The sequence below is a fragment of the Variovorax sp. W2I14 genome (assembly GCF_050435205.1).
GTDB classification, from domain to species: Bacteria; Pseudomonadota; Gammaproteobacteria; order Burkholderiales; family Burkholderiaceae_C; genus Variovorax; species Variovorax paradoxus_C.
The window spans coordinates 6,741,674-6,972,359 of the sequence record NZ_JBNDJX010000001.1 but is presented as its reverse complement, the minus strand read 5'-3'; the positions used below and the strand labels follow the sequence as shown (position 1 = coordinate 6,972,359).

The following is a 230,686-nucleotide window of genomic DNA, read 5'->3' as shown; positions in this document are numbered from 1 at the left end:
TACCTGCACGAGCACAACACCGCGGGCCTGGACATCCAGATCATGAGCCAGGTGCGCGCCATGCGCTACACGCTGGAGCGCGTCGTGCGCGGCCTGGACACTATCAGCGCCACCGGCAACATCCTGCGCGACTACCTCACCGACCTGTTCCCGATCATGGAACTGGGCACCTCGGCCAAGATGCTGTCGATCGTGCCGCTCATGGCCGGCGGCGGCCTCTACGAAACCGGCGCGGGCGGCTCGGCCCCCAAGCACGTGCAGCAACTGGTCGAAGAAAACCACCTGCGCTGGGATTCGCTCGGCGAATTCCTCGCGCTGGCCGTGAGCCTGGAAGACCTGGGCATCAAGACCGGCAATGCCCAGGCCAAGATCCTGGCCAAGACGCTCGACGCCGCCACCGGCAAGCTGCTGGACAACAACAAGAACCCGTCGCCCAAGACCGGCCAGCTGGACAACCGCGGCAGCCAGTTCTACCTGGCGATGTACTGGGCGCAGGAACTGGCCGCGCAGACCGACGACACGGCGCTGCAATCCAAGTTCAAGAAGCTGGCCGAGACGCTGAGCGCCAACGAGAAGAAGATCGTCGACGAACTCGCGGCCGTGCAGGGCAAGCCGGTGGACATCGGCGGCTACTACCTGGCCGACCCGGTCAAGTTCGAGACGGTGATGCGCCCGAGCGCGACGCTGAACTCGGTGCTTGCATCGGCGCAAGCCTGATAGCGCGACAGAGGGCCGCATCCTCGCTTCACTGAAGTCGGATGCATGCCTCGACAACGGCCTGCCGCACATGCGGCAGGCCGTTGTCGCTTGTGAAGCTGGGTCCACCGAAAACCGAATCGAGGAGACAGAATGCAGATTCGCGAATTCACCGCTTCGGACCTCGAAGCCGTCTTGCGCCTTCTCGCGGCCAACGGGTGGTCGCACCGGATTCCGGACGAGGCCTATCTCGCCAGGTTGATCGCAGCGTCCCAGCATGCGTGGGTCGCCGTGCTCGATGGAGAAATCGCCGGCTTCGCACGCGCCCTCACCGACGGGCTCTCGAACGGCTATCTGTCGATGGTGGTCGTCGCAGCGCCATTTCGGGGGCGTGGCATCGGCCGTGCGCTGGTCGAGCACATCCTGGGCGCCGAGGACAACGTCACCTGGGTCTTGCGCGCCGGCAGGGAAGGCGCGCCGGCGTTCTTCGCCAAGCTGGGCTTCGTGCACTCGACCCTCGCGATGGAGCGGCCGCGCAGGGCGGCGTACTAGACTGTTTGCCCGTCAACCAAGCTGCGAAAGGCAGGCCAATCATGAAACCCTGGTTGATTTCCATCGCGTGCATCGCAACGGCCGGCGCGGTCCACGCCGCCGAAAGCTGCGAGACCCTGCGCGCGCAGATCGAAGCGAAGATCGGCGCCGCGGGCGTCACGCGCTTCGCGGTGCTCGTCGTCGATGCCAACGCGCCAGCGGCTGGCCAGGTGGTGGGCAGTTGCGAACTGGGCACCAGGAAGATCGTCTACCAGCGCGAGGGCGCAGGGTCGGCCCCGGCAGCAGTTCCGGCACCGGCCAGCTCGCCCGAAGACGACGACATCCTGACCGAATGCAAGGACGGCACCGTGTCCGTCGGCGGCGACTGCAAACGCTGAGAAGAAGGTGTGAACGATGGCTGACAAGATCCTGGTGTTCTATGGCTCGTACCGCTCGGACCGCATGGGCGTGCGGCTCGCCGACTTCATCGTGAGAGGCCTCGCCGCACGAGGCGCCGATGCGGAGCTGATCGACGCCAAGGCGGTCGACCTGCCGATGCTCGACCGCATGTACAAGGAATATCCGAAGGGCATGGCGCCCGCGGCGATGGAAACGCTGGCGGAAAAGATCCGCACGGCGGACGCCTTCATCTTCGTGACCGGCGAATACAACTGGGGGCCGCAGCCCGGCCTGAAGAACCTGACGGACCACTTTCTCGAAGAGTGGTTCTGGCGGCCGGCTGCGGTCGCGAGCTATTCGGCGGGACGGTTCTCGGGCGTGCGCTCGGGGACGGTGTGGCACTCGATCCTGTCGGAGATGGGAATGGTGGTGGTGTCGAGCACGCTGGCAGTGGGGCCGATTTCGCAGACGCTCGATGAAGGCGGCCAACCGACGGGCAAGGCAGGCGAAGCGCTGGAGCGCGCTTTCCCTCGGTTCGCCGATGACCTGGCTTGGTGGACCGAAGCTGCGCGCGCGCAAAGGGCGCGGAAGGCGCCGCCTTACTGACGCAGCGCGGCCAGCACCAAGGCCATCTTCTGCAGCGCCGCCTCGGGCGTCGTCTCGATGTGGATCGAGCAAGCCAGCATCAGATTCAACGGCTGGCCGAAGTCTTCGACCGCGATGCCGGTGCCGCTCTCGCGCAGCACGCCGTTCGCGTCGTGCGTGCATGGCAACGTGGCACGCGCACGGTCCGCGTAGCTGCCTTCGGGCACGCCATAGGCCACGACGGGAATCCCCAGCGCCACGGCAGCGCCGACCTCGAACACCGTGCCCGAATCCGGCTCCAGCCCCCTGAAGGACGAGAGGTTCGCCACCACGCCATCGGCGCCGCGAAGGCGCTGCATGTTGGCTTCGTAGATGCGTTTCTCCAGCGCGTCGGGCGATGGCTCTTCTTCGCCATCGGCGGGCAGCAATGCCGCCAGGCCCAATGCATCGCACGCCACCTTGAGCCGCACGAAATGGTCCCTCGCGTCCGGACGGAAAACGTCCGGGCCCGCGAGATAGATCCGGGGGCGCGTCGGGGTGTCGGTGGTCTTTGGGTCCATGGCAACAGCTTCGTCGATTTCCGGGCTCAGCTCAATATGCGACGAAGCGCCGCATTTCGGCACATCACTGCGGCGGAGCCGGCAACGGCCGCGACCACAGCCACGTCAGCACGACGGCCATGCACCCGATGGCCAGCACGGCCATCCATACCCGATGAGCCGTGAAAGACACGATGACGGCGCAGGCCGCCATGGTGATGGTCGCGCTCCACTTCGCGCGCCGGCTCACGGTGCGGCCGTTCTCCCAGTTGCGCAGCAGCGGACCGAAGATGCGGTGATTGCGCAGCCACGCGTGCAGCCGCGGCGAGCTGCGCGCCGCCGCCCATGCGGCCATCAGGATGAACACGGTCGTCGGCATGCCGGGCAGCACGACGCCGATGAGCCCGAGGACGAGGCACAGCACCGCGAAGCAATGCAGCAGCACGCGTGCAAGCAGCGACAGGGGCTTGGGGCCAGGGTTCAACGCAACGTTCTCGAAAAGGATCGGATGGCGACGGCGGACCGGACCGGTACTTTCGCCGGTGCCCATTCTTCACCAGCTTGCGGCCCGAGTGCCAAGGAACGGGCAGAACGCCGACGGAGCGCCGGGCACTTACAGTCACGCGAACCGATGAAAGACCCCCATGCCCCGTCCCGTTCTCGAAGAAGCCCGCATCCATCCCGCCATCCGCACCAAGGTCGCCGAGAGCCGCCAGACCATCGTCCGCGAGGTCATGGCAGCCATTGCGGCCAACGATGTGGTCGTGGTGGGCATGGGCATCAACCCGCATCCGAAGCAGGCGCGCAAGGCGCTCGACGCGATCGGGCAGCCGTACAAGTACCTCGAATACGGCAACTACCTGAGCCAATGGCGCGACCGCAACGCGCTCAAGATGTGGACCGGCTGGCCGACGTTTCCGATGGTGTTCGTGAAGGGCTCGCTGGTGGGAGGTGCTTCGGATTTGCAGAAGCTCATCGACAGCGGCGAGCTGAAGGGTCTTCTCGGCTGACCGACTGCGGCCGGACACTCCGATATCCCGCGGCACCGAAGGGACGGTAAAGTCCCATCCCGGCATCGAAAGCAATTTCAGAAAGGGAGCTTCACCATGTTTTTTCATTCCACCTTCCCGCGCAAGACTGTCGCCTTGTTCTTGGCCTCGCTTCTGATGGGCGCCTCCGCGGCACATGCCGTCGAAGCAACGCCCTGGCCGTTGGGTGAGCAAGGTGTTCTGGTCGAAAGATTGCCCGCACCGGTTCACGCCGGGAGCGTCATCGTCGAGGAAACAGGCGCACATGGTGTCGATGCGCAGGGCGTCAAACGCCATCTGGCAGCGAACCTGAAGACCGACATGGGTCTTTACCCACGCAGCGAGGCACGGTCTTTCTTCGGTGGCGATGTGAAGATGGACTATCGGGTCGCGCGTCCCGCAATCGATCGTCCTTTCGGCGACGAGCGCGCCATTGTGGAATTGCCCAAGGTGTCGAGTGCTTTACAGCGTGCGATCCGGGCGATTTCCACGAACTGATCTCCCGTCATCCCGGCCTTGACGCCTCCCGCCAGAGCAAACTGCACGAAGGGTTGGCACGTCCCGTCAGCGCGCTTTTTCCAAGCCCTCGCATTGGCATTCGATATCCGCGTGCAACATGCCGAGCGAGGCGATTGCCAACCGCTGAAGCGATGCGCGATCGGCCGCGCTGAACAGCGGCACCGGGGCGGGGCCATCCGATGAACGCGCTTCATCGCGTCGATCTTCATCCCACGCGAGCAACTCCATCAGCGTGTGCGCCCCCCTGCACCACGTCGCGCGCATCGTTGAGGAACAAGGCGTATCGCCGCTCCTTGTGGTCGAGCCCCTGCAAGGGATTCCACACAAAGGGTTTGAACTCCGCACTGTCATGCGCAGTGCTTGATGACTCGGCCATGTCGGCCCTCCCTGTCGGTTCAGCTTTGCTACAACCGCTGCATTCGCTGTCAAACGAAGGCGGCGGCTCGAACGGGTTGACAGACCGGGAACCGCTAGGCGAAACCGGCAGGGCGCGAGCCCTCCCATCCGAGCCGCCTAAAAGGAGGCCGGAATGGCAAAAGCCGCAAACCATTGCGGGTATGCGGCTTTCACCGCGGTTCTTTCAGGCTGTCAAACCCGGCCTCGCTCATCACGAGGCGACTGGAATGTAGCGGTGGGGTTGGCTCGCGTCAATCGATCCTCTGCATCCGCCGAGACATACGCCAACAAGCGCACGACTCCCGCATCACGTTTCGCAGAATCAGGCAAGAACCCCGTTCAATCCGGATACCGCTCCAACCCTCATCCGCACGAAACTTCTCTCCATGCCCGGCGCACCGTTCGCGCCATGGTCCACCACCCAGCACGAGGAGTTTTGTATGAGCGCAATCCAGGAAAAAGTCGTCCTCATCACCGGTGCGAGCAGCGGGATCGGCGAGGCCACCGCGCGGCTGCTGGCGCGGCGTGAGGCCAGCGTGGTGCTCGGGGCGCGGCGCACCGACAGGCTCGAAGCCCTCGCGGCCGAGATCAACGCCACGGGCGGCTCGGCGAGCTTCCAGCATCTCGACGTGACGCACCGCCCCAGCGTGGAGGCCTTCGCCGAGTTCGCCTTCGACACGCACGGCCAGATCGACGTGCTGGTCAACGCGGCGGGCGTGATGCCGATGTCGCCGCTGTGGAACCGCAAGATCGAGGAGTGGGAACTCATGATCGACGTGAACCTGCGCGGCGTGCTGCTCGGCGTGGCCGCCGTGCTGCCGACGATGCAGTTGCAGGGCTGGGGCCACATCGTGAACGTGGCGCCCGTGGCCGTGCAGGGCGTGACGCCGGAGTCGGCCGTCTACCACGGCACGCAGTACGCGGTGAACGCGATCTCCGAGGGGCTGCGCCAGGAGCATGCGGGCCACCTGCACGTCACGGTCGTGAGCCCCGACGTGACCGGCTTCAGCGACCCGCTGGCCGAGCGCCTGGCGGCGAGCTACAGCGTCGAGCGCATGCGCACCCGGCGGCGCCTTGCCTCGCCGGTCGAGAGCGTCGCGCGATCGGTGGCCGGCGCCATCGAAGGCTACGGCATCACGATGCCGGTGCGGCCGGGTACGGTGTCGAGGTCGGCCGAGCACGCGTGGTGATCAGCAAGACCGGCAAGTTCGGCGAGTCCGACAAACGCGCCGAGCGGCGGCCGCGTCAGTAGGTCTTGTAGGGCAGGAACTTGCCCGACAGAACCACGTTGACGCGGTCGCCCTTCGGGTCGGCCTGGCGCTGGATGTCCATGCTGAAGTCGATGGCGCTCATGATGCCGTCGCCGAACTCCTCGTGGATCAGCTCCTTGATGGTGGTGCCGTACACGCTCACGATCTCGTACCAGCGATAGATGAGCGGATCGGTCGGCACGGGCGTGGGCAGCGAGCCCTTGTAGGGCACGACCTGGAGCCACTTCTGCTCTTCCGCGGTGAGGCCGAAGATCTTGCCGATGACCTTGGCCTGCTTGTCGTCGAGCGTCATCTGGCCGAGGCACGCGGCGGTGGTCCACTCCTTCGACTGGCCGACCTTCTTGGCCACGTCGGCCCATTGGATGCCCTTGGACACCTTCACGGTGATGATCTTCTCGGTGACGTCGTTGCGGTTCATGGCGCTTGGCTCCTGGGTGAAAGGGGATGGAGGGGATAGAGGAGGACAAGCAACAGACATGCCCAGCGGTGTTGCTCCCTCTCCCCTTGGGGAGAGGGTTGGGGTGAGGGTGCGGCGGCGATGGGGGAAGCGCGGCCTCGCGAAGGCCGCACCCTCACCCTGGCCCTCTCCCGCAAGCGGGAGAGGGGACAACACCGGTCAGCGCTCCCAGCGGAACTTGCGATCCGACTCCGCGATGGGCTGGTCGTTGATGCTCGCGTAGCGCTTCTGCATCAGGCCGTTCTCGGCGAACTCCCAGTTCTCGTTGCCGTGGCTGCGGAACCACTGGCCCGCGGCGTCGTGCCATTCGTACTCGAAGCGCACCGCGATGCGGTTGTCCATGAAGGCCCAGAGCGTTTTCTTCAAACGGTAGTCGTGCTCGCGCTCCCACTTGCGGGTGAGGAACTCCACCACCTGCTCGCGGCCGTTGACGAAGTCGGCGCGGTTGCGCCACTCGGTGTCGGGCGTGTAGGCCAGGCTCACGCGAACCGGGTCGCGGGTGTTCCAGGCGTCCTCGGCGGCCTGGACCTTCTTGGTCGCGGTCTCGAGGGTGAAGGGCGGCAGGGGCGGGCGGGATTCCATGAAGAGTCTTTCAATGGTTGAGGGGTTGTCGAGGCCCGCAATGTGCCACGAGTAGACAGACCTGTCTACATGCTGGCGAACTGCCTACAATCGCCGCATGGACATCTCGGCACTGCCCGCGCGCGAGCGCATCCTCGTCACCTCGCACGACCTCTTCTATCGCGACGGCATCCGCGCCACCGGCATCGACCGCGTGATCGCCGCCTCTGGCGTCACCAAGGTCACCTTCTACCGGCACTTCCCCTCCAAGGACGACCTGGTGCGCGAGTTTCTCGACCATCGGCACACGCGGTGGATGGCATGGTTCGTCGATGCGCTGGGCCGGCGCGGCGCGCACGAGCGCGCGGGCGATGCCAACGCCCTGCTGCTGCTGGCCGATGTGATGGCCGAGTGGTTCGCCGACCCGGTGTTTCGCGGCTGCGCGTTCATCAACGCGACGGCCGAAGTAGGCGGCAGCGTGGAAGGCGCACTGGAACGATCGCGCGAGCACAAGCGCGAAATGGTCGAGGTGATCGCAGGCCTCTTGCCCGCGCAAACGCCGGCACGCATGGCGCTCGCGCAGGCCGCGGGCATCGGCATCGACGGCGCCATCATCAAGGCCCAGATGGGCGATGCCGCCGTGGCGCGCGAAGCCGTGAGCGACCTGCGACGGCTGCTGGAGGCGCTGGTGGCCTCCGTCGAACAAACTACTTCACGACCATCAGCGTGAACGGCCACACATAAGCCTGCAGCGTCACGTAGAAACCCACGAGGCAGGCCAGCGCAATGGAGTGAAAGAACACGTAGCGCAGGATCTCGCCCTCGTGGTTGAACCAGCGCGTGGCGGTGGAGGCCACCACGATCGACTGCGCATCGATCATCTTGCCCATCACGCCGCCCGAGCTGTTGGCCGCGCCCATGAGGTTGGGGCTCAGGCCCAGTTGGTCGGCCGCGACCTTCTGCATGCCGCCGAAGAGCACGTTCGATGCGGTGTCCGAGCCCGTGAGCGCCACGCCCAGCCAACCCATCAGCGTGCCAAAGAACGGATAGAACACGCCCGTGTTGGCAAAGGCCAGGCCCAGCGTCGTATCGAGCCCCGAGTAGCGCGTGAGCGTGCCGAGCGCGAGCATCAGCATGATGGTGAGCAGCGAGAACTTCACCAGCCACAGCGTGCGGCCGTAGGCGGCGACGAGCTGGACCGGGTTGTACTTCATCACCAGCCCGCCCACGAGAGCCGCCACCAGAATGCCGGTGCCCGTGGCCGAGAGCAGCAGCAGCTGGTACACCGCGCCCTCCTTCGTCGGCTTGGGCACCACCGGCGCCACCTTCTCGATCATGTTGTGCAGGCCGTCGATGGGGAAGTTGGGCGCGAAGATGCCGTTGAGCCAGGTCTTGACCACCGGCAGGCCCCAGATGAAGACGAACACGGTGAGGATGAGCCAGGGCGTCCAGGCGCGCACGATGTCGGCGCTCGAATGCTTCTTGGGCGCGACCGCGGGGCCGGCCTCGCCGCCGTCTTTCTCGTGACCCTTGAGCGAGACCGAGGTCCACACGGTCTTCGGTTTCCACACGCGCAAAAAGAGCACCAGGCACACCATCGAGACGATGGCCGCGATGATGTCCACCAGCTCGGGGCCGATGTAGTTCGACACCAGGAACTGCGGAATCGCGAACGACAGGCCCGTCACCAGAATGGCCGGCCACACCTCCATCATTCCCTTGCGCCCCGCGAAGGCCCAGATGAGCCAGAACGGCACCAGCAACGAGAAGAACGGCAGCTGCCGCCCGATCATCGCGGTGACGGCCATGAGGTCGTAGCCGTGCACCTTGGCCAGCGTGATCACCGGCGTTCCCAGCGCGCCGAAGGCCACCGGCGCGGTGTTGGCGATGAGCGAGAGCCCCGAGGCCGCGAGCGGCGAGAAGCCCAGGCCGATGAGGATCGCGGCCGTCACCGCCACCGGCGTGCCGAAGCCCGCCGCGCCTTCGAAGAAAGCGCCGAAGGCAAAGGCGATGAGCAGCAGCTGCAGGCGCCTGTCTTCGGTGATGCCGGCAATCGAGTCCTGCAATATCTGGAAGCTGCCGTTCTGCTGCGTGAGCTGCTGCAGGAAGATGATGTTCAGCACGATCCAGCCGATGGGCAGGAGGCCGGTGATGCCGCCGAGAAAGGCCGCCTTGCCCGCCATGTCGGCCGGCATGCCGAAGGCGAAGACCGCGATGAGCACGGCGCTCAGCAGGCCGAGCCCCGCCGCGTAATGCGCCTTCACGTGCAAGAGCCCGAGGCACACGAGCATGACCACCACCGGTATCGCGGCCAGTGCCGTCGATACCACCATATTGCCGAACGGGTTGTAGACCTGTTGCCAGACCATGGGTTTGTCTCCTGTTGGATTTGGTTATGAGACGGTGTGCGGAACGCACCGAAAAATCGCCGAAGGCAACACAAGACAAACGAGAACGACGCCACGAGCCACCGACAGCGATTCGCTAACATCCTACCCCCCGGCACGCAACAGCACATGGCATCCACGCGACTCCCCTCGACCCAGGGCCTGCAGGCCTTCGAGGCCGTCGCACGGCTGCGCAGCGTGAACCTCGCGGCCGAAGAACTCAGCGTGACGCCCAGCGCGGTGAGCCACCGCATCCGGCAGCTGGAGACGCAGCTCGAACTCAAGCTCTTCACCGGCAACGACTTCGGCCTGAGCGCCGACGGCGTGGCGTATCTCGCCCGCGTGCGCGAGGCCATTGCGGCGCTGCAGCAGGTGCCGGGGCGCGAGCCCGAGTCGCAGGTGCGGCGGCTGCGCGTGGCGGTCACGCCCACGTTCTCCCGCCAGATGCTGCTGCCCCGGCTCGCGCGGTTTCGCGATGCCTATCCGAACATCGAACTGATGCTGCAGGTGACCATGCCGGTGCGCAACCTCACGGCCGAAGAGGCCGACCTGGAGCTGCGCTTCGGCACCGGGCCTTTTCACGACCGCGAGTTCTGCCAGTTGCTGGCCGACGACGTGGCACCCGCCTGCAGCCCGGCGTATCTGCAGCGCCACGGGCCGTTCGATGGCTTCGCGACCGATGCCGAGGTCTCGCGCGTGCAACTGCTGCGCACGCCCCTCGAATCGTGGCGCACCTGGTTCAAGGCGCACGGCATCGGCCTGCCGGAGCCGGCCACGGGCCACCAGTTCAACGACTTGGGCCTGGCGCTCGACGCGGCGGCCGAGGACTTCGGCGTGGTGCTCATGCACCTGAAGCTGGGCAGCGCGTGGCTGGACAACGGGCGCCTGGTACGGCTCTCGGCCGAGAGCGTGCCCTCGCCCAACGCCTACTTCCTGTGCTGGCGTCCGGGGGCGATGGAGCGCTGGGAGTGCGCGACCTTCGTCGAATGGCTGCGGCAGGCGCTGCGCGACTGATGGATTGATCGACGGCCCGGCCGGCTGAATTCTTTTCAGGCACGGCCCGGGTATTTTTCAGATCGGGTTCCGTTTCGGACGCCACACTCGGCCCGCGGCGGAGCCTGCCCATAATCCCCGCTCGCGCGATCGAACAACAGAGACAACCCAGGAGACTCCCCCGTGGCCGACCTTTCCAAGATCACCAACATCGAAGACCTGCGGGTGATCGCCAAGCGGCGCGTGCCGAAGATGTTCTACGACTACGCCGACTCCGGCGCCTGGACCGAGGGCACCTACCGCGCCAACGAGAGCGACTTCCAGAAGATCAAGCTGCGCCAGCGCGTGGCGGTGAACATGGAGGGCCGCTCCACGCGCACCACCATGATCGGCCAGGACGTGGCGATGCCCGTCGCCATCGCGCCCACCGGCCTCACCGGCATGCAGCATGCGGACGGCGAGATCCTCGGCGCCCGCGCGGCCAAGGCCTTCGGCATTCCGTTCACGCTCTCGACCATGAGCATCTGCTCGCTGGAAGACATCGCCGAAAACACCGACCGCCATCCCTTCTGGTTCCAGCTCTACGTGATGAAGGACCGCGACTTCATCGAACGCCTCATCGAGCGCGCCAAGGCGGCGAACGTGACGGCGCTGCAGCTCACGCTGGACCTGCAGATCCTCGGCCAGCGCCACAAGGACATCAAGAACGGGCTTACCGCGCCGCCCAAGCCCACCATCAGGAACCTCATCAATCTCGCGACCAAGCCGCACTGGTGCATGGGCATGCTGGGCACGAAGCGCCGCACCTTCGGCAACATCGCGGGGCATGCGAAGGGCGTGAAGGATCTGTCGTCGCTCTCTTCGTGGACCGCCGAACAGTTCGACCCCGCATTGAGCTGGGCCGACGTGGAGTGGATCAAGAAGCTCTGGGGCGGCAAGCTCATCCTGAAGGGCATCATGGACGTGGAAGACGCGCGCCTCGCGGCGAGCAGCGGCGCCGATGCGCTCATCGTGTCGAACCACGGCGGCCGCCAGCTCGACGGCGCGCCCTCCTCCATTGCCGCGCTGCCGGCCATCGTCGAAGCGGTGGGCAGCGAGATCGAGGTGTGGATGGACGGCGGCATCCGCAGCGGACAGGACGTGCTCAAGGCCCGCGCGCTCGGCGCCCGCGGCACGATGATCGGCCGTAGCTTTCTCTACGGCCTCGGCGCCCACGGGCAAGAGGGCGTGACGCGGGCGCTGCAGATCATCCACAAGGAACTGGACATCACCATGGCCTTCTGCGGCCACACGCAGATCGACACGGTCAACTCCGGCATCCTGCTGCCCGGCACCTTCTGAAGAGAAGAAAGAGACAGGTAAGAGGCAGGGCCGACAAGGCCACTTCGACGGCAGGTGGATGCGGCGCCTGCTGACACGCGCAGCGGGCGTGCGGGACAGAATGTTGCAGCAGACAACAACACAGCCGCCCTGCATGGCGGCACAGCCACCATGAGCGCAGTCACGCCCACTCAAGGAGGCCAGACGGCCTCTTCCTCTTCGCCCCCGCACTACACCGCCGAAGAAAAACGGCACCGCGTCTTCGCCATCATGGCGGCCTCGTCGGGCAATCTGGTCGAGTGGTTCGACTTCTACGTCTACGCGTTCTCGGCGCTCTATTTCGCGCCGGCCTTCTTTCCCAAATCGGACCCCACCGCGCAGCTGCTCAACACGGCCGGCGTGTTCGCGGCCGGCTTCCTCATGCGGCCCATCGGCGGCTGGCTCTTCGGCCGCGTGGCCGACCGGCTCGGGCGCAAGACCTCGATGCTCATCTCCGTGACGATGATGTGCGGCGGCTCGCTCGTCATCGCGTGCCTGCCGACCTACGCGCAGATCGGTGCGTGGGCACCGTTTCTGCTGCTGGTGTGCCGTCTGTTCCAGGGCCTCTCGGTCGGTGGCGAATACGGCACCACGGCGACCTACATGAGCGAGGTCGCGTTGCGCGGACAGCGCGGCTTCTTCTCGTCGTTCCAGTACGTCACGCTGATCGGCGGGCAATTGCTCGCGGTGCTGGTGATCGTGGTGCTCGAGCAGTTGCTCACCGAGGCCGAACTCAAGTCGTGGGGCTGGCGCATTCCGTTCGTGATCGGCGCCATCGCCGCGGTCGTCGCGCTGCTGCTGCGCCGCACGCTGCATGAAACGCAGAGCGCCGAAGCCAAGGCCAACAAGGAGGCCGGCAGCATGGCCGGGCTCTTCAAGCACCACACGCCGGCATTCCTCACGGTGCTGGGCTACACGGCCGGCGGCTCGCTGATCTTCTACACCTTCACCACCTACATGCAGAAGTACCTGGTGAACACGGTGCACCTGCCGATCAAGACGGCTAGCTATGTGATGACCGGCGCGCTGTTCGTCTACATGTGCATGCAGCCGGTGTTCGGCGCGCTGTCGGACCGCATCGGGCGGCGCAACAACATGCTGCTGTTCGGTGGCCTCGGTGCGCTTGCGACCGTGCCGATCCTGACGGCGCTGCAGCACACGACGAGCCCCGTACTGGCCTTCGTGCTGATCATCGTGGCGCTGGCGATCGTGAGCTTCTACACGTCGATCAGCGGTATCGTGAAGGCGGAGATGTTTCCGCCTGAGGTGCGTGCTCTCGGTGTCGGCTTGGCCTACGCTGTGGCGAATGCGATCTTCGGTGGGTCGGCCGAGTACGTGGCGCTCGGGCTCAAGTCACTGGGGCATGAGTCGGCGTTCTTCTGGTACGTGAGCGGGATGATGGTGATTGCGTTCCTCGTCAGCCTGCGGCTGCCGCGGCAAGCGAGCTATTTGCATCACGATCATTGATGCGAAATCATCGAAGCTCATCATGAAGATGGCCTACCCGCCCAGTGGTCGGGCCGTGGATTGACAGCAAGCGGACCCTTCGGGGTCCGTTTTTCGTTACAGCTCGAAGATCCGCTCCATCCCCACCCACTTCTCCCCTTCAGGCGTCCACGGCGTAGGCGCCTGAAACTTCCACATCAGCGCCTCCCACTCCCGAATCTTCGGATCGCTGCCCGTTGCAGCCGCCATCGCCTCCGCGTCATACCGCGCGTCGTCCGTCTCCATCAGCATCACCATCCGTGTGCCGAGCCGGTAGATCTCCATCCCCGTCACGCCATGCGCATGCAGGTGCGCGCGCACCTCGGGCCAGATGTTGCGGTGATAGGCCTCGTACTCGGCGATCAGTGCCGGGTCGTCTTTCAGGTCGAGGGCAAGGCAGTGGCGCATGGGTCGTTCGATCCGGTAGTCGATAGAAGAAAAAAGAGCGATGAGAGATCAGGTCAGCGCCCGGTCCAGATGCGTATACCCACCATCCACGAACACCCACTGCCCCGTCGTGTGTGAGGAAGCAGTGTCGGACAGCAGGAACACCACGGAATTCGCAATCTCCTGCGGCGTCGTCATCCGGCGCCCCAGCGGAATCTTGTCGGTGATCGTCGCGAGCTTGCGGTCGGGCTCGTCGAAGGCCGAGATCCAGCGCTGGTACAGCGGCGTCATCACCTCGGCGGGAATCACCGCGTTGACACGCACGCCATCCTCCAGCAAGGAAGCCGCCCACTCGCGCGTCAGCGACAACTGCGCGCCCTTGGCCGCGGTGTAGCCGCTGGTATTGCCCTGCCCGGTCAGCGCGGTCTTCGACGAAATGTTCACGATGGCACCGCGGCTCGCCTTCAGATGCGGCAGGCAGAAATGCGCCATCACGTAGTAGTGAATGAGGTTCCGGTCCAGCGACGCGATGAACGCTTCGCGCCCGGCCTCGAGCCCCACGCTGTCGTTCACACCCGCGTTGTTGACCAGCCCATCGATACGCCCGAACTCCGCGACCGTACTTTCTATCGCCTTGCCGCAAGCCGCTTCTTCCATCAGCTCGAATTGAAGAAACCGCGCCCGCGGCTGCAATCCGCGCAGTTCCTCCTCGAACGCCGCATCCAGCGGATTCTTCCCGCAGATCACCGGCACCGCGCCCTCACGCGCAAGCGTGAGCGAAATGGCCGCTCCGATGCCGCTGCCGCCACCGGTGACGAGCACCACCTTGTCTTTCAGATTCAAGTCCATGACTGCGCGACGCCCTTCCTGTCGTTGTTCATTTACCCGCGAAAGCGATAACGCTCGAGCGACGCTGGCTTCATCGTGATCGAGAAGCCCGCTCCCGTCGGCGGGAAGTACGCCGCATCGCGAACCACGCAGGGCTCGACGAAGTGCTCGTGCAGGTGGTCCACATACTCGATCACCCGCCCTTCGCGCGTGCCCGAGATGCACAGGTAATCGATCATCGACAGGTGCTGCACGTACTCGCACAGCCCCACTCCGCCCGCGTGCGGGCACACGGGCAGCTTGTACTTCGCGGCCATCAGCATCACCGCGAGGATTTCGTTCACCCCGCCGAGCCGGCATGAATCGATCTGCACCACGTCGATGGCGCCGCGCATGATGAACTGCTTGAACATGATGCGGTTCTGGCACATCTCGCCAGTGGCCACCTTCACAACCGGCGCGATGCCTTCGCGGATCTTGCGATGGCCTTCGACGTCGTCCGGACTCGTCGGCTCCTCGATGAACCACGGCTTGGCGAATGCGAGTTGCTTCACCCAGTCGATGGCTTGGTCGACCTCCCACACCTGGTTGGCGTCGATCATCAGATGGCGATCGGGCCCCAGCACTTCGCGCGCCACCGTCAGCCGACGGATGTCGTCCTGCAGGTCGCGCCCCACCTTGAGCTTGACGTGGTTGAAGCCTGCATCCACCGCCTCCTGCGCGAGCCGCCGCAGCTTCTCGTCGGAGTAGCCGAGCCAGCCCGCCGACGTCGTGTAGCAGGGGTAGCCCTCGGCCTTCAGCGTGGCAATGCGCTCGGCCTTGCCGACGGAGGCTTCGCGCAACAACACCAGCGCTTCCTCGGGCGTGATGCAGTCGGTGATGTAGCGAAAGTCGATGCAGCGCACGAGCTCTTCAGGGCTCATGTCCGCCACCAGTTGCCACACCGGCTTGCCTTCGGACTTGGCCCACAGGTCCCACATCGCATTGACCACCGCGCCGGTCGCCAGATGGATCGCGCCCTTGTCCGGGCCGATCCAGCGCAGCTGGCTGTCGGAGGTGATGTGCCGCCAGAAGCGGCCCATGTCCTCGGCCACCCACTTGAGGTCGAGCCCGACGACGAGGTGACGCATCGACTCGATGGCTGCGCAGCAGATCTCGTTGCCGCGTCCGATGGTGAAGGTCAGGCCGTGGCCTTCGAGCCCCGGCTGGTCGGTCTCCAGCACGACGTACGCCGCGGAGTAGTCCGGGTCGGGGTTCATCGCGTCGGAGCCGTCGAGCTGCTGCGAAGTGGGAAAGCGCACGTCCAGTACGCGCATGGATCGAACGATGGTCATGAACGGGGTCTTCAGAGAAAAAGGAAATCAGTCGTACAGAACCGCCGCGATCTTCGGGTCGGCGATGTTCGTCTTGTCGTACCAGAAGAAGCCCGTGTCCACGATCTTGGGCAGCTTCTCGCCCTTGATCGCCTTCACCGCCATCTCCACGGTCTTGTAGCCCATGCCCACCGGGTTCTGCGTGATCGCGCCGGCCATGCTGCCGTCGACGATCGCGTTCTTCTGCTGCTTGCCGGAGTCGTAGCCGATGATCACGATCTTGCCGTTGCGCTTCATCTCCTTCACGCCGTTGACCACGCCGATGGCGGAGCCCTCGTTGGCGCCGAAGATGCCCTTGAGGTTCGGCGAGGCCTGCAGGATCGATTTGGTGATCTCGGTCGATTTCAGCTGGTCGCCGCCGCCGTACTGCACGCTCACGATCTTGATGTTCGGGTAGGTCGACTTGATGCGGTTGACGAACCCATCGCGCCGGTCCACGCCGGTGCGGCTGGTCTGGTCGTGCACGACCAGCGCGACCTCGCCCGACTTGCCGATCAGCTCGGCCATCTTGTCGGCGGCCAGCGCCGCAGCGGCCTTGTTGTCGGTCGTGGTGGTGGTCACGGGAATGTCGCTGTCCACGCCCGAGTCGAAGGCCACCACCGGAATCTTCGCGGCCTGCGCCTTCTTCAGCAGCGGAATGGCGGCTTGGCTATCAAGTGCTGCGAAGCCGATGGCTTGCGGCTTCTTGGCGAGCGCGGCGGAGAGCATGTCGATCTGCTTGTCGACCATCGCCTCGGTCTCGGGGCCTTCGAAGGTGACCTTGACCTTCAGGTCCTTCGCGGCCTGCTCGGCACCCGATTTCACGGCCTGCCAAAACTGGTGCTGAAAGCCCTTGGAGACGAGCGGGATGTAAATCTCCTGCGCCTGTTGCGCTTGTGCAAGGCCCGACAGGCCGATGAGGGCCGCGCCCAGCGTGGTGGTGACTGCTCTTCGTTGAATCATGCAAAGGTCTCCTGTGGTTGTAGAAATGGGAAATCGGATCGGATCGGGTCAGTGCTTGTTGCTGCTACGGCGGCGCAGGATGTCCGCATACACGGCCAGGATGATGATCACGCCCGTGATCACCGTCTGCCACTCCTGCGCGACCGAAAGAATGCGCAGCCCGTTGGTCAGCACGCTCATGATGAAGGCGCCGATGATCGTGCCGACGATGGTGCCGGTGCCGCCGCTGAGCGACGTGCCGCCGATGACCACGGCCGCGATCGCATCGAGCTCGTAGCCCTGCCCGAGCGCCGGCTGCGCCGAGTTCAGCCGCGAGGCGATCAGCAAGCCCGCGATGCCGCAGATGCCGCCGCTCACCGTGTAGACCACGACCTTCCAGAAATCGGTGTTAACGCCCGAGAGGCGCACCGCCTCCTCGTTGCTGCCGAGTGCGAAGGTGTAGCGCCCGAGGATCGTGCGGTTGAGCAAAATGCTCGCTGCCACCGCCACCAGGAACAGGATCAGCACCGCGTTGGGAATCGGCAGCGACGGAATGAGGTCGCCGATCAGCGAATCCTGCGAGATGGCGGTGAAGCCCGGCGTGTCGTTGAAGTAGATCGGCTTGGTGCCCGAGATCACCAGCGACAGTCCTTTGAGCAGCATCATCATCCCGAGCGTCGCGATGAACGGCGGGATCTTGAGCTTGGCGATCAGCACGCCCGAGACGAAGCCGGCCAGCGCGCCGAAGAAGATCGCCGCCGCGATGCCCAGGCCGAGCGGCATGCCCATGTAGGTGAGCACCACGCCGGCCATGACGGCGCAGAAGGTCATGAGCGTGCCCACCGAGAGGTCGATGCCCGCGGTGATGATGACGAAGGTGCATGCGATGGCCAGCACGCCGTTCACCGCGGTCGACTGCAGGATGCTCACTAGGTTGTCGGTCTGCAGGAACTGCGGCGAAGCGAAGCTGAAGAACACCATCAGCGCGATGAGGCTGGCAAATGCCAAGAGTTTTTGCCGCGTGGCTGGGCGAAAGAGCCGCGCCCTCAGCGAGAAGCCGGGTGCGGCAGTGGCGGCGGTGGTAGCAGTGGGGGTCGTCAAAGCGTGTCTCCAGTCTTCATGCGGTGGCTGCAGCTTCGCGCCGGGTGGCGAGCTGCATGATCTTTTCCTGCGAGGCTTCGCGCCCCGCCAGTTCGCCGGTGATGCGGCCTTCGCACATCACCAGCACGCGATGGCTCACGCGCAATATCTCGGGCAGTTCGGAAGAGATGATCACGATGGCCTTGCCCTCGGCGGCCAGCTCGTTGAGCAGGCGATAGATCTCGGCCTTCGCGCCCACGTCGATGCCGCGCGTGGGTTCGTCGAAGAAGAGCACGCTGCAGTCGCGCAGCAGCCACTTGGCGATCACGATCTTCTGCTGGTTGCCGCCCGAGAGCAGCCGCACCTGCTGGTGCACCGAGGGCGTCTTGATGTTGAGCTGCTTCACGTAGCGCTTGCCGGCCGCCTCGATGGCCGCCTGGTCGATGAAGACGCCCATCGATACGAACTTCTTCATGCTCGGCAGCGCGATGTTGGTCTCCACGTCCATGCCGGTGGCCAGGCCGAAGTGCTTGCGGTCTTCGGAGAGGTAGCCGATGCCGTGCGACACCGCATCCTCGGGCGACCTGATCGACACCTTCTTGCCGCGCACGAAGACCTCGCCTGCATCGATGGGGTCGGCGCCGAACACCGCGCGCGCGAGCTCGGTGCGGCCTGCGCCCATGAGCCCCGCAAAGCCCAGGATCTCGCCCCGGCGCAGCACGAAGCTCGCATCGCGCACCATCGCGCCGCGCGTGATGCCACGGGCCTCCAGCACGATCTCGTTGCCCGAAGTGTCGGGAAAATCGTTCTCCACCTCGGTGAGCTGGCGGCCCACCATCATGGCGATGAGCGAATCCATCGGCGTATCGGCCATCGACACGGTGGCGATGTACTGGCCGTCGCGCATCACGGTCACGCGGTCGGCAATGCGCTTCAATTCGTCCATCTTGTGCGAGATGTAGACGATGGCCACGCCCTGCGATTTGAGCTGGCCGATGATGCGGAACAGGTCGGCCACTTCCTCGTTGTTGAGCGCGGCGGTGGGCTCATCCATGATGAGCACGCGCGAATCGAAAGAGAGCGCTTTCGCGATCTCCACCATCTGCTGCTTGGCCACCGTGAGCTCGCCCACCGGCGTGTGCGGGTCGAGCCGCAGGTTCATGCGATCGAAGATGCGCTGTGTCTCGGCGCGCATCGCCTCCTCGTCGATGAAGAAGCCCAAGCGCCCGCGTGGCTCACGGCCGATGAAGATGTTCTGCGCAGCGCTCAGGTGGTTCATCAGGTTGAGTTCCTGATGGATGATCCCGATGCCCAGCGCCTGCGCGGCGCGCGGGCTCGCGACGTCCACTGGCTTGCCGTCGATCAGTACTTCGCCCGAGTCCTTGCTGTAGACGCCGGCCAGCACCTTCATGAGCGTGGATTTGCCCGCGCCGTTCTCGCCCATGAGCGCATGCACCTCGCCGGGCCGCAGATCGAACTGGGCCTTGTCGAGGGCGCGCACGCCGGCAAAGGATTTGCAGAGGTCGCGGATGGTGACGATGGGTTGCATGATGGCGCGTTCAATCCGGCTGGAGGTCATAGAAGCGTTGCGCCGTGCCCCGCCAGACTTGCGACTGCTCGCCGGCCGAGAGGCCGCCAATGCAAGCCTCGCTGACCGCGATCCAGCCCGCGTAGTCACCGGCCAGATTGAGCACCGGCCAGTCGCTGCCCCACATGAGGCGCGAGGGACCGAAGCTGTCGAGCAGGTGTTCCCACACCGGGCGCACAATGCGCGCCGCAACGTCGACATCGTGGTGTGCAGCCCGCGGCGATTCGCTCCAGAGGCCCGAGAACTTGCAGCACACCTGCGGCAGCGCCGCAAGCGCATTGATGTGCTTGCGCCAGAGGGCGAAGGCTTCGCTGTCGCGCGCACCCAGAGGCGGTTTGGCGGCATGGTCGATCACCACGGGCAATTGCGGCCACTCCTTCAGGAAGCGGATCAGCGAAGGCAGATGCTGAGGTTTCACCAGCGCATCGAAACGCAGGCCCAGGCGCACCAGCGCCTGCACCGCATCGGGATGCGGCATGCGCGCGATCCAGTCGTCGTCGGCCAGGTCTTGCAGCATCGGCCGCACGCCCTTGAACTTGGGGTGCCGCGCCATGCGTTCGAGCGAGGCCACTGCTGCAGCGCTGCTCAGGTCGACCCAGCCGACCACGCCACCGACCACATCGTGCGCGGTGGCGAGCTCCAGCATGAAATCCGTTTCGGCTTCCGAGTCGGCGGCCTGAACGAGCACCGTTCGCTCGACACCATGCGCTTGCAAAAGAGGCGCGAGATCTTCGGGGAGAAAGTCGCGCACCAGCGGCGCGAGGGCTGGCACATCGGCGCGCAGCCACGTGTAGTCGCCGCGCGCGGGTCGCCAGAAATGCTGATGCGAGTCGATGCGTGGAGTCATGCTGCTTGGCACCCTTCGTCTCTCGTCAAATGGTAACGCCGCCATCGACGAGCACCACCTGCCCGGTGACGAAGCGCGACTCGTCGCTCAGCAGGTACACGACCTGCGGCGCGATGTCTTCCGCCACCGCGAGGCGGCCCATGGGCTGGCGTGCGATGAAGTCGCGCTCGGCCTGCGCCGGATCGGGTGCGGCGGCGATGCGCTGGCGCAACGAAGGCGTGTCCACGGTGCCGGGGCACAGCGCATTGCAGCGCAGCCCCTGCTTCACATGGTCCGCCGCGAGGGCCTTCGTCATGCCGATCACCGCGGCCTTGGACGCGCCATAGGCAAAGCGGTTCTGGAATCCCTTCACCGACGAAGCCATCGACGCCATGTTGACGATCGATGCACCGCCACCTTCCTTCTGTGCCTTGTCGAGCATGCCCGGCAGGAAGGCGCGCACCATGCGGTACATGCTCTTGACGTTGAGGTCGAAGCTGAAGTCCCACGCGGCCTCGTCGCAATCGAGCACGCTGCCGTGGTGCACGTAGCCTGCACAGTTGAAGAGACCATCGAGCGCGGGCAGCTCGGCGGCCAGCGCGGCAATTGCATCCGCGCTGCGCACATCGAGCACCGCGGTGCGGATGCCGGGCGACGCATGCGCCAGCCTGTCGAGGAGCGCGGCGTTGATGTCGGTCGCAATCACCTCTGCACCTTCGCGTGCGCACGCCAGCGCGGTGGCAAGGCCGATGCCTTGCGCTGCCGCGGTGATGAGGATTGTCTTGTTCTGGAGTCTTGTGGAAGTCATCTGTTCATTGCGTCACGTGGGCGTGACATCGCGTTCTTCACCGTTGATGCGTACGCGCACCGGCGTCTTGTCGCGGGCCTTGTCCGCGACGATTTCATAGGACGTGACCACACCGTTCTTCCACACGCAGCTCACGCGGTAGCCGCCGCGTGCGCGCAGGCCGTTGAATGCGCCGGCTGGCTTCCAGTCGTCGGGGCAGGCAGGCAGCAGCACGATCACGCCCTCGTGGCTTTGCAGCAGCATCTCGGTCAGCGCGCCGGAGATGCCGAAGTTGCCGTCCATCTGGAACGGCGGGTGGTTGCAGAACAGGTTCTGCAGCGTGTTGTAGGTCAGCAAACCGCGCAGCATCGTCTGCGCGCGCCCGGCATCGCCCAGCCGCGCGAAGAGCGCGCAGCGCCAGGGCCAGGTCCACGAACGGCGGCTGTCGCCCGTGACCATCGACGCGGTGAACGGTTGGCCGGCCACTTCGCCGCAGCGTGCCTTCAACGACACCAGCGCGGCAGCGGCGAACGCAGGCGTTTTCGCCGGAGTGATCTGGCGCCCCGGGTACACGGCGAACAGGTGCGAGGTGTGGCGGTGGTTGTCCTTGGGGTCGTCGATGTCGCCCTGCCACTCCTGCAGCTGGCCCCACTTGCCGATCTTGTTCGGGGCGAGCTTCGCCTGCATGCCGGCCACGGTCGTTTGATAGGCCGCGTCGACGTTCAGCGTGCGGGCCGCGTCCAGGTAGTTCTGGAACAGGTCCCAGATGATCTGCTGGTCGTACATCACGCCGTCTTCGGTCGGCCCGTGCTCGGGCGACCAGCCGTTGGGCGCCACGAGCAGGCCGTCGGCGCGCAGCTTCAGCCGGTCTTCCCAGAACTGGCAGATCTCCTTGAGCATCGGATAAGCGGTGTTGCGCAGGTAGTTCAGGTCCTGCGTGAATGCGAAGTGCTCGTACAGGTGCTGTGCATACCAGGCGCTGGAGACGTTGTTCCAGTTCCATGCGTTGCCGCCGAAGATGCTCTGGCTGGTGCGCGCCGTCCAGCCGCGCGTGTTGGCGCCGAAGGCGTTCCTCGTCGCGATGCGGCTCGGTCCGGCGACCTGCGAGACGAAGTCGACCAGCGGCGTGTGGCAGTCCGGCAGGCCGGTGCTCTCCGCGCCCCAGTAGTTCATCTGCACGTTGATGTTGGTGTGATAGTCGCTCGCCCAGGCCGGCGAATTGCTGTTGTTCCACAAGCCCTGCAGGTTGGCGGGCAGGCCGCCTTGCCGCGACGAACTGACGAGCAGGTAGCGGCCGTAGTCGAACATCGCCTGCTCCAGGCCCGGGTCTGCCGCGCCGCGTGCATAGCGTTCGAGCCGCTGGCGCGTGGTGAGCCCCACCACGGAGGCATCGCTATTGCCCCAGGTAACGGAGGCGCGCGACATGACCGCGCCGAAGTCGGCGACATGCGCCTGGCGCAATGCGGCATAGGTCTTCGAAGCCGCCGCCGCAAGCGCGGCCTGCACGCGCGGCGCGGGGTCGGTGCTGCGCCAGCCGGCGGCGTAGTCCAGCTTGTAGTCGGTGCGCGCATCGACCAGCAGGGTGAGGCTGGTGCATTGATCGAAGCGCAGCGCGTTGCCGGACACGGCGAGTTGCCCGTCTTCCTTCACCACCTGCACCGCGCAGGCGTATTTCAGGCTGTTGGCCATCGCGCCGCTGAACGACACCTGGCCGGTGGCGGCATCGGCCGTCGCGGTGGCGCCCTGCATGGACGTCAGCGTGAGCGTGCCGGAGAACGCATGCGCATCGGTGGCGGTGTAGCGGAACACCATCACGTCGGCGACCTTGCTCGCGAAGGCTTCGCGCACGATCTTGCGACCGCCGGTGCTGAACTCGGTGGTGTGCACGCCGGTGCCGAGGTCCAGCGTGCGCCGATAGCCCGTGGTGGCCGCTTCGGCGCCGGGCTTCAGGTCGACGCCCGCGAGCGCGATCTCCGCGACCTGGAAGTGGCTCACGCCCGCCTTGGGTACGAAGGCGAACCGGTAGAAGCGAAAGGCCGTCGTGTTGGTGAAGGTGAACGCCTTGGCTTGCGCGCGCGATTCGAACGGCACGGGCAGCGAGCGCGTGTCCAGCGTCGTCCATGCCGCACCGTCGTTCGATCCCGCGAAGGTCCATTGCTGCGGATCGCGCGCCGGAACATCGTTGGCGCTCGTCAGCGTGTAGGCGGACACGGCGGCCGCCTGCGGCAGCTCGGCCTGCCACAGCACCAGAGCGCCCGGGCCGTCGATGCACCACTTGGTTCCGCTGCTTCCATCCACGCTCTTGGCCACGCCTTCGCTGGCAGAAGCGGTGCCTTGCGGCGCGGGCCACGCCACCTGGGGCGATGCGGTGCCGCCTGTGAAGGCAAGCGCGATGTCGCCGAAGGCCAGGTAGCTGCCGAAGCCCGTCACGCTCGTGTCGAAGGCATCGTCGTTCTTGCCGGCGAGCGCGTTGTCGTAGTTGTTGACCCCGCCCCACAGGCTCTGCTCGTTGAACTGGATGCGCTCGTTGAAGGCGCCGCCGAACAGCATCGCGCCGAGGCGTGCATTGCCGATGGGCAGCGCCTGCGATTCCCAGTCGGTGGCCGGGCTGTCGTACCAGAGGGCGCGCGAGGCGATCGCGGCCGGGGCGAAAAGGGCTGCCACCTCCCCGGCGGCGAGCGCTGAAGATGGCGTGGTGCCGCTGCTTGCGGCCGGTCCCCCTGCAGCGCTGCCATTGCCCGCACCACCGCCGCCTCCGCAGGCCTGCAGCACCGGCAGCATGGACACAGCGCCGCTCAGCTTGAGCAACGCGCGACGTCGAAGGTCTTGAGGATTGCGGGGCGCTTCCATGGATCGGCTCCTCCTGTTTCTCAGAACGTGTGGCTGATGCCGAAGTACGTACCCGACTGCTTGCCGCCCGCGGGCGGGTTGTTGTTGGTGGCTTCCACCGAGAAGTTGGCGGTCTCGCTGTTGTAGACCTTGCCCACCGATGCGTAGAGCAGCGTGCGCTTGGAGAGCGCGTAGTTCGCGCCCAGCATGTACAGGTTGGCGCTGCCTGCGTTGCGGTTCTGCGTGACGCGGAACATCGAGCCGATCAGCGTCAGCAACGGCGTGATCCTGTAGTTGGCGCCGACCCAGTAGTGGTTGGCCTTGCTCGGCGCGCCGAGCGGCGCATCGGGCGCCGACAGCCGCTGGTAGCCGACGAACATCTTCAGGTCGTCGTAGAAGGTGGCGGTGCCGCCGAGCGTGAGCTCCTTGGACTGGTTGAAGAGATCTGAGTACTTGCCGTTCTTGTCGCGCGCCACGTCGTAGATGGCGCGCACTTCGAACGAGGGCGCGATGTACGACACCGAGATGCCGTCCTTGCGCAGCTTCGTGAAGCCGTCGGTCTGCTCGCCGAACCCCGTCTGCACGGTGGCGCTGAAGCCGCCCCAGGTCGGCGTCGTGTACTCGACGCCGTTGTCGTTGCCCTGCCAGTTGCGCCCGCGCACCAGCGTCGCGGTGCCGATGAACTGCTGGCCCGTCGGGTCGAGGTACCAGACGTCGTTGGCGATCGACAGGTTCTTGCCCAGCGCCAGCTTGCCCCAGTAGTCCTGCAGGCCGACGTAGGAGCGGCGGTTCAGCAGCAGATCGGCGCCGTTGGGCTTGGCCTTGGGCAGGTCAAAGCCGCCTTCGAGCACGAAGAAGGCCACCATGCCGCCGCCCAGATCCTCCGTGCCCTTCACGCCCAGCATGCTGGTGCCCCATTGGTTGCCGGCCGCGCGCCACAGGTGCCCCCTGCCCTGGCCCGCGTCGTTGGCGATGTTGTTCTGGTAATCGACGCCTGCCACGGCGCGACCGTAGAGGGTCACGCTGCTCTGGGCCTGGGCGCTCGTCGCGCCGAAGCCGAGGCAGGCAAGGCAGGTGCCGAAGGCGCTCGCCATGGCAATGGATCGCAAATTCATCTTCTTGTCTCCTGTTGTTTTCTGAATGGACAGATGCAGAACGGGGGCCCAGACTGGTGTGCGACCTATTTTTGGCCTTACCAATTTGGTATGACCACTTTGCCATATCAATGAATTGGCCTTACCAGAAGAAACCCTTTTCGGGTTTTCCCAGGGGCAGAACAGGGGAATAAGCGGAAAGTAGGCGTTTGGAAATGTCAAACTGGCATGACCACATACGTTTTACTGTTCCATCGATCCCATGCAGCCGCCCGCCAAACCCACCGACACGCGCCGCCTCTACCAACAGATCGCGGACCAGATCCGGGCTTTCATCCGCGACCGCAACCTGCCTGCGGGCGCACGGTTGCCGCCCGAGCGGGAACTGGCGCTGCAACTTGGCGTGTCGCGGCCCTCGCTGCGGGAAGCGCTGATCGCCCTGGAAATCGACGGGCGCATCGAGATACGGATGGGTTCAGGCGTCTATGTCTGCGCGTCGCAGGACACCTCGGAGCGCGCAACGCCGGCGGTCGGCGAGAGCCCTTCGGAAATGATGCAGGCCCGCGCAATGCTCGAAGGCTCGGTGGTCACGCTGGCGTCGGCGCGCGTCACGCCGCAGACCCTGGAGCGGGTGAAGGCAACGCTGGAAAACATGCGCCAGGACGGTCTCAACGGCCGCACGCAAACCGAGAACGACAGGCGTTTTCACATCGCCATTGCGGAGATGACGGGCAATTCCGTTCTGGTCCGGCTGGTGGGGGAACTGTTCGATAGCCGGCACAGCCCGATCTCGTCGCGCATGACTGCGCGCACGGAGGATTCACACGCGTGGAAGGCGGCGTTTGTCGAGCACGAGGTGATCTATCGCGCGCTGGAGGCGCGCGATCCGCAGGCCGCGGTGGCGGCGATGCTGCATCACCTGCATGCTTCGCATGCGCGGTGGACTGCGGAGTCCACGTCGGCGTCTGCGGAGTAACAGGCGGAGCGGTTCGGGGGCAAAAGACAGGGTGCTTCAGGGCGGATGCACAGGCCACCGGGTACTCCCCTCCGCGAATGTCCCCCGCTTCGCTCCTCCTTTATTTCGCTGCGGGGAGCACCCGATGCCCTGCGCACATGGGCACGCTGCGGGCATATCACTGATCAACGACCGCTCTGAAAACGATCACGCCGATGGGGTGCCTTGCGCAGCGAAATCAAGGGGGAGCCCGAAGGGCGGAGGACATTCGCGGAGCAAGGTACCCCGTCGGCGGGATCGCCGCCCTGAACGCAGCGGCGTCCCCACAAGCCACGCTCAATCCGCGTAGACGCCGGCCGCCTTGATCACAGGCGTCCACTTCGCGATCTCACCCATCACGAACTTCTTGTGGCCCGCGGGTTCGATGCGGCCATCGGTCGCGACCACCGCGCCCAGCAGTTCTTCGCGCTTGATGAAGTCAGCGTCTTTCAGCGCAACCTTCAGCGCATCGTTGAGCTTTTTGAGCACCGGCGCGGGCGTGCCCTTGGGCGCATACAGGCCGTGCCAGATCGTGACCTCGAAGTTCTTCAGGCCCGCCTCGTCGAGCGTGGGCAGGTCTTTGAGCAACGGCGTGGTCAGGCGCTTGGGCGTCGTCACCGCATAGGCCTTGACCTTCTTCGCCTCGATCTGCGGCGAGGTGTTGGTGCTCTGGTCGCACAGGAGGTCGATCTGTCCGCCGATCAAGTCGGTGATGGCCGGCGCGGTGCCCTTGTAGGGCACGGGTGTCATCTCGGTCTTGGTCGCGCTCTGGAACAACAGGCCGCACAGGTGCGAGGCCGAGCCCACGCCCGCATTGCCGATGTTGATCTTGCCCTTGTTGGCGGCGATCCAGGCCGTCAGCTCCTTGTAGTTGTTGGCCGGCAGGCTGGGCTTGGAGATCAGCGTCATCGGCACGTCGTTGACGATGCCCAGGTACTCGAAATCGGTCTCGACCTTGAACGGCACGTTGCGCACCAGCGTCGGCACTGTCGCCATCGCAATGTGGTTGAGCAGCAGCGTGTAGCCATCGGGGTTGGCGCGCGCCACCTTGGCCGCGCCGATGGAGCTGCCGGCGCCGGGCACGTTGTCGATGATCACGCTCGCGCCGCCCAGCGGCTTGCGCAGCGCTTCGGCAAGGTCACGTGCCACGCGGTCGGTCGGGCCGCCTGCGGCGAAGGGCACGACGATGGTCACGGGCTTGCCCGCGGGGAAGTCCTGCGCGTGTGCGCCGACAGCCAAGGTGGCAAGGGCGATCGCTGCGAGGGCGAACAGTTTTTTCATGAAGTCTCCGTCAAGGTCAAAAAAGAAAGATTCAGGGCGCGCGCGAGGGCACGCGGCTCTCGAGCGTGGGCGGTTGCCACTCGGGCTTGATGTGGCAACCGTTCTTGCCGTCGGTGTCATAGCGCGGCGCGAGCGAGGCGCAGCGTTGCGCGAGGCTCTGCGGCGTGGGCTTTTCGCCCTTGTCGACCCAGTCCATCAGCGCGCCGAAGAGCGCGGGGTATTCGGAATCGCTCAAGTAACTGTGCTCGCGCTCGGCGCTGAAGCTCTGCACCAGATTGCCGCCGGTGCCGGCCGCGTCGCGGATGCGGCGGTAGGCGTTCTCGAGCTCGACGAACGCGGTCGGATCGTCGATGGCATGCAGCCCCACCGTGGGCAGCGAGGTGCGGCCCGTGGGCTGGCTGTCGGCCGCGAGCGCGCCCTTGGCCTGCGGGTCGGCGGCATAGCGCAGCACGCCGGCGTTGAGCGCCGCGTCGTCGGCAGAACCGCTGTAGACCACGCCGATGTTGCCGAAGGGGTTGCGGCCGTTCAGGCGCTTCTGCACCAGGTCCTGGAACAGCCACGTCGCCCAGTTCAGGTGGCCGACCAGCGAGCGCTCCTGGATCTTCACGACCGAGAGAATCGTCTTCAGGCGCGCCGCCTGCTCGGGCGTGCGCTGCGCGGCGGGCATGCCGACGCCGGTGCATTCCTTGACGCGCGCGGCGAGCTCGGCGCGGGTGAGTTTCGAATCGAGCGGCAGGCCCATCCACAGCGGGTACTGCGGTTCGTCCGGGCGCGGATGGTTGCGGCAGACGTACTGGTAGACCACGCGCAGGTCGAGCCGGAAGTCATAGTTGTTGTTGCCGCCGCCGATCACACCGCTCGTGAGCAGCAAGCCGTCATAAGGGCTCTTCGCATCGCCGACGGGCGCGTACAACTCGGCCGCCTTGGCGGCCACGCCGCCGCCGTAGCTCTGGCCGTGCAGCAGCGTGCGCGTGGGCTGGCCGAAGTGGCGCACGAAGATCTGGCGCAGGCGCTCGGTGTCTTCGGCCGCCATCGTCACGCCGTAGCCGCCGCGCCGGTAGGTGGAGCCGGCCCACGCATAGCCGGCCTTCACGGTAACGGCCCAACGCTTGAGGTCTTCCTCGCTGCGTTCCAGCTTGGGCGGGCCGGTCTCGGGACCGCCGTGCGCGTGCATCACGAGCACGCCGCGGTTCCAGTCTTTCGGAATGGCGATCCAGTAGAGCGCGCCCGCGCCGTCTTCACCGGTGTAGCAGCGGGCGGCCTCGGGCACGGGGGCCGGGCAGGTTGCAGACTTTGGCGCCGTCGAGAGAGCCGCGTGCGCGGAAAGCAGCGGGGCCGTGCAGAGCAGGGCGAAGGCAGCAAGGTGCGAGAGGTGTTTTTTCAATGGCGTACTCCGAGTTCGAGCGCCGCGTTCGTTCCTGTCGTGGAAACGAAGCCCAGGACGCCGCTGTTGAAGATGAAATTGCCCGGCCGGCCCGCGTCGGATTGCACCACGCCGGGCACGGGCGTGTCGTAGCTCAACGATGCGGTCGCGCCGCCGAGATTGAAGTCGCTGCCCGCCACCGTCGCCTCGCGGCTCTCGCCCTTCGCGCTGGCCATGGCGTAGCTCCCATCGGCCGCGCCCGCTGCCAGGCTTTGCTGCAGGCCGAAGATGCGCAAGCCCGCGGTGGCAGCCGAGTCGCGCACCAGGTGCAGCGGCACCGCGGCGCCGTTGACGAGCCCGATCACCATCGAGCCGGTGAGCGTGCCGCCGGTGGTCGCAGCGCCGCCGGTCGGCGCGGTGGTGCGCAGGTCGAAGGCGCCGCGCGTGGTGTTGTAGGTGATGTAGCCCTTCTCGGTTTCTGTGCAGTTGGCGTCGTAGACCATGAAGCTGCCGGCGCTGCCCGCCGCGCTGCGGCAGTACTGGAAGGTGCCTGCGTTGCGCAGCCGCACCGCGCCGGCATAGGCTGCCGCACCGGCCGTGCCCTGCTGCACGCCCACCGTGTTGAAGATGTTCGCCACCGGATTGAAGACCGCGGGCGAGGCCGTGTTCTCGAAGGTGTTCTGGAACGCCACCAGCGGCGCGAAGCCGCCGCCGCTCGGCGCGTTCACGCCGCCCAGCAGCACGCCGCCCGGCGCGAAGCTGAAGACCGCACCGCTCTCGCCGCTCGTGTAGCTGCAACTGCCCTGTGCCACCAGCGAGCCGTTGCGCACCGTGCCCGCGGCGCGCTGCAGGCTGGCGTCGACAGTCACGGTGTAGGCCATGGTGGCCGGGTCGATCTGCACGCGCAGTTCTTCGCCGAAGCTGTCGCCGCCCTTGTAGGTCGTAACGGATGCGGGCAGGTTGGGACAGGCGAGCGGATCGCCAACCTCCGTCACGCAGCTGTAGTTGACGGCCGCATCCAGGCTGCCGGCACCGCGGTACTTGGGCCACGACGGGAACTGGCACAGCGGACGCGTGCGGCCGTAGCTGCCGGCCACCGCATCGACCGCCACGCCGGTGGCGGGCGCGAGGCCGCCCTCGACCCAGCCTTGGAGCGCGGCGAGCGAATCCCAGTTGGGAATGAAGCTGCCGGTGCCGTGGCCCATGCCGGGCACGGTGTAGAAGCGCACGCTCTGGTCGACCGCCGCCTGGCCCACCGTGGCGATGAGCTGCTTGTAGTAGTCGATGGTCGAGTTCGGGCTGATCACTTCATCGGCCAGGCCGTGCAGCATGATGAGCCGGCCGCCGTTGGCAAAGAACGGTGCGAGGTTCGGATTGGTCGCATCGGTGAGATTCGACATCTCGGTCACCCGCGCGGCATAGCTGCCGGGATCGAGCGGATCGAAGGTCAGCGAATCGAAGCCCGCAATGCGCGTGACGAAGTACTTCACCCACTGGTCGCCGGTGACGTACATGTTGGCGTCTGCCGATGTAGCCGGGTTGGCCGGCACCGGACGCGTGCCGAGGTCGCGCGTGGTGTACGGGCCCGCGACGAGCGCGCCTTCAAGGATGTTGTAGCCGCCCGCGCGCTTCACGCCGTTGGCGAGCGCGTAGGTCGTGAAGTCGAGCGGCGATTCGATGGTGCGCACCGTGGCGAGCTGCGCATCCGAGAGGCACGTGTTGCCCGCGTCCGCACCGCCGGGGCAACGCAGCGAGGCGAGGATCTGCGTGTTGAGCAGCCGGCAGCTTTCCACGTTGCTCACGATGTTGTCGACCGCGCCGTCGAGCTTGTCGCAGGCCTGCATTGCGGCCTTCTGCACGAGCAGCGTCTTGGCCACGTTCATCCAGCCCGCACCGCCGTTGTTGTAGAGCGCGCGCCCCACCGCCACGTTCGACAGCCGCGTGCCCGTGTAGTTGAGCGCCGGCTCGTTGGCGATCACGCCGTCGTAGTCCAGCGGCCAGCGCTGGATGTAGCTGAGCGCGTCGCGCCCGCCGGTCGAGGTGCCGAGGAAGTAGGCGTGCTTGGGCTTCATGGCGTAGCGCGCGAACACCAGCGCCTGCGCCACGTCGCGCGTCTTCTTGAGCGACTGGCCGCCGTAGTTGGCCAGTTGCTCGTCGTTGGCCGCGAACCTGCCGTCGGTGATGCTGCTTGACTGGTGGCCCGAGTCGTCGCCGTAAGTGGCGTAGCCGAGCGCGAGCGGCGCGGGCTTGCCGGCGGGGCCGAAGCGGATGACCTCGGTGCCGTCGATCAGTACGCCGTCGAAGCCGCCGCCGCCGAAGTGGATCGTCTTCTGGTTCCACTTCTCGGGCAGGTTGACCGCGAAATTGATGGACTGCGAGGCGGGATCGACCGGCTGAATCGTCCCGCGCACCTTGCAGTAGTCGCCATTGGGGTTGCCGGCATCGCCCGCCGCCACGGCCGTGGCGCTGACGACGGTCGCGCCGCCCGTGGGCAGGCTGATCAGCGAGGCGGGCAGGCTCTTGCCGGCGAGGTCCGCGCAGGCCACCACCGGCACCACGGTCGGAGGCGGCGGATTGTCGGGCGGGCCACCGCCGTCGGCCGGCGGGTTGTTCGGCACGATCGGGAAGAAGCCGCTGCTACCGCCTCCTCCGCCACCGCCGCCGCAAGCGGCCAGGACCAGTGAAACCAGCGAGATGCCGACCGCGGGGCCGAACGAACGGCGGGCGCGACGGGCGGCGTCAAGCATCGAGAAAATCGAATGGGGGCGCGGTGTGCGCATGTCTTGTCTCCGGCATGCGGCCTCGGTGGACCGCTCTTGTTTTGAATGGGCGGCCGGACGATAGATTCGGGGTGACCTAGGGTCAAATAAAATAAAGAGGTCATTTCGATACTAAAAAAATATGGAGACACCATGGAGATGAGACCGCTCCGGTATTTCGTGGCCGTCGCCGAGACCGGCCACATGACGCGCGCCGCCGAGCAACTGGGCATCCAGCAGCCGCCGCTCAGCCTGACGATCAAGTCGCTGGAACGCGAGCTCGGCGTGCAGCTCTTCAGACGCCATCCGCGCGGCGTGGCGCTCACCGATGCGGGGCGCCTCTTCCAGGTCGAGGCGCTGCGCATGCTGCAGGACATGGAAGCCATGAAGCAGCGCATGGCGCGCGTGGCCAACGGCGAAGTCGGCACGCTCGCGGTCGGCTTCACCAGCTCGGCAGCGGCGCACCGCTTCGTGCCGGAGGCGCTGCGCGCCTTTCGCCGCGAGCACCCGGGCGTGGAGCTTCAACTGCGCGAGAACAACGCCGCCGAATTGACCGAAGCGCTGGCGGCCGGCCGCCTGCACTGCGGCTTGCTGCGCGTGCCGGTGGCGCGGCCCGAGGGCTTGATCTTCGAAACGCTGCTGCGCGAGCCGGTGCTGGTCGCGATGCCGAGCGATCATCGTTTTGCCCTCGCGCGCAGCAAGGCTTCGCGCCCGCTGCCGCTCGCGCGGCTGTGCGAGGAAGGCATCATCCTCGTGCGCCGTCCGGGCGCGCCGGGCCTCTATGCCGAGCTGCTGGCGCTGTGCCACGCCAAGGGCCTGCGCCCGCGCGTGGTGGCCGAGGTGGACCGCATGATGACCAACCTGAATCTCGTGGCCGCGGGCGTCGGCCTGTCGGTGGTGCCGGCCTCGATGACCGGTGTGCACGCGCATGCCATCGCCTACGCGCGGCTCGCCGACGGCGGCCAGCTCGACGCGCCGCTCACGCTGGTGTCGCGTGTGGAAGAAGACAACCTGCCCGCGCAGCACTTCGCCGCGCTGCTGCGCAGGCACGCGAGCGAGAACCCCGGGTCATGAGCGGCGTCTTCTTGCTGCCCCGTCGCCATTTCGTGCTGCGCAGCACTGGCGCCCTGCTGGCCGCTGCGTGCGGCATGCCTCAGTTGCTGCATGCCGCAACGACGTCATCGCCTTGGCCGAACCGCCCGATGCGCCTGATCGTGGTCTACCCGCCGGGCGGCGTGAGCGACGGCATGGCGCGCGTGCTGGCTGACCCGCTCTCGCAGGCGCTGGGCGTGCCGGTGCTCATCGAGAACCGCGCCGGCGCGGGCGGCAGCATCGGCATGGATGCGCTCGCGCGCGCCGCGCCCGACGGCAGCACCCTCGCCTTCTCCGCCATCAGCCCGCTCACGCTGCACCCGCTGATCGCGCGCGTTCCGTATGACCCGCTGCGCGCTTTTGCGCCAGTGGCGAGCGTGATGCGCACGCCGGTGCTGGTGGTCGGCACGCCGGCTTTCGCGGGCCACGGCTTCGGCGACCTGATCGCGCGCGCACGCAGCCAGCCTGGCGCGGTGCGCTGGGCCACCTCGGGCGTGGCCACCATCGGGCACCTGGTGCTGGCGCAAGTGCGCATGCAGAGCCGCACCGACATCACGCACATCCCGTATGCGGGCGGCGGGCCGCAGCTCAACGATGCGCTCAGTGGGCAGTTCGAGGTGCTCTCGACCAATGTCGCGGCGCAGCAGTTGCAGTACATCGAGGGCGGGCGGTTCCAGGCGCTGGCGGTGGGAGCGCCGGCGCGCATCGAGGCACTGCCGGCGGTGCCGACACTCGCGGAGCTGGGGTACGAGCGGGCGAATCGCGATTCGCTTTTTGGCATCTTCGCGCCGGCACGCACGCCGGTGGTGGTGGTGCAGCGGCTGAATGCAGAGGTCAATCGCGTGTTGCGGAGCGATGCGGTGCGCGAGCGGCTGCGTGGGGCTTACAACCTGCCGGCCGGGGGGAGCATCGAGGACTTCGCGCATGAGATCGCCGTGGATCGGCGGCGCAACCGGGCGCTGGTGGCGGGGGATCGGTCGCAGTTCGACTAGGGACTAGATTTCGGCAACCCAGAGCCGCGGATAGTCGCTCACGAAGCCATCCTCCGTGACCTTCAACACCGCCTCGTAATCGAAGCGCTTGGCCACATACGCGTACTCGCTCTCGCTGCGCCGCTCGTAGCGCTGCATCAGCTCGCTCAGCACACCGCCGCCATCGAGATCGACCCACGCAGCCGGCGCATCGGCCGCCTCGCCCACCGAGAGACTGAGCCTTCGCAACTGCAGCAGATTGGTCGCAGGCGTGAACCCCAGGTCGAGGTCCACGCAGTGCGACAGGTCGGGCACAGCCTCGTCATTGAGCTTCCAGTGACCATGCGCATCGCGCGCGATCGACAGCTCGATGGCCGAGTCGCCGAGCCAGCCGCGCACCATGCCCCACTGCGTGTGCCAGTGCAGGTCGCAGCGCACCCGGTAGTGCAGCTGGGCGATGCGGCCGCTCTCGTGGCGGAACACCGCGGCGCCGTCGAGTTGCCAGGCCGAGGCGTTGCGCTCGAGCCGGCACGCGTCGTGGCCCGGTGCATCGAGCCTGCGCCAGAGAATGGAGGCGACGGTTTGCATGGCGCGGATGATGGCACCGGCATGCGGCGCCGCGCAAGCGCCATCGCTCAAAATGCCCCGCATCATGAAGGCTCTTTTCACCGCGCTCCTCGCCCCTCTGCTCATCCTGCTGGCGGGCAGCGCCACACATGCGGCGGCGCTGAAGGACGGCGACATCATCTTCCACACCTCGCGCTCGGCCCAGAGCGTGGCCGTGCAGCGCGCCACCGGCTCCCGCTACAGCCACATGGGCATCGTGCTGACGCGGGACGGCAAGCCCTTCGTCTTCGAGGCTGTCGCTACCGTGCGCTACACGCCGCTCGCGCAATGGACGGCGCGCGGCAACGGCGGGCACTACGTGGTCAAGCGCCTGCGCGATGCCAACAAGCTGCTGACACCCGGCGCCATCGCCCGCCTGCACGCCCGCACCGCCGACTTCGCGGGCCGCCCCTACGACCTCACCTTCGAATGGTCGGACGGCCGTATCTACTGCTCCGAGCTCGTATGGAAGCTCTACCAGCGCGCGCTGGGCGTGCGCATCGGCGAACTGCAGAAGATCCGCGAATTCAACCTCACCGATCCGGCCGTGCGCGCCAAGATGCGCGAGCGCTACGGCGACAAGGTGCCGATGGACGAACCGGTGATCTCGCCCGTGGCGATGTTCGATTCGCCGTTGCTCATGACCGTCGAAACGCGCTGAACGACGAGCGATCCCTGTGCCCCTCGGCGGGCGAAACCCCTCCGGTCGCGAGACAATCGTTTCCGTGAGTTCCCCGCCCCCCTCGACAGGCCCGATCCGCCGCATCGCCCACCTCGACATGGACGCCTTCTACGCGTCGGTCGAGCTGCTGCGCTATCCGCAGCTCAAGGGCCTGCCGGTGGTGATCGGCGGCGGGCGCCGCAGCGTCGACGAGGCCATCCGCAACCTGCCCGAAGGCGGCACGCTGGCCGACATTCCCGTCGATGCCTTCCCGCGCCTGAAGGACTACGCGGGCCGCGGCGTGATCACCACCGCCACCTACCCCGCGCGGCAGTTCGGCATCGGCTCGGCGATGGGGCTCATGAAGGCCGCCAAGCTGTGCCCGCAGGCGCTGATCCTGCCGGTCGATTTCGACGAGTACCGGCGCTTCTCGCGCGCCTTCAAGCAGGTGATCCTGGAGATCGCGCCGCTCATGGAAGACCGCGGTGTGGACGAGGTGTACATCGACTTCACCGACGTGCCCGGCGGCCAGCGCGACGGCGGGCGCTCGCTGGCGCGGTTGATCCAGAAATCGATCCTCGATGCCACCGGCCTCACCTGCTCCATCGGCGTCGCGCCCAACAAGCTCATCGCCAAGATGGCGAGCGAATTCAACAAGCCCAATGGCATCTCGGTGGTTTACGAAGGCGACCTGGAGAGCCACATCTGGCCCCTGCCCTGCCGCAAGGTGAACGGCATCGGGCCCAAGGCCGACGAGAAACTCAAGCGCTTCGGCATCGAGACCGTCGGCCAGCTCGCCGCGCGCGACCGCGACTGGCTGATCCAGAACTTCGGCAAGGCCACGGGCGCGTGGATGCACGAGGTGTCCTGGGGCCGCGACGACCGGCCGGTGGTGACCGAGAGCGAGCCCGTCTCGATGAGCCGCGAGACCACCTTCGACCGCGACCTGCACGCGGTGCGCGACCGCGCCGAGCTGGGCGCGATCTTCACGCACCTGTGCGAGAAGGTCGCCGAGGACCTGCAGCGCAAGGGCTACGTGGGCAAGACCATCGGCATCAAGCTGCGCTACGACGATTTCAAGATCGCCACGCGCGACCAGACCATCGGCCGCTTCACCGCCGACGGCAAGACCATCCGGCAGATCGGCGGGCAGTGCCTCAAGCGCGTGCCGCTGGAGCGGCCGCTGCGCCTCCTGGGCGTGCGCGTGGGCGCGCTGGCAAAGGCGGGCAGCCCGGAGGCGCTGGCGCCCACGGGCGCAGCGCGCACGACGGCGGCAGAACCGGCTGCGACCACCGCGTCGCTCTTCTGAAGAAGCCGCGGTGATCCAACGCTGGCTCCGGCGCATCGCATTCACGCTGCTGGGGTTCGTGCTCGCGGTCGCGCTGTATGTGGCCGTGGCCTTTGCGCTGGTGCTGTGGCCGGCCAATGCAACGCCGCCCGCGGAGGCCCCCGCCATCGAAGCCTGGGTGCTGAGCAACGGCGTGCACACCGACCTCGTGTTCCCGGTCCGCTCGGCGACCATCGACTGGCATCGGCTCTTTCCGCTCGCCGACTTCAAGGCCGTACCGCCCGATGCCGAGTTCATCGCCATCGGCTGGGGCGACCGCGAGTTCTACCTTCACACGCCCACCTGGGCCGACCTGACGGCCTCGCGCGCCTTCGGTGCGCTCGCGGGCGGCAACCGGGCGCTGATGCATGTGACGTATCTGCAGCGTGCGCAGATGCGGCGCGGCGCTTACAAGCTGCCGCTCTCGCAGGCGCAGTACGCGCAACTCGTGGACTATGTGCGCGCCTCGCTGCCCTCTGGTCGCGCAACGCCGATCGCCGGCGCGCACTACGACAACCAGGATGCCTTCTACGAAGCCGAAGGCGGCTACAACCTCGTCGAGACCTGCAACACCTGGACCGGCCGCGGCCTGCGAAGCGCGGGCGTCAGGACCGGCCGCTGGACGCCGTTCGACTTCAACGTCGTCTGGCACCTGCAACCCGCAACGCCCTGAGCATCGGGGGTTCAGTCCAGCCCATCGAAGTCCGCATCGTCGGGGCCGATGTGCGCGGGCGAGCGCCAGCCCGCATCGCGCATCGAACGGGCCACCTGGTGCTCGACCCCCATCAGCACCGCGAAGAGCGCCATGCGCACCGGGATGCCGTTGTCGGTCTGCCGGAAGATCGCCAGCCGCGGATCGTGGTTGAGGTCGATGCTCAGGTCGTTCGCGCCCGGGCGCCCGTCGCGCGGCAGCGGATGCATGAGGATGGTGTCGGGCTTGCAGAGCGTGTCCACCAGCGCCTTGCGGATCTGGAACTCGGGCGTGTAGCCCTCGATCTCCTCGCCCGCGAAACGCTCCTTCTGGATGCGGGTGGCGTACACCACGTCGGCGCCGCGCAGGCCCTCCTCGAGCGACTGGGTCTGCTCGATCACGTGGCCATTGCGCGCCACCAGGTCCAGCAGGTAGGCGGGCATCTCGAGCGAGGGCGGCGCGATGAGGGTGAATTTCAGGCCTCGATAGAGCGACAGCAGGCGGATCAGCGAATGCACCGTGCGGCCGTACTTCAGGTCGCCGACCATCGCCACATGCGTGCCGTCGACCAGCTTGCCCATGCGCGAGAACTCGCGCTGGATCGTGTACAGGTCAAGGATGGCCTGGCTCGGATGCTCGCCCGGCCCGTCGCCGGCATTGATGACCGGTATGTTGGTGGCCCGCGCGAACTCGGCCACCGAGCCCTGCTCGGGATGGCGCACCACCAGCGCATCGACGTAGCCGCTCATCACACGGCTGGTGTCGTAGATCGATTCGCCTTTGGCCATCGACGAGAAGGTGAATCCCGTGGTGTCGCAGACCGTGCCGCCGAGCCGGCAGAACGCCGCGCCGAAGCTCACGCGGGTGCGGGTGCTGGCCTCGAAGAACAGGCTGCCGAGCACCGCGCCTTCGAGCACGCGCGTGACTTTCTGGCGCCGCGCGATCGGCTGCATGACATCGGCCACCTGGAACAGGGCCTCGAGGCTGTCGCGGTCGAACTGCGCGACCGACAACAGGTGCGGCCGCCCCTCCGACGCAATGCGCTGCGCCAGGGGCCGATCGTCCGCGCCGGTGGTTGCCTGCGCCTCGCGCTGCAGGATTTCAGCGACGAACTTGCCCACCATTTCGGGCATGGCCCGCGACTCGCCGGAGTCGGCGGGCAGCAGCCAGGTGTCGAGCGCCCGGCGGCGGACACCCAGGCGCTCGGAGAACGCGTCGCGGGTGAGATTGAGGCGGCGCATGGCGTCGCGCAGGATGTCTTGTTGCTGGCTCACGGGTGAAATATACGCCATGCGTCGAAATTCACAAAAAAATATACGCAATGCGTACATCGACCAACACCAGTTCGCCCTTCGCAGGGCCGTGCAGCAACCTTCAGGGCTTCGGCACGCCGGCCCGCCACTGCGGCCAGTTCTTCACGATGTGATCGACCACGCGCGTGCCGACCAGCGCGATGTTCTCCACCGTCTCCGCGAAGCCGCCCGCTGTCTCGCCCGGCGCCGGGTCCAGGTGCTGCAGCGTGCTTTCCTTCGGATTGCCCTGGTCGAAGTTGACCGCACCGCGCAGGCTCATCACGCGGTCGGTGCCGTGGGTGCGCTTGATCACGAGGGTGATGGCTGCGGCTTCCATTTCGGTGATGACGTAGTCGTCGGCGCCGTAGAGCTTCGCGATGTACTGCGCCTGCTTCGACATGCCGGGGCCATGGAAGAAGGTGTCGCCCGTCATGTGGGTGCCGGTGCCGACGAAGGGCGCGCGGCGCGCCGCTGCATCCGGGTAGCGCAGGCGGTACTTGCGGGCGGCGTCGGAGTCTTTCAGCGGCGTGTCGGCCGAGAGCTTCATGGCCCAGCCGACGAGGTCGGGGTTGAGTTTGAAGCGGCGGTAGTCCTCGTAGCCCTTGCGCGGCATGAAGGTCGGCTCGCCCGCCTTGTTCTCCTCGGGCGCCCAGCGGTGGCCGAGGTCGTAGTCCACGAGCCAGGTGGCCCAGCTCACTTCGCCGATGGTGCCGCGCGAAGGCGGCGTGCCGGCAACGCCGGAGATCACGTAGTAGGCCTCGGAGAAATCGAACTGCGGGTTCAGCAGGATCGCCTGCATCGACGACGACGAATTGACCTTTCCCATGCCGAGCACCGCGCCGCAGACGCCATCGGTGTTGCAGTACACGGGCTGCAGCGCGCCGGGCACGGCCATCGGCTTGGCGCCCTTCCAGTAGCGCTCGTACCAGTACTGGAACTCGCCGGCGCGGTCGCCGGTGTTCTGGCCGATCTCGAACATGGCGGCGACGAAGACCTTGACCTTGACGGGCGCGGCCGGTGCGGTCGCCGATGTCGATGCAGGCGAGGTCGAAGCACAGGCCGTGGCGAGCAGCGCCGCGGCGCACAGCGCCGACCAGCGGGCGCAGAGAGAGGTCCAACGAGGAAGCATGATTTTTCGGGCGGAGATAAGTGGAAGGGAGGGCACCAACAGCTTGCGGCGTCCTACACCGGGCGATTCTCGGTGCTGGCACAAGCGGATGCACCTCCAGACGCAAACCCCATGCCGGCATCCACCTCGCCCGTTCCCAGACCGCCTGCCAAGGCCCCCTCCAAACCCACGCCCATTGCCAACGGCCTGGTCTACGTGAACCCCGACATGCCCGGCATCACGCGCCTCAAGCACGGCGAGCGCTTCCGCTACCGCGATGCGAAGGGCCGATGGGTGCGCGACGTGGACGAGCTCTCGCGCATCCGCATGCTGGCCATTCCGCCGGCCTACACGCAGGTATGGATCTGCCCCTTGCCCAACGGCCACCTCCAGGCCACCGGCATCGATGCGCGCGGCCGCAAGCAATACCGCTACCACGCCGACTGGCGCGTGATGAAGGACGAGACCAAGTTCGAGCGGCTCGAAGCCTTCGCGCTCGCATTGCCGCGCATCCGCGCCCGCGTCGCGCGCGACCTGCAGCCCGAAAAGGGCCAGAAGATGCCCGGCCGCCGACAGGTGCTCGCCGCGCTGGTGCGCCTGCTCGACACCACGCTGCTGCGCGTGGGCAACGAGGAATACGCGAACACCAACGGCTCCTTCGGCCTCACCACGCTGCGCAATCGCCACGCGGCCGTGCAGGGCACGGCGCTCAGGCTCCGCTTCAAGGGCAAGAGCGGCGTGATGCACGAGGCGAAGCTGGACGACCCGCGCGTGGCGAAGGTGGTGCGCCAGTGCCAGCAACTGCCGGGGCAGGCGCTCTTCCAGTACGCGGACGAAGACGGCGAGCTGCGCGGCGTGTCCTCCACAGACGTCAACGACTACATCGCCGAAGCGGCGGAAGGCACCGAAGGCGACCGCTTCACCGCCAAGGACTTCCGCACCTGGCACGGCACGGTGCAGGCGCTGGAACTCACGCGCCTGGCGTGCGAGCCGGGCCGTGTCGCAGTGGACGGGAGCCGCTACAGCGCCAAGGACATCCTCGCGGCCGTGGCCAAGCAGCTCGGCAACACGCCGGCCGTCTGCAAGAAGGCTTACGTGCACCCGGCGGTGCTGGCGCTGGGCAGTGCGCTCGCGAAAGACGACGAGGACGCGGCCACCGCGCTGTTCGAGAAGATTGCCGGCGGCCCGACGGCCAAGCCTTCGCGCGGGCTCTATGCGGCGGAACGGCGGCTGCTGGCATTCCTGCGGACGCACCGGCAGGCGCAGGCGCGCGAACGACGTGCCGAGGGGCGCGGCAATCGGCGGCCGGCCACCGGCACGGCGGGTCGATCTCAGCCGGTCGCGAGCGCGAAGCGCACGCTCTCGCCTTCCAGCGCGATGGCGTAGCCCATGTCCTCGGCGAGGTTCTGCAGCGCGACGGCATCGATGGCCAGCGCGCGCGGCGCGCGGTGCGCATCGAGCACCGGATTCGCGCCACCGGCCTCGCGCGGCACCGCGACGAAGCGCAGCGCATCGGTGCCGACCGGCTCGACGCGGATCGCGCCGGCTTCGGCCGCGCCGTCATGCAGGTAGCCCAGCGCACCCAGGAACAGATAGCGCAGCGCGGCCGCGGCGGGCCAGCGGGCTTCGTCTTCCTGCGGGTCGAGCGCGGCGTCGACATCGAGCGTCACGCCGTGCAGGTCGAAGGCCGATCGCATCAGGTTCACGCATTGCGCCACCAGCGCGCTGCGGGTGATGCCGTCGTCGGTGGTGGCCAGCTCCCAGTCGCGCAGCGACCGGATGGCTTCCACCAATTCAGAAACCTGGTTGTCGATGAGGGCCACGCGCTCTTCGCACGCGGCACGGTCGATGGGATTGGCTGCGACCTGGCGCTTGAGCATCAGTACCGCCATGCGCACCACCGAGACGGGCGCGGCCATGTCGTGGCGCAAGGCCGGCAGGGCGCGCGTGAGCAGTTCGTGGCGCACGCCGGCAGCGATCCAGCTGCGCGCTCCGGGCGAGGACTTCATTGCGCTGCGGCCCTGGTCGGGGCGCAGCCCACACGGCGGAGGGCGACTGGAGGCGTGGTCACTGGGAAACTTCCTGAAAAGCGGGGAACAAGGCGACGAGTATCGTGCGCCCCTCCCCGCCCCGATGTAGGAGCGTGCCTACGCCTTGCGCCGCCCCATCGGCTCATCGGCCCATTCAGAGGGTCAGGGTTTTCCGAGGTAGGTGCGCACGTCCTTCACCTCGACACCGGCAGCGGCGACGGCCGAGCGCAGTTGCGCCTCGGTCACGCCCAGCGTCTGCGTCCAGTAGCGGACCTCGTGGGATTCATTGACGTTGATGCGGGCTGCATCCTGCGGTCCGCGCTTGCTCAGGTCATCGGCCATGGTGTGGGTTCCTTGTTGAAGGTCCCCACGATGCAGCCTCCGCGGGCGCCCGGCTGGCGGACGGCAGCGCACCTCCTTGCAGGATAAATCCGAGGATGCGCTGCAGAGGTTGGAGATGTCCGGAAGCAGCGCGCCCGCGCAGGACGCCACGCCTATCGTCGGCCGCTCCTTCACTCCGACCACCAACACAGCAATGACACCCGAACAGAACAAGCGCGCCGTCACCGAGGCATGGAAGGCATTCGCGAGCCGCGACGCGGGGCGCATCCGCGCCGCATTCACCGACGATGCCGAATGGCTCGCGCCGAAGGACAACGCCACCGGCGTGGCGCTCGGCTTCACCGACCACATGATCGGACCCGACACGATCGTGCGTTTCCTCTTCGAAGAATTTCCGAAGCTCTTCGTGGCCGACGTCTCGGTGGACTTCACCCATCTGCTCTGCGATGGCGACACCGTGGTGCTCGAAATGCGCCTGCAGGCCACGCTCGCCAACGGCCGGCACTACGACAACGACTACTGCTTCATCCTCGAACTGCGCGATGGCCGCATCGCCCGCATGCGCGAGTACATGGACACGCAGAAGGGCCGCCGTATCGTCATCGGCGACCTGCCTGCGGACCTCAGAGCTGCCGGGCCCGCGCTTGCAGTTCCCGCTTGAGCAGCTTGCCGTTGGCCGTGGTCGGCATCGCGTCGATCACCTCGATGCGCGCCGGCTGCTTGTAGGGCGAGAGGTGCTCGGCCAGGTAGGCCCGCAATGCAGCCTCGTCGAGCGAGGCGCCAGGCTTCATCTCGGCGAAGGCGACGATCTGCTCGTTGCCATCGGCCTCCGGCACGCCGACCACGGCGCAGAGGTGCACGCCCTCGAAGCGGCCGATCGCCGCCTCGATCTCCGCCGGGTACACGTTGAAGCCCGAGCGGATGATCATTTCCTTCAGCCGCCCGACCACGAACAGCGCGCCGTCGTCGCCGAAGCGCCCGAGGTCGCCGGTGGCGTACCAGCCGCCGGGACGCATCACCTGCGCGGTGGCCGCGGCATCGCGGAAGTAGCCGAGCATCAGGCCGGGGCCGCGCAGCCAGATTTCTCCGGTCTCGCCCTGGGCCGTGTCCTTGCCGTCGAGGCCCACGATGCGCGCCTCGCCACCTTCGACCGCATGGCCGGCCGCGGTGTCCGCGCGCGGCGCCTCGGTGCGCGTGAGGAACACCGAACCCGCGTATTCCGAAAGACCGTAGCCGTAGTGCAGCGGCTGGCCGAACAGGCGCTCCACGCGCTGCTTGAGCCCGAGGTCGAGCGGCGCGGAGCCGGTGTACACGTAGCGCAGCCGCGGAAAGCGCGGCACCACGCGCTCGGCCTCGATGTGCGCCAGCAGCCGCGCATACATCGTCGGCGGCCCGAGCAGGTTCGACACCTCCTCGTGCGCCAGTGCCTGCAGCACATCGGCCGGCGAGAAGCTGCCGCGCAGCACCAGCGACGCACCGCCCGTGAGCGCGGCCATCAGCACCGTGCCGATGCCGAAGATGTGCGTCATCGGCAGGAACGCGTAGACCCGGTCGCGGGCATCGAGCGACCGCACCGCCGCCGACACGCGCCCGAAATGCAGCAGGCCGCGGTGCGACACCATCACGCCCTTGGGTGTGCCTGATGTGCCCGAGGTAAAGATGATCGCAGCCGTGTCGGCCAGCGCCGCATCGGGCTCCGGCCGTGCCTCGGCGCGAACGGCCGAGTACATGACGCCCGTCAGCCTGGCCGGCGTTGCGGCTGCGCGCTCCGCATGCAGCCGCGCGGCCGCCGAGGCGCCGGCCGTGAAGCAGCACAGGCGCGCATCCGCACGCTCGACGATGGCCGCGATCTCGCCCTGCGCCATGCGCGCATTCACGCCGCACGACCACGCGCCGACGCGGCTGCACGCCATCAGCAGCGCGATGTGGGCGGCGCAGTTCTCGGCGACCAGCACCACGCGGTCGGTCGGGCGCACGCCGGCGTCCCGCAGGTCTTGCGTGGCCGTCTCGGCCATCGCCTGCAGCGCCGCGTAGGTCGTGGTTCCGCCGGGTTCGAAAAGGAAGACCGCCTCCGGCGTGCGGGCCGCGCGTTCTTCGAGCAGGCTGTGAATGCGGTGATGCATCGGTTATTCCGCCTCGATGCCCTTGGACGCCGTCGCCCAGAGCTTGCGGTCGGACTGACCCTTGGTCGCCAGCAGCTCGGCCCCGCCCGACCACACGTCGTAGCCCTGCTCGCGCAGGCGGCTCGCGATGTCTTCGCGCGCCAGCATCCTGTGCGTCGCCGCGTTGATGCGCGCGACCAGCGCCGGGTCCATGCGCGCCGGGCCGTAGAGGCCGAACCAGCCGCCCACGTCGTAGTCGGGCACGCCCGACTCGATCATCGTCGGCACGTCGGGCAGCATGCGGTTGCGCTGCCGCGACGTGACCGCCAGCGCACGCAGTCGCCCCGACTGGATGAAGGGCCGCGAGGTCGCGATGATGTCGAACATCATCGGCACCGTGCCCGCCATCACGTCGGCGAGCGCGGGCGCGCTGCCCTTGTAGGGCACGTGCGTGAGCTGCACGCCGGCTATCTTCTCCAGCAGCGCGCCGCTCAGGTGATTGGAGGCGCCCACGCCGGCCGAGCCGTAGAAGAGCTTGCCGGGCTTGGCCTTCGCATAGGCCAGCAGCTCGGCCACGTTGCGCACCGGCAGGTCCTTGTTGACCACGAGCACATTGGTGTAGTCCACCAGCGGCGCGATGGGCGTCAGGTCCTTCATCGGATCGAAGGGCATGTTGCGCTGCACGTTCGGGTTGATGGTGATCGTCGGGCTCGCGCCGAGAAACAGCATCACGCCATCGGGCGGCGCCTTGGCGACCGCATTGCCGCCGAGCGAGCCGCCGGCGCCGGGTCGGTTGTCCACGATCACCTGCGTGCCGAGTTCCTGCGACAGCGCGGGCGCGAGCAGGCGCGCCGCGCCGTCGACCGGTCCGCCGGCGGAATAGCCGACGACGAGCTTGATGAGCGGCGGCAGCGCTGGCTGTTGTTGCTGCTGCTGCGCGAACGCACGCGAGGGCAGCACGGACAGCACCGCGCTGCCCGCCAACGCGGCGACGGCGTGGCGCCGGGTGAGGTCGAGGGATGGCATGGGCGTTGTCTCCTGTTGTGTATTTCTTCGGCGCCTCGCATCGCTCAGGCTGGCAAGTCCAGGACCTGTCGCGCGAGGATGTTGCGCTGGATTTCGTTCGTGCCGCCGTAGATCATTGCGGCCGTCGAACCGATGAGCGGCGAGAGCACATTGAAGGTCTGCCCGTCGAGCACCTGGTCGCCCGCGACCGCGCCCTGCTCTTCGCCGGCTTCGACCAGCAGGGCGCCGATGCGGTGGTAGGTCTCGCTCGCCCAGATCTTCAGCAGCGACACCGATGCGGGCAGCGGCTTGCCCGCGCGCACGACGTCGGCGAAGCGGGTGTACGCGGCAGTGAGGTCCGCCACGTCGAGCCGCAGCGCCGCGAAGCGTTGCGCGAACACCGGGTCCGCGAACAGGCGCCGCGCCTCCGCGAGCCGCGCAAGCTGCCCCAGCGCGTACTGCGACTGCTTGGGGCTGCCGAGAAAGATGCGCTCGAAACCCAGCAGCGCCTTCGCGATCGTCCAGCCGCCATGCAGCTTGCCGACGAGGTTGTCGGCCGGCACGCGCACGTTGTCGAAGAACACCTCGCAGAACTCCGGCTCGCCCGCCAGCGTGTGGATCGGCCGCACCGTGATGCCCGGTGTGCGCAGGTCGCACAAGAGAAAGCTGATGCCCTCTTGCTTGCGCGCCGCCTTGTCGGTGCGCACGAGCATGAAGATGTGGTTGGCGTCCTGCGCGAGCGTGGTCCAGATCTTCTGGCCATTGACGATGAAGTGATCGCCTTCGGCATCGCGCCCCGCAACGGCCTCGGTGCGCAGGCCCGCGAGGTCGGAGCCGGCATTGGGCTCCGAATAGCCCTGGCACCAGACGTGCTCGCCACTCAGGATGCGCGGCAGAAAGCGCTGCTGCTGTTCGCGCGTGCCGTGCTGGATGAGCAGCGGCCCGATCATCACGATGCCCTGGTCGGGCGCGCGCGCCACGCCGTATTGCTCCAGCTCCTCGATCCATGCGATGAGCTTGTCGGCCGGCAGGCCCATGCCGCCGTGCGCCTCGGGCCAGGCCGGCGCGATCCAGCCCTGCGCGGACAGCGTGAGATACCAGTCGCTCATCTCGCTCCATCGCGCGCGGTGCGAAAGGTAGCGCAGCGCCTGCGGATAGCGCTGCTGCAGGAAGCCGCGCACCATGCGGCGGAACTCGGCCTCGGGCATGGCGGACCAGTCGGCGGTGCGGGGGAATTCGCCGGCCCATGCGATGGTGCTCGGTGCGGCTTCGCTCTCGCTCGTGAGCGCAGCGTGCCGATGCTGATGCGCTGTGACGTTGCCCAGCCACGCCGAGAGACACAGCACGCGCTTGTAGAACAGGCTCAAGTCGCATTCCTGCGTGTAGCCGATGGCGCCGTGCAACTGCACGGAGGTGCGCGAGGCCTGCAGCGCGGCGGCCGTGCAGCGCGCATTGATGCGGCTCGCCTCGGCTTCGAGCCGGTCCACCGGCAGCCCTGCACCGGCCAGCGCCAGCACTTCGTTCAACGTGGCCTGCGCGACTTCGAGATGAATGAACATGTCGACGCACCGATGCTGCAAAGCCTGGAAGCTGCCGATGGGCTTGCCGAACTGCGAGCGCGTGCGCAGGTAAGCCAGCGTCTGCGCGAGCATCGCCTGCCCCGCGCCGAGCAGTTCGGCCGCCTGAAGAATCTGGCCGGCCGCGAGCGCATGGCGCAGCGCCTCCTGCGCGGCCGGCCCTTTGGCCAGCACCGCATCGGGCGGCAATGCAACCTGCTCGAAGCGCAGGCTCGATGCCTGTCCGCCATCGACCAGCGGCATCAGCGTTTCCGTCACGCCTTCGGTGCCGCGCGGCACCCAGAGGATGACCGCGTCGTCATCGCCGCGGGCCGACACCAGCCAGCCGCTGGCGGCACTGCCGGGCAACACCATGAGCTTTTCGCCTTGCAGCAGCACACCGCCACGCCGTTCTTCGCAACCGCAGGCGAGTGGCACCGCGCTCAGGTCGCCCGCGCTTTCCTGCCAAGCCAGTGCGGGCAAGCTGCGGCCTGCAATCAGGTCGGCGAGCAATACACGGGCGGCGGGAGAGTCCAGCCGTGCGAGCAACAACGCGCTGAGGCCGGCCGCGGCCAGCAGCGGTTCGGGCGCCGCATGCTCTCCGGCCACGCGCAGGATTTCCGCCGCACCGTCGAGTTCAAGCCCCAGTCCACCCGCTGATTCAGGCGCCAGCATGCCCGTCCAGCCCAGCTCCGCCATCGCGCTCCAGCCCTCTGCTTCACCGGCATCGGGCCGCTCCATCAGCGCGCGCCGTCTCTGGGTCGCGCGGCTGCGTACGAAGTAATCGAGCGCCGCTTCGCGCATTGCCGAGAGTGATTCGATATCCATGGCTGCAGCGTGGCAGAAGACCCCGCTAGGCGGCATTTGCATTTGCCGAAGGGAGGGTTTCGCAATCACGGAGCCGCCTCGCGCGAGACGGGACTAGATTCGGCGCATGACCACCAAGATCAAGAAATCCCTGCACACCGAACTGGGCCACAGCACCCCCGACAGGATCACCGTGCGCGGGCGCGACCTGCCCTCGGAAATCCTGGGCCACCTGAACCTCGGCGACATGGCCTTCCTGGAACTCACGGGGCGCATCCCGACGCCGCAGGAATCAATAACCTTCAACGCCATCGTCGTCACGCTGGTCGAACATGGCGTGACGCCCAGCGCGCTGGCCGCGCGTCTCACTTATGCGGGCGCCCCCGAGGCATTGCAGGCTGCGGTCGCCGCAGGCCTGTGCGGCCTCGGCAGCGTGTTCGTCGGCAGCACCGAAGGCGCGGCCAAGATGCTGTACGAGGCGATCCCCTTCGGCGAGAAGCCGACCCGCCCGCTGGCCGACATGGCCAAGGACATCGTGGCCGATTTCCGTGCGCGCAAGCAGATCGTGCCGGGCCTCGGCCATCCGCTGCACAAGCCCATCGACCCGCGCACGCCGCGGCTGTTCCAGATCGCGACCGAGAACGGGCAATCCACCCACTACGTCGCGCTGATGCAGGCGGTGCAGGAAGAAGCCGAGCGCGTCTCGGGCAAGTCGTTGCCGATCAACGCCACGGGCGCCGTCGGCGCGATCGCCGCCGAGTTCGGCTTTCCCTGGAAGATCATTCGCGGCCTCGGCGTGATGGCGCGGGCCATCGGCCTCGTGGGCCACATCCTGGAGGAGATCGACGACCCGATGGCCATCGAGATCTGGCAGCGCGTGGAAAAGGAAGCCGGCGGCCCTCGCCAAGACTGACATGGACCCCAAAACCGTTCGGGCTGAGCTTGTCGAAGCCTTGCGCGGCGCTTCGACAAGCTCAGCGTGAACGGTTTTTTTCCCAGCGCGAGCGGTTTTTTTCTTCTCAGCGTGAATGGATTACTTTTTTAAGCGCAACCTGGCATGAACAACCACCATAGCGAACTCCGCTTCCCCGACATCCGCGACGCCGTGCGCGACCTGTGCGCGCAGTTTCCCAACGAGTACTTCCGCAAGATCGACGAGGCCCGCGGCTACCCCGCCGAATTCGTCGATGCGCTCACCAAGGCCGGCTGGATGGCCGCGCTGATCCCCCAGGAGTACGGCGGCTCGGGCCTCGGCCTCACCGAAGCCTCGGTGATCATGGAAGAGATCAACCGCTGCGGCGGCAACTCCGGCGCCTGCCATGGCCAGATGTACAACATGGGCACGCTGCTGCGCCACGGCAGCGAGGCGCAGAAGCGCGAATACCTGCCGCGCATCGCGACCGGCGAGCTGCGCCTGCAGTCGATGGGCGTGACCGAGCCCAGCACCGGCACCGACACCACCAAGATCAAGACCACCGCGGTGAAGAAAGGCGATCGCTATGTGATCAACGGGCAGAAGGTGTGGATCTCGCGCATCCAGCACTCGGACCTGATGATCCTGCTCGCACGCACGACGCCGCTCGCGGACGTGAAGAAGAAATCGGAAGGCATGTCGATCTTCATCGTCGACCTGCGCGAAGCCATCGGCAAGGGGATGACGGTGCGGCCGATCCTCAACATGGTGAATCACGAGACCAACGAACTGTTCTTCGAGAACCTCGAGATCCCCGCCGAGAACCTGATCGGCGTGGAAGGCCAGGGCTTCAAGTACATCCTGGACGGCCTCAACGCCGAGCGCACGCTGATCGCGGCCGAATGCATCGGCGACGGCTACTGGTTCATCGACAAGGTGACGGCGTACACGAAGGAGCGCGTCGTGTTCGGCCGACCCATCGGCCAGAACCAGGGCGTGCAGTTTCCGATCGCCGAGGCTTTCATCGAGATCGAGGCAGCGAACCTCATGCGCTACGAAGCCTGCCGCCTGTTCGATGCGCACGAGCCCTGCGGTGCACAGGCCAACATGGCGAAGTACCTTGCGGCCAAGGCGAGCTGGGAAGCGGCCAATGCGTGCCTTCAGTTCCACGGCGGTTTCGGCTTCGCCTGCGAATACGACATCGAGCGCAAGTTCCGCGAGACGCGGCTGTACCAAGTGGCGCCGATCTCGACCAACCTCATCCTGAGCTATGTGGCGGAGCACATGCTCGGCCTGCCCCGCTCGTTCTGAAGGGACCGCATCCATGACCGATTCGAACCACCCGAGCAAGGTGCTCGCCACCTTCGCCGCCGAGCTGAAGTTCGCGGACATTCCCGCACCGGTTCTGCGCCGCACCGAAGACCTGATGCTCGACTGGCTCGGCTCCGTGCTCGCGGCCCGCACCGCGCGGCCGATACGCAGCATCGAGCGCTTCGCACAGATGATGGGCCCCGCCGAAGGGCCGAGCGAAATACTGACTTCGCGCCGCACCAGCTCACCGGTGTTCGCCGCGCTCGTCAACGCCGCAGCCTCGCACTTCGTGGAGCAGGACGATGTGCACAACGGCTCGGTGTTCCATCCCGCGGCCGTGGTCATCGCGCCCGCGCTCGCGGTGGCGCAGAGCATCGGTGCGAGCGGTGCGCAATTGCTGACCGCCGTGGTTACGGGCTACGAAGTCGGCATCCGCGTCGGCGAATTCCTGGGGCGCTCGCACTACAAGACCTTTCACACCACGGCGACGGCCGGCACGATTGCTGCCGCTGCGGCCGTGGGTCGCCTGCTCGACCTCACGCCGCAGCAGATGCTGCACGCCTTCGGCTCGGCCGGCACGCAATCGGCCGGCGTGTGGGAGTTCCTGCGAGATGCGGCGGACTCCAAGCAACTGCACTGCGCGCATGCGGCGGCGAGCGGCCTGATGTCCGCCTATCTCGCGCAAGACGGTTTCACCGGCGCCGCAAAGATCCTCGAAGGCGCGCAGGGCCTGGGCGTCGGCATGTCGAGCGACGCCGACCCTGCAAGGCTCACCGATGGCCTGGGCACGCGCTGGACACTCGCCGAGACCTCCTTCAAATACCACGCCTCCTGCCGCCACACCCACCCCGCCGCCGACGCGCTGCTGCAGGTCATGACGCAGAACAAGCTGAAGCACAGCGACGTCGCGCACGTCACCACGCATGTGCACCAGGGCGCCATCGACGTGCTGGGCCGCGTGACCGTGCCGGCGACGGTGCATCAAGGCAAGTTCTCGATGGGCACGGTACTCGGCCTGATCGCGGTGCACGGCCGTGCAGGCCTCGGCGAATTCGACCGCGACTTTCTCGCGCCCGAAGTCGCGAGCTTCCGCGACAAGGTGGCGATGCAGCTCGACACCGAAGTCGACACCGCCTACCCCGCACGTTGGATCGGCAAGGTCAGCGTCGAGACGGCTGACGGCCGCACGCTGCAGGGCCGCGTCGATGAGCCGAAGGGCGACCCGGGCAACAGCCTGAGCCGCACGGAAATCGAGGACAAGATGCAACGCCTGGCGCACTACGGCGAAGGCGCCACCGCAGAAGAAGCCAGTGCCATGTGCCAACGCATCTGGCAACTCGCCGACACGCCGAGAGTGGCCCGCTGGCTCCCCTGACATCAGCGATCACCTCACCACCGAGCCCGGTCTGCGGTGCGGCGCAGCCGGCCCCTCTGCGCCGCCGAGGAGCGCAGCGTTTCGCGGATCAGGGCTCGCAGCTGTTTGAGCCGCAGGCGAGTTCTGCGAGACCCCGCGAGACGCGAGCACCGCAGGGAAGCCCGAAGGGCCGGCGCAGTAGGGCCGGCTGCGCCGCACCGCAGACCAGGCAGCACTCCAAACAAGCCCCTAACAGCAGCGTGCGCTAAGGCGGCGCAACGAGATGGTCGAACAGCTCCCGCGCCGACGCAGGCAGTTGCTCGCGGTTGCGCGCAATGAGCTTGAGCTCCCGTTCCGCCCACGCATCGCTGAGCGCAACCGTAGAGATCTGCATCGCCATCGACAACCGTTGCGCAGATGAAGCCGGCAACACGCCAACCCCCACGCCCGCCTCGATCATCAAACAGATGGCTTCGAAACTGCTGACCTGGATGCGCGGATTGAAGCCGCGCCCCGCCAACTCCGCGCGCCGCTGCAAAAACCGATGGATCGCGCTGCCATGGTGCAGCCCCACATGCTGCTCGTCGAGCGTGTCGGCAAAGGCCACCGAGGGCGCGCCCGCCAGGTGATGCGACTTCGGCACCACCAGCACGAGCTGGTTGCTGCCGAAGGCGCGCGCATCGAAATCGCCGGTGTGCACATCGCCCGCGAGGATGCCGATGTCGGCCTCGCCATCGGCCACCGCGCGCACGATTTCTTCGCTCAGGTATTCGCGCAGGTCCACCTGCACGGCCGGATGCTGCGTGAGAAAGCCCGCGAGCTTCTGCGGCAGGTATTCGGTGATCGAGGTGGTGTTGGCGAACACGCGCACATGGCCCTTGATGCCCTTGCCGAAGTCCTGCATGTCGCAGCGCAGGTGCTCCATCTGCTGCATCACGCGCTTGGCGTGGTAGAGCACCGCCTGCCCTGCGGCCGTGAGGCTCACGCCCTGCGCACTGCGGTGCAGCAGCTTGCCGCCCACGGCCTCTTCCATCTGCTTGATGCGGGTGGAGGCAGCGGCCAGCGAGATGCAGGCCTTCTCGGCGCCGCGCGTGAGGCTGCGCGCATCCGCCACGTAGACGAACAGTTTCAGGTCGAACAGGTCGAAATGCAGGTTCACCGGGCGGGCACGGAGGAAGCGGGAGGAATCTGCATTGTCCGGCGAATGGCGCCGCCCGCACCCGCTTGCGGGTTTGTCCTCATGTGCTCACGTCCTCAAACTGGGTCCCAGCTGAACACGTCCGCCGAGCGGTCCAGCGGATAGAAGCTCGCGCGCATCGCAGGCATGGCGTGTTCGGCGATGCTCTGCGGCGTCCAGCCTTCGGAGCGGTGCACCGAGCGCACCGGCCGCGGCTGGCTGATGAGCGAGATCTCGTTGTTGCGCACCGAAAAAATCTGCCCGTTGACCGCGCTGGCCGCATCGCTCGCGAGGTACACCGCGAGCGGCGCGACCTTGGCCGGCGTCATCTGCTTGATCTTGTCGACGCGGGCGCGCTGCTCGTCGGTGTCGGTGGGAATCGCGCCGATCATGCGGCTCCACGCGAAGGGCGCGATGCAGTTGGAGCGCACGTTGAACTTCAGCATGTCCAGCGCGATGGATTTCGAGAGCGCGACGATGCCCAGCTTGGCCGCCGCGTAGTTGGCCTGCCCGAAGTTGCCGATGAGGCCCGAGGTCGAGGTCATGTGCACCATCGCGCCCGCGTTCTGTTCCTTGAAGTGCGTCGCGGCCGCGCGGCTCACGTAGTAGGCGCCGTACAGGTGCACCTTGAGCACCGCGTCCCATTCGTCCACCGACATCTTGTGGAAGAAGCGGTCGCGCAGGATGCCCGCGTTGTTGACCACCGCATCGATGCGGCCGAAGCTTTCGACGGCGCACTCCACGATGCGCGCGGCGCTGTCGGCATCGGCCACGCTGTCGGTGTTGGGCACGGCCTCGCCGCCTGCGGCGCGGATTTCATCGACCACCTGCTGCGCCGGGCCTGCGCTGCCGCCTGCGCCATCGAGCGCAGCACCGATGTCATTGACCACCACCTTCGCGCCGTTCTTCGCCATCGCCAGCGCAATGTCGCGCCCGATGCCGCCGCCCGCGCCGGTGACGACGACCACTTTTCCTTCAACCATTTTTTGTCTCTGCTCCGGAGGTTCGTTCGACCGCGGGTTCGCGGGCTCGACCCAGAATGCCACAGGGGGCACAGAGCGGGTTTCTGATTTCCGAAGAGGGGCTTCGCGAAAGAATCGCCGTCAGTGCAATGCGGCGGGCATGGCCCCGCCGCGCAGCCCCGGATGCCGCGCCGCCGCCGCATCGACATCGCCGGGCGCGTCCAGCAACGGCTCTTGAAGGAACGCCGCCAGCACGTCGTTGCTGGCGGCCTGGCTGCGGGCCGGCCCGCGCGAGCCGCCGATCAGCATGGCGACGGCGAAACGCGCCGGCGCCGACAGGTAGAGCGGCACGTCGGTGAAGCTGTAGTGGTTGGCCTCCGTGATCTGCCAGCGGTAGCCGCCCGCGCGCAGGTGATGCACGAGCGCGAGGTTGCCTTGCAGGTAGTTCTGCGAATGCCGGGTCTCGCGGTGGTCGCTTTCCAGCAGCAGGAACGGCACCGGCATCGGATCGGTGGCCGCGCGGCCGTACAGGGTGCCGTCGAGGTTGGCGACGGCGCGGATGCGCGCATCGCCCATGGCCGCCTCGACCGCGCTGGCGCCGCCGAAGGAATGGCCGATCGCGGCGATGCGCTGCGGATCGAGCCGCGGCGACAGGCCCGCGCCGAACGCATCCGGCCGGCCAACCTGATCGGCAACGTAGCGCAGGTCCGCCGCCCGCACGCTCTGCAGCGCGCTCATGTAGCGCGTGCGGTCCGGGTCGTTGGGCAGGAAGCGCTCGATGGGCGTTGCCAAGCGGCCATCGGCGAGTTCCACGACCGGGGCCTCATAAGGATGGTCCAGCGCGAGCACGACGAAGCCGCGGCTCGCGAGATCGGCCAGCAGCCCCGAATAGAACGCCCGCGATGCGCCATAGCCCGGCGAGAACAGCACGACCGGCCAGCGCGCACGTTGGGCGGACACGGGCGCATCGGTGCGGGCATGCGTGTCGATGCGGTCGTAGCGCTGCATCGCGAGGCCGGGGATCAGCGACACCCAGGACGGCAGGCGCCCGAGGCCGTCGATGTAGCCGGGCCGCGTGCCCTCGCCCGGTTCGGCCGGATACCAGGCCTGCACCACGACGTTGCGATGGTCGTGCGGGTCGTCGGTCGCGGGCTCTTCGCGCTCCGGATCGATCCACCGGAACACCTGGCTGCCGACCGCATAGGGGCCGCCTGGCGCGGGCAGTTCCGGCACCGGCACGAAGGTCCACGCGAGCAATGCCGAGAAGGCGAGCGCCGCCACACCGCCGCGCCCCAACCATGCGAGCGCGCGCTGCTGCTGCGGCAGTGGCCGGTTGCGCCGCCAGGCCAGCACCAACAGCGCCGCGAGCAGTGCATAGATGGCCGCGTACTGCCAATAGAAGCCCTCGCGCCACACCTGCACAAGGCAGGCGACCAGCAGCGCCGCGCCCAAGACAACGATGGCCCGCGCGCCGATTCGCCGCGTCGTCGCCGCCGCGAGGGCGAGGACGACCGCGACAAGGACGATCGCGCCATCCAGCATCGACATCGCCGCTTCAGCCGCCGTACCGGGCAAGCATGCCCAGCTTCTCGTTCAGCGCGGCCTGGAACTGGTCGCGCTGCGAGGGCACCCACATCGGCGGATCGAACGCGGCCACGATGCGCTGGCCCTCGATGCGGATCGTGCCGGCGAGCGGCTCGCGCACCGCGAAGCTGTCGCCCTGCACATCGACCTGGAAGCCGAGCGCCTCGCCCTCCTTCAATTGCGCCTTGAGGGATTCGCGCAGCCGCTCCGGCCGGCCGGCGTGCGGAATGGAGATCTCGATCGGCCGCAGGTCCGGCAGCGGCAGCAGCACCGCGGCGGTGACCTTCGACGGCCCGCCCGCATCCGGAAAGCGCAGCTTCGCTGCGGCATCGAGCACCAGCGTGCGGACCGCGGCCACCTCGTCGTCGGGCGCATGGCCGCTCTGCGGGATGACGAAGTTGTCGGTCAGCACATCGACCGATGCCACGCCGCCATCCGCATTCACCGAAAGACGAAAGCTCATCACGCCCTGCACCTCCTTGTGGGGCCTGGCCGTCTCGGCGAGGGCGCGATGGAAGTCCAGCACCACCCGGCGCGTGGCCGCCGCGTCGAGCGCGCCGCTCACCACCGGCGAGGTGGCGCGCAGATGGCCGACCAGCGCGATGCGCGCCTGAAGCGGGTCCATGCTGCCCTCGATGGCCTGCGTGCCGTGCACGATGCGGTCGTCGAACAGCAGCAGCTGGTTGAACTCGGCCGGCACCAGCTCGTACAGCACCTCGCGCTGCACATGGTGCTTCTTGTAGCTGGGCACGCCGTCGCGCATCAGCAGGGTTTCGCCGCCCGCGAACCTGCGCGCCTGCCAGCGCGTGAGCGAGTAGACGAAGCCCCAGGTGCCGTTCTGGAAATCGCTGTGCATTCCCAGCATGCAGCCGTTCACCATGAGGTGGAAGTTCGGCGCGCCGGTCGGCAGCATCCCGAGGTGGTCGATGCACCACTGCTTCAGGTGCCGGGTGAAGCGCGTCCACAGCGCCTCGGGAAAGAGCTGCTGCGGCACCGTGCGCAGATAGGTGTACATCTGCGGCTCGCAGAAGTACTGCCACTGCACGGTCTGCTGGTAGGCGTTCTTCACCTTGCCGTCGTAGGCCGTGCGAAGGGCTTCGGCCTCGGGGAAGAAATCCTTGACGACGTGCTGGCGTTTGATGGTCATTGGACGGCCCGCGCGGGACGGCGGCTGTTGCTCCCTCTCCCCTCGGGGAGAGGGTTGGGGTGAGGGCCGGCGGCGCTGGCACAGGCAGCGTGCATGCGAAGGCCGATGCCCTCACCCCCGCCCTCTCCCCGAGGGGAGAGGGAGCAAGAGGGGGCGTTCACGCCGGCTCCCCGACAGCCGCCGCCGCATGCTCCTTCATGTCCCCGAGCGCCACGCGCACCTGCCTGTTCCCGCTGTACGGCAGGCGCCCATGGGCCATCAGCAGGTTGTTCACCAGCAGCACGTCGTTAGCCTGGGTCGGGATGTGGATCGCGCATTCGGTCAGCACCCGGTCGATGGTGCGCACCCACTCGGTCGGAATCGGGCTGCCGTCGCCGAAGCACACGGTGCGCGGGTACTGGTCGCGCCTGAAGTGCTTGCCCAGCATGGCGTCGATCTGGCCCGGCAGCGCATCGGGGTGATGCAAGAGGATCTGGTTGAACCAGGCTTCGGTGTCGTGCTCTGGAATCTGCAGCAGCGCATGGGTCCGATACGACACGGTGAGGTCGTTCTCCGAAATCACGTCGATCTCGTGCCCGGTCGGTGTGATCTTCTCGCGCAGTTCCTCCAGGCTGTCGACCTGGAAGAACTGCTCCCACGACGCATCCAGCCCGCGGATGAAACGGCGCCTGTAGACCAGCCCGAGTTCGCGGAAACGCTCCAGCATGTCCGCGGGCAGGCGCTCGACCACGCGACGACCGTCCGACAGGGTCCACTCGCCGCCTTCCGACGCGGGCTCCAGGCAGAAGAAGAGCTGGCGCGAAGGCCAGGTCTGGGTGTGCGAGGCCTCGTTGTGGAAGCGGATCTCCAGGTGCTTGGGATAAGGCGTCGCGAAGTACACGTTGTCGCTGGCACCGGCACCGACGCTGGCGAGCGGCAGGTCGCCGTAGTGCCGGTAGAGCGCGTCGCAGGCCGAAGCCGCCGAGGCCTCGAAGCCTTCGAGGCCGCCGACATCGAACTCGCGGAACAGCACATGGCCGTCGGTCCACAGGGCTTCGTCGATGCGGTCGCGGTGTTGGCGAATCCAGGGTGCGAGCGGTTCGCGCGAGGGAGATGTGATGTGCATGGGATGGCTCGATGCGAAGTTGAAAAAAGGGGCTTCTCAGGACATGGCGACCAGAATCCGCCGCGGCCCGTCGAACGGCAGCCGGCCGTGCGCCGCCAGCAGGTTGTCGACCACCAGCAGATCGCCCTGGCACCAGCGGAATGCGCGCCGCTGCGCGCGCAGCACCTCGCGCACGCGCGTCAGGGTTGCGTTTTCGATGCGGCCGCCGTCGCCGTAGTACGCCGCCATCGGCAGGCCCGCCTCGATGCGCGCATCGACGTTGCTCGCCATCGGCGTGTTGGAGGCATGGAACAGGTGCACCTGGTTGAACCAGACCCGCTCGCCGGTCAGCGGATGCACGCGCGTGGGCGGCCGCCGCTCGTGGATGCGCAGGCCGCCGCCGGGCTTCCATTCGCAGCCGATGTCCATCTCGCGGCAATGCGCCTCGACCTGCGCGCGGTCGTCGGTCTCGAAGGCCTTGCTCCAGGCGTTGTAGCGCGCGTTGGCGGGCGCGAGGTTGCGCACGTACAGGAGCTCGCGGCGCTCGAACTCCTCGACGATGGACGCCGGCATCTCCTGCAGGATGCGCCGCGAATCGGCCAGCGGCGTCTCGCCGCCCACCTGCGGTTCGGTCGCGCAGAAAAAATACAGCCGCGCGGGCCAGCGCACGCTGTACGACATCTCGTTGTGCAGCGGAATCTCCAGCTGCTTCGGGTATTCGGTCGAGGTGTAGATGCCCTCGGCCACGCGGCTGCGCGGCGAGGTGCCGCCCGCGTAGCCGCGCAGCTGCGGCGCCATTGCTGCGACCGCGCGGCGAAAGTCCTCGGGCTCGCGCAGCGGAAAGCCGCGGAACAGCAGCGCACCGGCGCGCAGCAGCGCGGGCTCCAGCCGCGGCATCTCGTGCGCGAACCAGCGCTCGAAGTCCGTCGCGCCGGGGTCGGCGTGCACGCAGTGCGGAAAACCGCCGTCGATGCTTTCGCCCGCCTCGTGCGAGTCGATGAGGCTTTCGGTCTCGCTCATGCGCATCGCCCCAGGTACCAGTGGCGGCCGACGATCTCGAGCACCCGATCGACGTGCGGCGGCGCGAGGATCGACAGGTGATCGCTGCCGGGCACATCGACGCTGCGCAGTTGCGGCGCGTGCAGGCGCCACGCGCTGTCGTCGATGGTGTCGTCCGCGCGCAGCAGCAGCACCTGGCCATCGAACGCGGCGTCGGGCCGGTAGCCGATCGCGCACTGGCGGCAGAACATCTCCAGCACCGGCACGAAGTCGTTCAGCCGCGCATTGGCCGGCAGCAGGCGCGCACGGCGCATCGCCTCGAAGATCGGCAGCGCCTGTTCGTGCAGCGGCAGCGCGGCCAGCGCATCGGCATCGAGTCCATGGGGGCGTTTGCTCTGCAGCGCAATCAGCGCGATGTATTCGCGCAGCGCGTGGCCGCGATCGCCATGCCCTTCCGCGCGCGGGGCGTCGGTATCGACCAGCACCACCGGCGCGACCACGGCGCCGGCATCGGCCAACTGCCGGGCTGCTTCCAGCGCGATCCAGCCGCCGAACGAATGGCCGATGAGGTGATACGGCCCCTCGGGCTGCACGGCACGGATCGCATCGACATAGCGCGCCGCCGCCTCCTGCAGCGTCGGCTGCCCGCCGCCGTGGCCGAGCAGCGTGGGCGCTTCCAGGCCGATGAAGTGCGCATCGCCGGTGCTGCGTGAGGCGAACGCGAGGAACGACGTGGCGTTCGCGCCCGCGCCCGGCATGCAGAACACCGTGCGCGCCGCGGTGCCGCCACGGCGAATCGTCACCGCGGCGCCCGGTGCGATATCGGCGGCGATATCCGGCGTGACGCCATCCAGGCGCGCCAGGATCGAAGCGATCGCGCCGCCGACCCGGCCGGCGGTGCTCGGCGCGCATCATGATGCTCCAGTGATCGCCGCCGATGGGGTGCACCTGCAGGCGGTTGCCCAGCACCCCGCTCCAGCCATTCGACGGATCGCCCCCGTCGCCCGCATTGCCCGTGCCGCCCGTGCCGCCGGGCTGCGCCGCGAACAGATGCGCATCGAGCTCCAGCGGCTCGGCGTAGTACCGGTGCGCTGCGGCGCGCAGGTTGAACCACAGGTCGGCACGCGCATCGAATTCGGCCGGGCTCATTTCCTTCGTGAGCCAGCCCTCGCTGCGTGCGAGTGCAATCGCTTCAGGCACATCACGGGTCGCAAGAATCCGCCCGACTTCGGCCGCCTCCAGCTTGCGCCCGTGGTACTCGGCGAACGCGACCAGCAGCAGCTTCCTGTCGTTCACACCGAGGTCGGACACGCCGCGCTCGCCATCGCCGCGGTACCAGCTGTCGATGAGGCCGAGGAACTCGACCTGCTCGCCGGCCGCCAACAGTTGCCGCGCGACTTCGAAGGCGAGCACGCCACCGGCCGACCAGCCCGCCAGGCGGTACGGCCCCTCGGGCAGCGCTTCGCGAATGCGCTGCACGTAGCCCGCCGCCAGGTCCTCGTAGCGGCTGTCGGCATGCACCGCCTCGCGGTCGGCGCGAATGCCGTAGAGGCCCACTGCCGGATCGATGTGCGCTGCCAACCGCTCATAAGACAACACTTCGCCGCTGGGCTCGTGCACGAACACCAGCGGACGCCGCGCACCGCCCTTGCGCAGCGTCACCCACTGCGCATTCGCATTCGCGCTCGCCACGCCTTCGCGCGGCCGGTCGATCAACGCGGCCAGCGCGCTCAGTTGCTGCGCCAGCAGCACGTCCTGCAGCGCAACCTCGTAGCCCTTCTGCTTCAGTCCCTCGATGACCTGGAACACCATCAGCGAGTAGCCGCCCAGGTCGAAGAAGTTGTCGTGGCGGCCGATGCGCTCGACGCCGAGCAACTCCGACCAGAGCGCGGCAATGACGCACTCCGCCTCGCCCCGCGGCGCCTCGTAGCGGCTCGACGCCAGGCCCTGGCCATCAGGCGCGGGCAGCGCATTGCGGTCGAGCTTGCCGTTCGGCGTCAGCGGCAGCGCGTCCACGGCGACGAAGGCCGAGGGCAGCATGTACTCGGGCAGGCACGCGGCGAGGCCGGCGCGCAGTTGCGCCGGGTCCACCGAACCGGCCACGTAGGCGACCAGGCGCTTGTCGCCGGGGCTGTCCTCGCGCGCGATCACCGCGGCCTCGCGCACGCCCGGCTGCTGCGCGAGGCGCGCCTCGATCTCGCCCAGCTCGATGCGAAAGCCCCGCAGCTTGACCTGCGAATCGTTGCGGCCGAGGTATTCGAGCGTGCCGTCCTCGCGCCAGCGGCCGAGGTCGCCGGTGCGGTACATGCGCGCCTCGCCCTCGCCTGCGTTCGCATCGGCTCTGGCGAACGGGTCGCGGAGGAACCGTTCCGCGGTCAGCTCCGCGCGGTCGAGATAGCCGCGGGCCACGCCCGCGCCGCCGATGTGGATCTCGCCGGCCACGCCGACCGGCACCGGCTGCGCCGCCGCATCGAGCACATAGACCCGCGCACCCGGCATCACCTGGCCGATGTGCGGACGGCGCCCGTCGACGATGCCGCAGCTCGCATCGACGCTGCACTCGGTCGGCCCGTACATGTTGAAGAACAGGCGCTCATCGACGGCTGCCAGTTCGCCCCAGGTCGCGGCATCGATGGCCTCGCCGCCGAGCAGCAGCTTGCGCAGGCTCGGCGCGCGTCCCTGCAACAGGCCCGCGCCCTGCATCAGGCGCAGGTGCGAGGGCGTGCATTCCATCACCTCGATGCGATGCGTTTCCAAGAATCCGAGCAGTTCCTTGGCACCGAGCCGCGCCGCCTCGGGCAGCAGGAACACGCTGCGCCCGAACGCCAGTTGCCCCCACGCCTTGACCGCCATGTCGAAGCCGAACGAGGAGTTCCACGCCACGCGCCGGCAATCGGGCGCCACGCCGTGGACAGAGGCCTCCATCGCGTGGAGAAAGTACGCCAGGTTGCGGTGCTCGACCATCACGCCCTTGGGCGTGCCGGTCGAACCCGAGGTGTAGATCACGTAGGCCAGGTGCGCGGGCGTGAGGCCGACGTCGGCACGGTCCGGGTTGTGGGACGGGGCCAGCGCCCAGTCGGGATGCGCGGCATCGAGCACCAGGCGCACGCAGCGCGCGCTCCCACCAGAGGCCTTGAGGCGCCCGTCCAGCCGTTGCTGGGTCAGCAGCACGACGGCACCGCTGTCGTCGAGCATGTGGGCGAGCCGCTCGTCGGGGTACACAGGGTCGAGCGGCACATACGCGCCGCCCGCCTTGAGCGTGGCCATCAGCGCCACGACCAGTTCCAGGCTGCGCTCGGCGCAGATCGCCACCCGGTCGTCGGGCCTCACGCCGAGCGCGCGCAGGTGGTGGGCGAGCTGGTTGGCGCGCGCGTTGAGTTCGGCGTAGCTCAAGGCCTCGCCCGCGTATTCGATCGCCTCTGCATCGGGCCGGCGCGCCGCCTGCGCCTCGAAGAGCTCGTGCACCAGCACCGGCTCGGCGGCGATGGCGTGGCTCTCGTTGAAGCCCTCCACGATCGCTTCGCGCTCCGCTGCATCGAGCAGGTCGATGCGATCGACCGGCTGGCTGTCGTCGGCGACCATGCCGCGCAGCACCGCCTCCAGGCAGCGCCAGTGGCGGCGCACCGTGGCCTCGTCGAACAGCGCGCTCGCGTAGTTGATCTGGCCGCCGATGCCTTCTTCGCTCTCGCGCAGTTCCAGCGAGAGTTCGAACTGCGCGCTGTCGGCGCCGCCGCCCAGGCTCTCCGCATGCAGGCCGGCCAGGTCGAGCGCGGCCTTGGGCGTGTTGTGCCACGACAGCATGACCTGGAACACCGGATGGTGCGCCAGCGAACGCGGCGGGTTCAGCGCCTCGACCAGGCGCTCGAACGGCACGTCCTGCAGGCTCTGCGCCTGCACCGCGGTCTGCCGCGCCTGGGCCAGCAGCGCCTGCACGCTGGGGCCGCCCGCGAGGTCGATCTTCAGCGCCTGCGTGTTGATGAAGAAACCGATCAGCGGCTCGACCTCGACCCGGCTGCGGCCCGCATGCGAGCTGCCGATCACCACCTGCTCCTGTCCGCTGAGCCGGCCCAGCACCACCGCCCAGGCCGCGAGCAGCGTCATGTACAGCGTGGTGCCGTGGCGCTGACCGAGCGCGCGCAGGCCGTCGGCGAGCGCGGCATCGAGCGCGATGGCGATGTTCGCGCCGCGGTAGTCCTGCACCGGCGGACGCGGCCGGTCGGTCGGCAGGTCGAGCAGGGCCGGCGCGCCGCGCAACTGCGCCACCCATTGCTGCAACTGCTGCTGCAGCAGCGGCCCCTGCAGCCACTGCCGCTGCCACATGCCGAAGTCGGCGTACTGGATCGCGAGCGGCGGCAGCGGATCGGGCCGGCCTTCGCGAAAGGCGCGGTACAGCGCCGAGAACTCGTTCGCCAGCACACCGCCCGACCAGCCGTCGGAGACGATGTGGTGCATGGTGACGAGCAGCACATGGTCGTCAGCGCCGAGCGCGAGCAGGCGGCCGCGGATCAACGGCCCGAGGGCGAGATCGAACGGGCGCAGCGCTTCCTCGCGCGCGATGCGTTCCAGCTCGGCGTCGGTGGTGCCGCGCAGGTCTTCATGCCGCAGCGCGAAGCCGCGGGCCTCGTCGATGACCTGGAGCGCCTGGCCGCCGATGCCCACGAAGCGCGTGCGCAGCACCTCGTGGCGTTCGACGATGCGGTCCAGGGCCGCCTGCAGCGCCGCCACGTCGAGCGCGCCGCGCAACCGCACCGCATCGGGCACGTGATAGGCCTTGCTCGCTTCGGGATCGACCCGCGCGATGAACCACAGGCGCTGCTGCGCGAACGACATCGGCAGCGGCGCCGAGCGGTCGGCGCGGACAATCGCGCCCAGCGCGTTCTGGCTCGCTTCGGCCACGCCACGCGCCATGTCGGCCAGTTGCGGATGGGTGAAGAGCGCGGGCAGCGGCAACTCGACGCCGAGCCGCTCGCGCACCTGCGAAACCAGCCGCACCGCGAGCAGCGAATGGCCGCCGAGCTCGAAGAAGTTGTCGTGCCGCCCGACGCGCTCCATGGCCAGCAGGTCGCACCAGATCTGGGCGAGCGTGTCCTCGATCTCGCCGATGGTCGCCTCGTAGGCGCGGTGCGCGAAGGCCTGGCCAGCGGGCGCGGGCAGCGCCTTGCGGTCGAGCTTGCCGTTGGGGGTCAGCGGCAAGGCCGCGAGCGGCACGAACGCGCCCGGCAGCATGTGATCGGGCAACTGCGCGGCCAGGCGCATGCGCAGCTCGGCGGGATCGGCCGCCTGCACGTCGCCCACCATGTAGGCGACCAGGCGCCTGTCGCCGGGCACGTCCTCGCGCGCGATCACCACGGCTTCGCGCACGCCGGGCAGCTCGCTCAGCCGCGCCTCGATCTCGCCCGGCTCGACGCGGTGGCCGCGGATCTTGAGCTGGAAATCGTTGCGGCCGAGGAATTCGATGGTGCCGTCGTCGCGCCAGCGGCCGAGGTCGCCGGTTCTGTACATGCGCGAACCCGCACCGCTCAGGTCATCCGAGAACGGATCGCACAGGAACCGCTCGGCGCTCAGCTCGGGCTGGTGCAGGTAGCCGCGTGCAACCTGCACGCCGGCGATGTGAATTTCTCCGGCCACGCCGCGCGGCACCGGCCTGCGCTGCGCGTCAAGCAGGTAGATCCGGCAGTTGTCGACCGGCGCACCGATGGGCGGCAGGTCGGCCCAGTCTTCGGCCGGGCCGGCGAGCGTGTGCGCGGTGACCACATGGCTTTCGGTCGGGCCGTAGTGGTTGTGCAGCCTGGCATTGCGGCCGGCGAACAGGCGCCGGATGGCGGGCGTGATGCGCAACTGCTCGCCCGCGACGACGAGGTCGCGCAACGCCGGCAGCGGTGCTTCGCGCTGCGACCACAGTTCGCTCAGCGCGTGGAGCGCGATGCAGGGCAGGAAGAGCCGTTCGACCTGCTGCTCGCCGATCCAGTCGGCCAGCACGGGCAGGTCGCGGCGCAGCGCGTCGGGCAGCAGCACGAGCGTGCCGCCGCCGGCCAGCGTCGCGAAGATTTCCTGGAACGCCACATCGAAGCCGAGCGCCGCGAACTGCAGTGTGCGCGCCGCGCCCGGCAGCGCCTCGCGCTGCCACGCCAGCAGGTTGACGAGCCCGCGATGCGGCATCGCCACGCTCTTGGGTCGGCCGGTTGATCCCGAGGTGTAGATGACGTAGGCCAGGTGTTCGCCGCTCAGGCCCAGGGCCTCCGGGTCGGGGCGCGGCGCGGCAGCGGCCTGCGCCCATGGCGCCTGGCCGATGTCGTCGAGCAGCACGCGCGCGCAGGCCACCGCCGGGAGCAGGCGACCGGCCAGCCGCTCCTGCGTCAGCAGCACGCGCGGCGCGCTGTCGCCCAGCATGTGCGCCAGTCGTTCGTCGGGGTAGGCCGGGTCCAGCGGCACATAGGCGCCGCCGGCCTTGAGCGTGGCCAGGATCGCGACCACCATCGCCGGGCCGCTCTCGAGGCAGATCGCCACGCGCTCATCGGGCGCGACGCCGAGCGTGCGCAGATGCGCCGCCAGCTGGTTCGCCTGCGCCTCCAGTTCGCCGTAGCTCACGCGCTGCGCACCGAACTCCAACGCTGTAGCCGACGGATCGCGCGCCACCTGGCGTTCGAACAACACGTGGACCAGTTCGCCTTCAGCGCCGTGATCGCACTGCGTGGCATTAAAGCCGTGCAGAACCTCATCGCGCTCGGCCGGCGGCAGCGTTTCGATCGCGTGCATCGGCGTTTCGGGCGCGCGCTCCAGCGCCTGCACCAGATGAACGAGGGCTTCGCGCACCATCGCGGCGATGCGTGCGGCATCCACGCGCTCGACGATCTCCGCGGTGACGCTGAAGCCCTCGCCATGGTCGTCGACGTGCAGCACGAACGGATAGTTGGTGCGGTCGCGGCTCTCGATGTGATGGATGCCGGCAATGCCCTCTTCGCCCGGCGCCGCAGCTTCATCGCGGCTGTGGCGGTAGTTCAGCAGCGCCGAGAACAGCGGCGTGTTCGCGGCGGCCAGCCCGCTGCAGCGCTGCGCCAATGTCAGCGGCGCGTGCTCGTGGCGCAGCAGTTCGGCGAGTGTGGCGGCGGTCTCTTCGAGTGCCGCGCCGGCGCTGCGCCCGTCCAGCCGCACGCGCAGCGGCAGCGTGTTGATGAACATGCCCATCGCGCGGTCGGCACCCGCGCCGCCCTGCAGGCGGCCGAACAGCACCGTGCCGAACACCACGTCCTCGCGCCCGCTGCAGCGCGCGAGCACCTGCGCCCAGGCGAGGTGGAACACGCAGGCGGGACTGACGCCGCGCGCCCGCGCAACCCGGCGCAGGTTCGTGCACAACGCCGCATCGAGCCTTAGCTTCGACTGCACCGCGTCGCTGCCGTTGCCCTGCACATCGAGCAGGTCGAAGGGCGCGGTCGGCTGGTCGATGTCGCCGAGCATCGTGCGAAAGAACTGCTCGTGCTCGGCCTCGCGCGCGGAGAGCCGCGCCTGTGCGACGAAATTGCGGAACGGCACCGGCACGGGCAGCTCGGCGCGGCGGTCCTGCATCACGAGGCCGACCTCGTGCACCAGCTGCTCCAGCGTCACGTGATCCATCACCAGGTGGTGGTAGAGCATCTGCAGCAGCCAGCGCCCGCTTGCCGCGTCGAAAGCGGCAAAGCCGCGCATCAGCGGCGCCTGCCGCACGTCGAGGCGGTAGCGGTCGGGATCGGCGTGTGCCTTGAGGCGTGCCTGCACGTCGCCGGCCAGCTCCAGCGTGTCGACCTCCAGCCGCGCACGGCGCCACACCACCTGCACCGGCTCGGGCAAGCCGTCCCACTGCACCGCGGTGCGCAGCACGTCCTGCCGCGCGATCACCTCGTTCATCGCGGCGACGAAGCGGTCGAGCAGCGCGCGGCTGTCAAAGCCCATCAGCAGCCGGTTCAGGTAGGCATCGCCCCGCTGCTGCAGGAGGTGATGGAACAGGATGCCCTCCTGCAGCGGCGCGAGCGGATAGATGTCCTGCACGTTGCCGGCACCACCCGGCGTGGCAGCCACGATTCGGTCGATCTGCGCCTGCTCGAGCCGCACCAGCGGCAGCATCTGCGGCGTGATGCGCGCCTGCTGCGCCTCCTTTGCCGCGGGCGCCGGCGCGGCGTGATCGCCGTTGGCCGCGACCCAGTTCATCAGCACCTGCTTGTGCAGCTTCAGCGAAGCCATCACGCCCGGCGTCAGCACGCCGCGCGGCGCCTTGACCACCAGCTCGCCCTGCTCGATGCGCGCCAGGACCCGGCGTTGTTCGAAGAGGCCGATCAGGGCCGGGGCGTCCAGCGCGTTCAGCCCGTTCGGTCCGCCCGGCCCACCCGACGATCGCATGCTTGCAACTTCCACATTCACAGTCTGAACTCCTCGGTTTCCGATTCGGTGGCATCCCACGCGGCGTCCTCTGCAGCGGGTGGCGCGGGGATCGCGTTGTGCGGCACGTCTTCGACGCGTGGTGCGGTCCGCACCGCCTCGGCCATCGCGGCCAGTTCGGGCCGGGCGAAGACCGCGCGCGCGTCGATGGACCAGCCGCGGCGGCGCAGGTGTTCGAGCAACTGCACCGCGAGCAGCGAGTGCCCGCCGAGCGCGAAGAAGCTGTCGTGGCGCCCGATGCGCCCGATGTCGAGCAACTGCGACCAACTGGCCGCGAGCGCGAGTTCGATCTCGCCCTGCGGCGGCGCATAGGCGCGGTGGCCGAAGGCTTCGTCTCCCGGCGCGGGCAGCGCCTTGCGGTCGAGCTTGCCGTTGCCCGTCAGGGGCAGTGCCGCGATGCGCACATACGCCATCGGCAGCATGTGTTCGGGCAGGTGCGCGGCGAGCCTGCTGCGCAGTTGCAGCGGCGCCAGGATCTCGTCGGGCGACTTCGGCACCACATAGGCGACCAGCGCCAGCGCGCCGCTGCGGTCTTCCCGCGTGAGCACCGCCGCATCGGCAACGCCATCGAGCGCGCGCAGTTGCGCCTCGATCTCGCCCGGCTCGATGCGCTGGCCGCGCAGCTTGATCTGGAAGTCGTTGCGGCCCAGGTAGTCGATCGCCCCATCGGCGCGCCAGCGGCCGAGGTCGCCGGTGCGGTAGAGGCGGCCATGCCCGAAAAATGGATCGGCGAAGGGATCGACGAAGGGATCGGCGATGAAGCGCTCTGACGTCAGGTCCGGCCGGTTGAGGTAGCCGCGCGCCACCTGCACGCCGCCGATGTACAGCTCGCCCGCGACGCCGACCGGCACCGGGCGCAGCGCGGCGTCGAGCAGGTACAGACGGGTGTTGGCGATGGGCTTGCCGATGGGCACGGCATCGCGGTCGTCGTCGCTGCAGGTCCAGGCGCTCACATCGACCGCCGCTTCGGTCGGACCGTAGAGGTTGAACAACTGCGCGTGCGGCAGGCGCTCGCGGCATTGGCGCGCAAGAGCCGCCGGCAGCGCCTCGCCGCTGCAGACCACGCGCCGCAGCGTGTCGCAACCGCTCGCCGCATCCGGGTGCGCAAGAAAGACCTGCAGCATCGACGGCACGAAATGCAGCGTCGTCACGCCGCTCGCACGGATCAGCTCGCCCAGGTACGCCGGGTCCTTGTGCCCTTCCGGCCGCGCCAGCACCAGCCGCGCGCCGGCCATCAGCGGCCAGAAGAACTCCCACACCGACACGTCGAAGCCGAACAGCGTCTTCTGCAGCACGACGTCGTCGGGCGTCAGCGCGTAGGCCTGCTGCATCCAGTGCAGGCGGTTGACGATGCCGCGGTGCGCGTTCATCACGCCCTTGGGGCGGCCGGTCGAACCCGAGGTGTAGATCACGTAGGCCAGGTGGCCGTCGTGTAGCGCGGGGACGGAGGCATCCGGGCCGGCTGCGAAAGCGTTCGGGGGCGTGTCGCGGTCCGGCACCAGCGTGCGCGCGTTCGGTGAATCCGGCGAATCCGGCAGATGCGGCGCCAGTTCTGCATCGGCCAGCACCACCACGGGCCGGGCCTCGTCGAGCATCTGCCGCAGGCGCTCCGGGGGATGCAACGGATCGAGCGGCAGGTACGCACCGCCGGCCTTGAGGACCGCGAGCAAGGCGACCACCAGCATCTCGCTGCGCTGCATGAACACGCCCACGCAGGTGTCCGGCCCGACGTCCGATGCGCGCAGTTGCAGTGCCAGAAGATTGGCGCGGGCATCTAGTTCGGCGTAGCGGAGCTGGCGGTCCTCGAACACCAGCGCGACGGCGTCGGGGCACTGGGCCGCCTGGCGCTCGAAGAGCTGGTGCAGCAGCAGGCCGCGCGGATATTCGACGGTCGTGGCGTTGAAATCGCTCACCACTTTCTGGCGCTCGTCCTCCGGCAAGACGTCGATGCGTTCCAGCGCCCGCTGCGGCTCGCTTTCGAGCGCATCGACCAGCGCATGAATTGCCTGCGTGACGAAGCGGCCGATCCGACGCGCATCGACGCTGCGATCGATCTCGGCGGTGAGGCCGAAGCCGTCGCCGTGGTCGTCCACATGCAGCACGAACGGGTAGTTGGTGCGGTCGTGCCCGCCTAGCGATTCGATGCCCGGCAGCGGCGCGGCCTCGCCGTCGCGCTGGCTGTAGCGGTAGTTCAGCAGGCTTGCGAACAGCGGCGTGCCGGGCGGCAGGCCACTGCAGCGCTGGGCCAGGCTCAGCGACGCATGCTCGTGGCGCAGCAGTTCGGCCAGGTCCGCATGCACGCGGCGCAATGCCGCTTCGGTGCCGCCGTCATCCACGCGCACGCGCAGCGGCAAGGTGTTGAGGAACATGCCCATCGCGCGTGCTGCTTCGGCACCGGCCTGCAGGCGGCCGAACAGCACCGTGCCGAACACCACATCGCCCCGCCCGCTGCAACGCGCGAGCACCAGCGCCCAGGCCAGGTGAAAGACGCTGGCGGCACCGACGCCGCGCAGCCGCGCCTGTTCGCGCAGGCGCCACGCGAGCGAGGCATCGAGTTCGCTGCGCGCCTGCACGGCGCCGCTGCCGTCGCCGCGCACATCGACCAGGCCGAACGGCGCGGTGGTTTCCTCGACATCGCCCAGCGCGGCGCGGAAATACGCTTCGTGCCCGGCCTCGGCCGCGCCCTTCAGCGCCTCCGCGACGAAGCGGCGGAACGGCACCGGCGCCGGCAGCAGCGCGCGCCGGTCCTGCAGGATCAGCATGACCTCCTGCACCAGCAGTTGCGAGGCGGTGTGATCGAGGATCAGGTGATGGTGCTGCAACTGCAGCAGCCAGCGCCCGCTGCCGTGCTGCACCTCGATGGCGTGGCCGCGCAGCATCGGCGCACGGCGCACGTCCAGGCGCGCGCCGGCCAAGGCTTGCAAACAGTCCATCGCGTCTTGTTCGGGTGCGGCGGGCAGCACGTCGATGTGCAGATCAACCTTGCGATGAACCAGTTGCACCGGCTGCGCCAGCCCTTCCCAATGCACGCTGGTGCGCAGGATGTCGTGCCGCGCGATCACCTCGCGCAACGCCTGCACGAAGCCATCGAGCCGCTCGCGGCTGTCGAAGCACAGCAGCGTCGGCATGACGTAGGCATCGCTGCCCTCGCCTTCGCCCTCGTCTCCGCCTTCGTGCAACCGGTGATGGAACAGGATGCCCTCCTGCAGCGGCGCGAGCGGATAGATGTCCTGCACATTGCGCACGCCACCCGGCACCTGCGCCACCAGGCGATCGATCGCGCCCTGGTCGAGCGCGAGCAGCGGCAGCATCTCCGGCGTGATCGCCCCTGCCGCTTCGTCGATGCGGTACGCCAGCGGGTCGCTGCGCTCGCGTTCGCGCAGCAGCGCGATCAGCTCGGGCTTGCGCTCGCGCAGCGCCTGCACCAGGGCCGGATCGGCGAGCAGGCGCGCATCGCCCTGCAGCGCCAGCCGTTCGCCGTCCAGGCGCAGGGTGAGGCCGCGCGCGGCCAGCGTGTCGAGAAGGTGCGACGGGCTCACAGGACGATCTCCTCCAGTTGCACGGTCGCGGCGGCAAGGTCGGCGAGCGTCGGTGCGTTGAACACCATCTGCACATCGACCTGCAGTTGCTGCGCGCTCATCGCATGGATCAACTGGATCGCCAACGCCGAATGCCCGCCGAGTTCGAAGAAGTTGTCGTGGCGGCCGACCCGCTCGACGCCGAGCAGTTCGCGCCACACCGCCGCGAGACGGGCCTCGATGTCGCTCTCCGGCGCGGCATAGGCCTGCCGCGCGAGGCCGTCGTCGTCGGGCGGCGGCAGCGCCTTGCGGTCGAGCTTGCCGTTCGCATTCAGCGGCCAGGCCGCGAGCACGACGAAGGCACCGGGCAGCATGTAGTCGGGCAGTTGCGCGCCGAGCTGCGCGCGCAGCATGGATGGCTCCAGCGCCGCGCCCGGCTGCGCGAGCAGGTAGGCGACCAGGCGCGGCTCGCCAGGCGGCTCGGTGCTCGCGACCACGACGGCTTCGCGCACCCCGTCCAGCCGCGCGAGCCGCGCCTCGATTTCGCCCAGCTCGATGCGGTAGCCGCGCACCTTGACCTGGAAGTCGTTGCGGCCCAGGTACTCGATGGTGCCGTCCGCGCGCCAGCGGCCGAGGTCGCCGGTGCGGTACATGCGCGCGTCGGATTCCTGTTCGCTCGCGAACGGATCGCGCAGGAAGCGCTCGGCGGTGAGCCCGGGCTGCCCGAGGTAGCCGCGCGCGACCCCGGCGCCGCCGATGTGGATTTCGCCGGCCACGCCGATCGGCACCGGCTCGCCATGCACATCGAGCAGGTAGACGCGCGCGCCCGGCATCGGGCGGCCGATGTGCGGCACCGCACCCTCGACCGGGCCGCAGGTGGCGTCGACGCTGCATTCGGTCGGGCCGTACATGTTGTGGAACCGCACCGTGCCGGCCTCGGCAAGGTGCCGCCATGTCGCGGCATCGAGCGCCTCGCCGCCCAGCAGCAGCTTGCGCAGCGAACCCGCGCGCCGCTGCTGGCCGAAGCCGGCCGCGTGCAGCATGCGCAGGTGCGAGGGCGTGCACTCCATCGCCTCGATGGCATGGCGCTCCAGGAAGTCGAGCAAGGCGCCCGCATCGAGGCGGGTGCGCTCGGGCAGCAGGTACACGCTGCGGCCGAAGGCAAGCTGCCCCCAGGCCTTGACCGCCATGTCGAAACCGACCGAGGAATTCCACGCCACGCGCCGGCAGTCAGGCGCCGGGCCATGGATGCGCCGCTCCAGGCCGTGCAGGAAATTGAGCACGTTGCGGTGCTCGACCATCACGCCCTTGGGCACGCCGGTCGAACCAGATGTGTAGATCACATAGGCCAGATGGGCCGGCGTGAGGCCCGCCACTTCGGCATCGTGCGTGGGTGCATCGCGCCAGGGCGGCGATGCGTCGTCGAGGACCAGCACCTCGCAGCCTTCGGGCATGCGCAGCCGGTCGCAGAGGCGAGCATGGGTCAGCACCGCGACCGGCGCGCTGTCGGCCAGCATGTGGGCGAGGCGGTCGTCGGGATGCACCGGGTCCAGCGGCACGCAGGCGCCGCCGGCCTTGAGCGCGGCCATCAGCGCGACGCCCAGGTCCACGCTGCGCTCCAGGCACAGCGCGACGCGGTCGTCGGGGCGCACGCCCAGGCCGCGCAGATGGTGGGCGATGCGGTTGGCGCGGCGGTTCAGTTCTCCGTAGTCGAGCGCTTCGTCTTCATGGGAAAGAGCGAGCGTGCTCGGCTGCGCGGCGGCCTGCGCTTCGAACAGGCGGTGCAGCAGGCCGTCGCAGGCGGTGTGACGCGCGGCGTTGAACGCGTTCAGCACCTGCGCGCGTTCGCTTGCGGCCATCAGGCCGATGCGGTGCATCGGCGCGCGGGCATCGGCCACCATGCCGCGCAGCATCGACACCAGCGCATGCCAGTGGCGCCGCACCGTGGCCTCGTCGTACAGCGCGGTCGCGTAGTTGAACTGGCCGGCGATGCGTTGGCCCGTCGGCTCCAGATCGAGCGACAGGTCGAACTGCGCGCTGCCCGCATGGCTCGCGAGGTTGTCGAATTCGAGGCCCTCAAGCTGCAGACGTGCAGGCGGCGTGTTCTGCCACGCCAGCCGCACCTGGTAGACGGGGTTGAAGGCGCTCGAACGCGGCGGGTTGAGCGCCTCGACCACCTGCTCGAAAGGCACGTCGCGGTGTTGCTGCGCCTGCAGCGCGACCTGCCGGGCCTGCGCGAGAAGACTACCGACGTCGATGCCCTCGTCGATGTCGAAGCGCAGCGCCTGTGCGTTGACGAAGAAGCCGATCAGCGGCTCCAGCTCGGCGCGGTCGCGTCCCGCGATGCTGCTGCCGAGCACCACGCGCGACTGGCCGCCGAGCCGCGCGAGCACCGCCGCCCATGCCGCGAGCACCGCCATGTACACGGTGACGCCGTGCCGCTGTGCCAGCGCCTCCAGTTCACGCGTCAACGCCTCATCGAGCCCGACGTCGATGCTGGCGCCGCGGTAGTCCTGCTGCGCCGGCCGCGGCCGGTCGGTGGCCAAGCCGATGAGCGGCGGCGCATCGCGCAGACGCTCGACCCAGTGCTGGAGCTGCGGCCGCAGCGCCTCGCCCTGCAGGCGGCGGCGCTGCCATGCGGCGTAGTCGCCGTACTGGACCGGCAAGGCCGGCAGCGGATCGGGCTCGCCGCGGCGGAACGCGCCGTAGAGCACCGAGAACTCGTGCGCCATCACACCGAGCGACCAGCCATCGGAGACGATGTGGTGCATCGTGACCAGCAGCACATGGTCGTCCTCGGCGAGGCGCAGCAACTGCACACGCAGCGGCGGGTCGCGCGCGAGATCGAACGGCGCCGCGGCCTCGGCCCGGCACAGCGCGCGCAAGCCGTCTTCGCCGATTCGCCCGATGTCGCGACAGGCGAGTTCAACGCCCAGCGCCGGTTCGATGCGCTGCCGCGGCTCGCCGTCGACGACGATGAAGCGCGCGCGCAGCGACTCGTGCCGCGCGGCGATGCGATCCAGCGCCTGCTGCAGCGCGATGCGGTCCAGTGCGCCGCGCAGGCGCAGCGCGGCCGGCAGGTGATAGGCCGCGCCGACCTGCGCATCGATGCGCGTCACGTACCACAGGCGCTGCTGCGAATGCGAGAGCGGCAGCGGCTCGGCGCGGTCCGCCTTCGGGATCGGATCGGCAGCGACCGGCGCGGCCCGCGCCATCTCGGCGGCCAGTTCCGCGAGCCGCGGCCGGGCGAACACCGTCGCCAGCGACAGCTCGATGCCGAAGTGCTGGCGCAGTTGCGAGAGCATGCGCACCGCCAGCAGCGAATGCCCGCCGAGTTCGAAGAAGCCATCGTCGCGGCCGATGCGCTCAATGCCGAGCAGCGACGACCAGATGCGTGCCATCGCCCGCTCGTGCGCGCCTTGCAGTGCCTGGTAGCGGCGCTGTGCGTAGGCGCCGTCGTCCGGCGCGGGCAAGGCGGCGCGGTCAAGTTTTCCGCTGGCGTTGAGCGGCAGTGCGTCCAGCCGCACGAAGGCCGCGGGCAGCATGTGATCGGGCAGGTGTTCGGCCAGGCGCGCGCGCCATTGCGACGCGTCGGGCGGGTCGGGTGCGTCGTCGCTGACCACATAGGCCAGCAGGCGCTTGTCGTCGTCTTGTGTTTCGGTGGCGATCACCGCCGCTTCGCGAATGCCGCCCATGCGCATCAGCGCGGCCTCGATCTCGCCGGGCTCGATGCGGAATCCGCGGATCTTGACCTGCCGGTCGTCGCGGCCAAGGAACTCGATGGTGCCGTCGGCGCGCCAGCGGCCGAGGTCGCCACTGCGGTACATGCGCGGCATCGGCGCATTCGCGGACGGCGGCACGAACGGATCGGCCGCGAAGCGCTGCCCGGTCAGGTCAGGCCGATGCAGATAGCCCCGCGCGACGCCGGCGCCACCGATCCATATCTCGCCGACAGCACCGATGGGCACCGGCTCGCCGTGAGCATCGAGCAGGTAGATGCGCGCATTGGGCACCGGGCGGCCGATGCTCTGTGGCGAGTCCTCGGCGCGACAGAACGCAACGGTCGCGTTGATCGTGGTCTCGGTTGGACCGTAGGCATTGGCCAGGGCCGGGCGATGGCCACCGCGCCGCCACCACGCATCGAGCGCGGCGGCACCGACCGCATCGCCACCGATCACGACCTGGCGCAGCGACGGCGGCAACACCGCCTCGCTCGCCTGCGCGATGCGTTGCCAGAACAGCGTCGGCAGATTCGCCACGGTGAGCTTGTGCGCTGCGCAGAGCTCGCACCAGCGCCGGGGTTCGGCCAGCCATGCATCGGTGCGCAGCACGAGCGTCGCACCATGGCTGAGCGCACCGAAGATTTCCTCGCCGGCAACGTCGAAGCCGAGGCCCGAGAACTGCAGCACGCGGTCTTCGGCGCTGAAGCCGTAGAGCGACTGCAGCGCCGCGATCTGGTGGGCCAACTGGCGGTGCTCGACCATCACACCCTTGGGCGTGCCGGTGGAGCCGGAGGTGTAGATCACGTAGGCGAGGTGCGAGCCGTCTCCGGGCAAGTCGCTTGAGTCAGTGGCGGATGCGGGAACGGTCTCCCATGGCGCATGTTCGTCGAGTGTGATCGTCGTGCAGCCCGGCGGCGGTTGGAGGCGCGGGCGCAGGCCGACGTGCGTCAGCAGCACCCGGGGTGCGCAGTCGTCCAACTGCCATGCCAGGCGCTGGTCCGGATAGGACGGATCGAGCGGCACATACGCGGCACCGGCCTTGAGCGTGGCGAGCAACGCGACGATCACATCGAAGCCGCGCGGCAGGCACAGCCCAACGCGGTCATCGGCGCCGACACCGACGCTGCGCAGATGGCGAGCAAGCTGGTTGGCGCGCTGGTCGAGTTCGCCATAGCCAAGCCGTTCGCCGTCGTGTTCCAGCGCGGTGGCTTGCGGCCGCAGCGCGGCCTGGCGTTCGAAGGCGGCGTGCGCGAGCACATGTCCGGGCGGCGCCGACGCGCCATCGGCGAAGGTGTGCAGCAACCGATGCCCTGCGTCGGCATCGATCAACGCGATGCGATCGACGGGCCGGCCTTCGTCGGCCGCCATGCCGCGCAGCATCGCGACCAGGCTGTGCCAGTGGCGGCGCACCGTCGCCTCATCGAACAAGGCGGTGGCGTAGTTGAGCTTGCCGGCGATGCGGTCGCCCTCCTCCTGCAGGTCCAGCGACAGGTCGAACTGCGCGCCGGCCGGCAGGCTCTCGATGCGCTCGACGGCGAGGCCCGCCAGCTCCAGCGCCACGGCGGGCGTGTTGTGCCAGGCCAGCATCAGCTGGAACACCGGGTGGTGGGCCATCGAGCGCGGCGGGTTCAGCGCTTCGACCAGGCGCTCGAAGGGCACGTCCTCGCGCGCCTGGGCCTGCAGCGCGGTGCGGCGCACCTGGACCAGCAGGTCGGCGGCGGTCGGGCTGCCGTCCAGCGCGATCTTCAAGGCTTGCGTGTTGATGAAGCAGCCGATCAACGGTTCGATCTCGGCCCGGCCGCGTCCAGCGTGCGAACTGCCGATCACCACCTGCGGCTGGCCGCTGTAGCGCGCCACCACGGCGGCCCAGGCGGCCAGCACGACCATGTAGAGCGTCGCGCCGTGACGCTGGGCGAGTGCGCGCAGGGCTTGCGTGGTTTCGGCGTCGAGGGCGACCTCGAAGCTCGCACCACGGTAGTCCTGCAGCGCGGGGCGTGGCCTGTCACAAGGCAGTTCGACCAGCGACGGAGCGCCCTGCAATTGCGCGACCCCTTCCTGCAACCGGGTTTGCGCCGCCGCGCCTTGCAGGTGCGCGTGCAGCCACGCCGCATGGTCGGCGTACTGGACCGGCAGCGAAGGCAGGGACGGCACCTGCCCGCCCCGCAAAAACGCGCTGTAGGCGGTCGCGACCTCGCGCATCAGCACGCTCAGCGACCAGCCATCGGAGACGATGTGGTGCATGACCACCAGCAGCACGTGATCGTTGTCGGCCACGCGCAGCAGAAGGCCGCGGATCGGTGGACCGGCCGCGAGATCGAAAGGCTCGGCGGCGGCTTCGCGGCAAAGCGCTTCGATCTGCGCTGTGTCCGATCCGCCCGCGTCCTGCTCGCGCAATGCGAAGGCACATGGCGGGTCGATGTGTTGCCAGGGCTGGCCATCGACCGCGACGAAGCGCGTGCGCAAGGCTTCGTGCCGGGCCACGACGAGGTCCAAGGCGGCACGCAGGGCCATGCGGTCGAGCGCGCCACGGAGGCGCAAGGCGCCGGGGATGTGATACGCGACGCTGGCCTGCGCATCGACGCCGGCAATGAACCACAGGCGCTGCTGCGCGGGCGACAACGGGAGTGGCCGGCTGCGGTCGGCGCGCGGGATCGCGGTCAGTTCGCTGGGGCCGGCTGCGGCCACGCTGCGAGCCAGTGCGGCGAGGCGCGGCTGCGCGAACAGCGTGGCCAGAGCGAGCTCGGCATCGAAGCGCTCGCGGATGCGGGAGACAAGCCGGATCGCCAGCAGCGAATGGCCGCCGAGTTCGAAGAAGTCGTCGTTGCGGCCGAGTTGCTGCACGCCGAGCAGGTGCGACCAGATGTCGGCAAGGGCTTGCTCGATCTCGCCTTGCGGGGCTTCGTAGGTGCGGTGGCCGAACGCTTCGCCATCGGGTGCGGGCAGCGCCTTGCGGTCGAGCTTGCCGTTCGAGGTCAGGGGCAGTGCATCGAGCACGACGTAGGCCACGGGGACCATGTAGTCCGGCAAGCGTTGGCTTAGTTGGGCACGAAGTTGTGCGACGTCGGCATGGCCGGTGAGGTAGGCGATCAGGCGCTTGTCGCCCGGTTGGTCTTCGCGTGCGATCACAGCGGCTTCGCGCACACCATCCAAACGAGCCAGTTGTGCTTCGATCTCGCCCAACTCGATGCGATAGCCGCGCACCTTGACCTGATGGTCGTTGCGCCCGAGGTATTCGATGCTCCCGTCGTCGCGCCAGCGGCCCAGGTCGCCGCTTCGGTACATGCGTGCGCCGTCGAACGGATCGGGGAGGAACCGCTGCTCAGTGAGTTCAGGCTGCGTCAGATAGCCCTGCGCAACCTGCACTCCGCCCAGATACAGCTCGCCGACAACGCCGACTGGCACCGGGTTGCCTTGCGCATCGAGGACGTAGATGCGGCTGTTGCCAATTGGCCGGCCGATAGGCGGCAAGTCTTCCCACGCGTCTGCTGGGCCGCTCAACGTGTGCGCGCTGACCACATGCGTTTCTGTCGGGCCGTAGTGGTTATGCAGCTTCGCCTGCGGGTGCCTTGCGAACATGCGGCGGATCGCCGGTGTGATGCGCAACTGCTCGCCTGCGGTGATGACATCCCGCAGCATCGACAGTGGCTCGCCGCGCTGCGACCAGAGTTCGCTGAGGTTCTGCAGCGCGATGTACGGCAGGAACAAGCGTTCGATGGATTCTTCGGCCAGCCATTCGGCCAAGGCCGGCAAATCCTGCCGCAGCGACTCATGCAAAAGCACCAATGTGCCGCCGCCGGCGAGCGTGCTGAAGATCTCCTGGAAGGCGACATCGAAACCGAGCGCAGCGAATTGCAACGTGCGCGCAGGTTCAGGTAGCTGCTCGCGCTGCCAGGCCAGCAAGTTGACCAAGCCTCGGTGCGGCATCGCCACACCCTTGGGCACGCCGGTCGAGCCGGAGGTGTAGATCACGTAGGCCAGGTGCTCGGGGCGTAGGCCAATCTCAAGCGCGTGCAGGTTGGTTGTGGAAGCGTCGGCCCACACGGGTTCTGCCTCGTCGAGCAAGACCGATGTGACGCCAAGCCGCTCGGCCAGAGCCGCTTGACTCAGCACCGCCACCGGATCGCAATCGCGCAGCATCTGCGCCAGCCGCTCATCGGGATGCATCGGGTCGAGCGGCACGCAGGCGCCACCCGCCTTCAGCGTGGCCACGACCGCGACCACCAACTCGAAGCTGCGTTCGGCACAGATCGCCACGCAGTCGTCCGGCCCTACCCCGAGCTTGCTCAGGTGTCGTGCCAATCGGTTGGCCTGCTCGCTGAGTTCGCGATAACTCAGCTGCGCCCCATCGAGTTCCAGAGCGATGCGATCCGGATGCGCCGCCGCCTGCTGTTCGAAGGCCTCATGCACGAGCGCAGGCGCGGCGTACTCACACCGCGTTTCATTGAGGCCGCGCAAGACACGCTCGCGCTCTTCTGCCGGCAACGCATCGAGCCCCAGCAACGGCGTATCCGGCGCCTCTTCCAAAGACTGCGCAAAGGCTTGCAAAACCTGCTGCACGAACCCCGCGATGCGTTCGGCTGAGACCGCGGCATCGACCTGCACCGTCAGTTCGAAATCGCTCCCGTCGTCATCGACATACAGCCCAAACGGATAGTTGGTGCGGTCGCGCACATCGAGCAATCGCACGCCGTCGAGCACCTCTGCATGGGCGACGCGGCGGTGCCGGTAATTGAGCAATGCGGAGAAGAGCGGCACCTGCGCCGGCATCGCACTGCAACGCTGGGCCAGCACCAGCGGCGCATGTTCGTGACGCAGCAGTCCGCTCAGCACCGCATGCGTTTCGTGCAGCCCCTGCGCCAGCCCGCGACCACCGAGCACGATGCGCACCGGCAGCGTGTTGATGAACATGCCGACCGCGCGATCGGCGCCCGCACCGCCCTGCATGCGGCCGAACAGCACCGTGCCGAACACCACGTCGTCGCGCCCGCTGCACAGCGCCAGCACCCGCGCCCAAGCCAGGTGGAACAGGCTGGCCGCGCCCACGCCGTGGCGCATGGCGAGCGTGCGCAGCCGCGCCGAGAGTGCCGGTGGCAGCGTCAGGCGCGCCTCTTCGATCCGCGAGCCATCGCCTTGCACATCGACCAGGCCGAAGGGCGCGGTCGGCTCGTCGACATCACCGAGCATCGCGCGGAAGAAGGCTTCGTGCGCCGCTTCGCTCACACCCTGGCGCGCCTCTGCGACGAAGTTGCGGAACGGCACCGGCGGCGGCAACCCGTCGGCATCGCCGCGCTGGATGGCGTGGATCTCCTCCACCAGCCGCTCCAGCGTGGTGTGGTCCATCACGAGGTGGTGGTACGAGAGCTGCAGCAGCCAGCGCCCACCGGCGGCATCGTCGCGAGCGGCAAAGCCATGCAGCATCGGCGCGCGGCGCACGTCGATGCGGAGACCGCGCACCTGTGGATGCGCGCGAAGGCGCTCGGCTGCCGTGCCCGTGCCGGGCGCCAAGGTCAACGTGTCCACGGCGAACGCGGCGCGCCGCCACACGACCTGCACCGGCTCCGCGAGCTGCTCCCAGTGGACCGCGGTGCGCAGGATGTCGTGGCGCTCGATCACCCGCGACAGGGATGCGATGAAGCGGTCCATGCGCGGCCTGCTGTCGAATTCGAGCAGGGTCGGCAGCACATAGGTGTCGGCGTCGCGCTCCAGGAGATGGTGGAACAGGATGCCCTGCTGCAGCGGCGCGAGCGGATAGATGTCCTGGATGTTGGCCGCGCCACCAGGCGTGGCGCTGGCGATGCGTTCGATCGCGGCCGCGTCGAGATCGACCAGCGTCAGCATCGCCGGCTCGATCGCCTGGCAGTCCGGCGGAATCAGGTTCGGCGGCACGGCCACCGCAACGTCGTGCCGGATCGTCGCGGCCAGGGCGGCCAGCTTCGGATGCGTGAACAGCGAGCGGATGTCCGCCGACCAACCGCGCCGGCGCAGTTGGTCGAGCAACTGGATCGCCAGCAGCGAATGGCCCCCAAGTTCGAAGAAGTCGTCGTTGCGGCCGACCTGCCGCACGCCGAGCAGGTGCGACCAGATGTCGGCGAGGGCTTGCTCGATCTCGCCTTGCGGGGCTTCGTAGGTGCGGTGGCCGAAGGCTTCGCCGTCGGGTGCGGGCAGTGCCTTGCGGTCGAGCTTGCCGTTCGGGGTCAGGGGCAGTGCGTCGAGCACGACGTAGGCCACGGGGACCATGTAGTCCGGCAGATGCTTGGTCAGTTGGGCGCGAAGTTGTGCGACGTCGGCGTTCCCGATGAGGTATGCGACCAAACGCTTGTCGCCAGGTTGGTCTTCGCGTGCGATCACTGCGGCTTCTCGCACGCCGTCCAAGCGAGCCAGTTGTGCTTCGATCTCGCCCAACTCGATGCGATAGCCGCGCACCTTGACCTGATGGTCGTTGCGGCCCAGGTACTCGATGCTCCCGTCGTCGCGCCAGCGGCCCAGGTCGCCGCTTCGGTACATGCGTGAGCCGTCGAACGGATCGGCGAGGAACCGCTGCTCAGTGAGTTCAGGCTGCGTCAGATAGCCCTGCGCGACCTGCACTCCTCCCAGATACAGCTCGCCGACAACGCCGACTGGCACCGGGTTGCGTTGTGCATCGAGAACGTAGATGCGGCTGTTGCCGATCGGCTGTCCGATTGGTGGCAAGTCTTCCCACGCGTCTGCTGGGCCGCTCAACGTGTGCGCGCTGACCACATGCGTTTCTGTCGGGCCGTAGTGGTTATGCAGCTTCGCCTGCGGGTGCCTTGCGAACATGCGGCGGATCGCCGGTGTGATGCGCAACTGCTCGCCGGCCGTGATGACATCGCGCAGCATCGCCAGCGGTTCGCTGCGCTGCGACCAGAGTTCGCTGAGGTTCTGCAGCGCGATGTACGGCAGGAACAACCGTTCGATCGATTCCTCGGCCAACCATTCGGCCAGCGCGGGCAAGTCCTGTCGAAGTGCTTCATGCAGCAACACCAGAGTGCCGCCGCCAGCGAGCGTGCTGAAGATTTCCTGGAAGGCCACATCGAAACCGAGCGCAGCGAACTGCAACGTGCGCGCAGGTTCAGGTAGCTGCTCGCGCTGCCAAGCCAGCAAGTTGACCAAGCCTCGGTGCGGCATCGCCACACCCTTGGGCACGCCAGTCGAGCCGGAGGTGTAGATCACATAGGCCAGGTGCTCGGGGTGCAGGCCCAGTTCAAGCGCATGCAGGTTGGCGGCGGAAGCGTTGGCCCACACGGGTTCTGCCTCGTCGAGCAAGACCGGTGTCACGCCAAGCCGCTCGGCCAGAACGGCTTGACTCAGCACCACCACCGGATCGCTGTCGCGCAGCATCTGCGCCAGCCGTTCATCCGGATGCGCCGGGTCCAGCGGCACGCAGGCGCCACCCGCCTTCAGCGTGGCCACGACCGCTACCACCAACTCGAAGCTGCGTTCGACACAGATCGCCACGCGGTCATCCGGCCCCACCCCGAGCCGGCACAGATGCCGCGCCAAACGATTTGCCTGCTCGTTGAGCTCGCGATAACTCAGCTGCGCCCCATCGAGTTCCAGCGCGATGCGATCCGGGTGCGCCGCCGCCTGCTGTTCGAAGGCCTCATGCACGAGCGCAGGCGCGGTGTACTCGCACCGCGTTTCATTGAAGCTGCGCAAGACACGCTCGCGCTCTTCTGCCGGCAACGCATCGAGCCCCAGCAACGGCGTGTCCGGCGCCTCTTCCAGCGCCTGCGCCAATGCCTCCAGCGCCTCTGCCATGAACCCCGCCACGCGCCCCGCCGACACCGAGACATGGATCTCCGCCGTCAGCACGAAATCGCTGCCCAGGTCATCGACGTACAGGCTGAACGGATAGTTCGTGAGATCGCGCCCGCCCACGTAGCGCATGCCTTCCGCAATCTCGGTCTCGCCGAAGCTCTCGCCGCGGCTGTGGCGGTAGTTGAGCAGCGCCGAGAACACCGGCGTGTTCGGCGCGAGGCCGCTGCAGCGCTGGGCCAGCGTCAGCGGGGCGTGCTCGTGGCGCAGCAGTTCGCTCAGCGCGGCATGCGTCTCTCGCAGTCCCTCGGCCGCGCCGCGACCGCCGAGCGCGATGCGCACCGGCAGCGTGTTGATGAACATGCCCATCGCGCGGTCGATGCCCGCACCGCCCTGCATGCGGCCGAACAGCACCGTGCCGAACACCACGTCGTCGCGCCCGCTGCACAGCGCCAGTACCCGCGCCCAGGCCAGATGGAACAGGCTGGCCGCGCCCACGCCATGGCGCATGGCGAGCGTGCGCAGGCGCGCGGACAAGGCCGCAGGCAAGGTCATGCGCGCCTGTGCGACCTGCGAGCCATCGCCCTGCACATCGACCAGGCCGAAGGGCGCGGTCGGTTCGTCGACATCGCCGAGCATCGCGCCGAAGAAGGCCTCGTGCGCTGCATCGCCCACGCCTTGCCGCGACCGCACGACGAAATCGCGGAACGGCACCGGCGCGGGCAGGCTTTCGCCACGCCCCTGCAGCAGCGCCACCACCTCGTGCAGGATCAGCTCGGTGGTGGTGTGGTCCAGCGTCAGGTGATGGTGCAGCAGCTGCAGCAGCCAGCGTTGCGACACCGCATCGAAGGCCGCATGGGCCTGCAGCATCGGCGCGCGGCGCAGGTCCAGGCGCACGCGCCGCGCATCGGCATGCGATTGCAACTGCGCCTGCACATCGCCGTCGGCCGCGTCGAAGTGCAGCTCGTGCAAGGTCAGCGCGGCGCTGCGCCAGACCACCTGCACCGGCGCGTCCAGCCCTTCCCACTGCACGGCGGTGCGCAGGATGTCGTGCCGCGCGATCACCTGCTGCAGCGCCGACATGAAGCGGTCCAGCCCCGCGCGGTCGTCGAAGCGCAACAGCGCGGGCAGCACATAGGCATCGCCCTCGCCTTCGCCCTTTCTCTGCAGCAGATGGTGGAACAGGATGCCTTCCTGCAGCGGCGCGAGCGGATAGATGTCCTGCACGTTGCGCATGCCGCCCGCAACGCCGTCGGCGATGCGGGCGATCTGTGCCGGGGTCAGTGTCACCAGCGGCAGCATCTGCGGCGTGATGCGCTCGCATTGCGGCGGGATGGCGTTGGCGGGCACCGGTGCCGCGCCCTGCCCGGCCTGCGTCACACCGGCCGCGAGCGCGGCCAGCGTCGGTTCGGAAAAAAGCTGGCGGATGTCGACGTCCAAGCCTTCGCGCTGCATGCGTTCGACCAGTTGCACGGCAAGGATCGAGTGGCCGCCGAGCTCGAAGAAGTTGTCATGCCGACCGATGCGTTCGATGCCGAGCACGTCCGCCCACAGCCGCGCCAGCGCCTCTTCGGTCGCGCCTTGCGGCGGTTCATGGTCGCGCCGCTGCCAGGCGCGCGCGTCCGGTGCGGGCAGCGCCTTGCGATCGAGCTTGCCGTTCGGCGTCAGCGGCAACGCGTCCAGTACGACGAAGGCGGCCGGGACCATGTGGTCCGGCAGGTGCTCGCGCAAGGCGGCACGCGCGGCGGATGCATCGAAGGCATCGCCGGCCACGAGATAGGCAACCAGCCGCGTGTCGCCCGGCGTGTCCTCGCGCGCGATGGCGACCGCATCGGCAACGCCATCGAGCCGCAGCAACTGCGCCTCGATCTCGCCGAGCTCGATGCGGAAGCCACGGACCTTCACCTGCTGGTCGTTGCGGCCGATGTATTCGAGGCTGCCATCTGCCAGATAGCGGCCGAGGTCGCCGGTGCGGTACATGCGCGCGCCTCGCACATCGCTGAACGGATCGGACACGAAGCGTTGCGCATCGAGTTCGGGCCGGCGCAGATAGCCGCGCGCGACCCCGGCGCCGCCGACATACATCTCGCCCGTGCAGCCGACCGGCAGCGGGCGGCCGTGCGCGTCGAGCACGTACACGGCGAGGTCGGGAATGCGCACGCCGATCGGGCTCGCGCCGGTGCGCCCGGCGTCGGCGGCCTCCAGCACGCGGTAGGTGACATGCACCGTGGTCTCGGTGATGCCGTACATGTTGACGAGGCGCGTGCCCGCGTTGCGCTCGTCCGCATACCAGGGCGCGAGCGCCGCCGTGTCCAGCGCCTCGCCGCCGAGGACCACGCAGCGCAGCGCGTGCGGCGGTCCGGCAAGGCAGGCGGCAGTGAACTGGCGGGATGCGCTCGGCGTCTGGTTGAGCACGGTCACGCCCTCGTCGCACACCAGCCGATGAAACGCCGCCGGCGCGCGGCTGACCGCATGCGGCACCACCACCAGGCGCCCGCCGTGCATCAGCGCGCCCCACAGCTCCCACACCGAGAAATCGAAAGCGAAGGAATGGAACAGCGTCCACACGTCGTCGCGGCCGAAGTCGAACCACGTGCGCGTCGCATCGAACAGGCGGCTGACCTGCGCGTGCTCGACCATCACGCCCTTGGGCAGCCCGGTCGAACCCGAGGTGTAGATCACGTAGGCCAGGTGCGACGGCGCGAGCCCTTCGACCTGCGGGTTGCCGGCAGGCGCATCGGCCCACGGCGCGGGTTCATCGAGGTTGACCCGCTTGCACGGCGCCGGCGTTTGCAGGCGATCGAGCAAGGCACTGTCGCCGAGCAATGCCACCGGCGCGCTGTCTCGCAGCATGTGCGCGAGGCGCTCGTCGGGGTACACCGGGTCCAGCGGCACATAAGCGCCGCCGGCCTTGAGCGTGGCCAGGATCGCGATCACCATGTCGAGCCCCCGCGCGAGGCCGATCGCGACGAGGTCGTCGGGCCCGGCGCCCAGCGCGCGCAGGTGATGGGCCAGCTGGTTGGCGCGATGGTTGAGTTCGCCGTAGCTCAGTCGTTGATCTTCGAACTGCACCGCGATGGCATCGGGATGAGACGCGGCCTGCCGCTCGAACAGCGCGTGAATCAACGATGGCGCACCGGTATCGCAACGCGGCCGGTTGAAGCCGTGCACGACGCGTTCGCGCTCGGCCGCGTCCATCAGCGGCAGGTCGCGCACGCGGGTGGCGGGCGTATCGGTCGCGGCACGGCACAGGCCCTGCAGCCGCCGCAGATGCGCGGCCATCTCCTGCGCCGGGAACAGCACCGGATCGTGGTTGAACTCGATGTGCACCGGACGCCCGTGCTCGTAGTCGCGTACGTACACCGCCAGCGGCTGGCGCTCGTGGCCGTTGTGCAGCGGAAGCACCGTGCTGCGGATGCCTTCGAACCCCAGGTCACCCTGGAAGCTCTCGACCGACAGCGACACATCGAACAGCCCGCGGCGCTCGCCCCTGCCGGCCAGCAGCTCGCGGTGCAGGTCGGCCAGCGGATAGCGCTGGTGGCGATAGCACTGCTTCAGCTCGGCGGCGACGCGGCGCAGCGTCTGCGCGAAGCTCTCTTCGGGGTCGACCGCGATGCCGACCGGAATCGCGCCGGAGAACATGCCGGGCATGCGCCGCTGCGCCGCGCCGGTGCGGTTGTGCACCGGCATGCCGATCACCACCTCGCCTTCGCGGCCGCCTTCGTTTTTGCGCCCATTCATCAAACCCGCGAAGTACACCGCGAGCAGGGCCGCGAGGAAATGCGTGCCCGATGCGCCCTCGGCCGCCGCCACTTCCCCGAGGCGGTCGTGGTCGGCGCGGTCCAGGTGCCAGACGGTTTGTTCGACCTTGCGGCCGGCGCGGCCACGCTGCGCATGCGTGTCTTCGAACAGCGGCGCGGCCGGTTGCGCATGGCGCTGCAGCCAGAAGTCGCGGTCGGCGGCGTAGCGTGGCGAGGCCAGGTACTCGGCGTCCTTGCGGATGAAGTCTTCGTAGTCGTCGCCCGCACGGCCGTCGTCGGCCACCGCGGACTCGCCGCGCCCGAGCCGGTTGTAGGCGTCGGCCACGGCATTGCCGATCAGCGACACCGACCAGCCGTCCGCGATCAGGTGATGAAAGCACCCGAGCCAGTAGCCGCAGTCGGGCCCGACCTGCAGCCATTGCATGCGCCACAGCCGCTGGCCGTACAGCGCGAACGGAGCAAGGAACGCCGCGCGCAGGTGCGCCCGGGCGCTCGCCTCCGGATCGGCCTCGCCGCGGAAGTCGAAGCGCTGCAGCAATGCGTCGTCCACCTCGTCGGCGAAGCGCTGCATCGGGCCGCCATCGCCATCGTCACCGCCGCGCTCGAGCACGGCGCGCAGCGCCTGGTGGCGCCCGGCGACCGCGCGGATCGCCGCCTCCAGCCGGTCGGGGTCGGTCGGCCCCTCCAGGCGCGTGGCGACGCCGATGTTGTAGCAAGGCAGGTCGGGCGCGAGCGACTGGTCGAGCCAGACCGCCTGCTGCGGCGAGCTCAGGGGATGGAGGTCTGCGCGGCTGCTCATGGTTCGCTGCCGTCCGGCACCAGGGTTTCGAGCCGGCGCAGGCGCGGATGGCCGAGCGCGAGAACGGTCAGCACCAGGCCGATCGCGCCGCTCACGAAGAACAACAGGCCGATGCCGCGGCCCGGCCCGGTACCGAACCACGCGCCGACCGTGGAAACCAGCGCGCCGCCGGGGCGCAGCGCGGGCTCCAGCACCGCGTCGGCGAGCCAGCCGCCGGCCAGCAGCACCACGCACATCACCGCCATGTTGGACGCGGTGATCAACGCGAACACGCTGCCCTGGCGGCCCATCGGCGCCTTGCGCATCCACAGCGCGTGCGAACACGCGACCGAGGTGCTGCCGCAGAAGAGGCACACGAAGGCCGCCGCGCACCACCAGGCTGGCGTGGTCGCCCAGCCGGCCGCGAGCACCGCCGCGCACTGCACCGCGTCGCAGGCGAGCACCCACCGCATCAGCCCGCGCCGGATGAAGGCGGTGGCGACCAGCACCGAACCGAGCAGGCCGCCGACGATGCCGACCGACATCACGAGCCCCAGCACATCGCTGGAGTGGGTGGACAGCACCAGCGGCGTGACCAGCGTGGTCGCCAGCACCAGCAGGCACTGCACCAGCGCGCCGTAGCCGAGCAAGGCGGCCATCAGCGGTTGCTCCCGCAGGTACGCGAGCGCGCCGGAAAAGCTGGCCCAGGGCGATGTGCGGACGGGCGGGTCGCCGGCACGCAGACCATGGCGAGGCCCGCCGCGCACGTCGCCGCCGGCCCGCGTCAAGGCCGCGAACACCAGCGCGGCACCGGCCAGCAGCAGGCACAACTGCATCGCCATCACGCCCTGCAGGCCCATGCGCGCCATCAGGAAGCCGGCCGCGGCGGGCGCGCCGACCTGCACCAGCGCGCGGGAAATGCCGGTCAGCCCGCCGACCTGCGCGAAACGGTCGCGGGGCACGAAGCGGCTGACCGCCACCCGGATCGCCGGGCGGCGCAGCGCGCCGACCGCCGACGCGACCGCGGCGTAGGCATACAGCGCGCCGATGCCCAGGCGCCCGGACGTCAGGGCCAGCACGATCGCGAAGGTGCCGGCGATGGCCGCGAGGTCGCACGACAGCACCACCCAGCGCCGGTCGTGGCGGTCGGCCAGCGCGCCGGCGAATGGCGTGGCGAGCATCGCCGCCAGCGCGGCGGCCAGCACCGAGAACGAATAGTCCTGCGCGGAACCGGTGCGGGAGAAGATCCACACGCCCACCGCGAAGCTGACCAGCGTGGTGCCCAGGTCGAAGGCCGTCTCGCTCAGCCAGAGCAGCGCGAATGTGGATCGCGTGCGCAACGACGGGGCGGGAGGCGACGGGGTGATGAGCGAAGGCGAAGGGACCGGTTCGTCGCGGGGCGTGGTGGCGGCGGCTGGCACGGTCGCTTGTTGCATGGCGTGCGCTCTGTGAATTCCCACGTTCACCGAAACCGAAGCGCGGGCACGGTTAATACGAATTTCGCAGTGTTCGAATTATTGGATGCGGACACGGTGAGAAGCTTTGAAGTAGAGAAAGCCCATCGATTAAGAAAATTCGTTCCATTTCCATTGATTGCGGCCGCGCGCGCCACGCGAATAGCACGAACCATGCGGTGTTTATGTTTAAATTTGTTGGCAAAAACCCAATAGGAACTTTGGAATAGCGTCACCAAATTAATTACAAGATTCGTTCTGTTTCAATTCGTGGAGGTGGCGCAAATTTGCCCCTCCCTCAGAGGAGATCCAGTCTAATTCGAAACGCAATCCCGGTTTTTTGCTATGTGTTCAGATGACAACGAGGTACCGGCAATCGGGCAAGAACGGGCCTGGCGATATTCACCATGGCCGTCTGAAATAAACGACGTATTGTTTTAATTTGTTGGCGTAAATTCGCCAGAATGCGGGAACGGCGCCGCGCAATTAAGAAGATTCGTTCTATTTCAATGAACAGAACGACACAGCCACGTCACAAATCCAACAGAACGTATTGAGCCTTTTGACTGAAGGCCGAATCCCCGGAAATAGCGGGTGTTTTCCGTATTCGAGCGCGCAGGGGCAAACCGCCGGCCGTTGCAGCCGGAGGCGGGCGCCTCGAGACGGGCGCTCTTGCTCGCTGAGGTCACTCAGCCGCTGTGCAAGCGGCTGCTGGCCTTACTGCCGCGCGGTGCGGATGTTCGGCGGCAGCGCCTGCGGCCAGCTCGTGCGGAACGGGTTGATGTCCAGCCCGCCGCGCCGCGTGTAGCGCGCATACACCGCGAGCTTGGTGGGTTTGCAGCGGCTCCAGATGTCCGTGAACATCCGCTCGGCGCACGGCTCGTGGAATTCGTTGTGGTTGCGAAAACTCACGATGTACGCGAGCAGCCCGGCCTGGTCGATCGGCGGGCCGCTGTACCGGATCTGCACGCTGCCCCAGTCGGGCTGGCCGGTGACGAGGCAGTTGCTCTTGAGCAGCCGGCTGGTGAGGGTTTCGTTCACATGCACCTGCGTGGTGTCGCTGGTGAGCAGCTCGGGCGCGGGCTGGTAGTGCGTGCATTCGATGTCGAGCCGGTCGAGGTCCAGGCCGTCGATCTCGTGCACCGGCTCGCGATCGAAGAGGTCGGGCGTGAGCAGCTTCACGCCGATGCCGGCCGACTGGTCGCTGCCGCGCCACGCCGCTTCGGCCAGGTCGGTGCGCAGGTGCTCGCGCACCGCGTCGATGCTGGCGAAGGTGCTGTTGTTGAAGCTGTTGAGGTACAGCTTGAACGACTTGCTCTCGATGATGTTGGGCGTTTCGCAAGGAATGGTGAAGTGCGCGATGGCCAGTTGCGGCTTGCCGCGCGGGTTGAGCCAGCTCACTTCGAAGGCGGTCCAGAGGTCTGCGCCGAAGAAGGGCAGCGCGCCGGTCTTGATGCCCATGGCCTCGCGCTGCGTGGCTGGCGCGCGCGATCGGGAAGAGCAGCGACGGGTCGTAGTGGTCGGCGTAGGCCGAGGCGCGGCCAAGTTGCGATTGTTCGGGCGTGTTCGGGTTGTCAGGTTGGTTGTCGAGGCTCATGGCGTCTGGTCCTTGGCGTCCGCCGCATGGGCGAACGGGGCGATGTGGTTGGCGAGGATGGTGCAGACCTCGGGCGGCAGGTCGTGGCCCATGCCGGGAATGGAGATGAAGGTCGAGCCCGGAATGCGCGCGGCCGAATCCTTGCCGCAGGCGATGGGCACGAGCGCATCGGCTTCGCCGTGCAGCACCAGCGTCGGGCGCCGGATGCGCGCGAGCACGTGGGGCCGGTCGTCGTCGGCGCCGATGGCGAGCATCTGGCGCATCAGCCCGGCCGGGTGGTAGGCGCGGCGCATGCTGAAGGTGAGGCGCTCGGCCAGTTCTTCGTCGGTCTGCGGATAGGCCGGGCTCTGGATGAGCCGCAGCAGCCGGATGCTGTGCGCGACGAGCTCGGCCTCGCCCTTGCCCATCGGGCGTCGCATGAGCATCGCGGCCACTTCGCGGCGCGGGCCGGGCAGGCCGCGCGCGCCGCTCGAACTCATGATGCTCACGAGGCTGGCGGTGCGCTCGGGCGCGGTGGCGGCCAGGCGCTGCGCGATCATGCCGCCCATCGAGGCGCCGACGATGTGCGCGCGCTCAATGCCCAGCGCATCGAGCACGCCGATGGAATCGTGCGTCATGTCCTGCAGCGTGTACGCCGAGCGCACCTTCAGGCCGAGGCGATGGCGGATGGTTTCCCACACGATGTTGCCGACGCCCGCATGGTCGAAGCCCTGGCTGAGGCCGATGTCGCGGTTGTCGTGCCGCACCACGCGAAAGCCTTTGTCGACCAGTTGCTGCACGAAGGCGGTCGGCCATGCCACCAGTTGCATGCCCAGGCCCATGATGAGCAGGATGACGGGGCGCCCTTCGCCTCCGGTGTCGTCGACTTCGATCTGCAGCCCGTTGGCGGTGACTTTCATCGGTTCCTTGTTATTTGAATTCGCGCTCTCGCAGCCACTTGGTGGCGACCCACTTCTCGCCGGCCAGCACCGGCGCGCCGCCATGCAGCGTGCGGGTGACGGGATCGGGCCGGTCGTAGCTGAAGAAGACGCCGGTGCCGCGCACGGGCGCCACTTCGAGCCCTACGTCGGGGAAGGTGGTGGCGCCGCCCTGCTCGGGCTCCTGCAAGTACATCACGAGCGTGGCCACGCGCTGGCCGCCCCGCTTCAGGATGGTGGGCGTGCCGGGCTCGTTCGGATCGAAGTAGTCGTAGTGCGGGCGGTACTGCGCGCCGGGCGCGTAGCGCAGGATCTGCAGGCCTTCGCCGTATTCGAGCGGCCAGCGCAGCAGCATGGCCAGGCGCTGCTCCAGGCGCGCGACGATCTCGTTCTCGCCGCGCTCGAAGAACATGCCGTCGCTCGTGCGATCGACGTTGAGCACCTCGCCGCCGGTGCGTGTTTCCACGGTGAGCGAGCGCGCGAGCCGCACGCGCGCCGCGGCGATCAGCCCTTCGCATTCCTCCACCGACAGCAGGTTGCCGAAGACGATGACGCGCGGATGCCGCATCGTCTGCAGCACCTGCACCTGGCGATCGCCGGCATCCAGGTACAGCGGCGCGCCGTCGAGGTCGGGGCCGGGCATTTCGGTGCGCGCCGGCGTCAGCGCCACCTCGACATTGGGGAAGCCGGCCTCCAGTTGGGCCAGCGCCACGTCGGTGGCCGAATCGTGCCAGCCGGCCGCGCGCATCGACGCACGCAGCGCAGGCACCGAATGACCGGCCGCCAGCTGGGCCACCAGCCATTCGCGCAGCTCCGGACTGATCGGTTGGGACATCTCAGCATTCCTCCATGAAATCCCACGAATCCATTCGAGAAACACCGCGGAACCGGCTTTGCCGGGCCGCAGGTGTTGCCCCCTGCAAGGGGGTTGGCGAAGCGACACGAAGTGCGCGAAGACTGGGGGTCATTCCAGTTTCCTCCTGAACACCAGCCTTTCGGCTGTCGATGCACTCGCGTCGAAACCATAACCCTCGAGGTCGAATTTTTCCAGCGCCTTGGGCGTGGCCGCCTTGTGCTGCACGGCCCAACGGGCCAGCAGGCCGCGGGCGCGCTTGGCGAAGAAGCTCACGATCTTGTACTTGTCGCCCTTCCACTCCTGGAACACGCACTCGACCACGCGGGCCTTGAGCACCTTCTGATCGACCGACTTGAAGTATTCCTGCGAGGCGACGTTGACGACCACCGGCGTGCGGTCGGCCGCGAGGCGCTCGTTCAGGTGCTCGGCGATGCGCGAGCCCCAGAAGGCGTACAGGTCCTTGCCGTGGCGGTTGGCCAGTTGCGTGCCCATTTCGAGGCGGTAAGGCTGCAGGCGGTCGAGCGGGCGCAAGAGGCCGTAGAGGCCGCTCAGGATGCAGACGTGGTCTTGCGCCCAAGCCAGTTGCGCGGGCGTGAGGCTGCGTGCATCGAGGCCGCCGTAAACGTCGCCGTCGAATGCGAAGGCGGCCTGGCGGGCGTTCTTCGCGGTGCTCTTGGAAGACCAGGCCTCATAGCGCGCCGCGTTGAGGGCGGAGAGCTTGTCCGACAGGTGCATGAGCTCGGAAATCTCGAGCGGGGACTTCTCGCGCAGAATCTTGATGAGCTCGGTCGAGGGACCGTGCGGGCTTTCGAAATGGGGTTGGGTGGCAGGGACTTCAGGGGGGACCGGAGTGTCGTAGTCGAGTGACTTTGCAGGGGAAAGCAGGAAGAGCATCCCGGAATTATGAGTGGCTGCCGTGTCAGCAAGCCGCCCGGTAAAATCGCCGGCTGTCCCACCTGTCCCCACGCGGCGCCCTCGAAGGCGCCGCTCTGCACTTCCCCGCATTCCCCATGAGCGAACCCACCACCCCTGCCGCCCAACCTGGTCTGGAGAGCCTCTCCAAATCGTTCGAACCCACCGCCATCGAGGCGCACTGGGGCCCCGAATGGGAAAAGCGCGGCTACGCCAAGGCCGGCTACCGCGGCACGCAGCAACCCAAGGAAGGCGCCGATTCGTTCGCGATCCAGCTGCCGCCGCCCAACGTGACGGGCACGCTGCACATGGGCCATGCGTTCAACCAGACGGTGATGGACAGCCTCACGCGCTACCACCGCATGAAGGGCGACAACACGCTGTGGGTGCCGGGCACCGACCACGCCGGCATCGCCACGCAGATCGTGGTGGAGCGCCAGTTGCAGGAGCAGAAGATCAGCCGCCACGACCTGGGCCGCAAGAACTTCGTGGCGCGCGTGTGGGAATGGAAAGAGAAGTCGGGCAACACCATCACCCAGCAGATGCGCCGCATGGGCGACACGGTGGACTGGAGCCGCGAGTACTTCACGATGGACGACGACCTCTCGGCGGTCGTGACGCAGACCTTCGTGAAGCTGTACGAAGAGGGCCTCATCTACCGCGGCAAGCGCCTGGGCAACTGGGACCCGGTGCTCAAGACCTCGGTGAGCGACCTGGAGGTCGAGAGCGAAGAGGAAGACGGCTCGCTCTGGCACATCGCCTACCCCCTTGAAGACGGCAGCGGCACGCTGACCGTGGCCACCACCCGGCCCGAGACCATGCTCGGCGACACGGCCGTGATGGTCCACCCCGAAGACCAGCGCTACAAGCACCTGATCGGCCAGCGCGTGAAGCTGCCGCTGGTGGACCGGCTGATCCCGATCATTGCGGACGACTACGTCGACAAGGAATTCGGCACCGGCGTCGTGAAGGTCACGCCCGCCCACGACTACAACGACTACGCGGTCGGCCAGCGCCACAAGCTCGAGATGATCGGCATCCTCACGCTGGACGCGACCATCAACGACAACGCGCCCGAGAAGTACCGCGGCATGGACCGCTTCGTGGCGCGCAAGGCCATCGTGGCCGACCTCGATGCACTCGGCCTGCTCGTCGAGGTGAAGAAGCACAAGCTGATGGTGCCGCGCTGCGCGCGCTCGGGCGCCATCGTCGAACCGATGCTCACCGACCAGTGGTACGTGGCGATGACGCGCCCCGGCGCCGACGGCCAGTCGATCGCGCAGAAGGCGATCGACGTGGTGAAGTCGGGCGAAGTGCGCTTCGTGCCCGAGAACTGGGTCAACACCTACAACCACTGGATGGAGAACATCCAGGACTGGACCATCTCGCGCCAGCTCTGGTGGGGCCACCAGATTCCGGCCTGGTACGACGAGGAAGGCAATGTGTACGTGGCCGAGAGCGAGGCCGATGCGCAAGCCAAGGCGCCGGGCAAGAAGCTCACCCGCGACGAGGACGTGCTCGACACCTGGTACTCCGCGGCGCTGGTGCCCTTCTCTTCGCTGGGCTGGCCCGCAAAGACGCAGGACCTCGAGCTCTACCTGCCTTCGCAGGTGCTCGTGACCGGCTACGACATCATCTTCTTCTGGGTCGCCCGGATGATCATGATGACCAAGCACTTCATCGGCAAGGTGCCCTTCAAGGACGTGTACATGCACGGCCTGGTGCGCGATGCGCAGGGCAAGAAGATGAGCAAGTCCGAGGGCAATGTGCTCGACCCGGTGGACCTGATCGACGGCATTCAATTGCCCGAGTTGCTCGACAAACGCACGCAAGGCCTGCGCAAGCCCGAGACGGCGCCCGCGGTGCGCAAGAACACGCAAAAGGAATTTCCGGACGGCATTCCGGCCTTCGGCGCCGATGCGCTGCGCTTCACTTTCGCATCGCTCGCATCGCTGGGTCGCAACATCAACTTCGACTCGAAGCGCTGCGAGGGTTATCGCAACTTCTGCAACAAGCTGTGGAACGCCACGCGCTTCGTGCTGATGAACTGCGAAGGCCAGGACTGCGGCCTGATGGAGCACACGAAGGAAGAGTGCAAGGTCGGCGGCCCGGCCCACGGCTATCTGAAGTTCAGCCGCGCGGACTACTGGATCGTCTCGCAACTCCAGCGTGTGGAGGCCGAAGTGGCCAAGGGCTTCGAGGAATATCGCCTCGACAACGTGGCCAACGCGATCTACCAGTTCGCCTGGGACGAGTTCTGCGACTGGTACCTGGAGATCGCCAAGGTGCAGATCCAGACCGGCGACGAATCGCAGAAGCGCGCCACGCGCCGCACGCTGATCCGCACGCTCGAGACGCTGCTGCGCCTCGCGCATCCGATCATTCCGTTCATCACCGAAGAACTCTGGCAGAAGGTCTCGAAGGTGGCGGGCCGCGAAGGCGAGTCGATCATGATCGCGGCCTATCCGAAGAGCCAGCCCGAGAAGATCGACGAGGCGGCCGAGGCGCACGTCGCGCGGCTGAAGGCGCTGGTGGATGCATGCCGCACGCTGCGCGGCGAGATGAACGTGTCGCCCGCCACGCGCCTGCCGCTCTACGCGGTGGCCGACGATGCCGAAGGCGCGGCGTTCCTGCGCGAATCGGCGCCGGTGCTGCAGGCGCTCGCCAAGCTCAAGGAAGTGAAGGTCTTCGACGACGAGGGCCTCGTGGCAGGCGGCGGCCGAAGCGGCCCCCGTGGCTGTAGTGGGCGCTGCGCGCCTGTGCCTGCACATGGAAATCGACAAGGCCGCAGAGAAGCTTCGCATCGGCAAGGAGATCGCGCGCATCGAAGGCGAGATCGCCAAGGTGCACGCCAAACTCGGTAACGAAGCGTTTGTCGCGAAGGCCCCGCCGGCGGTGATCGAGCAAGAACGTAAACGTCTGACTGACTTTAGCGCCATGTTGGAGCGACTTCGCGACCAACTTGTACGCCTAGGCTGACAGACGCAGGGCATCGAAGGCGTTTAGGATTCTGGATGCGGCTTCTTGCCGTCCCGCATCCGGAATTTCCCTCCCCTTTCAGAAAGACGCTGAACTGCCCATGTCCACTTCCTCGACACGCATCCGCAAGGCCGTATTTCCTGTTGCTGGCTTTGGCACCCGCTTTCTGCCAGCCACCAAGGCACAACCGAAGGAAATGCTGCCGGTGGTCGACAAGCCGCTGATCCAGTACGCCGTCGAAGAAGCCTATGCCGCAGGCATCCGCGACATGATTTTTGTGACCGGCCGCAACAAGCGTGCGATCGAAGATCACTACGACACCGCTTACGAACTCGAAAGCCAGCTCGAAGCCAGCGGCAAGGATGCGCTGCTGAACATCGCACGCTCGGTGATGCCCGATGACATGACCTGCTCCTACGTGCGCCAGCCGCGCATGCTGGGCCTCGGCCATGCCGTGCTGTGCGCCGAGCACCTGGTCGGCAACGAGCCCTTCGCCGTGCTGCTGGCGGACGACTTGATGGTCGGCCCCGAGGGCGGCGAGCCGGTGCTCGCGCAGATGACGGCCGCATTCGCGCGCCTGGGCGGCTCGCTGCTGGCGGTGCAGGAAGTGCCGCTCGCGCACGTCAAGCGCTACGGCATCGTGGCCGGCGAGCAGATCGAAGAGGGCCTGGTGAAGGTCAACCGCATGGTCGAGAAGCCGAAGCCCGAAGACGCGCCCTCGCGCCTTGGCGTGGCGGGCCGCTACATCCTCACGCCGGGCGTATTCGACGAGATCCGCAACCAGCCCAAGGGCGCGGGCGGCGAGATCCAGCTGACCGACGGCATCGCGGCGCTGATGAAGAAGGAATCGGTCTACGCCTATTCCTACAAAGGCATCCGCTACGACTGCGGCAGCAAGGAAGGCTTCCTGCAGGCCAGCGTGGAACTGGCCCTCGCGCACCCCGAGGTGGGCGCCGAATTCCGCGAATACCTCAAGAGCCTGAAGCTCTGAGGGGTGCCGGGAAGCACTGAATAAGAAAGGGGCCACGCAGGCCCCTTTCCTTTTGGTGCGTGCTCTCGCTAGCGCCGCTTCAATACGTGAATGAAGTCGGTGCCGACCGTCTGCTGCTCCATCAGCTCGTTGCCGGTCTGGCGCGCGAAGGCCTGGAAGTCGCGCACCGAGCCCGGATCGGTCGACACCACCTTGAGCAGTTGTCCGCTCGCCATGTCGTTGAGCGACTTCTTCGCCTTGAGGATGGGCAGCGGGCAGTTCAGTCCGCGCGTGTCGATTTCGCGATCAACTTCCACGCTGGGGCTCCTCGGTCGGCAGGTTGAGCCCGCGACGCCGCTCTTCGTTTTCGGCAGCGGTGAAGAACACGGGCTCGTGGCCGCGCGTGCGCAGCCAATCGGCCAACGCATAGCCGGTGCCCGCGGGCCAGCACCGGAGGTCAGGCAGGTCGTAGAGGCGGTAATCGACCAGCTCGGGCGAGAGCTTCACCTCGCCATCGGCCACCACGTGGTAGGCGATGATGATCTGGTTCATGCGCTGGAAGTCGTAGGCGCCCACGAGCTTCGTGGCGCTCACGTCGAGATTCGTTTCTTCCTTCACCTCGCGCGCGATGCCTTCCTCGGGTGTCTCACCGGCTTCCATGAAGCCGGTGATCAGCGCGAACATCTTGCCGGGCCATGCCGCATTGCGCGCCAGCAGCACCTGGCCACGATATTCGACGATGGCTGCGAGCACCGGCGTCGGGTTGTTCCAGTGCGTATGGCCGCAGTTCGGGCAGCGCAGGCGCTCCTTGGGACCGCCGTCTTCCATCAACGCGATCCATTCGAGGGGCGTGGCACAGACCTGGCAAAACTTGGGGTGGGGCATGGGGCGGCTCTTGTTATGGCTTGCAGCGCCCATTGATCGGGGCTGCAGCGGGATCTGTTATTGATTTATGCGGGGAAGACGCCGGTCGACAGATACCTGTCGCCTCGGTCGCACACCACGAACACGATGGTGGCGTTCTCGACCTTCTTGGCGACCTCGAGCGCCGCCCACAACGCACCCGCCGCCGAGATGCCGCCGAAGATGCCCTCTTCGCGCGCAAGGCGCCGGCACATTTCCTCGGCGTTGTCCTGGCTCACGCTGATTTCTTCATCGACGCGGCTCGGGTCGTAGATCTTCGGCAGGTATTCGGTGGGCCACTTGCGGATGCCCGGAATGCGCGAGCCTTCGGCCGGCTGCGCGCCGATGATGCGCACCGCGGGGTTCTTTTCCTTCAGGAAGCGCGAGACGCCGGTGATGGTGCCGGTGGTGCCCATGGCGCTCACGAAGTGCGTGATCTTGCCCTTCGTGTCGGCCCAGATCTCGGGGCCTGTCGTCTCGTAGTGGATGCGCGGGTTGTCGGGGTTGGCGAACTGGTCGAGCACCCGGCCCTTGCCTTGGGCGACCATCTGCTCGGCGAGGTCGCGGGCGTATTCCATGCCGCCGCTCTTGGGCGTGAGCACCAGCTCGGCGCCGAAGGCCTTCATGGTCTGGGCGCGCTCGACGGAGAGGTCCTCCGGCATGATCAGCACCATGCGGTAGCCCTTGATGGCCGCCGCCATCGCGAGCGCGATGCCGGTGTTGCCCGAGGTGGCTTCGATCAGCGTGTCGCCGGGCTTGACTTCGCCGCGCTCCTCGGCGCGCTTGATCATCGAAAGGGCTGGCCGGTCTTTCACCGAACCGGCGGGATTGTTGCCTTCGAGCTTGCCGAGGATCACGTTGCCGCGCTTGGCGTTTTCAGCTGCATCGATGCGTTGCAGGGCGACCAAGGGGGTCTTGCCAATGGCATCTTCGATCGTCGGATAATTCATGGCAGCCACTGTGCCATAATTTTGGGCTTCGTTCAGAACCCTGCCCGGGTGGTGAAATTGGTAGACGCAGGGGACTCAAAATCCCCCACCGAAAGGTGTGCCGGTTCGATTCCGGCCCCGGGCACCATCGATACCTTGCTGTCGATATGGGAAAAAGGCTTCCCCGTTCATCGTCGAGAGGCACACTGAACGCCATGCGAAATCGCTCGCGCCGTACCGTGCGCCCCCTCCCCACTCTTCTCTGGCTGGCCCTGGCGCTTGGTGCCGCACCCGCTCTTGCAGCGCCCGATTGCACCGTTGCCCTCTGGGGCGATTCGATCCTCTACGGCGGGTTCGGCGCCTCGCTGGCGAACCGCATCAAGGAACCGCCGGCTGCCGCGCTCAAGCGCATTCGCCCCGCCTGGACGATTGCCGACTACAGCTCACCCGGCGACAGCGCCCACAAGCGCTTGCCGACTTTCGTGCTGCAACCGATGCCGGCGCGCGTCGTGGTGCTGCAGTACGGGATCAACGATGCCGGCAACAACTACCAGTACGAGCCGGCCCTGCGCGGGATGGTCGATTACGTCCAGGCCGCCGGCAAGACATCGATCGTCACCGGCCTCTCGCAGGTGAAAGCCGACCGCATGCCGCAGCGGGACGGCTACGACGCCACGGCACGTCGCGTGGCACAAGAAGAAGGCGTTCTGTTTGCCGACTGGGGCGCGGCGCGCTTCGACGCCGCCGACATGGTGGACGACATCCATCCCCAGCAACCGTACAGCACACGCCTCGTGGAGCGGCTCGTGCTGGCACTCGACCAGGTCGCGCCCGAATGCGCATCCCCTGCTAAACGGGGTTAGCCGGCCAACTTGGCCGCGGTGACGAGCGCATCGCGCCTGCCCTTGCGGCACCGGCGTCCGCAAGCCGTGCGCCAGCTTGCGCATGGCACTACGCTGTCAGCCGTCCTCTCGCAGGCCGGTGTGCACCGTCGGATGCGCGAGCCGCACCCGCAATTCGCGCTTGAGCCGCGTGTTGTCGAGCCGGCGCGATTCGCCCATGAAGCTCAGCAACTGCAGCGGCAACTGGCGCTCGGCCTCCTCGCGCGCCACGCGCGGCGGTCGCTGCATGCCATAGAGATCGGCCGCGAGATCGAAGTAATCGCCCATCCGCAGCTCGGTGTCGTCCGACGCATGGACGATGCGCTGCGGCCGCCCCCGGAACAGCGAGGCGATGCAGGCGCGCGCCAGGTCGTCGGCATGGATGTGGCTCGTGTAGACGTCGTCCTCCTGCCGCAGCACCGGCGTGCCGCGCTGCAGACGCGCGCGAGGCGTGCCGTTCTCCCGGTCCGGCGCGTAGATGCCCGGAATGCGCAGGATGCTCGCGCGCACGCCCGCACTACGGCCGAGCCAGCGCACGACGCGCTCGGCGTCCACGCGGCGGTGGGAGCGTGGCGTGTCGGGCCGCACGGCGCGAGTTTCGCTCACGCGAGCACCGCCGCAATCGCCGTACACCCCGCTGGTCGAGCCGTAGACGAAGGCCAGGGGCACCGAGCGCAGCCGAAGCGCCCGCGCCAAGGCTGTGGTGCGCTGGTCGCGCCACCAGGCGGCGCCGCCGTCGCGTGCGGGCGGTGCGAGGTGCAGCACCCGCGTCGCGATGCCCGCCAGCCGGCGCAGCGTGGCCGGCTCGTCCAGGTTGCCCACCAGCGGGCGGATTCCCGCTTCGCGCAACGCGGCGACCCGCTTCGCCGAAGACGTGAGCGCCACCAGCTGCATGCGCCCGCGCAGGTCGCGCGCCACGCGCTGTCCGACATCGCCGCAACCGACGACGAGGAGGCGCTCGCGCCGGAACCGCGCCGGCAGCGCGCCGGAGGGGCTATTGATTGAAGGCAAAATCCTGTTCCCTTTCCGATTCAGACCCAGGCTGAAAAAACAAGCCGAAGAATACAGATGACTGCTGCACCGCCGCACGAAGCCGGTTTTTCCATCACCGTCGAACCCAGCGGCCGCCATTTCACGGTCCATGGCGACGAAACCATCCTGGCAGCCGGCATCCGCCAAGGCATCGGCCTCCCCTATGGCTGCAAGGACGGCGCCTGCGGCTCCTGCAAGTGCAAGAAGCTCTCGGGCGAGGTCACCCTCGGCCCGCACCAGAGCAAGGCCCTGAGCGCCGAGGAGCAGCTCGCGGGCTACGTGCTGACCTGCTGCGCCCACGCCACGAGCGACGTGGTGCTCGAATCGCGCCAGGTCACCGAGGCCGGGGCCCTCCCGATCCGCAAGATGCCGGTGCGGGTGCTGGCCCTCACGCGCCAGTCGCACGACGTGATGATGCTGCGCCTTCAGCTGCCGGCCGGCGAGCCGCTGCAGTTCCATGCGGGGCAGTATGTGGAATTCATCCTGCGCGACGGCGCGCGCCGCAGCTACTCGATGGCCAACGCGCCGCACACGCTGAGCCAGCCGGGGACCGGCATGGAACTGCATCTGCGGCACCTGCCAGGCGGCAAGTTCACCGACCATGTGTTCGGCGTCATGAAGGAAAAGGAAATCCTGCGCATCGAAGGTCCCTTCGGCAGCTTCTTCCTGCGCGAGGACTCCGACAAGCCGATGATCCTGCTGGCCTCCGGGACCGGCTTCGCGCCGATCAAGGCGCTGCTGGAGCACATGAAGTTCAAGGGCATCGACCGGCCCGCCGCGCTCTACTGGGGAGGCCGCCGGCCCGAAGACCTGTACATGGACGAATGGGTGCGCGGGCAACTGGCCGAGATGCCCAACCTGCGCTACGTGCCCGTGATCTCCAATGCCACGCCCGACGACAACTGGACCGGCCGCACCGGCTTCGTCCACCAGGCGGTGCTGGAAGACTTCGCCGACCTCTCGGGCCACCAGGTCTATGCCTGCGGCGCGCCCATCGTGGTCGACTCGGCCAAACGCGACTACGTGGCGCTCGCGGGCCTGCCCGAAGAAGAATTCTTTGCCGACGCGTTCACCACCGAGGCCGACAAGGCCATGCCCTGATTTCCTCTTGCCGCTTTCCGATTACCGCTCCCTGATTTCCCCTCTGCAGAAGACAAAAAAATGAAGACGAGACGCTTCCTCCTCACCCTGCTCGCAGGCGCCGCCACCCTCGCCGCGGGACACGCCACGGCCCAGCAGCAGCGCCCCATCCGCCTGGTCGTGCCTTATGCCGCGGGCGGCCCCATCGACGTCACCGCGCGCATGCTGGCCGAGCGCGTCAAGGACACTCTCGGCACAGTCATCGTCGACAACAAGCCCGGCGCGGGCGGCAACATCGGTGCCGACATCGTGGCCAAGGCGCCGCCGGACGGCCTCACGATCGGCATCGCGGCCACCGCCACCAATGCGGTCAACCCGTGGCTCTACAGCAAGATCCCGTTCAACGCCGCCACCGACTTCGCGCCGATCACGCAGATGGTCCGCGTGCCCAACGTGCTGGTGATGAACGCCGACACCGCGAAACGCCTGAACATCAATTCGGTGTCCGACCTCGTCCGCTATGCCAAGGCCAATCCCGCCAAGCTCAACTACGGCAGCGGCGGCAACGGCAGTGCCGGCCACCTGGCGGGTGAACTCTTCAAGAAGGAAGCGGGCATCTTCGCGCTGCACATTCCGTACAACGGCGGCAACCCGGCGCAGCTGGCGCTGATCTCGGGGCAGGTCGATTTCAACTTCGACAACCTCGCGACCGCGGCGCCGAACATCCGCTCGGGCAAGTTGAAGGCGATTGCGGTGACGACGCTGCAGCGCAGCAGCGCGCTGCCCGAGGTGCCGCCGGTGGCCGACACGCTCAAGGGCTTCTCGATCGACACCTGGTGGGGCCTGGTCGCGCCGGCCGGCACGCCGCCCGACATGGTCGTGAAGCTGAACCAGGCCTTCGTCGCCGCGCTGAATGCGCCGGAAACGAAGACTCGCTTCGCATCGCTGCTGGCCGAGCCGGTGGGCAACTCGCCGGAGCAGTTCGGTGCTTTCATGAAGACCGAACTGGTCAAGTACGAGAAGGTCGTGAAAGCGACCGGCGCAAAGGTCGACTGAATCGAACGTTCCGGCTGAGCCCGTCGAAGCCTTGCGGCGCTTCGACAAGCTCAGCGTGAACGGATTTTTGTGCTCAAGCGCGGGCGGCCATCAAGGGCCGCCGCCGGTTATTCGCCCAGGTAAGCGGCGCGAACGCGCGGATCGCGCAGCAGTTCCTTGGCGTCGCCGTCCATCGTGATGAGCCCCGACTCCATCACATAGCCGCGGTCGGCCAGTTGCAGCGCGCGATTCGCGTTCTGCTCCACCAGCAGGATCGTCACGCCCTGCGCGGCGACGGTCTGCACCACCTCGAAGATCTTGTCGCACATGATCGGCGACAAGCCCATGGTGGGTTCATCGAGCAGCAGCACCTTGGGGCGCGCCATCAGCGCGCGGCCCATGGCGAGCATCTGCTGTTCGCCGCCGGACATCGTGCCGGCGAGCTGGTCCTTGCGTTCGCGAAGGCGCGGGAAGGTGACGAACACGCGTTCCATGTCGCTCGCGATGCCGGCCTTGTCGCTGCGGATGTAGGCGCCGATCTGCAGGTTCTCGGTGATCGTCATGCGCGTGAAGACACCACGGCCTTCGGGCACCATCACGAGGCCCTCGCCCACGAGGTCCCACGCGCCGCGGCCCTTGATGCTGCGGCCCAGGAATTCGATGCTGCCCGCGCCCGAAGGCAGCGTGCCGGTGATCGCCTTCATGGTGGTGGTCTTGCCGGCGCCGTTGGAGCCGATCAGCGAGACCAGCTCGCCCTCGCGCACCTCGAAGTCCACGCCCTTGACGGCCTGGATGCCGCCGTAGCCAACCTTCAGGCCGCTGACCTTGAGCAGCGTCTTGCCGGCCGCCTTGGCCTCGACCGCCGTGGCGCGGGTTGCTTCTTCGCTCGTCATCGTTGCTTCGGTCATTTCAGTGGCCTCCCGTTCCGAGGTAGGCCTCGATCACTTTTTCGTTCTTCTGCACGTCGGAAGGGGTGCCCTCGGCGATCTGCTTGCCGTAGTCGAGCACGGTCACACGGTCGCACAGGCCCATGATGAGCTTGACGTCGTGTTCGATGATCAGGATGGTGCGGTCGTCCTTGCGGATGCGGTCGATCAGCTCGCGCAGCAGCACCTTCTCGGTCGAGTTCATGCCGGCGGCGGGTTCGTCCAGCGCGATGAGCTGCGGGTCGGTGGCCAGCGCACGGGCGATCTCCAGGCGCCGCTGGTCGCCATAGCTCAGCGTGCGCGCCTTGTAGTCGGCGAACTTGCCGATGCCCACGTAGTCGAGCAGCTCGTGCGCGCGGTCGGCGATGGCTTTTTCCTCGGCCTTGAAGCTGCCGGTGCGCAGCATCGCGCCGAACACGCCCGAATGGGTGCGGATGTGGCGGCCGACCATCACGTTCTCGAGCGCCGTCATTTCGGCGAAGAGGCGGATGTTCTGGAAGGTGCGCGCAATGCCGGCCTTGGCCACTTCGTGCACCGCCGTCGGCTGGTAGGGCTTGCCGGCAAGCTCGAAAGTGCCGCTGTCGGGCGTGTAGAGCCCGGTGATCACGTTGAAGAAAGTGGTCTTGCCAGCGCCGTTCGGGCCGATCAGGCCATAGACCTGGCCGCGCTTGATGGTGATGCCGACATCGGAAAGCGCCTGCAGGCCGCCGAAGCGCTTGGAGATGCCGCGAACGTCGAGGATGGTGTCTGTGGTGGTCGTCATGTCTGTTTCTCCTCGGCTCACGGATTGATCGACATGGGACGCTCGGCACCGCCGGGCAATTCGTCGGCTGGGCTATCGATGCCCGGTGCGTGGGTCTGCAGCGAGCCGGGAGCGACCGCCGCATGGGCCGGATCGACCGGCACGCCGCCCTTGCGGGCCAGCGTCTTGCCGTGCTCGGGCGACGGCCAGAGGCCGCGCGGACGCACCAGCATGATGACGATCATGGCGAGCGCGATGAAGAGCTGGCGCAGGATGGATGCATCCAGGCGCCCGTCGGTCAGCGACTGCAGCGGGCCGGCCACGTAGCGCAGCACTTCCGGCAATGCAGCCAGCAGCACCGCGCCGAGGATGACGCCGGGCAAGTGCCCGATGCCGCCGAGCACGACCATCGCCACGATCATCACCGACTCCATCAGGCTGAAGGACTCGGGCGACACGAAGCCCTGGAAGGCCGCGAACATCGCGCCCGAAACGCCGCCGAAGCTCGCGCCCATGCCGAAGGCCAGCAGCTTCATGTTGCGGGTGTTGATGCCCATGGCCTTGGCGGCGATCTCGTCTTCGCGGATGGCCATCCAGGCGCGGCCGATGCGCGAGACCTGCAGGCGGTGCGAAATGATGATGGTGGCGATCACCAACGCCAGGAACAGGTAGTAGTACAGCGACACCGAGGAGATCGTGAAGCCGTCGAACTTCCAGGCCTTGCCGAGGTCGAGGCCCCAGAACTTGATCGAGTCGATGGCCGTGATGCCCTTCGGACCGTTGGTGATGTTCACCGGCTGGTCCAGGTTGTTCAGGAACACGCGGATGATTTCGCCGAAGCCGAGCGTGACGATCGCGAGGTAGTCGCCGCGGAGCTTGAGCGTGGGCGCGCCGAGCAGCACGCCGAGTACGCCGGCCACCACGAGCGCGAGCGGAATCACGATGAGCAGCGAAGTGTGCAGCCCGTTCGGGAACATCTGCGCGAACCACGGGAAGGTCTCGGTCAGGTGCGACGAGCCCATGAGCGCGAAGAGGTACGCGCCGACTGCGAAGAAGGCCACGTAGCCCAGGTCGAGCAGGCCCGCGTAGCCGACCACGATGTTGAGGCCCAAGGCCAGCAGCACGTAGAGCAGAGCGATGTCGGCGATGCGCACCCAGGCGTTGCCCTGCATCTGCAGCAGCAGCGGCAGCGCGAGCACCGCGATGGCGCCGATGACGTAGAGAGCGAGGTTTTTGCTGTTCTTCATGTCGGCCTCCTTACGCACGGTCCGCCACGCGTTCGCCGAGCAGGCCCGACGGTCGCAGGGTGAGCATGACGATCAGCACGATGAACGCGAAGATGTCGCTGTAGTTGCTGCCCAGCACGCCACCCGTGAGGGTGCCGATGTAGCCGGAGCCGATGGCCTCGATGAGACCCAGCAGGATGCCGCCGACCACCGCGCCGGCCAGGTTGCCGATGCCGCCGAACACGGCCGCGGTGAAGGCCTTCAGGCCGGGCAGGAAGCCCATCGCGTGCTGCGCGATGCCGTAGTTCGATGCGTACATCACACCGGCGATGGCCGCGAGCACGGCGCCGATGATGAAGGTGGCCGAGATGACCATGTCGGGGCGGATGCCCATGAGCGCGGCGACGCGCGGGTTCTCCGCGGTAGCGCGCATCGCACGGCCGAGCTTCGTGTAATTGACCAGCCACATCAGCACCACGAGCGAGAACGCCGTGACGCTCAGGATCATGACCTGCGTGGGCGAGATCACGGCACCGCCCACGTGGATGGGGTCGGTGGGCAAGAGGTTCGGGTAAGCCTTGTTGGTCGGCTTCCAGATGATCATCGCCAGCGTCTGCAGCAGGATCGACATGCCGATGGCGGTGATGAGCGGCGCGAGCTTGGGGCTGTTGCGAAGCGGCCGGTAGGCCACCTTCTCGATCACGAAATTGAGCGTGGCCGCGACGATGCAGGCAATGATCAATGCAATGAGAAGAACGAGCCAGCCCGGTGTGTTGGGCATGCCGTCCTTCATGAGTCCGATGATGGTCCAGCTTGTGAGAGCCCCCACCATCAGCACTTCTCCGTGCGCGAAATTGATGAGGTTGATGATGCCGTACACCATGGTGTAGCCCAAGGCTATCAAGGCATACATGCTGCCGAGTACCAGACCGTTGATGATCTGCTGCAGCAATATTTCCATAACGCGATTCCCTATGTGTTGCACCGTTGCGGGGTGCCATTCACCCACCGTGGCACCGGTTTGGCGCCCTTGGCTGGACAAGCAAAAAACCAGCCAGCATGTGTCGCAGGCGGATTTGTGGGCGGGATTGTAAGCAAGCACCAGCGCTGATTTGGTGCGCAGCGACCGGGGTTTACCCGCTCACGCCATGCTGTATGGGCGTAAGTTCATGCACGGCGTGGCAGAGCGGCTGCCAGAGGGCGTCAGCCGTCTTTTTCGGTGTTCAGGCGGCGCAGTTCGCGCAGCTTTTCGCCGATGCGGATTTCGAGGCCACGCTCCACGGGCTCGTAGAAAACTTGGCCCTCCAGCCCCTCGGGAAGGTAGTTCTCACCGGCGGCAAAACCGCCCTCCTCGTCGTGCGCGTAGCGGTAGCCCTTGCCGTAGTCGAGCTCTTTCATGAGCTTGGTGGGCGCATTGCGCAGGTGCATCGGCACCGGACGCGTGCTGTCCTTCTTGATGAGGGCGCGCACCGCGTTGTAGGCCTTGTAGACCGCGTTCGACTTGGGCGCGATCGCCAGGTACACCACGCATTCGGCCAGCGCGAGTTCACCCTCGGGCGTGCCCAGCCGCTCGTAGACCTCGGCGGCATCGAGAGCCAGGCGCAGCGCGCGCGGGTCGGCCAGGCCGATGTCTTCGCTCGCCATGCGCACGAGACGGCGCGCCATGTAGCGCGGATCGGCACCGCCGTCGAGCATGCGCACGAACCAGTAGAGCGCGGCATCGGGATCGCTGCCGCGCACGGACTTGTGAAGCGCGCTGATGGTGTCGTAGAACTGCTCGCCGCCTTTGTCGTAGCGCCGCATGCGCTCACCGAGCACGCGCAGCAGCCATTCGTCGCTGATGCTCTCCAGCTTCTCGGCGCGCGCGGCGACGGCCAGCGTTTCGAGCGTGTTGAGCAGGCGGCGCGCATCGCCGTCGGCATAGGCCACGAGGCGGTCGATGGCCGCTCCGTCGATGGCCGGTACCGCCTGAATCGATTGCGCCTTGGCGACGATCTGCTTGAGATCGCCCTCGGTGAGTGGCTGCAGCACGTACACCGCGGCCCGCGACAGCAAGGCCGAATTGACCTCGAACGAAGGGTTCTCGGTGGTCGCGCCAATGAAGGTGAAAAGCCCGGATTCCACGTGCGGCAGGAACGCGTCCTGCTGGCTCTTGTTGAAGCGATGCACCTCGTCCACGAAGACAATGGTGCGCCGCTGCTCCAGCCCGTCGCGCGCGGCCGTGGCGCGCTCGACGGCTTCGCGGATGTCCTTCACGCCGCCCAGCACCGCGCTGATGCTCAGAAACTGCGCATCGAAGGCGTCAGCCATCAGGCGCGCGATGGTGGTCTTGCCGGTGCCCGGCGGCCCCCAGAGGATGCAGGAATGCGGCTGGCCCGATTCGAAGGCGATGCGCAGCGACATGCCCGGGCCGAGCAAGTGCTGCTGGCCGATCACTTCACCGAGCGTCTTCGGGCGAAGACGCTCGGCAAGGGGTTGGTGGGAACTGGTGGCCAAACCTGGCGGCGACTGATTAATTACTGCTTGACGACGTCGGCGCCTGCGGGTGCCTTGAAGTCGAACACGCTGGCCGGGAGCGAAGGATTCACTTCGACCTTGCTGAACTTGAGCACCGAGCGCTGGCCGAAGCTGTCGAGGATTTCGAGCGCCGCCAATGCATCGCCCTGGAAGCCGACCAGCACGCTTTGCAACTGGCCGTCCTTGTTCTTCGGTGTGGCCTTGACCCATTCGAGGCCGTCGCGCTCGGGCGCGGCTTCGAGCGCAAAGTCGGCTTGCAGCGCACGCAGGTCTGGAGCCGCGGCAATCAGCGCGGCGGGCGTGGAGCCCAGCGCCTGCGCCTGGGCTCGCTGCGTGACCTGGTTCAGGTCGGCGTCGTAGAGCCACAGCGTCTTGCCGTCGGCCACGATGCTCTGGGCGAAGGGCTTGCGGTAGTCGAACTTGAATTTGCCAGGACGCTGGAATTCGAAGGTACCGGTCGACGTTTTCACGCGGCCGGGCTGGCCTTCGCGCGAGGGCGCAGTCACGGTCTGGGTGAATTCGGCGCGGCCGGATTTGACCGTCTTCACGAAGGTCTCGAGGCTTTCAAGACCTCCGGCCCAGGCGTTGGCGGAGCAGAGAAGGCCGATCAACAGCCAATGACGCAGTTTCAATTTGGATTCCTCGAATAGCTGTGGCACGGAGCTTTACCCTACGCGCCGCGAATTGCGGCAGTTGTAGGCGTGCATGAAGATTTGCAATTCCAATCGGCGCTTCTGCAAATTGGCTTTCAGCACGTAACCAATTGAGAACTCAAAGCCCTCGAATTACTCCACAGCGCGCGCCGGCACCAGGATCTCGCGCTGGCCGCTGCCGCTCATGGCGCTGACCAAGCCTGCTTTTTCCATGTCTTCGACCAGGCGCGCGGCGCGGTTGTAGCCGATCTTCAGGTGGCGCTGCACCAGCGAGATGCTGGCCTTGCGATTCTTGAGCACGACCTCGACCGCCTGGTCGTACATCGGATCTTTTTCCGCATCGCCGCCGCCGAGCAGGTCGCCGTCACCGTCGCCGTCGACGGTGCCGCCTTCGAGCACGCCCTCGATGTAGTCAGGCTCGCCCTGGCTCTTCAAGTAGGCCACCACGCGGTGCACTTCCTCGTCGCTCACGAAGGCGCCGTGCACGCGGATCGGCAAGCCGCTGCCGCTGGCCATGTAGAGCATGTCGCCCATGCCCAGCAGCGCTTCGGCGCCCATCTGGTCGAGGATGGTGCGGCTGTCGATCTTGGAGCCCACCGAGAACGCGATGCGCGTGGGGATGTTGGCCTTGATGAGGCCGGTGATCACGTCCACGCTGGGCCGCTGTGTGGCCAGGATCAGGTGGATGCCGGCGGCGCGCGCCTTCTGCGCGAGGCGGGCAATGAGCTCTTCGATCTTCTTGCCGACCACCATCATCAGGTCGGCCAGCTCGTCGATGATCACCACGATGTGCGGCTCGCGCTTGAGCGGCTCCGGATCGTCGGGCGTGAGGCTGAAGGGGTTGTAGATGAACTCCTCGCGCGCCTTGGCCTCGTCGATCTTGGTGTTGTAGCCGGCCAGGTTGCGCACGCCGAGCTTGCTCATGAGCTTGTAGCGGCGCTCCATCTCGGCCACGCACCAGTTCAGGCCGTGCGCAGCCTGGCGCATGTCGGTGACGACGGGCGCCAGCAGATGCGGAATGCCTTCGTAGACCGACATTTCGAGCATCTTCGGGTCGATCATCAAGAGCCGGACGTCGCGCGCCTCGGCCTTGTAGAGCAGCGAAAGAATCATCGCGTTGATACCGACCGACTTGCCCGAGCCGGTCGTACCGGCCACCAGCACGTGCGGCATCTTCGCAAGGTCGGCCACCACGGGGTTGCCGATGATGTCCTTGCCGAGGCCCATGGTGAGCATCGACTTGCCTTCGTTGTAGACCTGCGAACCCAGGATTTCGCTGAGCTTGATCGACTGGCGCTTGGCGTTCGGCAACTCGAGCGCCATGTAGTTCTTGCCCGGGATGGTCTCGACCACGCGGATCGACACCAGCGAGAGCGAACGCGCGAGGTCCTTGGCGAGGCCCAGGATCTGCGAGCCCTTGACGCCGGTGGCGGGCTCGATTTCGTAGCGCGTGATCACCGGGCCGGGCGAGGCGAGCACCACGCGCACTTCGACACCGAAGTCCTTGAGCTTCTTCTCGATCATTCGCGAGGTCATCTCGAGCGTGTCGGCGGAGACGGTTTCCTGGCGCACGAGCGCCGCGTCGAGCAGGTCGACCTGCGGCAACTTGCTGTCGGGGAGCTCCTTGAAGAGCGGCTTCTGGCGCTCCTTGACGACGCGATCGCTTCGGGGCACTTCGGTCATGGCGGGCTCGATCTGGACCGGCGGCGACGGTGGGCGGCGCTTGGGACGCGGCTCGATGAGGATCTCTTCGTCGTCGGGGAAATCGGAGGTCATGGAAGGCCCACTGCTCTTGCCGCCCGGATCGTCGCGCGTGAATGAAGGCTCGTCGGCTTCGGCGCGCTCGCGGGCGGCCTGCTTGCCCATGGCGATGTCGGCGGCCATTTCGCGCTTTTCTCGGCGCGACTCGAAGAGCGAATAGGCGCGGGCCCCGATGCGCTCGGCAATCAGGCTCCACGAGAAACGGAAGACCAGCGCCGAGCCGATCACGCCGCCGGCAATGGCGACCAGCGCCGAGCCGGTGAAGCCCATCCATCGCACGCTGGCCGGCCCCACGAGATAGCCGAGCGCACCGCCGCCCGAACCCGGCAGGTGAGATTCGAGCCGGTACAGGCGCGACCATTCGAGCATGGTGCTCGCGCACAGCAGCAGGATGAGGCCGAACCAGAACGCAAGGCGGCTGCGATTGAAGCGGCCGCGAGGTGGCTGCTCGGCCGGTGCGGCTTCACCGCCGCGCAGCCAGTTGGCCAGCGAAGACAACCAGGCACGCAGGCCGGCTGCGAGGCACCACCAGACGGAGTAGCCGGCCGCGTAGTAGCTGCCGTCGGCCAGCCAGGCGCCGATGCGGCCGCCCCAGTTCTTGATTTCGCCGCCGGTGCCCGAGGTCGACCAGGCCGCGTCGGAAGGCGTGAAGCTCAGCATCGCGAGCAGCCAGAACAACAGCGCCGCGAATCCGGCGATCAGCGTGATCTCGTGGGCGAAGCGCATGGCGCGCACGCGCACGGGTTGCCCATCGGCAGCGGAAGAAGATTGAAGCGTATTGAGCGAATAGGTCATGAAAAACACGGCACCCGGCCCTGGAAATCGGAGGCCGGACGCCCGAACACTACAACAAAAGGCCGGCGCCGCCAGAGGCGCCCGGCCCGGAGGCTCAGGTGAGCGTCAACAGCCGTTCCTTGACGATCATCGCGCCGTCGTCCAAGGTTTGAACGAAGCCGCGCTCTTCCAGATCCTTCATCACGCGGCTCACCATTTCGCGCGAGGCGCCGACCATCTTTGCCAAATCCTGGCGGGAAATCTTGTCGCGCACCTTGAGATTACCGGCGCCGTCATCGACGGCGAATTCGAGCAGCGAGCGGGCCACGCGGCCGTACACATCCATCAGCGCCAGCGACTCGATCTTCCGGTCGGCGTGGCGCAGGCGCTGCACCAGGCCGCGCATGATGTTGTAGGCCATCGAGGAGTTCTCGGGCAGGCAGCGCGCAAACGCATCGCGGCCGAGCATGAGGACGTCGCACTGGATTTCGGTGCGCACGGTGGCCGAGTGCGGCTCGTCGTCGATCAGGCTCATTTCGCCGAGATAGTCGCCGGGATGCAGCGTGGCCAGGATGACCTCGCGGCCCCGACTGTCGGCACTGGTCACGCGGGCGCGTCCGGTGAGGATGATGTAGAGCGCATCGGACTTCTTGCCCTGTTCCACGACGACTTCGGCGCGCTTGAAGCGCTTTTTGATGATCGCATCCGCGATGCTTGCGGACTGCGTGGCCGTCAACGACGCGAACAAAGGAACGCGCCGAAGCAATTCAAGGTTGGACAGCATCGACATTTATCAATCCCTGAGACAGCGCGCGGAGTTGGTCCAGAAGGCAAGCCAATGGATTACTACAATCGCGCGCATTGAAAACACCGTGCACCCGGTGTTGAACCGGGCGGTGATACTCCATATATATCGCTACCACCCTGAAAATGTACACGCTGATGCAGCGTATATCCTAGGCTTTCCATCCATGTCCGCTCCCCAACACGCCAAGGTTTTGATTCTCGGCTCCGGCCCTGCCGGCTATACCGCAGCCGTCTATGCAGCCCGCGCAAATCTTCAGCCCTTGCTCATCACGGGCATTGCCCAGGGCGGGCAATTGATGACCACCACCGAGGTCGACAACTGGCCGGCCGACGTGCATGGCGTGCAGGGCCCGGAGTTGATGCAGCGCTTTCTGGAGCATGCCGAACGGTTCAAGACGCAGATCGTTTTCGATCACATCAACAAGGTCGACCTGAGCAAGCGCCCATTCACCCTGACCGGTGACAGCGGCACCTACACCTGCGATTCGCTGATCATCGCAACAGGCGCATCCGCCAAATACCTGGGCCTCGATTCCGAAGAGAAGTTCATGGGCCGCGGCGTCTCCGCTTGCGCAACCTGCGACGGCTTTTTCTACCGCGAGCAGGAAGTCTGCGTGATCGGCGGTGGCAACACGGCTGTCGAGGAAGCGCTGTACCTGGCCAACATCGCCAACAAGGTCACGCTGGTGCACCGCCGCGACAAGTTCCGCGCCGAGCCGATCCTGATCGACAAGGTCAAGGAAAAGGTCGCCGAAGGCAAGATCGTGCTGAAGCTGCACAACGAGCTCGACGAGGTGCTGGGCGACGGCACCGGTGTGACCGGCATCCGCATCAAGAACACACAGACCGGCGAGACCGAGCAGATCGATCTCAAGGGCTGCTTCATCGCCATCGGGCACCACCCCAACACCGACATCTTCCAGGGCCAACTGGAGATGAAGGACAACTACATCCTGACCCGCTCGGGCCTGCAGGGCTTTGCGACGATGACCAGCATTCCGGGCGTCTTCGCCGCGGGCGACGTGCAGGACAACGTCTATCGCCAGGCCATCACAAGCGCAGGTACGGGCTGCATGGCGGCGCTGGACGCTCAGCGCTTCCTTGAGCAGGACGGCACGCTCTAAATCCGGGGCAGCCCAAAAGGGCTATAATCCGAGGCTTTGCCGAAACAGGGCCCTCTCACGGGGGCTCAAAGCATTCAGGCAAAGCCGGGGTACCGCCACCCGTTTCTGGCGAGGTCAAGCTGCAAAACACCTGCAATCGCCACGATTGCGCCGGTGCCAGCTGTTCAAGAAAGAGTGTCCACATGGCACGCGTATGCGACGTAACGGGCAAAGGCCCGATGGTCGGAAACAACGTTTCCCACGCCAACAACAAAACCAAGCGCCGGTTCCTGCCGAACCTGCAATACCGCCGTTTCTGGGTCGAGACTGAAAACCGCTGGGTTCGCCTGCGCGTTTCGAGCGCTGCACTGCGCTTGATCGACAAGAACGGTATCGACGCCGTGCTCGCAGACCTGCGCGCACGCGGCCAAGCTTAAGGAGCTGAATCATGGCAACGAGCAAAGGCGGACGCGAAAAGATCAAGCTGGAATCCACCGCGGGTACCGGCCACTTCTACACGACCAGCAAGAACAAGAAGACGATGCCTGAAAAGATGTCGATCATGAAGTTCGACCCGAAGGCGCGCAAGCACGTCGAATACAAGGAAATCAAGCTGAAGTAATTCAGCTCTGGTTTTCCAAACAAAGAACCCGCTGCTTACCCAGCGGGTTTTTTGTTGCCTGTCGTTCCGACGCTTGCTTGAGAGTAGGCGCAAAAAAACCGGCCTCAGGCCGGTTTTTATTGAAGTGCAGGATGCTCTGCTCGCTCAAGCGCGAGCTGAACGCAGGCGCGTAGAGAACTCGCGCAGACCAGCAATGCCGCTCGCTTCCGCGCGGTGGCACCAAGCCGCAAGGTCGGCCGCCAGCTGCTCGCGCGACTGCGAGGTGTTCAGCCAGAGTTGGCGCAGCTCTTCGCGCATCGTCACCATCTTGTCGAGCACCGGATGGGCTGCGCGCGCCTGAACGATATGCGTGCGGGCCGAGGCGGGCACCTTGTCGTCGTCGCGGTGCAGCCAGCGCTTGGCCGCCTTGAGCACCGACAGGTCAGCACCCTTGGTCTTCAACTGAGCCAGTTCTTCACTGGTAGCACGGCGCATTTCGCGCGCATAGCCAGCCATGACTTCGTAGCGATTGGCGATGACAGCTTCGAGCGTCTTCTCGTTGGCCACGGGCTGGATATCGCCCATCTGCATCTTCGGCGGAACCTTCTTGACCTTGGCCCAGCCGATGGCCTGCATTGCCTGGATGTAGATCCAACCAATGTCGAATTCGTACTTCTTGACCGAGAACTTGGCCGACGTCGGGTAGGTGTGGTGGTTGTTGTGCAGCTCTTCGCCACCGATGATCAGACCCCAGGGCATGATGTTGCGGCTGGCATCGGGTGCCTCGAAGTTGCGGTAACCCCAATAATGGCCGATGCCGTTGATGATACCGGCGGCGGTAATCGGGATCCAGAGCATCTGGACCGCCCAGACCGCCATGCCGAGCGTACCGAACAGCGCCAGATTGATCACCAGCATCAGGCCCACGCCTTGCCAGCTGTAGCGCGAATAGAGGTTGCGTTCAATCCAGTCATCGGGCGTGCCGTGGCCGTAGCGATCGATCGTGTCCTTGTTCTTCGATTCCTTGCGATACAGCTCCGCGCCGCGCCAGAGCACTTCGTCGATGCCCTTGACCTGCGGGCTGTGCGGGTCTTCCTGGGTTTCGCACTTGGCGTGGTGCTTGCGGTGAATGGCAACCCATTCCTTGGTCACCATGCCGGTGCCGAGCCACAGCCAGAAGCGGAAGAAATGCGAGGGGATCGGGCCCAGATCCATGGCCCGGTGCGTTTGCGTGCGGTGCAGGAAAATCGTGACCGCGGCAATCGTGATGTGCGTGGTGACGAGCGTGTACAGCACGACTTGCCACCATGTGAGGTCCCACAAGCCGTGTCCGAGCCATTGGATGGCCGCATTGAGAACGGCAGAGTCAGGAAGCAACATTGATTCAGGTACTCCATAGCCACACGAAGGTGCAGCCTTAAGCTAACCCGCGATTTTAAAGGGGCTGGCCCAAAACAAGGCCGTTTACCCTTCAAGAAAATCGCTGATTAACCCTAGTTTGGAGTCCCACCCCTATTTGCGGTTCCACACGGCAGCGAAGAAACCGTCGGTCGAATGGCGATGCGGCCACAGGCGCAGATAGCGCCTGCCGTCCGCCCCGCCGGCGCAAAGCGCCTCGAAACCCTCCACTTTGAGCCCCTGCAGCAGTTCCGCGGCGTCCACGGGCTCGAAATCGGGATTCGCGGCACCAAAAGCCTCGGCGATGGCCTCGTTTTCTTCCGGCAGTACGCTGCAGGTGGCGTAAACCAGCCGGCCGCCCGACTTCACAAGCCGCGCCGCGCTTTGCAGGATGGCCGTCTGCTTGACCGTTAATTCCTCCACCGATTTGGGCGACTGGCGCCATTTCAGGTCCGGATTGCGCCGCAGCGTGCCGAGCCCCGAGCACGGCGCGTCGACCAGCACCCGGTCGATCTTGCCTGCCAGCCGCTTGATCCGGTCGTCCCGTTCATGCGCGATGGCAGCTGGGTGAACGTTCGACAGCTTGCTGCGCGCCAGCCGTGGCTTGAGCGCATCGAGCCGGTGCGCCGAGGTATCGAAGGCATAGAGACGCCCTGTATTCCGCATCGTGGCACCGATGGCCAGAGTCTTGCCCCCCGCACCGGCGCAGAAATCGACCACCATCTCGCCGCGCTTGGCGTCCAGCAGCAGAGCGAGAAGCTGCGATCCTTCATCCTGCACTTCGACGGCACCGCGAGCGAACGCATCCAGCTTGGTCAGCGCCGGCTTGCCTTCGATGCGCAAGCCCCAGGGCGAGAACGGCGTCACTTCAGATTTGATAGCAGCCTTCGCAAGCTCCGCCTTCACCTCCGTCCGTTTGTCAGTCAGTGCGTTGACGCGCAGATCAAGCGGCGCCGGCTGCTGCAGACTCTCGACCAGCGGCCAGAACCCGTCGCCGAGTTGGGCCTTGAGCGGCGCCACCAGCCACTCGGGCAGGTTGTGGCGATGGCGCTCCAGCAGGTCTTCCGGCTTGACTGCATCGCAGTTGTCGAGCCAGCGCTTCTCGGTGTCGTTGAGCGCGCTCTTCAGGAAGTCGCGTGGCCCATGGAAGCCGAGGATCGCCATGCGGCGCTCCTTCGACCCGCTGCCCGAAGGCGAGAGGTGGTCGAACAGCAGCTTCTTGCGAAGCACGGTGTAGACGGTCTCGGCCAGCGTGGCGCGCTCGCGCGGGCCGAACTCGCGGTGGTCGCGAAAGAAGCGGGAAACGACCTGGTCGGCCGGGTGATCGAATTTCAGGACAAGGCCCACCAGATCGGCGGTGGCCTCCAACAGGGCTTTGGGGTGCATCCCCCGATTGTCTCAGGCGCCCGCTGTGCTACGCCTCGCGCGTCCAGACCGCCCCAAAAGCGTGCTGCTCGATGTCCGCCAGCGTGGGCGAATGCCCAGCCCAGAGCACCAGCGCGGCGCCCGGCAGCGTCAGCGTCTGTTCCAGCTGACGGCACAGCTGCCAGCGGTCGTCGTCGTCCAGCCCCGGCAGTTCGACGAACACGATATAGGCGCGGCGCCACGGGAATTCGCGCAGGTTCTTGCGCACCAGCCAGGCCCGCGACGCGGGGAGGCAGCGAACGAAATCCGCCTTCAATTCACCCAGTTCGTGGTCGTTCAGGTCGTGCCGTCCGATCTGGCTGAAGAACGGCGTCTCGGTGATTTCCTCCCAGGCGCGCGCCTCGGCCTCCTCCGCCTCCTTGAGCCTGCCGCGCCACAGCTTCAACGCCTCCTCGTCATGAGGTCCGGCGTCGGGCTCTTCCAGCGAAGCGACGGCGTTCTTGGCGGCCCACCAGCGGCTGGCGGCGCCCGACTGGTGCAGCCGCTCGAGCACCGCGAGCCGGCCGGCACGGTCGCTCACGGGCAGCATCTGGACCAGCCCGCGCAACGCACCCGGGTGCTCCGGCGCGATGCGCAGCGCGCTCTCGTAGCGCACGCGCACAGGTGCCGCCGGATCGAGCCGGCGCTCGGAATCGGCCCACTCGACCATCTCGTCGGGCGTGTTGCGTTCGCCCCGTGCCGCCAGCACCGCGATGCGCTCGCGGATGCGCGCCCGATGCGCGTGGTGCTGCTTCCAGTCGCTGGCGTGGGCGCGGCGCCACTGGTTGTCGAAATGCCCGATCCATTTCGCGCTGTCGGCCAGCAGGTCGAGCGCCGGCCGCTCCGACCACGGCGGCAGGACCGCCTTCTGGCCCAGCGCTTCCAGCCGGTCGCGCAGCACCGGATGCGTGTCGTCCAGGTCGCTGACGCGGCGCATCGCCTCGCGCAGCGCCTGGCGGGCGAAATCGTCGCTCGGCGGCACGTGGGCGAACTTGCGCAGGGCAGCAAAGGGCCCCGGGGCCTGCGGCTCCAGTTCGGCGCGAGCCCAGTGCGCGGGCCAGAACTCGTTGGCGTACCAATTGCCCTTGATCGCGATCTCGGTCAGCGCGGTGGCCGCCACCGCGGTGCCCAGCAGCCGGCCCGAGATGCGGTCGGCCTCGTACTCGTCCTGCCGGGCCAGCGCGAACGTCTTCGCCGCGAAGCGCGGGAAATACCAGCGGAAAAAGGCGTGCGACACCAGCGCCATCACGCCTTCGTCGCTCTGCAGGCTCGCGTCCAGCTTGAGCCAGGAAAGCCGCGTGCGGTAGATCCAGGCACTCAGCTTGCCGTGGTTGCCGCGCAAGTGGCCGTACTCATGCGCCAGCACCGACAGCAGTCGCTGCCGGTTCAGCATCATCAAAAGAGGCAGACCGATGCTCAGCGAATTGACTGCGCCGCCGAACAGCCCGAATCGCGGCACCTGGCGAATGCTGGCGTTGAAATCGTCGTCCAGGTAGACGCGGTGGACCGGCGGGCCCTTGATCTTGCTGCGGATGCGGTCCAGCGCCTCGAAGAGCGCCGGCGCATCCTCCCGAAAGAGTTCCTTGCCCTCCGGCTCGTCGAAGCGCACCCAGAGTGCACGCACCGTGGCCCAGAGCAGCCCCAGCGCAAAAACCAGCAGCCAGCCGCGCGACACGCTGAAGCGCTCGCGCCCAAGCGACGAAACCACCCAGGCGATGATGCCCACCGAGAGCCCGAGGCAGCCCAGCACCCAGAGATAGCCGAGCGCGGCAAACGCCGCCACGCCGCGCCGGTAGCGCGCGCTGTTGTCGGCACTGGCATGCTCGCTCAGTCGAACCAGGTGAACAAAATCCGCGCGATCCATTCGACTCCCGTCAAATCAAGCACCGACCGTTTTTGAAGAAAGAAGCTCCCGTTGAACGACGACAACCTGCCACCCCTGATCGAACCGCCTCCAGGCCGCTACCGCCACTACAAGGGCGGTGAATACGAAGTCCTGGGCACCGTGCGACACAGCGAAACCCTGGAGCCCATGACGCTGTATCGCGCGCTTTACGGGGCTCAAGGCCTCTGGGTCCGCCCCGCGGCAATGTTCGGCGAAACGATCGAGATCGGCGGCGTGGTGCAGCGCAGGTTCGCGCCGATCTAGCCGGGCTGGCGGGACACGGGTCAGCCGCAGCCAACCGCGGTCACGCGGTTGCGCGCATCGACGTGGAGGTTGAGCCGCCCGCCGTTGAATTCCATGGTGACTGCCTCGCCCGGCTTCAGCGTGCGGACGATCCCCGCGCCGGACCGGGCGCGGGCCGCGGCTTCCAGCTGCGGCGTCAAAGGCTGCCCGACGGCGAACTTGGCGCTATCGGCATTGCATTGATAGACCGGCTCCGTCCGCGCAGCGGGCGCCGGAGCGGGGGCAGGTGCGGGTGCCGGTGTCGGCGCTGCACAGCCCGCCACGAGAGCGGCGCCAGCGACAGTCGCCAGCAGGTTTGGGTATCTATTCCTCACTTCGAACTCCCCCGAAAACCTGCCAATATAAACAAAATTAACGAATGTGACTCGATGTATCCGCAAGCCATCCGGCAATGGCGCGTGGATACAACTGATGCTCCTGCGCCAGCACCCTGCCCGCCAGCGTGGCGGCGGTGTCGTCGGGCAGCACGGGCACCACGGCCTGCGCGAGGATCGGCCCGTGGTCGAGTTCGGTGGTGACCTGGTGCACGGTCACACCGGCCACCTTGCAGCCCGCATCGATGGCGCGCTGATGGGTATGGAGCCCCGGAAAAGCCGGCAGCAGCGAAGGATGGATGTTCACCAGCCGACCTGCATAACGCCCGACGAAGCCCGGCGTCAGGATGCGCATGAACCCTGCCAGCACGACCAGCGCCGGCGAATACGCGTCGACAACCTTCGCCAGTGCCTCGTCAAAGGCCTCGCGTGTCGGAAATTCCTTGTGCGGCACGACTTCGGCGGCAATGCCGTGCGACCTGGCGAGCGCCAACCCTCCGGCGTCGGCCTTGTTGCTGACGACAGCCGCAATGCGTGCGCCGAAGCGCTCGGCCCAGCGGTCGCGGTCGGCGGCACGCACGATGGCCGCCATGTTGGAGCCGCCGCCGGAAATGAGGATCACGATGTTCTTCATGGGAGGGCGGGATTATCCGTGTACGGCGGCCGCCGCCGGGCCGCCCCAAGGCGAGCCGGCCTCCCCCTCGGGGGGCGGCGAACTACACATAGCGAAGCGAAGTGAAAAGCCGGGGGCACATGTCCGGCTTGTCGCAACGCGGACACCGGATCACAGCACGACCGTGCTAAAACTCGAAGCTCCGGAGACACACCGCGTCTGCGGTGGACCGATCAACACAGCGAGGCACGCATGGATTTGAGCTTCACACCCGAAGAACAGAAGTTCCGCGAAGAAGTTCGCGCATGGGTCAAGGACAACCTCCCCCAGGAGATTTCGCACAAGGTGCACAACGCGCTCGAACTCACGCGCGACGATCTGCAAGGCTGGGCCAAGATCCTCGGAAAGAAGGGCTGGCTGGGCTACGGATGGCCCACCGAATTCGGCGGTCCCGGCTGGACCGCCATCCAGCGCCACCTCTTCGAGGAGGAAACCGCCCTCGCCGGCGCGCCGCGCATCGTGCCCTTCGGCCCCGTGATGGTCGCCCCGGTGATCATGGCCTTCGGCAACGCCGAGCAGCAAAAGCGCTTTCTCCCCGGCATCGCCAGCGGCGAAGTCTGGTGGAGCCAGGGCTACAGCGAACCCGGTTCGGGCTCCGACTTGGCCTCGGTCAAGACCAAGGCCGAGCGCAAGGGCGACAAGTACATCGTCAACGGCCAGAAGACCTGGACCACGCTCGGCCAATACGGCGACTGGATGTTCAACCTCGTGCGCACCAGCAACGAAGGCAAGCCGCAGACCGGCATCAGCTTCCTCTTGCTCGACATGAAGTCGCCCGGCGTCACGGTGCGCCCGATCAAGCTGCTCGATGGCGGCCATGAAGTCAACGAAGTGTTCTTCGACAACGTCGAAGTGCCCGCCGAGAACCTGATCGGCGAGGAGAACAAGGGCTGGACCTACGCCAAGCACCTGCTCTCGCACGAGCGCACCAACATCGCCGACGTGAACCGCGCCAAGCGCGAGCTCGAGCGCCTCAAGCGCATCGCCAAGAGCGAAGGCGTCTACGACGACATGCGCTTCCGCGACGAAATCGCCAAGCTCGAGGTCGACATCGTCGCGCTCGAGATGATGGTGCTGCGCGTGCTCTCGGCCGCCACCTCGGGCAAGAACTCGCTCGACGTCGCGGGCCTGCTCAAGATCCGCGGCAGCGAGATCCAGCAGCGCTACAGCGAACTGATGATGCTGGCCGGCGGCCCGTACTCGCTGCCGCTCATCCGCGAAGCCATGGAAGCCGGCTGGCAAGGCAACTTCCCGGGCGGGAATCCGGCGCTCGCACCGCTCGCATCGACCTTCTTCAACATGCGCAAGACCACGATCTACGGTGGCAGCAATGAAGTGCAACGCAACATCGTCGCGCAGACGGTCCTGGGCTGAGGAGACAAGAACATGGATTTCAATTTCACCGACGACCAGGAACAGCTGCGCGACGCCGTCCGCAAGTGGGTCGACAAGGGCTATGACTTCGAGCGCCGCCGCGGCATCGAGGCCAAGGGCGGCTTCTCGCGCGAAGCGTGGGACGAACTGGCCGAGCTGGGCCTGGGCGGCCTCTACATCGCCGAAGACGACGGCGGCCTGGGCATGGGCCCGGTGGCCGGCATGGTCGTGATGGAAGAACTGGGCCGCGGCATCGTGCTGGAGCCCTTCGCGCAGACGCTGATCGCCGGCGCGGTGCTCAGCGGCTACGCCGATGCGGGCACCAAGGACAACTGGCTGCCGCGCATCGCCGGCGGCCAGGCCATCGTGGTGCTGGCCTACCAGGAGCGCAAGGCCCGCTACCGCCTCGACGTGTGCGAAGCCACGGCCGCCAAGTCGGGCAGCGGCTACTCGCTGACCGGCGCCAAGAGCGTGGTACCCGTGGGTGACGAAGCCGATGCGTACATCGTTCCGGCGAAGGTGGACGGCAAGATCGCCCTCTTCCTGGTCGAGCGCAGCGCCAGCGGCGTGGAAGCCCGCGGCTACGGTACGCAGGACGGCGGCCGCGCAGCCGAGGTCGTGTTCGACAAGGCCCACGCCACGCTGGTCACGGCCGATGGCCTGGCCGCGCTGGAATACGCGGTCGACGTCGGCATCGCCGCCACCTGCGCCGAAGCGGTCGGCGTGATGGACAAGACCGTGGCCCTCACGGTCGACTACATGAACCAGCGCAAGCAGTTCGGCGTGACCATCTCCACCTTCCAGGCGCTGCGCCACCGCGTCGCCGACATGAAGATGCAGCTGGAACTCGCGCGCTCGATGAGCTACTACGCGACGCTCAAGCTCAACGCCCCCGCCGACGAACGTCACCAGGCGCTGGCGCGCGCCAAGTACCAGCTGGGCACGTCGATGCGCTACGTGGCCGCCAACTCGGTGCAGCTGCACGGCGGCATCGGGGTGACCGACGAATACATCGGCAGCCACTACTTCCGCAAGCTCACGCAGCTGGAGATGACCTTCGGCGACACGCTGCACCACCTGGGCGAAGTGTCGGCACGCATGCAGGACACGGCCGGCGTCTTCGCCTGACAGCCGTTTTCCCATAGCATCCAACGCCCGCCCGCCTTGCGCCGGCGGGCGTTTTCACTTGGAACCCCGCCGGAAACGAAACATGCAATCACGCCGCACCATCCTCGCACTGCCCCTTACTTTTGGGCTCGCATCGACCGCCATGCTGACCGCCTGCGCCACCGCGCCCTCGCCTTCGTTCACCGAACGCCCGCCGATCGTCTTCATGCACGGCAACGGCGATTCGGCGGCGCTCTGGCAAACCACGATCTGGCGCTTCGAATCGAACGGCTGGCCGCGCGACCGGCTCTTTGCGGTCGACCAGCCGAACCCACTCGCTCGCGACGACGACGCGGTCGCCCAGCCCGGCCGCAGCTCGACCAAGGATTCGGCCGTCTTCCTGAAGGCCGAAGTCGACAAGGTGCTCAAGGCCACGGGCGCCAGCAAGGTCGTGCTGATCGGCAACTCGCGCGGCGGCAACACGATCCGCAACTACGTGCAGAACGGCGGCGGCGCAGCCGTGGTGAGCCATGTGGTGCTGGGCGGCAATCCGGCGCATGGCATCTGGGCGGTGAAGGGCCTCCGCGAGAACAACGAGTTCTCGGGCCTCTCGGGCTTCATGCAGCAGCTCAATGCGCCCAAGGGCTCGAACGGCGACGAGGTCACGCCTGGCGTGAAGTGGCTCACCCTGCGCTCGGACAACAACGACAAGTACGCGCAGCCCGACGGCGTGTGGATCGGCGCACCAGGCAAGCCGACCAACATCGGCTTCGACGGGCCGGCGCTCAAGGGCGCGACCAATGTCGTGCTGCCGCGCGTGGATCACCGCGAGACCTCGTTCTCGCCCGCTGCGTTTGCCGCGACGTGGCAGTTCCTGACCGGCCAGGCGCCGCGCAGCACGGCGGTGGCGGCCGAGACCAACGTCGTTCTCGACGGCCGCGCGATCGGCGCGGAGAACCTTTCGCTGAATGGCGGGCAACTCCGCGTCTACGCCGTCGACCCGGCCACGGGCGTGCGGCAGGGCGATGCGGTGCACAGCAAGAACATCGGTGCCGACGGCCGCTGGGGCCCGTTCAGTGCGCGCGGCGGCACGGCTTACGAGTTCGTCTTGAGCGCACCCGGCTACGGCACCACGCACATCTACCGCAGCCCGTTTCCGCGCAGCAGCGGGGTCGTGAACCTGCGCCCCGAGCGCACCACGCCCGGCGACGGCAGCGCCAATGTGGTCGTGGTCTTCACGCGCCCGCGCGGGTATTTCGATGCGGAGCGCGACACGATGCGCTTCGACGGACAAAGCCTGCCGGCCGGCGTGCCGCCCAAGGGCTCGGGCGTGTCGAGTTCCAGGCTGCGCATCGCCGCGAGCGAGCCGCAGCGCGCGGTCACTGGTGAATTCAACGGCGAGCGCATCACCGGCCTGACCTGGCCGGCGGTGAAGGAGCATGTGACGGTGCTCGAACTGACCTATTGAGGATCACGCCATGAACGACACGGCCTCTCCTTTCGTGCTCACAGCGCGCGACGCGCGCGGCGTGGTCACGCTGACACTGAATCGCCCGGCCTCTTTCAACGCCCTGTCGGAAGGCATGCTCGGCGCGCTGGAAGAAGCGCTGGGCGACATCGCGGCCGACGAGACCGTGCGCGCCGTCGTCATCGCGGCCGAGGGCAAGGCTTTCTGCGCGGGCCATGACCTGAAGGAAATGCGGGCGGAACCGTCGCTCGGCTACTACCAACAGCTCTTCGAGCGCTGCGGCGCGATGATGCTGTCGATCCAGCGGCTGCCCGTGCCGGTGATTGCACGCGTGCACGGCATCGCGACCGCTGCAGGCTGCCAGTTGGTCGCGGTGTGCGACCTGGCCGTGGCGTCGAGCGAGGCGCGCTTTGCCGTCAGCGGCGTCAACGTGGGGCTGTTCTGCGCCACGCCGAGCGTCACGTTGTCGCGCAATCTAGGCCGCAAGGAAGCCTTCGAGATGCTGGTGACGGGCGAATTCATCAGTGCTGAGGACGCGCGGGAGAAGGGGTTGGTCAATCGGGTGGCCGCGCCGGCCGAACTCGACGCAGCAATCGAAGCGCTGGTCGCCAGCATCGTCGCCAAGCCCCGCAAGGCGCTGGCGCTCGGCAAGGCCCTTTTCTATCGTCAGCTGGAAACCGGCATCGAAGCCGCGCTGGCCGACGCCAGCCAGACCATGGCCTGCAACATGATGGACGAGAGCGCGCTCGAAGGCGTTCAGGCCTTCATCGAAAAGCGCCCGCCGGATTGGAAGCGCTGAAAAGAAGCTAGGTGTCGTGCAGCCGCGAGCTTTGCGGCAGGTGCGCCATCAGGAATTCCATCTGGTCCGCCAGGATGCGGCGGTTTCGCAGAATGAAATCTTCCCAGAGGCTTGGTACGTAGGGCGCATACAACAAGGGCATGTTCGCCTGCTCGGGCGTGCGGCTGCTCTTGCGGTGGTTGCACGGCTTGCAGGCCGTGACCACGTTCATCCAGGTGTCGATGCCCTTCTGGGCAAACGGAATGATGTGCTCGCGCGTGAGCTCGTCTTCGTGGAAATGCCCGCCGCAGTAGGCGCAAACGTTGCGGTCCCGCGAGAACAGCTTGCTGTTGGTGAGCCCCGGGCGCTGGGTGAAGGGATTGATGCGCGGCACGCCCTTGGTGCCGATGATGCTGTTGATCGCAATCTGCGACTGCTCACCCGTGACAGCGTTGTGCCCGCCGCGAAACACCGCCACCTGCGCGCCCACTTCCCAGCGAACTTCGTCCGCTGCGTAGTGAATCACCGCCTGTTCGAGCGATATCCATGACTGGGGCAGCCCTTGGGCCGACAGCTTCAAGACCTTCACACACGCCTCCTCAAGAAAGTGAGAGAACACGGAAAGACCAGGGACACGGAGCGCATCGGAGACCCACGCCAGGCAACGCACTGCGTCACAATATACCGGCTTTGTGACAAAACGGCCTGATTCGCCCATTCGACGGGCGCAAGGCGCTATCAAAAAGATACTCACCGATGCAGGTTTTTCGCGGCTTCCGGCACCCAGGCGTAGCCCCTGCCTGCGCCCTCACGATTGGCAATTTCGACGGCGTGCACCGTGGTCACCAGGCCATGCTCGCGCTGCTGCAGACCGAGGCCCGCCAGCGCGGGCTGCCCAGTTGCGTGCTGACGTTCGAGCCGCACCCGCGCGACTATTTCGCCGCCCTGACCAAGAAACCCGACCTCGCGCCGGCCCGCATCGGCACCCTGCGCGACAAGCTCAGCGAGCTTGCGGCCTGCGGCGTGGCGCAGACCGTCGTGCTGCCTTTCGACGGCCGGCTCGCCTCCCAATCGCCCGAGGATTTCATCCAGAACGTGCTGGTCGACGGCTTGGGCGCACGCTATGTGCTGGTGGGCGACGACTTCCGCTTCGGCGCCAAGCGGGCCGGCGACTACGCCATGCTCGACGCGGCCGGCGATTCGCGCGGCTTCGACGTCGCGCGCATGAACAGCTATGAGGTGCACGGCCTGCGCGTGTCCAGCTCAGCGGTGCGCGAGGCACTGGCCGAAGGCCGCATGGCCGACGCCCAGACGCTGCTCGGCCGCCCTTACACAATCTCGGGCCACGTGGTCCACGGCCGCAAGCTCGGCCGCGCGCTGGGCGCCTCGGCGCCGGGCCAGGACGACGGCTTTCGCACCCTCAACCTGCGTTTCAAGCACTGGAAACCCGCCGCCAGCGGCATCTTCGCGGTGCTGGTGCACGGCCTGGCCGACACGCCCCTGCCGGGCGTCGCCAACCTCGGCGTGCGCCCCTCTCTGGACGCCAACGACGTCAACGCCGGCCGGGTGCTGCTGGAGACGCATTGCCTGGAGTGGCCCTCGCATCTGGGGTCCGAAGGGGCCTACGGTAAAATCGTCCGCGTGGAACTCCTGCACAAACTGCACGACGAATTGCGCTACACCAGCCTCGAGGCCCTCACTGCGGGCATCGCCAAGGATGGGCGCGACGCACGCGCGTTTTTCGCATCGACCCACGCCGAAACCCACCGCCAGACCACGCGCGACCGAATTTAGCCCTGCACGCCCGTGCTGCCGCCCTTCGACAAGCTCAGGGCGAACGGCTATATCTTCCGCACCGACCGCTCAATGCAGTTCGGGCTGAGCCTGTCGAAGCCCCTCTGTTTCGCACTCCCAACATGTCTGACGCTGCTTCCCCCACCGATTACCGTTCCACGCTGAACCTGCCCGACACCCCCTTCCCGATGCGCGGCGACCTGCCCAAGCGCGAGCCGGGCTGGGTGAAGGAATGGAACGACGAAGGCCGCTACCACCGCCTGCGCGACGCCCGCCACGGCGCGCCCAAGTTCATCCTGCACGACGGCCCGCCGTACGCCAATGGCCAGATCCACATGGGCCATGCGGTGAACAAGATCCTCAAGGACATGATCACCAAGGCGCGCCAGCTCGAAGGCTTCGACGCGCTGTATGTGCCCGGCTGGGACTGCCACGGCCTGCCGATCGAGAACGCCATCGAAAAGCAGTTCGGCCGCAACCTCGGCCGCGACGAGATGCAGGCCAAGAGCCGCGCCTACGCCACCGAGCAGATCGCGCAGCAGATGCTCGACTTCCAGCGCCTGGGCGTGCTGGGCGAATGGGACCATCCCTACAAGACCATGGACTTTGCCAACGAAGCCGGCGAGCTGCGCGCGTTCAAGCGCGTGATCGAGCGCGGTTTCGTCTACCGGGGCCTGAAGCCCGTGTACTGGTGCTTCGACTGCGGCTCGTCGCTCGCTGAATTCGAGATCGAATACGCCGACAAGAAGAGCCAGACCATCGACGTGGCCTTCAAGGCGCACGAGCGCGAGAAGGTGCTCAAGGCCTTCGGCACCGACCACACGATCCTCGGCGACATCTTCGCGGTGATCTGGACCACCACCGCGTGGACGATCCCCGCCAACCAGGCGATCAACCTCAACCCCGAGATCGAGTACTCGCTGGTCGACACCGAGCGCGGCTTGCTGATCCTGGCCAACTCGCTGGTCGAGATGTGCATGACGCGCTACGCGCTCGACGGCAAGGTGCTGGCCACGGTGAAGGGCGAGGCGCTCGGCGGGCTCGAATTCGAGCATCCGCTGTACGACGTCGATGCGGGCTACAAGCGCCTGTCGCCCGTGTACCTGGCCGACTACGCCACCGCCACCGACGGCACCGGCCTCGTGCACTCCTCGCCTGCCTACGGCGTGGACGACTTCAACTCCTGCATCGCCCACGGCGTGGCGTACGACGACATCCTGAACCCGGTGCAGGGCAACGGCAGCTACGCGCCCGACTTCCCGCTCTTCGGCGGCCAGAACATCTGGAAGGCCGTGCCGGTGATCATCGCCGCGCTGCGCGACGCCAACCGGCTGCTGACCACCGAGACAATCACCCACAGCTACCCGCACTGCTGGCGCCACAAGACACCGGTGATCTACCGCGCGGCCGCCCAGTGGTTCGTGCGCATGGACGAAGGCGAAGGCGTGTTCACCAAGGACAAGGCGCCCAAGACGCTGCGCCAGACCGCGCTCGATGCCATCGAGCAGACCAGCTTCTACCCGGAGAACGGCAAGGCGCGCCTGCACGACATGATCGCCGGCCGGCCCGACTGGTGCATCAGCCGCCAGCGCAGCTGGGGCGTGCCGATCCCGTTCTTCCTGCACAAGGATTCGGGCGAGTTGCATCCGCGCACGATGGAAATCCTCGATCAGGCCGCCGACATCGTCGAGAAGGGCGGCATCGAGGCCTGGAGCCGCGTGACGACCGAAGAGATCCTGGGTGCCGAAGACGCGCCGAGCTACACCAAGAGCACCGACATCCTGGAGGTGTGGTTCGACTCGGGCTCGACCTTCTATCACGTGCTGCGCGGCACGCACCCGACGGTGCATCACGAGACGGGCCCCGAAGCCGACCTGTACCTCGAAGGCCATGACCAGCATCGCGGCTGGTTCCATTCGTCGCTGCTGATCGCCTGCGCACTCGAAGACCGCGCGCCCTATCGCGGCCTGCTCACGCACGGCTTCACGGTCGATGCCAAGGGCATCAAGATGAGCAAGTCGCTCAAGAACGGCATCGACCCGCAGGAAATCAGCAGCAAGCTGGGCGCGGAAATCATCCGCCTCTGGGTGGCTGCGAGCGACTACTCGGGCGACATCGCGGGCGACGACAAGATCCTCGCGCGCGTGGTCGATTCGTACCGCCGCATCCGCAACACGCTGCGCTTCCTCATGGCCAACACCAGCGACTTCGACATCGCCAAGGATGCAGTGCCGCTCGACCAGCTGTTCGAGATCGATCGCTACGCGCTCGCACGCGCCTCGCAGTTCCAGGCCGAGATCCTTGCGCACTACAAGGTGTACGAGTTCCACCCGGTGGTGTCCAAGCTGCAGATCTACTGCTCGGAAGACTTGGGCGGCTTCTACCTCGACATCCTGAAGGACCGCCTCTACACGAGCGCGCCCGGCTCGCTCGCGCGCCGCAGCGCACAGACGGCGCTCTGGCACATCTCGCAAGCCATGCTGCGCTGGATGGCGCCGTTCCTGAGCTTCACCGCCGAAGAAGCGTGGAAGTTCGTGAGCACCGGCAAGCCGGGCGAATCGATCTTCGCCGAGACGTACTGCAAGTTCGACGCACCCGACGAAGCATTGCTCGCCAAGTGGAGCCGCATCCGCGAGATCCGCGACGTGGTGAACAAGGACATCGAGGCCGTGCGCGCCGAAGGCAAGGTCGGCTCGTCGCTGCAGGCCAACCTGCAACTGAGCGCGCCGGCCGACGACTTCGCGCTCCTCGGCACGCTGGGCGACGACCTGAAGTTCGTCTTCTTCATCACCTCGGCCATCGCGTTGGCGGCGGGCGAAACGCTCGCCACCACCGTCGCGCCGAGCACCGCGCAGAAGTGCGAACGCTGCTGGCACTACCGCGAAGATGTGGGCCACGATGCGGCGCACCCGACGATCTGCGGCCGCTGCACGAGCAACCTGTTCGGCGCCGGCGAATCGCGGAGTTTTGCCTGATGGCCACGACACGTTCCACACGCTCCGCATCGGCATCGCGTTCGCGCGGTGGCAGCCTGGGCATCTGGCCCTGGCTCGGGCTGGCGGCGATCATCGTGATCATCGACCAGTTCACCAAGACACTGATCCTGGGCTACTACAAGCTCGGCGACGCGACCTACGTGACGAGCTTCTTCAACGTCGTGCGGGCGCACAACACGGGCGCAGCGTTCTCGTTCCTGGCCGACCACTCGGGCTGGCAGCGCTGGTTCTTCACGGCGATCGGCGTGGCGGCGGCGATTTTCATCGTGTGGATGCTGAGGTCGCACGCGGGGCAGAAGCTCTTTTCGTTCGCGATGGCCTGCATCCTGGGCGGCGCCATCGGCAACGTGGTCGACCGGATGATGCACGGCTACGTCGTCGACTTCCTGAGCTTTCACGCGGGCAACTGGTACTTCCCGGCGTTCAATGCGGCGGACAGCGCGATCACGCTCGGTGCCATCTGCCTGATCGTGGACGAGATCCGGCGGGTTCGCCGGGGCAAGTAGAGCCAGTCAAGCAAATTACTCAAGGGCGTTCGGGCCCTTTTTCTTTGGGGCCGGCTCGCCCTTTCGCCGAGACGGCGAGGGTTTCTCCCCGCTTCAATCGATGTCATGACGAAGTCATACTGCCGCGGTTCAATGTAATCGATTACATGAATACCGCACGATGAGCATCCAAGCCGTAGCCGCCAAAGCCAAGGTCTCCGTGGCCACCGTGTCGCGGGCCTTCAATTTCCCGGACAAGGTCACGCCCGCCACGCGCGAGCTGGTGGAGCGCGTGGCGCGCGAACTGCACTACGTGCCGAATGCGAGCGCGCGCACCTTGCGCACCCAGCGCAGCCGCACGCTGGGCGTGGTGCTGCCCACGCTGCTGAACCCGACCTTCGCCGAATGCCTGCAGGGCATCGCGCGCGCGGCGCTCGGCGGTGGCTACGCGATCCTTCCTGTCACCACGGGCTATCGGCTCGACGAAGAAGAGCGGGCTGTGCAACTGCTGCTCGCCGGCAATGTCGATGGGTTGATCCTCGTGGTCTCCAACCCATCCACCTCGAAGGCGCTCGCCCGGCTGCGCACGACCGGCACGCCTTATGTGCTCGCCTACAACCGGCATGCGGACCACCCCTGTGTCACCGTCGACAGCGAAGCCGCCGTGGCCGATGCGGTCGCGCGCCTCGTGCTGCTCGGCCATCGCCACATCGCGATGGTCAGCGGCACGCTCGCTGCGTCGGATCGCGCGCAACAGCGTTACCGCGGCTACCAGAAGGGCATGGCCGATGCGGGGCTCAAGGCCCCTTCGCTGATCGAAGTGCCTTTTGTCGAAAGCGCCGTCGATGCGCTCGCCAGCGTGCTGCAGGCCGACAACCGCCCCACCGCACTCGTCTGCTCGAACGACCTGCTCGCCATCCGCAGCATCCGCGCCGCGCACCTGGGCGGTCTCTCGGTGCCCGGCGACCTCAGCGTGATCGGCTTCGACGGCATCGCGCTCGGCGAAGACCTCACGCCTGCCCTCACCACCATCGCGCAGCCCAACAGCGACATCGGCCGCCACAGCGTCGAGCTGCTGATCCAGTCGATGGCCGGCGGCGCCACGCTGCAGGCCGACGCGAGCCTGCTGCTGCCTCACACCTTCCGTGACGGCGAGTCGTGCGCATCCGCGTGCGACGTCGCCACCGATTGATCACCGCCTCACTCCCACCCACATCCATCCAAGGAGCTTCTTCATGTCCCTCCGTATCTCCCGCATCGCCCGCCTCGGGCTGATCGCCGCCACCTTCGTCGCCGCAGGCAGCGTCATGGCCCAGACCGCCATTTGCTACAACTGCCCCACCGAATGGGCCGACTGGGGCACGCAGCTCAAGGCCATCAAGGCCAAGACCGGCGTCACCGTGCCGGCCGACAACAAGAACTCGGGCCAGTCGCTCGCGCAGCTCGTCGCCGAGAAGGCAAGCCCCGTGGCCGACGTCACCTACCTCGGCGTGACCTTCGCGGTGCAGGCCGCGAAGGACGGCGTGGTCGAGCCCTACAAGCCCGCGGCGTGGAAAGACATTCCCGACGGCCTCAAGGACCCGGCCGGCAACTGGTTCACCATCCACTCGGGCACGCTCGGCTTCATGGTCAACGTCGATGCGCTCAAGGGCAAGCCGATTCCCAAGTCGTGGGCCGACCTGCTCAAGCCCGAATACAAGGGCCTCATCGGCTACCTCGACCCCGCCTCCGCCTTCGTCGGCTACGTGGGTGCGGTGGCGGTCAACCAGGCGCGCGGCGGCACGCTGGACAACTTCACGCCGGGCATCGATTACTTCAAGGCGCTGCAGAAGAACGAACCCATCGTGCCGAAGCAAACCTCGTACGCACGCGTGCTGTCGGGCGAAATCGCGATCCTGCTCGACTACGACTTCAACGCCTACCGCGCCAAGTACAAGGACAAGGCCAACGTCGCTTTCGTCATCCCGAGCGAAGGCACGCTGGTCGTGCCCTACGTGATGAGCCTGGTCGCCAAGGCGCCGCACGCGGCCGACGCGAAGAAGGTGCTCGACTTCACGTTGTCCGACGAAGGCCAGGCGATCTGGGCCAAGGCCTACCTGCGCCCGGTGCGCGCGAGCGCGATGCCCAAGGAGATCGAGGCGCAGTTCCTGCCGTCGAGCGAATACGCACGTGCCAAGAGCGTGGACTACGGCCGCATGGCCGAGGCGCAGCGCGCGTTCTCCGACCGGTACCTCAAAGAGGTGCGCTGAGTCCGCATCGAGATGAAGCCCTCCAACGCCTGGAACGCACGCTGGCGGCTGCTCGCCTGCGTGGCACCCGCAGCCGCTTTCTTCACGGCCTTCTGGCTGCTGCCGGTGGTGCGTCTGCTCGCGCTACCCGCCGACAAGGGCTGGGCCACCTACTTCGCCGTGCTGACCGACTCGCGCTACCTGCAGAGCATGGTCAACACCGTCGTGCTGTCTGTGGCGGTGACGCTGGCGACACTGGTGCTCGGCGCCGCCGTGGGCATCTACCTCGCGCGCCATGCCTTCATCGGCAAGCGTGTGCTGCTGTCGCTGCTCACGCTGCCGCTGTCGTTTCCGGGCGTGATCATCGGCTTCTTCGTGATCCTGCTGGGTGGCCGGCAAGGCCTCGTGGCCGACGTGAGCGACAGCCTGATCGGCGAGCGCATCACCTTCGCCTACGGGCTGCTCGGCCTCTTTCTCGCATACCTGTATTTCTCGTTGCCGCGCGCCATTGCGACCTATGCGGCGGCGGCCGAAGCGATGAACGTTCAGCTCGAGGAAGCCGCGCGCTCGCTCGGCGCCTCGCGCCTCCGTGTTGCGCGCGACGTGTGGATGCCCGAGCTCGCGCCGACCACGCTGGCCTGCGGCGCGATCCTGTTCGCGACCTCGATGGGCGCCTTCGGCACGGCCTTCACGCTGGCCAGCAAGTTCGAGGTGATCCCGATCACCATCTACAACGAGTTCACCAACTACGCCAACTTCGCGCTCGCCGCGTCGCTGTCGATTGCGCTGGGCCTCGTGACCTGGCTGGTGCTGTTCGTCGCGCGTCGCTTCGGGGCCAACCCCGTGGCGCGCTGAAAGGGCATCCGAATGCGCACGACATCGCAACCCAGAGCCCCCTTCCTGCTCGCCATCACCGTGCTGGTGAGCCTCTTCATGATCGCGCCGATGCTGCTGTCGGTGATGGCGGGGCTGGTCAACAACTACAGCGCGGGCCTCAAGAGCGGCCTCACGCTGCGCTGGCTCGGCGAGGTGTGGGAGAACTACGGCGGCACCGTCGGCTGGTCGATCGGGCTGGCCGTCGCCTGCGTGATCTGCACCGTGCTGCTCGGCGTGCCTTGCGCCTATGCACTCGCGCGCAGCCGCTCCCGGGCCGCGCGCATCTTCGAGGAATTGCTGACGCTGCCGGTCGCGGTGCCGGGCCTCGCGACGGCGCTTGCACTGATCCTCGCCTACGGCCAGCTCACCGCCTTTCGCACAAGCTTTGCCTTCATCCTCGTGGGCCACATCGTCTTCACGCTGCCCTTCATGGTGCGCACCGTGAGCTCGGCCTTCCAGCGCGACGACCTGCTCGCGCTCGAAGAAGCCGCGCGCTCGCTGGGCGCGAACTTCCGCCAGCGCTTCATGGGCATCCTCGTGCCCGCGGTGTTCCCCGCCATCGTGGCCGGCAGCCTGATGGTCTTCACGCTCTCGGTGGGCGAATTCAATCTCACCTGGATGCTGCACACGCCGCTCACCCGCACCCTGCCCGTCGGTCTGGCCGACAGCTACGCCTCGATGCGCATCGAGATCGGATCGGCCTACACGCTGGTCTTCTTCGCAGTGATCCTCCCGGTGCTGTGGGGCCTGCAGTACCTTGCCAACCTGATGCAGAAACGCCATGGAACTTGAACGCATCCCCATCGACATCGCGAACTGCGCGAAGACCTACGCCGACGGCACGCGCGGCCTGCAACCCACCGACCTGCACGTGGAGGCCGGCGAGGTGCTCGCGCTGCTCGGCCCCTCGGGCTGCGGCAAGACCACGCTGCTGCGGCTGATCGCGGGGCTGGAGGCGCCCGATGCGGGCAGCCGCATCGTCTTCGGCGACCAGGACGTCACACAGCGCCCGGTGGAGCATCGCGGCGTGGGCATGGTGTTCCAGAGCTACGCGCTTTTTCCGCAGATGACCGTGGCGGCCAACATCGGCTATGGCCTCCGCATCCGCGGCGTGTCGCCCGCTGAAGAGAAACGCGCGGTCGGCGAACTCGTCGATCTCGTGCGCCTCGGCGGGCTGGAGAACAAGCGCCCCGCCGAACTCTCCGGCGGCCAGCGCCAGCGCGTGGCCCTGGCGCGCGCCGTCGCCGTGCGCCCCCGCGTGCTGCTGCTGGACGAGCCGCTGGCCGCGCTCGACGCCAAGCTCAAGGAGTCGCTGCGCGACGAGCTCGCCGAGTTGCTGCGCCGCCTGCACATCACCGCCATCCACGTGACGCACGACCAGCAGGAGGCGCTGGCCATCGCCGACCGCCTGGCCGTGATGCGCGCCGGCCGCATCGTGCAGGTCGGCCGCGGTGAAGACCTGTACCGCGCGCCGTCGCACCCCTTCGTCGCGGAGTTCCTCGGCCGGGTGAACCGGCTGGAGCGCGCGCCCGAGGCCATCGCGCAGGGCGTTGTCCGACTCGGCGGAGGCACGCTGCCTTGCCCGCCCGCCTGGCAAGACCATGCGACGCTGCTGGTGCGGCCCGAAGATGTCGAGGTGAGCGCGCCCCGGCCCGACTGGGGCAGTGCCACCGTCGAGCGCCGCACCTTCCTCGGCGACCGCGTGCAGCTTCAGTTGCGCGTGCACGACCAGCCGCTGCTCGTGGCCGATGTGGGGCGCGACAACCCCTTCGGTCCGGGCGATCCGGTAGGCCTTCGCGTCCATCCCGACCGCCTGATGACGTCGCAGGAGCCCACGGCATGAGCACAACAACGATGCAAGACACTTTTCTGGTCCAACTGACCGACCTTCACATCCGCGAGCCGGGCCGGCTGGCTTATGGCCGCATCGACACCGCGCCGTATCTTCAGCAGGCGGTCCAGTCGGTGCTCGCCCTGCCGCAGCAACCCGATGCGGTCGTGATCACCGGTGACCTGACCGACTTCGGCCGCGCCGCCGAGTACGAGCACCTCGCGCGCCTGCTCGCCCCGCTCACCATGCCGATCTACCTGATGCCCGGCAACCACGACGACCGCGACCAGTTGCGCAAGAGCTTTCCCGGGCATGCATACCTCGGCACGGGCCAAGACACGGCCGGGTTCATCCAGTATTCGGTGCGTGTCGGCGGGCTGCGGCTCCTCACGCTCGATACCTGCGTGCCCGGCGCGAGCCACGGCACGCTGTGCGAGCGGCGCCTGGGCTGGCTCGAAGCCATGCTCGACGCCTGCCGCGATGAGCCCGTCGTGGTCGCGATGCACCACCCGCCCTTCACGACGCTGATCGGCCACATGGACGAGATCGGCCTGCTCGAAGGCGCTGGCGCGCTCGAAACGCTGATCGCCCGCTATCCCAATGTCGAGCGCGTGATCTGCGGGCACCTGCACCGTGCCATCGACGTGCGCTTCGGCGGCACGATCGCCTCGACCTCGCCGGCGCCTGCGCACCAGGTTTGCCTCGACCTGGCGCCCGGCGCGGCCTCCGCCTGGACCTTGGAGCCGCCCGCTTTCCGCGTGCATGCGTGGTCCGCGCGAAGCGGCCGGCTCGTCACCCATCTGGCGGCTTCCGGCCTCTTCGAAGGCCCCTTTCCTTTCCACGACAACGGAACCCTGATCGACTGAAAAGGTGTGAATAAACCTGCTGCGCGGTCCGATCTCGCACCTGCGGTCCTCACCGTACGGAGTACGGCTCCGGTCCTCGGCGCAGGCTCGAACCGCTCGCTACGGTTTCTTCTCACCTTCTGAACCGCCACTTGTGGAAAATGGGGTCGAAACGAACCAAAACGAAAAGGACAGAACCCGACACCCATGAAGCATCTCCTGAATCTGCTCGCGGCAGTGGCACTGCTGGTGTGGGGCACCCATCTGGTTCGCACCGGCGTGCTGCGCGTGTTCGGCGCCAACCTGCGCAAGATCCTTGTGCAGAGCATGCGCAACCGGTTCACTGCCGCCCTCTCGGGCATCGGCGTGACCGCGCTGGTGCAGTCGAGCACCGCCACCTCGCTCATGACCTCGTCCTTCGTCGGGCAGGGCCTGGTCACGCTGCCCGCGGCGCTGGCGGTGATGCGGGGGGCCGACGTGGGCACAGCGCTGATCTCGGTGCTGTTTTCAGCGGATCTGTCATGGCTCTCGCCGATGTTCATCTTCGTGGGAGTGGTGCTGTTCATCACGCGCTCGGCCACTGTGGCGGGACGGGTGGGACGCGTGCTGATCGGGTTGGGGCTGATGCTGCTCGCGCTGCAGCTGGTGGTGGAAGCGACCGAACCCCTGTTCTCGTCGCCCGCGGTGCGTGCGCTGCTCGCGTCGATCAACAGCGACGTGCTGCTCGAGATCACCATCGGCGCGGTGCTGGCCATCGTGGCCTATTCGAGCCTCGCGGTGGTGCTGCTGGTCGCGGCCATGGCGACGTCGAATGTGGTGCCGCTGGATGTGGCGCTCGGCCTCGTGCTCGGCGCCAACCTCGGCAGCGGTTTGCTGGCGGTGCTGACCACGGCAAAGTCGGCCGTGTCGGTGCGGCAGGTGACGGTCGGCAACCTCGTCTTCAAGGCACTGGGCGTGGCGATCGTCGCGCCTTTCGTGGGCTTGTGGATCCGCTACGTGCAGCCCGAGCTGCCGAACCAGACGCACGGCGTGGTGCTGTTCCACCTGGCATTCAACGTCGTGATCAGCGTGGGCTTCATCGGCCTCACGCAGTGGATCGCCAAGCTCGTCACGCGCATGCTGCCAACCCCGCAGGCCTCGGGCACCAGCCGCCCGCACCACCTGGACCCCTCGGCGCTCTCGACGCCCTCGCTCGCGATCTCGAACGCCGCGCGCGAGGCACTGCACCAGGCCGACATCGTGGAGACCATGCTGATCGGCGTGCTCGACGTGATCCGCAACAACGACACGCGGCTGTCGCAGGAGCTGCGGCAGCTGGACGACACGGTGGACGAGCTGTACTCGGCGATCAAGTACTACATGACGCGCATCTCGCGCGAGGCGCTGGGCGAAGAGGAAAGCCGGCGCTGGACGGACATCATCAGCTTCACGATCAACATGGAGCAGATCGGCGACATCATCGAGCGGGTGATCATCGATGTGGAAGACAAGAAGATCAAACCGCAGCGCAACTTCTCGGAGGCCGGGATGGCGGAGATCGTCGAGCTGCATGGGCGGCTGGTGGCGAACCTGCGCTTGAGCATGAGCGTGTTCCTGAACGGGAATGTTCGGGATGCGCAGAAGCTTCTGGAAGAGAAGGCACGGTTTCGGGATCTGGAGCGGGCTTATGCGACGACTCACCTGGATCGGTTGTCGGATCGGACCACGCTGAGCATCGAGACAAGTTCGCTGCATATCGACTTGATCAGCGATTTGAAGCGGATCAATTCGCATATTTGTTCTATTGCTTATCCGATTCTGGAATCGGCTGGGGCTTTGGCGCCTAGTCGGTTGCGGGAGTCTCGGCTTGGGAAGATCGAGAGCTAGGTTTCTTTTTTTGTTCCGAGGCCGGGTCTCGCCCCGGCGGGCGACTTACTTTCTTTTGCTTCGCCAAAAGAAAGTAAGCAAAGAAAAGGCGACCCTGCTGTCTGCGTCCCTCCGCTTCGCTGCGGGCAACCTGCGGTGCTCACGTTCCGCGGGGTCTCGCCCAAACTCGCTTCGCTCAAACAAGGGCGAGCCCTGATCCGCGAAACGCTCCGCTCCTCGGCGCAGACAGAAGGGGTTGGGGACCCAATACGCCATCGCTTCGCTCGGCGGCTTCCTCGGGCCTTTGCTTCGCTCGGCTTGGCTCGGGTTTGCTCGGGTTTGGCTCCCTCTCCCCTCGGGGAGAGGGTTGGGGTGAGGGCCGCCGGCGCAAAAAAAACGCCTCACTTGCACGAAGGCTGCTGCCCTCACCCCCGCCCTCTCCCCAAGGGGAGAGGGAGCAAGTCCGGCCGCGAAGCGAAGCATCCCCCACCGAGATCAGAGGCCGAGCGAAGCAAAGGCCCGACGCCATGCCGAGCAAAGCGATGGCCCGCTCAGGTATCCACCCCCTCTGGCTGCGCCGAGGAGCACAGCGTTTCGCGGATCAGGGCTCGCCGCTGTCTGAGCCGAAGGCGAGTTCGGCGAGACCCCGCGAAACGCGAGCACCGCAGGTTGCCCCGTAGCGCAGCGAAGGGGTCGCAGACAGCGGGGTCGCCTTGTCTTTGCTTACTTTCTTTTGGCGAAGCAAAAGAAAGTGAGTCGCCCGCCGGGGCGAGACCCGGCCTCGGAAAACAAACCTCAGTCAGCCGTCTTCAAGACAGAACGCTCAACACGCCCTCGTCGCGCATACCGCTGAGCCAACACAGCACAAACCATCAACTGCATCTGATGAAACAACATCAAAGGCAGCACGATCGCCCCCACAGCATGCGAAGGAAACAGCACCTTCGCCATAGGAATCCCACTCGCCAGGCTCTTCTTCGAGCCACAAAAGACGATGGTGATCTCGTCCTCCAGATCAAACCCCAGCTTCCGCGCCATCAGCGTCGTCAAGCCCAATGCAAGCCCGAGCACCACCGCACAGGCCACGAGCAACCCGACGAGCGCATGCGCAGGCACCTGCCGCCAAAGCCCCTCGATCACCGCCGCACTGAAGGCGGTGTAGACGACAAGCAGGATCGACCCCTGGTCCACAAACTTCAGCACCGAAGCCCGACGCTGAATCCACTTGCCGATCCAGGGGCGCAAGAGATGCCCGACGAGAAACGGCACCATCAACTGCAGCAGGATCCGCCCGATCGACCCGAGCGAAGAACTTGCATGTCCCCCATTCGGCAGCACCACGAGATTGACCAGCACAGGCGTGATGAACACCCCCAGCAAGGTAGATGCCGACGCACTGCAGATGGCAGCAGGCAGGTTCCCCCGCGCCATCGCCGTGAACGCAATCGCCGACTGCACCGTGGCCGGCAGCACGCAGAGGTACAGCACCCCGGTGTAGAGCTCGGGCGTCATCAGCGGCAGGAGCAGCGGCTTGAGCGCCAACCCCAGCAGCGGAAACAGCATGAAGGTGCTGCAGAACACCAGCAGGTGCAGCCGCCAGTGCGTGATGCCATTCATGATCGCCTCGCGCGACAACTTGGCGCCGTGCAGGAAGAACAGGAGGCCGATGGCGACAGTCGTCAGCCGCTCGAACAGATGCGCCACATCGCCGCTCGCGGGCAGCAGGCTGGCCAGGGTAACGACCGAGAGAAGCGCAAAGGTGAAGTTGTCGGGAAGAAAACGGGAGCGGGACATGACGGGAAGGAACGCCCCACGGACGCGACCCGTGCGGCAGATTCAGCAGCAGAAAAATGAGTGATTTCCGCGCATGAATCTCGTCGCCAATTTGCGGAGCCCGGCGCGTGCTCCTCGCGCCTGAAAGGGTGATTTTCGCGAAGACCCGCATCGCTTGCAGGCCGACCGCCGAATGCCCGACCTCAGTGTGCTGGCTGAGAGCTGAACCGCTCCTGACGGCGGCGCTGGCAGTAGTCGATCAGGTCGTCGATTTCGGTGGCCTTGTCGAACACCGCGTCCGCGCCCAGGTGCGCGCACTTGCGCCGGATCTCGGGCGTGGCGTAGTTGCTGAGCACCACGATCTTTTGCGCCGGGTTGCGCTGGCGACAGGCCTCAAGCACCCGGAAACCGGTGCCGTCCTTCAGGAACAGGTCGACGATGGCCAGGTCCCACAGCGCCAGGTTGCGCGTGAGCCAGCGCGAGCCTTCGGCTTCCGTCTCGGCCTCGCCGACCGGATCGACCCGCGCCACCTCGCGCAACGTGCCCACGAGGCTCTCGCGGATGGTGGGGTTGTCCTCGACGATGAAGGTGCGAATGTTCATGACGGCTTGCCTCGTTGCGATGGGCACAGCCTACAAAGTGCGCCCGCCACAAGTCGAAGGCATGACACCCCACCGCGGGTAGGACAGGGCTGGCTGCGGCTGCCCTGCTCCGCTTGGCCTCACTCAGAGCGTGAGGATCGTGCAGCCCGTGGTCTTGCGCGCTTCCAGGTCGCGGTGCGCCTGCTGCACGTCGGCCAGGGGGTAGCGCTGGTCGATCGGGATCTTCACCGCGCCGCTCGCCACCACCGCGAACAGGTCGTCGGCCATCGCCTGCGTGGCCTCGCGCGTGGCGATGTGGGTGAACAGCGTGGGCCGCGTCACGTAGAGCGAGCCCTTGGAGGCCAGCGTGCCCAGGTTGATCGGCGGCACCGGGCCCGAGCCGTTGCCGAAGATCGCGAGCAATCCGAAGGGGCGCAGGCAGTCGATGGAACCCTCGTAGGTGTCCTTGCCCACCGAGTCGTACACCGCCTTCACGCCCTTGCCGCCGGTGATCTCCTTCACGCGGGCCGCGAAGTTCTCGGTGCTGTAGTTGATGGCGTGCGCCGCGCCGTGGTCGAGCGCCAGCTTGCACTTGGCATCGCTGCCAGCGGTGCCGATCAGTTGCAGACCCAATGCCTTGGCCCACTGGCAGGCGATGAGGCCGACACCGCCGGCCGCCGCGTGGAACAGGATGAAGTCGCCGGCCTGCAGGCCTTCGGCGGGCAGCGTCTTCTTGAGCAGGTACTGCGTGGTCAGGCCCTTGAGCATCATGGCCGCGCCGGTCTCGAAGGAGATGGCGTCGGGCAGCTTGCAGACGTTCTTGGCCGGCATCACGCGCGCCTCGCAGTAAGCGCCGGGCGGCTGGCTCGCATAGGCGGCGCGGTCGCCTGCCTTCAGGTGCGTCACGCCCTCGCCCACCGCCTCGACCACGCCCGAGGCTTCCATGCCCAGCTGGAGCGGCATCTGGAACGGATAGAGACCGCTGCGCTGGTAGGTGTCAATGAAGTTCAGGCCCACGGCCTTGTGGCGGATGCGGATCTCGCCGGGGCCGGGGTCGCCGACTTCCACATCGACGATCTTCAGTTCTTCGGGGCCGCCATGGCGGTCGATACGGACAGCTTTGCTCAACATCGTTGCAGTCTCCACGCGCAGAAAAAGAAGAGGCGCATGGTGCCACGTTTGGGCCTTTGGCGAAGCCACGGGGCGATGCCCGCGCAGAGCCGGTAGAGTCGGCGGCCATGTCGACATCGCAGCCGCGCCTCACTTCCCTTACCGTTCTTCTTCTCACCGTGCCTCCGCTGCTGTGGGCCGGCAATGCCGTCGTCGGCCGGCTGGTGCGCGAGCTGGTGTCGCCGCTCACGCTGAACTTCGTGCGCTGGGTGATCGCGTTCGTGCTGCTGCTGCCGCTCGCGGCCTCGGTGCTGCGCAGCGGCAGCCCGCTCTGGGCGCACTGGAAGCGCTACGCGGTGCTCGGGCTGCTGGGCATCGGCCTGTACAACGCGTTCCAGTACATGGCGCTGCAGACGTCCACGCCGATCAATGTCACGCTGGTGGGCTCCAGCCTTCCTCTGTGGATGCTCGCTGTCGGCATGCTGTTCTTCGGAGCCCGCATCAGCACGCGCGAGATCGCCGGTGCGCTGCTCTCGATGCTGGGCGTGCTGCTGGTGCTGAGCCGCGGCGAATGGCGCCAGCTGGTCGCGCTGCGGCTGGTGCCGGGCGACCTCTACATGATCCTGGGCACCATCGCCTGGGCCTTCTACAGCTGGCTGCTGGCGCGCACGCACGAGCCGAAGCAGGTGCGGCAGGACTGGGCCGCCTTCCTGATGGCGCAACTGGTGTTCGGCCTCGCCTGGTCGGGCGCGCTGGCCGCGGGCGAATGGACGCTGACTGCTGCCCACATCGACCTGGGCTGGTCACTGGTCGCCGCGATGGCGTTCATCGGCATCGGCCCGGCGGTGGTCGCCTATCGCTGCTGGGGCACCGGCGTGCAGCGCGCGGGGCCACAGGCGGCGAGCATCTTCATGAACCTCACGCCGCTGTTCGCGGCGGTGCTGTCGGCGGCGTTTCTCCGCGAGGCGCCGCACTGGTATCACGGGGTGGCGTTCGTGCTGATCGTAGGTGGGATCGTGGTGGCGTCGCGGCGCTGATCAACAGGGCGGTCCCCCCAAGTCAAGACTTGCGGAACACGCCCGTCAGCAGGTCTTTCTGCTCGAACCGGTCGTCCTTGAAGCACTCGACGACCTTCAAGCCCGCCACCTCCATCACCTGGATCAGGCTGGCTTCGGTATAGAAGCCGACATGGCAGGGGTCCGGGTAGGCGCGGTCATAAGGAATCGAGATGACGAAATAGCCACCCGATGCAAGCGACTGGCAGGCCGACGAAAGAAAGCCAGGTACGTCGTCGGCGTAGATGTGCTCCAGCGTATGAAAACTCACGACAGTGTCGGCCGGCGGAAAGATCGGCCCGTCGCTGGTCATGTCGTGATCGACGAACAGGCTGGGCAGGGGCACCGACGCGAAGAGTTCGCGTGCGAGCGACAACGCCTCTTCGTTCAGGTCCACGCCCACCACTTCAGTCACCTGCGGGTTCTCGCGCAGCCAATAAGTGCTCGCGCCGTGGTTGCAGCCGATATCGAGCACGCGCCCCCGGATGAAGGACGCGCAGGCCTGAAGAATATGGCGGTTCGCATGGCGCTCCCAGAAACCGAAGGGGCTCGGCTGGACGGTGACATAAGACTCCTTGGCGTAGCGCGTTGCCTCGGGAGGCACTGCGGCGAACAGATGCGCCAATGCCGGCTGGCCCGCCAGCCACTGCGGCGCCTCGTCACGCCCGACCAGCCGCCACGCGTAGCCCGGCCGGTCATACAAGTCCTTGCCCGAAGCCAGCAGCGCCGGAATATCGATGGCAGCCAGGAACTCAGCAGCGTTGTATTCCTGGTGCGCAAAGCCACGGATCTTCGCGCGCACCGCGGCCTCGTCCATTGCAAGGTATGAGAGATGCCAGCCGGCATCCGCGAGGATCAGCGCTGGCTGGGCGCCGGTGCGCACCCGCATCCGCAACTGATCGGGCGTGAGCACGTCCAGTTGCGCGCGCGTCGCCGCGACAGTCCACACCGACGATGCCTCCGGTCCTTCGACATTGCGATAGTTCGCATAGAAGTAATAGAACGCCAGGCACAAACCGAAGATCGCGTGCCGCCGGTCGTCCCGCATCGCCCGCACCACCGACGCGCGTGGAATCTCGTCTGCATCGGAAATCAGGATCAAGTCATCGGGCGCCGCATCGTGCAGCCCTCGCACGATCTGGTTGCGCTGGAATTTCTCGCGAATCCAGAAGCCGGACTTCGGCGTGTCGGAGAGCCAGTCGCCGACGACGGGCACCGCGTCCGCGGCTTCATCGACGACCGGCATGTCGTGTACCGCGATGTAGCGGATGCGCGGCAGGAACGCGGCAATGCGCGGGTCGGCGGCATCGAAACGCAGGGCCTTCGGCTCACCGCTGAAGGTGCGGTCGGCTTCGACGATGACGAAGCAATCGACCACCTCCGACAGTTCATGCAGCCGAGCCGCGAGGATGTCGGCCTCGCCGTTGTAGGTGATGCAGTCGTACACCCTGCGCGGCGCCGCATCCAGCGCCACAGGCTCGGGCGCGAACTCGATGCGATAGCCATTGCGCTCGAACATCTGCAGGATGTCGCGCTCGCCGTACCAGGCGTCTAGTTCGGACAGCGGAATCAGCGAACGCAGCGTGAGCGGCGACAAGCTCGCCAGTTGCCGCACCTTCGCGTGGTGCCCGAACAGCAGCATCGCGTTGTAGCCCTGGTGCAGTTGCGGCCCCGCATGCTCGATGGAGAAACTGCGCGCCACCTCCAGCGGCGCGAAGCGCATGCCGGCCGCTTCGAGCGCGGGACGTAGCACGCCGCTCAGTTGCACGTCTTCGAGCAGCGCGTTGTGCTGCCAGTGCATCTTCAGCGGATCGCCTTGCACCGCATCGGGCGGCGGAATCTCGACGCGGATGTGCGGGTGGTCGACCAGCGCTCGCATGAAGCGCCGGCTGCGCAGGCTGAAGCCGCCGTTCTGGATCGGCGTGACGACGTGGCCGGGCTTCTGCAGTTCATCGGTCCACTCGAAGCGGTTGCGCCAGTACGTGCCTTCGGGCGTATCGATCTTCGCGAGATGGATCGGTGCGCCGATGTAGTCGAAGTCCAGGAATTCGTCGCGCCAATTGTTTGCGTTGACGACCCAGCCGTCTTCCTGCACCACCAGTGCGAATTCGGTCTGCACCACGCGCCAGAGCGCGAACATCATGAACCAGCCGTACTCGTGGTAGTTCAGCGGCGCGATCGGCACATGCGCGATGCCCCCTGGCAGGTCATGGGGCGCCTGCGGGCTGCACAGCAGCGCACGCGCACCGGGCATCTGTGCCTGACTGTGTTGCAGCGCCATCGCGGCGCCGCGCGCGTCGGGCAGACCGGTGACCGACACCAGCGTTATTTTTTCGAAAGACCTGCTGCTGTTGTTGTTGTTGTTGCTGCTCACGATGCGCCTCCCCTCGCCCGTGAGCCGACTCAGTAGGTGCCGGGGTAGGCGCCGCCGTCCGCCAGCACGTTCTGGCCCGTCATGTAGCCAGCCTGCTGGCTGCAGAGAAACGCGCAGATGGCGCCGAACTCCGCTGGCGTGCCGAAGCGCCTGGCGGGAATGTTCTTCTTGCGGGCTTCCCACACGGTGTCGAAGTCCTGGCCGGTCTTCTGGGCCGCGCCGGCCATGGTGCCCTTGAGGCGATCAGTGTCGAATGAGCCCGGCAGCAGGTTGTTGATGGTCACGCCCTGCGCCGCGACGGCCGTGCGCGCCACGCCGGCCACGAAGCCGGTGAGGCCGCTGCGCGCGCCGTTCGAGAGGCCGAGGATGTCGATGGGCGACTTCACCGAGCTCGACGTGATGTTCACGATGCGGCCGAAGCCGCGCTTGGCCATGCCGTCCACCGTCGCCTTGATGAGTTCGATGGGCGTGAGCATGTTCGCGTCGACCGCCTTGATCCACGCCTCGCGGTCCCAGTTGCGGAAGTCGCCGGGCGGCGGGCCGCCGGCGTTGGTGACGACGATGTCGAAGTCATGGCCCAGTGCGAACACGGCGGCGCGGCCGGCTTCGGTGGTGATGTCGGCGGCCACATGCTTGACGAAGGGGCTGCCCGATGCGCCCGCCGTTTCGGCCAGCTTCTTCGCAGCCGCTTCCAGCGCCTCGGCGCCGCGCGCCACGATCACCACGTTGACGCCTTCGCGCACCAGCGCCTCGGCGCAGCCGTAGCCCAACCCCTTGCTCGCGCCGCACACCAGCGCGGTCTTGCCTGCAATGCCCAGATCCATGTTTGTTGCTCCTAACGTGCAGGGGCTTCGCGCCCCTTGCGTGTGAAAACGAAGATGCCCGCAATGACGAGCACCGTGCCGGCCGCGATCCACGCGGTGAACGGCTCATCGAGTATGACCACCCCCATGAGGATGGTCGACAGGGGCCCGATCATGCCGGTTTGCGCCGCCACTGCGGGGCCGATGCGCTCGATGGCCATCATGACCATCAGGACAGGCACCGCCGTGCACACCGTGGCGTTGAGCACCGAGAGCCAGATGACCTCGGGCGCGAGCTGCATCGCCACGCTGATCGGCCGCGTCAGCACGAACTGCAGGATGCACAGCAGGCACGCCACGGTGGTGGCCAGGCCCACGAGCCTGAGCGACCCCAGCCGCTTGACGAACTCGCCGCTGTAGACGAGGTAGCCCGCATAGCTCACCGCGCTCAGGAAGACGAGGAACGCGCCCCAGGCCGCCGCCCCGCCGCCCTTGCCGCCGCCACCGGTCCACAGCTCGTGGCCGAACACCAGCAGCACCCCGGCGTAGCTCACAACCATGCCCAGCACCTGTGGCCGCGTGGCGCGCCGACGGTACAGGACCCAACCGAACAGCAGCACCAGCGTGGGGTTGAGATACAGGATCAGCCGCTCGAAGCTGGCCGAGATATAGGCCAGCCCCGCGAAGTCGAGAAAGCTCGCGAGGTAGTAGCCCGAGAAGCCGAGGCCGACCACGCCGAGCCAGTCGCGAAAGGTGAGCGGCGGCTTGCCGCGCCCCGCCCACCAAGCCATCACCGCGAACAGCGGCAGCGCAAAGAGCATGCGCAGCATGATGAGCGTGATGGCGTCGACGCCGTAGCGGTAGGCCAGCTTGACGATGATCGCCTTGCCGCTGAACGCAATCGCGCCCAGCGAGGCGAGGATGAGGCCAGGCGCAATGCTCTTGGCGCCGGCATGAGAAGAAGAGGGGATGCCGGTCTGCGCGGCGGTCTTGGTCATCCCCCGATCATCGCGCGCTCGTTAAAACCCTGCCGCCACGCCGTCGCGGCGCGGGTCGCTCGCGGCCACGTAGCCTTCGACCGACGGCTCGCCCGCGCGCCAGATGAACTGGCCGGCGCCGAAGTCCTGGTACGAATCGTCGATCACGTCCAGGTGATGGCCGAGGTCGCGCAGGCCCTGCACGGTCTTCGGATTCATCGCGGCCTCGACGTTGATCTCCAGGCCCGCGTTGAAGCGCCAGCGCGGCGCATCGCAGGCGGCCTGCGGGTTCTGCCCGTAGTCGAGCATGCGCACCAGCGTCTGCATGTGGCCCTGCGGCTGCATGTTGCCGCCCATCACGCCGAAGCTCATGACCGGCTGGCCGTCCTTGGTGAGGAAGGCCGGAATGATCGTGTGGAACGGCCGCTTGCCCGGTGCCACCACGTTCGGGCTCTCGGCCTTCAGGCTGAAGCCATGGCCGCGGTTCTGCAGGCTGATGCCGAACTCGGGCTCCACGCAGCCCGAGCCGAAGCCCATGTAGTTGCTCTGGATGAAGCTCACCATCATGCCGCTCTCGTCCGCCGCGGTGAGGTAGATGGTGCCGCCCTTGACCGGGTTGCCGGCCTTGAAGTCTTGCGCCTTCTTGCGGTCGATGAGGCGCGCCTGCGATGCAAGGTAGGCGTCGTCGAGCAGTTGCTCGGTCGTCACCGTCATCGTCTTGCGCTCCGACACGTAGTGGTACACGTCCGCAAAGGCGAGCTTCATCGCCTCGATCTGCAGGTGCTGCGATTCGACCGAATCGACCGGCAGCGAAGCGATGTCGAACTTCTCGAGGATGCCGAGCGCGATCAGCGCCGCGATGCCCTGCCCGTTCGGCGGAATTTCGTGCAGCGTGTGGCCGCGGTACTCGCGCGAGATCGGCTCGACCCACTCGGGCTGGTAGGCCGCGAGGTCGGCCACGGTGAGCGCACCGCCCTGCTCCTTCGAGAACTTCGCGAGCGCCTCGGCGATTTCACCGTTGTAGTAGGCCTCGCCCTTGGTGCGGGCGATGGCCTTGAGCGCACGCGCCGCTGCGGCGAAGCGGAACAGCTCGCCGACCTCGGGCGCACGGCCCCAGGGCAGGAAGGCCTGCGCAAAGCCGGGTTGCGAACCCAGCAGCGGCGCGGCCGCGGCCCACTTGCCCTGCACCACCGGGGGCACGAGATAGCCGCGCTCGGCGATGTCGATGGCCGGTGCCAGCAGATCGGCGAACGGCAGCTTGCCGAAGCGATCGCTCATCGCGACCCATCCGCGCACCGCGCCCGGCACGGTGACCGAGTCGATGCCGCGCATCGGCGGCGTGGCGGCATCGGCGCCGTACTTGGCCTTGAAGTACTCGGGCGTCCAGGCCTTGGGCGCGGGGCCGGAGGCGTTCAGGCCATGCAACTCCTTGCCGTCCCACAGGATGCAGAACGCGTCGCTGCCGAGACCGTTGCTCACCGGCTCGACCAGCGTCATCACGGCCGCCGTGGCGATGGCCGCATCGACGGCGTTGCCGCCCTGCTGAAGGATGCGCAGGCCCGCTTGCGAGGCGAGCGGGTGCGAGGTCGACACCACGTTGCGCGCGAAGATCGGGATGCGGGTGGAGAGATAGGGATTGTTGAAATCGAAGTTCATTTCGGCGTTCTCTCGTTCGTTATTCGTTGGTGATCTTGCGTTCGACCACGATCTTTTTCCATTTGGCAGCGTCGGCGGCCACCATCTTCGCGAACTGCTCGGGCGTGCCGGCAGCGGCGGGCTCGATGCCCAGGCGCGCGAGCTTGTCCTTCACCTCCGGATCGGCAATGGCTTCGTTGGCCGCCTTGTTGACGCGCGCCACGATGTCGGCCGGCAGGTTCTTCGGGCCGTAGAAGCCGAACCAGGTGTTCGACTCGTAGCCCGGCAGCGTGTCGGCAATTGGCGGGAGTTCGGGCGCAAGCGGCGAGCGCTTGAGCGTCGTCACGCCCAGGGCGCGCAGGCGGCCGTCGCGCACATGCGGCATGCCGGTGGGGAGCGAATCGAAGAGCACGTCGATCTTGCCGCTGATCAGGTCGGGAATGGCGAGCGCGGTGCCCTTGTAGGGAATGTGCGTCACGAACACGCCGGCCTGCGCCTTGAAGAGCTCGGCCGTGAGCTGCACGATGGTGCCGTTGCCGCTCGATGCGTAGTTGAGCTTGCCGGGGTTCTTCTTGGCGTAGTCGATCCACTCGCGCACGGTCTTGGCGGGCGACGTGACCGGCACCAGCATGATGCTGGGCGCATCGCCCACGTGCGCGATGGGCGTGAAGTCGCGCACCGTGTCGTAGGGCAGCCTGGGCACGACGGCCGGGCCGATCGAATGCGTGCTGGTGGTGGCCAGCAGCACCGTGTAGCCGTCGGGCGCGGCCTTGGCGGCCTGGTCGGAACCGATGGCACCGCCGGCGCCGGGCTTGTTGTCGATGATCAGCTGGGTGCCGAGCTTCTCGCCCATCTTCTGCCCGAGCGTACGGGCGAAAAGGTCGGTGGCGCCGCCCGCGGGGAACGGCACGATGAGCCGGATCGGCTTGTTCGGGTAGCCCTCGGCCCAACTGGCGGACGAGGCGGCCATGCACAGCAGCGCAACGGCGGCCCCTTGAAGGAACTGGATTCTTTTCATGGTGCTTGGATTCTGGCCCCGTGGGGAAACTCGCATGCTATGCAGGCCCCGTGCATCAAGCCAGATAATCCAGCTTATTCAACTATGAGCGCGGCTTATGACAAAGAACGCCACGGAAGAAGTCTCGCTGCAGCAGTTGCGGGCGCTGGCGGCGGTCGCCGAATCGGGCAGCTTCACGCTGGCAGCGGAAAGTCTGCAGCTCACGCAGCCGGCCATCAGCCATCTCGTCAAGCGCATGGAAGAGCAGCTCGGGCAGCCGCTGATCGTGCGCGGCCGCCGCATCCAGCTCACGAGCGCGGGTCAGGTAATGGTCGAGACGGCCGTTCGGGCGCTGCGGCTTATCGATGAATCGGTAGGCGCTTGCCGCTCGCAGTCGCAACTGCGCGAAGGGCGCGTCGTGCTGGCTGTCGGCCATCTCACAGCGGGCGCCCTTCTGCCGCCGATGCTCGGCCGCTTCTCGCAGAAGCACCCGACGCTCGCGACCACCCTGCTCGACAGCACGGCCGAGCAGATGATCTCGCGCATCCTCTCGCAGGAGGCTGACCTCGGCTTCGGCTCGGACATCGGGCAAAAGCATTCGGAACTCGCGACCGAGCCGCTGTTCACCGAGCGCATGGCTCTCTTCGTGCGCGACGACCATCCACTCGCGCAGCGCGTGGTGGTCGATGCGAAGCACCTGGACGCACTGCCCTTCATCCACGTCAACCCGGACGCCAACATCTGGCGCGCGGTGAGCCGCCAGTTGTCGAGCGTGGCGAACGTGTACCCGCACGTGGTGCATCACGTGTCGATGCTGTCGACGGCGTTCGGCCTCATCCAGGCGGGCGCGGGCGTGGCGTTGCTGCCGCGCTATGTGGAGGTATTGATGCCGGGCAATCTTCGCGCCGTGGCGGTGACGCGTCCGACACTCGAATACCCGGTCGTCGCGGTGCGGCTGGCCAAGCATCCGCTGAGCCCGGCGGCGCTGGCCTTTCTGGCGATGGCGCGGCAGCACATGAAGCCGTTGCGTGCTGCCAAGCCGTAGGAGGCATTCAGGGCGCGATCACGCGACGGGGACGTTCGCGCAGGGGAGTACCCGGCGGCCTGCGCACACGCCCTGAACATCCCGCAGCAGAAATAAAAAACGGCGCCCGAAGGCGCCGTTTTGCAAGCAGGCAGAGAGCCGCGATCAGTCTTCGACAAACGCCTCTTCGCGCTTGGCCTTCACCGCGGGCAGCAGCACGATCACCAGCAGCAGCAAAGCGGCCAGCAGCAGTCCGAGGGAGATCGGACGGGTGACGAACACGCTCCAGTCACCGCGCGAGAGAAGCAGCGAGCGGCGCAGGTTCTCTTCCATCATCGGCCCCAGGATGAAGCCCAGCAGCAATGGCGCAGGCTCGCATCCCAGCTTGAAGAAGGTGTAGCCCACCAGGCCGAAGATGCCGACCATCCAGATGTCCCAGGTGTTGTTGTTCGTCGAGTAAACGCCGATGGCGCAGAACAGGACGATCGCCGGGAACAGGAACTTGTAGGGCACCGACAGGAGCTTGATCCACATGCCGATGAGCGGCAGGTTCAGGATGATCAGCATCGCGTTGCCCAGCCACATCGAGGCGATCAGGCCCCAGAACAGCTCGGGGTTGCTGGTCATCACCTGCGGACCCGGCTGGATGTTGTGGATGGTCATCGCGCCCACCATCAGCGCCATCACGGCGTTGGGCGGAATGCCCAGCGTCAGCAGCGGGATGAAGGAGGTCTGCGCACCGGCGTTGTTGGCGGCCTCGGGAGCTGCCACGCCGCGGATGTTGCCCTTGCCGAAGGGCACTTCGCCCGGATGCAGCTTGGTCTTCTTCTCGATCGTGTAGGCCGCGAAGGCCGACAGCAGCGCGCCGCCGCCGGGCAGGATGCCCAGCGAGGAGCCCAGCGCCGTTCCGCGCAGCACGGCCGGCACCATGCGCTTGAAGTCTTCCTTGGTCGGGAACAGGCCCGAGACCTTGGCGGTGAAGATCTCGCGCTCGTCGTCCGGACGCGACAGGTTCGCGATGATTTCGCCGTAGCCGAACACGCCCATGGCGATGGCCACGAAGCCGATGCCGTCGGTGAGTTCAGGCACGTCGAAGCTGTAGCGCGCGACACCCGAGTTCACGTCGGTGCCGACCAGGCCGAGCAACAGGCCCAGCACGATCATCGCGATGGCCTTGAGCAGTGAGCCCGAAGCCAGCACCACGGCGCCGATCAGGCCCAGGATCATCAGCGAGAAGTATTCGGCAGGGCCGAACTTGAAGGCCAGTTCGGTCAGCGGCGGCGCGAAGGCAGCCAGGATCAGCGTGCCGACGCAACCCGCGAAGAACGAGCCGAGGCCCGCAGCCGCGAGTGCGGGGCCCGCACGGCCCTTGCGCGCCATCTGGTAGCCGTCGATCACGGTCACCACCGAGGACGATTCGCCCGGCAGATTCACAAGGATGGCGGTGGTCGAACCGCCGTACTGCGCGCCGTAGTAAATACCGGCCAGCATGATCAGCGCCGAGACGGGCGGCAATGCGTACGTAGCAGGCAGCAGCATCGCGATGGTCGCGACCGGGCCGATGCCCGGGAGCACGCCGATCAGGGTGCCCAGAATGCAGCCGACAAGGCAGTACAGCAGGTTGGTGAAGGTAAAGGCAACGCCAAAACCCATCGAGAGGTGGTCAAACAATTCCATGTGCGCAGCTTTCTTCTCAACCGGTGATGAAGGTCGGCCAGACCTGGATCTGCAGCTTGAGCGCCCAGATGAATGCAACGTAGCTGCCGACGGCCAGGATGGTGGCCAGGATCAGCACGGTGGGCAGCTTGAACTCGTGGCCCGCGAGGCTGGAGATGATCACGAGCGCGTAGATCGCGATGATCATTCCCATGGCAGGCACGCCCAGGCTCGGCAGGCCGCCGAGCAGGATGCCGAAGGCGATGTTGGCGCCCAGGATGAACACCACCTGCTTCCAGGCCCACTTGCCGATCTTCTCGCCGTCGGTCGTTTCAACGGTGAGCCCGCTGAACATGATCGCCAGGCCGATCACGGCCATCAGGATGCCGAGCATCAACGGGAAATAACCCGGGCCCATCCGGGCGCCGCTGCCCACGCTGTAGGTGGTGGCGCCCCATGCGAACGCCACGCCCACGACAGTGAACATCAGACCCGAGAAAAAGTCTTTCTGACTTTTGATTTTCACGAACAGTCTCCTCGAACAAGTTTCGATGCGGGATTGTCCGGTCAGCTGGCGGTCAGGCTGATGTGGATTTCACTAACCGAACGGTTAGGGTTAACCCAAAGAACTACATCACTCCAATGGCGGCGTGGCGCTCAGGACCTCTTCGATGGTGGTCACGCCCTCGGCCACGCGCAGTGCGCCGGCAAGACGCAGTGGCCGCATGCCGTCGATCACGGCCTGGCGCCTGAGCCCGGTGAGGTTGGGCTCCTTGGTGACCTTGTCCTTGAAGGCCTCGGTCACGCTCAGCAATTCGTAGAGGCCCATGCGGCCCATGTAGCCGGTCATGCGGCAATCGACGCAACCCACGGGCTTGTAGGCGCGCACGGAGCCGGTGATCTGCCACGGCTTGACGATGGCCTCGAGGCTCTCGCGCGTGACCGTGTCGTCGGGCTGCTTGCAATGCGGGCACAGCGTGCGTACGAGGCGCTGTGCGAGCACGCCGAGCATCACGGCGGTGATGAGATACGAGGGCACGCCCAGTTCCATCATCCGCGTGATGGCGCTGGGCGCATCGTTGGTGTGCAGCGTGCTGAACACGAGGTGGCCGGTGAGCGCGGCCTGCACCGCCATCTCGGCGGTGGCGAGGTCGCGGATTTCGCCGACCATGATGATGTCCGGGTCCTGCCGCATCAGCGCACGCAGTCCCTCGGTGAAGCCGAAGTCCAGTTGCGGCTGCACCTGCGTCTGGTTGAACGAAGGCTCGATCATTTCGATCGGGTCTTCGACCGTGCTCACGTTCACTTCTTCAGTCGCCACGCGCTTCAACGTGGAGTACAGCGTGGTGGTCTTGCCCGAGCCCGTCGGGCCGGTCACCAGGATGATGCCGTTGGGCCGTGTGACCAACTGCTCCCATCGCTGCGCATCGTGCTGCGCGAAGCCGAGCGCATCGAGGTCCTTCACCGCGGTGTCGGGGTCGAAGATCCGCATCACCATCTTCTCGCCGAAGGCGGTCGGCAAGGTCGACAGACGCATTTCGACTTCGTCGCCGCGCATGTTGCGGGTCTTGATGCGGCCGTCGAGCGGACGGCGCTTTTCCACCACGTCCATGCGGCCGAGCAGCTTGATGCGCGCGACCATCGCGTTCATCACGCCCATCGGCATCTGGTAGGCCGGATGCAGGATGCCGTCGATGCGGAAACGGATCACGCCCTGTTCGCGGCGCGGCTCCAGGTGGATGTCGCTCGCGCGCTGGTCGAAGGCGTACTGCCAGAGCCAGTCGACCACCTGCACCACGCTCTGGTCGTTGGCGTCGAGCTGCTTGGTGCTCTTGCCCAGTTCGACCAGCTGCTCGAAGCTCGCGCCGCCGGTGTTGCCACCTGCCTTCTGCGCAGCGCGCACCGACTTGGCAAGCGCGAAGAACTCGGCCGTGTAGCGCTGGATATCGGCCGGATTGGCCACCACGCGCCGCACCGTGCGCTTCGACTGGCGCTCGACCTCGGCGATCCAGTCGGTGAGAAACGGCTCGGCCGTCGCCACGACCACTTCGTTGGGCAGCACCTGCACCGGCAGCACCTTGTGGCGCTCGGCGTAGGCCGCGCTCATGGTGTCGGCGACCTTGCCCACGTCGACCTTCAGCGGATCGATGCGCAAGTAACTCAGGTTGGCGCGGCCGGCAAGCCATTGGGTGAGGGCTTCGAGGTCGAGCGGCTTGTTGTCGCTCTCGCGCGTCATCGCCACGTTGGCCAGGCGAACCAGCGGTGCCTGGCGGCTTTCTGCCTGCGCGCAGCGCGCGATGGTGCGCTTGGCCTCCATCGGGGAAATGACGCCGTCGGTGGCCAGCCATTCGATCAGGCGGCGCAGGTCGAGCGGGCCTTCGTGGCGGGCGGCCAGGGGTGCGGGGGCGGAAACTGCGGGAACAGCGCTCATGGGCCGGAGGTTCGGGTGAGGGAAGTATTCAGGGGCTTGAACACCCGCAGCCACTTCGGCGCGGGCAGACTCCAGCGAGTCTGGATCGTTTGCGCGCGCTCGGCAAGCACCTCGCGCTTCGGGCGGCTCGGCGTGCGCTGCGCCAGCACCACCGTGTTGCCTTCGCGCGTCGGCTTGAAGGCCCAGACGGCATCGGCGCCGAACGCGGCGGCGATCTTCTCGAGGCTGCGCTCGTAGCTCGACGAGCGGCCGAAGAGGTTGACCGTCATGCAACCGTCTTCGGTGAGCAGCGCGCGACAGTCGGCGTAGAAGTCTTCGCTGTCGAGCACGGGTGCGGCCGCTTCATGGTCGTACAGGTCGACCTGCAGCGCATCGACGGTGCCGTGCCACTCGGGCTTGCGGATCTCCACGGCTGCATCGGCGATCACCACGCGCAGCTTCGGATCGTCGGCCGGCAGCTTGAACCAGCCGCGGCAGGCCGACACCACCTGCGGGTTGAGCTCGACCGCCGTGGTGCGCATGCGCAGGGTCTTGCGGCTGAACTTGGTGAGCGTGGCCGCGCCGAGGCCGAGCTGCATCGCATGGCGGCTGGCGACGGTCTTGCCATCGACGAAGAGCAGCCAGGCCATCATGCGCTGCACGTATTCGAGTTCGATCTCGAACGGTGCATCGAGCTTCATCGAGCCCTGGACCCATTCGGTGCCCAGGTGCAGATAACGGATGTCGCCCCAGTCGGAGAAATTGACTTCGGGAAGGACGGGGGTGGTGCGCGTGGCCATCGGATCAGGTGAGTTTGTGGGCGTCGAAGACCTCGCGCCAGGCCGCGAGCTTGCGCTCGAAGCTCCACGACGCATTGGCGGGGCTGGTGGAAGGCAGCTGGTAGACCGACACGCCGAGCGTGCGCGTGTGGCGTGCGTGCTTGAAGCTCTCGCCGCCGTTGTGCGCAATGGCGGCGAGCTTCGGCAGCTTCAGGCCTGCGATGTCGTTCACGACCGGCGAGCGGATCGCCGAATCGAGGCTGCCTTCGCGCTCGCAGGCCGCGTACACGTCCCATACGCCCAGGCCGCGATCGAGCAGCCACGCCTTCTTTTTTGCATAGCTGTCTGCGCCGGTCGGCAAAGGGTGGTCGGGCCAGACGGCTTGCAAGATCTTCCAGAACTGGTTTTGGGGATGCGCATAGTACTGCTGCCGTTCAAGCGAGCGCACACCCGGAAAGCTGCCGAGGATCAGCACGACCGTGGCGGGCGAGACGATGGGCGCGAGGCCTGTGAGCACCAGGTTGTCGGGGTCGGGTGCGGCGGATCGGTTCATGGACTGCATCTTGGCAGCACTGTCGCCGCCCACAAAAAAACCCGCCGAAGCGGGTTCTTTTCGAGGCCGCAGAGCAAGCCTTATTGCTTCTTGGCAGCCGCGTTCTCCGCCGTGCCAGGAATCTTCTCGCCGATGGCAGCACCGGTGCTGCGCATGCCGTCGGCCGTCTTGTGGCCGGCGGTTTCAACAGCGTCGCCGGTCTTGGCGGCTGCGTTCTTGGTGGCGTTGGTGGCCTTCTTGGTGGTTTTCTTGGTCGCGTTCCAGGCCTTCTTGGTGCCGCGCTCGGTCGCGTTTGCGGCCTTCTTGGTGGTGCTCTTGGTAGCGTCCCAGGCCTTTTCGGCACCGTTTTCGGTGGCGTTCACTGCCTTCTTGGTCGTGCGCTTGGTGGCATCCACTGCCTCGCTGCCGGCCTCCTTCACCTTCTCGGTGGTGGTCGGCTCGGCCGTTGCGGGTGCCGAGGTCTGTGCCACGGCGGACACGCCGATGGAGGCGAGCGCCAGGGCGAGCACGACGGGCATGGTGCGGACGAAAGATGTGGTCATGGAAGACTCCTTTTAGAGTGAAGTGTTGGAGTGACGGACTTGCCACTGTGCAAGCAACGCCACTTCGAACTTCAAGGATGACAGCAAAAACTCGCCCCATGCCACCCCAACCCCAACTCGGGACGTTGGCCTACGCCGCGTGCGGCGCGCGCTCCGACAGGGCCATCAGACTTTCGAGCTTCGGCAGCGTTTCGATCGCATTCCGGGTGGTGGCTTCGGCCAGCGCATCGACGCCGATGCCGCGCAATCCGGCCACCACTTCGGCGATGCGCGGCAGTTCGCCGGGCTCGTTGCGGCCCTGCGCTTGGCCGGCATCGCGCTGCGCCTGCGTGCGGTAGAGCCAGTGCGGCTGGATGTCGGGGGCGTCCGTTTCCATCACGATCGAAGCGAGCGGCAACGTGGTCGCGAGGCGCCGCAATTGCAGCGCGCGTTCGAAGGTCACCGCGCCGCCGAAGCCGAGCTTGAGCCCGAGTTCGATGCAGGCGTTGGCCTGTTGTTCGCTTCCATTGAACGCGTGCGCAATCCCTTGCCAGGGCCGCCCGCCCGCCGTCTGCCGCAGATGCTTGAGCACCTTGTCGACCGAACGCCGCACATGGATGAGCACGGGTAACCCGTGCTTGCGTGCCAGTTGCAACTGAGTGTGAAAAAAGCGCTCCTGCTTCGGGCCGTCCAGGCCCTCGACGAAGTAGTCGAGCCCGATCTCGCCGACCGCCACGAGCCGGGGGTCGCCCTGTCGCGCGGTCAGCTCCGCGTCGAGCCTTTCGAGGTCCGCGTCCTGCGCCTCGCCCGTGCAAAGTGGGTGGATGCCCAGCGCATAGGCATCGCCCTGCTTGTGGGCCAGCTCTCGCACAGTCTCGAAGTTGAAGACGGCCACGGCGGGAATCACGCACAGGGAAACCCCTCGGGCCGCGGCGCGGGCACGGATCTGCGGCATCTCCGCACCGAATTCGGGCGCGTCCAGGTGGCAGTGGGTATCGACAAACGAAGCCATCGCGCCATGATGCCCGAAGGGATGCGCAGGCGCGGAAAGCGTGCTACTGTGAACTCCTTCACGCGTCTTTTTTGCCGGAGGTTCTCCGATGCGCAGGCCCGCTTTCTACAGCCGTTCGCCCCGCACGCCGCCGCCGGCCGCAGAACAAGCGGCCGATCAGGCGGCGGATGCCGCGGCATCCCCGGACATGGCAGGCGCAGGTGGCACAGTGCAGCCGCCGCCCACCCGTAGCGGCTGGCAGCCCGGACGCAAGAGCTTCGCCCTTCTCCTCGTGCTGTGCGCGGCGCTGGTCACCGGCGGCACCGTGTGGTGGCCGCGCCAGGGCAAGGTGATCACGCAGAAAGACATCGACGCGGCCGTGCTGCGCACGATGCAGACAGCGACCCTCCCCTCTCCCGCGGCAAGAGCGGCCGACATCACATCCGGCCCTCGGTCGTTCGCGTGGTGGGCTACGGCCCCGAGAAGGCCACGCCCGAGGCCAAGACCCAGAAGCGCGGCCGCAACATGGCCAAGGGCAAGCCGCCCGAGGCGCCGCTCGACGGTGCCGCGCCCGGCGAAGTCGAGCGCGGTGTCGGCACCGGCGTGGTGATCGTCGACAAGGGCGTGATCCTGACCAACCTGCACGTCGTCGCCGGCTCCGAGAAGATCAAGGTCACCTTCGCCGACGGGCTCGAAGCGGTGGCCGTCATCACCGGCGTGCAGCCCGAGAACGACCTCGCGGTGCTGCAGGCGCAGAAGATTCCCGACGACCTGATTCCCGCCGCGATGCGCTCCACCGCCGACCTGCGCCCCGGCGACCAGGTCGCGGCCGTGGGCTTTCCGTTCGGCATCGGGCCTTCGGTGTCGGCCGGCGTGGTGTCGGGCCTGAAGCGCTCGTTCCGCTCGCCCGAGGGCAAGCAGGAGCTGGGCAACCTCATCCAGTTCGACGCTGCCGCCAACCCCGGCAATTCGGGCGGCCCGCTCATCAACATGGACGGCGAGGTGCTGGGCATCGTCACCGCCATCCTCAACCCCACGCAGCAGCGCACCTTCATCGGCATCGGCTTCGCGGTGCCCATCGAGAACGCGGCCTCTGCGGCGGGTTCGCCGCCTTTCTGATTTCCTCGAAAGAAAGCCCTTCGCATGAGCACAGAGACAACCCCCATCTCGACCTTCGCCACGGCACCCGCCACCGCCGAGCTGATGGAGCAGATCCTCTACGAGGTGAAGCGCGTGGTCGTGGGCCAGGACCGCTTTCTGGAGCGCGTGATGGTCGCGATGCTCGCGGGCGGCCACCTGCTGGTCGAAGGCGTTCCCGGTCTCGCGAAGACGCTCACCATCAAGACACTGGCCGACACCGTGCGCGGCCATTTCAAGCGCATCCAGTTCACGCCCGACCTGGTGCCGGCCGACCTCGTGGGCACGCGCATCTACAACCAGAAGACAGGCGAATTCAGCACCTCGCTCGGCCCGGTGTTCGCCAACCTGCTGCTGGCAGACGAAATCAACCGCGCGCCGGCCAAGGTGCAGAGCGCACTGCTCGAAGTGATGCAGGAGCGCCAGGTCACCATTGCCGGCGAAACGCACAAGGTGCCGCGCCCCTTTCTCGTGATGGCGACGCAGAACCCCATCGAGACCGAGGGCACCTACCCGCTGCCCGAGGCACAGGTCGACCGCTTCATGATGAAGGTGCTGGTCGACTACCCGAGCGACGAGGAAGAGTTCGTCATCGTCCAGCGCGTGATCGGCCCGCCGGTGGAAGCCAGCCCGGTCGCCACCACCGAGCAGCTCGCGGCGCTGCAGGCGGAGGCGCGGCGCGTGTATGTCGACCCGTCCCTCATCCAGTATGCGGTGAAGCTCGTCTCGGCCACCCGCACGCCCGAAAAGCACGGCCTGAAGGACATGCGCCGCTTCATCACCTTCGGCGCCAGCCCGCGCGCCAGCATCAGCCTCACCGAGGGCGCGCGTGCGCTTGCGCTGCTGCGCGGCCGCAGCTACGCGCTGCCCGAGGACATGACGGCGCTGGTCGCCGACGTGCTGCGCCACCGCGTGACGCTTTCCTACGAAGGCTTGTCCGAAGGCCTGACGCCGGACGGCCTGATCGAGAAGATCATGCGGGCGATCCCCGCACCACCCAAACCCCTGGAACATGAAAAGCTGGTGGCGTAAGGCCCCCGCGGCCGCGAACGACGACCGGCTCGCAACGGAAGCCGGCGGGGCCGAACGCGCGCTGCGCCGGCTCGAATGGACCGTCATCCGCCGCCTCGACGGCCTGCTGCAAGGCGACTACCGCACGCTGATGCGCGGCAGCGGCCTCGACCTGGCGGACCTGCGCGAATACCAGCACCACGATGACGTGCGCCACATCGACTGGAACGTCACCGCGCGCCTGCAGACGCCGCATGTGCGCGTCTTCACCGAAGACCGCGAGATGGCCGCCTGGTTCGTGCTCGACTTGAGCCGTTCGGTCGACTTCGGTTCGGGCCTGAAGGCCAAGCGCGAGATCTCGGCCGGCTTCGTCGGCGTGCTCGCGCGGCTGCTCACGCGGCACGGCAACCGGGTCGGCGCGCTGGTCTACGGCAACGACCTCGAAGCCGTGATCCCGCCGCGCAGCGGCCGGCGCCATGTGCTGCATTTGCTGCATGCGATGGAACGCCGCGCCGACAAGGCGGACGGCCCCGCGCAGAAAGGCATGACCCGCCTGGACGACCTGCTGAAATCCGCCGCCACGCTGATGCCGCGCCGCTCCACCGTCTTCGTGGTGTCCGACTTCCTGAGCGAGCCCGGTTGGGAGCGTCCGCTGGGCCAACTGGTGCAGCGACATGAAGTGATTGCCGTGCGCCTCTTCGATCCGCTCGAACTCGAATTGCCTGATCTGGGCCTCGTGCCGCTGCGCGATGCCGAGACGGGCGAGCAGCTCTGGGTCGACACCCACGATGCCGGATTTCGCAAGCGCTTCGCGCGCCTTGCCGCCGAGCGCGAGGCGACGCTGCGCGCCTCGCTCGCCAAGGCTGGCGTCGACGCCCTGGAGCTTTCGACCAGCGACGACCTGGTGGAAGCCATCGTTCGTTTCGCCGACCTGCGCAAGCGCCGCACGCGCGTCGGTTCAGGGGCAAGCTCGGGCAGCGTGAAGGCGGTGGCAGCATGACATTTCTCTGGCCTCAATTCCTCTGGTTGCTGGCGGCGTTGCCGCTGCTGGTGCTGCTCTATGTCTGGCTGATCCGCCGCAAGAAGAAGATGGCGGTGCGCTACGCGAGCCTCTCGATCGTGCGCGAGGCGATGGGCGCGGGCCAGAGCTTCAGAAGGCACCTCCCGCCCTTGCTGTTCCTCCTGGCCATGGCCGCGATGCTGGTGGCCGCGGCGCGGCCGATGGCGGTGGTGATGCTGCCTTCGAACCAGCAGACCATCATCCTTGCGATGGACGTCTCGGGCAGCATGCGCGCGGCCGACGTGCTGCCCAACCGGCTGGTGGCGGCGCAGGAAGCGGCCAAGAGCTTCATCAAGGACCTGCCGCGCACCGTGAAGGTCGGCATCGTCGCCTTCGCGGGCAGCGCACAGGTGGCGCAGTTGCCCACCACCAACCACGACGACCTGGTGACCGCCATCGACAGCTTCCAGCTGCAGCGCGCAACGGCCACCGGCAACGCCATCGTGGTGTCGCTCGCCACGCTGTTCCCCGACGCCGGCATCGACGTCGAGCAGTTCAGCGCACCGAGCCGCCAGCGCGGCACGCCGATCGACCAGACCGAGAAGAAGCTCAAGGACTTCACGCCCGTGGCGCCCGGCTCGTTCACCTCGGCCGCGATCATCATGCTGACCGACGGCCAGCGCACCACCGGCGTCGATCCGCTCGATGCGGCCAAGGCCGCGGCCGACCGCGGCGTGCGCATCTACACGGTGGGCGTGGGCACGGTCGATGGCGAAACGATCGGCTTCGAAGGCTGGTCGATGCGCGTGCGGCTCGACGAGGAAACCCTCAAGGCCGTCGCCAACAAGACCAATGCCGAGTACTTCTACGCGGGCACCGCGAACGACCTGAAGAAGGTCTACGAAACGCTGAGCTCCAAGCTCACCGTGGAGAAGAAGGAAACCGAAATCTCGGCGCTGTTCGCGCTCAGCGCGGCGGTGCTCACGCTGCTGTCGGCGGGGCTGTCGCTGCTCTGGTTCAACCGGATTCTTTAGCGCTGGACTTCGACTTCGGCGCGGCCTCGAGGCCGGCGAGCACCTCGCGCAGGATTTCCTCCGACAGCGCCTCGTCGTCCACCGCGCGGGCCATCACGACGCCGCCGTACATCGACGCCAGCGTGCGGATCGCATCGCCCCGCGCATTCTTCTTCGATCGCCACGGAAAGTTGCGGGCGAACCGGTCGATGACCGACTTCAGGTACGCCGTGAGCGACGCATTCACGCCTTCGCCGTTGCCCGCCTGGCCGGCGAACGCCGCGATCAAACAGCCCTCGGCGCGTGCGTCGCGGTGCTCGTGGCTCAGGTAGCCCTGCACGTAGGCGCGCATGCCCTCGGGCGTTTCGCCGGCCACATCGAGATCGGCGAGCGCGGACGCGGCGGAGTGCGTGATGCACTCGGCCATCAGCGCCTCCTTCGAGTCGAAGTGGTTGTAGAAGGGCCCGTGCGTGAGGCCCGTGGTTTTCATGATCTCGCTCACGCTCACGCCAAAGCCGCGCTCCTTGAACAGGCGCGAGGCCTCGGCAAGGATCTTCTGGTGCTTTTCGGCGGTTTCCGCTGCGGGGTATCGCATGTGACCTCTTTCTGTTCCGGGGTAATTCGATCCCCCGTTTGACGCTATTCATGATAGCCATCATGCTTCGCCACCTCAAACATGATGGTCATCATGCTTACGGTGAAAACGGCTTTCCGACTACCTCCAACCTACCTTTTGAACGGATTCGAAATGAGCGAACAAGCAACCCTCGGCACCGCCGTCGTCACAGGCGCCTCGGCCGGCCTCGGCAAGATCTATGCGGACCGCCTGGCCCGCCGCGGCCACGACCTGCTGCTGGTGGCGCGGCGTGCCGAACTGCTGGAAGAGGTCGCTGCCGACCTGCGCGCCAAGTACGGCGTGAAGGTGCAGACGCTGGCCGCCGACCTGGCCGCTGCCGGCGACCTCGAGCGCGTGGCCAAGGCCGTGTCCACCGATGTGTCGATCACGCTGCTGGTCAACAACGCCGGCCTCTCGACGCTCGCGCCCGTCGCGCAAACCACGGCCGCGCAACTGCAGAGCATGCTCGACGTGAACATCAACGCCCTCGCGCACCTGAGCCATACCGCGCTCGCCGCCTTCAAGTCGCGCGACCGCGGCACGCTGGTGAACATCGGCTCGGTGCTGGGCTTTCACACGCTGCCGATCAGCAGCATCTACAGCGGCACCAAGGCCTTCGTGATGGCGTTCACGCGCGGGCTGCAGGACGAAGTGGCGGGCACCGGCGTGAAGGTGCAGCTGGTGCTGCCGGCAGCGACGGCCACCGACATCTGGGAACTCTCGGGCGTGCCGATGTCGGCGCTGGCCGAAGGCACGATCATGGCCGCCGAAGATTGCGTGGACGCCGCACTGGCCGGCCTCGACCTGGGCGAGCCGATCACCCTGCCGTCGGTGAACGATGCGGCCCTGCTCGCGACTTTTGTCGATGCAAGCGCCAAGCTCTTCGGCGCCTCGCAGACCAGCAAGCCGGCCGCGCGCTACCTCGCGACGGCCTGATCGGGTTCGGCCTCGGCCTTGGTCGCCGCGTAGTCCGGCGACTTCACAGCGCCGATGCCCCCGAGGAACAGATCGGCCACGATCGGCGCAATCGCCGCGTGGTCGAGCTTTCCGGTGGGCTTCATCCAGGTGAACATCCAGTTGATCATGCCGAACAGCAGCATGGTCAGCGGCTTGGCCAGGTCGTCGCTCGGCGCTCCGGGCCGCAGCGCCGACACCGCGCGCGCAAAGCCCGCGACCACCTCGCGCTCCTTGTCGAGCACGCGTTCGCGGTCTTCCTCTTCGAGAAAGCGCACGTCGTCGGTCAGCACGCGGTGCGCGTCCTGCGCGCCGGCGTACTCCTCGACGATGCGGTAGATGAAGCGGCGAAGGCGCTCTTCATCGGTTTGCGTCGAGGCCTCTTCCTCGGCCACCAGCGCCGCGAGCTTCGACACGTGCGTCTCGGCGATGCTGATGAGCAAACTGCTCTTGTCCTTGTAGTAGTGATAGAGCGTGGCCTTCGAGAGGTTGCACGCCTCGGCCACCTGGTTCATCGACGTGGCGGGGTAACCCCGGCGCGCGAACAGCTGGGCGGCCTGCGCGAGTATCAGTTCGCGCTGGTCGTCGTAGGTGGCGGATCTTCCACGCGGCATCGGGTCGGGTTCCTTGGATTCAAGCGGTTGGAGACAGCGCGCGATCTTGCATGAAGCGGGCGGCGGGTTGGAGGCTCAGCCTCTCAGCCGCGCCGCGTGGCGATGAGCGAACGCACATCGATGGCCGGCAGGCGCGGGCGGTCCGCCTCCATCTCGGCCAGCGGCGCCACTTCGCGCAGGCTCTCGAGGCTGCGCACCGTGAGCGCCTGATAGACGTGCGTGCCTTCCAGCTTCCAGGCGATCTCGTCGTCGCTGAGCTCGCGTTTCACCTTCGCCGGAATGCCCGACACCAGCGAGCGCGCCGGCACCTTCATGCCGGCCGGAACGAAGGCGCAGGCCGCGACGATGGCCTTCTCGCCGATCTCGGCCTCGTCCATCACCACAGCATTCATGCCCACCAGCGCATCGCGCCGCACGATGCAGCTGTGCAGGATCGCGCCGTGGCCGATGTGGCCGTTGACCTCCACCACCGTGTCGTTGTCGGGAAAGCCGTGGATGCAGCAGTGGTCCTGCACGTTGGAGCCCTCCTCCAGCACGATGCGGCCGAAGTCGCCGCGCAGGCTCGCCAAGGGGCCGACATAACAGTGGGGGCCGACGATCACGTCGCCGATCAGCACGGCGCTGGGATGCACGTACGCGCTCGGGTCGACGACGGGAATCACACCGTCGATGGAATAGCTGGGCATTCGGTCGGTCTCCTTTTTTGGGGGGACTCAGGGTTTGCCCTGAATCGACCCGCTTGTGCCGGGATTGCGGTCAATCCTAAAATCAACCGAACGGTCGGTCAATAGTGTTTACTAGCCGATTCGTACCCACACAAGGATGAAAGACACGCCATGTCGGAACCTTTAGTTCTCGTCAGCAACGCCGGTGCCGTCCGCACGCTGAGCCTCAACCGCCCCGCGGCGCTCAACAGCTTCACGACCGGGCTGCATGCCGAATTGATGGCGGCGCTCGAATCGGCGGCCAGGGACGACAGCGTGCGCTGCGTCGTCCTCACCGGCGCCGGACGCGCCTTCTGCGCGGGACAGGACCTCGCCGATCCCTCGGTCGCCCCCGACCCCACGCCCGGCGCGGCGCCCAAGGACCTGGGCCACGTCATCTCCACCTACTACGCCCCGCTCGTCGCACGCCTGCGCTCGATGCCGGTGCCGGTGATTGCCGCCGTGAACGGTGTTGCCGCCGGCGCGGGCGCCAACCTCGCGCTGTGCTGCGACCTCGTCGTGGCCGGCCGCTCGGCCAGCTTCATCCAGGCCTTCACCAAGATCGGCCTCGTGCCCGACACCGGCGGCACCTGGCTGCTGCCGCGTCTGGTGGGCTCGGCGCGCGCGCTGGGCATCGCGATGCTCGGCGACAAGCTCCCTGCGGAAGAAGCCGCGCGCATCGGCCTGATCTGGCAGTGCGTGGACGACGCGGCATTGGCCGACACGGCCGCCGCGCTCGCATCGAAGCTCGCCGCGATGCCGACCCGCGCGCTCGTCGCCACCCGCCAGGCGATGGCTGCCGCGCAGGACATGGACCTCGATGCGGCGCTCGCCGAAGAAGCCCGCATCCAGCGCGAGATGGGCAACGCCGACGACTACCGCGAAGGCGTCGAAGCCTTTCGCGCCAAGCGCGCGCCCGTGTTCAAGGACCGCTGACTCATGACCGAACCGACCCGCACGCCCCAACAAACGGCCGAGTACGTCCGAGACGGCATGCTCGCCAACGACAACGCCACCAAGGGCCTGGACATGCGCATCGTGGAGGTCGGCCCCGGCCAGGCCACCATCGAGATGCGGGTGCGCCCCGACATGCTCAACGGCCACGCCACCTGCCACGGCGGCTTCATGGCCACGCTGGCCGACTCGACCTTCGCCTTCGCCTGCAACTCGTACAACGAGCTGACCGTGGCCTCGGGCTTCTCGATCGACTTCATCGCCCCCGCGCGCGAAGGCGATGTGCTCACCGCGCGCTGCCACGAGGTCTCCAAGGCCGGCCGCACCGGCGTGTACGACACCGAAATCACCAACCAGCGCGGCGAGCGCATCGCGATGTTCCGCGGCCGTTCGTACACCGCCAAGGGCCGCCCCGCCGTCCCGGCCGCCTGAACGAAGAGACAAGAAGACCACCATGACCGCCCGACACCCCGCCCCCGGCGAACTCGATCCCATCGAAACCGCGAGCCGCGACGAGATCACGGCTCTGCAACTCACGCGCCTGCGCGCCACGCTGCAGCGCGCCTACGACAACGTGCCGCACTACCGCAAGGCCTTCGATGCGAAGGGCGTGCACCCGGACGACCTGAAGTCGCTCGCCGACCTGTCGAAGTTTCCGTTCACGGTGAAGAGCGACCTGCGCGACAACTATCCCTTCGGCATGTTCGCCGTGCCGCGCGAAAACGTGGCGCGCATCCATGCCTCGTCGGGCACCACCGGCAAGCCGACCGTGGTCGGCTACACGCTGAAAGACATCGACACCTGGGCCGATCTCGTCGCCCGCTCCATCCGCGCGGCGGGAGGCCGGCCCGGCGACATGGTGCATGTGTCGTACGGCTACGGCCTCTTCACCGGCGGCCTCGGCGCGCACTACGGCGCCGAGCGCGCGGGCTGCACCGTCATCCCCATGTCGGGCGGACAGACCGAGAAGCAGGTGCAGATCATCCAGGACTTCAAGCCGAACATCATCATGGTCACGCCCAGCTACATGCAGGTGATCATCGAGCAGTTCGAGCGCCAGGGCCTCGATGCGAAAGGCAGCTCGCTCAAGATCGGCATCTTCGGCGCCGAGCCGTGGACCGAGGCGATGCGCCGCGACATCGAGGCCAAGGCCGGCATCGACGCGGTCGACATCTACGGCCTCTCCGAAGTGATGGGCCCGGGCGTCGCGAGCGAATGCGTCGAGAGCAAGGACGGCCCGGTGATCTGGGAAGACCACTTCTATCCCGAGATCATCGACCCCGAAACCGGCGAGCTGAAAGCCGACGGCGAAGAAGGCGAACTGGTCTTCACGTCGCTGAGCAAAGAAGCGATGCCGATCATTCGCTACCGCACGCGCGACCTCACGCGCCTCCTGCCGCCCACCTCGCGTTCGTTCCGCCGCATGGGCAAGATCGTCGGTCGCAGCGACGACATGATGATCATCCGCGGCGTGAACGTCTTTCCCACGCAGGTCGAGGAGATCGTGCTCGCGCACAAGAGCCTGTCGGGCCTCTACCAGGTGCACGTGAGCCGTGTCGACAAGCTCGACCAGGTCGAGGTGCACTGCGAACTCAACCCCGCCGACGCCGCCTCGGCCGACCGCACCGCCATCGGCGATTGGGTGCAGCACCGCGTGAAGACGCTCATCGGCATTTCGACGCGCGTGGTGGTTCACGCGCCTGACGAGATGGAACGCACACAGACCGGCAAGGCCCGCCGCGTGATCGACACGCGCCCGCGCTGAATCCCCCACACACGAAAGGACACGCACATGTACACCCAGGCCATGGACACCATGGGCAAGGACGCAGGCGACGGCAAGAAGGCCGTGCGTTCCGCCGACGAGATGCGGCTCGAGGAGCGCTTCGATGCGCAGATCGACGCCGGCGAATTCATCGAGGCGAAGGACTGGATGCCCGAGCACTACCGCAAGACGCTGGTGCGGCAGATCAGCCAGCACGCGCACTCCGAAATCGTCGGCATGCTGCCCGAAGGCAACTGGATCAGCCGCGCCCCCACGCTGAAACGCAAGGCCATCCTGCTTGCCAAGGTGCAGGACGAGGGCGGCCACGGCCTCTACCTGTACGCCGCCGCCGAGACGCTGGGCACTTCGCGCGACCAGATGTTCGATGCGCTGCACAGCGGCAAGGCCAAGTACAGCTCGATCTTCAACTATCCCACCCTCACCTGGGCCGACATGGGCACCATCGGCTGGCTGGTCGATGGCGCGGCGATCATGAACCAGGTACCGATCTGCCGCTGCTCGTATGCACCGTATGCGCGCGCCATGATCCGCATCTGCCGCGAGGAGAGCTTTCACCAGCGCCAGGGCTACGAGGCCCTGCTCACGATGATGACCCACGGCACCGACGCGCAGAAGGCGATGGTGCAGGACGCGGTCAACCGCTGGTGGTGGCCGTCGATCATGATGTTCGGTCCGCCCGACGACCAATCGCCCAACTCGGCGCAATCGATGCGCTGGGGCATCAAGCGCTTCAGCAATGACGAGCTGCGCCAGAAGTTCATCGACGCCGCCGTCGAACAGGCCGCCATCCTCGGCGTGACCCTGCCCGACCCCGACCTGAAGTGGAACGAAGAGCGCCAGGCGCACGACTTCGGCGCCATCGACTGGAGCGAGTTCTGGCGCGTGGTGGGCGGCGATGGGCCGTGCAACCGCGAGCGCCTGCAGGCGCGCGTGGACGCCTGGGAAGACGGCGAATGGGTCCGCGAAGCCGCGATGGCCCACGCCAACAAACAACCGATGAAGGAGGCCGCATGAGCGCCGATACGACCAAGCAAGAGTGGCCCCTGTGGGAAGTGTTCGTGCGCAGCAAGGCCGGCCTCGACCACAAGCACTGCGGCAGCCTGCACGCGGCCGATTCGAAGATGGCGATCCAGATGGCGCGCGACGTGTACACGCGCCGCCAGGAAGGCAGCAGCATCTGGGTGGTGCGCTCCGAGCAGATCGTGGCGAGCGATCCGGGCGAGAAGGACATGTACTTCGATCCGGCGGAAGACAAGGTCTACCGCCATCCGACTTTCTATGCGCTGCCCAAGTCCGTGGACCACATGTGAGGCCCCGATGAGCACCCGCACGTGGACTTCGCGTTGTCCCCTCTCCCTCTGGGAGAGGGCTAGGGTGAGGGCCGCCGGTCTTCGCCACCGACAGGCCTTGTCCACCGCCCATGCCCTCACCCCAGCCCTCTCCCCAAGGGGAGAGGGAGCAAGACAGAGTTGGAGCCGCTGACATGCAAGCATCGATCGAACTGAACCGCACGCCGGCCGTGCAATACCTGCTGCGCATCGGCGACACGTGTCTCGTGCTCGCGCAGCGCCTGGGCGAATGGTGCGGGCACGCGCCCGTGCTCGAAGAAGACATCGCGATGGCCAACATCGCGCTCGACCTCGTCGGCCAGGCCCGCGCGCTGCTCACGCATGCCGGCAAGCTCGAGGGCGTTGGCCGCGCGCACGACGAAGACCAACTCGCCTACCTGCGCGACGAGCGCGACTACTTCAACCTCACGCTGGTCGAGCTGCCGCGCGGCGACTTCGCCTTTGCAGTGCTGCGCAACACCATGGTCGCCACGCTGCTCAAGCTGCTGTGGCAGCGCCTTGCAGCATCGAGCGATGCGGAAGTGGCCGCCATCGCCGGCAAGGCGGTGAAGGAAGCGCGCTACCACCAGCAGCACTCGGCCGACTGGGTCGTGCGTCTGGGCGACGGCACCGACGAATCCCGCCGCCGCACCGAGAAGGCGTTGAAGCAGCTCTGGCTCTATGTGCCTGAACTCTTCGAGAGCGACGCGGTGGACGCTGAAGCCAGCGCAAGCGGCCTCGGCCCGGCATGGAGCGAACTGCGCGAACCCTGGCACGCCGAGATGCAGCAGGTGCTCGACGCAGCCGGCCTCGCGATGCCCAAGGAAGCCGCCTTCCGCAGCACGGGCAAGCAGGGCGTGCACAGCGAGCACATGGGCTACATCCTCACCGAGATGCAGCATCTGCAGCGCAGCTTCCCCGGAGGCGTGTGGTGAACACCGACGTGGCATCGCGCATCGATGCGGCGTGGGCCGTGCTGCACACGGTGCTCGACCCCGAGGTGCCGGCCGTGTCGGTGTGCGACCTGGGCATCGTGCGCGAAGTGATCGAGCACGACGACGGGCTGGAGATCGTGCTCACGCCGACCTACTCCGGCTGTCCCGCGACCGAAGCCATCGAGCACGACGTGCTGGCCGCCATCGAGCAGGCCGGCCTCGGCCGCGCACGCGCCACGCTGCGCCGCGCGCCCGCATGGACGAGCGACTGGATCAGCGACGAAGGCCGCGCCAAGCTCAAGGCCTACGGCATCGCGCCGCCGGCGCACCTCACACCCGAAGCCGCCGCCAACACCGCGATGCCGATCAAGCTCTTCGGCCGCATCGCAGGCGAACGCATCGCCTGCCCGCGCTGCGCGAGCGAGCGCACCGAACGCCTCTCGGCCTTCGGCTCCACCGCCTGCAAGGCCCTGTACCGCTGCATGGCCTGCCGCGAGCCTTTCGAACACTTCAAGCCAATCTGAGACATCCCCCACGATGAGCACCCTCTTCCACCCCCTGCGCGTGAAGGCCATCGAGCCCGACACGCCCGAGGCCGTCATCGTCTCGTTCGAGGTGCCGGCCGACCTGCAGGAAGTCTTCGGCTTCACGCAGGGCCAGTACCTCACGCTGCGCCACGACATCGACGGCCAGGACCTGCGCCGCTCCTATTCGATCTGCGCGGGCCTGGACGACGGCGAACTGCGCGTCGGCGTGCGCAAGGTGCGCGGCGGCGTGTTCTCCAACTGGATCAACGCCAGCCTGCAGCCCGGCGACACCCTGCAGGTGATGGCGCCGCAGGGCCGCTTCTTCGTGCCGATCGAGCCGGCCTCGGCCCGGCACCACGTCGGCATCGCGGGCGGCAGCGGCATCACCCCGATCCTCTCGATCATGAAGACGGTGCTCGCGCGCGAACCCGCGAGCCGCTTCACGCTGATCTACGGCAACCGCCAGCTTCAGTCCACGATGTTCAAGGAAGAAATCGAGGACCTGAAGAACCGCTACATGACGCGCCTCGTGCTGCTGCACGTGTTCTCCGACGAGCACACCGATTCGCCGCTGGGCTTCGGCGTGATGAACCGCGAGAAGATCGGCGAGTTCCTGCAGTCGGTGGTGCCGGCGAAGAAGATCGACCATGTGTACGTCTGCGGTCCGTTCCAGATGAACGACGAGGCCGAGGCTGCGCTGCTCGCGGCCGGCGTGCCGGAAGACCGCATCCATATCGAACGCTTCGGCGTCGCCCTGCCCTCTGCCACGCAGGTCGGCGCCGTGGTGCACGAGCCGCAGCCGGGCGATGCCAAGCAGGCCCGCATCACCATCGTGCGCGACGGCCTGCAGCGCGAGATCACCTTCACCGAAGGGCAGCCCAGCATCCTCGATGCGGCATCCGCGGCCGGGCTCGAAGTGCCGTTCTCGTGCACCTCCGGCGTGTGCGGCACCTGCCGCGCGAAGTGCGTGGACGGGGAAGTCCGCATGGAAAGAAACTTCGCGCTCGACAAGAATGAAGTGGCCGCCGGGTTCGTGCTGACCTGCCAGGCCCATCCCCTCACCGACCGTGTCACCTTGTCCTTCGACGAACGCTGACACGTCGGGCAAACAACGATTTTTCAACCCGGAGACAAGACCAATGAAATTCTTCTTCCAGCCCCTTCTGATCGCCGCGCTGTGCGCCACCGCCGCCGCGGCGTGGGCCGACGTCAATGTCGGCGTGACGGTGTCGGCCACCGGCCCGGCCGCCTCGCTCGGCATTCCCGAGAAGAACACCATCGCGCTGATGCCCAAGACCATCGGCGGCCAGAAGATCAACTACATCGTGCTGGACGATGCCTCCGACACCACCGCGGCCGTGGCCAACACCCGCAAGCTGATCGCCGAGAACAAGGTCGACATCGTGCTGGGCTCCACCACCACGCCCAACTCGCTGGCCATGATCGACGTGGTGAGCGAAGCCAAGGTGCCCATGATCTCCATCGCCGCCTCGGCCCGCATCATCGAGCCGATGGACGCGAAGAAGAAGTGGGTCTTCAAGACGCCGCAGAACGACATCATGATGTCCCTCGCCATCGCCGAGCACATGGCGGCCAACGGCGTGAAGACGGTCGCCTACATCGGCTTCTCCGATGCGTACGGCGAAGGCTGGTCGGAAGAATTCGCCAAGGCCGCGGCCCTCAAGAAGATCACCGTGGTCGCCAACGAGCGCTTCTCGCGCAGCGACACCTCGGTGACCGGCCAGGCGCTGAAGATCATGGCCGCCAAGCCCGACGCCGTGCTGGTCGGGGGCTCGGGCACGCCCGCCGCACTGCCGCAGAAAACGCTCAAGGAGCGCGGCTACACCGGCAAGATGTACCAGACGCACGGCGTGGCGAATTCCGACTTCCTGCGCGTGGGCGGCAAGGATGTGGAAGGCACCTTCCTGCCTGCCGGTCCGGTGCTCGTGGCGGCCCAGCTGCCTGCCGACAACCCGGTGAAGAAGTCCGCGCTGGCCTACGTGACGGCCTATGAAGCGGCCAACGGCAAGGGCACCGTGTCGACCTTCGGCGCGCATGCATGGGACGCGGGCCTGCTGATGACCTCGGCCGTGCCGGTCGCGCTGAAGAAGGCGCAGCCGGGCACGCCGGAGTTCCGCGCGGCGCTGCGCGATGCGCTGGAACAGGTCAAGGAAGTGTCGGGCGCGCATGGCGTGTTCAGCATGACGGAGAAGGACCACCTGGGCCTGGACCAACGCGCGCGCGTGATGGTGAAGATCGAGAACGGCGCCTGGAAATACCAGCCTTGATGTCTTGACCTGCGCCCTCCCCTCCGGGGGAGGGCGGGGGTGGGGCACGACGGCACACGGCAAGGCACTGCGCCGAACAAGGGCCGCCTGCCCCCATCCCAACCTTCCCCCAGAGGGGGAAGGAGCCATACGGTGCAGCGACTGATTCGATAAACGGGCCAAGCCCGAAGGTTCTCTTATGGATTTGCAGATCGCCCTGTTGTTGGGGCAGGACGGCATCGTCAACGGTGCCGTCTATGGATTGATGGCGCTCGCCCTCGTGCTGGTGTTCTCGGTCACGCGCGTCATCTTCATTCCCCAGGGCGAGTTCGTCGCCTTCGGGGCGCTCTCGATGGCGATGCTGCAGGCCGGCCGCGTGCCGGCCACCCTGTGGTTGCTGCTCGCGCTCGCGGTGACGGTGCTGATCGTCGAGTTCTGGCGCTGGAAGCGCGGCGCGGTGGTCGACTGGGCCTCGGCGCTCGCCTGGTGCGTGGTGCTGCCGCTGGCCGCCGCCGCGCTGGTGCTGCTGCTCAAGCCCACGTCGATGGCGGGTCAGACGCTCACCACGCTCGTCCTCATCACGCCGCTCGGCCCGCTGCTCTACCGCCTGGCCTATCGGCCGCTGGCGGATGCCAACGTGCTGATGCTGCTGATCGTCTCGGTCGCGCTGCACGGCGTGCTCGTCGGCCTCGGCCTTCTGTTCTTCGGTGCCGAGGGTTCGCGCACCACGGCCTTCTCGGACGCACGCTTCGACATCGGCGGCATCCCGGTCAGCGGGCAATCGCTGGTGGTGGTCGGGGTCACGCTGCTGCTGGTGATCGCGATGTTCCTGTTCTTCGGGCGCTCGATGGTCGGCAAGGCATTGCGCGCGACCGCCATCAACCGCGTCGGTGCGCGCCTCTCGGGCATTCCGACCGAACTCTCGGGTGACCTGAGCTTCGCGCTCGCGGCACTCATCGGCGCGGTGTCGGGCCTGCTCATCGCACCGCTCACCACCGTGTACTACGACACCGGCTTCCTGATCGGCCTGAAGGGCTTCGTCGCCGCCATCGTCGGCGGGCTCGCGAGCTATCCGCTGGCGCTGGTCGGCGCGCTGCTGGTCGGGCAGCTCGAAGCGTTTGCCTCTTTCTGGGCCAGCCCGTTCAAGGAAGTGCTGGTCTTCACTTTGATCATTCCCGTGCTGTGGTGGCGTTCGCTGCGAAGCCATCATGTGGAGGACGAGGAATGAGCTCGCCATCCAACAACATCGCCGTCAACGCGCCGCCCGCCGGCAAGCCGCTGGTCACGCCGCGCCAGCTCACGCTGGTCTTGGTCGTCGCGCTCGCGCTGGCCTGGGGCTTCCTGCCCGAGTTCACCGTGTCCGTGCTGAGCAACATCGGGCTCTATGCGCTGGTCGCCGCGGGTCTTGTGATGCTCACCGGCGTAGGCGGCATGACCTCGTTCGGCCAGGCGGCGTTCGTCGGCATGGGTGCGTACGCCACGGCGTGGATCTGCACATCGCCCACCGCCGCCGCATGGATGGGCGGCGCGGTGAGCCCCGCGCTGCTGCCGTGGGCCGGCCTCGCATTGGGCCTGGTCTTCACCTTCGCGCTCGCCTGGGCGCTGGGCGCGGTCACGCTCAAGCTGCAGGGCCACTACCTGCCGCTGTGCACGATCGCGTGGGGCCTGAGCCTGTACTACCTGTTCGGCAACATGGAATTCCTGGGCGGGCAGACCGGCATCACCGGCGTGCCGCCGCTGGTGGTTGCCGGCGTGTCGCTCGCCACGCCGCGTGCGCTCGGCGTGGTGATCTGGGCCGTGCTGCTGCTCGCGCTGTGGGCAATGCACAACCTGCTCGATTCGCGCGAAGGCCGCGCCATCCGCGCGCTCAAGGGCGGGCGGCTGATGGCCGAGTCGATGGGCGTGGACACCGCGCGCCACCGCATCAAGCTCTTCGTGCTGGCCGCGCTGCTCGCGGCGGTGTCGGGCTGGCTCTATGCGCACTTGCAGCGCTTCGTGAACCCGACGCCCTTCAACCTGAACATCGGCATCGAGCTGCTGTTCATGGCGGTGGTCGGCGGCGCGGGTCACCTGTGGGGCGCGGTGCTCGGCGCGGCGCTCATCACGCTGCTGAAGGAAAAGCTGCAGGACGTGCTGCCCGCGCTGCTGGGCACCAGCGGCAACTTCGAGGTGATCGTGTTCGGCCTCCTGATGCTCTTCGTGCTGCAGCGTTTTGCGGACGGGCTCTGGCCCACGCTCTCACGGCTCGCGAGCCGCTGGGTGCGCAACGAGGCGCCGAAGGCTGCGCCCGCCCCGTCGAAAGCCTCGACGGTGCAGCTCGCACAGCGCACCCTGCCCGCATCGGGCGAGCTGCTGCTAGAAGCCAGCGACGTGAGCAAGCGTTTCGGCGGCCTCGTCGCCAACAACGCGATCTCGATGACGCTGAAGGCCGGCGAAATCCACGCGCTGATCGGACCGAACGGCGCGGGCAAGAGCACCTTCTTCAACATGATCTCGGGCGTGGACGATCCGAGCTCGGGCGTGGTGCGGCTCTCCGGCCAGTCGATGGCGACCAAGCCCTCGCGCGCCTTCGCCGCACTCGGCCTCGGCCGCACCTTCCAGCATGTGCGCCTGCTCGGGCAGCGCAGCGTGGTCGAGAACGTCGCGCTCGGCGCCCACCTGCGCGCCAAGCGCGGCTGGCTCGCAGCGATGCTGCGGCTGGACCGCGCCGAAGAAGCGGCGCTGATGGCCGAGGCCCGCCGCCAGATCGAACGCTGCGGCCTCGGCGCGCATGCCGACACGCCGGCCGCATCGCTCTCGCTGGGCCAGCAGCGTGTCGTGGAAATCGCGCGCGCCCTCGCCGGTCAGCCGTCGGTGCTGCTGCTCGACGAACCCGCCGCGGGCCTGCGCCACCTGGAAAAGCGCGCGCTCTCCGTGCTGCTGAGCCAGCTGCGCGCCGAGGGCCTGGGCATCCTGGTGGTGGAGCACGACATGGAGTTCGTGATGAACCTGGCCGACCGCATCACGGTGCTGGAGTTCGGCACCGTGATCGCCACGGGAACGCCGGCCGAAGTGCAGGCCAATCCGCGCGTGCTCGAGGCCTACCTCGGCGGCGCCGACGACGAACTGCTGGAAGACGCACGATGAGCCATCCCCTGCTTCAACTGGACGACTTCTGCGTCGCCTACCGCACCGTCGAGGCGGTGCACAGCGTGCGCCTGCATGTGAACGAGGGCGAGATCGTCACCGTCATCGGCCCCAACGGCGCGGGCAAGACCACGCTCTTGTGCGCGGCGATGGGCCTCTTGCCCTCCACCGGCGCGCTCACGCTTTCGGGCGAACGCATCGCGCGGCCCGGTGTCGAGACGATGGTCGCGCGCGGCGTGGCGCTGGTGCCCGAGCGGCGCGAGCTGTTCGGCGAGATGTCGGTCGAAGACAACCTGCTGCTCGGCGGCTTCTACCAGTGGCGCAAGGGCAAGCGCGACCAGCGCGCGCGCATGGAAGAAGTGTTCGAGATCTTCCCGCGCCTGCGTGAGCGCAAGCCGCAGATGGCCTCCACGCTTTCGGGTGGCGAACGCCAGATGCTCGCCATCGGCCGCGCGCTGATGGCACGGCCGCGCCTCCTGATGCTCGACGAACCTTCGCTCGGCCTCGCGCCGCTGGTCGTGCGCGAAGTGCTGCGCGTGGTCTCGCAACTGCGAAGCCATGGCGTCTCGGTGCTGCTCGTGGAACAGAACGCGCGCGCCGCGCTGCAGGTGGCCGACCGGGCGTATGTGCTGGAGATGGGCGACGTGGCGCTGGAAGGCAATGCACGCGACCTGCTGCACGACCAACGAATCATCGACACCTACCTGGGCATTGGCAACAAACACTGACCCCGCCTTGCTCTCCCTGTCTTTCTCCCTCCCCTTCCGGGGGAGGGCTGGGGTGGGGGCAAGCGGCACTTGATGAAGCACTGCGCCGAACGAACGCCGCTTGCCCCCATCCCAGCCTTCCCCCGGAAGGGGAGGGAGCAATACCGATACCGCAGAAAGGACATCCTCATGACCACCCTTCAAAGCTACATTGCCGGCCGCTGGATCGGCAAAGAGAGCGCGCAGCAACTGCGCAGCGCCATCAACGGCCAGGCCGTGGCCGCGACGCACGCCGAAGCCATCGACTTCGCCGAAGCGCTGCAGTACGCGCGCCGCACCGGCATTCCCGCGCTCATGAAGCTCGACTTCCAGCAGCGCGCCGAACGCCTGAAGGCGCTGGCCAAGTACCTCGCCGCGAACAAGGAAACGCTTTATGCGATCTCGGCCCACACCGGCGCCACGCGCGCCGACAGCTGGATCGACATCGAAGGCGGCGCCGGCACGCTGAGCGCCTACGCCGGCATCGGCTCCAACGAGCTGCCCTCGGGCAACCTGGTGCACGAAGGCCCGGCCTTCCCGCTCGGCAAGAAGGGCGGCTTCGCGGGCACGCACATCCTGGTGCCGCGCGGCGGCGTGGCGGTGCACATCAACGCGTTCAACTTTCCGGTGTGGGGGCTGCTCGAGAAATTCGCGCCCAGCTTCCTCGCGGGCATGCCGTGCATCGGCAAGCCGGCCTCGGCCACGAGCTATCTCACCGAGGCCGCCGTGCGGCTCATCGTGCAGTCGGGCATCCTGCCCGAGGGCAGCCTGCAGCTGGTGATCGGCGGCACGGGCGACCTGCTCGACCGGCTAGAAGGGCCGGATGTGGTCACCTTCACCGGCTCGGCCGACACCGCGGCCAAGCTGCGCGTGCATCCGAACATCGTGCGCCAGTCGATCCCGTTCAACGCCGAGGCCGACTCGCTCAACTGCGCGATCCTCGCGCCCGACGTGACGCCAGACGACGAGGAGTTCGATCTCTTCGTGAAGGAAGTGGCGCGCGAGATGACGACCAAGGCCGGCCAGAAGTGCACCGCCATCCGCCGCGCGATCGTGCCGCGCCAGCACCTCGATGCGGTGGCCGAGCGCCTGCGCGCGCGTCTCGCAAAAACGGTCATCGGCGATCCGTCGCGCGAAGAAGTGCGCATGGGCGCCCTCGCCTCGCACGCGCAGCAGGCCGACGTGGCCGAGCGCGTGGCCACGCTGCTGCAGGGCGCGGAGCTGGTCTACGGCGAGCGCGACGGCTTCTCGCCCGTGGGCGACGGCGTGAGCGAAGGCGCCTTCTTCGCGCCCACGCTGCTGCTTAGCCGCAAGCCCCTCGAACACGATGCCGCACACGACATCGAGGCCTTCGGCCCTGTCAGCACGCTCATGCCGTATGACGGCATCGACGAAGCCCTCGCACTGGCCGCACGCGGCCGCGGCAGCCTCGTCGGCACGCTGGTCACGCGCGACCCGGCCATCGCGGCCAAGGCCATTCCGGTCGCTGCCGCATGGCATGGCCGCCTGCTGGTGCTCGACCGCGAAGCCGCCGCCGAATCGACCGGCCACGGCTCGCCGCTGCCGCAACTCAAGCACGGCGGCCCCGGCCGCGCGGGCGGCGGCGAAGAGCTGGGCGGCCTGCGCGCGGTGAAGCACTACCTGCAGCGCGCCGCGGTGCAGGGCTCGCCCACCATGCTGGCCGCGATCACCGGCGAGCATGTACGAGGCGCGGCCGTGCGCGAGAGAGCGAGGTGCATCCGTTCCGCAGCTACTTCGAAGACCTGCGCATCGGCGACTCGCTGCTCACCCACCGCCGCACCGTCGGCGAGGCCGACATCGTGGCCTTCGGCGGCATCTCGGGCGACTATTTCTACATGCACTTCGACGAAGTCGCGGCGAAGGAATCGCCGTTCGGCAAGCGCATCGCGCACGGCTACTTCGTGCTGTCGGCGGCGGCGGGCCTGTTCGTCTCGCCCGCGCCGGGCCCGGTGCTCGCCAACTACGGCCTGGACACGCTGCGCTTCGTCAAGCCCGTGGGCATCGGCGACACCATCCGCGCACGCCTCACCTGCAAGCGCAAGATCGACCGCAACAAGAAGGACGCGAGCGGCCAGGGCCAGGGCGTGGTGGCATGGGATGTGGAGGTGACGAACCAGGACGGCGATGTGGTGGCAAGCTACGACATCCTGACCCTCGTCTCCAAGAAACCGGAAGGAACCTGATGTTCGATCTCACAGGAAAAGTCGCGCTCGTCACCGGCGGCAATGGCGGCATCGGCCTCGGCATGGCGCAAGGCCTCGCGAAGGCCGGCGCGCGTGTCATCGTCGCGGCGCGCAATGCACAGAAGTCGGCTGCCGCGGTCGAGGCGCTCAAGGCATCGGGCAGCGACAGCTTCGCGCTCGAACTCGACGTGACCAGCGAAGAGTCGGTGCAGAAGGCGTTCGACGAAGCTGTCGCTCGCTGCGGCCGGCTCGACATCCTCGTCAACAACGCCGGCACCACGGTGCGCAAGCCGGTCGACCAGCTCGCGCTCGCCGAATGGCACCAGGTGATGGACACCAACCTCACGAGCGCCTTCCTCTGCAGCCGCGCCGCGCACCCACATCTGAAAAAGGCGGGCGGCGGCAAGATCATCAACATCGGCTCGATGATGTCCATCTTCGGCGCGCCCTACGCCCCGGCCTACGCCGCAAGCAAGGCGGGCATCGTGCAGCTCACCAAGTCGACCGCGCTCTCGTGGGCGGCCGACAACATCCAGGTCAACGCGATCCTGCCCGGCTGGTTCGAGACCGAACTCACCGACGGCGCGCGCAGCCAGATCCCGGGCCTGTACGACCGCGTGGTGGCCCGCGCCGCCGCCGGCCGATGGGGCCAGCCGGCCGACATCGCCGGCACCGCGGTGTTCCTCGCGAGCCCCGCGTCGGACTACGTGACGGGCACGGCCATTCCGGTCGACGGCGGGTTTTCTATCTCTGGCTGAAGACGGGCGGCCCGTGTAGATTCGGCCGCCATGCTCTTCTGGTTCCAGATCTTTCTTTTCGTCGCTGGCACCGCCGCGCTGCTCTATGTCTCGCGCGGGCCGCTGCAGCAGCCCGGCTCGCATGGCTTCTATCGCTTCTTCGCGTGGGAATGCATGCTGGTGCTGATCGTCGTGAACCTGCCGGTGTGGCATGTCGATCCGCTCTCGGCAACGCAGATCGTCTCGTGCGTATTCCTCGCGCTGTCGATCTGGCTGCCGATCCACGCGGTGCGGCTGCTCAAGGCACAGGGCAAGCCGAGCGATGCGCGCAATGACGACCCGGCCCTCTACGGCTTCGAGAAGACCTCCTCGCTCGTGACCTCGGGCGCCTTCCGCTACATCCGCCACCCGATGTACACCGCGCTCATGCTGCTGGCCTGGGGCGCCTTTCTCAAGCAGTTCACCTGGCTCACGCTGGCGCTGGTGGTGGCGGCCACGCTGCTGCTGGTGCTGACGGCGCTGCGCGACGAGAAGGAATGCATCGCGCATTTCGGCGATACCTACCGCGACTACATGCGCGGTACGCGGCGCTTCATTCCGTTCCTCGTGTGATGAAAGCCGCAACCGTGCATCAGGCCGTGCTCGCACTCTGGGCTGCGGTTGCACTCGTCTCCCTGGGCGGATGTGTGTTGGCGCCCGCCGTCGTGCGCGCCTCGCAGCAGCCGTATCACAACAGGATGGATGCGCTCGAAGAGCGCTACGTGCAACTGCGGGCTGAGCGCAAGAACCTGGTCACGGCGCTGGAGGGCGTCTCCGCGGAAGAAGGCGCACCGCAACGGGAGCGGCTGGCTGCGGTGAACGCCGAAATCCGGGAGGTTGCCTTGCAGCTCGATCTGCCGGTCTCCAACAAGTAGCTGCCCCTTGTGGCGCATCCTCGTGGCACCTGCGCCGCGCGAGCCTGGCGCATCACCCTGAGAGTCAGAGCTGCACCGGCGGCAGCGGCCGCGCATCCACCGCCTCGCCATCGACGATGAAGTGCCCACCCGCCACGTGATGCAGCGTGCGCAGCTCGTCGTGGCCGGTGAAGTTCCAGCGCCCGTTCTCGAACACGCGCGCATCGGCCTGCGCGGCGATCACCTCGCCGAGGAAGAGGTCGTAGCGCTCCTGGATCGGCGGCTCGGGCAAGAGCCGGCATTCGAGCCATGCGGCGCAGCCTTCGAGCAATGGCGCATCGGTCGCGGTGCCTGCGAAGGTCTGAAGGCCATAGGCCGCGAACTTGTCGTGTCCTGAGGTCTTTACGATCTCGCGGCCCGAGCTGTTGCCCAGCGCTTCGGTCAGGTCGAGCTGCGCGCGCACCGGCACCTGCAGCGCGAAGGTGCCCGCGCCTTCGAGCAGCACCCGCGTCCAGGTGCTCTTGTCGAGCACCACCGCCACCTTGGGCGGATCGAAATCCAGCGGCATCGCCCACGCGGCCGCCATGATGTTGCGCTGGCCGCCGTGCGCCGCGCTCACGAGGACCGTGGGGCCGTGATTGAGCAGGCGGTAGGCCTTGGCCAGCGGGACGGGGCGGCGATGCGAAGACGAGGAGGCGTTCATGAAGTCGTCGGAAAATGAAGCAGGAACTGAGGCCGAAGCGGCGGCAAGCGTCGCACAAAGCCCGCCCTTCGTCATCTTCTGCCCGGAGCGCCCCTTCATGGAACCCTCGAAAGCCAGCCAGACCGCCCTCGTCACCTCGCTGATGCGCGCGGTTCACACGCGCAGCGATCCCGCACCGCTGCTGGACGACCCGTGGGGCGACCGCCTCGTGCCCGAGCCGGTGCAGGCCGGCCTGCGCGAGCGGGCGGTGGCGCGGCTGGACCCCGCACTGCGCGCCGAAGCCGCGCCTGCCAGGGTGCTGGATGCCGCGATGCGTGCGAACGCGGCCTATCCCGGCGTCATCCTGCGCAGCCGCTACACCGAAGACATGCTGGAAGCCGCGGTCGCGCGCGGCATCACGCAGTACGTGCTCATCGGCGCGGGCTTCGACAGTTTTCTCTGCCGCCGCCCGGCCTGGGCCGAAGGCCTGCAGATCTATGAAGTGGACCACCCCGCGACGCAGCAACTGAAGCGCGAGCGCCTGCGGCACTGCGGCATCGCCGAATCGGATGCGGTGCATTTCGTGGCGGCGGACCTGTCCGAAGAGACACTGCAGTCGGCGCTCGCACGCTCGCCCTTCGATCCGGCGCAGCCGACCTTCTTCTCGTGGCTCGGCGTCACCGTGTATCTCACGCGCGAAGCGAACCTCGCAACGCTGCGCGCCATCGCCTCCATCGCACCCGAGGGGAGCGAGCTGGTCTTCACCTACATCGACGAGGCGGCGCTGCAACCCGGCCATGCGGGCACCGAGGGGTTCCGCAAGCTGCGCAGCGATGTGTCGGGCGTCGGCGAGGCGTTTCTCTCGGGCTTCGATCCAGCGGCGCTCGCTGCGCTGCTGCTGGAGACTGGACTTGTGTTGACGGAGGACCTGGACGGCGAACAAACCGTGGTCCGGTACGACGCCGAGGGCGTCAACGGCTTGCAGCGGGCGGGCGCGGGGCACATCGCCCATGCACGCGTGAATGACCGCGTGAAGCCTCGTGCGGTCAGCGCTGCGCCGCCTGCCGCCTGACCTCGCTCGGGCTCCCGCCCGTGTGGTCGCGGAACAGGCACTGTCCGCTCGGAGACGCCGCCTCGGACTACGACCGACCGGCTTCTTCCCGCGCGGTGGTCGCGGGAATCCACATCACCAGCGGACGGAGCCAGCGCGGGCGCCAGCTCAGCGTGAAGGTCACGACCAGCGCCGCACCGGCGAGCGTCATGAACCAGACCAGCGAGGCCATCGAGACATGATCCGCACCGAGGCACAGCACGAGCGATGCGAGCACGCAAGCCGCCCCCAAAACCCGCAGCAGCCGGACCATGCGCGGGGAGCACTGCGGATCGGAGCGCACCTGCTCCCAGTGCACATCCATGGACAGCGCGAGGAAGCCCGCGGCGGCAATGCTGGTGACCATGGCGGCGAAAAGGAGCATGGCGTCAGTCAGGCGCGGGCGGCGGAGGTATTGGCGTCGGGCGCGAATCGGGCGGAGGCGACCATCGCCGCATCGGCACGGCGCTTGAGCATGCGCGCGGCCACCACGGCCAGCGCGGCGCTCGCGATGAGGGACAAATCGACGCCCGCCACCGGCCAGTAGCCGGCGCCGATGGTGCGCAGCAGGTGGTCGCCGGTGGTGACCCAGTTGAGCAGCACCGCGGCCACCGCCATCACGGCCGCGGCCCAGCATTGCTCGGCCCAGGCGGGCGACAGGCGGCCTTCGGCGGTGGGCGCGGTGCGCCAGATGCCGTGCGCGAAGGCCAGCAGCCAGGCGCCCAGGAAGATGCCCTTCTCCCAGCTGCCGCGCAGCGGCAGGGTGTCGGGCAGCACGCGGTTGCCGATGAGCATGGCGAAGGTCGCGACCAGGAGGCCGGTCACCGTCGCGACCGCGCAGGCATCGACCCAGCGCGCGCCGCTCACGCCCTGCTTGGCGTGCTGGCGCTTGCGCTTTTCCACGAAGAAGATGAAGCCGGTGGCAATGCAGGCGCAGCCCGAGAGGCCACCCAGCACGTACAGCCAGCGGAGCAGCCAGTGCTCGAAATGCTGCAGGTGCAGGCCGGTGAGGAAGTCCACGATGCCGGCCACGATCGTCGGCGGCGGGTCTTCGCGGATCAGCTCGCCCGTGGAGCCCTTGAAATGAATGCCTTCGCCGGTGAGGGTGACGCGGTCGCTGCCCGCGCGATAGACGCTCACATAGGCGTTGGCATCGTTCACATGCTGCACCACGAGCATGCCGACCTCGCCCGCCGCGTCGCGTGCGGCCCAGCGCCGCTTGGCCTCGGCCACCATCGCATCCACCGATGCCAGCGTGCCGGGGACGCCGGCGCGGTCATGCGGGAGGCCGGTCTTCTGCGCGTCGAGTTTCTCGTGCAGTTCGTGCAGCGGCTCCAACTGGGTGTGCGTGACCGGGAAGTAGACACCCGCGAAGACCACCAGCCCCGACAGCGCGAAGATGAAATGGAACGGCAGCGCCACCACGCCCGTCAGGTTGTGAAGATCGAGCGCGCTGCGCTGCGTGTGCTTGGCCGGACGGAAGGTGAAGAGCTCGCGGAAGATCTTGCGGTGCATCACCACGCCGCTCACCAGCGCCGCCAGCATCACGAGCGCCGCGAAGCCGACGATCCAGGTGCCCAGGTTCAGCCAGTCCAGGTGCAGGCTGTAGTGCAGCGAGTAGAAGAATTCGCTGCCGAGCTTGAGCCGGTCGTCGGGCAGCGCCTTGCCCACGCGCGGGTCGATGGTCCGGTTGCCGAACACGGCGTCTTCCGGGTCCTTCGCGTTGGGAAGCGTGAAGTTCGCATACAGGCTCAGCACCGGATCGCGGTGGGTCGTGTAGGCGGTCCATTGCTTGGGGCTGAAGCTCTCGGCCATCGGCCCGTTCACGCGGCTGCGCGCCTGATCGATGCTCTCGGCGGTGGGCTTGATGTCCTGGAAGATGGGCAGCAGCATGCCGTCGAACGACGGCATCGGCTGCGGGTCGAAGCGGGTCTCGGGGATCGCCCAGCGGTCGATCTCGCGGTCGAACACCGACAGCGAGCCGAAGAAGAAGACGACCATCAGAACGAAGCCGAGCGTCAGGCCGAACCAGGTGTGCAGCCAGGCCATGGAGAGCCGGAAGTTCTGAAACACGGGAAAGCTCCTGAAGAGAAAGGGTCAGAGGCTCAAAGCAGGGCCAGCTGCACGAGCGAGGCCGCACCCGTCATGACGAGCCCTCCGCCCAGCAGCACGAACCACACGCGCGCGAGGCTGCCGGCCGCAAAGGCCCAGAGGAACGCGACCAGGAACACGAGAAAGGCCAGCATGCTGCTGAGCGACTCGGCATCGTGGAAGGGCATGCCAGCGCTGAACAGGAGGCCGACGCCCAAGGCGATGAAACCCCAGCAGAAAACGTAACTGCCCAGCACGCCGGCAGCGATGCGGGAGACGACGTGGACGGCGGACGCAGCGCTACGGGCCATGGCTTGGACGGGGATCGCAGGGACGGATCAAATGAGAACGGCTCGCATTATCTTCGATGCGAGCGGTGATCCGGTCGATCAACCCTACGGCCCGGACCTGGATAGCCCAGGCCAGGTCACACGGCGGCCGCGATCTCCTGCGTGACCTGGAGAAACCGCTCCACGTCGGCCATCGAATGGCAGTGCAGCGGCGACACGCGCACCGTGCCTTCGAGCCCGAAGGATTCGAGCATTCGCTTCGAATAGATGCTCGTCGCCACGCGCTCGTACACCGTGACGCCGCGCTTGCCGTACTCGACCACCGCCTGCGTGCAGTCGATCCGGTCGAAGCCGATGCCCAGGATCAGGTCGCGCTTGGTCAGGTCTTCGTGGTCGAGGAACACTTCCACGCCCCGCATCTCGCGGAGGCCGGTCGCGTTGCCCGTGCCGTCGAGCAGCGCGGCGAGCAGCGCGCGCTCGTGCAGCTCGATGCGGCCGATGCCTTCGACAAACAGCGCACGACGCTCGGTAGCGTCGGTGAACTGGCCGCCGATCCAGCAGACGTAATCGACGATCTCCGTGAGCGCCGCGAACTGCCACGGCGCGGAACTGCCCAGGTCCCAGTAGTCCGGCTTCTTGCCCGCGAGCTTGTGGTGCGGCAGCACGGCCGCGCGATCGGACATCCACGAGAGCCCCGAGCCGCGGCAGCCGAAGAACTTGTAGGGCGCGAGGTTGATGCCGTCCACCGGCGTCTTCTCGAGGTCGATGAGGCCGTGCGGCGCATGCTGCACCGCGTCCACGAGGATGTAGAGGTCGGGCTTGATGGCGCGCGCGCGGCGCACGATCTCGGCCATGTCGAGCTTGGCGCCCGAGATGTTCGAGGCGTAGATCACGTTGAGGAGGCACGTGTCCTTGTCGACGAGGCGAACGATCTCCTCCACATCGACGCCACCCGTTACAGGGTTGCTCTTCGCCACGCGCAGCTCGCGGCCGAGCCGGCCGGCGTAGAGGCTCATCGCATCGAAGGCCGAGGGATGCTCCAGCACCGTCGTGACCATGTTCGTGCCCGGCACGTTCTCGGCCACCGCGCGCACCATGTCGAACATGGCGCCCGAAGCGGTGAGCGAGGCATAGACGCTCCCGCCCTTCGCATGGAGGATGGTGCGCAAATCGTCGCCAGCCTTCGCCTGGATCTGTTGCAGCTCGACGGCGGTCGCGTGGATGCGTTCGGCGTTGTCGGGAATCGCATCGACCTGTGCGAAGCGCTCGGCCGCGGCCTTCAGGCGGAACGAGCCGCCGGCGTTGTCGAAGTACAGGCGTTCATGGCCGTGGTGGTCTCGGTCCACAAGCAGGAAGCGCGACTTCACCTCGCGCATCAGCGCATCGGAGAACGCGAGACCGCGGGGGTGGTTTTCAGGGGTGGTCGCCATGTGTGTGCTCAGACGCCCTTGTTGTTCGGGTTCTTGTAGATGTCACGCACCGCGTCGGACATCGGGAAATTCAGGTTCGCGTTCTTCGGCGGAATCGGCGACATGAACCACTTCGCGTAGAGCTGCTCGATGGCGCCCGACTTCATGAGGCCGGTGACCGTTTCATCGACCAGCGCCTTGAACTGCGGATCGTCCTTGCGCAGCATGATCCCGTAGGGCTCCTGGCGCAGCGACTCCTTCAGGAGCTTGTATTCGCCCGGGTTGGTGGCGCTGGCGATCATGCCGGCGAGCTGCACGTCGTCGAGCACGTAGGCGTCGGCGCGGCCGGTCGAGAGCAGCAAGAAGCCGTCGGAGGTGTCCTTGCCCGCGATCTCGTTCACTTCGATCGTGCCGCTCTTGCGCGCGCCGCGCAGCAACTGGATCGAGGTGCTGCCCGAGACCGTGGCCACGTTTTTGCCGTTGAGGTCGGACAGTGCATTGATGCCCGAGCTCTTGCGCACCGCGGCGGTGATGTTGGTCACGAAGTGGCTCGGCGCGAAATCGACCTGCGCCTGGCGCTGCGTGGTGTTGGTGGTGGTTGCGCAGTCGAGGTCGACCGTGCCGTTCTGCAGGAGCGGAATGCGGTTGGTCGAATTGAGCATCGTGTAGCGCACCTCGATCTTCGAAAGGCCCAGCTTCGCCTTCACCGCATCGACGATCTTCAGGCAGATGTCGTTGGTGTAGCCGATGGGCGCGCTGTCGGCGCTGAGCTTGTAGGAGAACGGAATCTGGCTGTCGCGCGCGCCGATCTGGATCGTGCCGCTCTCCTTGATCTTCTGCAGCGTGCCGCCGTCCTGTGCGCTGGCGGCGCCGCAGGTGAAAGCGATGGTGAGTCCCAGGGCGAGGGGCAGTTTGAAGAAGTCCATGGCGTGTATTCCTTGGTTTGCAGTGAGGGATGAGCTGGGCGAATCTTCTGCGCCTCGATGAATTTCTAAAAGCGATTTTTTGTGATCGAATTGCATGAAGAAAAGCGTTCTTTCGGACCACCTGCAGAGGAGACCGCGCCGTGATGACCTTCAAGCAACTCGAAGCCCTCTACTGGATCGGCCAACTCGGCGGCTTCGCGCAGGCCGCGAACCAGTTGCACACATCCCAATCGGCCGTCTCCAAGCGGGTGCACGAGCTTGAGCTGCTGTTCGACACCGAACTCTTCGACCGCAGCCAGCGCAGCGCGCGCCTCACCGAAAAAGGCGAGGAGATGTTCGTGCTCGCCAAGAAGCTGCTGGAGCAGCGCGATGCCGCGGTCGAGCAGTTCGGCAAGCCCGGCGTCGTGGAGCGCCGCATCCGCATCGGCGTGACCGAGCTCACCGCGATGACGTGGCTGCCGCGTCTGGTCGGCCTGATCCAGCAGCACTACCCGAAGGTGATCCTCGAACCCGACGTGGACGACAGCCTGCAGCTGCGCGACAAGCTTTTGGTCGATGCGCTCGACGTGGTCATCGTGCCCGACACCTTTGCCGACTCGCGCATGCAGAGCAAGGTCATCGGCAAGGTGAAGAGCGCGTGGATGTGCAAGCCCGGCGTGGTGCAGACGACGGGCACCGTGCGGCTGCACGACCTCGCGCGGCACCGCATGCTGGTGCAGGGCAACAACTCGGGCACCGGGCGCGCCTACGACGCGTGGATGAAGGATCAGGGCGTGCAGCCTTCCAACGTGATCGTGGTGAGCAACCTCGTCGCGCTCACCGGCCTCACCGTGTCGGGGTTGGGCGTGAGCTACCTGCCGCGCGAATGCCTCGCGCCGCTGGTCGCCGCCGGCATGCTGTCGGTGATCGAGGTCACGCCGCCGCTGCCGGTGGTGCGCTACGTGGCGATGCACAAGGGCGAGCACCGCAGCGCGCTCACCTCGTCGATCGTGATGCTGGCGCAGGAGTGCTGCGATTTCACGCGGATGTTCCAGGCGCAGGCGGAGGACGAGGAAGCAGCGGCGCGTTGAGTTCGGCAGGCGCCGTCTGCAGCGCCTTGTTGCGTAGCGAACGCCGTGTCCGCTACGGGAAAAGCACATGCCTTGCGGGCGCAGTGCGACTGAAAATCTATTTCAATATTTCAGGAAATGGCGGCAATATGGGCGATATCGCTCGATATTCACCTCGATCCGGTGGAAATAAGAAAAAACCTTTCATTTTTCACACGAACTCGCAAATGAGTACCCGCGCGTAAGACGCGACGCAGGCTCCTTCTTTCTCCGCCCCACCCGTCGCAAGACGTCCACCAGAAAGTGCCCATGACCATCACCGTGACACGCCAGGATGCGCGCTACAACACCCTGAAAAAGGGCTTCAACCTGAGATGGCCTTCCACGGAGTCGGATGCGGCTTCGCGCATCGAGCTGGTGGAGAACGCGGGCGATGCCGCGGCCGCGTTGCAGCGCATCGTCGATGCGGGCCTGCGCCCCACGTTGCGCAGCGGTGGTCATTGCTACGAAGACTTCGTCTCCAACAACCCCGACGGCGCGATCCTCGACCTGAGCCTGCTTGCCGGCGCAAGCACCGGCAAGACCGACGGGCGCTACCGCATCGGCCCCGGCACGCAGAACTGGAACGGCTACCTGGAGCTCTACAAGCAGAGCAATGTCACCCTGCCCGGCGGCTCCTGCTATTCGGTGGGCGCTGGCGGACACATCTGCGGCGGCGGCTACGGCCTGCTGTCGCGCCTGCAGGGACTCACGGTCGACTGGCTCTCCGCGGTGGACATCCTCACCGTCGATGCGCGCGGCAAGGTCGTGCCGCGCACCGTGGACGCGACGCGCGAGCCCGAGCTGTTCCGCGCCTGCCGCGGCGCGGGCGGCGGCAACTTCGGCGCGATCACCAGCTATGTGTTCGACACCCTGCTGACCGCGCCGCGCGAAGTGGCGATCGCGGTGGTCGCGTTCGACTGGGCCGCGATGACGCCTGCGCGCTTTGCCGAACTGCTCTCCATCTACGGCGACTACTGGGCCACGCGCGGCAAGTCGCCCGACACCTGGGGCATGTTCTCGCTGCTCAAGCTCACGCACCGCTCGTCGGGCCAGATCGTGATGCTCACGCAGTTCTGCAACCCCGACGGCACCTGCAACGATCTTGCGGTGCTCAACGATTTCCTCGACCGCTTCCGCGCCTGCACGCCCGTGCCGCTGAAGGGCAGCGCGCCTGGCGTGGGTCCGGCGCCGCAGCGAGGCGCCGGGCAGTTGCTGTGCGCCAAGCCGCACACCGTGACGCGCTACGACTGGCTCACGGCCACGCAGTACCTCAACGGCTCGGGCGAGAACCAGCGCGGCAAGTACAAGTCGGCTTACATGAAGCAGAACTTCACCGCCCGCGAGGCGCAGCGTATCTATGCGCACCTCACGCGCACGATGCCGGGCGTCGACTTGAGCCAGTCGCTGGTGCAGGTCGATTCCTATGGCGGCGCGGTCAACAAGCCCGAGCGCATCAACGACACCGCCGTGCCGCAGCGCGCGTCGATCATGAAGCTGCAGTACCAGACCTACTGGCGCAGTGCGGCGGACGAGGCGGGCCACCTGCGCTGGATCAGCGACTTCTACCGCGACGTGTACGGCACGCCGGACGTGCCCGAGCGCTACGCCGGGACGCCCTACCCCGGCGAGCGCTACGAAGGCTGCTACATCAACTACCCCGACAACGACATGCTGGCGTATCCGTTCTGGTCGCAGCTTTACTACGGGGACCAGGGGCTCTACGACTTCCTGCGGAAGGTGAAACGGCGCTACGACCCGAACAACGTCTTTCACCATGCCATGTCGGTACGGCCCTGAACGAGAGAGGAAGGAAACCCATGACACACAGCCCCAGCCTCCCCGGCCAGAACCGCCGCGCCGTGATGCAGTGGATCGGCGGTGCCTCCGCGCTCGGCGCGTTGACGCCATTGGTCCCCGCCGGTGCGCAGACTTCCGAGACAGCGAACAACAGCGCAGCCGCCAGCACTACGCCCGCGCCCCGCTTCGCCTACGTCGGCACCTACACCTTCGACGCGCCCGGCGGCACCGCCGGAGGGCCGGCGTCGAAGGGCATCTACGTGCTCGCGATGCGGGACGGCGGATGGACGCCGGTGCAGACCGTCGCAAGCGCGAACCCTTCGTTCCTCGCGCTGCACCCCAGCCGGCGCTTCCTCTACGCGATCAACGAAATCGACACCTACCAGGGCCTGCCCACAGGCACGGCCGAGGCCTATGCGATCGATGCGAACGACGGACGGCTCACGCTGCTCAACCGCCAGCCGCTCTCGCTCTCGGGCGTGATCCCCGCGCACCTGGCTGCGTCGCCCGATGGACGCGCACTCGCGGTGGCGCTGTACGGCGGCGGCGCCTACAACGTGCTGCCCATCGAGGCCGACGGCAGGCTCGGCAAGGTCTCGGGCATCGAGAAGGAAACCGGGTCCGGCCCCGACACCGAGCGGCAGGAGTCGCCGCATCCGCACATGGTGCTGTTCGATGCCTCGGGCCAGCGGCTGCTTGGCACTGACCTCGGCACCGATCGCATCAATGCGTTCACGCTCGCCGATGGCAAGCTGGCCTTGCTCGGCCGCACGCAGGTATCGCCCGGCAGCGGCCCGCGCCACCTCGCGCTGCATCCGTCGCAGCGCTTCCTGTACCTGGTGAACGAACTCGATGCCACGGTCGCCAGCTTCGGCTACGACGCAGCGAGCGGCAAGGTCGGGGAACAGCGCCAACGCGTCTCGACCGTGCCCGAGGGCTACAGCGGCCAGAAGAGCGCGGCGGCGCTGGTGATGCATCCCTCGGGGCAATTCCTCTATGCGACCAACCGCCGCTTGAAGTCGGACCACCCGATGGCCGACAGCATCGCCGCGTTCCGCATCGATGCAGGCAACGGCACGCTGACACCGCTGCAACACTGGAGCGAGGGCCTGCGTTTTCCGCGCGCGCTGGCGATGGCGCCGGGTGGCGGCCACCTCTACGCGCTCAGCCAGAAAGGCGACACCATCCTGCGCCTGCGCATCGATCCGGCGAGCGGCAAGCTCGACCAGCCGATGCAGGTGGCGCAGGTGCCTACGCCGGTGTGCCTGGTGTTTGCGTAGTGCTCAGCCTCCGCGCGTGAGCATCCGCCCCGCGCACGCCAGCACCTTCGCCTCGCCCTCGCCACCGCGATAGGCCAGCACGCCGTTCACGTACACGCGCTCCACGCCTTCGCTCACGCCGTGCGGCTTGTCGTAGGTCGCGGTGTCGGCGATGGTCTCGGGGTCGAACACCACCACGTCGGCCATCGTTCCCACACGCAACAGGCCCCGGCCGGCGATGCGCAGGTTGCGTGCGGTCATGCCGGTCATCTTGTGCACGGCTTGCTCCAGCGTGAACAGGCGACGCTGGCGCCAGTAGCGCGCGAACACACGGGGGAACGCGCCCCAGAGCCGCGGATGCGGATGGCGGTCGTGCGGCAGGCCATCGCTGCCGATCATCGTGAGCGGATGCGCGATGACGCGCTCCACATCTTCTTCCTGCATCTGGAAGTAGCAGGCGCCGCCGGGCTTCAGCCGCACGCACGCCTCCTGCTCGGTGGTGTCCCACTCGCGCGCGATGTCGGAAAGCAGCCGACCGGTCATCTCGGGATGCGGGTCGGACCAAGTGAGCAGCACGTCGATGACGCCATCCACCAGGTCTTCGCGCAGCACGGTGGAACCGGCCACGTAGGGGTACACGTCCATCGCGATCTGCTGTCGCTGCGCGAGCGATTCGATCAGCGGCAGCGTCTCTTTCGTGCGGCCCCAGTTCGCGGGGCCGGCGCACTTGTGGTGCGAGATGACCAACGGCACGCCTGCGTTGAAGGCCGAGTCGCCGGCCTCGTGCAGCGCCTCGATGATCTGCTGCATCTCGCTGCGCAGGTGCGTGGCGTACACGCCGCCGTGGCGTGCGACGACGCGCGCGAGGGCGGTCACTTCCTCGGCCGGTGCAGCGAAGGCCTCTTCATAGAACAGGCCTGACGACATGCCGTGCGCACCATCGGCCATGCAACTGTCGAGCAGCGCTTCCATGCGCGCGAGTTCGTCGCCGCTCGCCGGCCGGTCGAGCGCCTGCATCGTCGCGAAGCGCAGGGTTGTGTGGCCGACGAGCGCAGCCACGTTGAGCGCGGGCTGCGTCGCATCGACCGCTGCGCGGTACTCGGCCATGGTCGCGTGCTTGAACGAATCGGCGCCCAGCAGCGTGAGCGGCGGCTTCGATTGCGGCGTACGGTACGGCGCGAGCGAGATGCCGCAGTTGCCCGTCACCACCGTGGTGATGCCTTGCGACACCTTCGGCAAACACAGCGGATCGCGCAGCACGATCGCATCGTCGTGCGTGTGCGCGTCGATGAAGCCGGGGGCGATGACCTTGGCGCGGCAGTCGACCACTTCGACGTCAGCGAGCGCGAGGCCTTCGGGCAAGCGCCCGCGCAGGCCTTCGCCGAGCGCGACGATGCGGTCACCCTGCAGAAGCACGTCGCCGGGCCACGAGGGTCCACCCGAACCGTCGACCACGAGGCCGGCTTCGAGCAATACGGCTTTCACGGCTTGGGGGTCGCTCACGATGCGCGTCCTCCTTTTTCGTCGTTGATGCCGCCGCCGTCCCAGCTTTGCAGCGGGTGCGTGGTCGCGTCGATGCCATGGCGCTGGAAGGCCTCGCGTGCGCGCTGCAGGCGCTGCACGGCCGGCTCGCCGCGGCGTTGCGCGACCAGCACCGTGAGGATCTCGATGGCGGTGAGGTGCGTGAGGTACGCGTCGATGCCCACGTGCATCACCGCGTCGTCGGGCACCGAGAGGCCCAGCAAAAAGTCGGCCTTCGCCGCGAGCGCGGTGCCGGGCCGCGTGAGCGCGACCACCTTGGCGCCCTGTCCGCGCGCGATGTCCACCGCGTCGAGCAGCGAGGGCATGCCGCCGACGTGCGAGATGGCGATGACCACGCCGCCCGGCCGCTGCGCCGCGCCGGCCACTTGCTGCAGGTGGTAGTCGGCCCATGCGTTCGCCGAAAGGCCGAGGCGGAAGAGCCGCGCCTGCAGGTCGTTGGCCATGAACCACGAGGTGGCGCCTGCACCGTACAGATCCACATGCGGCGCGGCCGCGATGGCGGCCACGGCGCCGTCGAGCACCTGCATGTCGAGCTGGCCGCGCACGCCCGAGACCGAGGCCGCGGCGCTGCGCGCGATCTTGCCGACCACTTCGTCGGCCGCATCCTCGATGTTGACGCGGCGGTGCAGCGGCGAGCCGCCGAGCGCCAGCTCCTGCGCGAGCGCGAGCTTGAATTCGCGCAGGCCAGCAAAGCCCAGGTCGCGGCAGGTGCGCATGATGGTCGGCACCGAGCTGCGCGAGCGCTCGGCCAGTTGCTCGAAGCTCTCTTCCAGCACGCGGTCGGGGTCTTCGAGGATCAGGTCGAGAATCGCGCGCCGCGTGGCCGGGGCACCGCTGCGGATCTCCGCGATCTTCCGGAGCAGGGAGGGGGTCATTGTTGCGATTTCAGAAATGCATGGCGACGGCGTCGCTCACGCGGTAGTCGTTCTCGACGATGGGCATCCAGTGCCATTTGTCGAAGGTGGTGCAGGGGTGCGAGATGCCGAGGCCGACGCGGTCGCCGACCTTGGGCGCCTCCGTTTCCTCGTTTGCATCCCAGCGCAGGTACGCGTGCTGGTCGTTGAGTGCGGTGATCTTCCAGCCGGCGGGCACGGCCTCTGCTTTGCGCGCGCCGCGTGCTGCGCGTCCGATGGGCACCGGCATCGAGAGATCGAACGAGATGTCGCGCTTGCCCACGGCAAGGATCGCGAGCCCCGGCTCGGGGCGCGATTGCACCGTGGCCCAGACTTCCATGGCGGGACGCAGGCTTTCGCCGCAGTCGCAACCCAGGCGCTCGTCCACCGCGCTGACCATGCGCTTGTAGAAGCCGTGGTCGTGCGTGACGTAGCAACCCGAGCGCAGCAAGCCCCGCACCGGAGAACCCAACGCGGGCTTCAGGCGCCCGGCCACGAGGTCGAAGATCGCCGAGCCGCCGGCCGAGACCAGCACCTCGTCGGTCTCGAAGAGCTTCTGCGTGTCGCAGTGGCGCGCGATGGCTTCGACGCGGTCCATCAGCGTGTTGGCATACGCGGTGTCGGGCTCGCTGACGCCGGTGGCGCCCTGTCCTTCGTAAGTCTCGATGCCGACGAGCTTGACCGCATCGCTTGCGCGCAGGCGCGTGGCGAGCGTCACGGCCTCTTCGTGCGTGCGGCAACCGGTGCGCGCGCCTTCGACGCCGATCTCGATCATCACTTCGAAGGGCACGCTCGCTGTGTGGCGCTTGGCCCAGTCTTCGATGAGCGCGAGCTGCGCGAGCGAATCGACCAGGAACACGATGCGCAAACCCGCATTCGCGCTCAGCAGCAACTGGATGCCCGCGAGGTCTTCGTCGCTCACCACCTGGTTGGCGATGAGCGTGCGACGCGCCCCGGCCGCCACGCCCACGGCCAATTGCGTGACGGTGGCGAAGGTCAGGCCCCACGCGCCCGCATCGAGCTGGCGCTGGAAGAGCTGTGGCGACATGGTCGTCTTGCCGTGCGGCGCAAGGTCGATGCCCCATTCGCGCACGCGCGACTGCATCCACGCGAGGTTGTGCTCCAGCGCCTCGCGCTTGAGCATTGCCAGCGGCAGCGGCAGGTCGCCGGCCAGCACGTTCCAGCCGGCGACGCCGATTTCGCTGCGCAGGCGCGGCGGCTGGGTGCGCGGGTAGCCCTTGAAGTTGCTGCCCAGCAGCGGGTCGTTGAAGTTGGCTTTGGTAGCGGTGTCTGTCATGGTCGTCATGCGGCGATGTTGGAGAGCAGTTCCTTGCGGATGCAGGCGCTGTAGTGTCCGGGAGAAATTTCTTCGAGCGGCGGCACGGTCTGCGCACAGGCCTCGATGGCGTGCGGGCAGCGCGTGCGGAACACGCAGCCCGAAGGCGGCGAGATGGGGCTGGGAATGTCGCCCCTCAGGGCAATGCGCTCGGTCGCGAGCGTCGGATCGGGCTTCGGGCTCGCAGCGAGCAGCGCTTGGGTGTAGGGATGCGAGGGCCGCGCGAACAGCTCGTCGGTCTCGGCCACCTCCATCACCTTGCCCAGGTACAGCACCACCACCCGGTCGCACAGGTACTCGACCACATCGAGGTCGTGCGAGATGAAGAGCATGGTGAGGCCCAGGCGCTCGCGCAGGTCGGCCAGCAGGTTAATGACCTGCGACTGGATCGATACGTCGAGTGCCGACAGCGGCTCATCGGCCACGATGAACTCCGGCTCGACGGCAAGCGCCCGCGCCACGCCGATGCGCTGGCGCTGCCCGCCCGAGAACTCGTGCGGGAAGCGGCTCGCATGCTCGGCACGAAGGCCCACGGTCTCGAGCAGCTCGGCGATGCGCTTGTCGCGCGCCGCTGCCCCCTTGTGCAGCCCGTGCGTGGACAGCGCCTCTCCGAGGATCGCGCTGATGCGCATCTTCGGATTCAGGCTCGCGTACGGGTCCTGAAAAATGATCTGCAGCTTGCTGCGGAGCTTCCGCATGCGCTCGCCCGAGAGCGCGCCGATGTCGTCGCCGCGGTAGAGAACCTGGCCCTCGGTGCGCTCGACCAGCCGCAGCACGGTGCGGCCGATGGTGCTCTTGCCCGAGCCCGATTCGCCGACCAGGCCGAGGGTCTCGCCGGGGTGGATGGCGAAGGACACGTCGTCGACCGCGCGCACCGGGCGGTCGCTGCTGCCGAAGTATTTCTTGAGTCTGCGGACTTCGATGAGGGGAGCTGCGGTGGTCATCATCGTGGGCTTCTTGTATTGGCTCCCTCCCCTTCCGGGGGAGGGTTGGGGTGGGGGCACGACGGCACGGGATGAAGCACTGCGCCGAACGAACGCCGCTTGCCCCCATCCCAGCCTTCCCCCGAAAGGGGAAGGAGCAACACGCCAGGCGGTGCGCTTCTCATGCGGCTCTCACCAAAGGCTGGGCCGGCTGCACGCGAACGCAGCGCGCTTCGCGCCCATGGTGCGTCTCGATCAGCGGCGGCATTGCCACGCTGCATTCGGGCAGCGCCAGGTCGCAGCGCGGCTCGAAGGCGCAGCCGGGCGGTGGGGCCAGCGGGCTCGACACCTGCCCACGAATCGCAAACAAGCGCTTGGGCTTCGGCTGCCCAGGCACCCGCGCCTTGCCCGGCAGGCAGGCCAGCAGGCCCTGCGTGTACGGATGCTCAGGCTGCGCGAACAGCGGCCGCACCGGCGCGCTCTCGACCACGCGGCCCCCATACAGCACCACCACATCGTCGGCATGGTGCGCCACCACGCCCAGGTTGTGGGTGATGAAGAGGATGCTCATGCCCGTCTCGGCCTGCAGGCGCCGCATGAGTTCGAGGATCTGCGCCTGGATGGTCACATCCAGCGCGGTGGTGGGCTCGTCGGCGATCAAGAGCGTCGGATCGCAGGCCATCGCGAGCGCGATCATCACGCGCTGGCGCATGCCGCCCGAGAGTTGGTGCGGGTACTCGTGGATGCGCTGCGCCGCCGCAGGAATCTCCACCAGCTCCAGCATGCGCAGCGCATGCGCGAGCGCCGACTTGCGGTCCAGCCCCTTGTGCAGCCGCACGCTCTCGGCGATCTGCTCGCCGATGGTGAAGACCGGATTCAGGCTGGTCATCGGCTCCTGAAAGATCATCGACAGCTGGTTGCCGCGCAGCGACCGCATCTCGGGTTCGCCGATCTTCAAGAGGTCGAGCGTCTTGCCTTCGCGCGTGACGAAAGAGGCCGAGCCGCTGACCTGCGCGTTCGCGGTCTTGGGCAGCAGGCGCATCAGCGTGAGGCTGGTGACCGACTTGCCCGAGCCCGATTCGCCGACCAGCGCGGTCGTCTTGCCCGGCTGGATGGAGAAGCTCACATCGGCCACCGAGCGGATCAGGCCGTCTTCGGTAGGGAAGCTGGTGCTCAGGTTGCTGACCGTGAGGCGTGGCGTGTGTGGCGTGTTGTTGGCGTTCGTCATCACGAGGTCTTCTTGAGCTTGGGGTCGAGCAGATCTCGCACGCCATCGCCCAGCAATTGCAGCGAGAGCGCCGTGAAGATGATCGCGAGGCCCGGGAACAGCACCACCCAGAAGGCCTGGTGCGCGTACTGCTGGCTGCCCGCAACCATGGTGCCCCAGGTCGGGATCTCGGGCGGCACGCCGACGCCGAGGAACGAGAGCCCCGCCTCGGCCAGGATGGCGTAGGCGAAGATGAACGACACCTGCACCAGGATCGGCGACATCAGGTTCGGCAATATGTGCCGCCACAGGATGCGCGAGGTGCGAACGCCCAGGGCCCGCACGGCTTCGACGAACAGGAGTTCCCGCACCACCAGTGTCGAAGCCCGCACCACCCGCGCCACGCGCGGCGTGTAGACCAGCACCAGCGCGAGCACGGTGTTCATCAGCGAGGGCCCGAGGATCGCGACCAGTGCGATGGCTAGCAAGATGTCGGGGAAGGACATCATCGCGTCGACCACGCGCATGAGCGGCGTATCGAGCCGCCGGAAGAATCCGGCCATGAGGCCCAGCACCGTGCCGGCGACGACTGCACCCAGCGCGGTGAGCGCGGCGATGGCGAGCGAGTAGCGCGCGCCGTGCACGATGCGCGAATAGAGATCGCGGCCCAGTTCGTCGGTGCCGAGCAGGTGCTCGGCGCTCGGCGCCTTCAGGCGGTCGAGCACTGCGGTGTCGTTGGGATCGATGGAGGCGAACAGCGGCGCACCGATGGCGAGCACGGCGATCACCAGCAGCACCAGCGCGGAGACCATCACGATGCGGCGGTGCATCAACTGGCGGAGCATTCTTGGCATCTGCACGGCTCAGACCTTCACGCGCGGATCGACCACCGCATACAGCAGGTCGATGGAGAAATTGATGAGCACGTAGATCGCGGCGATCACGAGCAGCGCACCTTGAATGACGGGGTAGTCGCGCCGCAGCACCGCACTCACCACGAGGTTGCCGACGCCGGGCAGGCCGAACACCGTCTCGGTGATGACGGCGCCGCCGATCATCAACGCGACCGTCAGGCCGATCACCGTGACGATGGGCACCAGCGCATTGCGCAGCGCATGCTTGAGCACCACCTTGCTCTCGCTGAGGCCCTTGGAGCGCGCGGTGCGCACATAGTCTTCACCCAGCACATCGAGCATCGAGGCCCGCGTGAAGCGGATGATGAGCGCCGAGTTCAAAAGGCCCAGCACCGTCGCCGGCAGCACCAGTGCATGCAGCCTCTCCATGAACGGCGCATCGGGCGCGCCGTAGCCCGACACCGGGAACCAGCCGAACGACACCGCGAAGATCTGGATCAGCACGATGCCCAGCCAGAAGCTCGGAATGCTCGCCCCGAGCATCGCGATGCCGGTGAAGAGCTGGTCGACCACGCGCCCGCGGAACACCGCCGAGACGATGCCGCAAGGAACGCCGATCAGCGCGGCGATGGCCACGGCCATGAGCGCCAGCAGCGTGGTGGGCTCGGCGCGCTCCCACAGCGCCTGCGTCACGGGGCGCTGCAGAAAGATCGAGGTGCCCAGGTTGCCCTGCAGCACTTCGCGCAGCCAGTAGCCGAACTGCACGGGCAGGGGCTTGTCGAGGCCGTATTCCTTCTGCACGCGCGCGATGTCGGCGGCTGTGGCCTGGTCGCCCAGCAGCACCGAGACCGGGTCGCCCGATGCGGCGCGCGTGAGCACGAAGACCAGCACCGCCACGATGGCGAGCACGATGAGCATGCCGCCCGCGCGGGAGGCGATGTAGCGGAGCGAAGCGCTCTTCATCTTCATCATCACGACGAGAACTCGATGGCCGCTGCGCTGCCGACGGCCACGTACTGGCCGGTGAACTGGATGTCGCCCTTCTTCACGCGGAATACCGTGACGTTGTCGCCCTGCTTGTTGTGGCACACATAAAGAAAGCGCCCGCTCGGATCGAGCGTGCAGCTGCGCGGGTAATTGCCGCGCGTCCATTCCTCGCGCACGAGCGTGGGTGCGCCGGTGCGGGCATCGATCCTGAAGAGCGAGATCGAATCGTGCAGGCGGTTCAGCGACACGAAGTGCTGGCCGTCCGGCAGCATGCGGATGCCCGAGGCGTAGCTCGTGCCCTTGAAGCCTGCCGGCAGTGCCGAGGTTTCGCTCACCAGCGTGAGCACGCCGGTGGCGCCGTCGTAGCGCATGAAGGCGATGGTCGAGGCCTCTTCGTTCACGAGGTAGAGCCACTTGCCGTTCGGATGAAAGATGAAGTGGCGCGCGCCCGAACTCTCGGACACGGCGACCGTGCTCGGCGCGCTCAGCACGCCGGTGATGCGGTCGAAGCGGTACGAGATCACGCGATCGAGCCCCAGGTCGGCGACCAGCACGAAGTTGCCGCCCGGGTCGCTGTGCACCATGTGCGCATGCGGGCCGTCGTGGTCGCTCGTGGCAAAACCTTCGTGCGATCGGGCCGCGGCCGGCACCACGTCGGCGCCGGGCTTGCAGGGCGTGGCACCGCAGGCGGCCGCGTCCTTGTAGACGACAGCGGCAACATCCGAATCAAAGCCGCCGTCGGCGCGCAGCGCGATCACGCTGACGTCGCCGCTCGCGTAGTTCGCGGTGAAGAGAAAGCGCCCATCGGGATGCACGCTGATGTACGCCGGGTCCTTGCCGCCGCAGGCCATCTCGGCGACGAACGACAACGCGCCGTTCGCGCCGATACGGAAGGCCGAGACCGATCCAGCCTCGAACTCGTTGGCCGCGTAGAGCATCGGCAGCTTCGGGTGCCGCGCGAGCGATGCGGGGTTGCGCAGCTTGGCATCGCTGCCCGTGCTCGCAACGGCCGGCGGGCGCGCCGGGGATGGGCTTGAGCGCACCGGTCGCGCCGTCCACCACGAACTGGTGAACGCCGAGACCGCGCCCGCCGCGCCACGGCTTGCCGCCGTCGCTGTAGGTGCCGACGTAGGCGTACACGGGACCGGCATTGGCGGCCTGTGCGGTAGAGGCAGTGAGACCCAGGGCTCCGAGACCGGAGGCCAGTGCGCTGGCTTGCAGAAGTTGGCGACGCGATGGCATGGCTGCGGCTCCTGCTTACTTGATCTTCGCGTTCCAGAAGAACGGCCAGGTCGCGGGCTGGTAGTTGTCCAGCGCCGGGCTCTTGGCCGAGAGGCCATTGAACTTGCCGACGTTGATGTACGGCACTTCGTCGTAGACGACCTGCTGCACCTTGCCCCACAGCGCGCCGCGCTTGGCAGGGTCGCTCTCGACGTTGAAGGCCTGCAGCGCCGACTTCTTGGCGGGCGAGTCCCACCAGCCCGGTGCGCCGTCGCCCAGTTGCGGCGGCGAGAGCATCGGCTCGGGGAACTGGCCCGAGTGGGTCACGTAGATGTCCCAGAGCTTGGCGTCGTTGCGGCGCTGAACCAGCGTGGCCCAGTCGACCACGTTGAGGTCGACCTTGAAGCCCGCGCGCTTGAGCTGCTCGGCCATCAAGAGCGACATGTTGTAGTGAAAGTCGTACTGGCGGCTGGTGAGCACGCGGATCGGCTCGCCCTTGTAGCCGGCCTTGCCCGCGAGTTCCTTGGCCTTGGCGGCGTTGCGCTGGTTGTACTGGTCGCCGCCGGCGGTGGAATAGAACGGCGAGCCCTTGGGGAAGTGGTTGGCTTCCGCCACAAAGAAGCGCGTGTCGCCGAAACCGGCAGCGAGCATCTCGCCTTCGCCGAGCGCGGTCTGGATCGCCTGGCGCACCGGCTGGCTCGCGGCCACGCCTTCCTTGGTGTTGAGCACGAGGTAGGGGAAGCCAAACGACGGCGTCATGATCGGCACGGTCTTGCCGCCCGACTTCTCCAGGCGCGGCAGCGCTTCGACCGGCAGCAGGTCGGCAAAGTCGTACTGGCCCGCGAGCGCACCTTCGACGCGCGTGCTGGCATTGGGCACGGGCACGAAGCGCAGTTCCTCGATGGCCGCTTCGCGCTTGCCGCCGTAGCCGCTCGCGGGTTCCTTGCGCGCGGCGTACTTGTCGAAGCGGGTGAGCAGCACGAACTGGTCGGGGCGGCGCTCCTTGAACTTGTAGGGGCCGGTGCCGACGAACTCCTTCAGCGGCGATGCGATCGAGTCCTTCGCCATGATCGCGGCCATGCCGCTGGGCAGTGCGAGCTGCGAGAGCAGCGGCGCATACGGCGCCTTCAGCACGATCTCCACGCCCAGCGGGCCCTTGGCCTTCAGGCTCTCGATTTCCTTGCCCACGGCCTTGCCGCGTGGCGACTGATCCATCCAGCGCTGCAGGCTCGCCACCACATCGTCGGCATTGAGCTCGCGGCCGTTGTGCAGCATCACGCCCTTGCGCAACGTGATGGCGTAGGTCTTGCCGTCGGCCGAGATCTTCGGCATCGTCTCGGCCAGCATCGGCACCACGTTCCACTTGGCGTCGAAGGTGTAGAGCGTCTCGTACACGTGCTGCATGATGGTTCCGACCAGGTCGGCGGTCGATGCCATCGGGTCGAGCGTCTGCGGCTCGGCCACCATCGCGAGCGTGGCGAAGTTGCGCGGCGCCTGGGCTTGCGCCTGCTGATGCGGCAGCGCGGCGCACAGCATCGCGAGCAGAGACGCACCCAGCAGGCCGCGTTTGGACAGCTTGGGCAGGCGCCGGGCAAGACCGGCGTTGGCGGCATGGGGCATGGGGAACTCCTTCGTGGGGCAGGCTAGGTTATGAAAGAAATTTTCTTTTCCGCCCGGACTTTGAAGCATCAACCATGCCAAATCATCCGTGTTAACCCTTGTTTGAGGGCTATTCTGAAATAGATTTTCAGATTGGATCGATACTTGCGATCCGGTTTCCTTTCACTTCTTTCATCTCAGGAGTCCTCCCATGCCCCTCGAATACCTCGGCGCCCCGCCCGTCGCCTCGGACCGCCAGGCCCGCCCCTTCTCCCCGGCCGTGCGCGCGGGCGACTTCATCTATGTGTCGGGCCAGGTGCCCGCCAATGCCGACGGCGAAATCGTGGTGGGCGGCATCGAGGCGCAGACGCGCCAGGTGATGGAGAACCTGAAGAAAGTGCTCGCGCTGGCCGGCGCCACGCTCGACGACGTGTGCAAGAGCACCGTCTGGCTGCACGACGCGCGCGACTTTGGTGCCTTCAACCGCATCTACATGAGCTACTTCGGCGAGAACAAGCCGGCGCGCTCGACCACCGAGGCGCGCCTCATGGTCGATGCGAAGGTCGAGATCGACGTCGTCGCCTACAAGCCGAAGTGATCGACCGATCGCGGACTACTTCAGCTCGGTCTTGCGCTGGATGATCCGCGAGACCAGCCCGTATTCCACCGCCTCCTCGGCCGAGAGCCAGCGGTCGCGCTCGATGTCGGCCAGCACCACGTCGATGTGCTTGCCCGTCTCGCGCGCGATCTCGTGCGCGATGCGCTGGCGGGCCTTGATGATTTCCTGCGCCTGAATCGCGATGTCGGTCGCCTGCCCGCCCGCGCCGCCGCTGGGCTGATGGATCAAAAAGCGCGTGTTCGGCAGGCACACGCGTCGCTCGCACGGGGCCGCGAGAAAGAGGTGCGTGGCGGCGCTCCCCACCCAGCCGGTGCCGATCATGTTCACCGGCGCGCTGATGAAACGCACGATGTCGTGGATCGCATCGCCCGACTCCAGGTGCCCGCCGGGCGAGCTCACGAGGATGTCGATGGGTTTGTCGGCGTTGTCGGCGTCCAGCGCGATGAGCCGGCGCGTCACGTCGGCGGCCACCGAATCGGTGATGCTGCCGAAGATCAGCAGCGTGCGCGATTTGAACGCTTTTTCCTCCAGATAGGAGTTGCGCGGCTCGGCCGTGGCCGCGGGCTGGGTGTCGTCGTCTGTTTCCATGATCAAGAAAAACTCCTGTGGTTGAACTGTCTTGACGAACAAGGCCACAGTTTCGTGACATTGCGGGGGCTGTGGCAAGCTGCGCCGATGCTCGATGAACGCTATCTCTCGCAATTGCCGGCACTGCGAAGCCGACTGGTTCGCGCAGCGGCGCGCATGCTGGGCGGACAGGCCGAAGCCGAGGATGTGGTGCAGGACACCTACCTGCGCGCGCTAGAGGCAGGCGATCAGCCCACCCTCGATGCAGCCCAGGCCTGGCTGACCACCGTCATGCAGCACCTCGCGATCGACCGGCTGCGGCGGCGCAACTGGATGCAGCAGTGGCTTTCCGATGCGAAGGCATCGGCTGCGCCTCCTGAAACCACCTCGACGGAAGACCGCGCCGCGATGGCCCAGGAGATCGATCGCGCCCTGCGGTTGCTGGCCACGCGGCTGAGCCCAGCCGATGGCGCCGCGGTGCTGCTGCGCGAGGTGTTCGAAGCCAGCTTCAAGGAAATCGCGCAGGCCAGCGGCAAGACCGAGGCGGCTTGCCGGCAACAGTTGCATCGCGCGCTGCTGAGGCTGCGGCAGGACGACAGGGACTTGGAAGAGCGCGGCGCTGAAGCGGTCTTCCATGTGTATCGACAGGCGCTGCATGACCGCGATGCACGAACGCTGTTCGCGATGCTGCGGCAGCCGCCGACGCGTGCACTCGCCATGTCGATGACGACATCGCCGAGGTCCGATGCGCCGCGTGCCGTCTGCCAGGTGATGCAGATGGGCGGACAGCTTGGCCTCGTGCTGACCTTGGGTGGGAAGGTGTTGTGCGTGTTGCCGCTGGATGCGCGGCAGGCCGAAGAAGCGTTGTATTAGCTCCTTCCCCCTCTGGGGGAAGGTTGGGATGGGGGCACGCGCGGCCTTCGAGGCTGCACGGCGTTGAAGGCCGCTGCGCCCCCACCCCCGCCCTCCCCCGGAAGGGGAGGGAGAAAGACAAAAACTCAGCCGGCGAGCCGACCCGCCACCAGCTGCAACACCCGGTCGCAACGCTTCGCCAGCTCCTGGTCATGCGTGACCATCACGAAGGCCGTGCCATGGCGATGCGCCAGGTCGAGCATCAAATCGAACACCGTGTCAGCCGTGCTGCGGTCCAGATTGCCAGTGGGCTCGTCCGCCAGCACGCACGCGGGTTGCGTGACCAGCGCACGTGCAATCGCCACGCGCTGGCGCTCGCCGCCCGAGAGCTCGGCCGGGCGATGCTGCACGCGCTCGCCCAGGCCGACGCTCGTGAGAATCTTGCGAGCCGACTCCGCCGCCTGAGACGATTCCACGCGGCGGATCTTCAGCGGCATCGCCACGTTGTCCAGCGCGCTGAATTCGGGCAGCAGATGATGGAATTGATAGACGAAACCGAGGTGCTGGTTGCGCAGCCGCCCCTGCTCCGCGGCATCCGCATGCGCGATGTCCTTGCCGAGCAGTTCGACCTTGCCCGAGGTCGGCGCATCGAGCCCGCCCATCAGGTGCAGCAGCGTGCTCTTGCCCGAGCCCGATGCGCCGACGATGGCCAACGTTTCGCCGGCATGCACATCGAGGTCCACGCCATGCAGCACCGTCAGGTCGATGCGGCCTTCGTGAAAACGTTTGGTGAGACCACGTGCCTTGAGAACGACTTCACTCATAGCGCAGCGCCTCCGCGGGGTTGACGCGGCTGGCGCGCCAGCTCGGGTACAGCGTGGCCAGGAAGGCGAGGACGAGGGAAATGATCGCGATGGGCATGATGTCGCTCTGCTGCGGGTCGCTCGGCATCTTGCTGATCAGGTAGATGTCCTTGGGCAAAAAGCTCGCATGGAAGAGCTGTTCGAGGAAGGGCACGATCACGTCGATGTTGTAGGCGATGCCCAGGCCCAGCAGGAGGCCGGCCACGGTGCCGATCACGCCCACCATCGCGCCCTGCACCACGAAGATGCCCATGATGCTGCGCGGCGAGCTGCCCAGCGTGCGCAGGATGGCGATGTCGGCGCGCTTGTCGGTCACCGTCATCACGAGCGTGGACACGAGGTTGAAGGCCGCCACCGCCACGATCAGCGTGAGGATGATGAACATCATGCGTTTCTCGACCTGCACGGCCGCGAACCAGGTCTTGTTCTGACGCGTCCAGTCGCGGATCAGGAATTCGCCGGGCAGGCTCACGGCCAGCTGGTCGGCCACGTCGCGGGCCTCGTTCAGGTCCTTGAGCTTCAGGCGGATGCCGGTCGGGCCTTCGAGGCGGAACACCTTGGCCGCGTCCTGCTCGTGGACCATCGCCAGCGCCGAGTCGTACTCGTAGTGGCCCGAATCGAAGGTGCCCACCACGGTGAACTGCTTCAGGCGCGGCACCACGCCGGCCGGCGTCACCTGGCCGCCCGGCGCCACCAGCGTGACCTTGTCGCCGGGCTGCACGAACATCGAGCGCGCGAGTTCGACGCCCAGCACGATGCCGAACTCGCCCGGCACCAGCTTGTCGAAGGTGCCCTTGCTCGCGATGCCGCCGGTGTCGGTCACTTCGGGTTCGAGCTTCGGGTCGATGCCGCGGACGATCGCGCCCTTCATGTCCTCGCCGCGCGCAATCAGCGCCTGCGTGTTGATGAAGGGAGCCGCGCCGATGACCTCGGGGTTCTTGCGCGCGGCGGCCATGATTTCGTCCAGGCTCTGCAGCGCCTGCCCGTCGCGCGAGAAGATCTCGATGTGCGACACCACGCCGAGCATGCGGTCGCGCACCTCTTTCTGGAAGCCGTTCATCACACTGAGCACAATGATCAGCGCCGCCACGCCCAGCGCGATGCCGAGCATCGAGACACCGGAGATGAAGGAGATGAAGCCGTTGCGCCGCGTCGCCCGGCCTGCGCGCGTATAGCGCCAGCCGAGCTGCAGTTCATATGGGAGTCGCATAGGGGCGGGATTGTGGCATCCCGAAACGTTTGGGGGCTTCCGGGACAATAGAGGGATGGCCGAACACCCCCCACGTCACTTGTTGATCCCCTTCGCCGGCCGCGGTTCCCCGGCCTGCCGCGCCGCTCTGCCGGCACTCAAGCTCCCGAATCTCGAATCCCTGCTTTCCCGCCTCTCCCTCGCGGACACCGACACGCAGGACGAAAGCACGCACTCGCCTCCGCACGAGCGGGCGCTCGCCAAGGCGCTGGGCATCGCCGCTGACGACGGCTGCATCCCGTGGGCCGCGCTCGAAGCCCGCGAGGCCGGCCTTGCCGCCCCCGACGACGCCGAAGGCTGGGGCGTCGTCACGCTGTGCAACTGGCAGGTCGGCATCGACGACGTGGCGCTGGGCGATCCGGCCGCCATCGAGATCGATGCCGCCGAATCGGCCGCCCTGCTGGAGGTCGCCCGCCCGTTTTTCGAGGAAGACGGCATCGCGCTGCACGCCTCGCCCACGCCGGGCCGCTGGCTCGCTCGCGCGCGCATCTTCGATGGCCTCGCCACGGCCTCCATCGACCGCGCGGTGGGCTACCCGATTTCGCAGTGGTCGCCGCTGGGCGACTCGGCGCGGTCTCTCCGCCGCCTGCAGAACGAGATGCAGATGCTGCTCTACACGCAGCGCGTGAACGACGACCGCGCCGCGCGCGGCGTGCCGCCGATCAACTCCTTCTGGCTCAGCGGGACCGGCGCCATGAAAGGCGCCACGCCGACAGCGCCCGCGCCAACCGTGAGCGACGCGCTGCGCATCGCCGCGCTGCGCGACGACGGCATGGCCTGGGCCGAGGCTTGGCAAGCGCTGGATGCCGGCGCCATCGCCTCGCTGCTGGCCGACTACACGCGCGGCGCCGATGTGACGCTCACGCTCTGCGGCGACCGCGCCGCGCAGCACTACACCGTGCAGCAGCGCGGCCTCGCGCGCTGGGCGAAGAGCCTGTTCGACCGCACACGCGCCGCCGCGGTGCTGGAGTCGCTGTGAAGATCATCGCCCGAGATATTCCCCCGCGCACCGTCTGGGCCCTCGAGCAGGCCGGCGTTCACCCGCTGCTCGCGCGCCTCTTTGCCGCGCGCGGTGTGATGGCCAAGGACGAGCTGGACGACGGCCTCGCCCGCCTGCTGCTTCCCGACACCCTGCGCGGCACGCGCGAAGCCGCCGTGCTGCTGGCCGACGCGATGGCGCAGGACAAGCGCCTCTGCATCGTCGCCGACTACGACTGCGACGGCGCCACCGCCTGCGCGGTCGGCGTCCGCGGCCTGCGCTTGCTCGGCGCGAAGCACGTGAGCTACCTCGTGCCCGATCGCGTGGTCGACGGCTACGGCCTCACGCCGCCGATTGCCGAACGCGTGGCCGACAGCGGCGCCGACATGCTCATCACCGTCGACAACGGCATCGCAAGCGTCGAAGGCGTCGCGGCTGCCAAGGCGCGCGGCCTGCAGGTGCTGGTGACCGATCACCATCTGCCCGGCCCCGAACTGCCCATCGCCGATGTGCTGGTGAATCCGAACCAGCCCGGCTGCGATTTCGAGAGCAAGAGCATCGCGGGCGTCGGCGTCATGTTCTATGTGCTGCTCGCGCTGCGCTCCGAGTTGCGCGCGCGCGGCGTGTTCGACGTGGCATCGCAGCCCAAGCTAGACGCACTCCTGCCGCTGGTCGCGCTCGGCACGGTCGCCGACGTGGTGAAGCTCGATGCCAACAACCGCCGCCTCGTCGCACAGGGCCTGCGCCGCATCCGCGCGGGCGCGATGCCCGCGGGCGTGGCCGCGCTCTTCAAGGCCGCTGGCCGCACGGCGTCGGTCGCCACCACCTTCGACTTCGGCTTTGCCCTCGGCCCGCGCATCAACGCGGCCGGGCGCCTGGCCGACATGACGCTGGGCATCGAATGCCTGTTGACCGACGACGCCGGCCGCGCTGACGAACTCGCGCGCATGCTCGACGGCATCAACCGCGAGCGGCGCGACATCGAGGGCGGCATGCGCGACCAGGCGCTGCTGCTGGCCGAATCGCTTTTCGCCACCGACGGCGAAGGCATCGAAGCGCCGCCGCCGGCCATCAGCGTGTTCGATGCGAACTTCCATGAAGGCGTGGTCGGCATCGTGGCCTCGCGCATCAAGGACCGTTTCCATCGCCCGACTTTCGTGTTCGCCGCGAGCGGCGCGCCGGGCAAGGAGCAGGAGTTGAAGGGCTCGGGCCGGTCGATTCCGGGCTTTCACCTGCGCGATGCGCTGGACCTCGTGGCCAAGCGCCATCCGGGCGTGCTGCTGCGCTTCGGCGGCCACGCGATGGCGGCGGGCTGCACGGTGGCGCGCGAGCATTTCAAGACCTTCGAGCAGGCGCTCGCGCAGGTGGCCGGCGAGTGGCTGGCGGCATCGGCGCTCACCCGCCAGATCGAGACCGACGGGCCTATCGCGCGCGAGTACATGCGCATCGACCTCGTGGACACGCTGCACCGCGAGGTGTGGGGACAAGGTTTCGCGCCGCCGACCTTCAGCGAAGAGGTGGAAGTGGTGTCGCAGCGCCTCGTGGGCGAAAAGCACCTGGCGCTCAAGCTGCGGCACCAGGGCCAGCCGATCGATGCGATCTGGTTCAGCCACACCGAACCGTTGCCGCCGAAGGTGAAGCTCGCGTTCCGGCTCGATGCGGACGAGTGGCAGGGCGTGCGGCGCCTGCGCTTCCTGGTCGAGGGGGCGGAGTTCTAGAAGAAGAAGAAGAAGAAGAAAAAGGAACCAGGCCTCTGCGGAGGACCTGGATTGCCTTGATTACCTGGTTGGAGGGGGGAGACTGCGTTCAGTCGCGCCGATTGCCATGTTCAAGCACATGCAAGCCGGCAGATGCAAGCGGTCGAATGCTCGTCGGAGCACCGTTCGACGGGTTGCACCCGCGCTCCCCCGGAGTCATCGCACGTACAAAGACACCGACACGACCAACGCCCAGCTGTAGACAACGACCACGCACATTCCCATGAGGAAACCTTCCGCCCTGCGGCTGGCCTCCGTCGCAAGGGAATGCGCAAGCAGCGTCTCCGAATTCCGAAGCAGCAACCCGTCGATGTCCACAGCGTCAACCCCCCTCCTCGCAGCACCTCCCTGATTCACAAGCCGGCCCCATCGAAGCAATCGCTCCTCCGTCCGTGGACAGAAAAAGTCGTCACGCTCCCTCCCAGGATCTGCGCCCGATGCGGCCTGCATTGCGTTCTCTCCCCGCGCCTTCGATGCGCGCACGCCGTGACTTTAGAGACAACTGAATTTCAAACAACTAATGACTAATACCAGTCGGGCCGTGACCGGTGCAATTGCGCTGCGTAGAAGAACGGCTTTCGATTGGAAATAAAACTTCCGTATACGCGCCATTGCGCAACACCAGTGAATTCTGCGTATTCCCTCTGGCGGGCCGCGGTGCTGCAGTGCCGAGCTCTTCTGGCCGCGAACATCGACGCGGAGTTGGGTGCGTTGTGGCCTGACAAGGGTGACGATAGTCCGTTATCGCCAAGCCGATTTGATGCATTGCGCATCAATTAAAAGCCAGCGCGATATTTACCCAAGAATCGTCGGCAATTAAAATTCACTCGACCAATTCAAATCACCGGGAATTTTCGCTCGCACCCGGCCCTATCACGAATTCCCTCGGTATGAGAATTCTGAAAAGTGTCCCCTGCCCCATCACCGATTTGACTTCAATACGGTAATTGAGGCGCGTGGCAAATCGCTTCACGATGGCCAAGCCCAATCCCACGCCCTTGGTACGGCTCTGGTCGTCGACCTCTTCCTGATGAAAAGCGTCAAAAATCCGCTGCCGCGCTTCGAGTTTGATTCCGGGGCCCTGGTCCCAGATTTCGATGGATGCGCCCCTCGACGTTCTGCGGGCGCACACCAGCACACCGTTCTTGGTGTATTTCAGGGCATTGGAAACCAGATTTTCAAGCATCCGCAGCAGCATGGAAGCATCGGTGCCCACGGTAATTCTCGCAATGCGAAACCGCAATTGCACGCCATCGCGCTCGGCGATTTTCTCGAAATGCAGATCGAGTTTTTGAAACAGCGATTGAATTTCCGTGGCCCGGATCTTCACCCCGGCGTCGAGCGCTTCAATTCGCGCAAATTCGAGAATATTGTTGATATAGATCTGAAGCGCATCGATTTCCTGCCCCAGCCTATCGAGCGTCGATTCCGCGGATTGATGCGTCTTGGTCGCCGCCATGGCGGACAGCACCCACAATTTCGCGGCATGCAGGCGCTGCTGGAAATCGTGGCTCGCGCCCGCAAAGAATTCCGAGCGGGTGTCGAGCGTCTTGTATGCGGTGTCCTTCAGTCGTTCGAGTTTGTCGTTGGCAATTTCGAGCTGGTTCACCAATTGACTGGCTTCATGGGTGCGCGCGAGCAAGTCGTTGAGCTGGCGAACGGCAATGAAAATATTCAGCCACAACACGGCCAGCACACCCATGTCGAGCGCCACGATGACCGACAGGCTCGCCACGCCGTTGGAATACAGATTGGCCGAAAAAGCGCCCCACAGCAGCACGTTGTAAAGAACCACGGCAATGGGGGTCACCGGCCACATGCCGGTCATCGACACGCTGATGCTGAGCAGGCCGATGCACATGATCAACACGCGCACCGTGAGCACCGGCCCCACGAACAAATGGATGGTCCAGATCCAGTACAGGCAGGCAATGACGATGATGACGATCGGGATCAGCTTGAGCCCGAGTGATTTCTTGACGACGGCCGGCGGCAATTGCGTGAGCGGCCAGAAAAGCGCGACGCGAATCAGCCAGGTCACGACCGAGACCGCAAGCCAGGTCCACATCGATGCCGAATCGAGAATCGGCGCGCTCGCCTCCGCGACCAGGAGCCCGAAGATCGTGATCCAGTAGGCAACCTGCTGGACAAAGAATTGGCGCTCCGCCAGATGACGGTGCGCCAGCGTCGCGTGAATCAGGGAGCGGGAAAGCCGCCCCTGCTTTTCCATCAGCGATTCGTCGAGCGGCTCGCTCTTGTTGTTGGTGAAGCCCCGGAGGAGCTCCTCAAGCATTCCCATCGCTGCTCCTCGTGGCGAAACCTGCCAGGAGCCCGAGTTGCAATGCCTTCTGAACGGCGTGTGCGCGCGATTTCACGCCCAGCGCTTCCATGGCGGAATCGATGTGGTAATTGACCGTTCCCGGGTGCAATGACAGCAATCGCGCGATTTCCTTGGTGGAGCGCCCCGCACCGACGAATTCGAGGCATTGGCATTGGCGGTTGGTCAGCCGGATGGCGTTCGGATTCGCGCCCAGGTCGGGCAATTCGGGAAAGACCTTCTCGCCCGCAATCGCCTTGTCCAGACTCGCCTCGAGCTCCTTGATTTCGATGGCTTTGAGGACGTAGCCCTGGAAGCCGCTGGCCTTGGCCTGGGCGATGTAGTCCGTCCGGTGCGTGCCGGTCAGGATGCAGGTGATCCCCTCCTTGCCCAGCTTCTTGATTTCCATGGCCAGCGAAAGGCCGACCGCGCCGGGCACGTCCAGATCGAGCAGGATCAAGCCCCATCGGTCGGGCGTTGCCTTCAATGCAAGCAGCGCCTTGTCGGCGCTGTTGCAGACCTCGATATTGGCGACGAGCGGACTTCTCGCAATTTTTTCTGCCGTCGCTTCCGACACCAGAGGTTGGTCTTCTATGAACAGGACGTTGATCATCGGTATTTCTCGCCGGGGTGTTTTTGTTCTGCCGAATGGAGCTCAGGTATTGCAATGCCCGCCGCGTGGCTCGAAGGTCGGCGGCGGGACCAGCGCGGCAATTCGCCGGGCCAGCGGCAGATGGAGGATCGGCCGGTTGCACGCGCTTTGCCCGCCCGGGAGGCGTGGAGCCCGTGGCAATCAGGTGGGGAGAGGAGGCTCATGTGGGGTGGCGTCGAGCCGTGTTTTGCGGAGACCTTGCTGGGGCGACCCGCGTCGTCGATGACATCGTGAAGCGCTGCGCGGCGTGCTTCGATCAGTTCATCCATGCCCGCTACTTTACTAAAAGCAAACAATGTCAATTGGGAAGAATAACTGTGAACTATGGCTTGGCGGCGATGCGATTTCTCAAATGGAATTGACTACTTTTATCTAAGCAACCAACCGGCGTTTCCATACAGCAGCGGCGCGTCGTTTCCGCGCTGAACGCCGCGAGCCCACGACATGGCGGGCGCAGATTCGGCACGCATTCCTACGCGCGACGGATCGCAAGGTTTTACGGTAGTTTTTCGAATGCAGGCAGCCCAGTCCAGCCCGCAATCAAGCCCGAAGCACAGCGGGCGCGGCGCGCTTCGTTTCGTTCAACTTTCCCAAGGAGACCGACATGGAAACCACAGACCTTCGCCCCCTTGCCCTGGTGACGGGCGCCTCGTCCGGCATCGGCTTTCAACTCGCGCTGCTCGCTGCGCGCAACGGCTACGACCTCCTCATCGGTGCGGACGAGCCCCTGGAGCAGGCCGAGACCGAGTTGCGCGTGCTGGGCGCGAACGTGGTGTCGGTGCGCGCCGACTTCGCCACGCGCGACGGCGTCGACGCGCTGCTGGCCGCCGCCGAGGGCCGGCCCATCGACGCGCTGTTCGCGAATGCGGGCCACGGCCTCGGCCGCGGCTTTCTCGACCAGGACTTTCACGACGTGCAGCATGTGATCAACACCAACATCACCGGCACGATCTACCTCGTGCAGTGCGTGGGCCGCGAGATGCGCAAGGCGGGCCAGGGGCGCATCCTCATCACGGGCTCGATCGCGGGCTTCCAGCCGGGGAGCTTCCAGGCGGTCTACAACGGCAGCAAGGCGTTCATCGACTCGTTCGCGATGGCGCTGCGCAACGAACTGAAAGGCACCGGCGTCTCGGTGAGCTGCCTCATGCCCGGCGTGACCGACACCCACTTCTTCGCGCGCGCCGACATGCTCGACACACGCGTCGGCCAGCAGACCGACAAGGCCGACCCGGCGGAAGTGGCCAAGGCCGGCTTCGACGCGATGATGAAGGGCGAAAGCGGCGTGATCGCCGGATGGCGCAACAAGATGCAGGTGGCGCTGTCGCGGGTGATGCCGGGGCCGAAGCTGGCGGAGCAGCATCGCAAGCTGGCGGAGCCGGGGAGTGCGGAGCGGAAGACGGTGCTGTCGTAGCCACCTCTTGCTCATCTGTCGCCTAAAGAAAAGCCCTCCGGGCGGAGAACCGCGGGAGGGCTTTTCGGGTTTGGTGCCGCTTGTCGGAATCGAACTGACGACCTTCCGCTTACAAGGCGGGTGCTCTACCAATTGAGCTAAAGCGGCTGAATTTCTTCGGAGTGCGTGATTCTAGTAGCCCGTTGCAAGCGCCTACTTGATGCGCTTGAGCGAGGGCCTCGAACCGCCACCGACCGGCGGGCGCGGCGGCTCGTCGACGGGGTCGGTGGACGCGCCGGCAGAGTCGGCATCGACCACTTCACCACCTTCTTCACCTGTGACCAGGTGAACGATCTTGCCGGCATCGCCTTCGGTGCCGCGCGAGGCGTCACGCAAAGGCATGCGTGCCGGACCCGTCGGCGAGGCCGGCACATCGTTGCCGCTGTCGACCGCAGGCGCTGGCGCGGGGAACGCCATGCCCTGTCCGTTCTCGCGCGCATAGATCGCGATCACGCGCCCCACCGGCACGCTGATCTCGCGTGCACTGCCCGCAAAACGGGCCTTGAACTCGATGAAATCGTTGCCCAGCTTGAGCGAGCTGGTCGCATCGAAGCTGATGTTGAGCACGATCTCGCCGTTCTTCACGTACTCGCGCGGCACCTGGACGGTGTCGTCGACCTGCACCGCGACATAGGGCGTGAACCCGTTGTCGGTGCACCATTCGTACAGCGCCCGGATGAGGTACGGGCGGGTGGAAGACGACTCGAGCGCGTTGATCATGAAAGAGCAGAGAACGGGACTTGGACGCAGCTTTTACTTGCGCATGACCTTTTCGGAAGGCGTCAGCGCTTCGATGTACGCGGGGCGCGAGAAGATGCGCTCGGCGTACTTCAGCAGCGGTGCCGCGTTCTTGCTGAGGTCGATGCCGTAGTAATCGAGGCGCCAGAGCAGCGGCGCGATGGCCACGTCGAGCATCGAGAAGTTGTCGCCCAGCATGTACTTGTTCTTGAGGAACACGGGCGCCAGTTGCGTCAGGCGGTCGCGGATGTGCGAGCGGGCCTTTTCGATGGTCTTCTCGTTGCCCTTGGTGGTGCGGTTCTCCAGCGTCGAGACGTGAACGAACAGTTCCTTCTCGAAGTTGAGCAGGAACAGGCGCACGCGGGCGCGGTCGACCGGGTCGCCGGGCATCAGTTGCGGATGCGGGAAGCGCTCGTCGATGTACTCGTTGATGATGTTCGACTCGTACAGGATCAGGTCGCGCTCGACCAGGATCGGCACCTGGCCGTACGGATTCATCACGCTGATGTCTTCGGGCTTGTTGTAGAGATCGACGTCGCGGATCTCGAAGTCCATGCCCTTTTCGAACAGAACGAAGCGGCAGCGGTGGGAAAAGGGGCAGGTCGTTCCTGAATACAAGACCATCATGGCGAGAGACTCCTAAAAATCAAAAAGAGTGGGTCGCGTTGGCAACCCACTCTGTGGGACCGGATGCACGAGGCAACCGGTCGGCGTGGACGGAACTACTTGACGTCTTTCCAGTACGAGGCGTTCAGTCGCCACACAAAAACCACCGACATGGCCAGGAACAGCAGGACCCAGACGCCGATACGGATGCGGGTGTTCTGCGCGGGTTCGGCCATCCACTGCAGATAGCTCACCAGGTCGCCGACGGCATTGTCGTACTGCACCGGCGTCAGGGTGCCAGGCGTGACCTGCTCCCACTTGCCCGTGAAGACTTCGGTGGCATGGCCGTGCTGCTCGACCTTGGTGTAGACCGGCCGGCGTTCGCCCTGCAGTTCCCACAGGGGGTTCGGCATGGCGACGCTCGGGAACACGAGGTTGTTCCAGCCGGTGGCCTTGGTGTCATCGCGGTAGAAGGTGCGAAGGAAGGTGTAGAGGTAGTCGGCGCCGGTGCCGCCGTGGCCGGCACGCGAACGCGCGACCAGCGTGAGGTCGGGCGGCGTGGTACCGAACCACTCCTTGGCCTGGCGCGCGTCGATGTTGGCCTTCATGGTTTCGCCGACCTTGTCGGTCGTGAACAGAAGGTTGTCCTTGATCTGCTGCTCGGTGATGCCGATGTCCTGCAGGCGGTTGTAGCGCATGAAGGCGGCCGAGTGGCAGTTGAGGCAGTAGTTGACGAACAGCTTGGCGCCGTTCTGCAGGGCCTGCACGTCGGTCGTCTTGTTGGGCGCCTTGTCCCAAGCCAGGCCGCCCGATTCGGCCGATGCGGGGGCGGAGAAGGTCAGCCCGAGCGCCAGACCCAAGGTAGCCATGACCGCGAGCCAGCCGGAAATTCTTTTCTTCATCGTGTTTCTCTCAAGCTCTTGCACTTCTCGTGTCTCGTCTCAATGCGCGGCGAAGACCACGCGCTCGGGCACGGGCTTGAATTCGCCCTTGCGGCTCCACCAGGGCATCAAGAGGAAGAAGCCGAAGTAGAAGAGCGTGCCGATCTGCGAGATGGTCTGGGCGATGTCGAGGGCAAAGGAGCCGATGACCAGGTTGCCCCAGACGCCGGGCGGCTGGATGCCCAGGTAGCCCAGGATCAGGAAGAGGAAGACGAAGACGCCATACACATACTTGTGCCAGCTCGGGCGGTAGCGGATCGACTTGACTTCGCTGTGGTCGAGCCACGGCAGGAAGAACAGGATGATGACCGAACCGCCCATCACGACCACGCCCCAGAACTTGGCGTCGAAGGCCTTGAGCAGGAAGATGGCCACGGCCGCCACGACGACGATCGCGATCTTCAGCGCCGTGCCCGACTTGCCCTTGACGAAGTTCAGGATGGCAGCCAGGCCGATGATCAACGCGAACACGTTGACCATGTCGTCGGTCGTCGCGCGCAGCATCGAATAGAACGGCGTGAAGTACCAGACCGGGGCGATGTGGTTGGGCGTCTTCAGCGAATCGGCCGGGATGAAGTTGTTGTACTCGAGGAAGTACCCACCGGCTTCGGGCGCGAAGAAGATCACCGCCGAGAAGATCGTGAGGAACACCACCACGCCGAAGATGTCGTGCACCGTGTAGTACGGATGCGACGGAATGCCGTCGAGCGGATGACCGTCGGGACCGCGGTTGGCCTTGATCTCGATGCCGTCGGGGTTGTTGGAACCCACTTCGTGCAGCGCAATCAGGTGAGCCACCACCAGGCCGAGCAGCACCAGCGGCACGGCGATCACGTGGAAGCTGAAGAAGCGGTTCAGCGTGGCGTCGCTCACCACGTAGTCGCCGCGGATCAGGAGGGCCAGGTCAGGACCGATGAACGGAATGGCGGCGAACAGGTTCACGATCACCTGGGCACCCCAGTAGGACATCTGACCCCAGGGCAGCAGGTAGCCCATGAAGGCTTCGGCCATGAGGCACAGGAAGATCGCGCAGCCGAACACCCAGATCAGCTCGCGGGGCTTGCGGTAGCTGCCGTACATGAGGCCGCGGAACATGTGCAGGTACACCACGACGAAGAACGCAGAGGCGCCCGTCGAGTGGATGTAGCGGATGAGCCAGCCCCAGGGCACGTCGCGCATGATGTACTCGACCGATGCGAACGCCTGGTTCGCGTCGGGCTTGTAGTGCATGACGAGGAAGATGCCGGTGACGATCTGGATCACCAGGACCAGCATTGCCAGCGAGCCGAAGATGTACCAGAAGTTGAAGTTCTTCGGCGCGTAGTACTTGCCCCACTGGTCGTTCCAGAGCTTGGTCAGCGGGAAGCGGTTGTCGACCCAGTTGAGCAGCTTCTCGCCAGCCGGCGCATTGGGGGAAATTTCGTGGAATTCAGCCATGTTCTTCTTCTGCCTCAGGCCTTCTTGGAGTCTTCACCGATCAGGAGCTTGGTGTCCGACAGGTACATGTGCGGAGGCACAGGCAGGTTGTCGGGCGCGGGCTTGTTCTTGAAGACGCGGCCGGCCAGGTCGAACGTCGAACCGTGGCAAGGGCAGAGGAAGCCGCCTTCCCAGTCGGCCGGCAGCGAAGGCTGGGGGCCGGCCTGCAGGCGGTCCACCGGCGAGCAGCCCAGGTGGGTGCAGATACCCACCACGACCAGCACATCGGGCTTGATCGAGCGATGCTCGTTCTGGGCGTACTTGGGAGTGAATTCGTCGGGGTGGCGCTTGGAGAGCGGGTCGGCCAGTTGGCCGTCCAGCTTGGGGAGCTCCGCGACCTGCTCGGGCGAGCGCTTGAGGATCCAGACCGGCTTGCCGCGCCATTCGACGGTCATTTTCTCGCCAACCTTGAGGCCCGAAATGTCGACTTCGACAGCAGCGCCGGCGGCCTTGGCCTTCTCTGACGGCTGGAAAGTACTCACAAATGGAACTACGGTGGCCACGCCACCCGCTACGCCGGCACAGCTGGATGCGATCAACCACGTCCGCTTGCTTGTGTCGATCCGGGGCGAGCCGGAGGTCATGTCACTCATGGGGATCCTCTTGTCTTCTTCGCTGGAGCAGGGGTCAACCCGCGATTGTAGCGGGGCGCTGAAGGGATATTCAATGGCTGCCATGCGCGTGGCCGGCGAACGATGGCCGGCGCGGCGCGTCCGTGGAACGCGCACCACACATGCCGAGCGGCGGGGCCGCGGTGGCTCGACCGGGCAGCCTTCAGTTCAGAAGGCCGTGCTGCATCGCCTCGTGGACCGCCTGGGTCCGCGACTTGACCGCGAGCTTCCGATAGATGCTCTTGGCGTGAAACTCGATCGTGTTGACCGACAGGTAGACCGCCTCCGCGATCTGCCGGTTGCTCCATCCCTGCGCAATCAGCCGCAGCACCTTGAGCTCGCGCGGCGAGAGCCGGGCCGGTGCCGACGGCGGCTCGGCAAGAGGAACGGTCCGGATCGGCTCGATCGTCCGCGTCTTCGCCGATGCGGCGATCAGCCCAAGGATGCGCCGCGCGACGCGCGAGTCCATCGGCGCGCCGCCGCGCTCGATCGAGCGCAACAGGAAAGAAAGTTCGGCGTCGTCCGCTTCCGTCAGCAGGTAGCCGACGGCGCCCGCGGAGATCGCGGCGTTCACCAGTTCGTGGTCGTCGGTGGGCGACATCGCGACGGTCTCGATATGCCGGTACGTCTCGCGCACATGGCGGATCAGCGACACGCCGTCGCTGCCCGGCAGGCACATGCCGACCAGCAGGAGGTCGTAGGGCAGCGAGGCCAGCAGGTTGCACGCCTCGGCGCGCGTGGATGCAACCACGACGCGGCGGCCGGGCGCAAGGTTACCCAATATGCGGCGCAGCCGGGCGGCCACGTCGGGGTCTTCCTCGACGATCAGTGCACCGTGAAAAGTGCTCACGTACGAGAGCTGCGACGCCGACGACATCGGCGCCGTTCTCAAAGGATGACTGGAAAGATTGATGGCCACGCGCACGTCCCTCTTGCTACGCAAGGTAGCTTCCAAATGTTGACTTTCGTTTCAGATACCGCAGGAACGATGCCCGCACGAAAGCACACCGGCCGAGCCGAGTGCGTCAAGGTGACAAGCACCTTGATTTCATTGGGAAATTAGCCAGGAACGAGGGGCGTCGGCGCGCTTCCGTCGGGGCCTCCAAGGCTTGTTTTGGCGCTGCTGTTACGCACTTGTGACCGCGCGTGTTACGTAGCATCGCGCCCCTTCGGAACGCATCGGGAACCGTCATCTCGATGCGGCATTGCCTCTGCGCGGCCCGACCAACCCCGCATGCGCATTGGCTTTCAACAGGCTTTCACTTGCGCCACGGGCAGCGCGGCTGTCGAAGACATAGGCCAAGAACTACCGATCCCGGTGATGTTCATCGGCGCCACGGTTCCTAGCATTGGTTGCATCGGGTAACGCAATGAAACCCGACCTCACTTCGAGGTTAACCCGGGCACGTCGGGGCTCGCGAAGTTGTCGCCCAACCACCAAGGAAACAGTCAGATGACTACACCCAAGCGCTCCGCTTCCAACCCCGGTTCCCGCAGCATTCGCCCCGCGGGAATCAGCCGTGTTCTGGCCTCTGTGTTGGTAGGTGCGGGGTACGTGATGACGCTGCCGGTTGCATACGCTCAAGTGGCCGTCGGCGGTGTCGCCGTCGTGGTCGATCCTCCCGGCCTGGGCATCCTCAACATCACGAGCGGCAACAACGGCGTTCTGACGTCCGCCGACGGTATTTCGACGCCCAACCTGACGGCAACCAGCCTGACCGCATCGAGCGTCAGCGCCGGCACCGTCACCGCAACCAGCATCAGTTCGGCAAGCATTTCGGCCGCCGACGGAACGCTCGGCACGCTGAGCGCAAACAACGTGACCACCGGCAACCTGTCGTCGGGCAACGGCACGATCCAGTCGCTGACGTCGACCAACATCCTCGCCACCGGCGTGACCGCCACGAACATCCTCGGCACGAACGTCGATGCCACCAACATCAACACGGCGAACATCACGGCGGGCAACGGCAGCATCTCGTCGCTCACGTCCACCAACGTCAGCACGAGCAACCTCACGGCGTCCAATGGCACTGTCAACACGCTGAGTGCGACCAATGTCAGCACCACGAATCTGACCGCCAACAGCGGCACGGTCAACACGTTGAGCGCCACCAATGTCAGCACCACCGATCTGACAGCCAACAACGGCACGATCAATACGCTGAGTGCTACCAATGTCAGCACCACCGACCTGACGGCCAACAGCGGCACGATCAACACGCTGAGCGCCACCAATGTCAGCACTACCGACCTGACAGCCAACAGCGGCACGATCAACACGCTGAGCGCCACCAACGTCAGCACCACCGACCTGACCGCCAATAGCGGCACCATCAACACGCTGAGCGCCACCAACGTCAGCACCACGAACCTGACGGCCAACAACGGCACGATCAATACGCTGAGCGCCACCAACGTCAGCACCACCGACCTGACCGCCAACAACGGCACGATCAACACGTTGAGCGCCACCAACGTCAGCACCACGAACCTGACGGCCAACAGCGGAACGATCAACACGTTGAGCGCCACCAACGTCAGCACCACGAACCTGACAGCCAACAGCGGAACGATCAATACGTTGAGCGCCACCGACGTCAGTACCACGAACCTGACGGCCAACAGCGGCACGATCAACACGTTGAGCGCTACCAACGTCAGCACCACCAACCTGACGGCCAACAGCGGCACGATCAACACGCTGAGCGCCACCGACGTCAGCACCACCAATCTGACGGCCAACAGCGGCACGATCAACACGCTGAGCGCCACCAACGTCAGCACCACGAACCTGACAGCCAACAGCGGCACGATCAATACCCTGAGCGCCACCGACGTCAGCACCACCAACCTGACGGCCAACAGCGGCACCATCAACACGCTGAGCGCGACCAATGTGAGCACGACGAACCTGTCGGCGAGCAACGGCACGATCAACAGCTTGAGTGCCACCAACGTCAGCACCACCAACCTGACGGCAAGCCGCGCCACGATCAACACGATCAGCGCTACCAACGTCAGCACCACCAACCAGTCGGCAGCCAGCGCAACCATCAACGCGCTGACCGCCAACACAGTGGCTGCGACCACGGTGAACGCCAGCACGGTCAATGCGAGCACGGTGAACGCCACCACCGTGAATGCCAACACCGGCAACTTCCAGACGCTGACGGCGGCCAACGGCAACATCACGGTGCTGAACACGCAGACCGGCAACATCACGACGATCAACGCGGTGACCGGCAACGTCACCACCTTGAACGCAGGCACGGTGAACGTCACCGGCAACGTGACGGCCGGCGGTTCGATCACGGCCGGCAACGGCATGGTGGCCAACGGGCGCGTGCAGAACGTGGCGCCCGGCATCCTGCCGACGGACGCAGCCAACATGTCGCAGTTGAACCAGGTTCGCAGCGAAGTGCAGGACATGCGCAAGACCAGCAGCACCGGCGCGGCCATCGCCCTGGCTGCCGCCTCGGTGCCGGCGCTCGAAGCGGGCAAGAGCTTCGGCATCGGCGTGGGCGTGGGCTCCTACGACGGCCGCTCGGCAGTCGCCGCTGCTGCGAGCTTCCGCCTGAGCGAATCGGCCCAGATCAAGGTGAACTTCGGCAGCGGCAACAACGGCAAGGTCGGCGGCGGCATCGGCGCCTCCTGGTCCTGGTAATCCGTTCCGTGCACCCGCGGCGCGAGCGCGCCGGGGTGCTTGCCAAGGATGAAATCGAAGGCCGGCACCTATACTGGGTGACCGGTCTTTTTTTGCTGCCGCAAAGGGTCGGGGCCGATGTGCCTGGTGTCCCTGCGATCCGTCCTTCACACAGCCTCATGACCACCTCTTCCATCGCGCCAGCACCCGCCACTTTCAAGGAAAACGCCAAGGCCGACGCCTCGGCGCTGCTGGAGCAAGGCCTCGCGCTGCATCGGCAGGGCCGCCTTTCGGAAGCGCTGCAGATCTACCAGGCCCTGCTGTCCCGATTCCCCGGCCATGCCGACGCGCTGCACCTGACGGGCGAAGCGCTGTACCGGCAAGGCCGGCCCCGGCTGGCGCTCAACCATGTGAACCAGGCGATCGCGCAGTCGCCGCATCACTTCTATTTCAATACCCGCGCGACGATCTTCATGCACCTGAACCTGCTGGCCGAAGCGCAGCAGGACCTGCGCCGCGCGATCAAGGCATTTGCGAACTACCCCGAGGCGTACATCAATCTTTCGGCGGTCTACCGCCAGCAAAAGAAGTTCAGGCAGGCACGCGAAGCCGCGGCCGACGCCACGCGCCTCGCACCACAAGCGCCCGCCGCATGGAACAACGCCGGCGCGATCGACATGGAACAGGATCGCTTCGACGAAGCCGTCCTTCACTTCCAGCAGGCCCTGAAGCTCGACGCGAACTACACGGCGGCCCACAAGAACATCGGCAAGATCCGCGCGCACCAGAAGGATTGGACAGGCGCCCTCGCCTCGCTCGAACTGGCAGCGGCCGACCCTCGCGACCTGGAGGCCTCGTACCTGCTTTCGCGCGCGCTGCTCAGCGCCGGCCGCCCGGGGGACGCCATCGCGCCCATGCAGCACGCCATGCGCAACTGGCCGGCCGAGGAGCGCCACAAGGCGCTGTCCGATCCCGAAGGCGTGGCGGCGCTCTACGGCGTCTGCGGCGCGCTCGAGGGCGTGTCGATGCGCTTCGCGGAATCGGCCGAGCTCTACAAGATCGCACTCGACAGCCTGCCGGAGCACGAGTTGCTGCTGAACAACCTGGGCACGGTGAATTTCAGGCTCGGCCAGTTCGACACCGCCATCGAGGTGCTCAAGAAGGCACTCGAAGTGCATCCGAAACAGGTGCTCGCACGATGCAACCTGGGCGTGACCTACGTGATGGCCGGCCAGTCGGAGGCGGCCATTGCGCAGTTCGAGCAGTGCCTGCGCGACGACCCGAACTTCATGCCCGCCATGGTCTGGATGCTGGGCGAAAAGGCCCACATCGCCGACTGGCGCGGCGTGCCCGAACTGCGCGAAAAAATCGCGCACGCTGCTGGACACCCCGGGCAACGACCAGACGGTGTCGTCGTTCATCCTGATGTCCAACTACGACGATGCCCGGCGCCTCATGGCCTGGACGCAACGCTCCGCCGCGCTGGCCGACAGGAACGTGGGCATCCAGCCGTTTGCCGATGCAGGCGCGCTGCGCACGTCGCCGCGCATCCGCGTGGGCTACTACTCGTTCGACTTCCGCAACCATCCGGTCGCGCATCTCACGGCCGAATTGTTCGCCCGGCACGACCGCAAGGATTTCGAGGTGTTCGCGTATTCGTACGGACCCGACGATGGGCACCCGGCCCGCGCGCGCATCGCTTCGTCCGTCGAGCATTTCGTGGACATGCAAGGCCAGTCGATCCAGCAGATGGCCGAGCGCATCCGCGAGGACGAAGTCGACATCCTCATCGACCTCTCGGGCGACACGCGCGGCGCGAAGCCGCAGGTGATGGCCTACCACGCGGCGCCGGCGCAGCTCATGTGGCTGGGCTACATGGGCACCAGTGGCACGCCGAACTACGACTACCTGGTCTCCGACAACTTCCTTTCGCCACCCGGCACGGAAGACTGCTATTCCGAGAAGCTGCTGCGCCTGCCCGAGACCTTCCAGGTCATCGACTCGCAGCGTCCCACCAATCCGCAGAAGGCCACGCGCGCCGACCACGGGCTGCCCGAGGACGCGTTCGTGCTGTGCAATTTCTCGCAGTCCTTCAAGATCCAGCCGGAGACTTTCGCGGCCTGGGTGCGCATCGTTCGGCGCATTCCGAATGCGGTGCTCTGGCTGGCGCAGGGGCCGAACGGCTTCGAGACGAACCTGCGCGCGCAGTGGGAGGCGGCCGGCCTGCCGGCAGAACGCCTCATCGTTTCGCCGCGCATGCCGATCGACAGGCACCTGGCGCGCATCGGCCTGGCCGACCTGTTCATCGACACCTTTCCCTACAGCAGCGGTGCCACCGCGAACGATGTGCTGTGGGCCGGCGTGCCGTTGCTTGCGCTCACCGGCACGACGATGGTGTCGCGCATGGCGGGCAGCCTGCTGGGCGCCATCGGCCTGCCGGAACTGGTGGCGACGACCCACGACGAATACGTCGAGAAGGCCGTGCACTACGCCACGCATCGGGACGAACTGGCCGTGCTGCGCGGCCGGCTTTCGGAAGCGAAGGACGCGCGCCGCGGCTACTTCGACACGCCGCGCTTCGTGCGGCACCTGGAAGACGGCTTCCGGCAAATTGCCGCGCGCAGCCGTGAAGGGTTGCCGCCGGCGCACATCGGCGTTGCCCTCCGCCCTCTGGAGAAGTGAGCAATCGCGGGCATACTCGGCACTCCTTCAACAGCAGAGCTCCAGCAGCCTTTTGAATCATGAGCATCCTCAGTGAATTCAAGGAATTTGCCGTCAAGGGCAACGTCATCGACCTCGCGGTCGGCGTGATCATCGGCGCGGCGTTCGGCAAGATCGTCGACTCGCTGGTTGCCGACATCATCATGCCGGTGGTGGGCGTGGTGTTCGGCAAGCTCGATTTCTCGAACCTCTACGTGGTGCTCGGCACAGCGCCTGCCGGCGTGGCGAACACGCTGGCCGACCTCAAGAAAGCCGGCGTGCCGGTGCTGGCCTACGGCAGCTTCATCACCGTGGCGGTGAACTTCGTGATCCTGGCGTTCATCATCTTCATGATGGTCAAGCAGATCAACAGGCTGCGGAAGACCGAGGCGGCAGCACCTGCTGCGCCGGCCGCAACGCCGGAAGACATCACCTTGCTGCGCGAAATCCGCGACAGCCTGAAGCGCCCTTCTTAAGAAGACTCTCAGGCGCTCCCGAGCGCCCTCGCCATGCGGAGCGCCTCGACGAGGCTCGACGCATCGGCGAGCCCGGTACCCGCGATATCGAACGCGGTGCCGTGATCGGGGCTGGTGCGCACCAGCGGCAGCCCCAGCGTCACATTCACGCCCTTCTCCACGCCGAGGTACTTGACCGGGATCAGGCCTTGGTCGTGGTACATCGCGATCACCACATCGAACTCGCCGCTGTCGGGCACGCCGCTGTCGGGCACGCCGTGCCGGGCGCGAGCGCGCATGAAGACGGTGTCGGGCGCATGCGGCCCGTTGGCGTCGATGCCTTCGGCGCGCGCGGCGGCGATGGCCGGCGCAATGATTTCGCGCTCTTCCGAACCGAAAAGGCCGCCCTCGCCCGCATGCGGATTGAGGCCCGCGACACCAATGCGCGGCGCGCGTCCCAGCGCGTGGGACAGCGCACGGTGCGTGATGCGCAGCGTCTGCAGCACGCCCTCGAAATGCACCGCCTCGATGGCGTCGCGCAGCGACATGTGGATGCTCACGAGCACGGTGCGCAGCTCGTCATTGGCCAGCATCATGCGCACCGGCACGTCGGCCACGCTGCGCCCCAGGTGCGCGGCCGCCTCGGCCTGCAGCAGCTCGGTGTGGCCGGGATAAGGAAAGCCGGCTGCGGCCAGCGCCTCCTTGTGCAGCGGCGCGGTCACGATGGCGGCGATCTCGCCACGCAGCGCAGCCCGCGCGGCCCAGACCACGCAATCGCCCGCCGCGCGGCCGGCCTCCGCGCTGATCTGGCCGAGCACGATGTTGGCCGGCGGCGCGATCACCTGCAGCACCGGGATGCAGCCGGGCGGAACGCTGGCGGCTTCGGCCACGGTCTCGATCTCCGCGACGGGCCATGCCGGTTGGCCCGGCCCGGCCAGCGCCTGCGAAGCGCGCCGTACCGTGGCCACGTCGCCGGCCACGAAGGCACCCCGGGTCGCATCGGGTGCGTTGCGGAAGGCCTTCGCGATGATCTCGGGGCCGATACCCGCGGGATCGCCCAATGTGATGGCGATGGCTCCGCTCATTCGAAAACCTCCGCGCTCCGCGCTGCGGTGCGCGCTTGCTTGGGGCGGCCCGGCGCTGCGCTCATGCCGGGTTGTCGATGTCGATGAATTCGTGCTTCAGCCCGAGCTGCGCCGCCACGTGCGCGGCCACGGCCTGTGCGCCATAGCGCTCGGTCGCGTGGTGCCCGCAGGCGAGAAAGGCCACGCCCATTTCGCGCGCGTAGTGAGCCTGGGGTTCGGAGATCTCGCCGGTGATGAAGGCGTCGGCGCCGGCCGCAATGGCCGCTTCGAAGTAGCCCTGGGCGCCGCCGGTGCACCAGGCGATGTTCTTGATGGGGCGGTGCGCCGTATCGAGCAGCGTGACCGGGCGCTTGAGCACCTGCTCTGCGTGCGTGGCCAGCGCCTTGGCACTGGCGAAGTTCTCGCCGTTTTCGCGCGCACCGAGGAAGCCGAGCTCCTGCTCCCCGAAGCGTCCGCTCGACCCCGCGTGCGCCACGAGCCCGAGCTGCAGTCCCAACTGCGCGTTGTTGCCCAGCTCCGGATGCGCGTCGAGCGGCAGGTGGTAGGCGAAGAGATTGACGTCGTCGCCGAGCAAGAGGCCCAAGCGCTGCTTCATCCAGCCGGTGACGCAGCCGTCCTGGCCGCGCCAGAACAGGCCATGGTGGACGAAGATGGCATCGGCCTCGGCGTGGATCGCGGCCTCGATCAGCGCGCGGCTGGCGGTCACGCCCGAGACGATCTTCCGGACCACGGTGCGGCCTTCGACCTGCAGGCCGTTGGGTCCGTAGTCCTTGAAGCGCCCGGGGGCCAGCAACAGGTCGAATGCGTGGAGCAGTTCGTGGCGTGTGGTGCTCATCGCGACATTGTCGCGCTGCCCGGGGCCCCCACGCCATCGCGCATGGCATGGCCGCGCGCGGCCAGTGGCCACAGGGCAAGCAGGAAACCCAGCGCCGCGAGTGCCGCGACGTAGTGCGCCGGTGCCATCGTGTCGTGCTGCAGCCAGAGCGTGAGGATCACCGGCGTGAGCCCGCCGAAGACCGCATACGACATGTTGTAAGCGAACGAAAGGCCAGTGAAGCGCACCGGCGCCGGGAAGGCGCGCACGCCGGCGATCGGCACCGTGGCGATGGTGCCCACGAAGAGGCCCACCAGCCCGTAGTGCCAGAACAGCGTGGCCGGCGTACCGGGCAGCCCGGTGTAGAACAGGTAGGCCGTGGCGAAGAGGCCGCCCCAGCCGACGAGCATCACCGCGCGCGTGCCGATGCGGTCGCTCAGCCAGCCGACCAGCACGCAGCCGATGGTCAGGGTCAGCGTCGCGAGCGCGTTGGCTTCGAGCGCCAGCGCGGCCGGAATGTGGTGCACCTTCTGCAGGTAGGTGGGCGTGTAGAGCACCACCACCACGATCGCGGCCGACAGCACCCAGGTCTGCAGCGCGACGTACACGCACGCCAGGCGGTGCTCGCGCAGCACGGTGCGCAGCGGCAGCTCGCGGGCGACCGACTTCAGGCCGGCCAGCTCCTTGAAGACCGGCGTCTCGTGCAGGAAGCGGCGCAGGTACACCGACACCAGCCCGAACACGCCACCCAGGATGAAGGGAATGCGCCAGGCGAAATCGCTCACCTGCTCGGTCGAGTAATGGCGATTGATGGCTACCGCGACCAGCGAACCCAAGAGGATGCCGCCGGTGATGCCCGAGGTCAGCGTGCCGATGCCGAATCCGTAGCGCTTGGCCGGCACGTGCTCGCCGACGAACACCCAGGCACCGGGCATTTCGCCGCCGATGGCCGCGCCCTGCAGCACGCGCATCGCCAGCAGCAGGAGGGGCGCCGCCACGCCGATGCTCGCGTAGGTCGGCAGGAGGCCGATGACCAGCGTGGGCGCGGCCATCAGGAAGATCGAGAGCGTGAACATGCGCTTGCGGCCCAGGAGGTCGCCGAAATGCGCGATGACGATGCCGCCCACGGGGCGGGCGAGGTAGCCGGCTGCGAAGATGCCGAAGGTCTGCAGTTGCCGAAGCCAGTCGGGCATGTCGGCGGGGAAGAAAAGCCCGCCCAGCACCGTGGCGAAAAAGACGTAGATGACGAAGTCGTAGAACTCCAGCGTTCCGCCGAGGGCCGAGAGGGCGAGGGTCTTGTAGTCGCGCGCGTCGAGCGTGCGTGCCGGAGCGGGCTTGGCGCCGTCCGCGAGGGTTGCTTCTGAAGTCATGGCTGGCAGGAAAATCGTGACCGCGCGCGCCGGAGCCGTGGAACCGGGTGGGAAAACGGGGAAATCGCGCGACGAGGATATGCCTGGCCGCATCCACCGGGTGGGCAGTGCGGGAGGCCTGAAAGGTGGGAACCGGGTGGGATCGCTGCGCGATGCTAAGGGTTATCCCGTATTTCCGTAGCCGGCGCTTGCCAATCTCGACCGCGCGGCGCGGTCTATCGTCAAGCCCATTGAGGGACAATCCCACACATCGCTGCCCCGCGCGGCGCCTTCGAACGTCTTTTCATCAAGTTTTCATGAAACGCACCTGGCTGCTCTTTGCCCAAGCCGTGACCGTCCTGCTGGCGGCCTATTTCGTCGTCGCGACGCTCAAGCCCGAGTGGATCAACAAGCGCTCGACCTCGCTCGGCGGCGTGGTGTCGATCGTCGAGGCGCCGGCCGGCGCCCCGAGCGTGCCCGCTGTCGGCAGTCTGAGCGCTGCCGCCAAGAAGGCCTCGCCGGCGGTGGTGAGCATCAACACCAGCAAGGCGGCGCAGCGCCATCCGCGCAGCAACGACCCGTGGTTCCGCTTCTTCTTCGGCGACCAGGCCGACCAGCCCCAGGTGGGCCTGGGCAGCGGCGTGATCGTGAGCACCGACGGCTACATCCTCACCAACAACCACGTGGTCGAGGGCGCAGACGAGATCGAAGTGACCCTGAACGACAGCCGCCACGCGCGCGGCAAGGTGATTGGCACCGACCCCGACACCGACCTGGCGGTGCTGAAGATCGAGCTCGACAAGCTCCCGGTGATCGTTCTGGGCAACTCCGACGAATTGCTGGTGGGCGACCAGGTGCTGGCCATCGGCAACCCCTTCGGCGTCGGCCAGACGGTGACCAGCGGCATCGTCTCGGCGCTCGGCCGCAACCAGCTGGGCATCAACAACTTCGAGAACTTCATCCAGACCGATGCGGCCATCAACCCCGGCAACTCGGGCGGCGCGCTGATCGACGTCAACGGCAACCTGCAGGGCATCAACACCGCGATCTACTCGCGCTCGGGCGGCAGCATGGGCATCGGCTTCGCCATTCCGGTGTCGATGGCCAAGATCGTGCTGGAAGGCATCGTGAAGGAAGGCCAGGTGCGCCGCGGCTGGATCGGCGTCGAGCCGAACGACCTGTCGCCCGAACTGGCCGAGACCTTCGGCGTGAAGGCCGATGCGGGCGTGATCATCACCGGCGTGCTGCAGAACGGCCCAGCCGCCAAGGCCGGCATCCGGCCGGGCGACGTGATCACCTCGGTGGGCGAGAAGAAGACCGACAACGTGCAGGCCCTGCTGACCGCCGTCGCGGGCCTCAAGCCCGGCGACACCGCGCGCTTTGCGCTGCAGCGCGGCAGCGACAAGATGGAGCTGGATGTGACGCCGGGGCTCCGGCCGAAGAGCCCGGCCCGGCAAGTGCCCAATCAGCAGGAGTAGGACGGGTCCTCAGGCTCGGCGCAGTTCGTGTCGCTTCGCCTACCCCCTATCGGGGACAACACCAGCGGCCCGGCCGGTGAAGCCGGCTCCGCGGTGTTTTCAGAAAAGACTGGGCTTGGTGTGAGCCCTTGAATTTCAGCTGGACGCCGAAGAGTCGGCGTTTTCTTCTTCGTCGGGCTTCTTGCCCATCGCGAAATAGCGCGCACCGATGATGCCCACCTCGTACAGCAGGCACATCGGCACCGCCAGCGCGAGTTGCGACACCACGTCGGGCGGCGTAAGCACCGCAGCCACCACGAAGGCCACCACGATGAAGTAGCCACGGAAGGACTTCAGCTTCTCGATGGTCACCATCTCGAAGCGCACCAGCAGCATCACCACGATCGGCACCTGGAAGGCGACGCCGAACGCGATGTAGAGCGAGAGGATCGCCTCCACGTACGACGAGATGTCGGGCGTTGCCGCCACCGCGGCCGGCGTGAACTTCTGGATGAAGCTGAACATCTTGTCCAGCACGAAGAACTGCACGAAGGCGATGCCCGCGTACGCCAGCAGGCTGCCGAAGAAGATGAGCGGCAGGGCAAAGCGCTTCTCGTGGCTGTAGAGCCCCGGCGCCACGAACATCCAGGCCTGGTACATGAGCCACGGCAGCGCCAGCAGCACGGCCGTCATCATCAGCACCTTGAGCGGCACGAAGAACGGCGAGAACACGCCAATGGCGATGAGCTTGGCATCCGGCGGCATGTGTGCGCGGATGGGCATTGCGATCAGGTCGATCAGTCCGCCCGGTCCGGGCCAGATAGCGAGCAGGATGCCGGCGACGGCCAAGCCGTAGACGCAGTAGAGCAGGCGGTCGCGAAGCTCGACCAGGTGCTGCACGAACGGCTGCTCGGTGCCCGCCAGCTCGTCTTCTTTGTCTTTGTTCTTGTCGTCGGAATCGGCCATGGGGAAAGGAAAGTGCGTGGCTTCGGCCGGCGTGCGGCAAGCGAGAGACGCGGGGGTGTGCGGGGTGTTGAAGCGCTAGTTGATCTTGTGGGGACGGAAGCGGGCAACCCGCGCCGCACCCGACAACGCCTTGGTCCGTACGCCGTTGCGCGCCTTGTACCAATTCGGCGTGGCGCCCTGCTTCAGGCGCCAGTTCTTGCGGGGGTGCTTGTACTCGGGCACCGCGGCTTCGGGCTCGGCCAGGGCCGAGAGCGTTTCGCCTGAGCCGGAGAACTGCTTTTCGAATTCGCTCGCGCCGGTGTGGATGTTGTTCTCGACGTCGCGCGCCGCCTCCTCCACCGTGGTCTTCATCTTGCGGAGCTCGTCCAGCTCCATCGAGCGGTTGACTTCGGCCTTGACGTCGTTCACGTAGCGCTGCGCCTTGCCGAGCAAGGTGCCGACCGTGCGAGCCACGCGCGGCAGCTTCTCCGGCCCGATGACGATCAGCGCCACGACGCCGATCAGCGCCAGCTTCTCAATGCCGAGGTCGAGCACGTGCGGTCCGCGCTCAGGACTTCTGACGCGCTTCGACGTCGATCGTCTTGTCGCTGTTGGCCGGCTGGCCGGTCACTTGCGCCGCGGGGGCCGACGAAGCGGCGGTTGCGTCGGTGGTGGGATTGCCGTTGGCATCCTTCATGCCGTCCTTGAAGCCCTTGACGGCGCCACCAAGGTCCGAACCCATGTTCCGCAGCTTCTTGGTGCCGAAGATCATGACCACGACGAGCAGCACGATCAGCCAGTGCCAGATAGAAAAAGAACCCATGGAAGACTCCTAAGAATGTGTCCGATTTTAGTCGGTCGAAATGTGACAGTTTGGCTTAACGAAGTTCAGCCGCGAAGCCATGGCCGGGGACCGCCCATGACGTGCACATGGAGATGGTGAACCTCCTGCCCGCCCTCGGTGCCGGTGTTGACGACGACGCGATAGCCGCCGTCCGGATAGGGCCTGCAGCCCTGCTCCAGCGCCAGCTTGGGCGCCAGGGTCATGATCTTGCCCATGAGCGCGGCGTCATCGGGCGTGAGCTGCGCCATCGAGGCGATGTGCTTCTTGGGCACCAGCATGAAATGCACCGGCGCCCAGGGCGCGATGTCATGGAAACCGAACAGGTCCTCGTCTTCGTAGACCTTGCGCGAAGGGATCTTGCCTTCGACGATTTTGCAGAAAACGCAGTTCGGATCAGATGACATCTTTGGGTTCCATCGGGCGGTTGTCGTTCATGCGGATCATGCCTTTCACGATCCGGTACAGGAACCACAGCGAAATCAGGCTCCAAGCGATCCAGCCCGGAACGAAGAACAGCAGCCAGAGCCACGAGGTGACGATGTACAGCAGGCCGGCCCAGAGCACCGAGCGGATGCGCCAGCTGAAGTGCGAAGCCTGCCAGGTGCCGGCCGCGTCGTCGCGCTTGACGAAGTCGATCACCAGCGCCACCAGCAGGATGGCAATGGAAGCCTGTGCCCCCGGCACGACCGCGCCGATGGCCACGATCAGGTGCAGGATGTAGCTCACCCAGCCCCAGGTCTTGAGCGATTCGTCGGGTTCCACGTTCACGATGTCGTTGGGCATGGGATGTCCTTTCAATCGTTGGATGCCTCGCGGGCCTGCACTTTGCGCAGGGCCTTTTCCTCGATGCCGCTGGTGCCCTCGCGGCGCTCGAGCTCCGCGACGACTTCGGCCGGCGAAAAACCGTAGTGCGCAAGCGCCACCATGGTGTGGAACCACAGGTCGGCCACTTCGTTCACTATTTTCGAGCGGTCGCCGCCGTGATCGGCATCCTTGGCGGCCATCACGACTTCGGTGGCTTCCTCGCCGATCTTCTTCAGGAAGGCGTCGGGGCCCTTGTGCAGGAGGCGCGCGACGTAGCTCTTCTCGGGGTCGCCGCCATTCGCGGGCAGGCGGGTCTCGATGACCGCGGCCAGGCGTGCGAGGGCATCGGAGGTGTTGTTGTTCACGGCGCCGGTCATTTGTAGATCGACTCCGGGTCTTTCAAGACCGGTTCGACCACGGTCCACTGGCCTTTTTCGTACTTGCTGAAGAAGCAGCTGTGGCGGCCTGTATGGCAGGCGATGCCGGGCTCGTGGCCCAGCTGGGTGACCTTGAGCAGCACCACGTCGTTGTCGCAATCCAGGCGGATCTCGTGCACGGTCTGCACGTGGCCCGATTCCTCGCCCTTGAACCAGAGCTTGTTGCGCGAGCGGCTGAAATACACCGCACGGCCCAGCTCGGCGGTCTTCTCGAGCGCCTCGCGGTTCATCCAGGCGAACATCAGCACGTCGTTGCTGCCTTGTTCCTGCGCGATCACGGGCACCAGGCCGTTCGCGTCCCACTTCACTTCATCGAGCCAATTCATGGAAGTATTGTCCCACCCCCAGGCTTCGCGCACTTCGTGTCGCTTCTCCTCCCCCCTCGAAGGGGGCGATACCAGCGGCCCGGCAAAGCCGGTTCCGCGGTATCCCACGAAGGAGCCTTAAATCCGGACAGGGATGCCCCGCGCCGCCATGCGGGCTTTCGCCTCGCCCACGGTGTGTTCGCCGTAGTGAAAGATGCTGGCCGCCAGCACCGCATCGGCGCCGCCGGTCTGGATGCCGTCGGCCAGGTCGTCCAGGTTGCCGACGCCGCCCGATGCGATCACCGGCACGCTGACCGCATCGCTCACCGCGCGTGTCAGTGCGAGGTCGAAGCCGCTCTTGGTGCCGTCGCGGTCCATGCTCGTGAGCAGGATTTCGCCCGCGCCGCGGCGCGCCATCTCGGTGGCCCATTGCACAGCGTCCATGCCGGTGTTCTTGCGGCCGCCGTGGCTGTACACGTCCCAGCCCGGGCCGCGCGTGGCCGCCTCTTCGGGCGTGCGGCGCTTGGCATCGATGGCCACCACGATGCACTGCGAGCCGTACTTCTGCGAAGCATCGTTGATCACCTGCGGATCGGCGATGGCGGCCGAGTTGAAGCTGGTCTTGTCCGCACCCGCATTGAGGAGCCGGCGCACATCCGCCACGGTGCGCACGCCGCCGCCGACGGTGAGCGGAATGAAGACCTGCGAAGCCACCGCCTCGATGATCGGCAGGATCAGGTCGCGCCCGTCGCTGGTGGCGGTGATGTCCAGGAAGGTGAGCTCGTCGGCGCCCTGTGCGTTGTAGCGCGCTGCGATCTCGACCGGGTCGCCGGCATCGCGCAGTTCGAGGAAGTTGACGCCCTTGACGACACGGCCGCCGGTGACGTCGAGGCAGGGAATGATGCGTTTGGCAAGCATGGGAATTTGAACCGGAAGGAAATCAGAGAACGGTGAGCTGTTGCCAGCCCTGCCATTGGGCGCCGGGCGCCAGGGTCACTTGTTCGTCGATGCGGGCCGCCTCGACGCAGAGCATGTGGCGGTAGCCGTCGGCCGGCATGTCGGCCAGCTTGGCGCAGAGTTCGGCGCCCGGGTTCCACACCACGGTTTCGGTGCAGCTCGCGCTTTGCGAGATTTCGAGCGTGCCGCCCGGCTGCACGAGGCGCAGCGGTTTTGCGGGCGCGACATAGACGCTGTCGAACTCGGCATCGAACCGCAATGCGGCAGCGGTCTCCACATGGCGGTCGTCGCGCAGCGAATCCCAGCGGTTGGCGCCTTCGAGGCCCTCGAGCCGCACCTGGGCGATATCGTCGACGTGAAGGTAGGAATGCAGCGCCGCGGCAAAGGCCCAGGGCGCGGGGTCGGTGTTGGTCAGCGTGAGCGCGATGCGCAACTGGCCGGGAGCCAACGTCATATCGAGGCGTGCCTCGAAAGCGTGCGGCCAGAGCGCGCGGGTGGCCTCGTTGTCGCGCAGCCGGAATGCCAGGGTGTCGCCCGAGGCGCCGGCGCCCTGCGGCTCCCAA

Annotated in this window: 190 protein-coding genes, 2 tRNA genes and 8 pseudogenes (2 of these 200 cut by a window edge); 83 read left to right on the top strand and 117 right to left on the bottom strand. The window is 66.9% G+C overall.

All coding sequences use genetic code 11. The features are described from left to right. From QF040_RS32395 to QF040_RS32380, 4 genes are all read left to right on the top strand, one after another. Window positions 1-717 carry the 3' portion of an NADP-dependent isocitrate dehydrogenase gene (locus QF040_RS32395; protein ID WP_429614326.1) on the top strand. Its footprint begins 1,521 nt before the window's first position, so only the last 717 of its 2,238 coding nucleotides appear in the window; its start codon lies off the left edge, out of view; it ends in the stop codon at window positions 715-717. A gap of 132 nt (window positions 718-849) precedes the next feature. After that, window positions 850-1,248: a GNAT family N-acetyltransferase gene (locus tag QF040_RS32390; RefSeq protein WP_429614325.1), complete on the top strand. Its 399-nt coding sequence runs from the start codon at window positions 850-852 to the stop codon at window positions 1,246-1,248. Between the two features lie 41 nt (window positions 1,249-1,289). Then, a complete protein-coding gene (locus tag QF040_RS32385; RefSeq protein WP_429614324.1) occupies window positions 1,290-1,625 on the top strand; it encodes a DUF1161 domain-containing protein in 336 nt (111 codons plus the stop codon). 16 nt (window positions 1,626-1,641) lie between these two features. After that, entirely contained in the window at window positions 1,642-2,232 is a 591-nt protein-coding gene (locus QF040_RS32380; RefSeq protein ID WP_429614323.1) for an NADPH-dependent FMN reductase, read from the top strand. Here the strand turns inward: QF040_RS32380 and QF040_RS32375 are convergent. Further along, window positions 2,226-2,771 (bottom strand): nucleoside 2-deoxyribosyltransferase, encoded by a 546-nt coding sequence (locus QF040_RS32375; RefSeq protein ID WP_429614322.1) that lies wholly within the window; start codon window positions 2,769-2,771, stop codon window positions 2,226-2,228. The genes QF040_RS32380 and QF040_RS32375 overlap by 7 nt on opposite strands. Before the next feature lie 64 nt (window positions 2,772-2,835). Beyond that, window positions 2,836-3,234, bottom strand: coding sequence for a YbaN family protein (locus QF040_RS32370; RefSeq protein ID WP_429614321.1), 399 nt, complete (start codon window positions 3,232-3,234; stop codon window positions 2,836-2,838). A 160-nt stretch (window positions 3,235-3,394) separates the two neighbouring features. Between QF040_RS32370 and QF040_RS32365 the strand changes: the two genes are divergently transcribed. Beyond that, entirely contained in the window at window positions 3,395-3,760 is a 366-nt protein-coding gene (locus tag QF040_RS32365; protein ID WP_429614320.1) for a glutaredoxin domain-containing protein, read from the top strand. Between the two features lie 96 nt (window positions 3,761-3,856). Continuing rightward, a complete protein-coding gene (locus tag QF040_RS32360; protein WP_429614319.1) occupies window positions 3,857-4,276 on the top strand; it encodes a hypothetical protein in 420 nt (139 codons plus the stop codon). A 66-nt stretch (window positions 4,277-4,342) separates the two neighbouring features. On the opposite strand, the gene QF040_RS32355 is transcribed toward QF040_RS32360, so the two are convergent. Then, on the bottom strand, window positions 4,343-4,525 hold the full coding sequence (locus tag QF040_RS32355) for a hypothetical protein (protein ID WP_429614318.1): 183 nt from the start codon (window positions 4,523-4,525) through the stop codon (window positions 4,343-4,345). A gap of 608 nt (window positions 4,526-5,133) precedes the next feature. Between QF040_RS32355 and QF040_RS32350 the strand changes: the two genes are divergently transcribed. Beyond that, the gene (locus QF040_RS32350; protein WP_429614317.1) at window positions 5,134-5,883 is read left to right on the top strand and encodes an SDR family oxidoreductase; all 750 of its coding nucleotides are present in this window, start codon (window positions 5,134-5,136) and stop codon (window positions 5,881-5,883) included. Between the two features lie 55 nt (window positions 5,884-5,938). Here the strand turns inward: QF040_RS32350 and cynS are convergent, their stop codons facing one another. After that, window positions 5,939-6,382, bottom strand: a complete 444-nt coding sequence (gene cynS, locus QF040_RS32345; RefSeq protein ID WP_429614316.1) for a cyanase — start codon at window positions 6,380-6,382, stop codon at window positions 5,939-5,941. 198 nt (window positions 6,383-6,580) lie between these two features. After that, the gene (locus tag QF040_RS32340) at window positions 6,581-7,003 is read right to left on the bottom strand and encodes a DUF1348 family protein (RefSeq protein WP_429614315.1); all 423 of its coding nucleotides are present in this window, start codon (window positions 7,001-7,003) and stop codon (window positions 6,581-6,583) included. A 97-nt stretch (window positions 7,004-7,100) separates the two neighbouring features. Here QF040_RS32340 and QF040_RS32335 point away from each other — a divergent pair, with 97 nt between their 5' ends. After that, window positions 7,101-7,712, top strand: coding sequence for a TetR/AcrR family transcriptional regulator (locus QF040_RS32335; RefSeq protein WP_429614314.1), 612 nt, complete (start codon window positions 7,101-7,103; stop codon window positions 7,710-7,712). Here the strand turns inward: QF040_RS32335 and QF040_RS32330 are convergent. Next, window positions 7,690-9,351 carry an L-lactate permease gene (locus QF040_RS32330; RefSeq protein ID WP_307643439.1) on the bottom strand — a complete coding sequence of 554 codons (1,662 nt, stop codon included), beginning with the start codon at window positions 9,349-9,351 and terminating at the stop codon, window positions 7,690-7,692. The two genes, QF040_RS32335 and QF040_RS32330, sit on opposite strands and share 23 nt — an antisense overlap. Before the next feature lie 147 nt (window positions 9,352-9,498). Here QF040_RS32330 and QF040_RS32325 point away from each other — a divergent pair, with 147 nt between their 5' ends. The 3 genes from QF040_RS32325 (at window position 9,499) to QF040_RS32315 (ending at window position 13,188) form a co-directional block, all read left to right on the top strand. After that, window positions 9,499-10,383, top strand: a complete 885-nt coding sequence (locus tag QF040_RS32325; protein WP_307684636.1) for a LysR substrate-binding domain-containing protein — start codon at window positions 9,499-9,501, stop codon at window positions 10,381-10,383. Between the two features lie 162 nt (window positions 10,384-10,545). Then, window positions 10,546-11,703, top strand: coding sequence for an alpha-hydroxy acid oxidase (locus QF040_RS32320; protein ID WP_429614313.1), 1,158 nt, complete (start codon window positions 10,546-10,548; stop codon window positions 11,701-11,703). 150 nt (window positions 11,704-11,853) lie between these two features. Continuing rightward, on the top strand, window positions 11,854-13,188 hold the full coding sequence (locus QF040_RS32315) for an MFS family transporter (protein ID WP_307643441.1): 1,335 nt from the start codon (window positions 11,854-11,856) through the stop codon (window positions 13,186-13,188). 96 nt (window positions 13,189-13,284) lie between these two features. Here the strand turns inward: QF040_RS32315 and QF040_RS32310 are convergent, their stop codons facing one another. The 10 genes from QF040_RS32310 to QF040_RS32265 are packed head-to-tail and all read right to left on the bottom strand — an operon-like array spanning window position 13,285 to window position 24,940. After that, on the bottom strand, window positions 13,285-13,614 hold the full coding sequence (locus QF040_RS32310) for an L-rhamnose mutarotase (protein WP_429614312.1): 330 nt from the start codon (window positions 13,612-13,614) through the stop codon (window positions 13,285-13,287). A gap of 48 nt (window positions 13,615-13,662) precedes the next feature. Beyond that, window positions 13,663-14,442, bottom strand: coding sequence for an SDR family oxidoreductase (locus tag QF040_RS32305; protein WP_307650442.1), 780 nt, complete (start codon window positions 14,440-14,442; stop codon window positions 13,663-13,665). A 32-nt stretch (window positions 14,443-14,474) separates the two neighbouring features. Beyond that, window positions 14,475-15,755 carry an L-fuconate dehydratase gene (locus tag QF040_RS32300; protein ID WP_429614311.1) on the bottom strand — a complete coding sequence of 427 codons (1,281 nt, stop codon included), beginning with the start codon at window positions 15,753-15,755 and terminating at the stop codon, window positions 14,475-14,477. Between the two features lie 27 nt (window positions 15,756-15,782). Further along, window positions 15,783-16,736: an ABC transporter substrate-binding protein gene (locus tag QF040_RS32295; RefSeq protein WP_307509835.1), complete on the bottom strand. Its 954-nt coding sequence runs from the start codon at window positions 16,734-16,736 to the stop codon at window positions 15,783-15,785. A 48-nt stretch (window positions 16,737-16,784) separates the two neighbouring features. After that, complete coding sequence (locus QF040_RS32290) at window positions 16,785-17,816, bottom strand: ABC transporter permease (protein ID WP_429614310.1); 1,032 nt, start codon at window positions 17,814-17,816, stop codon at window positions 16,785-16,787. 16 nt (window positions 17,817-17,832) lie between these two features. Next, window positions 17,833-19,344, bottom strand: a complete 1,512-nt coding sequence (locus tag QF040_RS32285; protein WP_429614309.1) for a sugar ABC transporter ATP-binding protein — start codon at window positions 19,342-19,344, stop codon at window positions 17,833-17,835. A 10-nt stretch (window positions 19,345-19,354) separates the two neighbouring features. Beyond that, window positions 19,355-20,230 carry an amidohydrolase family protein gene (locus tag QF040_RS32280; protein ID WP_429614308.1) on the bottom strand — a complete coding sequence of 292 codons (876 nt, stop codon included), beginning with the start codon at window positions 20,228-20,230 and terminating at the stop codon, window positions 19,355-19,357. A 25-nt stretch (window positions 20,231-20,255) separates the two neighbouring features. Beyond that, window positions 20,256-21,017, bottom strand: coding sequence for an SDR family oxidoreductase (locus QF040_RS32275; RefSeq protein WP_429614307.1), 762 nt, complete (start codon window positions 21,015-21,017; stop codon window positions 20,256-20,258). A gap of 12 nt (window positions 21,018-21,029) precedes the next feature. Then, window positions 21,030-23,846, bottom strand: a complete 2,817-nt coding sequence (locus QF040_RS32270) for a glycosyl hydrolase family 95 catalytic domain-containing protein (protein WP_429614306.1) — start codon at window positions 23,844-23,846, stop codon at window positions 21,030-21,032. Window positions 23,847-23,866: 20 nt separating this feature from the next. Continuing rightward, window positions 23,867-24,940 carry a porin gene (locus QF040_RS32265; RefSeq protein WP_429614305.1) on the bottom strand — a complete coding sequence of 358 codons (1,074 nt, stop codon included), beginning with the start codon at window positions 24,938-24,940 and terminating at the stop codon, window positions 23,867-23,869. 241 nt (window positions 24,941-25,181) lie between these two features. Here QF040_RS32265 and QF040_RS32260 point away from each other — a divergent pair, with 241 nt between their 5' ends. Next, window positions 25,182-25,895, top strand: a complete 714-nt coding sequence (locus QF040_RS32260; RefSeq protein ID WP_429614304.1) for a FadR/GntR family transcriptional regulator — start codon at window positions 25,182-25,184, stop codon at window positions 25,893-25,895. A 315-nt stretch (window positions 25,896-26,210) separates the two neighbouring features. On the opposite strand, the gene QF040_RS32255 is transcribed toward QF040_RS32260, so the two are convergent. The 3 genes from QF040_RS32255 to QF040_RS32245 are packed head-to-tail and all read right to left on the bottom strand — an operon-like array spanning window position 26,211 to window position 31,337. Then, on the bottom strand, window positions 26,211-27,194 hold the full coding sequence (locus QF040_RS32255; protein WP_429614303.1) for a tripartite tricarboxylate transporter substrate-binding protein: 984 nt from the start codon (window positions 27,192-27,194) through the stop codon (window positions 26,211-26,213). A gap of 31 nt (window positions 27,195-27,225) precedes the next feature. After that, complete coding sequence (locus tag QF040_RS32250) at window positions 27,226-28,578, bottom strand: alpha/beta hydrolase family protein (protein ID WP_429614302.1); 1,353 nt, start codon at window positions 28,576-28,578, stop codon at window positions 27,226-27,228. Next, window positions 28,575-31,337, bottom strand: coding sequence for a tannase/feruloyl esterase family alpha/beta hydrolase (locus tag QF040_RS32245; protein ID WP_429614301.1), 2,763 nt, complete (start codon window positions 31,335-31,337; stop codon window positions 28,575-28,577). The genes QF040_RS32250 and QF040_RS32245 overlap by 4 nt, the downstream gene beginning before the upstream one ends. 132 nt (window positions 31,338-31,469) lie before the next feature. Here QF040_RS32245 and QF040_RS32240 point away from each other — a divergent pair, with 132 nt between their 5' ends. Together QF040_RS32240 and QF040_RS32235 are read left to right on the top strand one after the other, a co-directional pair. Beyond that, window positions 31,470-32,390: a LysR substrate-binding domain-containing protein gene (locus QF040_RS32240; protein ID WP_429614300.1), complete on the top strand. Its 921-nt coding sequence runs from the start codon at window positions 31,470-31,472 to the stop codon at window positions 32,388-32,390. Continuing rightward, a complete protein-coding gene (locus QF040_RS32235; protein ID WP_429614299.1) occupies window positions 32,387-33,400 on the top strand; it encodes a Bug family tripartite tricarboxylate transporter substrate binding protein in 1,014 nt (337 codons plus the stop codon). Before QF040_RS32240 ends, QF040_RS32235 begins: the two co-directional genes overlap by 4 nt. A gap of 3 nt (window positions 33,401-33,403) precedes the next feature. On the opposite strand, the gene QF040_RS32230 is transcribed toward QF040_RS32235, so the two are convergent. Continuing rightward, on the bottom strand, window positions 33,404-33,967 hold the full coding sequence (locus QF040_RS32230; RefSeq protein ID WP_429614298.1) for a putative glycolipid-binding domain-containing protein: 564 nt from the start codon (window positions 33,965-33,967) through the stop codon (window positions 33,404-33,406). Between the two features lie 64 nt (window positions 33,968-34,031). On the opposite strand from QF040_RS32230, the gene QF040_RS32225 reads away from it, so the two are divergent. From QF040_RS32225 to QF040_RS32215, 3 genes are all read left to right on the top strand, one after another. Continuing rightward, a complete protein-coding gene (locus QF040_RS32225) occupies window positions 34,032-34,646 on the top strand; it encodes a YiiX family permuted papain-like enzyme (protein WP_429614297.1) in 615 nt (204 codons plus the stop codon). Window positions 34,647-34,710: 64 nt separating this feature from the next. Then, entirely contained in the window at window positions 34,711-35,955 is a 1,245-nt protein-coding gene (locus QF040_RS32220; protein WP_429614296.1) for a Y-family DNA polymerase, read from the top strand. 10 nt (window positions 35,956-35,965) lie between these two features. Continuing rightward, window positions 35,966-36,646, top strand: coding sequence for a TIGR02117 family protein (locus QF040_RS32215; RefSeq protein ID WP_429614295.1), 681 nt, complete (start codon window positions 35,966-35,968; stop codon window positions 36,644-36,646). 11 nt (window positions 36,647-36,657) lie between these two features. Here the strand turns inward: QF040_RS32215 and QF040_RS32210 are convergent, their stop codons facing one another. Together QF040_RS32210 and QF040_RS32205 are read right to left on the bottom strand one after the other, a co-directional pair. After that, window positions 36,658-37,956: an aspartate carbamoyltransferase gene (locus QF040_RS32210; protein ID WP_429614294.1), complete on the bottom strand. Its 1,299-nt coding sequence runs from the start codon at window positions 37,954-37,956 to the stop codon at window positions 36,658-36,660. 82 nt (window positions 37,957-38,038) lie between these two features. Next, the gene (locus QF040_RS32205) at window positions 38,039-39,085 is read right to left on the bottom strand and encodes a purine-nucleoside phosphorylase (RefSeq protein ID WP_307686747.1); all 1,047 of its coding nucleotides are present in this window, start codon (window positions 39,083-39,085) and stop codon (window positions 38,039-38,041) included. 111 nt (window positions 39,086-39,196) lie between these two features. Here QF040_RS32205 and QF040_RS32200 point away from each other — a divergent pair, with 111 nt between their 5' ends. Continuing rightward, complete coding sequence (locus QF040_RS32200) at window positions 39,197-40,450, top strand: DNA topoisomerase IB (protein ID WP_429614293.1); 1,254 nt, start codon at window positions 39,197-39,199, stop codon at window positions 40,448-40,450. On the opposite strand, the gene QF040_RS32195 is transcribed toward QF040_RS32200, so the two are convergent. Both QF040_RS32195 and QF040_RS32190 read right to left on the bottom strand, forming a co-directional pair. Further along, window positions 40,396-41,073, bottom strand: a complete 678-nt coding sequence (locus tag QF040_RS32195; RefSeq protein WP_429614292.1) for a hypothetical protein — start codon at window positions 41,071-41,073, stop codon at window positions 40,396-40,398. The two genes, QF040_RS32200 and QF040_RS32195, sit on opposite strands and share 55 nt — an antisense overlap. Window positions 41,074-41,256: 183 nt before the next feature. Continuing rightward, complete coding sequence (locus QF040_RS32190; protein WP_013539873.1) at window positions 41,257-41,436, bottom strand: DUF3606 domain-containing protein; 180 nt, start codon at window positions 41,434-41,436, stop codon at window positions 41,257-41,259. A gap of 115 nt (window positions 41,437-41,551) precedes the next feature. Between QF040_RS32190 and QF040_RS32185 the strand changes: the two genes are divergently transcribed. Beyond that, window positions 41,552-42,097 carry a nuclear transport factor 2 family protein gene (locus QF040_RS32185; RefSeq protein WP_429614291.1) on the top strand — a complete coding sequence of 182 codons (546 nt, stop codon included), beginning with the start codon at window positions 41,552-41,554 and terminating at the stop codon, window positions 42,095-42,097. Here QF040_RS32185 and QF040_RS32180 read toward each other — a convergent pair. Genes QF040_RS32180 through QF040_RS32170 form a run of 3 tightly spaced genes read right to left on the bottom strand, consistent with a single transcriptional unit; the run spans window position 42,060 to window position 46,927 of the window. After that, window positions 42,060-43,559, bottom strand: coding sequence for a class I adenylate-forming enzyme family protein (locus tag QF040_RS32180; RefSeq protein ID WP_429614290.1), 1,500 nt, complete (start codon window positions 43,557-43,559; stop codon window positions 42,060-42,062). The two genes, QF040_RS32185 and QF040_RS32180, sit on opposite strands and share 38 nt — an antisense overlap. Window positions 43,560-43,562: 3 nt before the next feature. Further along, window positions 43,563-44,564: a Bug family tripartite tricarboxylate transporter substrate binding protein gene (locus tag QF040_RS32175; RefSeq protein ID WP_429614289.1), complete on the bottom strand. Its 1,002-nt coding sequence runs from the start codon at window positions 44,562-44,564 to the stop codon at window positions 43,563-43,565. Window positions 44,565-44,608: 44 nt separating this feature from the next. Further along, window positions 44,609-46,927 carry an acyl-CoA dehydrogenase gene (locus QF040_RS32170; protein ID WP_429614288.1) on the bottom strand — a complete coding sequence of 773 codons (2,319 nt, stop codon included), beginning with the start codon at window positions 46,925-46,927 and terminating at the stop codon, window positions 44,609-44,611. Window positions 46,928-47,033: 106 nt separating this feature from the next. Here QF040_RS32170 and QF040_RS32165 point away from each other — a divergent pair, with 106 nt between their 5' ends. The 3 genes from QF040_RS32165 (at window position 47,034) to QF040_RS32155 (ending at window position 50,505) form a co-directional block, all read left to right on the top strand. After that, entirely contained in the window at window positions 47,034-47,819 is a 786-nt protein-coding gene (locus QF040_RS32165; protein ID WP_429614287.1) for a citryl-CoA lyase, read from the top strand. Between the two features lie 144 nt (window positions 47,820-47,963). Further along, the gene (locus QF040_RS32160; RefSeq protein ID WP_429614286.1) at window positions 47,964-49,130 is read left to right on the top strand and encodes an acyl-CoA dehydrogenase family protein; all 1,167 of its coding nucleotides are present in this window, start codon (window positions 47,964-47,966) and stop codon (window positions 49,128-49,130) included. A gap of 13 nt (window positions 49,131-49,143) precedes the next feature. Beyond that, the gene (locus QF040_RS32155) at window positions 49,144-50,505 is read left to right on the top strand and encodes an MmgE/PrpD family protein (RefSeq protein ID WP_429614285.1); all 1,362 of its coding nucleotides are present in this window, start codon (window positions 49,144-49,146) and stop codon (window positions 50,503-50,505) included. A 244-nt stretch (window positions 50,506-50,749) separates the two neighbouring features. On the opposite strand, the gene QF040_RS32150 is transcribed toward QF040_RS32155, so the two are convergent. The 15 genes and pseudogenes from QF040_RS32150 to yaaA form a co-directional block, all read right to left on the bottom strand. Further along, a complete protein-coding gene (locus QF040_RS32150; protein WP_429614284.1) occupies window positions 50,750-51,643 on the bottom strand; it encodes a LysR substrate-binding domain-containing protein in 894 nt (297 codons plus the stop codon). 95 nt (window positions 51,644-51,738) lie between these two features. Beyond that, window positions 51,739-52,644, bottom strand: a complete 906-nt coding sequence (locus QF040_RS32145) for an SDR family NAD(P)-dependent oxidoreductase (RefSeq protein ID WP_429614283.1) — start codon at window positions 52,642-52,644, stop codon at window positions 51,739-51,741. Window positions 52,645-52,764: 120 nt separating this feature from the next. Further along, window positions 52,765-54,171, bottom strand: coding sequence for an alpha/beta hydrolase family protein (locus QF040_RS32140; protein ID WP_429614282.1), 1,407 nt, complete (start codon window positions 54,169-54,171; stop codon window positions 52,765-52,767). Window positions 54,172-54,178: 7 nt separating this feature from the next. After that, entirely contained in the window at window positions 54,179-55,354 is a 1,176-nt protein-coding gene (locus QF040_RS32135; protein ID WP_429614281.1) for a hypothetical protein, read from the bottom strand. A gap of 157 nt (window positions 55,355-55,511) precedes the next feature. Then, window positions 55,512-56,459, bottom strand: a complete 948-nt coding sequence (locus QF040_RS32130) for a TauD/TfdA family dioxygenase (protein ID WP_429614280.1) — start codon at window positions 56,457-56,459, stop codon at window positions 55,512-55,514. A 36-nt stretch (window positions 56,460-56,495) separates the two neighbouring features. Further along, window positions 56,496-57,350: pseudogene (locus tag QF040_RS32125) on the bottom strand (TauD/TfdA family dioxygenase); the annotation flags it as partial. 104 nt (window positions 57,351-57,454) lie between these two features. Continuing rightward, window positions 57,455-58,195 carry an alpha/beta fold hydrolase gene (locus QF040_RS32120; RefSeq protein WP_429614725.1) on the bottom strand — a complete coding sequence of 247 codons (741 nt, stop codon included), beginning with the start codon at window positions 58,193-58,195 and terminating at the stop codon, window positions 57,455-57,457. Window positions 58,196-58,358: 163 nt separating this feature from the next. Then, window positions 58,359-65,534, bottom strand: a pseudogene (locus QF040_RS32115) (amino acid adenylation domain-containing protein); the annotation flags it as partial. Window positions 65,535-65,947: 413 nt separating this feature from the next. Continuing rightward, window positions 65,948-69,385 (bottom strand): annotated as a pseudogene (locus QF040_RS32110) (amino acid adenylation domain-containing protein); the annotation flags it as partial. Then, entirely contained in the window at window positions 69,382-85,422 is a 16,041-nt protein-coding gene (locus QF040_RS32105; RefSeq protein WP_429614279.1) for an amino acid adenylation domain-containing protein, read from the bottom strand. The gene QF040_RS32105 and the pseudogene QF040_RS32110, both read right to left, overlap by 4 nt. After that, on the bottom strand, window positions 85,419-86,837 hold the full coding sequence (locus QF040_RS32100) for an MFS transporter (RefSeq protein ID WP_429614278.1): 1,419 nt from the start codon (window positions 86,835-86,837) through the stop codon (window positions 85,419-85,421). Before QF040_RS32100 ends, QF040_RS32105 begins: the two co-directional genes overlap by 4 nt. A gap of 735 nt (window positions 86,838-87,572) precedes the next feature. Further along, window positions 87,573-88,452: pseudogene (queF, locus tag QF040_RS32095) on the bottom strand (NADPH-dependent 7-cyano-7-deazaguanine reductase QueF). Then, entirely contained in the window at window positions 88,449-89,351 is a 903-nt protein-coding gene (locus QF040_RS32090) for an alpha/beta fold hydrolase (RefSeq protein WP_429614277.1), read from the bottom strand. Before QF040_RS32090 ends, queF begins: the two are co-directional and overlap by 4 nt. A gap of 10 nt (window positions 89,352-89,361) precedes the next feature. Next, on the bottom strand, window positions 89,362-90,204 hold the full coding sequence (locus tag QF040_RS32085; RefSeq protein ID WP_306879981.1) for a 2OG-Fe(II) oxygenase: 843 nt from the start codon (window positions 90,202-90,204) through the stop codon (window positions 89,362-89,364). A 129-nt stretch (window positions 90,205-90,333) separates the two neighbouring features. Next, window positions 90,334-91,119: a peroxide stress protein YaaA gene (gene yaaA, locus QF040_RS32080; protein WP_429614276.1), complete on the bottom strand. Its 786-nt coding sequence runs from the start codon at window positions 91,117-91,119 to the stop codon at window positions 90,334-90,336. 116 nt (window positions 91,120-91,235) lie between these two features. Here yaaA and QF040_RS32075 point away from each other — a divergent pair. Together QF040_RS32075 and galU are read left to right on the top strand one after the other, a co-directional pair. Continuing rightward, window positions 91,236-94,116, top strand: a pseudogene (locus tag QF040_RS32075) (valine--tRNA ligase). Between the two features lie 100 nt (window positions 94,117-94,216). Beyond that, the gene (galU, locus tag QF040_RS32070; protein WP_013539859.1) at window positions 94,217-95,107 is read left to right on the top strand and encodes a UTP--glucose-1-phosphate uridylyltransferase GalU; all 891 of its coding nucleotides are present in this window, start codon (window positions 94,217-94,219) and stop codon (window positions 95,105-95,107) included. 68 nt (window positions 95,108-95,175) lie between these two features. Here the strand turns inward: galU and QF040_RS32065 are convergent, their stop codons facing one another. The 3 genes from QF040_RS32065 to cysM all read right to left on the bottom strand — a co-directional run bounded on the left by QF040_RS32065 (window position 95,176) and on the right by cysM (window position 96,939). Further along, window positions 95,176-95,403 carry a sulfurtransferase TusA family protein gene (locus tag QF040_RS32065; protein WP_013539858.1) on the bottom strand — a complete coding sequence of 76 codons (228 nt, stop codon included), beginning with the start codon at window positions 95,401-95,403 and terminating at the stop codon, window positions 95,176-95,178. Next, complete coding sequence (locus QF040_RS32060; protein WP_429614275.1) at window positions 95,393-95,971, bottom strand: NUDIX domain-containing protein; 579 nt, start codon at window positions 95,969-95,971, stop codon at window positions 95,393-95,395. The genes QF040_RS32065 and QF040_RS32060 overlap by 11 nt, the downstream gene beginning before the upstream one ends. Before the next feature lie 65 nt (window positions 95,972-96,036). Continuing rightward, a complete protein-coding gene (gene cysM, locus QF040_RS32055; RefSeq protein ID WP_429614274.1) occupies window positions 96,037-96,939 on the bottom strand; it encodes a cysteine synthase CysM in 903 nt (300 codons plus the stop codon). Window positions 96,940-96,981: 42 nt separating this feature from the next. Here cysM and QF040_RS32050 point away from each other — a divergent pair. Next, window positions 96,982-97,066 (top strand) — tRNA-Leu (locus tag QF040_RS32050). A gap of 67 nt (window positions 97,067-97,133) precedes the next feature. Beyond that, window positions 97,134-97,781 carry an SGNH/GDSL hydrolase family protein gene (locus QF040_RS32045; protein WP_429614273.1) on the top strand — a complete coding sequence of 216 codons (648 nt, stop codon included), beginning with the start codon at window positions 97,134-97,136 and terminating at the stop codon, window positions 97,779-97,781. A 96-nt stretch (window positions 97,782-97,877) separates the two neighbouring features. On the opposite strand, the gene QF040_RS32040 is transcribed toward QF040_RS32045, so the two are convergent. After that, on the bottom strand, window positions 97,878-98,810 hold the full coding sequence (locus QF040_RS32040) for an NAD-dependent epimerase/dehydratase family protein (protein WP_429614272.1): 933 nt from the start codon (window positions 98,808-98,810) through the stop codon (window positions 97,878-97,880). 57 nt (window positions 98,811-98,867) lie between these two features. Here QF040_RS32040 and QF040_RS32035 point away from each other — a divergent pair, with 57 nt between their 5' ends. Next, window positions 98,868-99,932, top strand: coding sequence for a CDP-6-deoxy-delta-3,4-glucoseen reductase (locus tag QF040_RS32035; protein ID WP_429614271.1), 1,065 nt, complete (start codon window positions 98,868-98,870; stop codon window positions 99,930-99,932). Window positions 99,933-99,992: 60 nt separating this feature from the next. Beyond that, window positions 99,993-100,967: a Bug family tripartite tricarboxylate transporter substrate binding protein gene (locus tag QF040_RS32030; protein ID WP_429614270.1), complete on the top strand. Its 975-nt coding sequence runs from the start codon at window positions 99,993-99,995 to the stop codon at window positions 100,965-100,967. A gap of 107 nt (window positions 100,968-101,074) precedes the next feature. On the opposite strand, the gene QF040_RS32025 is transcribed toward QF040_RS32030, so the two are convergent. The 8 genes from QF040_RS32025 to QF040_RS31990 all read right to left on the bottom strand — a co-directional run bounded on the left by QF040_RS32025 (window position 101,075) and on the right by QF040_RS31990 (window position 110,335). Continuing rightward, window positions 101,075-101,839: an ABC transporter ATP-binding protein gene (locus QF040_RS32025; RefSeq protein WP_306880275.1), complete on the bottom strand. Its 765-nt coding sequence runs from the start codon at window positions 101,837-101,839 to the stop codon at window positions 101,075-101,077. A 16-nt stretch (window positions 101,840-101,855) separates the two neighbouring features. Beyond that, window positions 101,856-102,635, bottom strand: coding sequence for an ABC transporter ATP-binding protein (locus tag QF040_RS32020; RefSeq protein ID WP_429614269.1), 780 nt, complete (start codon window positions 102,633-102,635; stop codon window positions 101,856-101,858). A 17-nt stretch (window positions 102,636-102,652) separates the two neighbouring features. Beyond that, window positions 102,653-103,861, bottom strand: coding sequence for a branched-chain amino acid ABC transporter permease (locus tag QF040_RS32015; RefSeq protein WP_176660509.1), 1,209 nt, complete (start codon window positions 103,859-103,861; stop codon window positions 102,653-102,655). Window positions 103,862-103,871: 10 nt separating this feature from the next. Next, window positions 103,872-104,801, bottom strand: coding sequence for a branched-chain amino acid ABC transporter permease (locus tag QF040_RS32010; protein ID WP_013539848.1), 930 nt, complete (start codon window positions 104,799-104,801; stop codon window positions 103,872-103,874). A 242-nt stretch (window positions 104,802-105,043) separates the two neighbouring features. Then, window positions 105,044-106,336 (bottom strand): replication-associated recombination protein A, encoded by a 1,293-nt coding sequence (locus QF040_RS32005; protein WP_429614268.1) that lies wholly within the window; start codon window positions 106,334-106,336, stop codon window positions 105,044-105,046. A 20-nt stretch (window positions 106,337-106,356) separates the two neighbouring features. Further along, window positions 106,357-106,989, bottom strand: a complete 633-nt coding sequence (gene lolA, locus QF040_RS32000; RefSeq protein WP_013539846.1) for an outer membrane lipoprotein chaperone LolA — start codon at window positions 106,987-106,989, stop codon at window positions 106,357-106,359. A 153-nt stretch (window positions 106,990-107,142) separates the two neighbouring features. Further along, window positions 107,143-109,566, bottom strand: coding sequence for a DNA translocase FtsK (locus QF040_RS31995; RefSeq protein WP_429614267.1), 2,424 nt, complete (start codon window positions 109,564-109,566; stop codon window positions 107,143-107,145). Window positions 109,567-109,660: 94 nt separating this feature from the next. Next, window positions 109,661-110,335, bottom strand: coding sequence for a Crp/Fnr family transcriptional regulator (locus tag QF040_RS31990; protein ID WP_013539844.1), 675 nt, complete (start codon window positions 110,333-110,335; stop codon window positions 109,661-109,663). Window positions 110,336-110,516: 181 nt separating this feature from the next. Between QF040_RS31990 and trxB the strand changes: the two genes are divergently transcribed. The 3 genes from trxB to rpmG all read left to right on the top strand — a co-directional run bounded on the left by trxB (window position 110,517) and on the right by rpmG (window position 112,077). Beyond that, window positions 110,517-111,476 carry a thioredoxin-disulfide reductase gene (gene trxB, locus QF040_RS31985; protein WP_013539843.1) on the top strand — a complete coding sequence of 320 codons (960 nt, stop codon included), beginning with the start codon at window positions 110,517-110,519 and terminating at the stop codon, window positions 111,474-111,476. 182 nt (window positions 111,477-111,658) lie between these two features. Then, window positions 111,659-111,892 (top strand): 50S ribosomal protein L28, encoded by a 234-nt coding sequence (gene rpmB / locus QF040_RS31980; RefSeq protein ID WP_007830293.1) that lies wholly within the window; start codon window positions 111,659-111,661, stop codon window positions 111,890-111,892. A gap of 11 nt (window positions 111,893-111,903) precedes the next feature. Continuing rightward, complete coding sequence (gene rpmG, locus QF040_RS31975) at window positions 111,904-112,077, top strand: 50S ribosomal protein L33 (RefSeq protein WP_007830291.1); 174 nt, start codon at window positions 111,904-111,906, stop codon at window positions 112,075-112,077. A gap of 144 nt (window positions 112,078-112,221) precedes the next feature. Here rpmG and QF040_RS31970 read toward each other — a convergent pair whose 3' ends face one another. The 3 genes from QF040_RS31970 to QF040_RS31960 all read right to left on the bottom strand — a co-directional run bounded on the left by QF040_RS31970 (window position 112,222) and on the right by QF040_RS31960 (window position 116,722). Continuing rightward, the gene (locus QF040_RS31970; RefSeq protein ID WP_306880014.1) at window positions 112,222-113,436 is read right to left on the bottom strand and encodes a DesA family fatty acid desaturase; all 1,215 of its coding nucleotides are present in this window, start codon (window positions 113,434-113,436) and stop codon (window positions 112,222-112,224) included. Between the two features lie 132 nt (window positions 113,437-113,568). After that, window positions 113,569-114,840, bottom strand: coding sequence for an RsmB/NOP family class I SAM-dependent RNA methyltransferase (locus tag QF040_RS31965; RefSeq protein ID WP_429614266.1), 1,272 nt, complete (start codon window positions 114,838-114,840; stop codon window positions 113,569-113,571). A gap of 28 nt (window positions 114,841-114,868) precedes the next feature. Beyond that, a complete protein-coding gene (locus tag QF040_RS31960; RefSeq protein WP_429614265.1) occupies window positions 114,869-116,722 on the bottom strand; it encodes a M48 family metalloprotease in 1,854 nt (617 codons plus the stop codon). Between the two features lie 51 nt (window positions 116,723-116,773). Here QF040_RS31960 and QF040_RS31955 point away from each other — a divergent pair, with 51 nt between their 5' ends. Continuing rightward, the gene (locus tag QF040_RS31955; RefSeq protein ID WP_429614264.1) at window positions 116,774-117,007 is read left to right on the top strand and encodes a DUF1653 domain-containing protein; all 234 of its coding nucleotides are present in this window, start codon (window positions 116,774-116,776) and stop codon (window positions 117,005-117,007) included. A gap of 20 nt (window positions 117,008-117,027) precedes the next feature. Here QF040_RS31955 and QF040_RS31950 read toward each other — a convergent pair whose 3' ends face one another. Both QF040_RS31950 and purN read right to left on the bottom strand, forming a co-directional pair. Further along, window positions 117,028-117,309 (bottom strand): I78 family peptidase inhibitor, encoded by a 282-nt coding sequence (locus QF040_RS31950; RefSeq protein WP_429614724.1) that lies wholly within the window; start codon window positions 117,307-117,309, stop codon window positions 117,028-117,030. An 88-nt stretch (window positions 117,310-117,397) separates the two neighbouring features. Continuing rightward, window positions 117,398-117,994, bottom strand: a complete 597-nt coding sequence (purN, locus tag QF040_RS31945) for a phosphoribosylglycinamide formyltransferase (protein WP_429614263.1) — start codon at window positions 117,992-117,994, stop codon at window positions 117,398-117,400. Window positions 117,995-118,225: 231 nt separating this feature from the next. On the opposite strand from purN, the gene QF040_RS31940 reads away from it, so the two are divergent. From QF040_RS31940 to QF040_RS31925, 4 genes are all read left to right on the top strand, one after another. Further along, window positions 118,226-119,407, top strand: coding sequence for an acyl-CoA dehydrogenase family protein (locus QF040_RS31940; RefSeq protein ID WP_429614262.1), 1,182 nt, complete (start codon window positions 118,226-118,228; stop codon window positions 119,405-119,407). A gap of 12 nt (window positions 119,408-119,419) precedes the next feature. Beyond that, entirely contained in the window at window positions 119,420-120,535 is a 1,116-nt protein-coding gene (locus QF040_RS31935; protein ID WP_429614261.1) for an acyl-CoA dehydrogenase family protein, read from the top strand. A gap of 82 nt (window positions 120,536-120,617) precedes the next feature. After that, entirely contained in the window at window positions 120,618-121,982 is a 1,365-nt protein-coding gene (locus QF040_RS31930; RefSeq protein ID WP_429614260.1) for an alpha/beta fold hydrolase, read from the top strand. Between the two features lie 10 nt (window positions 121,983-121,992). Then, the gene (locus QF040_RS31925) at window positions 121,993-122,781 is read left to right on the top strand and encodes an enoyl-CoA hydratase (RefSeq protein WP_429614259.1); all 789 of its coding nucleotides are present in this window, start codon (window positions 121,993-121,995) and stop codon (window positions 122,779-122,781) included. A 7-nt stretch (window positions 122,782-122,788) separates the two neighbouring features. Here the strand turns inward: QF040_RS31925 and QF040_RS31920 are convergent, their stop codons facing one another. After that, entirely contained in the window at window positions 122,789-123,349 is a 561-nt protein-coding gene (locus QF040_RS31920) for an HNH endonuclease (protein WP_013539832.1), read from the bottom strand. Window positions 123,350-123,516: 167 nt separating this feature from the next. On the opposite strand from QF040_RS31920, the gene QF040_RS31915 reads away from it, so the two are divergent. From QF040_RS31915 to QF040_RS31870, 10 genes are all read left to right on the top strand, one after another. Further along, window positions 123,517-124,554 (top strand): bifunctional riboflavin kinase/FAD synthetase, encoded by a 1,038-nt coding sequence (locus QF040_RS31915; RefSeq protein WP_429614258.1) that lies wholly within the window; start codon window positions 123,517-123,519, stop codon window positions 124,552-124,554. A gap of 122 nt (window positions 124,555-124,676) precedes the next feature. Then, window positions 124,677-127,529, top strand: a complete 2,853-nt coding sequence (gene ileS, locus QF040_RS31910) for an isoleucine--tRNA ligase (RefSeq protein WP_429614257.1) — start codon at window positions 124,677-124,679, stop codon at window positions 127,527-127,529. Further along, window positions 127,529-128,056: a signal peptidase II gene (lspA, locus tag QF040_RS31905; RefSeq protein ID WP_429614256.1), complete on the top strand. Its 528-nt coding sequence runs from the start codon at window positions 127,529-127,531 to the stop codon at window positions 128,054-128,056. The genes ileS and lspA overlap by 1 nt, the downstream gene beginning before the upstream one ends. Window positions 128,057-128,216: 160 nt before the next feature. Continuing rightward, window positions 128,217-129,227 carry a LacI family DNA-binding transcriptional regulator gene (locus QF040_RS31900; protein ID WP_429614255.1) on the top strand — a complete coding sequence of 337 codons (1,011 nt, stop codon included), beginning with the start codon at window positions 128,217-128,219 and terminating at the stop codon, window positions 129,225-129,227. A gap of 43 nt (window positions 129,228-129,270) precedes the next feature. Next, window positions 129,271-130,284: an ABC transporter substrate-binding protein gene (locus QF040_RS31895; protein WP_306880030.1), complete on the top strand. Its 1,014-nt coding sequence runs from the start codon at window positions 129,271-129,273 to the stop codon at window positions 130,282-130,284. A 12-nt stretch (window positions 130,285-130,296) separates the two neighbouring features. Beyond that, window positions 130,297-131,118 carry an ABC transporter permease gene (locus QF040_RS31890; protein WP_429614254.1) on the top strand — a complete coding sequence of 274 codons (822 nt, stop codon included), beginning with the start codon at window positions 130,297-130,299 and terminating at the stop codon, window positions 131,116-131,118. A gap of 12 nt (window positions 131,119-131,130) precedes the next feature. Further along, a complete protein-coding gene (locus tag QF040_RS31885; protein WP_429614253.1) occupies window positions 131,131-131,931 on the top strand; it encodes an ABC transporter permease in 801 nt (266 codons plus the stop codon). After that, on the top strand, window positions 131,921-132,982 hold the full coding sequence (locus QF040_RS31880; protein ID WP_429614252.1) for an ABC transporter ATP-binding protein: 1,062 nt from the start codon (window positions 131,921-131,923) through the stop codon (window positions 132,980-132,982). The genes QF040_RS31885 and QF040_RS31880 overlap by 11 nt, the downstream gene beginning before the upstream one ends. After that, the gene (locus QF040_RS31875) at window positions 132,979-133,836 is read left to right on the top strand and encodes a phosphodiesterase (RefSeq protein WP_429614251.1); all 858 of its coding nucleotides are present in this window, start codon (window positions 132,979-132,981) and stop codon (window positions 133,834-133,836) included. Before QF040_RS31880 ends, QF040_RS31875 begins: the two co-directional genes overlap by 4 nt. A gap of 186 nt (window positions 133,837-134,022) precedes the next feature. Continuing rightward, on the top strand, window positions 134,023-135,681 hold the full coding sequence (locus QF040_RS31870; RefSeq protein ID WP_307509985.1) for a Na/Pi cotransporter family protein: 1,659 nt from the start codon (window positions 134,023-134,025) through the stop codon (window positions 135,679-135,681). Between the two features lie 774 nt (window positions 135,682-136,455). On the opposite strand, the gene QF040_RS31865 is transcribed toward QF040_RS31870, so the two are convergent. The 3 genes from QF040_RS31865 to QF040_RS31855 all read right to left on the bottom strand — a co-directional run bounded on the left by QF040_RS31865 (window position 136,456) and on the right by QF040_RS31855 (window position 139,145). Beyond that, complete coding sequence (locus tag QF040_RS31865; protein WP_429614250.1) at window positions 136,456-137,454, bottom strand: bile acid:sodium symporter family protein; 999 nt, start codon at window positions 137,452-137,454, stop codon at window positions 136,456-136,458. Between the two features lie 182 nt (window positions 137,455-137,636). Further along, window positions 137,637-138,035 carry a response regulator gene (locus QF040_RS31860; RefSeq protein WP_429614249.1) on the bottom strand — a complete coding sequence of 133 codons (399 nt, stop codon included), beginning with the start codon at window positions 138,033-138,035 and terminating at the stop codon, window positions 137,637-137,639. Between the two features lie 123 nt (window positions 138,036-138,158). Further along, complete coding sequence (locus QF040_RS31855; RefSeq protein WP_429614248.1) at window positions 138,159-139,145, bottom strand: quinone oxidoreductase family protein; 987 nt, start codon at window positions 139,143-139,145, stop codon at window positions 138,159-138,161. Window positions 139,146-139,252: 107 nt separating this feature from the next. Here QF040_RS31855 and QF040_RS31850 point away from each other — a divergent pair, with 107 nt between their 5' ends. After that, on the top strand, window positions 139,253-140,161 hold the full coding sequence (locus QF040_RS31850) for a DMT family transporter (RefSeq protein WP_429614247.1): 909 nt from the start codon (window positions 139,253-139,255) through the stop codon (window positions 140,159-140,161). Window positions 140,162-140,183: 22 nt separating this feature from the next. Here QF040_RS31850 and QF040_RS31845 read toward each other — a convergent pair whose 3' ends face one another. The 5 genes from QF040_RS31845 to QF040_RS31825 are packed head-to-tail and all read right to left on the bottom strand — an operon-like array spanning window position 140,184 to window position 146,986. Beyond that, window positions 140,184-142,553, bottom strand: coding sequence for a DUF5672 family protein (locus QF040_RS31845; RefSeq protein ID WP_429614246.1), 2,370 nt, complete (start codon window positions 142,551-142,553; stop codon window positions 140,184-140,186). Between the two features lie 29 nt (window positions 142,554-142,582). Next, a complete protein-coding gene (locus QF040_RS31840) occupies window positions 142,583-143,377 on the bottom strand; it encodes an SDR family oxidoreductase (protein WP_429614245.1) in 795 nt (264 codons plus the stop codon). Window positions 143,378-143,388: 11 nt separating this feature from the next. Then, window positions 143,389-144,354: a DMT family transporter gene (locus tag QF040_RS31835; RefSeq protein WP_429614244.1), complete on the bottom strand. Its 966-nt coding sequence runs from the start codon at window positions 144,352-144,354 to the stop codon at window positions 143,389-143,391. 21 nt (window positions 144,355-144,375) lie between these two features. After that, window positions 144,376-145,989, bottom strand: a complete 1,614-nt coding sequence (locus tag QF040_RS31830) for a gamma-glutamyltransferase family protein (RefSeq protein WP_429614243.1) — start codon at window positions 145,987-145,989, stop codon at window positions 144,376-144,378. 19 nt (window positions 145,990-146,008) lie between these two features. Continuing rightward, on the bottom strand, window positions 146,009-146,986 hold the full coding sequence (locus QF040_RS31825; protein ID WP_429614242.1) for a Bug family tripartite tricarboxylate transporter substrate binding protein: 978 nt from the start codon (window positions 146,984-146,986) through the stop codon (window positions 146,009-146,011). Window positions 146,987-147,083: 97 nt separating this feature from the next. On the opposite strand from QF040_RS31825, the gene QF040_RS31820 reads away from it, so the two are divergent. After that, a complete protein-coding gene (locus QF040_RS31820) occupies window positions 147,084-148,010 on the top strand; it encodes a LysR family transcriptional regulator (RefSeq protein WP_429614241.1) in 927 nt (308 codons plus the stop codon). Between the two features lie 144 nt (window positions 148,011-148,154). Here the strand turns inward: QF040_RS31820 and QF040_RS31815 are convergent, their stop codons facing one another. From QF040_RS31815 to QF040_RS31785, 7 genes are all read right to left on the bottom strand, one after another. Continuing rightward, the gene (locus tag QF040_RS31815) at window positions 148,155-149,666 is read right to left on the bottom strand and encodes a tripartite tricarboxylate transporter permease (protein ID WP_013539807.1); all 1,512 of its coding nucleotides are present in this window, start codon (window positions 149,664-149,666) and stop codon (window positions 148,155-148,157) included. Window positions 149,667-149,682: 16 nt separating this feature from the next. Beyond that, complete coding sequence (locus QF040_RS31810; protein ID WP_429614240.1) at window positions 149,683-150,171, bottom strand: tripartite tricarboxylate transporter TctB family protein; 489 nt, start codon at window positions 150,169-150,171, stop codon at window positions 149,683-149,685. 108 nt (window positions 150,172-150,279) lie between these two features. Further along, window positions 150,280-152,076, bottom strand: coding sequence for a GspE/PulE family protein (locus QF040_RS31805; protein WP_429614239.1), 1,797 nt, complete (start codon window positions 152,074-152,076; stop codon window positions 150,280-150,282). Next, a complete protein-coding gene (locus tag QF040_RS31800; RefSeq protein WP_013539804.1) occupies window positions 152,073-152,855 on the bottom strand; it encodes a hypothetical protein in 783 nt (260 codons plus the stop codon). The genes QF040_RS31805 and QF040_RS31800 overlap by 4 nt, the downstream gene beginning before the upstream one ends. 4 nt (window positions 152,856-152,859) lie before the next feature. Next, on the bottom strand, window positions 152,860-153,387 hold the full coding sequence (locus QF040_RS31795; protein ID WP_429614238.1) for a DNA-deoxyinosine glycosylase: 528 nt from the start codon (window positions 153,385-153,387) through the stop codon (window positions 152,860-152,862). 80 nt (window positions 153,388-153,467) lie between these two features. After that, window positions 153,468-153,929 (bottom strand): hypothetical protein, encoded by a 462-nt coding sequence (locus tag QF040_RS31790; RefSeq protein ID WP_429614237.1) that lies wholly within the window; start codon window positions 153,927-153,929, stop codon window positions 153,468-153,470. Window positions 153,930-154,059: 130 nt separating this feature from the next. After that, complete coding sequence (locus QF040_RS31785) at window positions 154,060-154,920, bottom strand: TatD family hydrolase (RefSeq protein WP_429614236.1); 861 nt, start codon at window positions 154,918-154,920, stop codon at window positions 154,060-154,062. Window positions 154,921-155,008: 88 nt separating this feature from the next. Between QF040_RS31785 and QF040_RS31780 the strand changes: the two are divergent. The 4 genes and pseudogenes from QF040_RS31780 to QF040_RS31765 all read left to right on the top strand — a co-directional run bounded on the left by QF040_RS31780 (window position 155,009) and on the right by QF040_RS31765 (window position 159,081). Beyond that, a pseudogene (locus QF040_RS31780) lies at window positions 155,009-156,018 on the top strand (S1C family serine protease). Window positions 156,019-156,042: 24 nt separating this feature from the next. Then, a complete protein-coding gene (locus tag QF040_RS31775; protein ID WP_013539799.1) occupies window positions 156,043-157,068 on the top strand; it encodes an AAA family ATPase in 1,026 nt (341 codons plus the stop codon). After that, on the top strand, window positions 157,049-158,047 hold the full coding sequence (locus QF040_RS31770) for a DUF58 domain-containing protein (RefSeq protein WP_013539798.1): 999 nt from the start codon (window positions 157,049-157,051) through the stop codon (window positions 158,045-158,047). Before QF040_RS31775 ends, QF040_RS31770 begins: the two co-directional genes overlap by 20 nt. Next, window positions 158,044-159,081, top strand: a complete 1,038-nt coding sequence (locus QF040_RS31765; protein WP_429614235.1) for a VWA domain-containing protein — start codon at window positions 158,044-158,046, stop codon at window positions 159,079-159,081. Before QF040_RS31770 ends, QF040_RS31765 begins: the two co-directional genes overlap by 4 nt. Here QF040_RS31765 and QF040_RS31760 read toward each other — a convergent pair. Then, window positions 159,065-159,655 carry a TetR/AcrR family transcriptional regulator gene (locus QF040_RS31760; protein WP_429614234.1) on the bottom strand — a complete coding sequence of 197 codons (591 nt, stop codon included), beginning with the start codon at window positions 159,653-159,655 and terminating at the stop codon, window positions 159,065-159,067. The genes QF040_RS31765 and QF040_RS31760 overlap by 17 nt on opposite strands. A 153-nt stretch (window positions 159,656-159,808) precedes the next feature. Between QF040_RS31760 and QF040_RS31755 the strand changes: the two genes are divergently transcribed. Continuing rightward, entirely contained in the window at window positions 159,809-160,612 is an 804-nt protein-coding gene (locus QF040_RS31755; protein WP_429614233.1) for an SDR family NAD(P)-dependent oxidoreductase, read from the top strand. Here the strand turns inward: QF040_RS31755 and QF040_RS31750 are convergent. Then, window positions 160,594-161,244 carry a TetR/AcrR family transcriptional regulator gene (locus QF040_RS31750; protein ID WP_429614232.1) on the bottom strand — a complete coding sequence of 217 codons (651 nt, stop codon included), beginning with the start codon at window positions 161,242-161,244 and terminating at the stop codon, window positions 160,594-160,596. The two genes, QF040_RS31755 and QF040_RS31750, sit on opposite strands and share 19 nt — an antisense overlap. A gap of 83 nt (window positions 161,245-161,327) precedes the next feature. Further along, a complete protein-coding gene (locus tag QF040_RS31745) occupies window positions 161,328-161,930 on the bottom strand; it encodes a phenylacetic acid degradation protein PaaY (protein ID WP_429614231.1) in 603 nt (200 codons plus the stop codon). Window positions 161,931-162,080: 150 nt separating this feature from the next. On the opposite strand from QF040_RS31745, the gene QF040_RS31740 reads away from it, so the two are divergent. The 16 genes and pseudogenes from QF040_RS31740 (at window position 162,081) to QF040_RS31665 (ending at window position 177,472) form a co-directional block, all read left to right on the top strand. Continuing rightward, entirely contained in the window at window positions 162,081-162,884 is an 804-nt protein-coding gene (locus QF040_RS31740) for an enoyl-CoA hydratase-related protein (protein ID WP_429614230.1), read from the top strand. 3 nt (window positions 162,885-162,887) lie between these two features. Further along, complete coding sequence (gene paaI, locus QF040_RS31735; protein WP_429614229.1) at window positions 162,888-163,334, top strand: hydroxyphenylacetyl-CoA thioesterase PaaI; 447 nt, start codon at window positions 162,888-162,890, stop codon at window positions 163,332-163,334. A 22-nt stretch (window positions 163,335-163,356) separates the two neighbouring features. Further along, complete coding sequence (paaK, locus tag QF040_RS31730; protein WP_429614228.1) at window positions 163,357-164,667, top strand: phenylacetate--CoA ligase PaaK; 1,311 nt, start codon at window positions 163,357-163,359, stop codon at window positions 164,665-164,667. Window positions 164,668-164,694: 27 nt separating this feature from the next. Further along, entirely contained in the window at window positions 164,695-165,702 is a 1,008-nt protein-coding gene (gene paaA, locus QF040_RS31725; protein ID WP_013539789.1) for a 1,2-phenylacetyl-CoA epoxidase subunit PaaA, read from the top strand. Then, on the top strand, window positions 165,699-165,998 hold the full coding sequence (gene paaB, locus QF040_RS31720) for a 1,2-phenylacetyl-CoA epoxidase subunit PaaB (RefSeq protein WP_013539788.1): 300 nt from the start codon (window positions 165,699-165,701) through the stop codon (window positions 165,996-165,998). Before paaA ends, paaB begins: the two co-directional genes overlap by 4 nt. A gap of 173 nt (window positions 165,999-166,171) precedes the next feature. Beyond that, window positions 166,172-166,951, top strand: coding sequence for a 1,2-phenylacetyl-CoA epoxidase subunit PaaC (paaC, locus tag QF040_RS31715; RefSeq protein WP_307686802.1), 780 nt, complete (start codon window positions 166,172-166,174; stop codon window positions 166,949-166,951). Continuing rightward, window positions 166,948-167,475 (top strand): 1,2-phenylacetyl-CoA epoxidase subunit PaaD, encoded by a 528-nt coding sequence (gene paaD / locus QF040_RS31710; RefSeq protein WP_429614227.1) that lies wholly within the window; start codon window positions 166,948-166,950, stop codon window positions 167,473-167,475. Before paaC ends, paaD begins: the two co-directional genes overlap by 4 nt. A gap of 13 nt (window positions 167,476-167,488) precedes the next feature. Continuing rightward, entirely contained in the window at window positions 167,489-168,574 is a 1,086-nt protein-coding gene (gene paaE / locus QF040_RS31705) for a 1,2-phenylacetyl-CoA epoxidase subunit PaaE (RefSeq protein WP_429614226.1), read from the top strand. Window positions 168,575-168,617: 43 nt separating this feature from the next. Next, window positions 168,618-169,766: an ABC transporter substrate-binding protein gene (locus tag QF040_RS31700; protein ID WP_306880085.1), complete on the top strand. Its 1,149-nt coding sequence runs from the start codon at window positions 168,618-168,620 to the stop codon at window positions 169,764-169,766. 178 nt (window positions 169,767-169,944) lie between these two features. Then, on the top strand, window positions 169,945-170,973 hold the full coding sequence (locus tag QF040_RS31695; protein ID WP_307510054.1) for a branched-chain amino acid ABC transporter permease: 1,029 nt from the start codon (window positions 169,945-169,947) through the stop codon (window positions 170,971-170,973). Continuing rightward, window positions 170,970-172,871, top strand: coding sequence for an ABC transporter permease subunit (locus QF040_RS31690; RefSeq protein WP_429614225.1), 1,902 nt, complete (start codon window positions 170,970-170,972; stop codon window positions 172,869-172,871). The genes QF040_RS31695 and QF040_RS31690 overlap by 4 nt, the downstream gene beginning before the upstream one ends. Continuing rightward, on the top strand, window positions 172,868-173,599 hold the full coding sequence (locus QF040_RS31685; RefSeq protein WP_307599068.1) for an ABC transporter ATP-binding protein: 732 nt from the start codon (window positions 172,868-172,870) through the stop codon (window positions 173,597-173,599). The genes QF040_RS31690 and QF040_RS31685 overlap by 4 nt, the downstream gene beginning before the upstream one ends. A gap of 168 nt (window positions 173,600-173,767) precedes the next feature. Continuing rightward, window positions 173,768-175,821 (top strand): annotated as a pseudogene (gene paaZ, locus QF040_RS31680) (phenylacetic acid degradation bifunctional protein PaaZ). Beyond that, a complete protein-coding gene (locus QF040_RS31675) occupies window positions 175,821-176,579 on the top strand; it encodes an SDR family NAD(P)-dependent oxidoreductase (RefSeq protein ID WP_429614224.1) in 759 nt (252 codons plus the stop codon). The pseudogene paaZ and the gene QF040_RS31675 overlap by 1 nt, the downstream one beginning before the upstream one ends. 30 nt (window positions 176,580-176,609) lie before the next feature. Beyond that, complete coding sequence (locus tag QF040_RS31670) at window positions 176,610-177,170, top strand: methyltransferase family protein (protein ID WP_429614223.1); 561 nt, start codon at window positions 176,610-176,612, stop codon at window positions 177,168-177,170. Beyond that, a complete protein-coding gene (locus QF040_RS31665; RefSeq protein WP_429614222.1) occupies window positions 177,170-177,472 on the top strand; it encodes a hypothetical protein in 303 nt (100 codons plus the stop codon). Before QF040_RS31670 ends, QF040_RS31665 begins: the two co-directional genes overlap by 1 nt. 64 nt (window positions 177,473-177,536) lie before the next feature. Here QF040_RS31665 and QF040_RS31660 read toward each other — a convergent pair whose 3' ends face one another. After that, window positions 177,537-178,154: a flavin reductase family protein gene (locus QF040_RS31660; RefSeq protein WP_429614221.1), complete on the bottom strand. Its 618-nt coding sequence runs from the start codon at window positions 178,152-178,154 to the stop codon at window positions 177,537-177,539. Window positions 178,155-178,251: 97 nt separating this feature from the next. Here QF040_RS31660 and QF040_RS31655 point away from each other — a divergent pair, with 97 nt between their 5' ends. Then, the gene (locus QF040_RS31655; protein WP_429614220.1) at window positions 178,252-179,205 is read left to right on the top strand and encodes a class I SAM-dependent methyltransferase; all 954 of its coding nucleotides are present in this window, start codon (window positions 178,252-178,254) and stop codon (window positions 179,203-179,205) included. A 67-nt stretch (window positions 179,206-179,272) separates the two neighbouring features. Here the strand turns inward: QF040_RS31655 and QF040_RS31650 are convergent, their stop codons facing one another. The 5 genes from QF040_RS31650 to QF040_RS31630 form a co-directional block, all read right to left on the bottom strand. Then, the gene (locus tag QF040_RS31650; RefSeq protein ID WP_429614219.1) at window positions 179,273-179,608 is read right to left on the bottom strand and encodes a DUF3325 domain-containing protein; all 336 of its coding nucleotides are present in this window, start codon (window positions 179,606-179,608) and stop codon (window positions 179,273-179,275) included. Between the two features lie 8 nt (window positions 179,609-179,616). Beyond that, window positions 179,617-181,296, bottom strand: coding sequence for a PepSY-associated TM helix domain-containing protein (locus QF040_RS31645; protein WP_429614218.1), 1,680 nt, complete (start codon window positions 181,294-181,296; stop codon window positions 179,617-179,619). 32 nt (window positions 181,297-181,328) lie between these two features. Then, on the bottom strand, window positions 181,329-181,625 hold the full coding sequence (locus QF040_RS31640) for an iron uptake protein (protein WP_429614217.1): 297 nt from the start codon (window positions 181,623-181,625) through the stop codon (window positions 181,329-181,331). A 116-nt stretch (window positions 181,626-181,741) separates the two neighbouring features. Then, entirely contained in the window at window positions 181,742-183,034 is a 1,293-nt protein-coding gene (locus QF040_RS31635; RefSeq protein ID WP_429614216.1) for an aminotransferase class V-fold PLP-dependent enzyme, read from the bottom strand. Between the two features lie 8 nt (window positions 183,035-183,042). Continuing rightward, on the bottom strand, window positions 183,043-183,939 hold the full coding sequence (locus tag QF040_RS31630) for an amino acid ABC transporter substrate-binding protein (RefSeq protein WP_429614215.1): 897 nt from the start codon (window positions 183,937-183,939) through the stop codon (window positions 183,043-183,045). Window positions 183,940-184,082: 143 nt separating this feature from the next. Between QF040_RS31630 and QF040_RS31625 the strand changes: the two genes are divergently transcribed. From QF040_RS31625 to QF040_RS31615, 3 genes are all read left to right on the top strand, one after another. Next, window positions 184,083-185,009: a LysR family transcriptional regulator gene (locus QF040_RS31625; protein ID WP_206179367.1), complete on the top strand. Its 927-nt coding sequence runs from the start codon at window positions 184,083-184,085 to the stop codon at window positions 185,007-185,009. Between the two features lie 288 nt (window positions 185,010-185,297). Continuing rightward, complete coding sequence (locus QF040_RS31620; protein WP_429614214.1) at window positions 185,298-186,827, top strand: BBE domain-containing protein; 1,530 nt, start codon at window positions 185,298-185,300, stop codon at window positions 186,825-186,827. Between the two features lie 20 nt (window positions 186,828-186,847). Further along, window positions 186,848-188,107: a lactonase family protein gene (locus QF040_RS31615; RefSeq protein WP_429614213.1), complete on the top strand. Its 1,260-nt coding sequence runs from the start codon at window positions 186,848-186,850 to the stop codon at window positions 188,105-188,107. Between the two features lie 3 nt (window positions 188,108-188,110). On the opposite strand, the gene QF040_RS31610 is transcribed toward QF040_RS31615, so the two are convergent. From QF040_RS31610 to QF040_RS31570, 9 genes are all read right to left on the bottom strand, one after another. After that, entirely contained in the window at window positions 188,111-189,589 is a 1,479-nt protein-coding gene (locus tag QF040_RS31610) for an N-acyl-D-amino-acid deacylase family protein (protein ID WP_429614212.1), read from the bottom strand. Further along, the gene (locus tag QF040_RS31605) at window positions 189,586-190,503 is read right to left on the bottom strand and encodes a MurR/RpiR family transcriptional regulator (protein WP_307510092.1); all 918 of its coding nucleotides are present in this window, start codon (window positions 190,501-190,503) and stop codon (window positions 189,586-189,588) included. The genes QF040_RS31610 and QF040_RS31605 overlap by 4 nt, the downstream gene beginning before the upstream one ends. A 10-nt stretch (window positions 190,504-190,513) precedes the next feature. Beyond that, complete coding sequence (locus QF040_RS31600) at window positions 190,514-191,827, bottom strand: amino acid deaminase (RefSeq protein WP_429614211.1); 1,314 nt, start codon at window positions 191,825-191,827, stop codon at window positions 190,514-190,516. After that, a complete protein-coding gene (locus QF040_RS31595) occupies window positions 191,824-192,801 on the bottom strand; it encodes an ABC transporter ATP-binding protein (RefSeq protein WP_429614723.1) in 978 nt (325 codons plus the stop codon). The genes QF040_RS31600 and QF040_RS31595 overlap by 4 nt, the downstream gene beginning before the upstream one ends. A 160-nt stretch (window positions 192,802-192,961) precedes the next feature. Beyond that, window positions 192,962-194,008, bottom strand: coding sequence for an ABC transporter ATP-binding protein (locus QF040_RS31590; protein WP_429614210.1), 1,047 nt, complete (start codon window positions 194,006-194,008; stop codon window positions 192,962-192,964). After that, complete coding sequence (locus tag QF040_RS31585; RefSeq protein WP_307599051.1) at window positions 194,008-194,847, bottom strand: ABC transporter permease; 840 nt, start codon at window positions 194,845-194,847, stop codon at window positions 194,008-194,010. The genes QF040_RS31590 and QF040_RS31585 overlap by 1 nt, the downstream gene beginning before the upstream one ends. Before the next feature lie 3 nt (window positions 194,848-194,850). Further along, window positions 194,851-195,804, bottom strand: a complete 954-nt coding sequence (locus QF040_RS31580; RefSeq protein ID WP_429614722.1) for an ABC transporter permease — start codon at window positions 195,802-195,804, stop codon at window positions 194,851-194,853. An 8-nt stretch (window positions 195,805-195,812) separates the two neighbouring features. Further along, window positions 195,813-196,871, bottom strand: a complete 1,059-nt coding sequence (locus QF040_RS31575) for a lactonase family protein (RefSeq protein WP_429614209.1) — start codon at window positions 196,869-196,871, stop codon at window positions 195,813-195,815. 214 nt (window positions 196,872-197,085) lie between these two features. Continuing rightward, window positions 197,086-198,669, bottom strand: coding sequence for an ABC transporter substrate-binding protein (locus tag QF040_RS31570; protein WP_429614208.1), 1,584 nt, complete (start codon window positions 198,667-198,669; stop codon window positions 197,086-197,088). A gap of 190 nt (window positions 198,670-198,859) precedes the next feature. Between QF040_RS31570 and QF040_RS31565 the strand changes: the two genes are divergently transcribed. Further along, on the top strand, window positions 198,860-199,246 hold the full coding sequence (locus QF040_RS31565; protein ID WP_013539755.1) for a RidA family protein: 387 nt from the start codon (window positions 198,860-198,862) through the stop codon (window positions 199,244-199,246). Between the two features lie 15 nt (window positions 199,247-199,261). On the opposite strand, the gene QF040_RS31560 is transcribed toward QF040_RS31565, so the two are convergent. Further along, a complete protein-coding gene (locus QF040_RS31560) occupies window positions 199,262-199,855 on the bottom strand; it encodes an ATP-dependent Clp protease proteolytic subunit (protein WP_429614207.1) in 594 nt (197 codons plus the stop codon). A 54-nt stretch (window positions 199,856-199,909) separates the two neighbouring features. On the opposite strand from QF040_RS31560, the gene QF040_RS31555 reads away from it, so the two are divergent. Next, window positions 199,910-200,707, top strand: a complete 798-nt coding sequence (locus QF040_RS31555) for a sigma-70 family RNA polymerase sigma factor (RefSeq protein ID WP_429614206.1) — start codon at window positions 199,910-199,912, stop codon at window positions 200,705-200,707. 125 nt (window positions 200,708-200,832) lie between these two features. On the opposite strand, the gene lolD is transcribed toward QF040_RS31555, so the two are convergent. Together lolD and QF040_RS31545 are read right to left on the bottom strand one after the other, a co-directional pair. Continuing rightward, window positions 200,833-201,510, bottom strand: coding sequence for a lipoprotein-releasing ABC transporter ATP-binding protein LolD (gene lolD, locus QF040_RS31550; RefSeq protein WP_257864688.1), 678 nt, complete (start codon window positions 201,508-201,510; stop codon window positions 200,833-200,835). Further along, complete coding sequence (locus QF040_RS31545) at window positions 201,503-202,759, bottom strand: lipoprotein-releasing ABC transporter permease subunit (RefSeq protein WP_013539751.1); 1,257 nt, start codon at window positions 202,757-202,759, stop codon at window positions 201,503-201,505. Before QF040_RS31545 ends, lolD begins: the two co-directional genes overlap by 8 nt. 55 nt (window positions 202,760-202,814) lie before the next feature. Here QF040_RS31545 and QF040_RS31540 point away from each other — a divergent pair, with 55 nt between their 5' ends. Together QF040_RS31540 and recJ are read left to right on the top strand one after the other, a co-directional pair. Beyond that, window positions 202,815-203,777 (top strand): hypothetical protein, encoded by a 963-nt coding sequence (locus tag QF040_RS31540; protein WP_429614205.1) that lies wholly within the window; start codon window positions 202,815-202,817, stop codon window positions 203,775-203,777. Further along, on the top strand, window positions 203,774-205,495 hold the full coding sequence (gene recJ, locus QF040_RS31535; RefSeq protein WP_307643546.1) for a single-stranded-DNA-specific exonuclease RecJ: 1,722 nt from the start codon (window positions 203,774-203,776) through the stop codon (window positions 205,493-205,495). Before QF040_RS31540 ends, recJ begins: the two co-directional genes overlap by 4 nt. An 880-nt stretch (window positions 205,496-206,375) precedes the next feature. Here the strand turns inward: recJ and QF040_RS31530 are convergent. Both QF040_RS31530 and QF040_RS31525 read right to left on the bottom strand, forming a co-directional pair. Beyond that, window positions 206,376-207,827 (bottom strand): sensor histidine kinase, encoded by a 1,452-nt coding sequence (locus QF040_RS31530; protein ID WP_429614204.1) that lies wholly within the window; start codon window positions 207,825-207,827, stop codon window positions 206,376-206,378. Further along, a complete protein-coding gene (locus QF040_RS31525) occupies window positions 207,820-208,464 on the bottom strand; it encodes a LuxR C-terminal-related transcriptional regulator (RefSeq protein ID WP_429614203.1) in 645 nt (214 codons plus the stop codon). Before QF040_RS31525 ends, QF040_RS31530 begins: the two co-directional genes overlap by 8 nt. Before the next feature lie 643 nt (window positions 208,465-209,107). Between QF040_RS31525 and QF040_RS31520 the strand changes: the two genes are divergently transcribed. Continuing rightward, the gene (locus tag QF040_RS31520; protein ID WP_429614202.1) at window positions 209,108-209,914 is read left to right on the top strand and encodes an SDR family NAD(P)-dependent oxidoreductase; all 807 of its coding nucleotides are present in this window, start codon (window positions 209,108-209,110) and stop codon (window positions 209,912-209,914) included. Between the two features lie 71 nt (window positions 209,915-209,985). Here QF040_RS31520 and QF040_RS31515 read toward each other — a convergent pair. From QF040_RS31515 to QF040_RS31485, 7 genes are all read right to left on the bottom strand, one after another. Next, window positions 209,986-210,061 (bottom strand) — tRNA-Thr (locus QF040_RS31515). A gap of 45 nt (window positions 210,062-210,106) precedes the next feature. Then, window positions 210,107-210,673 (bottom strand): ClpXP protease specificity-enhancing factor, encoded by a 567-nt coding sequence (locus QF040_RS31510; RefSeq protein WP_429614201.1) that lies wholly within the window; start codon window positions 210,671-210,673, stop codon window positions 210,107-210,109. 33 nt (window positions 210,674-210,706) lie between these two features. Next, entirely contained in the window at window positions 210,707-211,318 is a 612-nt protein-coding gene (locus QF040_RS31505) for a glutathione S-transferase N-terminal domain-containing protein (RefSeq protein WP_013539743.1), read from the bottom strand. A 95-nt stretch (window positions 211,319-211,413) separates the two neighbouring features. Next, the gene (locus tag QF040_RS31500; RefSeq protein WP_429614200.1) at window positions 211,414-212,199 is read right to left on the bottom strand and encodes a cytochrome c1; all 786 of its coding nucleotides are present in this window, start codon (window positions 212,197-212,199) and stop codon (window positions 211,414-211,416) included. 39 nt (window positions 212,200-212,238) lie between these two features. Next, window positions 212,239-213,675, bottom strand: coding sequence for a cytochrome b (locus QF040_RS31495; protein WP_013539741.1), 1,437 nt, complete (start codon window positions 213,673-213,675; stop codon window positions 212,239-212,241). A 14-nt stretch (window positions 213,676-213,689) separates the two neighbouring features. Next, complete coding sequence (gene petA / locus QF040_RS31490; protein WP_013539740.1) at window positions 213,690-214,307, bottom strand: ubiquinol-cytochrome c reductase iron-sulfur subunit; 618 nt, start codon at window positions 214,305-214,307, stop codon at window positions 213,690-213,692. A 181-nt stretch (window positions 214,308-214,488) separates the two neighbouring features. Then, the gene (locus QF040_RS31485) at window positions 214,489-215,202 is read right to left on the bottom strand and encodes a LuxR C-terminal-related transcriptional regulator (protein WP_429614721.1); all 714 of its coding nucleotides are present in this window, start codon (window positions 215,200-215,202) and stop codon (window positions 214,489-214,491) included. Window positions 215,203-215,778: 576 nt separating this feature from the next. On the opposite strand from QF040_RS31485, the gene QF040_RS31480 reads away from it, so the two are divergent. The 4 genes and pseudogenes from QF040_RS31480 (at window position 215,779) to mscL (ending at window position 221,147) form a co-directional block, all read left to right on the top strand. Then, window positions 215,779-217,992: a YadA-like family protein gene (locus QF040_RS31480; RefSeq protein WP_429614199.1), complete on the top strand. Its 2,214-nt coding sequence runs from the start codon at window positions 215,779-215,781 to the stop codon at window positions 217,990-217,992. A 158-nt stretch (window positions 217,993-218,150) separates the two neighbouring features. Continuing rightward, a pseudogene (locus tag QF040_RS31475) lies at window positions 218,151-219,200 on the top strand (tetratricopeptide repeat protein); the annotation flags it as partial. A 178-nt stretch (window positions 219,201-219,378) separates the two neighbouring features. Beyond that, window positions 219,379-220,653, top strand: a complete 1,275-nt coding sequence (locus QF040_RS31470) for a hypothetical protein (protein ID WP_429614198.1) — start codon at window positions 219,379-219,381, stop codon at window positions 220,651-220,653. A 59-nt stretch (window positions 220,654-220,712) separates the two neighbouring features. Further along, entirely contained in the window at window positions 220,713-221,147 is a 435-nt protein-coding gene (mscL, locus tag QF040_RS31465) for a large conductance mechanosensitive channel protein MscL (protein WP_307599002.1), read from the top strand. Between the two features lie 8 nt (window positions 221,148-221,155). Here mscL and pdxA read toward each other — a convergent pair whose 3' ends face one another. From pdxA to QF040_RS31450, 3 genes are all read right to left on the bottom strand, one after another. Next, window positions 221,156-222,211 (bottom strand): 4-hydroxythreonine-4-phosphate dehydrogenase PdxA, encoded by a 1,056-nt coding sequence (gene pdxA / locus QF040_RS31460; RefSeq protein WP_429614197.1) that lies wholly within the window; start codon window positions 222,209-222,211, stop codon window positions 221,156-221,158. A 61-nt stretch (window positions 222,212-222,272) separates the two neighbouring features. Continuing rightward, a complete protein-coding gene (locus tag QF040_RS31455; RefSeq protein ID WP_429614196.1) occupies window positions 222,273-223,046 on the bottom strand; it encodes a Nif3-like dinuclear metal center hexameric protein in 774 nt (257 codons plus the stop codon). After that, window positions 223,043-224,395 (bottom strand): MFS transporter, encoded by a 1,353-nt coding sequence (locus tag QF040_RS31450; RefSeq protein ID WP_429614195.1) that lies wholly within the window; start codon window positions 224,393-224,395, stop codon window positions 223,043-223,045. Before QF040_RS31450 ends, QF040_RS31455 begins: the two co-directional genes overlap by 4 nt. Window positions 224,396-224,691: 296 nt before the next feature. Here QF040_RS31450 and QF040_RS31445 point away from each other — a divergent pair, with 296 nt between their 5' ends. Beyond that, complete coding sequence (locus QF040_RS31445; RefSeq protein WP_307685912.1) at window positions 224,692-225,852, top strand: S1C family serine protease; 1,161 nt, start codon at window positions 224,692-224,694, stop codon at window positions 225,850-225,852. 135 nt (window positions 225,853-225,987) lie between these two features. Here the strand turns inward: QF040_RS31445 and tatC are convergent, their stop codons facing one another. The 9 genes from tatC to QF040_RS31400 form a co-directional block, all read right to left on the bottom strand. Then, entirely contained in the window at window positions 225,988-226,797 is an 810-nt protein-coding gene (tatC, locus tag QF040_RS31440; RefSeq protein ID WP_306880138.1) for a twin-arginine translocase subunit TatC, read from the bottom strand. Window positions 226,798-226,872: 75 nt separating this feature from the next. After that, window positions 226,873-227,331 (bottom strand): Sec-independent protein translocase protein TatB, encoded by a 459-nt coding sequence (gene tatB / locus QF040_RS31435; protein WP_429614194.1) that lies wholly within the window; start codon window positions 227,329-227,331, stop codon window positions 226,873-226,875. A gap of 13 nt (window positions 227,332-227,344) precedes the next feature. Further along, a complete protein-coding gene (gene tatA, locus QF040_RS31430; protein WP_013539729.1) occupies window positions 227,345-227,599 on the bottom strand; it encodes a Sec-independent protein translocase subunit TatA in 255 nt (84 codons plus the stop codon). A 65-nt stretch (window positions 227,600-227,664) separates the two neighbouring features. Further along, a complete protein-coding gene (locus QF040_RS31425) occupies window positions 227,665-228,024 on the bottom strand; it encodes a histidine triad nucleotide-binding protein (protein ID WP_013539728.1) in 360 nt (119 codons plus the stop codon). Next, window positions 228,014-228,403, bottom strand: a complete 390-nt coding sequence (locus tag QF040_RS31420; RefSeq protein WP_429614193.1) for a DUF4870 family protein — start codon at window positions 228,401-228,403, stop codon at window positions 228,014-228,016. Before QF040_RS31420 ends, QF040_RS31425 begins: the two co-directional genes overlap by 11 nt. An 11-nt stretch (window positions 228,404-228,414) precedes the next feature. Beyond that, a complete protein-coding gene (locus QF040_RS31415) occupies window positions 228,415-228,801 on the bottom strand; it encodes a phosphoribosyl-ATP diphosphatase (RefSeq protein WP_429614192.1) in 387 nt (128 codons plus the stop codon). Next, window positions 228,798-229,187, bottom strand: a complete 390-nt coding sequence (gene hisI, locus QF040_RS31410) for a phosphoribosyl-AMP cyclohydrolase (RefSeq protein WP_013539725.1) — start codon at window positions 229,185-229,187, stop codon at window positions 228,798-228,800. The genes QF040_RS31415 and hisI overlap by 4 nt, the downstream gene beginning before the upstream one ends. A gap of 117 nt (window positions 229,188-229,304) precedes the next feature. Beyond that, window positions 229,305-230,084 (bottom strand): imidazole glycerol phosphate synthase subunit HisF, encoded by a 780-nt coding sequence (gene hisF, locus QF040_RS31405; protein ID WP_013539724.1) that lies wholly within the window; start codon window positions 230,082-230,084, stop codon window positions 229,305-229,307. Window positions 230,085-230,106: 22 nt separating this feature from the next. After that, a protein-coding gene (locus QF040_RS31400) for a D-hexose-6-phosphate mutarotase (protein ID WP_429614191.1) crosses the window boundary here: on the bottom strand, window positions 230,107-230,686 show its 3' portion. The gene runs 257 nt beyond the window's last position; 580 of the gene's 837 nt are visible here — the last part of the coding sequence; its start codon lies off the right edge, out of view; its stop codon occupies window positions 230,107-230,109.

Bases quoted from the DNA above. Each gene is read 5' to 3' on its own strand.
- QF040_RS32390 (WP_429614325.1), top strand. From the start codon at position 850: ATGCAGATTCGCGAATTCACCGCTTCGGACCTCGAAGCCGTCTTGCGC.
- QF040_RS32385 (WP_429614324.1), top strand. From the start codon at position 1,290: ATGAAACCCTGGTTGATTTCCATCGCGTGCATCGCAACGGCCGGCGCG.
- QF040_RS32380 (WP_429614323.1), top strand. From the start codon at position 1,642: ATGGCTGACAAGATCCTGGTGTTCTATGGCTCGTACCGCTCGGACCGC.
- QF040_RS32375 (WP_429614322.1), bottom strand. From the start codon at position 2,771: ATGGACCCAAAGACCACCGACACCCCGACGCGCCCCCGGATCTATCTC.
- QF040_RS32365 (WP_429614320.1), top strand. From the start codon at position 3,395: ATGCCCCGTCCCGTTCTCGAAGAAGCCCGCATCCATCCCGCCATCCGC.
- QF040_RS32360 (WP_429614319.1), top strand. From the start codon at position 3,857: ATGTTTTTTCATTCCACCTTCCCGCGCAAGACTGTCGCCTTGTTCTTG.
- QF040_RS32355 (WP_429614318.1), bottom strand. From the start codon at position 4,525: ATGGAGTTGCTCGCGTGGGATGAAGATCGACGCGATGAAGCGCGTTCA.
- QF040_RS32350 (WP_429614317.1), top strand. From the start codon at position 5,134: ATGAGCGCAATCCAGGAAAAAGTCGTCCTCATCACCGGTGCGAGCAGC.
- cynS (WP_429614316.1), bottom strand. From the start codon at position 6,382: ATGAACCGCAACGACGTCACCGAGAAGATCATCACCGTGAAGGTGTCC.
- QF040_RS32340 (WP_429614315.1), bottom strand. From the start codon at position 7,003: ATGGAATCCCGCCCGCCCCTGCCGCCCTTCACCCTCGAGACCGCGACC.
- QF040_RS32335 (WP_429614314.1), top strand. From the start codon at position 7,101: ATGGACATCTCGGCACTGCCCGCGCGCGAGCGCATCCTCGTCACCTCG.
- QF040_RS32330 (WP_307643439.1), bottom strand. From the start codon at position 9,351: ATGGTCTGGCAACAGGTCTACAACCCGTTCGGCAATATGGTGGTATCG.
- QF040_RS32325 (WP_307684636.1), top strand. From the start codon at position 9,499: ATGGCATCCACGCGACTCCCCTCGACCCAGGGCCTGCAGGCCTTCGAG.
- QF040_RS32315 (WP_307643441.1), top strand. From the start codon at position 11,854: ATGAGCGCAGTCACGCCCACTCAAGGAGGCCAGACGGCCTCTTCCTCT.
- QF040_RS32310 (WP_429614312.1), bottom strand. From the start codon at position 13,614: ATGCGCCACTGCCTTGCCCTCGACCTGAAAGACGACCCGGCACTGATC.
- QF040_RS32305 (WP_307650442.1), bottom strand. From the start codon at position 14,442: ATGGACTTGAATCTGAAAGACAAGGTGGTGCTCGTCACCGGTGGCGGC.
- QF040_RS32300 (WP_429614311.1), bottom strand. From the start codon at position 15,755: ATGACCATCGTTCGATCCATGCGCGTACTGGACGTGCGCTTTCCCACT.
- QF040_RS32295 (WP_307509835.1), bottom strand. From the start codon at position 16,736: ATGATTCAACGAAGAGCAGTCACCACCACGCTGGGCGCGGCCCTCATC.
- QF040_RS32285 (WP_429614309.1), bottom strand. From the start codon at position 19,344: ATGCAACCCATCGTCACCATCCGCGACCTCTGCAAATCCTTTGCCGGC.
- QF040_RS32280 (WP_429614308.1), bottom strand. From the start codon at position 20,230: ATGACTCCACGCATCGACTCGCATCAGCATTTCTGGCGACCCGCGCGC.
- QF040_RS32275 (WP_429614307.1), bottom strand. From the start codon at position 21,017: ATGACTTCCACAAGACTCCAGAACAAGACAATCCTCATCACCGCGGCA.
- QF040_RS32270 (WP_429614306.1), bottom strand. From the start codon at position 23,846: ATGGAAGCGCCCCGCAATCCTCAAGACCTTCGACGTCGCGCGTTGCTC.
- QF040_RS32265 (WP_429614305.1), bottom strand. From the start codon at position 24,940: ATGAATTTGCGATCCATTGCCATGGCGAGCGCCTTCGGCACCTGCCTT.
- QF040_RS32260 (WP_429614304.1), top strand. From the start codon at position 25,182: ATGCAGCCGCCCGCCAAACCCACCGACACGCGCCGCCTCTACCAACAG.
- QF040_RS32255 (WP_429614303.1), bottom strand. From the start codon at position 27,194: ATGAAAAAACTGTTCGCCCTCGCAGCGATCGCCCTTGCCACCTTGGCT.
- QF040_RS32245 (WP_429614301.1), bottom strand. From the start codon at position 31,337: ATGCGCACACCGCGCCCCCATTCGATTTTCTCGATGCTTGACGCCGCC.
- QF040_RS32240 (WP_429614300.1), top strand. From the start codon at position 31,470: ATGGAGATGAGACCGCTCCGGTATTTCGTGGCCGTCGCCGAGACCGGC.
- QF040_RS32235 (WP_429614299.1), top strand. From the start codon at position 32,387: ATGAGCGGCGTCTTCTTGCTGCCCCGTCGCCATTTCGTGCTGCGCAGC.
- QF040_RS32230 (WP_429614298.1), bottom strand. From the start codon at position 33,967: ATGCAAACCGTCGCCTCCATTCTCTGGCGCAGGCTCGATGCACCGGGC.
- QF040_RS32225 (WP_429614297.1), top strand. From the start codon at position 34,032: ATGAAGGCTCTTTTCACCGCGCTCCTCGCCCCTCTGCTCATCCTGCTG.
- QF040_RS32210 (WP_429614294.1), bottom strand. From the start codon at position 37,956: ATGGCGTATATTTCACCCGTGAGCCAGCAACAAGACATCCTGCGCGAC.
- QF040_RS32205 (WP_307686747.1), bottom strand. From the start codon at position 39,085: ATGCTTCCTCGTTGGACCTCTCTCTGCGCCCGCTGGTCGGCGCTGTGC.
- QF040_RS32200 (WP_429614293.1), top strand. From the start codon at position 39,197: ATGCCGGCATCCACCTCGCCCGTTCCCAGACCGCCTGCCAAGGCCCCC.
- QF040_RS32195 (WP_429614292.1), bottom strand. From the start codon at position 41,073: ATGAAGTCCTCGCCCGGAGCGCGCAGCTGGATCGCTGCCGGCGTGCGC.
- QF040_RS32190 (WP_013539873.1), bottom strand. From the start codon at position 41,436: ATGGCCGATGACCTGAGCAAGCGCGGACCGCAGGATGCAGCCCGCATC.
- QF040_RS32185 (WP_429614291.1), top strand. From the start codon at position 41,552: ATGTCCGGAAGCAGCGCGCCCGCGCAGGACGCCACGCCTATCGTCGGC.
- QF040_RS32180 (WP_429614290.1), bottom strand. From the start codon at position 43,559: ATGCATCACCGCATTCACAGCCTGCTCGAAGAACGCGCGGCCCGCACG.
- QF040_RS32175 (WP_429614289.1), bottom strand. From the start codon at position 44,564: ATGCCATCCCTCGACCTCACCCGGCGCCACGCCGTCGCCGCGTTGGCG.
- QF040_RS32170 (WP_429614288.1), bottom strand. From the start codon at position 46,927: ATGGATATCGAATCACTCTCGGCAATGCGCGAAGCGGCGCTCGATTAC.
- QF040_RS32165 (WP_429614287.1), top strand. From the start codon at position 47,034: ATGACCACCAAGATCAAGAAATCCCTGCACACCGAACTGGGCCACAGC.
- QF040_RS32160 (WP_429614286.1), top strand. From the start codon at position 47,964: ATGAACAACCACCATAGCGAACTCCGCTTCCCCGACATCCGCGACGCC.
- QF040_RS32155 (WP_429614285.1), top strand. From the start codon at position 49,144: ATGACCGATTCGAACCACCCGAGCAAGGTGCTCGCCACCTTCGCCGCC.
- QF040_RS32145 (WP_429614283.1), bottom strand. From the start codon at position 52,644: ATGGTTGAAGGAAAAGTGGTCGTCGTCACCGGCGCGGGCGGCGGCATC.
- QF040_RS32140 (WP_429614282.1), bottom strand. From the start codon at position 54,171: ATGTCGATGCTGGATGGCGCGATCGTCCTTGTCGCGGTCGTCCTCGCC.
- QF040_RS32135 (WP_429614281.1), bottom strand. From the start codon at position 55,354: ATGACCATCAAACGCCAGCACGTCGTCAAGGATTTCTTCCCCGAGGCC.
- QF040_RS32130 (WP_429614280.1), bottom strand. From the start codon at position 56,459: ATGCACATCACATCTCCCTCGCGCGAACCGCTCGCACCCTGGATTCGC.
- QF040_RS32120 (WP_429614725.1), bottom strand. From the start codon at position 58,195: ATGCCGGGCGCGGGCGCGAACGCCACGTCGTTCCTCGCGTTCGCCTCA.
- QF040_RS32105 (WP_429614279.1), bottom strand. From the start codon at position 85,422: ATGAGCAGCCGCGCAGACCTCCATCCCCTGAGCTCGCCGCAGCAGGCG.
- QF040_RS32100 (WP_429614278.1), bottom strand. From the start codon at position 86,837: ATGCAACAAGCGACCGTGCCAGCCGCCGCCACCACGCCCCGCGACGAA.
- QF040_RS32090 (WP_429614277.1), bottom strand. From the start codon at position 89,351: ATGAAAGTCACCGCCAACGGGCTGCAGATCGAAGTCGACGACACCGGA.
- QF040_RS32085 (WP_306879981.1), bottom strand. From the start codon at position 90,204: ATGTCCCAACCGATCAGTCCGGAGCTGCGCGAATGGCTGGTGGCCCAG.
- yaaA (WP_429614276.1), bottom strand. From the start codon at position 91,119: ATGCTCTTCCTGCTTTCCCCTGCAAAGTCACTCGACTACGACACTCCG.
- galU (WP_013539859.1), top strand. From the start codon at position 94,217: ATGTCCACTTCCTCGACACGCATCCGCAAGGCCGTATTTCCTGTTGCT.
- QF040_RS32060 (WP_429614275.1), bottom strand. From the start codon at position 95,971: ATGCCCCACCCCAAGTTTTGCCAGGTCTGTGCCACGCCCCTCGAATGG.
- cysM (WP_429614274.1), bottom strand. From the start codon at position 96,939: ATGAATTATCCGACGATCGAAGATGCCATTGGCAAGACCCCCTTGGTC.
- QF040_RS32045 (WP_429614273.1), top strand. From the start codon at position 97,134: ATGCGAAATCGCTCGCGCCGTACCGTGCGCCCCCTCCCCACTCTTCTC.
- QF040_RS32035 (WP_429614271.1), top strand. From the start codon at position 98,868: ATGACTGCTGCACCGCCGCACGAAGCCGGTTTTTCCATCACCGTCGAA.
- QF040_RS32030 (WP_429614270.1), top strand. From the start codon at position 99,993: ATGAAGACGAGACGCTTCCTCCTCACCCTGCTCGCAGGCGCCGCCACC.
- QF040_RS32025 (WP_306880275.1), bottom strand. From the start codon at position 101,839: ATGACGAGCGAAGAAGCAACCCGCGCCACGGCGGTCGAGGCCAAGGCG.
- QF040_RS32020 (WP_429614269.1), bottom strand. From the start codon at position 102,635: ATGACGACCACCACAGACACCATCCTCGACGTTCGCGGCATCTCCAAG.
- QF040_RS32015 (WP_176660509.1), bottom strand. From the start codon at position 103,861: ATGAAGAACAGCAAAAACCTCGCTCTCTACGTCATCGGCGCCATCGCG.
- QF040_RS32010 (WP_013539848.1), bottom strand. From the start codon at position 104,801: ATGGAAATATTGCTGCAGCAGATCATCAACGGTCTGGTACTCGGCAGC.
- QF040_RS31995 (WP_429614267.1), bottom strand. From the start codon at position 109,566: ATGACCTATTCGCTCAATACGCTTCAATCTTCTTCCGCTGCCGATGGG.
- QF040_RS31990 (WP_013539844.1), bottom strand. From the start codon at position 110,335: ATGTCGATGCTGTCCAACCTTGAATTGCTTCGGCGCGTTCCTTTGTTC.
- trxB (WP_013539843.1), top strand. From the start codon at position 110,517: ATGTCCGCTCCCCAACACGCCAAGGTTTTGATTCTCGGCTCCGGCCCT.
- rpmB (WP_007830293.1), top strand. From the start codon at position 111,659: ATGGCACGCGTATGCGACGTAACGGGCAAAGGCCCGATGGTCGGAAAC.
- rpmG (WP_007830291.1), top strand. From the start codon at position 111,904: ATGGCAACGAGCAAAGGCGGACGCGAAAAGATCAAGCTGGAATCCACC.
- QF040_RS31970 (WP_306880014.1), bottom strand. From the start codon at position 113,436: ATGTTGCTTCCTGACTCTGCCGTTCTCAATGCGGCCATCCAATGGCTC.
- QF040_RS31965 (WP_429614266.1), bottom strand. From the start codon at position 114,840: ATGCACCCCAAAGCCCTGTTGGAGGCCACCGCCGATCTGGTGGGCCTT.
- QF040_RS31960 (WP_429614265.1), bottom strand. From the start codon at position 116,722: ATGGATCGCGCGGATTTTGTTCACCTGGTTCGACTGAGCGAGCATGCC.
- purN (WP_429614263.1), bottom strand. From the start codon at position 117,994: ATGAAGAACATCGTGATCCTCATTTCCGGCGGCGGCTCCAACATGGCG.
- QF040_RS31940 (WP_429614262.1), top strand. From the start codon at position 118,226: ATGGATTTGAGCTTCACACCCGAAGAACAGAAGTTCCGCGAAGAAGTT.
- QF040_RS31935 (WP_429614261.1), top strand. From the start codon at position 119,420: ATGGATTTCAATTTCACCGACGACCAGGAACAGCTGCGCGACGCCGTC.
- QF040_RS31930 (WP_429614260.1), top strand. From the start codon at position 120,618: ATGCAATCACGCCGCACCATCCTCGCACTGCCCCTTACTTTTGGGCTC.
- QF040_RS31925 (WP_429614259.1), top strand. From the start codon at position 121,993: ATGAACGACACGGCCTCTCCTTTCGTGCTCACAGCGCGCGACGCGCGC.
- QF040_RS31915 (WP_429614258.1), top strand. From the start codon at position 123,517: ATGCAGGTTTTTCGCGGCTTCCGGCACCCAGGCGTAGCCCCTGCCTGC.
- ileS (WP_429614257.1), top strand. From the start codon at position 124,677: ATGTCTGACGCTGCTTCCCCCACCGATTACCGTTCCACGCTGAACCTG.
- lspA (WP_429614256.1), top strand. From the start codon at position 127,529: ATGGCCACGACACGTTCCACACGCTCCGCATCGGCATCGCGTTCGCGC.
- QF040_RS31900 (WP_429614255.1), top strand. From the start codon at position 128,217: ATGAGCATCCAAGCCGTAGCCGCCAAAGCCAAGGTCTCCGTGGCCACC.
- QF040_RS31895 (WP_306880030.1), top strand. From the start codon at position 129,271: ATGTCCCTCCGTATCTCCCGCATCGCCCGCCTCGGGCTGATCGCCGCC.
- QF040_RS31890 (WP_429614254.1), top strand. From the start codon at position 130,297: ATGAAGCCCTCCAACGCCTGGAACGCACGCTGGCGGCTGCTCGCCTGC.
- QF040_RS31885 (WP_429614253.1), top strand. From the start codon at position 131,131: ATGCGCACGACATCGCAACCCAGAGCCCCCTTCCTGCTCGCCATCACC.
- QF040_RS31880 (WP_429614252.1), top strand. From the start codon at position 131,921: ATGGAACTTGAACGCATCCCCATCGACATCGCGAACTGCGCGAAGACC.
- QF040_RS31875 (WP_429614251.1), top strand. From the start codon at position 132,979: ATGAGCACAACAACGATGCAAGACACTTTTCTGGTCCAACTGACCGAC.
- QF040_RS31870 (WP_307509985.1), top strand. From the start codon at position 134,023: ATGAAGCATCTCCTGAATCTGCTCGCGGCAGTGGCACTGCTGGTGTGG.
- QF040_RS31865 (WP_429614250.1), bottom strand. From the start codon at position 137,454: ATGTCCCGCTCCCGTTTTCTTCCCGACAACTTCACCTTTGCGCTTCTC.
- QF040_RS31860 (WP_429614249.1), bottom strand. From the start codon at position 138,035: ATGAACATTCGCACCTTCATCGTCGAGGACAACCCCACCATCCGCGAG.
- QF040_RS31855 (WP_429614248.1), bottom strand. From the start codon at position 139,145: ATGTTGAGCAAAGCTGTCCGTATCGACCGCCATGGCGGCCCCGAAGAA.
- QF040_RS31850 (WP_429614247.1), top strand. From the start codon at position 139,253: ATGTCGACATCGCAGCCGCGCCTCACTTCCCTTACCGTTCTTCTTCTC.
- QF040_RS31840 (WP_429614245.1), bottom strand. From the start codon at position 143,377: ATGGATCTGGGCATTGCAGGCAAGACCGCGCTGGTGTGCGGCGCGAGC.
- QF040_RS31835 (WP_429614244.1), bottom strand. From the start codon at position 144,354: ATGACCAAGACCGCCGCGCAGACCGGCATCCCCTCTTCTTCTCATGCC.
- QF040_RS31830 (WP_429614243.1), bottom strand. From the start codon at position 145,989: ATGAACTTCGATTTCAACAATCCCTATCTCTCCACCCGCATCCCGATC.
- QF040_RS31825 (WP_429614242.1), bottom strand. From the start codon at position 146,986: ATGAAAAGAATCCAGTTCCTTCAAGGGGCCGCCGTTGCGCTGCTGTGC.
- QF040_RS31820 (WP_429614241.1), top strand. From the start codon at position 147,084: ATGACAAAGAACGCCACGGAAGAAGTCTCGCTGCAGCAGTTGCGGGCG.
- QF040_RS31815 (WP_013539807.1), bottom strand. From the start codon at position 149,666: ATGGAATTGTTTGACCACCTCTCGATGGGTTTTGGCGTTGCCTTTACC.
- QF040_RS31805 (WP_429614239.1), bottom strand. From the start codon at position 152,076: ATGAGCGCTGTTCCCGCAGTTTCCGCCCCCGCACCCCTGGCCGCCCGC.
- QF040_RS31800 (WP_013539804.1), bottom strand. From the start codon at position 152,855: ATGGCCACGCGCACCACCCCCGTCCTTCCCGAAGTCAATTTCTCCGAC.
- QF040_RS31795 (WP_429614238.1), bottom strand. From the start codon at position 153,387: ATGAACCGATCCGCCGCACCCGACCCCGACAACCTGGTGCTCACAGGC.
- QF040_RS31790 (WP_429614237.1), bottom strand. From the start codon at position 153,929: ATGACCACATCTTTCGTCCGCACCATGCCCGTCGTGCTCGCCCTGGCG.
- QF040_RS31785 (WP_429614236.1), bottom strand. From the start codon at position 154,920: ATGGCTTCGTTTGTCGATACCCACTGCCACCTGGACGCGCCCGAATTC.
- QF040_RS31775 (WP_013539799.1), top strand. From the start codon at position 156,043: ATGAGCACAGAGACAACCCCCATCTCGACCTTCGCCACGGCACCCGCC.
- QF040_RS31770 (WP_013539798.1), top strand. From the start codon at position 157,049: ATGAAAAGCTGGTGGCGTAAGGCCCCCGCGGCCGCGAACGACGACCGG.
- QF040_RS31765 (WP_429614235.1), top strand. From the start codon at position 158,044: ATGACATTTCTCTGGCCTCAATTCCTCTGGTTGCTGGCGGCGTTGCCG.
- QF040_RS31760 (WP_429614234.1), bottom strand. From the start codon at position 159,655: ATGCGATACCCCGCAGCGGAAACCGCCGAAAAGCACCAGAAGATCCTT.
- QF040_RS31755 (WP_429614233.1), top strand. From the start codon at position 159,809: ATGAGCGAACAAGCAACCCTCGGCACCGCCGTCGTCACAGGCGCCTCG.
- QF040_RS31750 (WP_429614232.1), bottom strand. From the start codon at position 161,244: ATGCCGCGTGGAAGATCCGCCACCTACGACGACCAGCGCGAACTGATA.
- QF040_RS31745 (WP_429614231.1), bottom strand. From the start codon at position 161,930: ATGCCCAGCTATTCCATCGACGGTGTGATTCCCGTCGTCGACCCGAGC.
- QF040_RS31740 (WP_429614230.1), top strand. From the start codon at position 162,081: ATGTCGGAACCTTTAGTTCTCGTCAGCAACGCCGGTGCCGTCCGCACG.
- paaI (WP_429614229.1), top strand. From the start codon at position 162,888: ATGACCGAACCGACCCGCACGCCCCAACAAACGGCCGAGTACGTCCGA.
- paaK (WP_429614228.1), top strand. From the start codon at position 163,357: ATGACCGCCCGACACCCCGCCCCCGGCGAACTCGATCCCATCGAAACC.
- paaA (WP_013539789.1), top strand. From the start codon at position 164,695: ATGTACACCCAGGCCATGGACACCATGGGCAAGGACGCAGGCGACGGC.
- paaB (WP_013539788.1), top strand. From the start codon at position 165,699: ATGAGCGCCGATACGACCAAGCAAGAGTGGCCCCTGTGGGAAGTGTTC.
- paaC (WP_307686802.1), top strand. From the start codon at position 166,172: ATGCAAGCATCGATCGAACTGAACCGCACGCCGGCCGTGCAATACCTG.
- paaE (WP_429614226.1), top strand. From the start codon at position 167,489: ATGAGCACCCTCTTCCACCCCCTGCGCGTGAAGGCCATCGAGCCCGAC.
- QF040_RS31700 (WP_306880085.1), top strand. From the start codon at position 168,618: ATGAAATTCTTCTTCCAGCCCCTTCTGATCGCCGCGCTGTGCGCCACC.
- QF040_RS31695 (WP_307510054.1), top strand. From the start codon at position 169,945: ATGGATTTGCAGATCGCCCTGTTGTTGGGGCAGGACGGCATCGTCAAC.
- QF040_RS31690 (WP_429614225.1), top strand. From the start codon at position 170,970: ATGAGCTCGCCATCCAACAACATCGCCGTCAACGCGCCGCCCGCCGGC.
- QF040_RS31685 (WP_307599068.1), top strand. From the start codon at position 172,868: ATGAGCCATCCCCTGCTTCAACTGGACGACTTCTGCGTCGCCTACCGC.
- QF040_RS31675 (WP_429614224.1), top strand. From the start codon at position 175,821: ATGTTCGATCTCACAGGAAAAGTCGCGCTCGTCACCGGCGGCAATGGC.
- QF040_RS31670 (WP_429614223.1), top strand. From the start codon at position 176,610: ATGCTCTTCTGGTTCCAGATCTTTCTTTTCGTCGCTGGCACCGCCGCG.
- QF040_RS31665 (WP_429614222.1), top strand. From the start codon at position 177,170: ATGAAAGCCGCAACCGTGCATCAGGCCGTGCTCGCACTCTGGGCTGCG.
- QF040_RS31660 (WP_429614221.1), bottom strand. From the start codon at position 178,154: ATGAACGCCTCCTCGTCTTCGCATCGCCGCCCCGTCCCGCTGGCCAAG.
- QF040_RS31655 (WP_429614220.1), top strand. From the start codon at position 178,252: ATGGAACCCTCGAAAGCCAGCCAGACCGCCCTCGTCACCTCGCTGATG.
- QF040_RS31650 (WP_429614219.1), bottom strand. From the start codon at position 179,608: ATGCTCCTTTTCGCCGCCATGGTCACCAGCATTGCCGCCGCGGGCTTC.
- QF040_RS31640 (WP_429614217.1), bottom strand. From the start codon at position 181,625: ATGGCCCGTAGCGCTGCGTCCGCCGTCCACGTCGTCTCCCGCATCGCT.
- QF040_RS31635 (WP_429614216.1), bottom strand. From the start codon at position 183,034: ATGGCGACCACCCCTGAAAACCACCCCCGCGGTCTCGCGTTCTCCGAT.
- QF040_RS31630 (WP_429614215.1), bottom strand. From the start codon at position 183,939: ATGGACTTCTTCAAACTGCCCCTCGCCCTGGGACTCACCATCGCTTTC.
- QF040_RS31625 (WP_206179367.1), top strand. From the start codon at position 184,083: ATGACCTTCAAGCAACTCGAAGCCCTCTACTGGATCGGCCAACTCGGC.
- QF040_RS31620 (WP_429614214.1), top strand. From the start codon at position 185,298: ATGACCATCACCGTGACACGCCAGGATGCGCGCTACAACACCCTGAAA.
- QF040_RS31615 (WP_429614213.1), top strand. From the start codon at position 186,848: ATGACACACAGCCCCAGCCTCCCCGGCCAGAACCGCCGCGCCGTGATG.
- QF040_RS31605 (WP_307510092.1), bottom strand. From the start codon at position 190,503: ATGACCCCCTCCCTGCTCCGGAAGATCGCGGAGATCCGCAGCGGTGCC.
- QF040_RS31600 (WP_429614211.1), bottom strand. From the start codon at position 191,827: ATGACGACCATGACAGACACCGCTACCAAAGCCAACTTCAACGACCCG.
- QF040_RS31595 (WP_429614723.1), bottom strand. From the start codon at position 192,801: ATGACCACCGCAGCTCCCCTCATCGAAGTCCGCAGACTCAAGAAATAC.
- QF040_RS31590 (WP_429614210.1), bottom strand. From the start codon at position 194,008: ATGACGAACGCCAACAACACGCCACACACGCCACGCCTCACGGTCAGC.
- QF040_RS31580 (WP_429614722.1), bottom strand. From the start codon at position 195,804: ATGAAGAGCGCTTCGCTCCGCTACATCGCCTCCCGCGCGGGCGGCATG.
- QF040_RS31570 (WP_429614208.1), bottom strand. From the start codon at position 198,669: ATGCCCCATGCCGCCAACGCCGGTCTTGCCCGGCGCCTGCCCAAGCTG.
- QF040_RS31565 (WP_013539755.1), top strand. From the start codon at position 198,860: ATGCCCCTCGAATACCTCGGCGCCCCGCCCGTCGCCTCGGACCGCCAG.
- QF040_RS31560 (WP_429614207.1), bottom strand. From the start codon at position 199,855: ATGGAAACAGACGACGACACCCAGCCCGCGGCCACGGCCGAGCCGCGC.
- lolD (WP_257864688.1), bottom strand. From the start codon at position 201,510: ATGAGTGAAGTCGTTCTCAAGGCACGTGGTCTCACCAAACGTTTTCAC.
- QF040_RS31545 (WP_013539751.1), bottom strand. From the start codon at position 202,759: ATGCGACTCCCATATGAACTGCAGCTCGGCTGGCGCTATACGCGCGCA.
- QF040_RS31540 (WP_429614205.1), top strand. From the start codon at position 202,815: ATGGCCGAACACCCCCCACGTCACTTGTTGATCCCCTTCGCCGGCCGC.
- QF040_RS31530 (WP_429614204.1), bottom strand. From the start codon at position 207,827: ATGCTTGAGGAGCTCCTCCGGGGCTTCACCAACAACAAGAGCGAGCCG.
- QF040_RS31525 (WP_429614203.1), bottom strand. From the start codon at position 208,464: ATGATCAACGTCCTGTTCATAGAAGACCAACCTCTGGTGTCGGAAGCG.
- QF040_RS31520 (WP_429614202.1), top strand. From the start codon at position 209,108: ATGGAAACCACAGACCTTCGCCCCCTTGCCCTGGTGACGGGCGCCTCG.
- QF040_RS31510 (WP_429614201.1), bottom strand. From the start codon at position 210,673: ATGATCAACGCGCTCGAGTCGTCTTCCACCCGCCCGTACCTCATCCGG.
- QF040_RS31505 (WP_013539743.1), bottom strand. From the start codon at position 211,318: ATGATGGTCTTGTATTCAGGAACGACCTGCCCCTTTTCCCACCGCTGC.
- QF040_RS31500 (WP_429614200.1), bottom strand. From the start codon at position 212,199: ATGAAGAAAAGAATTTCCGGCTGGCTCGCGGTCATGGCTACCTTGGGT.
- QF040_RS31495 (WP_013539741.1), bottom strand. From the start codon at position 213,675: ATGGCTGAATTCCACGAAATTTCCCCCAATGCGCCGGCTGGCGAGAAG.
- petA (WP_013539740.1), bottom strand. From the start codon at position 214,307: ATGAGTGACATGACCTCCGGCTCGCCCCGGATCGACACAAGCAAGCGG.
- QF040_RS31485 (WP_429614721.1), bottom strand. From the start codon at position 215,202: ATGTCGTCGGCGTCGCAGCTCTCGTACGTGAGCACTTTTCACGGTGCA.
- QF040_RS31480 (WP_429614199.1), top strand. From the start codon at position 215,779: ATGACTACACCCAAGCGCTCCGCTTCCAACCCCGGTTCCCGCAGCATT.
- mscL (WP_307599002.1), top strand. From the start codon at position 220,713: ATGAGCATCCTCAGTGAATTCAAGGAATTTGCCGTCAAGGGCAACGTC.
- pdxA (WP_429614197.1), bottom strand. From the start codon at position 222,211: ATGAGCGGAGCCATCGCCATCACATTGGGCGATCCCGCGGGTATCGGC.
- QF040_RS31455 (WP_429614196.1), bottom strand. From the start codon at position 223,046: ATGAGCACCACACGCCACGAACTGCTCCACGCATTCGACCTGTTGCTG.
- QF040_RS31450 (WP_429614195.1), bottom strand. From the start codon at position 224,395: ATGACTTCAGAAGCAACCCTCGCGGACGGCGCCAAGCCCGCTCCGGCA.
- QF040_RS31445 (WP_307685912.1), top strand. From the start codon at position 224,692: ATGAAACGCACCTGGCTGCTCTTTGCCCAAGCCGTGACCGTCCTGCTG.
- tatC (WP_306880138.1), bottom strand. From the start codon at position 226,797: ATGGCCGATTCCGACGACAAGAACAAAGACAAAGAAGACGAGCTGGCG.
- tatA (WP_013539729.1), bottom strand. From the start codon at position 227,599: ATGGGTTCTTTTTCTATCTGGCACTGGCTGATCGTGCTGCTCGTCGTG.
- QF040_RS31425 (WP_013539728.1), bottom strand. From the start codon at position 228,024: ATGTCATCTGATCCGAACTGCGTTTTCTGCAAAATCGTCGAAGGCAAG.
- QF040_RS31420 (WP_429614193.1), bottom strand. From the start codon at position 228,403: ATGCCCAACGACATCGTGAACGTGGAACCCGACGAATCGCTCAAGACC.
- QF040_RS31415 (WP_429614192.1), bottom strand. From the start codon at position 228,801: ATGACCGGCGCCGTGAACAACAACACCTCCGATGCCCTCGCACGCCTG.
- hisI (WP_013539725.1), bottom strand. From the start codon at position 229,187: ATGAATTGGCTCGATGAAGTGAAGTGGGACGCGAACGGCCTGGTGCCC.
- hisF (WP_013539724.1), bottom strand. From the start codon at position 230,084: ATGCTTGCCAAACGCATCATTCCCTGCCTCGACGTCACCGGCGGCCGT.